The organism is Mesorhizobium sp. C399B (genome assembly GCF_030323185.1).
In the GTDB taxonomy this organism is placed as follows: domain Bacteria; phylum Pseudomonadota; class Alphaproteobacteria; order Rhizobiales; family Rhizobiaceae; genus Mesorhizobium.
In genome coordinates this window covers 1,870,759-2,100,027 of sequence record NZ_CP100472.1, presented here as the reverse complement: position 1 = coordinate 2,100,027, position 229,269 = coordinate 1,870,759, and the positions used below count along the sequence as shown (strand labels likewise).

The window sequence follows — 229,269 nt, the reverse complement described above, 5'->3', positions numbered from 1 at the left end:
TTCCGCAGCGCGCCGCAAAGCGCGCCGCCTGCTCGATCGACTCGACGCCGACATGGCGTACGCCGGTGACGATCATGCGGCCCTCGATGCCGGTCTTGGCTTTGGCGCGCAGCATGCCTTCGCCGAGCGCATCGGTATAGGCCTTGGGCGACAGGCCGGCCCTGACGGCATGGTCGGGCGAGGTGAAGACCTCGGAATAGATGGCGCCGTCGCGGGCAAGGCTGGTCAGATAATGGTCGGCGAGGCGGGCATAATCCTCCTCGGTGCGGAACAGGTCGGCGGAAAAATCATAAGCCGCCAGGAACGAGGTGAAATCATGCCAGACGAAGGAGCCGTTCTGGATATAAAGCGAGGTGTCCTTGCCGTATTTCTGCGCCTGACGGATGACGAGTTCGGGCGCCGCTGCCCCCTCGATGTGGCAGTGCAGTTCTGCTTTCAAAGGCATGCAGTTATCCCGTCTCATCAGTCCAGGCCGTAAAGCCCACCACCTGGAAGCGCGGCCGAACACCGCGCCTTAAACAATAGCGCCCGCACCATCGATCGGCTATGGTCCCGCCGGTTTTATGACGGATCAAAATAATGTCAGTTGAGAGAACCACGGCCGCGGGCGGCATGGAAACCTCCTATGGTTTCAAGAAGGTAGGGCCAGGCGACAAGCAGCCTCTGGTCAATGAGGTTTTCCACAAGGTGGCGAACCGCTACGACCTGATGAACGACCTGATGTCGGCCGGGCTGCACCGGCTGTGGAAGGATGCCATGGTGACATGGCTCAATCCGGCGAAACGTCCGGGCTGGAAAGTGCTCGACGTGGCCGGCGGCACCGGCGACATCGCCTTCCGCATTGTAGACGCCAGCCATGGCAACACGCATGCCACGGTGCTCGACATCAACGGCTCGATGCTTAGCGTCGGCCGTGACCGTGCGGAGAAAAAGGGCCTGTCCGGCAACACCGATTTCGTCGAGGCCAATGCCGAGGAACTGCCTTTCACCGATAGCACCTTTGACGCCTACACCATCGCATTCGGCATCCGAAACGTGCCGCGCATCGATGTCGCGCTGACGGAAGCCTTTCGCGTGCTGAAGCCCGGCGGACGGTTCCTGTGCCTGGAGTTTTCCGAGGTCGAGATGCCGCTGCTGGACAAGGTCTACGAAGCCTGGTCGTTCAACGCCATTCCGCAGATCGGCAAGATGGTGACGGGCGAGGGCGAACCCTATTCCTACCTGGTCGAATCGATCCGCAAATTTCCCAATCAGCAGAACTTTGCTGCCATGATCACCCGCGCGGGCTTCGAGCGCGTGTCGTTCCGCAACTATTCCGGCGGCATTGCCGCCCTGCATTCGGGCTGGAAGCTTTGAGGCACCACAGTTTGCAGCAGCAGGGTAGGCGATGAGCAGCGTCGGCGCCGCCTTTCGGCTCGCACGGGCCGGCTGGGTGCTGGTTCGCGAAGGCGTGATCGCAGCATTGCCGGGCGACGAACTCGGCGGCCTGCCGAAATTCGGCTGGCGCATGGCCCGGCTCTTCACCCGCCGCCGCGCACTCGCTTATGAGCGCAGCGACCGGCTGGCCAAGGCGGTGGTCCGGCTCGGACCCTCCTACGTCAAGCTCGGCCAGTTCCTGGCGACGCGGCCCGATGTCGTCGGCAACGACATGGCGCTCGACCTCGCCATGCTGCAGGACAAGATGCACACTTTTTCGCAGGCGGAAGCGGTGGCGGCGATCGAGGGCTCGCTCGGGCGCAAGATCGGCGAACTCTATACGCAGTTCGGCGGGCCGGTCGCGGCGGCCTCCATCGCCCAGGTCCATCCCGCGCAGGCCATGCATGACGGTGTCGATACCAAGGTGGCGGTGAAGGTGATCCGGCCTGGCGTGCGCCGCCGCTTCTTTCAGGATCTCGAAAGCTATTTCCTCGCCGCCCGGCTGCAGGAGAAATACATCCCGTCGTCGCGCCGGCTGCGGCCCGTCGAGGTGACCGAGACGCTGGCGCAGACCACCAAGATCGAGATGGATCTGAGGCTCGAGGCGGCAGCGCTTTCGGAACTTGGTGAAAACACCAAGGATGACCCGGGCTTTCGCGTGCCGTCGGTCGACTGGGAGCGCACCGGGCGCGATGTGCTGACCATGGAATGGGTCGACGGCGTCAAGATGAACGACATCGCCGGCCTCGCTGCGGCGGGCCACGATCTGAAGGCGATCGCCACCAACCTGATCCAGTCGTTCCTGCGTCACACGCTGCGCGACGGCTTCTTCCATGCCGACATGCATCCAGGCAATCTGTTCGTCGAGGCCAATGGCAATATTGTCGCCGTCGATCTCGGCATTGCCGGACGGCTCGGCAAGAAGGAGCGCCGGTTCCTCGCCGAAATCCTCTACGGCTTCATCACGCGCGACTATCTGCGCGTCGCCGAGGTGCATTTCGAGGCCGGCTACGTGCCGCGCCAGCACAATGTCGCGGCTTTCGCGCAGGCCATTCGCGCCATCGGCGAGCCGATCCATGGCCAGCCGGCTGAAACCATCTCGATGGCGAAGCTTCTCACGCTGCTGTTCGAGGTCACCGAACTGTTCGATATGGCCACGCGGTCGGAACTGATCCTGTTGCAGAAGACCATGGTGGTGGTCGAAGGCGTCGCACGCACGCTCGACCCGGCCTTCAACATGTGGAAGACGGCCGAGCCGGTGGTCGGCCAGTGGATCGCCGGCAATCTCGGGCCGAGCGGCCTGCTGATGGACGCGCGCGACGGCGCCAAGGCGCTGCTGGCGCTGGCCCGCCAGGCGCCCGATCTTGCCGCCCGCACCGAGCGGCTGTCGCGCGAGATCGATTTTATGGCGGAGCACGGCCTCCGCTTCGACGAGGCGACATCGCGCGCCATCGGCAAGGCCGAAGCCCGTTACACCCGCTCGGGCCGGCTGGCGCTGTGGGTGATCGCGCTGACGCTGGTTTACATCGCGTGGAAGCTGCTCTGATCGCTTGCAACGCTAGCAACGGTGGTGCTAGCGTTGCAGTCGCGCTATTGATGTCGCGGAGCAAGTCATGGGCACCATTACTGTCCGCAATCTAGCTGACGACGTGAAGCAGAAATTGCGTGAGCGCGCTGCGGCGCGCGGGGTGTCGATGGAGGAAGAGGCGCGTGATGCGCTTGCCAAAAGCGTGCTGTCGGCGGAAGCCGGCATGCCCGAGAGCGAAACCCTCTATGCAACAATCCGCCGCTTGGTTGAGCCTCATGGAGGTTTTGACATCGATCTGCCCGAGCGAGGTCAATCCACAAAAACGCACAAAACCCTCGACGGCAAGCGCATCCTGCTGATCATCGGCGGCGGCATCGCCGCCTACAAGGCGCTGGACCTGATCCGCCGGCTGCGCGAGCGCGGTGCGGCGGTGCGCGTCGTGATGACATCGGCGGCGCAGGAGTTCGTCACCACGCTTTCGGTCGGCGCGCTTTCGGCCGACCATGTCTTCAGCGAATTGTTCGACCGCAATGACGAGCACGATGTCGGCCATATCCGCCTGTCGCGCGAGGCCGACCTTCTGGTAGTGGCGCCGGCCACTGCCGATCTGATGGCCAAGCTCGCCAACGGCCATGCCAACGATCTGGCCTCGACGGTGCTGCTCGCCACCGACAAGAAGGTGCTGATGGCGCCGGCGATGAACCCGAAAATGTGGTCGCATGCCGCGACGAGCCGCAACCGGGCGACGCTCGCCAAGGATGGCATCGCCTTCGTCGGCCCGGCCAAGGGCGAAATGGCGGAAAGCAACGAGGCGGGCGAGGGCCGCATGGCCGAGCCGCTGGAGATCGTGGCAGTGATCGAGGCACTGCTCGACAGCAGGCCGAAGCCGCTGGCCGGCCGCAGGATCATCGTCACCTCGGGGCCGACGCATGAGCCGATCGACCCGGTGCGCTACATCGCCAACCGCTCTTCGGGCAAGCAGGGCCATGCGATTGCGGCAGCGCTGGCAAGACTGGGCGCGGATGTACGCCTGGTCTCCGGTCCGGTTGGCATTGCCGATCCGGCCGGCGTTGTGACGACGCATGTGGAGACCGCGGCCGAGATGAAAGCGGCCGTCGAACAGTTGTTGCCGGCGGACGCCGCGGTCTTCGTAGCTGCCGTCGCCGACTGGCGCACCGCTGGCACGGCCGGCGAGAAGATCAAGAAGGTGGCGGGCCAGGGCCCACCGGCGCTGCAAATGATCGAAAACCCCGACATTCTCGCCGGCGTCGGTCATCACGGGCAACGCCCGGGGCTGGTTGTCGGCTTCGCCGCCGAGACGCAGGACCTGATTGCCAATGCCGAGGCCAAGCTGAAGAAGAAGGGCGCCGATTTCATTGTCGCCAACGATGTCTCGCATGAAAGCGGCGTCGGCCCCACCGGCGTCATGGGCGGCGACCGCAACAAGGTGCGCATCGTCTCGAAGGACGGTGTCGAGGAATGGCCTGAGATGGGCAAGGACGAGGTGGCGGCGCGGCTCGCCGCGCTCATCGCCGAGCGTTTGCAAGCCTGAGCGGCCGCCGGTTCCGCAATCGGGCAGGCCATGGTCTTGCAGGCAGCCTTGTGGCCGAGGGCATTTGACGCCGACAGCGCCGGCGGAATGCTGTCGCCAAATTCTCGATCCGCCGTGCCCTCAGCCTGTCGCCAATTGCGGCCGGCGTGCCGCCAAAGCCATCTTCAACGCCGCCAGGCAACCGACAATGCCAAGTGGCACGAAGGCCAGGTACAGCCAGCCGGCGACGTGCGCTGCTGCCTCGCGGTTCAGCCCGTCCGAAAAGCCGCTGGCATTGGCGATGATGCCGGCCATGGCGGCGCCCACGGCGTAGCCGATGCGCTGCATGGTCGGCACGGCGGCCGAGGCGATCGTCTGCTCGCCGTCGCGGGCCGAGGCAACGATGATGCGGGTCAGGAAGGGCCATGACACGCCGAAGCCACCGCCTTGCAACAAAGCGCAGAGCAGGATCACCGGGATCGAGCCGGCGGGGATGGCATAGGCGAAACCGGCGAGGCCGGCTGCAATCATCAGCGCGCCGATGACGAGGATCTGCCGTTCGCGCTGCAGCGGCGCATTGGCGACGGCGATCGACAGGATTGACCAGGCGATCGATTCGGCGGCGATGATGTAGCCTGTGGTCAGGATCGGGATGCCGTGCAGCGTGGTAAGCAGAAGCGGCCCGTAGATGGAAAAAGAGACTGTCGCCACCGAGAAGGCGGCAACCATGCTCATGCCGCTGCCGACCGGCGAGCGCCATGAGAACAGGCCCGACGGGAACAGTCGCGATTGCGGCTTCATGGCGTCGACGAAAACGAACAGCGCCAGGCCGGCGAGGCCGAGGACCAGCAGCAGCGACGATCGAAGCAAGGCGACGTCGACGCCTGCGGTGGCGATCAGCACGACGGCGATGGCGAGGCAGCCAAGTGCTGCAAAGGGGAAGGGCGGCGAGGTGCCGGCGGCGGCTTGCGGCTTCGTCGCTTCCGGCGTGTTCAGGACGATGAAGCTTGCCGATGCCATGGCGATGCCACCCAGCACGAAGACGCCGAAGGCCCAGCGCCAGGACAGGAGTTCGACCATGATCGCGCCGAGCATCGGGCCGCTGAAGGCAGCGACGCCCCAGATCGCCGACATGATGCCGAACAGCTGTGGCCAGATGCTGCGGTTAAACAGCCGCTCGACCGAGACGAAGGCCAGCGACACCAGCGCACCGCCGCCGAGACCCTCGACCAGACGGCCGCCAAGAAACACCGGCATGGACGGCGCGGTGGCGCAGATCAGTGCGCCCACGGCATAGAGCAGGGCGGCGACCGTGACGTTGGAGCGTAGAGCGACATAGCTGACCAGCCGCCCGGCCGCTGCGCCGGCGACAATGGCGCCGAGCTCGTAGACGGCCAGCGACCAGCCGACGAACTGCACACCGGCGAGGTCCCCGACCATGGCCGGCATGACCGTCGCCACCATCGTCTCGTTGGTGGCGTGCAGCAGGATGCCGAGGCTGATGAAGCAGAAGCGCGCGAGGTCGCCGCTTGCCCACAATGCCCGCCAGTCGACCTTGTTGCTGGTGATTCCAGTCATTCTTTTACCCTGCCTTTGCATATCTCGATGCCGGCGCATGGCGCCAGAAGCCAGTCGGGCTTTCCGGCGGGGCCATGCGCGCTGTTTCAGTCAGGCGAGTTGTAAAACCTCAAGCGCAGTTGAGCTCAAGTGGCTTTTTATCGAAGTGCAAACGGTCGAGATTGGCCGGAAGCCTCTCCGCTTGATGCGCCGGTCAGTTCTCAATGCTGCGCAGCTGAAACTGGCTGACGCCGATCGCAATGTTGATACCGGTCTGCGTCTGCAGGCTGAGCGGCTGCAGGGTGAAGGCCTGCGAGGAGCCGCCGACCAGGAGATTGGCGCCGGCGCCGACCGCCGCGGTCACTTCGGCGCTGGCGCCGATATAGTCGCCGGCCAACGCGCCGGGCGCATAGATGTTCCTCAGCGGCGTCAGCACCAGCCATTGCATGACGGTCTGCTTGGTGGTGCCGATGTCGAGCCCGTATTTGTTGACGGCGCCGAAATAGGCTTCCGGCGAAAAGCTCTTGTCGGCCGGCGTGAAGGTGCAGCTCAGATCCTTGCTGGAGCCGAAGATGAAGCCGGTGCCGCCGCCGATGGCGCAATCGAGCACACCGAGTTCGATACCCTGGCCTTGCGCTTGGGCCTGGGCGGTACAGATGATGGTGATAGCGGCGGCGATGGCTGGTTTCAGCACGGCGGATCCCCCAAAAAGCATGCGGCGCGAAACAGTAACCTGTTCCGCGCCGCGCGTAGAGGGATCAGTCGATCCTTATTTGCCGATGCTTATTTGAACGAGTGGATCAGCTCCAGGGAGGTCACGGCGACCGCTACATTGACGCCGGTCTGCGCCTGGACGCTGAGCGGCTCCAGCACAAAGGCGCCGTCCAGCCCGCCGACCAGCAGATTGGCGCCGCCGCCGGTCACCACGCTCGCCTCGGCGTTGACGCCGTAATAATGGCCGGCAAGGTCGCCCTCGTCATGGCCGCGGGTGGCGGCCAGAACCGCCCACACCAGCTGGCCCTGATGCGTCTGGCCGAGATCGACGCCGAGCTTGGAGATCATCCCCGTGTATTTCTCGGACGGCCCATGGTGATAAGGGCGGAACGTGCAGTCGACGCCCTTGTTCGACGTGATGACGTAACCGACGCCGCCGTCGATGGTGCAATCGAGCGTGCCGAGCTGAAGCTTGCCGGCGCTGGCGGGAACGGCAAGCAGCGTCGTGGCAAGTGCCGCGGCACAGATGATTTTCTTGATCATGGGTCAGTCCTTTCGAAAATGCCTTCAACAACGGTTGAATGGCCCGGAGCGTTCCGCTGAAAACTTGGCGCGATCAAGGCAGGGGTTAACGCTTTGCCCCCGGTGGTTAAGATTGGGTGATAGTGGGGTTTTCTGGATACGCAATCTCAAGGGGAAGCGCTCTGCGCTTTCCCTTGGGAGAAACCGCTCACGCGGCGCACTGCATCAGGAATAGAACGTTGTTATAAAAGGCCGCCGATGGCGGCGCGCCGGCTGCATCTCAGCCGGCGGTGGCGCCCGATGTGCGCGACAGGCCGTCCTTGGCCGGCTGGTAGGTCGGGTCGAGATGGACGGCTTCGCGGTAGGCCTTCGAGGCCTTGACCTTGTCGCCGCGGCGCTCGTAGATCAGCGCCTGGTTGGACCAGGCTTCGGCGTTCTTGCCGTCGAGCTTGATGGCCATGTTGAAGTCGGAGAAGGCGTTGTCCTCGTCATTCATGGCGAGATAGGAGAGGCCGCGGCCGTTATAGGGTTCGGCCGCGTCCGGCGCCAGGGAGATGGCGGTCGAGAAATCCTCGATGGCAAACTTGTGCTGGCCCTGGCTTTGATAGATCAGGCCGCGATTGTGATAGGCGCGGGCATCCGTGGTGTCGAGCTGGATCGCCTTCTGGAAATCGTTGAAGGCCTGCTGGGTCTGGCCGGCCTTGCGATAGAGGTTGCCGCGGCCGATATAGGCGGCGTCATAATTTGCATTGATCTGGATCGAGCGGTTGTAGTCGGCAAGGGCGGCCGCCTGGTTGCCGAGGAAGCGCTGGATCAGTGCCCGGTTCGAATAGGCCTGGTAGAAATTCGGGTTGAGCTGGATGGCGGTGTCGAAATCCTTCAGCGCCGCCTGGTACTGGCCGCCACGGCCATAGGCCGAGCCGCGCACATTGTAGCCTTCCGGATCCTGCGGATTGCGCTGGATCACCGCCGACAGCGAGGAGATGTTCTCGCTTGAGCCTTGCGCCTTGTCGATGTTGTTGAATTCGCCGGTCGGAACGCTCTGGCAACTGGCAAGCACCAGGCCGGACATCAGGGCTGCCGCCAGGGCCAAACCGCGCATTGTGGTTTTGCGCTCTACGCCGATTGCGTTCATGTCTGCCCTGTCCTCACTTCAGCCGCGCCGTCCAGGTCCCCCTCCGGGCCGGGTCACAGATTGTCGTAACAAAATCTAGAACGCCGTTTGCGCGTTCAAGGGAACGGCCTCCAACAGAATGGCGGCGCTCCAAACAAAAAGGTGGCGGCGATTCCGCATCGCGCCACCTCAGAGTATCCTTCGAAAAGGACGAAAAATTGGCGTCAGAACCGCGGCGGACGCGGAGCACCACCAGGACCACCGGCGGCGCCGGCAGCAACCGGGCGCGGCGTCATCGGCAGCAGGCCTTCGCGCTGGGCGCGCTTGCGGGCCAGCTTGCGGGCGCGGCGAACGGCTTCGGCCTTTTCACGGGCGCGCTTCTCGGAAGGCTTCTCGTAATGGCCGCGCATCTTCATTTCGCGGAAAATGCCTTCGCGCTGCATCTTCTTTTTGAGAGCGCGAAGCGCCTGATCAACGTTATTGTCGCGGACGAGTACCTGCACGGGCAATCCTGTCTTTCGGGTTTGATATCAACAGGCAAGTGACCATAGCCACATGCCTCCGCGGCGCTTTACACCACGAATTGTGGCGGCTGATAGCAGAATCAGGCCGCGCTGTCCACACTGGAAATGAAGGACAACCGCCAATTTGCCACGGCAGCCCCGAGATAGGGCGCCAACTAGGCGCTGGCCAGATGGAGCCGTGCGAAATCCTCGAAGAATTCGCCGTAATCGCAGGTAATTTCCTCGCCGGCTGATATATCTCGAGTGGCGGTGGCGCCGCCATATTGCGAAAAATCCGTGTTCGGCCGCTCGGCGTGGTTCATGAAGCGGCCATTATCGACTTCATAGACCATGAAGCCGGGACGGTCGGGGCTCGGATAGGCATAGCGGTCGAGCAATTCCTTGAGGTGCGGCGGCGCCGCCTCGTATTTGTCCATCGGGATCAGCCGGTCGAAATCCGGATCGAGCCGCCAGATCGAGGCGCCCTTCCTGATCGGCTCGGCGGCGAACACGCCGACGCCTTCGATTGCGCTCTGGGCGACATAGGTCCTGATCAGCAGCATGTCCGTCCTCCTCACCCGAAACCGAATCGCCAAATCGCGTGGAAAAAGCAAGTCCGGTTTCGGGTTCTATGGCTGATCGGCGCGGGCGATGACCCGCGAAATGCTTCACGCCCGGGTGATCGAGACGCCGCCATCGGCAAACAGCGCCGATCCTGTGGTGAAGCTCGACGCATCCGATGCCAGGAAGAGCGCAGCGCGGGCGATCTCTTCAGGCACAGCGACACGTTTCAAGGCATGCAGGTTTTCCACGAAAGCGCGTGATTCCGGCGTCTTGAATGTTGCCGACGGGGTGTCGGTGCCACCCGGCATCAGCGCGTTGACCCGCACGCCCCTGGGGCCGTATTCGGCGGCCAGTACCTGCGTCAGGCCGATCAGTCCGGCCTTGCTCGCGGCATAGCTGGTCATGCCCGGCATGCCGACTGTGTGACCGACGAAGGTCGAGGTGAAGATCAGCGATCCGCCGCCGCGTTCGACCATCGCCGGCACCTGGTATTTCGCGCCGAGAAAGGCGCTGGTCAGATTGGCGTCGAGCGTCTCGCGCCATCCGTCCAGCGACAGTTCCGAAATCGGACCCATCGTTCCGACGGAGCCGACATTGTTGAAGGCGATATCGAGCCCGCCGAATTTTTCGACGGCGAGATCGACGAGGGCTTTTGCATAGGCTTCGTCGCGGACATCGCCGGCAAGCGCGACTGCCGTGCCGCCGGCGTCCTCGATTTCGACGACCAGCGCATCGAGTTCGGCCTGGCGGCGGGCGGCGATGACGACCCTGGCGCCTTCTTCGGCGAAGAGTTTTGCGGTGGCGCGGCCGATGCCGGAACTGGCGCCGGTGACGATTGCTATTTTACTGGTGAGTACGAACATTTTCTTACATCCTTTCATCGCGCCGGCTGTGCCGGCAACCGGGATGTTGATCGCAGTTCGGGACGGTGCTAGCCACCCGATACGTGCTCGACTTGCTGAATGGCTTCGCAGCGGCACAAGCGCCGCGCGCCGGACTATTGCTTCAGCAGCCAGCCGAGGCGGTCGAGCGAAAATGCGTAGCTGATGGCGATGAGCAGCGTGATGACAACGCCCGTGGTTGTGTGACCGGCGGCATAGAATCCGGCTGCACCGCCAAACAGGATGGCCAGTTCAAGCACCAGCCTGACTGCGCCTGGTACAGGAACCGGCGCGCGTCCGGACCGGCTTGGGTCGCCGCGCACCGCGAAGGTTCCCCACAGCGCAGCTGCAATGATCGGCAAGGCCAAGGCGAGGAGCCAGCGCCACCATCCGCCGGAGAGGCTCCAGCCGGCAAAGCCGAGGCCAAGCAAGGCGGCAAGTTCCAGCAGGAAACGCAACGTCAGATTCCACCAGGCGTTGCCCATATCCGTCCTCCAGAGTCTCGCGATCGCCAGTGTGTCCGAACGCAGCCATGCCTGCCAGCTCGGGCAGGTCTTTTCCACCGCGGCGCAAAACGGCAAGCGCCGTCGCAAACAGCGCAAGGATGGAAGCGCCCTTTCGCTAGTGATACACCTCGCGCGCCGGGGCTGCGTAAAATACCCCACCGCCATTTGCGAGGCTGGAACGTTGAAAAAATATTCGGTATTCGCCATCGCCCGCGAGGCCATGCGCGGCCACAAGGGCTGGGAGGAACAATGGTCCTCGCCGGAACCGAAGAAGGAATATGACGTCATCATCGTCGGCGCCGGCGGTCATGGCCTGGCCACCGCCTACTATCTCGCCACCGTGCACGGCATCACCAATGTCGCGGTGCTGGAAAAGGGCTGGCTAGGCGGCGGCAACACCGGGCGCAACACCACCATCATCCGCTCCAACTATCTCTATGACGAGAGCGCCGGCATTTACGACCATGCGCTGAAGCTGTGGGATGGGCTCTCCCAGGAACTCAACTACAACGTCATGTATTCGGCGCGCGGCGTCATGATGCTGGCGCACAATGTGCACGACATCCAGGTGCTGAAGCGCCATGTCCATGCCAACCGTCTCAACGGCATCGACAATGAATGGCTGACGCCTGAGCAGGCGAAGGAATTCTGCCCGCCGCTCAACATTTCCAGGCAGGCGCGCTATCCCGTTGTCGGCGCCGCCTTGCAGCGGCGAGGCGGCACGGCGCGTCACGATGCGGTGGCCTGGGGCTATGCGCGCGGCGCTTCGGCGCGCGGCGTGCACATCATCCAGAATTGCGAGGTCACCGGCGTCAAGCGGGCGGCCAATGGCGCGGTCATGGGCGTCGACACGACGCGCGGCTTCATCGGCGCCAAGAAGGTCGGCGTGGTGGCTGCAGGCCACTCCTCGGTGATCATGAACATGGCCGGCGTGCGCATGCCGCTGGAAAGCTATCCCCTGCAGGCGCTGGTGTCGGAGCCGGTCAAGCCGGTGGTGCCGTGCGTGGTTATGTCGAACACGGTGCACGCTTATATCTCGCAGTCCGACAAGGGCGAGCTGGTGATCGGCGCCGGCACCGACCAGTATGTCTCCTATTCGCAGACCGGCGGCCTGCATATCCTGCAGCACACGCTCGACGCCATCTGCGAGATGTTCCCGATCTTCACCCGCATGAAGATGCTGCGCTCGTGGGGCGGCATCGTCGACGTGACGCCCGACCGTTCGCCGATCCTGGCCAAGACGCCGGTATCAGGCCTCTATGTCAATTGCGGCTGGGGCACGGGCGGCTTCAAGGCAACGCCCGGCTCAGGCCATGTCTTTGCCCACACGATTGCCAAGGACGATCCGCATCCGATCAACGCGCCCTTCACCATCGAGCGCTTCCGCACCGGGCGCCTCATCGACGAGGCAGCAGCGGCGGCGGTGGCGCACTGATGATGGTGGAACTGGCTGTAGCGGTGCCGCTGGTGCTGGCGGGGGAGCAGGACCTGTTCCATTTTCCGTCACCGGACGAGGTGCGGACGCAGCCGATCAGCCGCGCCGGCAACGAGGCCAATTGGCCGTTTTCGATCGACGCCGGCATTCTGGCATGCGTGTGGAGCGGTGGCCAGAAGGTGGTCATCTTCATGGAGAACAGGCCCTCCGATCTCGGCGAGGACGACACATTCGATGCGCGCAGCGTCATCGTGACGACCGATCCGTTTCAGCTCACGATCGGCAACATGGCGTATCGCGAGCTGTTTCGCCCCGCCGCAAGTGTAGAGGAGCGCATTCGGCTCGTCGCGCCTTTTGCGGCGATGGGCCAGAGGCTTTGCAACCAACCGGCCGGCGCGCATGTCGGCCACGGCGAATTGTAGGAACGAACAGAATGCTTCTCATCCGCTGCCCCTATTGCGAGGAAGAGCGCCCGGAGCTCGAGTTCCGTAACGCCGGCGAGGCTCATATTGCGCGCTCGGCCAACATGGCGGGCGAGAGCGACGACGATTTTGAAAAGTTCTTCTTCATCCGCTCGAACCCGAAGGGCATCATCTATGAGCGCTGGCGCCACATCCATGGCTGCGCGCGTTTCTTCAACGCGGTGCGCGACACCGTCACCGACAAGTTCGTCATGACTTACAAAGCCGGCGAGCCGAAACCGTCCAAGCTGCCCAAAAACTCCAACGAAATGGCTTCCAAATGAGCGGCGCGTTCCGCATTCCGAGCGCCGGCCGTCTCAGCCAGGCCAAGACCGCGCGGTTCTCTTTCGACGGCCAGTCTTACACCGGCATCGAAGGCGACACGCTGGCCTCGGCGCTGCTTGCCAATGGCGTGCATCTTGTGGGACGTTCGTTCAAGTATCACCGTCCGCGCGGCTTCCTGTCGGCCGGAGCGGAAGAGCCAAACGCGCTGGTCGAGGTCAAGCGCGACGCCGCGCGCAAGGCGCCGAACATCCGCGCCACCGTGCAGGAACTTTATGACGGGCTTGTCGCCCAATCTCAGAACCGCTGGCCCTCGCTCGCCTTCGATGTCGGCGCGGTCAGCGATCTGGCATCGCCGCTGTTTTCGGCCGGCTTCTACTACAAGACCTTCATGTGGCCGAAGGCAGCCTGGAAGAGCCTCTACGAGCCGAAGATCCGCGCCGCGGCCGGCCTCGGCGTTTCGCCTGACAAGCCAGATCCCGACCATTATTCGTCGCGCTATGCGCATTGCGACGTACTGGTGCTAGGCGGCGGTGCGGCCGGCATTGCGGCAGCGCTCGCCGCTGCCGAAACCGGCGCGCGTGTCATCCTCGCCGATGAACAGGCCAGCTTCGGCGGCAGCCTGCGCTTCGAGAGCGGGGCGAAGATCGACGGCCAGGACGGTTATGCCTGGGCGCAAGGCGCGGTGGCCAAGCTCACCGCCCTGGACAATGTCCGCGTTTTGTCGCGCACGACGGCGTTCGGCTACTACGCGCAGAACTTCGTCGGCCTGGTCGAGCGGGTCAGCGACCATCTGCAAAACCCCGGCCGCGATTTGCCGCGCGAGCGCCTATGGCAGGTACGCGCCAAGCGCGTGGTGCTGGCGACCGGCGCCATCGAACGCCATATCGTGTTTGCCGACAATGACCGGCCCGGCATCATGCTGGCCTCGGCGGCGCGGACTTATCTCAACCAGTACGGTGTCGCGGTCGGCAAAAATGTCGGCGTCTACACCGCCAATGACTCGGCCTACTCCGCCGCGATCGACCTGAAGAAGGCCGGCGTCAACGTGGCGGCGATCGTTGACCTGCGCGACCATCCGACCGGACCTGTGATCGACGAGGCGAGAGCGCTCGGCATCGAGGTCAATTTCGGCCGCGCGGTGATCCGCGCCGGCGGCAAGTTGCGCGTGACCTCGATGACGGTTCAGCCGAAGTATGGGGGCGGCGAGCGCACCATTCCGGTCGATGCCATCCTGATGTCGGCCGGCTGGACGCCATCGGTGCATCTGTTCTCGCAGTCGCGCGGAAAGGTCGCGTTCAATGACGAGACCAAGCGCTTCGTGCCGGGCATCTATGCGCAGGACTGCGTTTCGGTCGGCGCCTGCAACGGCACGGATGGGCTGTCGGCGTCGATCGACGAAGCCTATGCGGCCGGCGCCAAGGCGGCGAAGGATGCGGGCGGCAAAGTGGCCAAGGGCGTTAAGCCGAAGGTCGACGCGTCGGAAAGCTGGTCGCGCGGCATGCTGGGCGCGGCGCCCGGCGCCGGGCCGGACAAGACGGTCAAGGCCTTCGTCGATTTCCAGAACGACGTCACCGCCAAGGACATCCGCCAGGCGGTACATGAAGGCATGCGCTCGATCGAGCACGTCAAGCGCTTCACCACCAACGGCATGGCGACCGACCAGGGCAAGACCTCCAACATGCACGGCCTGGCGATTGCCGCCGAGACGCTTGGCAAGCCGATCCCCGAGGTCGGGCTGACCACGTTCCGCGCGCCCTATACGCCTGTCACTTTCGGCGCGATCGTCAGCCATTCGCGCGGTCCGCTGTTCGACCCGACACGCAAGACCGCGATCCATCCCTGGGCCGAAGCGCAAGGCGCGGTGTTCGAAGATGTCGGCCAGTGGAAGCGCGCCTGGTATTTCCCCAAACCCGGCGAGGACATGCACAAGGCGGTCGACCGCGAATGCGTCGCTGTGCGCACCAATGCCGGCCTGTTCGATGCCTCGACGCTGGGCAAGATCGAAGTGGTCGGACCGGATGCGGCCAGGTTCATGGAACTGCTCTACACCAATCCGTGGGAGAAGCTTGAGCCCGGCCGCTGCCGCTATGGCATCATGCTGCGCGAGGATGGTTTCATCTATGATGACGGCGTCGTCGGCAGGCTGGCGCCGGACCGTTTTCATGTGACGACCACGACGGGTGGCGCGCCGCGCGTCATGAACCATATGGAGGACTATCTCCAGACCGAGTTCCCGCATCTGAACGTCTGGCTGACCTCGATTACCGAACAGTGGGCGGTCATCGCCGTGCAGGGGCCGAAGTCGCGCGACATCATCGCGCCTTTGGTCGAAGGCATCGACATGTCGGACGAGGCGCTGCCGCATATGTCGGTGCGCGAAGGCAAGATCTGCGGCGTTCCGACCAGGCTGTTTCGCATGTCGTTCACCGGCGAGCGCGGTTTTGAAGTCAACGTGCCGGCCGATCACGGCCAGGCTGTCTGGGAGGCGCTGTGGGCCGAAGGCCAAAAGCATGGCGCGACTGCTTACGGCACCGAGGCGATGCACGTGCTGCGCGCCGAAAAGGGCTACATCATCGTCGGCCAGGACACGGACGGCACGGTGACGCCGAACGATGCCGGGCTCGACTGGGCGGTCGGCAAGAAGAAGACCGACTTCGTCGGCATCCGCGGCCTGACGCGGCCCGACCTTGTCGCCAAGGGCCGCAAGCAACTGGTCGGCTTGAAGACCAAGGACCCGAAAGTGGTGCTTGAGGAAGGCGCGCAGATCGTCGCCGACCCGAAGCAGGCGATCCCGATGAAGATGATCGGTCACGTCACATCCAGCTACTGGTCGGAAAATTGCGGTCGCTCGATCGCGCTGGCGCTGGTTGCCGGCGGGCGCGACCGGATGGGCGACACGCTCTATGTGCCGATGCCGAACGGGATGATCGAAGTGGAGGTTACCGGCATGGTGTTCTTCGACGAGACGGGAGGGCGCCTCAATGGCTAAGGCTGCTGCAAAGAAGACGGCCCCAGCTGCAGCGCCGTCGGTCGAGCGCCGCCCGGCCCTGGCTGAACGCGTCGTTTCCGCAACGGATGTCAAGGTCGAGGTGCTGCCGCCGGCGGAGCGCATGTCGCTGCGCGCGCCGGAGGCTTCCGTCGCGGCGCTGTCGAAGGCGCTCGGCCTGACCTTGCCGAAGCAGCCGAAAACTTCGGCGTCGAAGACAGGGCGCACGGCGCTGTGGCTTGGCCCTGACGAGTGGCTGGTTATCGATGAGGCTGGCAAGGATCCGCTGGCCGATCGTGCTGGGGTTGCCGCATTGCATTCGGCGGTCGGCATCTCGCACCGCAACGTCGCCTTCGCCGTCACCGGCCCGGCGGCTGCCGCCGCGATCAATGCAGGCTGCCCGCAGGATTTGTCGCTCGAGGCTTTTCCGGTGGGCGCGGCGTCGCGCACCATTCTCGGCAAGTGCGAAATCCTGCTGTTGCGCACGGCAGCCGACGCTTTCCGGGTCGAGTGCTGGCGTTCCTTCTCGGACTATGTCTTTACTTTCCTGTCGGAAGCAGCCAGCGACGCGGCGGCGTAGGAACGTTTGACGGGTCAAGCCGTTCTGCTTCCCCCATCAGGGAGAACATACGATGCCGTCGAAAGCGCCGCCGAAGTCAGCTGGCAAGACGTCCGCCGTGCGCTCACTCGAACATGAGCAGCATCACGAGGTGACTGCCGAAGAGGAACTCGAGGAAGGCCTCGAGGACACGTTTCCGGCCAGCGATCCGGTGTCGATCACCTCGACCGCCATCCCAGGCGCGCCGGCAAGACCCGGCAAGGCCAAGACGGTGCCGGGTCGCAAACCGCGCAAGAAATAACCCGTTCGGCTACGCCAGGTTTGAACTCAGGAAAAGCCGGCTTGCGCCGAGGAAAAAAGGGCGGCCGGGATTATCCTGCCGCCCTTAAATTAGTCGTTGTGCTGTTCGGTGGTCGAGCCCGATCAACTTAGAACGTGCTCGGCACGATCCATGGGTTGATCTCGATGCCGAGACGCGGGCTCTTGGGCTTGACGTCGGACTTTTCGACCGAGCCGGTCACGGCGCAATCGAGCTTGGCATTGGTCGTGGTGTCGACGCAGGTGGCGGCTGGGGCCTGCTTGATCGAATGTGTGTTGTTGGCGGCGAAAGCCGAGCCGGAGAGAGCCAGCACGGCGGTGAGGGCGAGAAGGGTCTTGTTCATGTCAGTCTCCATCGGTTAAATTTTTTTCGTACATGTACGATACTACGTACACATACGTCCACCGAGATGGGTTTTCAAGTCGGAAAACGTACGCGTACGAAAAATCTCTCTGAACGCCGAAGATTGCGGCGCACTGACACAGCCGACGCTGTCAGGCCGGACGTTGAATTCGAGGGGCAGGAATGCTCAGCAGTCGACTGGGGTTTCGGTCAGCGGCGGCACATTCTGGGTGCTGAGCGTGGCGAGTGTGAAATCGCACATCCGCGTCACGAAAGCCTGCGGGTCGCCGAAGGGGTAGAACGGGAACGTGATCAAAAGCGAGATGGTGCCGTGGCCGACTGCCCAAAGCATGGTGGCGATGGCGCGCGGATCGCCCTGCAGCTTGCCTGCAGCAACGCAGGCCTCGACCCTGGATATCAGCGCTTTCATCGCCGGGTTGGCCTCTTCCATGTCCTCATAGCTTCTGCCTTCCGGCAGCTTGGTCTTTTCGGTCATGAACACGGTGCGGTATTCGTTGGGGTTGCCGAGCCCGAAGGCGGCATATTCGGTCATCACCGCACGCAAGGCCTCGATCGGATCGTCGGAAGGATGCTCCTCGATGCGGCGGGCAAGTGTTTCGAAGGCATCCTCGGCCAGCGCAAACAGGATGTCTTGCTTGTCGGCGAAGTAGGAATAGACCGACATCGGAGCATAGCCGACCCGCTTGGCCAACTTGCGGATGGTCAGGCCTTCATAGCCCTCTTCCTTGACGAGCTTGTGGGCTGCGTCGAGCAGTTCGGAACGCAGTTCGGCCTTTTGTTTCTCGCGGCGTTTCTGGACGCTCAGCGGCACTTGAGTCTGCCTTCATGTGGTGGGTGTTGGCTAAATTATATACGCTGTACGGAAACGAACAAGGGCGCCGTAGGTTCCCCACCGGCAATGGTTACCAAATCGGGGGTTATCAAATCTGGGGTTGCCAAATCGGGGCTATCAAATTGCACCGACGCCGCCATCCACGGCCAGTGTGTGGCCAGTCATGAAGGAATTCGAGGGGTCGGCGGCAAACAGGATGGCGGTCACGACTTCGTCCACTTCCGCCACCCGCTTCATCGGCACGCCGCGCGTCAGTTCGGCCAGCGCTGCGGCTTCCGGCGCGCCGGACATGCGCACGAAACCGTCGACCATGGCGGTCCGCGTGTGCGCCGGGCACACGGCATTGATGCGGATGCCCTTGGTGGCGTATTCGGCGGCCGCCGATTTGGTCAGTCCGACCACGCCATGCTTGGCGGCGGCATAGACCGACAGTTTCGGCGCGCCGACCAGGCCGGCAACCGAGGCGATGTTGACGATGACGCCGCCCTTGCCCGTGGCCTTGAACTGCCGCTCCATCTGCGGAATCTGGTGCTTCATGGCGTAGAAGACGCCGAGCAGGTCGATTTCCAGCACGCGGCGCGCCTCGTCGGAGGCCACTTGCGGCAGGCGCACGGAACTCTGGACAATACCGGCATTGTTGATGGCGATATCCAGCCGGCTGAATTTCTCCGCCGCCAGTTTCACCAGATCCTCGGACAGTTTTTCATCGGCTATGTCGCCGGCACGGACGGCGGTTTCAGTCTGCAAAGAGCCGGCGAGCTCGGCCAGCGCCTTGTCATCGATGTCGGACAGCACGAGGCGGGCGCCTTCGGCGGCAAAGCCCTTGGCCGCGCTGCGACCGAGGCCGCCGGCGGCGCCGGTGATCAGCACGGTCGCTCCATCGAAACGGCCCATCATGCCTCCCCTCTATGCCTGCTTGTCGATCAGCTTGCTGGCGACATGCGACAGCAGTTTCACCGCCTCGCCATAGGTCTTGGCCTTCTCGGGATTGGAGGCGTTGCCGTCCAGCGCCCGCTTGTAGACGCCTTGGCAGATCGCTGCCAAACGGAAGAAGGAGAAGGCGAGGAAGAAACTCCAATTGTCGATGCCGACAAGCCCGCGCCGCCGGCAATACGCCGCGACATAGGCTTCCTCCAAGGGCAGGCCGAGGGCAGCGCGGTCGACGCCGCCAAGACCGCGAAAGCCCGAGGCGTGCGGCAAGCGCCATTGCATGCATTGATAGGCGATGTCGGCGAAGGGGTGGCCAAGCGTCGACAGTTCCCAGTCGAGCACCGCCAGCACTTTCGGCTCATTGTGCGCGAAGATCATGTTGTCCAGCCGGTAGTCGCCATGCACCAGCGAGACGCGACCGTCATCGGCCGGCATATGCGTCTCCAGCCAGGCGATCAGCCGGTCCATGTCGGCGACCGTGCCGGTCTCCGAGGCGCGGTACTGGCTGGTCCAGCGTGCCAGCTGGCGTTCGAAGTAATTGCCGGGTTTGCCGAAATCGCCGAGCCCGACCGCCTCGACATCGACATCGTGCAGGGCCGCCAGCGTGGCGTTCATGGCATCGTAGAGGGCGGCGCGCTCATCGTTGCCAGCGGCCTCCGGCACTGCCGGATCCCAGAAGATGCGGCCGTCGAGAAAATCCATGACGTAGAACATGCGGCCGATCGGCGTCGCCTCCGCCGACAGATGCAGCATCGCCGGCACCGGCACGGCGGTGCCGGCCAGCGCCTTCATGACCGTGAATTCGCGGTCGACCTGATGCGCCGATTTCAGCAACTGGCCCGGCGGCTTGGCGCGCAGGACATAGCGGCCGCTGGCTGCGGTCAGCAGATAGGTCGGGTTCGACTGGCCGGATTTGAATTTTTCGATGGAATGAAGCCCGGCAAAACCCGGGATGTGCGCCTCGAGATAGGGCGCTAGTGCCGTCTGGTCCAGCGCGTTGGCGTCGCCGCTCATGCGGTCTCCGGCTCACGCTCGATCAGCGTCAGCGTCAGCCAGCGCGCCGTCAGCGCCGGCTTCTTCGAGCCTTCGATCTCGATGGTCACGTCATGCGCCGTCTGCACCCAGCCCGACGGCCTGACCTTGACGTCGGCCAGCACGAAGCGGGTGCGGATGCGCGCGCCGGTCTTCACCGGCGCCAGGAAGCGCAGCGAATCGAAACCGTGGTTGACGCCCATCTTGCCCTTTTCCAGCGGCGGCATGGTCTCGAAGGTCATCGCCGAGAGCAGCGACAACGACAGGAAGCCATGCGCGATGGTGCCGCCGAACGGCGTCTCGTTTTTGGCCCGCTCGGGGTCGCAATGGATGAACTGGTGGTCGTCGGTGGCGTCGGCGAACTGGTCGATCATGGTCTGTGTGACCTCGCGCCATGGCGAGACGCCGACTTCCTTGCCGACGCTGGCCAGAAGCACATCGAGACTGATCGGTTCCACTGCGGTGTCCTCCCCTTGCCGCCGACCGCGGCTCATTCCTTGAACAATGTCAGCCCATGCTGCACCGACTGCCCGCCGTCGATCGGCAGGATGGCGCCGGTGACATAGGAACCGGCACGGCTGCACAAATAGAGCGTTGCGCCGCCGATGTCATCCGCCACGCCGATACGTCCGATCGGCACATGGCTGCCGACATGTCTGGCCTTTTCTTCGGTGCCGGTGGCAAAGGCGGTCATCCGGCTCTGGAAGGGACCGGGCGCGAAGGCGTTGACGGTGATGCGCCGCGCCGCGAGCTCGATCGCCAGCGTGCGCGTCAGGTGGTGAACGGCGCCTTTGGACGCGGTATAGGAATAGGCGTCGTCGGCCAGCGGCTGCGTGCCCATCACCGAGCCCAGATTGATGACGCGGGCCGGATCGGCATCGCTCGCGGCGGCTTCCAGCAGCGGCAGCAATTCGCGCGTCAGATGGAAGACGGCGGTGACGTTGACGGCGAACACCTTGGCCCAGCCGCTATAGGGAAAATCCTCCAGGGAGGCACCCCAGGATATGCCGGCATTGTTGACCAGAATGTGCAGCTTCTCGGTGCGCGCCTTGACCTCGCTGACCAGCGCGGCAATGCCGGCTTCGCTCGAGACGTCACCGGCGAAACCTTCGGCACTGCCGGAGCCGCCGAGCCCGTTCAACTCAGCGGCGACCTTGATGCAATCCTTGCCCTTGCGCGAGGCGATCATCACGGTAGCGCCGGCCTGGACCAAAGCGGTCGCAACCATGCGGCCGATGCCGGTCGCGGCTCCCGTTACCAGCGCGGTCTTACCCGCGACTGAGAACAGTTCTTCCAGATAGCTCATCGCAATTCCTCCGCGCCTTTCTGCTCACGGTCCGGGGCGAAAGGGCTCGCGTTGACAAGGCTAACCGAAGTACGGTCATCCTTGCCACGGGTAAAGTGCCTGGATGCGTGAAAGGGTTGGAGACCGATGGCGGACATCAATCTCGGCATGACCGAGCGGCTGAAGCCGATCCACGCCCGCGTCGCCGCCATGGTGCGCGACGAGATCATGCCGCTCGATCATGAGTTTTTGAGCGAGGTCGGCAAGGGCGGCGACCGCTGGGTCTACACCGCGCGGCAGACCGAGATCCTCGAAGGGTTGAAGAAGACGGCCAAGGAGCGCGGTCTGTGGAATTTCTGGCTGACCGGGTCCGAGCGCGGCTACGGGCTCTCGACCGTTGAATATGCCTATCTCGCCGAGGAGATGGGCAAGGCGCATCTCGGCGCCGAGACCTTCAACTGCTCGGCGCCCGACACCGGCAATATGGAGGTGCTGGAGCGCTATGGCTCGGAGGATCACAAGCAGGCATGGCTGGCGCCGCTGCTCGAGGGGAAAATGCGCTCGGCCTATCTGATGACCGAGCCGGACGTCGCTTCCTCCGACGCCACCAACATCGCCATGCGCTGCGAACGGCGAGGCGACGACTATGCACTCAACGGCGAGAAATGGTGGGCGTCGGGGGCCGGGGACCCGCGCTGCGCCATCTACATTGTCATGGTTCGGACCGGCGGCGAAGCCGAGCCGCAGCACCGCCGCCATTCGATGATCTTGGTGCCGTCCGGTACCAAGGGCGTGACCAAGCTGCGGCCGATGCAGGTTTATGGCGACGACGACGCGCCGCATGGCCACATGCATCTTCGCTTCGACAATGTGCGGGTGCCGGCCGGAAACCTGATCCTCGGCGAGGGCAGGGGGTTCGAGATCGCCCAGGGGCGGCTTGGCCCCGGCCGCATCCACCATTGCATGCGCGCCATCGGCCAGGCCGAAATGGCGCTGGAGCTGCTGTGCCAGCGCTCGGTGCGCCGCGAGGCCTTCGGCCAGCCATTGGCCAAGCTCGGCGCCAATTTCGACATCATCGCCGAGTGCCGCATGGAGATCGAGATGGCGCGGCTGCTCTGCCTCAAGGCGGCGTGGATGATCGACCAGGGCGATGCGCGCGCAGCCGCGCCCTGGATCAGCCAGATCAAGGTCATCGCACCGCGCGTCGCGCTCAAGGTCACCGACGAGGCAGTGCAGATGTTCGGGGCGCAAGGCATCAGCCAGGACACGCCGCTGGCACGCTCATGGACGCATCTGCGAACCCTGCGCCTCGCCGACGGGCCGGACGCCGTGCACCGCCGGCAGGTGGCGCGCACGGAGCTCAGGAAATACACGCAGGAAAAGGTCTGAGTGGATGAAAACCCTCATCGCCTGCGATCGCGCCGCTCGGCCACCTCGTCTATGCCGACAATCTGAAGGAGCTGGGTCGGCTGGCATCGCGCCGGCAAGGTTCGGCCGGTCATCGAAGGCACTTATCCGCTGGCCGATGCCGCCGCAGTGCTGACGCGCGTGCTTGGCCGTGGCGCATCCGGCAAGCTCATCCTCAAACGTTAAGGAGCCCCGCCATGCCGATACCTTCAGACATGAGAGCACTGCTGCTGACCGGCGACGGCTACACCAGGACGCCCTCCGGCAGCGTGCTGGAGGCGATGGAGCCGTATGTCAAGCTGGGCAGCATCGGCGTGCCGACGCCCGGACCGAGCCAGGTGCTGATCAAGGTCAGCCTCGCCTCGATCAACCCGTCCGACGTCATGTTCATCAAGGGCCAGTACGGTCAGCCGCGCGCCAAGGGCCAGCCGGCCGGCTTCGAGGGTGTCGGCACGGTCGTTGCCAGCGGCGACGAGCCCTATGCGAAAAGCCTGATCGGCAAGCGCATCGCCTTCACCACAGGCGTCGCCAATTGGGGCGCGTGGGCGGACTATGCAGTTGCCGAAGCTGCCGGCTGCATTCCGCTGCTCGACACGGTCCGCGACGAGGATGGCGCGGCGATGATCGTCAACCCGCTCACGGCGCTCGCCATGTTCGACATCGTCAAGGAGACGGGCGAAAAAGCCTTCATCATGACCGCCGGCGCCAGCCAGCTTTGCAAGCTGATCGCGGGTCTCGCCAAGGAGGCTGGGTTCCGGCCGATCGTCACCGTGCGCCGCGACGAGCAGATTCCGCTGTTGAAGGAGATCGGGGCTGCCCATGTGCTCAACGAGAAGGCGCCGGATTTCAAGGCAGCACTACGCGATGTGGTCAAGGCCGAGCAGCCGCGCATCTTCCTCGATGCCGTGACCGGGCCGCTGGCCTCGGCGATCTTCGACGCCATGCCGAAGCGCTCGCGCTGGATCATCTATGGACGGCTCGATCCGGACACCACTGTCATCCGTGAGCCCGGCCAGATGATCTTCCAACACAAGCACATTGAAGGCTTCTGGCTGGTCGAATGGATGCGCCAGTTCCGCGACAAGCGCGGCCCGGCGATCATGGAAGCACAGAAGCGCTTTTCGGATGGGCGCTGGTCAACCGACGTGACGGCGGTGCTACCGCTGGATGAGGCGATGGCGAAGGCCCCGGCGGAGCTGGCCAAGCCGAACGGGAAGGTGCTTATTAGGCCGTGACTTTCTACCCTCCCCCTTGTGGGGAGGGTCGACGAAAGAGCAATTTTGCTCTTTCGTCGGGGTGGGGGTCTTGGCTCCTACCTCTGTTATTCGCGGGAGCGCTGGACCGACGTTAGTTGGCGCTGCACCCCCACCCGGGACCTGCGGTCCGACCCTCCCCACAAGGGGGAGGGTAAGCGGAGCTACTCCGCCGGCTCGACATTGGCGTACGCCGCTTCCTCAAGCTCCCGCTTCAGCCTCGCTTCCTCATGCGCCTTCGGCGTGACGAAGCGGCCGAGCAGGAGGTAGGCGACCGGGGTCAGGAACAGCGTCGAGACTGTGGCGAGACCCAGCCCGCCGACGATGACCCAGCCGAGCGCGATGCGCGCTTCGGCACCGGCGCCGGCGGCCAGCACCAGCGGGACCCCGCCGAGGATGGTGCAGATCATCGTCATCATCACCGGCCGCAGGCGGATGATCGAGGCCTGCTCGATCGCCTCGCGCACGCCGAGGCCGCGGTCGCGCAGCTGGTTGGCGAATTCGACGATGAGGATGCCGTTCTTGGCCATGACGCCGACCAGAAGCACGAGGCCAATCTGGCTGTAGGCATTGAGGCTGGTGCCTGACAAAAGCAGCGCAAAGATTGCGCAGGCAAGGCCGAGGGGGACCGTCGCCATGATGATGACGGCGCTGACGAAGCTTTCGAACTGGGCGGCGAGCACCAGGAGGATGATGACCAGCGCGAAGCCGAAAATGGTGATCATGGCGCTGTTGGTCTCGCCGAGCGTCGCGGCTTCGGCCAGCGGCAGGACGCGGCTGCCCGGCGGCAGCAGCGGGGCGGCGATCTGCTCGGCAACGCCGAGCGCGTCACCCAGTGCGAAATTGCCGTTCAGGTTCGAGGTGATCGCCACCGAAGGCTGCTGCTGTTCGCGGGTCAGCGACGGCGGCACGGCGCGCTCGGTCAGCGTGGCGATGGTCGACATTGGCACGAAGCGGCCGTCGGCGGTCTTCAGGAAGATGTTTTCCAGATCGGTCGGATCATTGATCGGGTTGGTGGTCGAGACCAGCTTCACGCCATAGCTGCGGTCGGCGATGTAGACATCGACGACATCGTTGCCGTCGAGCATCGCCTGCAAGGTGTTGGCGAGACCCGATATGTCGATGCCGAGATCGGAGGCGCGCTCGCGGTCGATGGCCACCGCCAGCTGCGGCTGCGTCGGGTCGATGGAAAGCCGCGGCGTCTGGAAGCGCGGATCGGCCTGCATCCGGGCGATGATCTTCACCGCCGCGTCGCCGAGCGCCTTGCGGTCGTTGCCGACCAGCGCGAATTGCAGGCCGTTGCCGGCGCCGCGAATGCCGAGGCTATTGGCCTGCACCGGGAAGATGCGCACGGATGGCACCTGCCGGGTCAGCTGGCTTATCTGCGCCATGATCTCCTGCTGGCTGCGCGTGCGCTCGTCCCACGGCGCCAGCGTCATCACCATGAAGCCGGAATTGTAGGCGCCGTTCTGGCCGGCGTTTTCGAAGGTCGAGACGATCTCGCCGGAATCGCGCAGCGGCTGGATCAGCCGCTCGATCTTCTGCATCTGCTGCGTGGTGTAATCGAGGCTGACGCCTTGCGGCGCGTTGATGCGCAACAGCACGACGGCGCGGTCCTCGCTCGGCGTCAGTTCCTGGCGGATGGTGCCGAACAGGCTGAAGGCGACGCCCGCAAACAGCACCGCAACCAGCAGCACGATCCACGGCGCGCCGAGGCAGGCATGCAGGGCGCGCTTGTAGGCCGCGTTCAGCGCGCCACCGACGCGCGCGCCAATGCCGTGACCGCCTTCATGGTGGAGCGATGCGCCGGTCAACATGCGCGAGGCCAGCATCGGGCACAGCGTCAGCGCCACCACGCAGGAGAGCAGCACCGACATGGCGAGGACGAAGCCGAATTCGCGAAACAGGCCGCCGGTCTGTCCCGGCAGGAAGGAGATTGGCACGAAAACGGCAACGAGCGTCAGCGTCGTGGCGATGACGGCGAAGAACACTTCCTGCGCGCCGAGCACGGCGGCGGCACGAGGCCCCATGCCTTCGTTGCGCCGTCGCACGATGTTTTCCAAAACGACGATGGCGTCGTCGACGACAAGGCCGGTCGCCAGCACCAGCGCCAGAAGCGTCAGGATGTTGATGGAGAAGCCGGCGAGATAGATGGCGGCGATGGTGCCAATCATGGCGACCGGCATTGACAGACCAGGGATCAGCGTCGCGCGCCAGTCGAGCAGGAAGATGTAGATGACGATCAGCACCATGGAGATCGACAGGCCGAGCGCGATCTCGACCTCGTGCACGGCGCCGTTGACGAAGACTGCGTCGTCGCTGGTGATCTTGATCGACATGCCCTTGGGCAGGTTTTCCTGCAGCTTGGCGACGGCTGCCTTCACTCCGGTGGAAATATCCAGCGTGTTCGATTCCGCCTGGCGGATGATGCCAAGGCCAATGCCGGTCTTGCCGTCGGAGCGCAACGAGGTCTGGCCGATGTCGGGACCGAGCGTGACGGTGGCGACGTCGCGGATGCGCGTCGTGCCGCCGATGATGATGTTTTCGAATTCTTCCGGCGTCGTCACATCGGCCGTGGTGCGGACGATGAGATCCTGGTTGGTGGTGGTGATCGAACCGGCTGGTGAATCGAAAGCGACCGAGGCAAGCGCTGCCCTCAGATCGGCCACAGTGAAGCCGAGGCTGGCGAGCTTGTTCTGGTCGACATCGATGCGGAAGATCTTGTCGCGGTCGCCATAGACCTGAACGTCGGCGACGCCAGGCACGGCAGCCAGTTCGTCCTCGATCTGGTCCTGGACGATCACCGTCATGTCCTGCACCGACATGGTGTCGGAGGTGACGGCCAGTCGCATCACGGCATCGGAATTCGCATCGGCCTTGACGATGCGCGGCGGATCGGCGGTCTCCGGTATCATGTTGGCGACACGGCCGACCGCGTCGCGCACGTCGGAGGCGGCGACGTTCAAATCGACGCCGTCGTTGAACTCGATGGTGACGCGGCTCTGGCCGAAGGAAGAGGTCGACGAGATCGACTTGACGCCGGAGACGCGGGCGACCGCGCCCTCGATGGTGTCGGTCAGTTCACGGTCGACGGTTTCGGCGGCGGCACCCTCGAAGGCCGTCGACACGGTGACCACGGCGCGGTCGACATCGGGCAGTTCGCGGATTTCGACGCCGTAGAAAGCGGCAAGGCCGGCCACTGCGATCAGCGTGTTCAGCACGAAGGCCATGACCGGCCTGCGGATGAAGAGAGCGGTGAAGCCGGTTTCGCTGGCGGTGCTGACAGGCGCGGTCATGAGCCTTCGGCCGCGTCCGCGGCCCGCTGATCCTGGCCGGCGATGCGCACCGCGCCGCCTTCGCTGACGCTCTGGGTGCCTTCCGTCACAACCATGTCGCCATCCTCGATCTCGGCGTCGATCAGCACCGTCTCGGTGTTGCGCTGGATGATGCGCACGGGAACGCGCCTGGCCTTGCCGTCCTCGACCTGCCAGACATAGGCGCCGTCGGAACCCCACAGGATCGCCAGGGGGCTGACGGCCGGGTAGGTGTCGCCGGGGAAGCGCATGGTGATGCCGAACGACATGCCGGCGCGCAGCGAATCCGCCGGATTGGCGATCGCGGCCTTGACCAGCAGGGTGCGGCTCTTTTCGTCGATGTGGTTGTCGATGGCCGACACAGTGCCGGTATAGGCCTTGCTCGGATTGGCGATCGGCGTCGCCGACAGCTGCGCGCCGACCTTGACGGCGGCGGCGAAGCGCTCGGGCACCAAGAAATCGACCAAGATGGAGGAGCGGTCGTCAAGCGTGGCGATCGCCGACTGGCTGGTGACGTAATTGCCGGCCGATATCGGCAGGATGCCGACCGTGCCGGCGATAGGGGCGACGATCGAACGACGCTGCAAGGCGAGTTCGGCATCCTGCAGCGCCAGTTTGGCGCCGGCCAGCACCACTTGGGCATCGGCGACGGCGACCGGGGTCGCGGCGTTGGAGGCCCTCAATGATTTCACCCGCTCGAGCTTGTCCTGGGCATCCTGCAAGGCAAGCTTGGCACGATCCTGCGAGATCACCTCGGTCTCGGAATCGAGAACAGCGATGATCTGCCCCTTGTCGACGCGGGTGCCGGATTGGACGAGAAATTCAACGAGGCGCCCAGAGCTGTATGGGTTGACCGTCACCGAGGCGTTGGCGCGGCCGGTGCCGATCGCCTGCAGGCGATCGTTGATGGTGGCGGTGGTCGCCGGCAAGGCGACGACATTTGCCGGGCGGCCGGCAGCGTTGCGGCCGCCTGCCTGTTTTGTCGTGTCGACCGCACCGGTTGTGGCGGGCGCCGAAGCATAGGTCCAGTCGATGCCCCAGCGTGCCAGAACCTCCGGCGCGCCCGGGAAGAATCGCGCCCAGGCGAGGACAGCCGCGACCAGGATCACAAGCGCAAAAACGATCTGTTTCCAAGCGACCATCGACACTCCGGTTGGCAAAACGTCTACCGGTTTCGCCAAGCAAAAAAACGCGCAGCGACGCAACCGGTATGTGCGAAGCCGCCGCAATATCATGGCTTTATGGCAATTCTGCCGCTTCCATGCACATTAAATCTGCGTAATTTTGCGCACCTGCGGCGGGGATTGAACGTGTCAGCGCAGGCTTTCCAGGTCGCGGATGCGCCTGGCGCTGTCTGCCTCGAGTTGCCTCGTGACGGCGCCGATCAGCGTCTCGGCGACAACGAACAGAGCGGCGGAAGAGTCCCACGCCGAAGGCACGGCGGTGCGTCCGGCAATGACGTGGCGGGCGAAGCGGGCGATCGGCGATAGCCACTGGTCGGTGAACAGCACGATCTGCACGCCGCGCTGATGCGCGGTCTCGGCAAAGCGCACCAGACTGTCCTGGTAGCGCCTGATGTCGAAGATCACCAGCACGTCGCGCTTGCCCATGTCGATCAGCCGGTCGCGCCAGATGCTCTCCTGGCCGGCGAGGTGATAAACATCGGGCTGGATGATGGCGAGGTGGGCGGCCATGTAGCGCGCCAACGGATCGGTGAAGCGGCCGCCGATCAGGAATGTCTTGCCGCGCCGTTCGGCGAGCCTTGCGGCGATGTCGGCAAGCTGCCTGTCGGAGAGATGCCTGAAAGTCTCGCGCATATTGTCCAGCGTCGCCTCCAGCATTGGCGATACTGCACCGCTTGGGGAGGCCGGGTTGAGCGTGCGCGATGCCGGCGACTGCAATTGCGCCGCCAGTTCGTCCTGCAGCGCCGACTGGAACTCGGGATAGTTCTGGAACCCTAGCCTCGAGACAAAGCGCAGGATTGTCGGCGACGATACGCCGGCGGCGGTCGAGAACTCGGCGACCGTCTTCAGCCCGATCAGCGGATAGTTGGCAATCAGTGTCTGCGCGGCGCGGCGCTCGCCGGCCGGCATCGTGCCGATGCGGTCCGAAATCAGTTCGGCAATGCTGGAAATCATCGTTTTCCCCACCCCTGAGCCCGTCCAGACCGCTTCCCCGAAATCGCGTTTGACAAAGCGGGACAAACTGTATGAAATCATCCACAGGGACGCAATGAGGCAAAATACGTAACATAAGATACAGCGCTCCCCAGGGGACGGCAGACTATGGAGAGAGCACGGCCCGCCAGCCTTGCATCGTCTGATACCGTAGGGGTGACGAACCCCGGCGGGTCCAGCCCTTTCGTGCTGACCTGCGATCACGCTTCCAACTTCCTGCCATCCGAATTCGGCACGCTTGGCCTGCCGGCCGAAGATCTCTCCCGCCACATCGCCTGGGACCCCGGCGCGCTGCCGGTGGCCCGCCGCATCGCCACCGCCCTCGATGCGACGCTCATCGAAACCCGTATCTCGCGCCTGATCATCGACTGCAACCGTCCGCTCGACGCACCGGACCTGGTGCCGCCGGTCAGCGAGACGACGGCCATTCCGGGCAATGCCGGCCTGTCGGACAGTGAGCGCGCCGAGCGCATCGCCTTGTCGTGGCGGCCGTTCCACGACACGATCGCATCGATCATCGACGACCGGCAGGCGCGTGGGCAGGACACCCGGCTGGTGTCGGTGCATTCCTTCACGCCGGTCTACAAGGGCAAGAACCGGCCCTGGCATATCGGCATCATCCATGATGACGACCGCCGGCTGGCATCGCCGCTGATAGCGGCGCTGCAGCGGCTCTCCGGCGTCACTGTCGGCATCAACGAGCCCTATTCGCCGGCCGACCGCGTCTATTTCACTTTGGAGCGCCATGCACGCTCGCGCGGCCTTGCCTGCGCAATGATCGAAATCCGCAACGACGAGATCTCCGGCGAGACCGGGCAGCGGAAATGGGCGGATCTGCTCACAGGCATTTTTTCTGACCTGGAACCCGAGGAGGCCAAGGGTTCCCGGCGACAAGCAATGGGAAAGTCAGTTCAATCGGCCAGCTAGAAAAACAGGGGACGAAAATGGCAGGACCGGACAAATCAGACGCTGAAAGATCGGAGGATGTAAAAACCCTCCATAGCATGGGCTATGCCCAGGAGTTGGCTCGCCGCATGAGCGGCTTCTCGAACTTCGCAATTTCCTTTTCGATCATTTGCATTCTTGCGGGCGGCATCACGTCCTTCCCGCTGGCCATGGCGACCGGCAGCGGCTTCGAGGCGACTGTCGGCTGGGTCATCGGCGGCGTCTTTGCACTTGTCGTTGCCGCGTCCCTTGGCCAAATCGGCTCGGCCTACCCAACGGCCGGCGGTCTCTACCACTGGTCGTCAATTCTCGGCGGGCGCGGCTGGGGCTGGGCCACGGCCTGGATCAACCTGCTCGGCCTGGTCTTCGTCGTCGCCTCGGTCAATGTCGGCGTTTATGCGCTGTTCAAGGACCTTGTCTGGTCCGGCGTGTTCGGTCACGACGTATCCGCGTGGGGCTATCAGGAGCAGGTGATCGGCGTTGTGATCATCACGGTCGCGCAGGCGCTGATCAACCATTTCGGTATCAGGCTCACCACCATGCTGACGGATTTCTCGGGCTACCTCATTCTGGTCGTCGCCGTCGTGTTGACCGCGATGTTCCTGATCTGGGGCGCAAGCTGGGATTTCTCGCGGCTCACCACCTTCGTGAACAACACCGGTGATCCAGGCGCAGGCTACGTTCCGACCGCACGGACGGCACTCGTCGCCTTCCTGATCGGCCTGCTCTACCCACTCTACACCATCACCGGCTTCGACGCTTCGGCCCACACGTCCGAAGAGACCCACAATGCCCGCGTGGCGGTGCCGCGCGGCATGATCCATTCGGTTCTGTGGTCGCTGGTGTTCGGCTTCGTCATGGCCGTTTCGTTCGTACTGGCCAGCCCCGATCTGGCAGCGACGGCCAAGGATGGCGCCAATGCCTGGTTCAATCTCTTCAACAATCTGCCGGCGCCATTCCTGCTGAAGAGCATCATTGCCATCGCGATCGTGCTGGCGAATTTCATCTGCGCGCTCGCCGGACTGACGTCGACCTCGCGCATGATCTTTGCCTTCGCGCGTGACGGCGGCCTGCCCGGTTCGTCGGTGTGGAAAACCGTCAGCCCGACATGGCGCACGCCGGTGGCGGCGATCTGGCTCGGAGCGGTGCTCGCGGTCGCAGCGACATTGTACTCGCCGGCTTTCGCCGCACTGGCGGCCGGCTGTGCATTGTTCCTCTACGTGTCCTACGCCATGCCGGTGGCCGCAGGCCTGCTTGCCGAGGGCAAGAGTTGGACCGAATTCGGCCCGTTCCGCCTCGGCATCTGGTCCAAGCCGTTCGCCGTCATCACGGTGCTTGGCGTTCTGGTGCTGATGTATGCCGGCATCCAGCCGCCCTTCGACATCCTGATCAACTATGCCATCGGCCTGATCGTTCTACTCGTGGTTCTGTGGTTCGGTATCGAATCGCGCCGCTTCAAAGGCCCGCCGATCGGCGCCGACATTGCTCGCCGCGCTTCGGAGATCGCGGCCGCGGAAGCAGCCGTCGGCCAGACGGCAGGCTAACAGCAAGACTAGATGCTCCGGCCGGCGCAAGCCGACCGGGGCAGGGCCGGCCAGCTAAGAACGCAAAGGGGACTACAATGGCAGCACCGGGTTATTCAGACACAGACAAGGCGGAAGACGTAAAGCACCTCCATTCCATGGGCTACGCCCAGGAACTTGAGCGGCGGCTAAGCCGCTTCTCCAACTTCGCCGTTTCCTTCTCCATCATCTGCATCCTGTCGGGCGGCATCAATTCGCTAGCGCAGGCAACGTCGGGCGCCGGCGGTATCGGTATCGGCATCGGCTGGCTGGTCGGCTGCTTCGTTTCGCTCACCTTCGCGGTCGCCATGTCGCAGATCAGCTCGGCCTATCCGACGGCCGGCGGCCTCTATCACTGGGGTTCGATCCTCGGCAATCGCGGCACCGGCTGGGTGACGGCCTGGCTCAACCTGCTCGGCCTGATCACCGTGCTCGGCGCCATCAATGTCGGCACCTGGACGTTCTTCATCGGCGCCTTCGGGCCGACGCTCGGCATCGAGGGTACGCTGACCAATCAGATGATCTTCCTGGTCATCATCACTGGCGCCCAGGCCCTGATCAACCATCTCGGCATCAAGCTGACGGCGAAGTTGACCGATTTTTCGGGTTACCTGATCTTCTTCGGCTCGATCCTGATTGCGGTCGTCTGCCTGTTCTCCGCCGAGACCTGGGATTTCAGCCGGCTCTTCACCTTCCACAACTACTCGGGTGAGGCCGGCGCCAGCGTCTGGCCGTCCGTCTCGAACGCCTGGGTGTTCGCTCTCGGCCTCTTGCTGCCGATCTACACCATCACCGGCTACGATGCTTCGGCACATACTTCCGAGGAAACCATCAAGGCGGCCTCATCGGTGCCGCGTGCGATGGTGATGTCGGTTATCTGGTCGGCGGTCTTCGGCTATTTGTTCCTGGCCGCCTTCGTGCTGATGATCCCCAACATGGACGACGCCGCCAAGCAGGGTTGGAACGTGTTCTTCTGGGCCTTCGACCAGCGCGTCAGTCCCGGCCTCAAGGAGTTCGTCTATCTCGTCGTGTTCATCGCCCAGCTGCTGTGCGGCCTCGCAACCGTCACCTCGGCTTCGCGCATGATCTTCGCCTTCTCGCGTGACGGCGGCCTGCCGGGCTCGTCGGCACTGGCCAAGGTCAGCCCGACCTATCGCACGCCGGTGGCGGCGATCTGGACGGCGTCGGTCCTGTCGGTGCTGTTCGTTTGGGGTTCGACGCTGGTTTCGGTCGCCGGCACTTCGGCCTACACCATCGTCGTGTCGTGCACCGTCATCTTCCTGTTCCTGTCCTTCACCGTGCCGATCGTGCTCGGCATGCTGGCCTGGGGTACCCCGAAGTGGGACAAGATGGGACCGTGGAACCTGGGCCGTGGCATCTTCATGCTGTTCGGCGTTCTCTCGATCGTGTCGATGATCCTGATCTTCATCATCGGCATCCAGCCGCCGAACGACTGGGCGCTGTACATCACCGTCGGCTTCTTCATCCTGACGGCGATTGTCTGGTTCGCCTTCGAGCGCAATCGCTTCCAGGGCCCGCCGCTGGGCGACATCATCGCGGCGCGCCAGGCAGCGATCAAGGCCGCCGAACAGGCGGTCGGCGAAACCGGCCACTGACGTCACCATCATGGCCATGGCCGGCGGGCAGCCGGCTATGGTTCGTCCTCAACGACCAAGCACTGGAGTGCCAAAGGAATGGCCGGAAATTTCTCGTTCGATCAGTTGAAGAAAGCGGTCTCCAATGGCGAGATCGACACGGTGCTGGCCTGCATCGTCGACATGCAGGGGCGGCTCGCGGGAAAGCGTTTCCTGGCGCAGTACTTTGTGGATTCTGCTCATGACGAGACGCATGGCTGCAACTATCTGCTCGCCGCCGACATCGATATGGAGCCGGTGCCGGGCTACAAGGCGGCAAGCTGGTCGAAGGGCTATGGCGACTTCGTCATGAAGCCGGACCTTGCGACACTGCGGCGGATTCCGTGGCTGGAAAAGACCGCGCTGGTGATCTGCGACGTGCTCGACCACCACACCCATGACGACCTTCCGCATTCGCCGCGCGCGATGCTGAAAAAGCAGGTCAAGCGGCTCACCGAACGCGGCTATATCGGCTACTTCGCCTCCGAGCTCGAATTCTACCTGTTCAACGAGACCTATGATTCCGCCCGCAAGAAGCACTGGCAGGGCCTCGATACCGCTTCGCCCTATATTGGCGACTACCAGATCGGCATCACCACCAAGGAAGAAGGCGTCATGCGCCGGCTTCGCAACGAGATGGAAGCGGCCGGCATTCCGATCGAGAATTCCAAGGGCGAATGGGGCCCAGGCCAGGAAGAGATCAATGTGCGCTATGCCGAAGCGCTCGACATGGCCGACCGCCACGTCATCCTGAAGAACGGCGCCAAGGAGATTGCCGAGTCCGAAGGCAAGTCGATTTCCTTCATGTCGAAATACAATTACGGGCTCGCCGGTAATTCCAGCCACATCCACAATTCGCTGTGGAGCGCCGACGGCAAGACGCCATTGTTCTTCGACAAGAAGGCGGACTGGACTTTGTCCACGCTTGGCCAGCAATGGGCGGCTGGGCAGCTCAAATATGCCAGGGAGTTTACCTGGTTCCTGGCGCCCTACATCAACTCCTACAAGCGCTTCCAGGCCGGCACCTTCGCACCGACCAAGATCATGTGGAGCGAGGACAACCGCACCGCCGGCTTCCGCCTGTGCGGTGAGGGCACCAAGGGCATCCGCATGGAATGCCGCATCGGCGGCGCCGACCTGAACCCCTATCTCGCTTTCGCCGCGCTGATCGCCGCCGGCCTTGCCGGCATCGACGAGAAGCTCGAACTGCAGAAGCCGTTCGTCGGCGATGCCTACCAGGCCTCGCGCCTGCCAGAGATCCCGAAGACGCTTCGCGACGCCACCGAGACGCTGGCCAAGTCGAAGATGCTGAAGCAGGCGCTCGGCGATGACGTGCTCGAACATTATGTCCACACCGCAAAGTGGGAGCAGTTCGAATACGACCGCCGGATTACGGATTGGGAACTGCACAGGGGGTTCGAGCGGTATTAAAACTTTATACAGCTTTAATGTTGACAATGTAGTGAAGTTAGTACCATATGGTACCTGTAAATTGCAGTGCGCTACATTGAGGAGTTTGCAATGTCCAAATATGCGCCGCTCAAGGACTTCCTCATTGCCCAAAATGTCGATCGCGTTCCGATGTCATTCGCCGAAATCGAGAGAGTGCTCAATCTGCCGCTGCCCGCATCGAAGCAATACCCTGCATGGTGGAGCAACAATCCGAGCAACAATCCCATGACAAGGGAGTGGCTTGAGGCCGGGTTCGAGACCGAATCCGTCAATATAGGGAGTGGGAAACTGGTATTTCGCCGCGTTCGCAAAGTGCCCATTTCGGCGCCGCCCAGTGGTAGCGTGCCTGCCGCGCCAAAGGAGGCGCGCGCGGATCGCCACCCCGGTTTTGGTTTCATGAAGGGCCTGATAACAATCGAAGCCGGATTTGATATCACCAAACCTTTCGATGACGAGCCATGGGACCGGGGCTATCTGGGCGGTGAGGCTGACGCGCGCGACGGCAAACTTGCGGTGCGTAAATGAGCGAAGAGCCAAACCTGCTTCTGGATACATGTGCGATGATCTTTGTCGCCAACGATAGTCTGATCGATCCGCACGCAAGCCGGGAGATTTCGGAAGCGGCCTATGACGGCCGTCTGTATCTTTCGCCGATGTCGGCATGGGAGATCGGAATTGGCGTAGCCAAGGGCCGGCTCAATCTGCCATTGGCGCCACTCGACTTCGTGGAGAGATTCATCGAGCGAATGTCGGCAAAGCTCAGCGCTATCTCACCAGCCATTCTGATTGCGTCATCCAACCTGCCCGGTCCGCCTCATGGTGATCCCATGGATCGGATACTGATGGCAAGTGCGAGAGCGTTGGACATGGTTCTGGTGACGCGTGACGAGCCCATCCTTCGCTATGGCCGCAATGGCCATCTGCGCACCCTAGCCTGCTAACTTGGAGTATCCTTTGGAAACCGTAAAACTCAAATCGCCCATCGATGGTTCGATTTACGCCGAGCGGCCGATCGCGACCGACCAGGCGATCAATGCCGCGGTCGAGCGCGCCAAAGCGGCGCGGGAGAAGTGGGCGCTGACGCCGATCGTCGAGCGCGGCAAATTTATGCTGGCGATGCTCGAAGCGCTGGTCGCGATGACCGACGAGATCGTGCCGGAGATCGCCTGGCAGATGGGGCGACCGGTGCGCTATGGCGGCGAGTTCGGCGGCGTCAGGGAACGCACCAATTACATGGTCGAGATCGCTGAAGCCGCGCTGAAATCCGTGCCGGCATCCAACCCGAAGGACGGCTTCCGACGCTATGTGAAGAAGGATCCGCTCGGCGTCGTCATGGTGATCGCGCCGTGGAACTATCCCTATCTGACCGCCGTCAACACCATCGTGCCGGCACTGATGGCCGGCAATACCGTTATCCTCAAACATGCGGCGCAGACGCTGCTGGTCGGCGAACGGTTCCAGCAGGCGTTCGACAAAATTGGGCTGCCCAAGGGCGTGTTCCAGAACGTCGTGCTGAACCATGCCCAGACCGAGAAGCTGCTCGGCTCGGGCAAGATCGACCATGTCAATTTCACCGGTTCGGTCGGCGGCGGCCGCGCCATCGAGAGGGCGGCGGCCGGCACCTTCATGACGCTCGGGCTCGAACTCGGCGGCAAGGATCCGGCCTATGTGCTGCCCGACGCCAAGCTCGACCATGCGGTGGCCAATCTGGTCGACGGCGCCTTCTACAATTCCGGCCAGTGCTGCTGCGGCATCGAGCGCGTCTATGTGCATGAGAAGGTCTACGACCAGTTCGTCGAAGGTTTCATCGCCGAGACGAAGAATTATGTCGTCGGCAATCCGCTGGAACAGGCGACGACAATGGGGCCGATGGCGCAGGCGCGCTTTGCCGACCTGATCCGCGAGCAGAAGGCCGAGGCGCTGCGCAAGGGTGCAATCGCACACATCAATATGAAGGTGGCTAACGACAAGGCCGGCTCGCCCTATCTGGCGCCGGAAGTGCTGACCGGCGTCGACCACCAGATGAGCGTCATGCGCGAGGAAAGTTTTGGCCCGATCGTCGGCATCATGAAGGTGCGCAACGACGAGGAGGCGATCGCGCTGATGAACGACAGCCCCTACGGGCTGACCGCTTCGATCTGGACCGACGATATCGAGCATGCGGTGGCGATCGGCGACCGCGTCGAGACCGGCACCGTGTTCATGAACCGCTGCGACTACCTCGATCCGGCGCTGGTCTGGACCGGCGTCAAGGACACCGGCAAAGGCGTCGCCCTTTCGGCGCTCGGCTACGACAATCTGACCCGGCCGAAATCCTTCCATCTGCGCGAAGCCATCTGATTTTTTGAAAGACAAGACATGTCCAAGCTGATCTCCAAATGGAACTACCCGACCACCGTCCGCTTCGGCGCGGGGCGCATCAAGGAACTGCCTGACGTGCTCGCTGCCACCGGCATTAAGCGGCCGCTATTCGTCACCGATCCGGGGTTGGCGAAACTGCCGGTCGTCGCTTCGACGCTGAAAATCCTCGACGACGCCAAGGTATCCTATGGCGTGTTCTCCGAGGTGAAGCCGAACCCGGTCGATTCCAACCTCACCGCCGGCATCGCCGTGTTCAAGAAGGGCAAGCATGACGGCGTCATCGCCTTCGGCGGCGGTTCAGCGCTCGATCTCGGCAAGCTGATCGCGTTCCAGGCCGGCCAGACGCGACCGATCTGGGACTTTGAGGATGTCGGCGACTGGTGGACGCGCGCCAATTCGGATGCCATCGCGCCGATCATCGCCGTGCCGACCACTGCCGGCACAGGCTCGGAAGTCGGGCGTGCCGGCGTCATCACCAATGAGGCGACGCACACCAAGAAGGTCATCTTCCATCCGAAGCTTTTGCCGGCAATCGTCATTGCCGATCCGGAACTGTCGGTCGGCATGCCCGGCTTCATCACCGCCGGCACCGGCATGGATGCGCTGGCACATTGCCTCGAAGCCTATTGCGCGCCGGGCTACCATCCGATGGCCGACGGCATTGCGGTGGAAGGTGTGCGCCTGGTGTTCGAGAACCTGCCCAGGGCCTACGCCAAAGGCAAGGACCTTGTCGCGCGCGCCCACATGATGAGTGCGGCCGCCATGGGTGCTGCCGCCTTCCAGAAGGGTCTTGGCGCCATCCACTCGCTGTCGCATCCGATCGGCGCGCTCTACGACACCCATCACGGCATGACGAATGCGGTGTTCATGCCCTATGTCTTGGCCTTCAATCGCGACTCCATCGAGGAGCGGATTGCCCGGCTCGCTGCCTATTGCGGCATCAAGGGTGGCTTCGACGGCTTTGCCAAAGCGATCATCAAGCTGCGCAAGGAATTGAAGGTGCCGCATGCGCTGCCCGATCTGATCAAGGGGCTCGACATGGACAAGAAGCGCAAGGGGCTGATCGCCGACATGGCGGTGGTCGATCCGACAGCCGGCGGCAACCCGGTCAAGCTGACCAAGAAAGCAGCGCTGACGCTGCTCGAGAACACTATCGCCGGCACTGTCTGAGGCGGTTTCTGCGCCGGACGTGATCTAAAAACGAAGGGAAAGGAAGGGCAAGGGGGCAAAAAGCAAGGCAATAAACCATTAGCCGGGAAATTAAGTCGAGGCTAATTGCTACAGCCGGTTAAAAAGAGTTAACTTTTCGTACCGCCGGGGGCCAGTTTCAAAAAGCTTTCATCTGGCTGTCATATGAAACCGATACCGCATCGCAGGCGTCCAGGACGCCAGTTCAACGGAGAGAACACATGTTCAAGTTCACAGGGAAAGTGCTTTCCCTTTCGGCCGTCGCCCTCATGGCGACCTCTGCTATCTCGTCGGCCCAGTCCATGGATGAACTGGTTGCCGCTGCGAAGAAGGAAGGCCAGCTCACGACAATCGCGCTGCCGCATGACTGGTGCGGCTACGGCGCCGTCATCGACGGCTTCAAGGCAAAGTATCCTGAGATCACCATCAACGAACTCAACCCCGATGCCGGCTCCGGCGACGAGGTCGAGGCGATCAAGGCCAACAAGGACAACAAGGGCCCGCAGGCGCCCGACGTCATCGACGTTGGCCTGTCCTTCGGCCCGACCGCCAAGGCTGACGGCCTGATCCAGCCCTACAAAGTGTCGACCTGGGACTCGATCCCCGACAGCGCCAAGGATGCCGATGGTTACTGGACCGGCGACTACTATGGCGTGCTATCCTTCCTGGTGAACAAGGACCTCGTCAAGGAAGCGCCTGCTGACTGGGCTGACCTGCTGAAGCCGGAATTCGCCAACACCGTGGCGCTTGCCGGCGACCCGCGCGCCTCGAACCAGGCCATCCAGGCCGTCTACGCGGCCGGCATTTCCGGTGGTGCGGCTGCCGGCGAAGCTGCTGGCACTGCTGGTCTCGACTTCTTCAAGAAGCTTAACGCCGCCGGCAATTTCGTGCCGGTCATCGGCAAACCGGCGACCCTGGCACAAGGCCAGACGCCGATCCTGGTGACCTGGGATTACAATGCACTTGCCGGTCGCGACACGCTGAAGGGCAATCCGCCCGTCGACGTCGTCGTGCCCAAGACCGGTGTCGTTGCCGGCGTCTATGTGCAGGCGATCAGTGCTTTCGCACCGCATCCGAACGCTGCCAAGCTCTGGCTGGAGTATCTCTACTCCGACGAAGGCCAGATCGGCTGGCTGAAGGGCTATTGCCACCCGATCCGCTTCAACGATCTTGCCAAGAACGGCAAGCTCCCGGCGGACGTGATGGCCAAGCTGCCGCCGGCCGAGGCTTACGCTGCCGCGGTGTTCCCGACGCTGGACGAGCAGGGCAAGGCAAAGGAAGCCGTCACCAAGAACTGGGATGCCGTCGTCGGCGCCAACGTCAAGTAAGGCTTGAAACCAACCGGGCGGCCTCGCGGCCGCCCGGTGTTCCTCGGAGACGGTAGCCGGCGCATGACAGATATCTCGCTTTCCGATCACGCAGTTGCCGGGAAGACCGCGCCCCCCAGCGAGGCGCGTGCAATGCGACTGCCGACGCAATGGCTCGGCGTTGCGCCATTCTTCATCTTCGCCATCATGTTCCTGATCCTACCCACGCTCTATCTGATGCTGGGTGCATTCCAGAACGATGCCGGCGAATTCACGTTCGAAAACATAGCAGCACTGGCGCAGCCATCGATTGTCGCCGCCTACTGGATCTCGCTCAAGGTCAGCCTTTCCTCGTCGCTGATCGGCGCCTTCGCAGGTCTCGGCATCGCCATCGCCATCGTGCGCGGCGGCCTGCCGGAGTGGATACGTTCGGCGACGCTGACATTCTCCGGCGTGGCTTCCAATTTCGCCGGCGTACCGCTGGCCTTCGCCTTCATCGCCACGCTCGGACGCCTCGGTCTCGCCACGGTGCTGCTCAACACCGTGTTCGGCCTCAACATTTATGCGCACGGCTTCAACATCCTATCGTTCTGGGGCCTGACGCTGACCTATGTCTATTTCCAGATTCCCCTAATGGTGGTCATCATCACGCCGGCGATCGACGGCTTGAAGAAGGAGTGGGGCGAGGCTGCGGCGACGCTTGGCGCCACCCAGACGCAATACTGGCGCATGGTGGTCATCCCGGTGATCTGGCCGAGTTTCCTCGGCACGGTCATCCTGCTCTTCGCCAATGCCTTCGGCGCCATCGCCACCGCCTATGCGCTGACCGGCTCTTCACTCAACATCGTACCGATCCTGCTCTATGCGCAGATACGCGGTGACGTGCTGCACAATGCCCATCTCGGCTATGCGATCGCCTTCGGCATGATCGTCATCACCGGGCTGGCCAATGTCTTCTACATTTGGTTCCGGACGCGCTCGGAGAGGTGGCTGAAATGAAGTCCGGAAAATTCTGGGCCTGGGTCGTCTTCGGGCTGGGCGCGGCCTATTTCTTCATTCCGCTGATCGCGACGGTGGAATTTTCCTTGCGCATGCGGCGCGGCGCTTATTCCTTCGACGCCTATCAGATCGTGCTTGGCGACCCTCGTTTTCAGGCGACCTTTGGCTACTCAGTGCTTGCCGCCATCTTCACCATCATTCTGGGCGTGTTGATCGTGGTGCCCGCCGCCTACTGGATTCGACTGCGCCTGCCGCAACTGCGGCCGATCGTAGAGTTCATCACGCTGCTGCCGCTGGTCATTCCCGCCATCGTCATCGTCTTCGGCTATATCAGGATGTACGGTTCGAATTCGCCGCTGCCGTTCCTGGCGACCGACATGGGCACAAATGCCTTGCTGGTCATCGGCTATGCAATGCTGGCGCTGCCCTACATGTATCGCGCGGTCGATACCGGACTGCGCACCATCGACGTCAGGACGCTGACCGAAGCGGCGCAGATCCTTGGCGCCGGTTGGGGCACGATCATTGGTCGTGTGATCCTGCCCAATGTGCTGATCGCCGTGCTGTCGGGCGCCTTCCTTACCTTCGCCATCGTCATTGGCGAATTCACCATGGCCAGCTTGCTCAACCGGCCCGCCTTCGGCCCCTATCTGCAAAACGTTGGCGCCAACCGCGCCTATGAGCCGGCGGCGCTTGCCATCATCGCCTTCGCCATCACCTGGGGCTGTATGTCGCTGATCCAGATCCTGTCCCGTTTCGCGCCGAGATCGGCGAACCGCCCGAACTGATCGACAAAGTACTGATCGAAAGAAAAAGCCATGGCCGAACCATTCCTCTCCATCCAGCATGTGCGAAAATCCTTCGGCGCCACCACCGTGGTCGAAGATTTCAATCTTGATGTCGAGCCGGGCGAGTTCGTATCCTTCCTTGGGCCATCGGGTTGCGGCAAGACCACCGTGCTGCGCATGGTCGCCGGTTTCGAAGAGCCGTCGGCGGGCAAGATCGTCGTCGCAGGCAAGGACATCACGAGGCTAAAGCCCAACCAGCGCAATGTCGGCATGGTGTTCCAAGCCTATGCGCTGTTCCCCAACCTGACGGTGGCGCAAAACATCGGCTTTGGCCTGAAGGTCGCCGGCATGCCCAAGGCGGACATCGACAGACGCGTGGCCGAGATGCTCGACATCATCAAGCTGCCGCAGATGGCCGACCGCTATCCCTACCAGCTCTCCGGCGGCCAGCAGCAGCGCATCGCGCTGGCGCGTGCCATCGCGCCGAAGCCGAAGCTGCTTTTGCTCGACGAGCCGCTGTCGGCGCTCGACGCCAAGGTACGTGTGTCGTTGCGCGAGGAAATCCGCTCGATCCAGAAGAAGCTCGGCATCACCACCATCTTCGTCACCCATGACCAGGAAGAGGCGCTGTCGATCTCCGACCGCATCGCGGTGATGTATGGCGGCAAGGCCGAGCAGGTCGGCACGCCGTTCGAGATCTACAACCGGCCGGCGACCAAGTTCGTCGCCAACTTCGTCGGCACGCTGAACGTGCTCGAAGGCAAGGTCACTGACGCCGCGGCCGGCACGGTGCAAGTCAACACGCAGGAAGTCTCGCTCAAGGGCAAGCTCAACGGCTCGAAGTCGGGCGACACGCTGTCGCTGGCGCTGCGTCCCGAGGCGATCTCGCTCGGACGCCAGCCCGGTCGCGATTCAAGCCTGTCGGGCGAAATCTCCGAAGTGCACTTCCTCGGCTCGGTCATTCGCGTTCGCGTCGGCATCGGCGGCAACACGGTGTCGCTCGACACCTTCAACAGCCCGGCAACGCCACCGCCGGCTGTCGGCGAGAAGGCCGACATATCGTTCTCATCGAGCGATATGCTGGTGCTGCACTAGCAAAGCAGCATCCTGGGGCGACCGAGGCGGTCGATTCAAGCTGGCGCGATGAACGGCCGTATCATTGCCGGACCCCGAGTGCTGGATAATCAACAGCATCTTGCCATCCAGCCACTGCCCATGATGCCGCTTCGCCGCTACGATGGGCCATGGCGCTATTCGAACTTACCCTCATCCTGCTTCTGGCTGCCGTCGCGCTGACGGCGCTGTCGCGGCGGCTGGAAATTCCCTATCCGTCCCTGCTGGCTCTGGCCGGCGTCGCGATTGCCTTCGTACCCGGTGCGCCGACGATCGAGATCGATCCGGAGCTGGCGCTTGCCCTGTTCATCGCGCCGGTGCTTCTCGACGCCGCCTATGACACGTCGCTGCGCGACCTCAAGCGCTACCGGCTGTCGCTCGCGCTGCTGGCGCTAGGCGCCGTGGTCTTCACCACCGTGGTGGTTGCCTTGGTCGGCTGGAAGATGGCCGGCCTGCCGATCGCGGCGGCAATCGCGCTCGGCGCCATCGTCGCGCCACCGGATGCGGTGGCCGCATCCGCCGTGCTCAGCCAGTTCAAGGTACCGCACCGCATTACCGCCATCCTGCAGGGCGAGAGCCTGCTCAACGATGCCACGGCGCTGCTGATCTACCGGCTGGCGGTTTCGGCGGCGCTTGGCACGATCATGCTCAGCAACGCCGTTCCGGTGATCCTGCTGGCAACGATCGGCAGTGTGATCGCGGGCTATCTGTTTGGCCGCGTCTCGCTGCTGTCGCTCGGCCGCATCGAGGATGCGGCGAGCAGCACGGTGGTGCAGTTTGCCGGAACCTTCGCCGTGTGGATCATCGCCGACAGGCTGGGCCTTTCCGCCATCATCACCATCGTCGTCTATGCCATGACCATTGCGCGCAGGGCGCCGCGCCAGTCGTCGGCGAGACGCCGCGTCAGTACCTATTCGGTCTGGGAGTCGGCCGTGTTCGTGCTCAACGTGCTGGCTTTCGTGCTGATGGGCCTGCAGGCACGCACGATCGTTGGCAGGCTGGCCGGCGACGGGCAAGGCGAAGCATTCCTTTTCGCCGCAACGGTGCTGGTCGTCGTTATCGTCGCGCGCCTTGTCTGGGTGGCGAGTTACGTCGCGATCATCCGGTGGCTTGCCCGCTTCGGCAGCCAAGAGGCAAGGCGGGAATTGCCGACGTTCGGCGGCGCCGTCATTGTCGGCTGGTGCGGCATGCGTGGGTTGGTGACGCTGGTGGTGGCCATTGCGCTGCCGGCCGATTTTCCCGGCCGCGACCCGATAGTGCTTGCCGCCTTCGCGGTGGTGCTGGGCACGCTGGTGCTGCAAGGCATGACGCTGAAGCCGCTGCTGCGCTGGATCAACTTCGACCCCGATAGAACCGTCGACAATGAGGTGGCGCAGGCGCGCGTCGCCATCATGCAGGCAGCACTGGACGTGCTGAGCCGCAAGACATCTGCGGCCGCCGCCGTCGTGCGCGAACAGTATGAAGCGCAGCGCCTGATTGCGGAAAACCCGGAGGACGCTCAGGCCGCGACCGAATACGACCGGCTGCGCCTCTATGCCATCAACCGCCAGCGCGACACGCTCGAGGAGTTGCGCAGCAACGGCACGATCGGCGACGAAGCCTACCACCGGCTGGAGGAAGAGATCGACTGGGCCGAACTGGCGGCATCGCCGGCGGGCCGGTTCCAGCCGCTGACCACATCATAGACGCTGGCCCAGTTCCGCCGTCGTGCCGGTACATTGCAACCCATCTGCCGAACCGCTACTGCCAAAGCGAAATTGAGCCGGATAAGCAATGAAACTGGTCAGCTACAACATCCAGTACGGGTTCGGCGGCGATGGCCGTTACGATCTTTCGCGCTGCACCAAGCTGGTCGAGGGCGCCGATATCATCGCGCTGCAGGAGGTCGAGCGGCATTGGCAGCGCACCAATGAGGACGACCAGCCGGAGGTCCTGTCCAAGCTGCTGCCTAGCTATTACTGGGTCTATGGCCCGGCCTTCGACATGGACGCCAGTGAGCAGCGCGACGGCCGGGTCGTCAACCGCCGCCGCCAGTTCGGCACCATGCTGCTGTCGAAGCTGCCGATCGCCTGGTCGCGGCTGCACGCGCTGCCCATGCGCCGCACGCTGCGGCCGCTCAACACGCGCAACGCCGCGCTCGAATGCATGATCCGCACGCCGGCCGGACCGGTAAGGGTCCTGTCGCTGCATCTCGCCCATATCGCGGCGGAGGAGCGTCTGGAGCAGATCGACTATCTCTTGGCCGAGCATCGCCGCGCGCCGTCCGAGGGCGGCCCGTGGAGCGGCGCGGACGATGAGCCTTCGCGCAACTGGACCAGTGGCGAGGCCGAGCCGGAAAACCCGACAGCTGCGATCTGGATGGGCGATTTCAACATGGAGCCGGGCAGCGCCGAATACAGCCGCATCGTCGGCAGCACGCCCTATCATCGCGGGGCAGCTTATCTCGACGGCTTTGTTGATGCCGCTGCCGTCGCTAGCGAGCCGGCTGCCGATTTCCACACCCATGTGAAAACGATCGACGGGAAAGTGGCAAAACGCCGGCTCGACCATTGCTTCGTCGGCGGTATGTTCGCGGACCGTGTGCGCTCGGTCAGTGCCGATATAGGCGAGATCGCTTCAGACCATTTTCCGGTCCGGATCGATATCGATCTCGACGCCTTTGAGCTCGGGAGATCGGTGAGCCCTCGATGACGCTTTTCGTCTTTTTCGCGGTGCTTGCCGCCGCCGCCATGCACGCGATCTGGAACGCGCTGGTCAAGGTGCATCTCGATCGCTTCCTGTCGATCACGCTGATGACGCTGGGCATGGGTTTTGCCGCACTGTTCGTGCTGCCCTTCGTCGAGTTTCCAAAGGCCGCGGTATGGCCCTTTATAATCGCCTCGGTGCTCTTTCACATGGGCTACCGGACCTTCCTGATCGGCGCCTACAAGGCCGGCGATTTCGCCCAGACCTATCCGCTGGCGCGCGGCACGGCGCCGCTTTTGACCGCCCTCGGCGGCGTTGTCGTGGTGCAGGAGATGCCGGCGCCGTTCGCCATCCTCGGCATCCTCTTGTTGTCAGCCGGCACGCTGGTGATGTCGTTTCGCGGCGGCGCGCATCTGGAGCGGATCAATGTGCGGGCGGTCGGCTTTGCGCTCGGCACTTCGATCTTCATATCCAGCTATACGCTCTCCGACGGCAGCGGCGCGCGGCTGGCCGCAACGGCAACGAGCTATGCCGCATGGCTGTTCATCTGCGATGCCACGTGGGCGCTGGTGCTGTGCCTCATCTTTCGCGGGCCCAAGGCGCTGCCCGTGCTGGCGCGTGACTGGAAGGCAGGCCTGTTCACCGGCGTGCTCAGCGGCGCGGCCTACTGGATCGTCATGTGGGCGATGACCAAGGCGCCGATCGCCTCGGTGGCGTCGTTGCGCGAGACGTCGATCCTGTTTGCCATGATGATCTCGGTTTTCGCGCTCGGCGAGAAGATGACAGGCTGGCGCGGCGCCGCCGCGCTCAGCATCGTCGCCGGTGTCGTGGCCCTCAGACTGGGCTGAGAGCCTGATACTTCAGCCGAGCACCGTCATCACCTGTCCGCGCCGTTCCGGACTGAAGCGGATGACGACGATGATGCAGACGGCGACCACGCCGGCAAACAGCGCCAGCGCGTAGCCACGAGATTGGGCGAGAAGGCAGCCAGCGCGCCGATCACCGAATAGCTTACGATGTTGAGCATCAGAATGGGCTTGCGGCCATATTTGTCGGCCAGCCTGCCGAAGAAGAAGGCGCCGATGAAGCGTGTCGCCAGCGTCAGGAACAACGCTTTGGAGACTGCCGGGACGTCAGTGTTGGATTCGGTTGCGATATCGGTGAGCAGGAACGTCAGAAGGAAGAAATCAAAAGCGTCGAGCGTCCAGCCGAGGAAGGAGGCAAGGACGGTTTTCTTCTTCTGCGCGGTGAGAGCCACGACGTTCCTCCTAAACGCCCCCGGGGAACGATATGTTCCTTGGGGCGCAAAAGAGAACAGGCGTCAGCCGGCTTTCGAAAGAAGCGCGGTCACTTTTTCGTAATGTCGAGATCGAACACCATCAGCCCGTCGGTGCCGCCTTCGAGCGCTGCGACCAATCGGGCGCCGGCGCGCTGATGCGCTTCATGCACGAGATAGGCGTCGCGGGCGGCGGCATCGCGGAAGTCGATGGTGAAGGCATGGCTGAAGCCGCGCGCGAACGGCTCCGGGCTGACATTGGTGCTGAAATGGACCGTGTCCATGCCGTCGACAACAGAGCGCAGTGCTTCGAGATCGGCGTGGATTGCCGTGCGCTCGGTGGCGGGCACATCGCTGCGGAAGCGTACGAAGACGCAGTGTCTGATCATTGGTTCGTTCTCCTAAGTGGCTATGCGGCCCGATTGCCGGAGAACACCGCCGGCGGAAGCGGCTCGCGGCCGAGGATGATGTCGGCGCCTTTTTCGCCGACCATGATGGTCGGCGCATTGGTGTTGGAGGAAGGCACGCGCGGCATCACCGAGGCATCGCAGACGCGCAGGCCCTCGATGCCGCGCAGGCGCAGGTCCGGTGTGACCACCGCCATATCGTCATGGCCCATGCGGCAGGTGCCCACGGGGTGATGGTCGGTCTTGGCGGTGCGGCAGGCATAGTCGATCAGCTCGTCGTCGCTGGCGAGCGATGGTCCGGGCAGCACCTCGCGCAACACGTAAGGTGCAAGCGCCTTCTGCCGCATGATCTCGCGCGCAAGCCTGAGGCCCTTGATCGACATGGCGCGGTCATAAGGGTCCGACCAATAGTTGGGATCGATCAGCGGGTGGTCGGCCGGGTCGGCGCTGCTCAGCCGCACCGTGCCGCGCGAGCGCGGGCGCAGGAAGGCCGAGTTCAAGGTCACGCCGGGGTTCTTCAACCTCTCGACGCCGGCCTCGATGCCGGAGCCGAGTCCCAGATGGAACTGGATGTCGGGCGAGGCGGCGGTCGGATCGGCGTACCAGAAGCCGCCGGTCTCGAACAGGCTGGAGGCGACCGGCCCTTTCTTCAGCAGCAGATACTGCAAGCCGGCCCACGCGGTGCGGTGCAGCTTGGCGTAGTTGTCATAGGTGTGGTCGCCGGTGCATTCGGCGATGACGAACAAATCGAGATGGTCCTGCATGTTGGAGCCGACACCGGGCAGATCATGCACCGGCGTCACGCCGACCGATTTCAGGTGATCAGCCGGGCCGATGCCCGACTGCATCAACAGCTTCGGCGAACCGATGGCGCCGGACGAGACGATCACTTCGCGCTCGGCGCGCATGATGGTCTTCTCGCCGCCGGGTTTGTCGACGATCTCGACGCCGGTGGCGCGGCCTTTCTCGACGACGATGCGGGTGACCAGCACATCGGTTCGGACCGTCAGGTTCTTGCGGGCGCGGATGGGCTTCAAATAGGCGACCGAAGCGGATGAGCGCCGGGCGTCCTTCTGGGTCAGCTGGTAGTAGCCGACGCCTTCCTGGCTAGCGCCGTTGAAATCCGGGTTGAAGGGGATGCCCATCTCTTGGCCGGCGCGGAAATAGGCTTCGCAAATCGGCAGCGGCGAAATAGGGTTCGACACGCCGAGCGGCCCCTGGTCGCCGTGAAAATCGTTGGCGAAGCGCTGGTTGTTCTCGGCGCGCTTGAAATAAGGCAGCACGTCGCGATAGCCCCAGCCCGCGAGGCCCTCTTCCTTCTCCCATGCGTCGTAGTCGCGAGCGTTGCCGCGCGTGTATATCTGGGCATTGATGGACGAGCCGCCGCCGACCACCTTCGCCTGCGTATACCAGAAGACGCGGTCCTGCATGTGCCTCTGCGGCACGGTCGACCAGCCCCAGGAAGCGATGCCCTTGGTCATCTTGGCAAAGCCCGCCGGCATGTGGATGTAGGGGTGCCAGTCCTTGCCGCCGGCCTCGAGCAGCAGCACGGAGTTCGCTGGATCCTCGCTCAGCCGGTTGGCCAGAACGCAGCCGGCCGGGCCGGCACCTACGATGATGTAGTCGGTCATAACCCTATCCACCTACAGTCGAGGCACGGAGAGCGCGCCGTCGACATTGATAATCGAGCCTGTGGAAAAGCCGAGCTTGCCGGCGGCAAGCGTCGCCACCACGGCGCCGATGTCCGATGCTTCGCCCCAGCGTTTTGCCGGCACCAGGCCGCTGTCGATAAGCGCGTCGTATTTGGCTGATACGCTCGCGGTCATGTCGGTGCGAATGATGCCCGGCCGCAGTTCGAACACGCCGATGTTTTCCGGCGCAAGCCGTAGCGCCAGGTTCTTCACCCACATCGAAAGGCCGGCTTTCGAGATGCAGTAGTCGGCGCGTTCCGGCGAGGCCATATCGGCGCTGACCGAGGTGATGGTGATGATCGAGCGCGGATGATTGCTGGGAGCCGCCAGCATCGCCTTGGCGACGGCCTGGCTAAGGAAGACTGTGCCGCGCAAATTGACGTCCAGCGCACGGTCGAAATTCTCGGGCTTCAGCTCCAGCAGATCGCCGCGCACCACGGCGCCGATGCCGGCATTGTTGACGAGGCAGTCGATGCGGCTGAAGGCACGTATGGCGGCGTCGACGAGGGCCGTGTGATCCTCGAGGTTGGCGATATCACAACGGACATAGGCGAACTCCGCACCCCGTGCGGTGATGTTGGCGGCCAGTTCGTCCGGCGCTTGTTCGGCAAGGTCGGCGATCAAAATGTCGAAGCCGTCCCCGGCCAGCGCCTCGGCGCAGGCGAGCCCAATGCCGCGCGCACCGCCGGTGACGATTGCTGCGGGGCGGGTCATGCCGCGAGGTCCGTTCGGCGAATATGCTCGGCCACGCGCAGCGCCTGTGCCGCAATCGACAGCGCCGGATTCACGGCGGCCGAGTTCGGCAAAAAACTGGCGTCGACAACGAACAGGTTCGGGTGGTCGAAGGCGCGGCAGAAAGGGTCGAGCGGCGACGTCGCCGGATCGTCGCCCATTTTCACCGTGCCGCACTGGTGCGAGGGCGTGCGCTTGTCGAAGGGACGCGACAGCACGATGGGATAACCGCAGGCGCGGAAGTTCTCACGCATCACCTTGGTCAGCCCGTCCAGCGACTGCATGTTGGAGCGCCGCCATTGCATGACGATGTCCTTGCCGTCGACCATGATGCGGCTTTCCGGATCGGGCAGATCCTCGCACATCAGATACCAGTCGACGGCGCGACCGGCCATGTAATCGAGCGCGAATTTCGGCACGCGTTTGACGTTGGCCTTCAACATGTTGCCGTCGATCTTGCCGAGCAGTTGGACGTTGCCGAGCGGCTTGCCGCCTTTGCCGTCGGAGAGATAGTAGTCATTCAGCATAAGCGTCTTCTGGTAGACGCTGTCGTTCCTGCGGCGCGGATCGATCGCCAGCATGGCGCTCGAATTATGGTTCATGAAATTGCGGCCGACCTGGTCGGAGCTGTTGGCGAGGCCTTTGCCATCTGGTGAAGGCGAGCGCAGCAGGATGACGGCGGAATTGACCGCGCCGGCGGACAGGATGACCAGCTTCGGCGCGACTTTCTTCAGCTCGCCATTCTGACGGTAGTGAACGGCAGCGATGCTTTTGCCGTCGGACGACGCTTCGAGATATTCGACATGGCAGCCGGTTTTGAGCCGGATATTGCTGTCCTTAAGTGCAGCCGTCAGCGGTCCGGTCTGCGCATCGACCTTGCCCTGGGCGGTGTTGGGGAATGCGTCCCAGCCGGTCTTGCCCTCTTTCAGCCAGGTGTCGATGTCGACGCCTAGCGGCAGCGAGGCCGGATGCAGGCCGAGGCCTTTCAACTCGGCGCGGGCGCGCGCAATCGGCGCCTCGTCGGGCACCGGCTTGAAGGCATAGGGGACCGAGTGGAACGGTTCGGTCGGATCCTCGCCGAGTGAGCCGCGGACGCGAAACAGCTGCTCGGCTTTCGAATACCAAGGCTCGAATTCATCGTAGGAAAACGGCCATGCCGGCGAGACGCCACCGAAGTGCTCCATGGCGGCGAAATCCTCTTTGCGGTAGCGGATCAGCACCGCGCCGTAGAATTTCGAATTGCCGCCGACATAGTAGTAATTGCCGGGGTTGAAGGCGCCGCCGCCGGCCTCGCGCCACATCTCCTTCGGACGGTAGTGGCCGTCGACGAAGATGGAGCGCGTGTCGCGGGCATGCGGCGTTGCCGTCAAGGGCTCGCCGCGCTCCAGCATCAGGATCGAGGCACCGCTGCCCGCCAGGCCGGATGCGATCGTAGCGCCGCCGATACCGGAGCCGATGATGACGATATCGGGGCTGACCATCTCGATCAGCGGATGCGGTGTTCGGTCGCCGGATCGAAGAACACGGCCTTGGTCAGGTTGAAGGCGAGCGGCATGCTGGTGCCCGGCTGGATGTTGGCGTCGGCCCGCAACCGCGCCACCACGCCCTTGCCGCCGAGGTTGGTCACCGCGAACGTGTCGGACCCTGCCGGCTCGACCACTTCGATGTGCAGGTCGGCAGTGGCAATGTTGGAGGCGTTGCGTTCCGCACCTTCCGGATCGGTCAGCGCTTCCGGGCGCACGCCGAAGATGATCGGCTTGCCCTGGAATGCCGAAAGACCCGCCGGCGCGTTGGCCATCGGCAGCGTGATCGGCTCGCGCGCCTCGCGCTCCAACACGACGGACAGCGCATTGCCCGACGTGGCAATGGTCGCCGGGATCAGGTTCATCGCTGGCGAACCCATGAAGTCGGCGACGAACAAATTGGTCGGGTTGTTGTAGATCTCGGCCGGGGTGCCGAACTGCTGCACCTCGCCGTCGCGCATGACGGCGATCTTGGTAGCCAGCGTCATCGCCTCGATCTGGTCGTGGGTGACGTAGACGATGGTTGTGCCGGTGGTGGCATGCAGGCGCTTGATCTCGATGCGCATGTCAACGCGCAATTTGGCGTCGAGGTTGGACAAAGGCTCGTCGAACAGGAACAGCTTGGGGTCGCGCACCAGCGCCCGGCCCATGGCGACGCGCTGGCGCTGGCCGCCGGAAAGCTGGCTCGGCTTGCGCTGCAGGAGGTGGCCGATCTGCAGGACCTTGGCCACCTTGTCGATCGCCTTTTGGCGTTCGTCGGCCGGCACGCCGCGCATCTCCATGCCGAAGGAGATGTTTCCGGCCACCGTCATGTTCGGATAGAGCGCATAGCTCTGGAACACCATGGCGATGTCGCGCTTGGATGGGTGCAGATCGTTGATGGCGCGGCCGTCGACGCGGATTTCGCCCTCGGTGATCTGCTCCAGGCCGGCAATCGTGTTGAGCAAGGTGGACTTGCCGCAGCCGGACGGGCCGACCAGCACCAGGAAGCCGCCCTTTTCGAGCTCGACATCGATGCCCTTCAGGATCTCGACATTCCCGAAGCGCTTCTTCAGCCCATCAATTTCCAGAAAAGCCATGGTCGTTCCTTCCGAATTGATCAGCCCTTGACCGCGCCAGCCATCAGCCCGCGCACGAAATAGCGGCCGGCGACGACATAGACGATCAGGGTGGGCAGAGCCGCGATCATCGCGGCCGCCATGTTGACATTGTATTCGACGACGCCGGTCGAGGTGTTGACGACGTTGTTGAGCGCCACCGTCATCGGCATGGAGTCGCCTGTGCCGGCGTAAGCCGAAGCGAACAGGAAGTCGTTCCAGATGTTGGTGAACTGGTAGATGACGGTGACGACGAAGATCGGCATCGAGTTCGGCAGCATGATGCGGCGGAAGATCTGGAAGAAGGAGGCGCCGTCGACCTGTGCGGCCTTGATCAGCTCGTTCGGGAATGCCTCGTAATAGTTGCGGAAAAACAGTGTGGTGAAGCCGATGCCGTAGACGACATGGACGAAGACCAGGTTGACCGTCGGATTGCCGAGACCGAAACTCGTACCCGTCGCATTCTGCAGCTTCACGCCGAAACGTCCCAGGCTGCCGAGGATGGTCGCCATCGGCAGCAGCACCGACTGGAACGGAATGAAGCAGGCAAACAGCATCAGCCCGAACACGAGCGTGGCGCCGCGAAAACGCCATTTGGTCAAGACGTAGCCGTTGAGCGCGCCGAGCATGGTCGAGATCAGTACGGCTGGAACCACCATCTTGATCGAGTTCCAGAAATAGCCCTTGATGCCGGCGCAGGTTAGGCCGACGCAGGTCTCGCCCCAGGCCTTCAGCCACGGGTCGAAGGTCGGCGCTTTGGGCAACGCCAGCATGTTGCCGTTCTGGATCTCGTCCATGGTCTTGAACGAGGTCACCAGCATGACGAACAGCGGCATCAGATAGAACAGCGCAAACAGCGCCAGAAGCCCGTAGATGACGATGCGGTTGAGGGTCTTGGTGCTGATGCCGCCGGAGGCCTTTTGGGAAGCAGCGGGGCGGGCAGGGGTGGCGACAGCGCTCATCGCGGCTTCTCCCTGAGTTCCGAATAGAGATAAGGCACGATGATGGCAACGATGGTCATCAGCATGATCACGGCACTGGCCGAGCCGACAGCCATTTCGTTGCGCTTGAACGTGTACTCATACATGAAGTTGGACGGCAGCCAGGCCGAGCCACCGGGGCCGCCGCTGGTCAGCGCCACCACCAGATCGTACGACTTGATGGCGAGGTGGGCGAGCACGATGAAGGCCGACAGGAAGATTGGCCGCAGCAGCGGAATGACGATGCGGCGGTAGAGCTGGAAGGTGGTGGCACCGTCGATCTGCGCCGCCTTCATGATCTCGCCGTCGATGCCGCGCAGGCCGGCCAGGAACATCGCCATGATGAAGCCGGAGGCCTGCCAGACGCCGGCAATGACCACCGTGTAGATGACGAAATCCTTGTTCTTGATCCAGTCGAAATGGAAGCTCGTCCAGCCCCACTGATGCAAGGTCTGCTCAAGACCGAGGCCGGGGTCGAGGAACCATTTCCAGGCGACGCCGGTGACGATGAAGGACAGCGCCATCGGGTAGAGATAGATCGGCCGCAACACGCCTTCGCCACGTATCTTCTGGTCGAGCAGGATGGCCAGGAACAGGCCGAGCGCCAGGCAGATGGCGATGTAGAGAAAGCCAAAAATGCCCATATTGACGATCGACGTGTACCAGCTCGATGGCGGGTCGGAGTCGAACGTCCAGCCCCACAGCCGTAGATACGCGCGTGGTCCGGTAATGACATAGGACGGGAAGGTCTTGGAATTGGTGAAGGACAGATAGACTGTCCACAGGATGAAGCCATAGACGAAGACGATGGTGATGGCGAAGCTCGGCGCCAGCACGATCTTCGGCAGCGCGTCCTGCAGTCGCGCGCGCACGGAGGGGCGAGACCGCTCGGGTGTCAGCTTGATCTGGGTCGTCGCTACACTGCTCATGAGGCTCCTCCCGTTCGGGTCGTCCGTGCTCTGCCGTCAGGAGGCAAGGCGGCCCCGTGCATACGGGTCTCTGGTCGGCATGGTGTTCAAGAGCGATTTCACCGTTTCACGGAAACGGCGAACCTCTCTAACTCTTTCTTTTACGCAATTCCGGCCGGAAAACCGCTCACACTTTTCCTGGAATTGCGCCAGCTGGCCAATCCTTAGGTGACACCTTCCCCGCCGAAGCGGGGAAGGTGTGTTTCTGGCCAGCGCTTACTTGGCGTCGTCGATTGCCTTGACCAGTTCGGTCACGGCTTCGTCCGAGGTCTTGATCTGACCGTGAACGAACTTCGAAACGACGTCCTTGTAGGCATTGGCGACCGCCGGAGGCGCGCCATAGCCCTGGGCAAGCGAGCCGAACAGTGTGCCGCCTTCGTTGGCAGCCTTCAGGTCAGCGATGCCCTTCTTGCCGCACGCGTCGAAGTCGGTGTCGGGAACGTCGGTACGGGCGGGAACCGAACCCTTGACGACGTTGAAGGCCGACTGGAAGCTCTTCGACAGGGTGGCGGTGGCCAACGCGACCTGGGCGGCCTTGCGGTCGTCCGGAACGTTGAACATGCCGAACATGTCGGAGTTGTAGACCACCGAGCCTTCCGTGCCCGGGAAGCGATAGCACAGGAAGTCGGTGCCCGGCGTTTTCTTGGCGGCGTTGAACTCGCCCTTGGCCCAGTCACCCATCACCTGCACCAGGGCATCGCCCTTGATGACCATGGCGGTGGCAAGGTTCCAGTCGCGGCCCGAGAAGTTCGGGTCGACATAGGTGACGAGCTTGGCGAGGTTGTCGAACGACTTCTTCATCGTGTCCGACTTGAGGGACTCGTCGTCGAGGTCGTTGAAGGCCTTCTTGTAGAACTCAGGTCCGCCGGTCGACAGCACAACCGAGTCGAACATGGTGGCTTCCTGCCAGTTCTGGCCCCCAAGGGCGAGCGGAATGACGCCAGCCGCCTTGGCTTTGTCGAGCAGGGCGACGAAGTCGTCGAAGGTCTTTGGCTCGGTGCCGCCGATCTTGTCCATCACCGCCTTGTTGATCCACAGCCAGTTGACGGAGTGGACGTTGACTGGAGCAGCGACCCACTTGCCGTCATAGACGGAGAACTTCTGCAGGGCTGCCGGAACCGACTTGTCCCAGCCTTCCTTCTTCGCCGTCTCGGTCAGGTCGCCCATGACGCCGGCCGCCGCATAGTCGAGCACGGTGTAGCCGAGCATCTGCGACGCGGTCGGGTAATTGCCGGCCGCGACCATCGCCTTCAGCGCAGTCATGGCGGCGTCGCCGCCACCACCGGCCACCGGCACGTCCTTCCAGGCATAGCCTTCCTTGGCAAGGTCGCCCTTGAGGACGTTGAGAGCAGCCGCTTCGCCGCCCGACGTCCACCAATGCAGCATCTGCACTTCCTTGACGTCCTCGGCATGGGCCGAGAAAGCAAAGGCCGTCGCCAGAGCCGTTCCGATAAGCAGTTTGCGCAACATGTTCTACCTCCCTTGTTGCATTACACGACCGGTGGAAGCCCACCGGGTTCTTCCAAACTCAGCCGACCCACCAACCGGTGCGCTGGCCGCGATGAAACTGGATTGTCTTTTCCTCGGTATAATCCTCGACAGCGCGTTTGCCGAGTTCGCGTCCGATGCCGGACTGCTTGTAGCCCCCGAATGGCAACTCGGGAAAGCCTTCCATGAATGTGTTCACCCAAACGGTCCCCGAACGCACACCACGCGCCACCGACATACAAGTGTCGATGCTGGCGCTCCACACCCCTGCAGACAGACCATAGGGCGTGTTGTTGGCGATGTGCAACGCCTTTTCAATCGATCCAAAAGTCAGCACGGAGAGCACCGGGCCAAACACTTCCTCGCGCGCAATAGCCATGTCTTCGGTAACGCCGCGGATGATGGTCGGATCGAGATACTGGCCGGCATTGGACGCCAATTGGCCGCCACCGGTATAGACATTGCTGCCGTCTTTTGCTGCCGCCACGACGTAATCCGCCACCTTGGTCAGATGGTCGGCGGAAATCATCGCGCCAACCTTGGTTCGGTCGTCGAGTGGGTCGCCGACCGTTACCTTGGCGGTCAGGGCCTTGACAGTGGAGAGGAAATCGTCGGCGATGGCTTCATGCACGATCAGCCGGCTGCCGGCATTGCAGCATTCGCCGGCGTTGAAGAAGCCGCCGAACACTGCTGCGTCAGCGGCCGCCTCGAGATCGGCATCGGGGAAGACGATCTGGCCGTTCTTGCCGCCGAGCTCCATCGAGACTTTCTTCAGCGACTGCGCGGCGGAAGCCATGGTCATCTTGCCGACGCGGGTAGAGCCGGTGAACGACACCATCTCGACCAGCGGATGGCTGACCATCGGCCCCCCGACATCGGCGCCGAGGCCGGCCAGGATGTTGACGACGCCCGCGGGCAGGCCGGCCTGCATCAGGATGTCGCCGAGCACGAAGGTCGAGGCCGAGGTCATTTCGCTCGGCTTGACCACCGCGGTGCAGCCGGCGGCGAGCGCGAAGGGCAGTTTCTGGCTGACGATCAGGAACGGGAAGTTCCACGGGGTGATGATCGAGACGACGCCGATCGGCTCGCGCAGGACGACGCCCAGCATGGCGTCGCCGAGATTGGCGTAGCTCTCGCCGTGCAGCGTGCGGGCGAGCGAGGCGGCATAACGCCAGATGTCGACGGAGCCGCCGATCTCGCCACGCGCCTGGGCGATCGGCTTGCCGGACTCCAGCGCATCGAGGCGGGCGATGTCTTCGAGCTGGGCCTCGATCAGGTCGGCCGTCTTGAGCAGGAAGGCTGCGCGCTCGGCCGCCTTCGTGCGCGGCCACGGGCCGGTCTCGAATGCCTTGTGCGCGGCCTGCATGGCCGCCTCCACCTCGGCCTCGCCGGCCTGCGCATAGCGCGAAACGGTGAAGCCATGGCCGGGGCTGTTGCGCGCAATCGTGCGGCCGTCACGGGCATCGACATGCTTGCCGTCGATCAGGAGCTTGTAAGCCTTCGGCGCCTTGGACGCCTCGGCCGGCATGGAAATGTTGAGCGGTGCGTTCATCATGCTTTCTCTAGGATCTTGAAAAGGCCGGCTTCTGCTTGGCCTTGAAGGCGCTCACGCCGGCTTTGAGGTCGCCGGTCAGCGCAACGAAGCCGCTGGCGAGCGCCTCGGTGGCGGCCGCACTTTCCTCGCCTTCGGCGACTGCGATCATCAGCTTGGCGGCTTCGGTTGCGAGCGGCCCGCGCCCGGCGATTTTTTCGGCCCAAGTCCTGGCCTCTGCCAGCGCCTGGCCGGTCTCGACCACGCGGTCAACGACGCCGAGTGCAAGCGCGTCGGAGGCGGCAAAGAGCTCGCCGCCGAGCGCCATGCGGCGCACGATCTGGGCCCCAAAGCGGCGCACGGCGCGCTGCGTGCCGGACCAACCGGGGACGACGCCGATCGATGTCTCGGGAAAGCCGAGCTTCACCTGCGTTTCGGCGACACGGAAGTCGCAGGCGACTGCCAGCTCCAGCCCGCCACCCAACGCATGGCCGGAAAGCACCGCGATGGTCGGCTGCCGCAGCCGCGCCAGTCGGTCGAAGACACGGTGGCCGTAGCGCACCCATTGCACCTGAAAGTCGGCAGCGCTCATTTGTGCCCAGGCCTCGACGTCGCCGCCGGCGCAAAAGCCTTTGCCTTCGCCGCGGATCAGCACGACGCGCACGCCTTCAGCCATTTCGGCTTCGTCGAGCGCTGTCTCGAGCGCGCGCAGCATCGGAATGTCCAGCGCGTTGAACTTCTCCGGCCGGCGCAGCGTGACGATGCCGATGGCGCCGTCCTGCTCGAAGGTGACGAGGCGCTCAGCCATGCGCGCCTCCGAGCGAAGCGCCACCATTCAGCGACAGGCCGATCGGCCGGTCCTGATAGAGAGCCGCCGGCGTGACCTTGAGATCGTTGGCGATGCCGAGCGGAATCTCTGACTGCGCCAACACATCGCGCTCGAGGTCGACGCCCGGCGCAAGTTCCGTCACCATCAGACCGTCCGGCGTCAGCTTCATCACGCAACGCTCGGTGACGTAGGTGATGTCCTGGCCTTGAGCGACGGCGCGCTTGCCGGAGAAGGAGATGTGTTCGACCTCGTTGACGACCTTCTTGACCTTGCCTTCCGCGTCGATGCGGATGCCGCCATCGGCGAGCGAAAGCTTGGCGCCGGCATTGAAGAAGCCGGAGAAGACGATCTTTTTCGCCCGTGCCGTGATGTCGACAAAGCCGCCGGCCCCGGCGGTGACATGTGGCCGGGCCGAGAGTTTCGACACGTTGACGGAGCCATGGCGGTCGATCTGCAAGAAGGAGAGCAGCGAGGCATCGAAGCCGCCGGCCTGGAAATAGATGAACTGGTGCGGCGAGGGCATGATCGCCTCGGCGTTGGAAGCGCAGCCGAACTTGAAATCGAGCAGCGGCACGCCGCCGACCGCGCCCTGCTCGATCACCCAGGTGACCTTGCCGTGCTGGCCTTCCTCGAGAAGGATACGCGGCACATTGGCCGAGATGCCGAAGCCGATATTGACGGCCATGCCATCGCGCAACTCCATGGCGACGCGGCGCGCGATTACTTTCTGGACGTTCATCTCGGCGTTGCGAAAGCTTGACAGCGGGCGGAAGATCTCGCCCGAAATCGCCGGGTCGTAAGGCGTCAGCGTCGTCTGCAACTGGTCCGGCGCCACCACGATGTGGTCTACCAGCACGCCGGGCACGCGCACGTCATGCGGCCTCAGCGTGCCGTTCTCGACGACGCGCTTGACCTGCGCAATGACGATGCCGCCATTGTTGCGCGCGGCGAGCGCCTGTTCGAGGCCGCCGAGATAGGCGCCTTCATGTTCATAGGTCAGGTTGCCGCGCTCGTCGGCGGTGGTGGCGCGGATGATCGAAATGTCAGGCACGATCGAGCGGAAATAGAGCCATTCCTCGCCGTCGAACTGCTGCACCGAGACGATCGGCTCGCTTGCCGCCGCGTTCATGGCGCAGCCCTGGTGGCGCGGGTCGGCAAAAGTGTCGAGGCCGACCTTGGTCAGCACGCCCGGCCGCTTGGCGGCGGCCTCGCGGTGCATGTCGAACAGGATGCCGGAGGGCACGTTGTAGGCGGCGACCGAATTGTCGCCGATCATCTTCCATATCTGCGGCGGCTCGGACGAGGAGGGGCCTGAGGGATAGGAGCCGCAGAGCGTGCGCTTCAACAAGCCGGGCTTGGCCAGATGGTCGATGCCCTTGATGCCATACATGTCGCCGGCGGCGATGGGGTGCAGCGTGGTGATGTCTTTGGGATGGCCTTCGGCGTCGAAGCGCTCGCCGATGGCGGCCAGCACGGCATCCGGGCAGCCGAGGCCGCTCGACGACGAGACGGAGACGGTCATGCCGTCCTTGATCAGGCTTGCTGCTTCAGCGGCGGAGACGAGCTTGCTCACGCGACACCTTTCGGATCGATAGTGACGGCCTTGCCGGATTTTGCCGACTGCAACGCTGCTTCGGCCGACGCCAGGGACCAGACGCCGTCCTCGCCGGTGGCGGAGGGCTGGCCTTCTCCACGCATGGCCGCATGGAACTGGCGCAGCGACCTGGCGTAGAGGTCTTCGCGGTCGAAGCTCAGTTCCTCCTCGCCTTTGGCGGTGCGTAGCAGCACCGAGCCGACTGGCTTCTGCGTCATCACATTTTTTGCGATCAGCGAACCTTCGGAACCATGCACCTCAAAGCCGGTATCGGCGAACTTGGTTGTGAAGCCTTCATGCGACTGGGCGATGATGCCCGACCCGAAGCGCCAGATGCACATGGCGCCGTCTTCCAGCCCGCTGCTGGCCATGCCGGCCAACTGGGTGAAGGCCGAAATCTCGACCGGGTCGTCGCCGAGCACGAAGCGCAGCGTGTCGGCATCATGCACGGTGATGTCGAGCACCACGCCGCCGCCGGCCTCAGGCTTGGTAATGCGCCAGCCCTGCAGGTTTTCCGGCAAATAGACGGAATGGAAGACGCGCGCGGCAATCGGCTTGCCGATATGGCCGGCCGATATGGCGTCGCGCATGGCGCGGTGGGCGCCGGCATTGCGCAGATGATGATTGGTGCCAAGCACGACACCGGCTTCCTTGGCGGCGGCGACCATTGTGCGCGCGTCGGCGCTGTTCAGCGCCAGCGGCTTTTCGCACAGAACATGCTTTCCCGCCTTGATCGCAGCCAATGCCTGTTCGAGATGCAGTTCATTGGTGGTCGAGATGTAGACGGCGTCGATTTCGGCGCCGAGCAAATCGTCCAGCGTCGAGACGGCAAGCGGAATATTCTGTTCCGCGGCATAAGTCTTCGCGCGCTGCGGACTGGAGCTCATCACCGCCGCGATCTCGCCACCCTCTTGCGCGCGGATGGCGTTGATCATGAACTGTTTGGCGATCGTGCTGGCGCCGATCAGTCCCCATTTGACGCTCATGCCGCGTCTCCCATTCCTGCTGATGTGTCCTGGGCGCCGCGATCGGGACCGCAGCTGTCCCTGACGACCAGATTGACGGCGCCGATATGGTCCTCGGCATGCGTGATGCGCGACTGGATCATCTTCAGCATGACGTGGGCGGCGCGTTCACCGAGGCCGGGTGTGTCGACCGAGACGCTGGTCAGCGCCGGCATATAATGCTCGGCCTCGACCACGTCGTCGAAGCCGACGACGGCAAAGTCCGCGCCGGGCTCCAGCCCGCGCTTGCGCAGCGCCAGCATGACGCCGAAGGCGACGGCATCGTTGAAGCACAGTGCCGCCGTCGGCGGCTCGGCCATGGCAAGGGCGGTTTCCAGGCACGCGATGCCGCCCCTGCGGCTGGTCTCGCCTTCGACGACAAGCACGTCGCGCCTGGCAATGCCCAATGTTTCGCAAGCTTCACGAAAACCGCCCAGGCGCTCCTGATAGACGACCAGGTCGGAGGTGCCGCCGAAGAAGGCCAGCCGGCGATGGCCCTTGCCGATCAGATGGGCGGCGGCGAGATACGCGCCGCGATGGTTGTCAGGAGCGATCACCGGGATGCGGCTGTCCGGCAGGCGGCGCATGGCGAAGACGACCGGCACGCCCGCCATCTCGAGGCGACGGAAGGCGCCCGGCGTGGTGCCGCGTGCCGGTGACACGATCAGGCCTGCGACGCCCTGTTCCATCAGCGACTTCAGCACTTCTTCCTGGCGCACCGGGTTCTCCGCCGTGTTGGCGATGAAGGGCACGATGCCGGCCGACTGGAAGACGCGCTCCATGCCGACCGCCAGCTCGGCGAAAAAGGGGTTGGTGAGATCGTTGATGACCATGCCGATGACGTTGGAATGGGCTTTGCGCAGATTGGCGGCGCCGCGGTTGTAGACATAGCCGACATCCTCGATCGCCTTGCGAACCTTGACCGCGGTTTCAGGCCGGATCAGCCCTGAGCCTTGCAGCACAAGCGACACCGTCGATTTGGACACACCAGCCTCGCGGGCGATGTCCAGGATCGTTGCCTTGGCCCGGCTGGCCATGTCGGTGGTTTCCTCCGCCTAAATGAGAAAATCTATTGGAACGTTCTAATCACTCTGCCAAACGAGAGTCAATCGGGATTCTTGCGGAGATCGAAAAGGTGATGAATGTGGTTCCTAGCAAGGACTCTTAGCCTTCTTCAACGTTTGGGCCGGTTCAATCGCCGGAATCATAAAGTTTCTTGATTTATTGGAACGTTCCATTTATAGGATGCCGAAAACGGAGGTTGCCATGGATATCACCCTGCCTACGCAGAATGGCGGCCGCGTCAGCTACAAGCTCGCGGACAGTCCGGTCGAGCCCGTAATCGGTGCGGTTTTCCCGCGCATCGCCTATGCCGCGGCCCATGTCGTCGCCGACCCTTTCGCGATGACCGACCCCTGGTCGAAGCCTGCGGTCGACTGGGACAAGACGATGGCGTTTCGGCATCATTTGTGGCGGCTTGGCTTCCGCATCGCCGAGGCGATGGACACCTCGCAGCGCGGCATGGGTTTCGACTGGGCGAATGCGCAGGAATTGATCCGGCGCTCGATCGCCGAGGCGCGCAGCGTCGAATGCGCAGACCTCGCCTCGGGCGCCGGCACCGATCATCTGGCGCCGGCCAATTCGAGATCACTCGAAGATGTGATCGCCGCCTATGAGGAGCAGTTCGCTTTCATTGAAGGCGAGGGCGGCAAGGCGATCATGATGGCCAGCCGGGCGCTGGCAGCGGTCGCAAAGGGTCCGGACGACTATATCAGGGTCTACGATCGCATCCTCAGCCAGGCATCCGGCAAGGTCATCCTGCACTGGCTGGGCGACATGTTCGATCCTGCACTGAAAGGTTATTGGGGCAGCGGCAATTTCGAGGCCGCGCTCGACACCGTCGTCGCCATCATCGAGCGTCATGCCGGCAAGGTCGAGGGGATAAAGATTTCCCTGCTCGATGCCGGCAAGGAAGTTGCCTTGCGCAACCGGTTGCCGGAAGGCGTCGTCATGTTCACCGGCGACGATTTCAACTATCCCGAACTGATTGCCGGCGACGGGAAGCGGCACTCGCACGCCTTGCTCGGCATATTCGACGCCATCGCGCCGGTCGCCAGTGCGGCGCTCGCGAAACTGGCTGACGGCGACCGCGCCGGCTTTGACGCGCTGATGGCGCCGACAGTGCCGTTGTCGCGCAAGATCTTCGAGGCGCCGACGGAGTATTACAAGGCCGGCATCGTCTTCATTGCCTGGCTCAACGGCCATCAGGACCATTTCGCCATGGTCGGCGGCATGCAGTCGGCGCGCGGCATCCTGCACTATGCCGACATCTTCCGCCTTGCCGACCAGGCAGGGTTGCTCGCCGATCCCGAGCTTGCGCTGGCCAGGATGAAGCATTTCTGCGCGATTGCAGGTGCCTGAGAACGACACAATCGCTGGCTGAAACCTGTCCCCCGTATGGGGGATTTGCGTTCTCGCGCCAAATCTGTATTCGGTTGCCGGGATTGGATGCGGACGGAGCGGCAATGACGGAAAAAGTGGCGCTCATCACCGGGGTTACCGGGCAGGACGGGGCCTATCTCGCAGAATTGCTTCTGCAGAAGGGCTATATTGTCCATGGCGTCAAACGCCGCTCGTCCTCGTTCAACACCGAGCGCGTTGACGACATCTATGTCGATCCGCACGAGCGCGGTGCGCGTTTCTTCCTGCATTATGGCGACCTGACCGACGCGACCAACCTTATTCGCCTGGTGCAGGAGACACAGCCCGGCGAGATCTACAATCTCGGCGCCCAGAGTCATGTCCAGGTGAGTTTCGAGACGCCGGAATACACCGGCAATGCCGATGCGCTGGGAACACTCAGGCTGCTCGAGGCGATCCGCATCCTGCGCCTGGAGAAGTCGGTGCGCTTCTATCAGGCATCGACGTCGGAGCTTTACGGCAAGGCGCGCGAGGTCCCGCAAAGCGAGGCGACGCCCTTCCATCCGCGCTCGCCCTATGCCGCGGCCAAGCTTTACGCCTACTGGATCACGGTCAACTACCGCGAGGCTTACGGCATGTTCGCCGCCAACGGAATCCTGTTCAACCACGAAAGCCCGACACGCGGCGAAACCTTCGTCACCCGCAAGATCACGCGGGCCGTCGCCTCGATCCATCACGGCCTTCAGGCCACGCTCTATCTCGGCAATCTCGACGCCAAGCGTGACTGGGGCCATGCGCGCGACTATGTGGAGGGCATGTGGCGCATTCTGCAGCACAGTGAAGCCGACGATTTCGTGCTGGCGACCGGTGAGGCGCATTCGGTGCGCGAATTCGTCGAACTGGCTTTTGCCGAGACCGGACGCACCATCCGCTGGCAAGGCGAGGGTGTCGATGAAGTCGGTGTCGATGCCGGTTCGGGCACTGTCCTGGTGCGCATCGATCCGCGCTATTTCCGGCCGACCGAGGTCGACCTGCTGCTCGGCGACCCCGCCAAGGCCAAAGCCAGGCTGGGGTGGTCGCACACGACCGGCTTCAGGGATCTGGTGGCGGAAATGGTGCAGGCCGATCTGGCGCGCACCGCCGGCGGCACGCGGCAGAACAGCCGTTCTGCGTGAGGCAGGTTCATGGACGCGACATTTGATCTGAAAGGCAAGCGTGTCTTCGTCGCCGGGCATCGCGGCATGGTCGGTTCGGCCGTCGTGCGCCGGCTGGCGAGCGAGGACTGCGAGATACTCACCGTATCGCGCGACGGGCTCGACCTGCTTGACCAGGCAGGGGTGCGGCGCTGGATGGCCGAGCACAGGCCGGATGCGGTGGTGATGGCGGCCGCCAAAGTCGGCGGTATCCTGGCCAATGACCGGTTCCCTGTCGATTTCCTGCAGCAAAACCTGGTTATGCAGGGCAATGTCATTGACGGCGCCTTTCGCAGCGAGGTCGGCAAGCTTTTGTTTCTCGGCTCGTCCTGCATCTATCCAAAGCTCGCGCCGCAGCCGATCAGGGAAGACGCCCTGCTGACCGGTCCGCTCGAACCCACCAATGAATGGTATGCGATCGCCAAGATCGCCGGGCTCAAACTGTGCCAGGCCTATCGGCGCCAGCATGGCGTCGACTACATCTCGGCGATGCCGGCCAACCTTTACGGTCCTGGCGACAATTTCGATCTCCAGTCCAGCCATGTCGTGCCGGCCCTGATGCGAAAGGCGCATGCGCTGGCGCTGAGCGGCGGCAACAGCCTCGAGGTCTGGGGCTCGGGCACGCCACGGCGTGAATTCCTGCATGTCGACGACGCCGCCGATGCCTTGGTCTGGCTGTTGAAGAATTATGCCGGCGACAGCCACGTCAATGTCGGTTCGGGCGAGGATGTCACCATTGCCGAGCTTGCCCAGACCGTCGCATCGGTCGCCGGCGTCGAGGCTGATATCGCCTTCGATACGACCAAGCCAGATGGCACGCCGCGCAAGTTGATGGATGTTTCGCGGCTGTTTGCGACTGGATGGCGCCCGCGCTACGCGCTTCGCGGTGGATTGGAACAGACATATGCGTGGTTTCTCAACCATATTGGGAAGGGTGGTGTCCGCCTCGGCGCGGCCTGATTCCAATTTTCCTTGAACCATTTCGCTGCCGCTGGCGACCAAGCGGTGTGTAGCAAACACGGTCCATCAAGGAGAACGTCAATGTTTATCACTTCAAGAAACGTCTTTCTCGCCGCCATCGCGGTTTCGGTGCTGGCAGGGTGTCAGACGGCACCGCCGAGGGAATGCGAGAAGACCAAGCCCGGTGTCACCTACAACGGCAAATGCTGCGGCATCGGCACACCGTGCCGTGAAGGCAACAACACCCCTCATGACAAGCCCGACAGGCCCGATCCGCGGCCACAGTGATCCGCGAGCCAGAAACGTCCCGGCACGTGCCGGGACGTTTCGTCCCCCGACAGGGTGGATTTACGGATCGGAAGGCCGCTACCCGGTTCCTTGCTGGCCGGCATTTTAATACGAAACGGGACGGCGGGGCAGTAGACGATGCGGTCGCGCAGATCGCGCGAAAACTTCCCGCCGGATCTGTACTTCAAGGGGCTGTTCGACTGTTCGAAGGGAAGGTCCCGGAGAAACTCAGATTTCGCTTTGCGTCGATGCGAAGGATGCTACTAAAAAAAATTCGAGATGCTCTTGAACTCATTTGGGGCGCCTCCTAATTCGATTTCCGCCAAGGCCATAAGGCTCGGCAAAAAATGGCGGCGCCGCACGGGGCGGCGTCCTTGTACCCATGTTGCTTCAAGGAGGATGTGGCTATGAGAACCTTTGATACCCTCTATCGGACCACCGTCGGTTTCGACCGGCTTTTCGACATGCTCGACAGCGGCACGCGTCCGGACTGGCCGCCCTATAACATCGAGAAGGTCGACGAGAACGATTACCGTATCTCGATGGCCATCGCAGGCTTCAGCCAGGATGAGGTTGAGCTGACCCAGCATGGACCCGAACTGGTCGTGGTAGGCCAGAAAGCTGATGATCAGAGCGGACGCCAGCTGCTGCACCAGGGCATTGCCTACCGCAGTTTCAGGCAGACGTTCAAGCTTGCCGACCACATGAAGATCAAGGCAGCCAAACTGGAGAATGGCCTCCTCTCGATCGACATTGTCCGCGAGATTCCCGAAGAGCTGAAGCCGCGCCGCATCAGCATCGGCGTGGGCGACATGCCAACGGCCGCCACTCAGATCACGCAAGACACGGACCGCGCGCGTAAAGCCGCGTAATCCTGTCGATCTGTCACTTTGAACTGCGGGTCCGCCTCCCGGTTTCGGCCGGGAGGCCGTGATTGCGGAGAAACGAAGATGATCACTGCAGGACGTACTGGCGCGCCTCTGTCGCGCGCCCGCAGTTGGCCTGGACCGCGCAAACCATGAAACTCAATGGTTCGTTCGATTTGGAGGATCATATGAACGATCGGATGTTCGACAGCGCCGTTTTCGTGAAAAGCGGCGACAACCTTGTTCAGGAAATCACGTGTCTCGAGGACGCTCTGGAGTTCCTCTATGAATGGCCGAAGGACAGGCGCGGCCCCATTCACCAAACCGCATTGCGGGCCTGCCAGCGAGCTTTCGATAGCGATTATCCGCTTTCCGCAGCCAGAGACGCGTTCAGCGGTTTTGCGAAAACAGCCAGAATCCTTGAGGAAGTATCCACGACAATGCCGTGGATGATGGGCAGAGGTGGCGAAGGCGGAGGAGTGACTGCCTAAAGCGCGTCGCGAAACGGATTCATGCGACACGCTTTAAGTCTTTGTTTTGATGCATGTCGTTGTCCCAGAACCGCGGCATACTTCTGGGTGACATGCATCAGGAAAGGAGGTCATGATGCTATCGAAACCTTTTGAAAAGCCGGTCCGGGTGTGGGTGGGATTGGGCTTTCCCCGCCAACTCAACACGGTCGCGGATGCCTATCAATTCGCATCCGAATGGTGTGGCAACAGCCCGGAGCAGAGAGCTGCTATTCGCGCTTGCAAAGCCGCTCTGATTGGCGATGTGGAACCCGAGACAGCACGAGGCGTCTTCGTCGCGTTCGCTCGCAAGAAGGATATTCTTATGGAGGACGGCATCGAGCCTGCGCCTTCAAGGACGCTAAGCCCGCACCACGTCTAAAGCGCGTCGCGTTTGAACGGACTCAGACGACGCGCTTTAGGTCTTTGTTTTTATGCATGTCGTCGTCTCAAAACCGGGGCCACTTTTGAGCGCCATGCATTAGAATGTCCACAAACACGAGGCGGCTGCCACAAGCGGTGGCCGCCTTACCGGCTAAGTCGTCGAAGGGGTCAGCCAAAAACGAGCTTGGCTAAGTTATTGAAAGGATGGTGGGCGTGACAGGGATTGAACCTGTGACCCCTGCAATGTCAATGCAGTGCTCTCCCGCTGAGCTACACGCCCATCCGAAGCCGCGCATACACCATTTTTGGTCCAGCGCGTCAATAGCCGGAAAAGGGAAAGAAAGGCTCGTTTGTCGCGCCGCCGACGAAGCGGCGAGATCACACTGTGCGTGCTTCAGGCGGCCTGCAGCATTTTTTCGACCTCGTTGACGAGATCGCGCAGGTGGAAGGGCTTGGACAGCACCTTGGCGTCTTTCGGCGCCTTGGAATCGGGGTTGAGCGCGACGGCCGCGAAACCGGTGATGAACATCACCTTCAGGTCGGGATCGATCTCGGTGGCGCGGCGGGCGAGTTCGATGCCGTCCATCTCCGGCATGACGATATCGGTCAGCAGCAGGGAGAAAGGTTCTTCGCGCAGCCGCTCGTAGGCGCTGGCGCCATTGTCGAAATCGCTGACGTGATAGCCGGCCCGCTCCAGTGCCTTGACCAGGAACCGGCGCATGTCGTCGTCGTCTTCCGCCAGCAGAATGCGTGCCATCTTGTCCCGTCCGAATCACCCCAGCCGAGCCTGCCGTCCGGCAAGCCCGTTAACCATCCTGTATATGAGGAGCTGACGGTAAACATCAAGTGAACGTTGGCGGCATTAATCCTGATTTGACGGGGTTCCTGACATGCCGAAATGCTGGACATGCGGCCGATGAGGTGGCAGTTTCCCATCATGATGCATTGCTGTTTCCGGGTTCGTTCAAATTGACGACGGCAGCCGAAGATTTTTCGGTCGTTCCACCCTTCGAAATCCGATCGGGCGCCGAGCAGCGCGTTCCCTTCGTCTTCAACTCACCGCATAGCGGCCGCTATTATCCAGACCGCTTCCTGGCCATGGCGCGGCTCGACCCGAACGCCATCCGCCGCTCCGAGGATTGCTATGTCGACGAGCTGTTCGGCGGCGCGGTGGCGCTGGGCGCGCCGATGCTGGCGGCGAATTTTCCGCGCGCCTATCTCGACGTCAACCGCGAACCCTGGGAACTCGACCCGCGCATGTTCGCCGAGCCGGTGCCGGCCTTCTGCAACATCCGCTCGGCGCGCGTCGCCGGCGGGCTCGGCACCGTGCCCAAGCTGGTGGGCGAGGGGCTCGACATCTATTCCGGCCGTCTGCCGCTGGCGGAGGCCGTCCAGCGCATAGAGGTGGTCTACAAACCCTATCACGAGACGCTGAAGCGGCTATTGACCAGAACCCATGCCAGGTTCGGCTATGCCGTGCTGATCGACTGCCATTCGATGCCGGCGAGCATCAGGGTGGGCGACAGCGGCCTGCGGCCGGATTTCATCGTCGGCGACCGTTTCGGCATCTCGGCCACGGCAGCCCTGACCGAGACGGCGATCGGCCTGCTCATCGGCATGGGCTACACCGTCGCCCACAACAAACCCTATGCAGGCGGCTTCATCACCGAGCATTACGGCCGGCCGGCGCGCCATCTGCATGCGCTGCAGATCGAGGTCAATCGCGGCCTCTACATGAATGAGCGGACGTTCCAGAAATCGGCCGGCTTCGATGCGCTGGCCGACGATATGGCGCGCTTTTCGGCCGACCTGATGGCGATGCCCGACCACCACTTCATAGACCTGCCGCTGGCCGCCGAATGACACGGAGCGGCGGCTGTTCATGAGATCCCGCGCTGGCCATCCCGCAGCGTAAAAAAAGACCGCATCGTTTGCACGACACGGTCGAAGTCTAGGGAGGAAACGCCCAAGGAGGGCATGGACAGGAAACCTGTCCGAGAACAAATTTATTGTGCGATGCACAAATGTCAATCGATCCCACGCTTTTTTAATTCACTCTGATGTGAAATGCGTTTCGATGGCGCCGATGTGTGACATTTCGGCAACGCTGATGTCTCTAAAATCGATAAACCGGCTTGTTTTGGCGGGAAAGTGCCTGCAGACCGGGTTGGCACTCTGCAATGCGGGAGAATCACGTGGACATCAGCATCGATTTCATGCGCCGGATCGCGCAAGCGGCGGCGGCTGAAACCTTGCCGCGTTTTCGCGCACAGGGCGCGGTGGCCAACAAGGAAAAAGGCAGTTTCGACCCGGTCACCGAGGCCGACCGCGAGGCCGAGCGCGCCATCCGGGCGCTGATCTCGGCTGAGTATCCCGATCACGGTATCCTTGGCGAAGAACATGGCAGCGAAAACATCTCCTCAAGGCATGTCTGGGTGATCGATCCGATCGATGGTACCCGCGCCTTCATCTCAGGCCTGCCGGTGTGGGGAACGCTGGTCGGATTGACGGTCGACGGTGACGCCGTCGCCGGTATGATGGCGCAGCCGTTCACCGGCGAGCTGTTCTACGCCAACGCTTCCGGCTCCCACTACGAAGGCCCCGGTGGGCCGCGGAAGCTGTCGACCCGCAAGAGGACGAAGCTTGACGAGGCGACCTTGTTCACCACCACGCCGGCGCTTTTCAAGGGCGAGGCGCGCATCCGCTACGACGCGTTCGAGAAACAGATCCAGCTCGCCCGCTACGGAGCCGATTGCTACGCCTTTGCCATGATTGCCTCGGGCAGCGTCGACATCGTCGCCGATCCCGGATTGAAACCCTACGACATCGTGGCGCTGATCCCGATCATCGAAAAGGCCGGCGGCGTCGTCACCACATTCGTGGGCGGTCCGGCGGAAAAGGGCGGCGACATCCTGGCCGCCGCAACGCCGGAGCTTCACGCGGCTGCAATGGCAGCCCTGCGGGGCTGATAGTCGACCCGATCAGCGCGGCTTGATCGAGCGCTGGAATTCCGCCGGCGTTCGCCCGTAGACCTGCCTGAACGCTGAGCTGAAATGGCTGTGGCTGGAGAAGCCGAGGTCCAGGCCGAGCGTGGTCAGATTGTCGTAGCGGCCAAGCAGGTCGAGCGCGCGCGCCAGCCGCAGGCGCAGATGGTAGCGATAGAGCGGCATCGCCTCGACCTGCTGGAAAACCTGCGTGAGATAAACCGGTGATACCCCGACTTCAGCGGCGATCTCGGCCAGCGTCCAGCGCCGCGAAAGATCCGAGGACAGGACGAGCTTGGCGCGATCGACCAGCTTCTGCCGGCCAGCGCTTGCGCCGGCGGCATGCGAGGTGCGCTCGCCGAGGGAGCGCCGCACCAGCGTCAGCGCCAGGGTTTCGGCCTCCAGCGTTTCGGCAATGTTGCGGCTCAGGCTGTGGCGCAGCACCGCCACCAGCGCCTGAGCCCGCGGGTCGATGCGGCGGCGCTGACGACGAAACGCCACGGCGCTGCCCGAGCGCAACTGCTCCTTCGGCGTCAGCTCCTGCAGTTGCGCCTCCTCGACAACGAGATCGAGGCAGGAATCGCCACCCTCGACGGGATGGCTGATCCGGTAGCCTTCGGCGTTGTTGAAGAACAACAACTGGTTGGCTTCGGCGACCGCATCGTTGCGGCCGACATGGCGCACGAAGACGCCGCGATAGGGAAACACAAGATGCGTGGCAGCGGTGCACTCTTCTTCGCTCTTGTGCCGGCATTCGCCGCTGCAGAGGACATCCCTCACCATGACGGTGCCGGTGTCCAGAAGTGTCTGTACCGTGAACTGCGACATGGTGAACTGAGACATGGCCGTGGCATTCTACCCTTGCACCGAAAGCTGCTCCGGCACATTAGGCGATTGACCTGTCCAAACCTGTCAGGAGACTTCACCTGTCGGGCCCTTTGTAACGGCCATGGCTCAGTCCCACAAACGGCGCATGTATTCGCAGTGAGCTTGGCTGCGCGACAGGCCGATGTCCTTGAGCTGTTCGTCGGTCATTTCGAGCAAGGCAAGGCGGCTTCGGCGCCTTTCCAATTGACGGCCGATCCAGTTGTCCGCCGCGATGCCTTGTGTCCGCAAGGACCGCCGGAACGTCGCGGTTTGAGTTGTCGGCTGATGTGCGAGGCATTGCGCCGCATGATCGGGGCGCATCGCTCAGGCTTCCCCGTTGCCGGCGCCGGCCACTGAGGCGCCGGCTTCGTTCAGCGCAATCGCGCATTCCTCGCAGCAGACCTCGACGGTCTTGCCGCCGACCTTGACGCGGATCGGGTTGGCGTCCAGCTGGCAATCGCAGGCAGCGCAGGTTTTCTCGGTCATGACGTCATCTCCTTGGCGTTCGGTTCGACCCGGAGAGATGAGCATTCCGGGGCGGCACCGGCTGTCAGAATCTTTAGCTCTTTGGGTGCTGCCGGCGCTGCTCCTGACAGAAGGCTGTCAGCAGGCGACGCAAGCTCAAGGCGCCGCAACATGCAGCGCCGGCGGCATCAGGCTGTCGGGTCGCCGTTGCCGGGTATGAAGGCGTCGAAGGCGGCGAGCAACTGCTCGCGATAGACATCGGCCTCCTGCAGGATCTCGTGTTTCGAGCCATCGATCATCAGCAGCGAGCCCAGACGCAGACGCCTGGCATAGGCTTCCACGGCCTTGGTCGAGACGACCTGATCGGCGCCGGCGGCGATCATCAGCAGCGGCACCTGGATCCTGGCCATGAAGTCGGGCTCACTGATGGCTTCGCCTGCCTTGATTGCCGCCTGCAGCCAGCGGATCGTCGGCCCGCCGAGCGCCAGTTGCGGATAGTGCTCGTAGATTTTCGTGTTGCGCTGATAGCGCCCGGGGTCCGATGTCACCTTGTTGAGGGCGAAGGGCAGGGTTTCCCTGGGACGCGGACCCCAGGCGGCGTAGAGCCGGCCGAGGCCGAGAAAGCACAATATCGAGCAGACGCGGCGCGCGGTTTTTGCCGACACGGGCGAGTCGGGCACCGTCAGGAAAGGCGCAATCAGCACCATGCGACGCACCCGGTTGACCATCGACGGCGCCGCGAGCAGCGCGATCACGGCGCCCATCGAATGGGCGAGGATGTAATACGGGCCGCGGCAGTCGGGCAGCACGATATCCTCGAAGAACTGTTCGAGGTCGCCGGTGTAATCGTAGAAAGAGCGGACATAGCCGCGTTGCGGATCGGCGATCAGCCGGTCGGAATCGCCCTGGCCGCGCCAGTCGAGCGTGGCGACGCCGAGGCCGCGGTCGGTCAGGTTGCGGATGGTTTCGAAATACTTCTCGATGCACTCGTTGCGGCCGGGCAGCAGCACGACGGTGCCTTTCAGCGGCCGGGTGACCGCGGCAAACAGGCCGTAGCGGATCTTCTTGCCGTCGCGCGTGGTGAAAAAGCCGCCGGCGACATTTTGCGGCGGCGGATTGCCTGGCGTGGGATGGAAGAGATCCGTCATTAGGCGCTTGCGTCTTCGTGGTGTCTCACCCGGCAGGGCGTCGGCATGGTGATAGACGCCAATGGATGAAAAGCAAAGGGAGGACGCCAAGGGGGCGGACGAACGACAAGCAAGGCCGGAAGCAGCCTGCGGCGGCGTGCTTCCGGCCTCTGTCGATCCGGGAGGAAGGGACGTTACACCCGGTCGGCCTCGTCGCGGCGCTTTCATCCGGCGCCGCCTGGTTCTTTATCCTGGGGGCACTCTAGCGCCGGCCGGCTGAACGGGCGCCGAAGCGGCGGTTCATCTGCCGTTCATCGACGCCTCGATTGGCGCTCTTCAAAAATCCTTGAAATGCGCTTTTGCGCTCCCCAAATGTCGGATGCAGCCGCCGATGTCGGGGCTGCTGGTCCACCCGAAACGCCTTTCCAGGGTTTCGCACCGGCCACACGCAAACATGTTGCTCAACAGGAGAACACCTCATGCGTCACGTTGATTTTTCCCCGCTCTATCGCTCGACCGTCGGCTTCGACCGCCTGTTCACCATGCTCGACTCGCTGGCCCAGCCCGATGGCGCGCAGACCTATCCGCCCTACAACATCGAGCGCACCGGCGAGGACGCCTATCGCATCTCGATGGCGGTTGCCGGCTTCTCGGACGAAGAGATTTCGATCGAAGCCCACCGCAACGTGCTGACCGTCAAGGGTGAGCGCAAGGAAGAGGGCAATGGCGAAGGCTCCGAGCTGCTCTACCGCGGCATTGCCTCGCGTTCGTTCGAGCGCCGCTTCCAGCTTGCCGACCATGTCGAGGTCGTCGGCGCCACGCTGAAGAACGGCCTGCTTTTCGTCGACCTTAAGCGCAACATCCCCGAGGAGCTGAAGCCGCGCAAGATCGCGATTACCGCCTCTTCGGCCAACGCCAAGCAGATCGAGGCCAAGAACGCCGCGTGATCAAGACGGCGGCGTCACAACGCCCAAGGTTAAAAGCGTTCCTCCCGAGACGAAAGCGGCGCCGCGAGGCGCCGCTTTTTTTCGCCGCAGCCTCTGTCACCCCAACCGAAGAGTTCTGGCTCTTTTGCGGCGGGCGCCGTCTTCCCATGAAGGGCGATGTCTGATCTCTCGGCTGATTTTTCCCTGGCCCTAACGGCAACCATTGCGGTGACCTTCCTGCTGGCCGGCCTCGTCAAGGGCGTTACCGGTATGGGACTGCCGACGTTGGCGATGGGGCTGCTGGGCACAATCATGCCGCCGGTCGCCGCGGCTTCGCTGCTGATCGTGCCGTCCTTCGTCACCAATATCTGGCAGCTGTTTGCCGGCCCGAGCTTCGGATGGATCCTCAGTCGGCTGTGGCTGATGATGGTCGGCATCGTCGCCGGCACGCTGGCCGGCTCATGGCTGCTGGCCAGCGACAATGTCAAATGGACGACGGCCGGCCTCGGGGCGGCGCTGATCGTCTATGCCGTCTATACGCTGCTGGCGCGGCAGTTGACGGTTCCCGCGTCAGCCGAGCGCTGGTCGTCGCCCATCGTCGGTTTCCTTACCGGCATCGTCACCGGCGGCACCGGCGTGTTTGTCGTGCCCGCTGTACCTTACATTCAGGCGCTGGGCTTGAGCCGTGACGATCTGATCCAGGCGCTCGGCCTGTCCTTCACCGTGTCGACGATCGCGCTCGCTGCCGGCCTTGCCTCGCACGGCGCGTTCCAGGTCGGGCATGTCGCCATGTCGTCGCTGGCGGTTGCGCCGGCCTTGCTCGGCATGTGGCTCGGACAGTTGCTCCGGCAGCGGATCAGCCCGGCGACCTTCCGGCGCTGGTTTCTTGTTTTCCTGATCTTGCTTGGCCTCGAGCTTTTGGCGCGGCCTTTCCTTGCTTAGCGACCGGTGCCGGTTGCGAGAACGGCCTCGACGTTTTGCCGGTGGACGGGCTCGTACAGCGCGAAGTACTCGACAGCGCCCGTGGCGAACATGTCGGCGCCGAAGGTTTTCAGATCCTGCTTCGCAAGATCAGGCTCATGCCGGCAGCGAAGCAGTTTGAACGTAGGCTTGCGTGGCGGCGATGAGGCCTTTGTCGTAGCCGCCTCGCTCAATCGCTTCGAGCGAGCCGTGATTGGGCAAGATGCGGTCTATCGGCCACCTGCTCATGCGTTCGAGATCGACCAGATGTTGCGCCAGCCGATCCGCCTCGCTGACATAGGTGATCGGATCCTCGAGCGTGTCGCCCGCCAGGAGCAGGCCGGTTTCGGGCATGAACAGCACCGTGCCGTCATGGCTGTGGATTTCGACCTGACGCAGTTCGACGGCGATCGATCCAACGGCGAGGTCAAGACTGCCTGCGAAGGTCCTGTTCGGCAGCACGAGAGGCTTGATCGGTGGAACACCGCTTTCGATCTCAGCCCGGTTGTTCGCGAGCGCCGAGGCGGTGCGCGTGTTGGCGATAATCTCGCAATCCTGAAACACCTCATTGCCGGCAATATGATCATCATGCCAGTGGCTGAGCACGACCCGGATCGATGTTGCGCCCATGTCTTCGAGCGTCTGCCTGATGAAGCGCGCGTGAGGCAGCGAAATATGCGTGTCGTAGACAAGCGCCTGCGAGCCATCGACGATCGCATAGGTGCAGATGCCGAGGGCATAGGCGCCGTCGTCCAGCCAGTTCGGCTCGTCCGACCAGGCGCGAACGCCGTCAACGCGGCCATCATAGAAGCCGAGCACGTTTGGCGCCGGGCGAACCAGCCGCATGGTTGAGCCGAGAGGTGGCTTTGTCATTGGCGCGGTCTCGCGGGTTCAGGCGATCATCTGCCCGAAGCGATCGACCTCATCTGAAGTCGTGGCAAAGCTCGTGACGAAGCGATAGAGCAACTCGTCGTCGCCGACATGGCCGTCGAAGCCGTGCGGCCTGTGCCAGTCGTAAAAGGCGGCGCCGAGGGATTGCAGCCTTTCGGCTTCCGCCTTTTTCATCACCGCGAACACCTCGTTGGCCTGCGGCAACCAGGCGAGCTTAGCCGTTGCCGAATCCTCGATCGCAGCCGCCAGGCGCGCGGCCATGGCATTGGCATGACGGGCCATGTCCAGCCACAGGCCGTCCGTGAAGTAGGCGTCGAACTGCGCTGCGATGAAGCGCGACTTGGAGAACAGCTGTGCGGCGCGCTTGCGCAGGAAGGACAGCTCCTTGGCGCGGTCTAGATCGAACAGCACCACCGCTTCGGCGCACCAGCAGCCGTTCTTGGTGCCGCCGAACGAGACGATATCGACGCCGCGCTTCCAGGTCATTTCGGCCGGCGTCGTCTCAAGCGCGACCAATGCGTTGGCAAAACGGGCGCCGTCCATATGCAGCGGCAGGGAAAAGCGTTTGGCGATCTCCGAAATGGTGGAAATGTCGTCGAGCCCGTACACTGTGCCGACTTCGGTCGATTGGGTGATCGAGACGGCCGTCGGGCGTCCCCAATGGACGATTTCGGGTGCGAAACGGGCGACGGCCCGTTCAAGATTGTGCGGGTCGATCTTGCCCAGGGCGCCGTCGACAGCATGGAGACGCGAGCCGCCGCTGAAATATTCCGGCGCGCCGCATTCGTCCTCGATGATGTGCGATTCGCGGTGCGCAAAGGAAATGCCGCCGGGCTTGTTGTAAGCGGCCAGGGACAGCGAGTTGGCCGCCGTGCCGGTAGCGACGAAGAACACCGCGACCTCGCGTTCGAAGATCTCGCTGAAACGCTGGTAGACGGCGCGGTCGAGATCGCCATCGCCATAGGCGGTCGAAAAGCCGCCGGCGTTGGCTGACAGCCCGGCGGCAATGTTGGAATGGACGCCCGCCCAGTTGTCGGATGCAAAGAACATCAGGAAAGTCCCTGTCTGGTTGAGAAAGTCTGGTTGCGACAAGAGCGCGACCATGGCCGTTTCGGGGTTTGACGCGCAAGGGCCAAGGGCTGAAAAAGCGGTAAAGCCAAAGGCGATCACGAAGGAGTGCCGGGACCGAAATTTCGTTTCGACAGCGCCCGACGTAATTTTCTGTCGCCAAACGTCCAAGAATTTGGTGAATCGGTCTTGTGTACGCCCAGGATTTCTGACATAAAAATTTAGGACAGTAGTGCTGTCTTATTTTGTCGCACAAGTCAGGCTGGATTGGCGTATCATTTGGGCCACTCCGGCCGTTGCCGCGAGCGACGGGTAGACGGCTCGGCTGTGGCCTGTACGATACCGGATACGAACCGGCGGTGCACCGCACGGTCCGCCAAGGATTTCGAAAAGACGTGCCGCAAGATGAGAGCGGAAGCCAGTCGCTTCCCAAGGTAGACCAGCGCCCCAAATGCTAGACGTGCAAGGGGCCGGAACGGAGGACAGGACGATGACGGAACTGACGCCATCTGCGATTATCGGCCAGGCCGCGCAGACGAAAGCGGCAGCCGTTAAAAATACCGTTCTGACCAAAGAAGGCCAGACCACCAACGGCCTGACCACCAATGGCATGGCCGCGCAGGGTCTCTACGATCCGCGCAACGAGCATGACGCGTGCGGCGTCGGCTTCATCGTCAACATGAAGAACGTGAAGTCGCACCAGATCGTCAAGGACGGGCTCTTCGTGCTCGAAAACCTGACGCATCGCGGCGCTGTCGGCGCCGATCCGCTGATGGGCGACGGCGCCGGCGTGCTGGTGCAGATTCCCGATCATTTCTTCCGCGAAGAGATGGCGGCCCAGGGCGTCGAACTGCCGGCGGCAGGCCAATACGGCGTCGGCCACTGGTTCATGCCGCAGGATGCGGCACTGCGCGCCCATATCGAAGAGATCATCGCCGAATCGGCGCAGTCAGAAGGGCTGCCGCTGCTCGGCTTTCGCGACGTGCCGGTCGACAATTCATCGCTGTCGAAGGCGCCCGATATTGCGGCCTCCGAACCGTTCCATCGCCAGGTCTTCATCGGCCGCACATCGGACATTCCAGATGACGAGGAATACGAGGCCAGGCTGTACCTGCTGCGCAAGGTGATTTCCGGCCGCATCTACGCCGAGAACAACAACAAGGATATCGGCGCCTACTGTGTGTCGCTATCGGCGCGTACCATCGTCTACAAGGGCATGTTCCTGGCCTACCAGGTCGGCGCCTATTACAAGGATTTGTCGGATCCGCGTTTCGAGACCGCGCTGATCCTCGTCCACCAGCGCTTCTCGACCAACACCTTCCCGTCATGGAAGCTCGCGCACCCCTACCGCATGGTCGCGCATAATGGCGAGATCAACACGGTGCGCGGCAACAACAACTGGATGGCGGCGCGCCAGGCCTCGGTCGATTCCGAACTGTTCGGCAACAACATCTCCAAGCTGTGGCCGATCTCCTATGACGGCCAGTCCGACACGGCGTGCTTCGACAATGCGCTCGAATTCCTGTTCCAGGGCGGCTACAGCCTCAGCCACGCCATGATGATGCTGATCCCGGAAGCCTGGGCCGGCAACAAGCTGATGGATGCCGATCGCAAGGCTTTCTACGAATACCATGCTGCCCTGATGGAGCCGTGGGACGGGCCGGCCGCGGTCGCCTTCACCGACGGCCGCCAGATCGGCGCCACGCTCGACCGCAACGGGCTGCGGCCGGCGCGCTACATCGTCACCGACGACGACCGCGTCATCATGGCGTCAGAGGCCGGCGTGCTGCCGGTGCCGGAGGAGAGGATCGTCAAGAAGTGGCGGCTGCAGCCCGGCCGCATGCTTTTGATCGACCTCGCCAAGGGCCGCATCATTTCCGACGAGGAGATCAAGTCGGAGATCGCCACCAGGCATCCCTACCAGACTTGGCTCAACAACACGCAGCTGATCCTCGAGGATCTGAAGCCGGTCGAGCCGCGCGCGCTGCGCAAGGATGTCAGCCTGCTCGATCGCCAGCAGGCTTTCGGCTACACGCAGGAAGACACCAAGCTGTTGATGTCGCCGATGGCGACCACCGGCCAGGAAGCCGTGGGTTCGATGGGCACCGACACGCCGATCTCGGCGATGTCGGACAAGTCGAAGCTGCTCTACACCTATTTCAAACAGAATTTCGCCCAGGTCACCAACCCGCCGATCGACCCGATCCGCGAGGAGCTGGTGATGAGCCTGGTGTCGTTCATCGGGCCGCGGCCGAACATCTTCGACCTGGTCGGCAATTCGCGCCGCAAGCGGCTCGAAGTGCGCCAGCCGATCCTGACCAATGGCGATCTGGAAAAGATCCGCTCGATCGGCCACACCGAGGACCGTTTCGACACCAAGACCATCGACGTCACCTACGGGTCGAGCGAGGGCGCTGCCGGCATGCAGGGCGCGGTCGAACGTCTGTGCGAGCGGGCGGAAGCCGCTGTCGCCGGCGGCTATAACATCATCATCCTGTCCGACCGCCAGGTCGGTCCCGACCGTATCGCCATTCCGGCACTGCTGGCGACGGCTGCCGTGCACCACCATCTGATCCGCAAGGGTCTGCGCACCGCGGTCGGCCTGGTCGTGGAATCCGGCGAGCCGCGCGAAGTGCATCATTTCTGCTGTCTCGCCGGCTACGGCGCCGAGGCGATCAACCCCTACCTTGCCTTCGATACGCTGCTCGACATGCACAAGCGTGGCGAACTGCCGGCTGAGGTTGACGCCTACGAGGTGGTCTCGCGCTACATCAAGTCGATCGGCAAGGGCATCCTCAAGGTGATGTCGAAGATGGGCATCTCCACCTATCAGTCCTATTGCGGCGCGCAGATATTCGACGCCATCGGGCTGAAGTCGGATTTCGTCGAGAAGTACTTCACCGGCACAGCGACGCTGATCGAAGGTGTCGGCCTGGACGAGGTCGCGGCCGAGACGCTCAGCCGCCACACCGACGGTTTCGGCAACGATCCGGTGCTGCGCAACAGCCTCGAGGTCGGCGGCGAGTACATGTACCGCATGCGCGGCGAAGCCCATATGTGGTCGCCCGACGCCGTCGCCACCTTGCAGCACGCCGTGCGTCAGGGCTCGTGGGAGACGTTCAAGGAGTATTCCGCGCAGATCAACAGCGAGACGGCCCGTGCCCAGACCATACGCGGCCTGTTCAGGATCAAGCTTGCGGAAGAGACCGGCCGCAAGAAGGTGGCGATAGAGGACGTGATGTCGGCGGCCGATATCGTCAAGCGCTTCTCGACCGGGGCGATGTCGTTCGGCTCGATCTCGCGCGAGGCACACACGACGCTGGCGCGCGCCATGAACCAGATCGGCGGCAAGTCGAACACCGGCGAGGGCGGCGAAGAGGCCGACCGCTATCTGCCGCTGCCCGGCGGCAGCAAGAACCCCGAACGTTCGGCGATCAAGCAGGTCGCCTCGGGGCGGTTTGGCGTCACCGCCGAGTATCTCGTCAATTCCGATGTCATGCAGATCAAGGTCGCGCAGGGCGCCAAGCCTGGTGAGGGCGGCCAGCTGCCCGGCCACAAGGTCGACGCCACCATCGCCAAGGTCCGGCACTCGACGCCTGGCGTCGGCCTGATCTCGCCGCCGCCGCATCACGACATCTATTCGATCGAGGATCTGGCGCAGCTGATCTACGATCTGAAGAACGTCAACCCGGCGGCCGATGTCTCGGTAAAGCTGGTGTCGGAAGTCGGTGTCGGCACGGTCGCGGCGGGCGTCGCCAAGGCGCGCGCCGACCACATCACCATCTCCGGCTATGATGGCGGCACCGGCGCGTCGCCGCTGACCTCGCTCAAGCATGCCGGCAGTCCATGGGAAATGGGCCTTGCCGAGACGCACCAGACGCTGGTGCTGAACGGGCTGCGCTCGCGCGTTGCACTGCAGGTCGATGGCGGCTTGCGCACGGGGCGCGACGTCATCATCGGTGCGCTGCTCGGCGCCGACGAGTTCGGCTTCTCGACCGCGCCGCTGATCGCGGCCGGCTGCATCATGATGCGCAAGTGCCACTTGAACACCTGCCCGGTCGGCGTCGCGACGCAGGACCCGGTTCTGCGCAAGCGTTTCAAGGGCACGCCCGAGCATGTCATCAACTTCTTCTTCTATGTTGCGGAAGAGGTGAGGGGGCTGCTGGCCGAGATGGGCTACACCCATATCGACCAGATCATCGGCGACAGCGACCTGCTGGAAAAGCGCGAGATGATCCAGCATTGGAAGGCGCGTGGGCTCGATTTCGGCAAGATGTTCTTCAAGCCGGACGCGCCGCATGTGGCGGTGCACTGGACCGAACGGCAGAAACACCCGATCGACGATGTACTCGATCGCAAGCTAATCGAACTGGCGAAGCCCGCGCTCGAAAGCAAGCAGCCGGTCAAGATCGAGGTCGACATCCGCAATGTCGATCGCTCCACGGGCGCCATGCTGTCGGGCGAAGTCGCCAAGCGCTTCAGGCACAAGGGCCTGCGCGAGGACACGATCCAGGTGAAGCTGACCGGCACCGCCGGCCAGTCGTTCGGCGCCTTCCTGGCGCGCGGCATCTCGTTCGATCTCGTCGGTGCGGCCAACGACTATGTCGGCAAGGGCCTGTCGGGCGGACGCATCGTCATCCGGCCGCCGGAGGAGTCCAGGATCGTCGCGGCGGAATCGATCATCGTCGGCAACACCGTCCTCTATGGCGCGACCGAGGGCGAGGCCTATTTCGCAGGTGTCGCCGGCGAGCGCTTCGCGGTGCGCAATTCGGGCGTCGCCGCCGTCGTTGAAGGCGTCGGCGATCATGGCTGCGAATACATGACCGGCGGCATCGTCGTCGTCATCGGCCAGACCGGTCGCAACTTCGCTGCCGGCATGTCGGGCGGCGTGGCCTATGTTCTGGATGAGGCCGGCGATTTCGCCGCGCGCTGCAACATGGCGATGGTCGAGCTGGAGCCGGTTCCGGAAGAAGACGATCTGATGGAAAGGCTGCTGCATCATGGCGGTGACCTCGACCACAAGGGTCGCGTCGACGTCTCGGGCGACATGACCACCCATGACGAGGAACGGCTTTACCAGCTTATCTCGAACCACGTCCATTTCACCGGTTCGGTACGCGGCCGCGAGATACTCGACGACTGGACGACCTTCCGGCCGAAATTCCGCAAGATCATGCCGGTCGAATACCGCCGCGCGCTGATCGAGATGGAACGCATGCGCATGGGCGTGGCGGCGGAATAGGTTTTTCGACTTGCCGGGAGGCGCAGGCTTCCCGGCGGAACTTTCAGCGACAGTTTGACCTCGGATGCAAGGTTGCCACGGCTGCCTCAAGGGGTTAACGGGTGCGAAAACCGCACCATCTGGACAGCAGGAACTGGACTATGGGCAAGGTAACAGGCTTTCTCGAAATCGACCGGCAGGTGCACAAGTACCAGCCGGCCTCCGACCGCATCCGGCATTTTCGTGAATTCACGCTGCCGATGTCGGACAAGGAGGTCGAGAAACAGGCGGCGCGCTGCATGGATTGCGGCATCCCGTTCTGCCACGGGCCGACCGGTTGCCCGATCCACAACCAGATCCCGGACTGGAACGACCTCGTCTACAATGGCGACTGGGACAATGCGATCCGCAACCTGCATTCGACCAACAATTTCCCCGAGTTCACCGGCCGCATCTGCCCCGCGCCCTGCGAGGAAGCCTGCACGCTGAACCTCGAGGACATTCCGGTTGCCATCAAGACTGTCGAACAGGCAATCGCCGACAAGGCTTATGAAACCGGCCATATCCGGCCTTATCCGCCAGAGAAGAAGACGGGCAAGCGGGTCGCTGTCATCGGCTCCGGCCCGGCAGGGATGGCGGCGGCGCAGCAGCTTGGCCGCGCCGGCCACGAGGTCAGCGTTTATGAGCGTGAGAGCCGTCCCGGCGGGCTGATGCGCTACGGCATTCCCGACTTCAAGATCGAGAAGCACTATATCGACCGCCGCATCGAGCAGATGCAGGGCGAGGGCGTGACCTTCCATTGCGGCGTCAATGTCGGCGTCGACAAGCCGGTGGCAGAGTTGCTCGCCGGATACGATGCGGTGCTCTATTGCGGCGGTTCGGAATCGCCGCGTCCGGCCAACATTCCGGGCGACGATCTCGGCGGCGTCTATGACGCCATGCCCTATCTGGTGCAGCAGAACCGTCGCGTCGGCGGCGAGCCGATCCAGTCGGTGGCCTGGCCGTCGCATCCGATCATCGCCGGCGGCCAGCATGTCGTCGTCGTCGGCGGCGGCGATACCGCGTCCGACTGCGTCGGCACCGCCTTCCGCCAGGGCGCGGTGCGCGTCACCCAGCTCGACATCCGCCCGCAGCCGCCGGAGAAGGAAGACAAGCTTTCGGTCTGGCCTTACTGGGCGACCAAGATGCGCACCTCGTCCTCACAGGCCGAAGGTGCGGAGCGCGAATTCCAGGTGGCGACGCTCGAATTCATCGGCGAGGACGGCCAACTGACCGGCGTCAAATGCTGCGAAGTCGACGAGAAGCGCAAGCCGATCGCCGGCACCGAATTCGTCATCCGTGCAGACCTCGCCTTCATCGCCATCGGCTTTGCCGGACCGGCTGCCGCCGGCGTCGCGAAAGAGCTGGACGGTGAGATGAAAATCACCACCGACAGCCGCCGTTCCCGCAATGTCGAAGCCAACGATCGCGACTACAAGACCAGCGTCGACAAGCTCTACGCCGCAGGTGATGTGCGCCGCGGCCAGTCGCTGGTTGTGTGGGCGATCCGCGAAGGCCGCCAGGCCGCGCGCTCGATCGATGAAGCGCTGATGGGGTCGACGGTACTCCCCCGTTAACGGTTGATCGCCGTCGTCGTATCCGTCGCGGCAGCGGCCTTGGGCGGCCAGGAGAAGTCGTCGGCGCGGCCGGGCGAGGCCTCGGGCGCCTTGCCTTCGAGGATTAGTTTTTCGCCGGGCAGATCCGGATTGGCTTTCGGCGCCGCCGCCGCACCGAGAAGCTCGGTCCCGCCGTCGAGCGCCGGATCGTTGAGCAGCATTGGAACGGTGCGGTCGACCACGATCGGGGCGGCGGGCAGCGACGGCGCCTCGACCGGGGCGCCGGCCGGCGCGGCAGCCGTCACCACGCTTCCCGGCGCTGCCAGGCCGAGGATCTTGGCCAGCGGCTTTTCGGTGTAGAAGGCGAGCTTTCGCTTGCCGGCTTTCGAGACGTTGATGCCGTCGTCGGAGCGCAGCCGCACGGCCTGGCCGTTAATGTCGGGGCCGGTCGAGACAAAGGCGCCGTTCTCGTCGACGAACCCATCCCAGACATCGACGAATTCGCCGCCGTTCTTCTCGGCTGCCGAGTGGTAGATGTCGTTGAATGCCAGCATGTCGGAGGTCATCTTCGGCGTCTTGAAGGCTGGCATGCCGACCCACAGATAAGGCACCTTGGTCGCCGCCAGTGCCTTTCCCAAGGCTTCGGTCCGGCGTTCGTATTCCTTGGTCCAGTTCTCGGAGCGCGGCTGCTCGCGCACATCGTTGACGCGCATCTGCTGGCGGTCGTTGGAGCCGAGCATGACGACGACCACGGAGGGTTTTTCGGTCTCGACCAGCGATTTGACCTGTTCGGGCCAATTGTAGACATCATCGCGCACGAAACCCGAAGAACCGTTGGCGCGCTCGACGATCCTGACGTTGGCATTGTCGGCAAAGGCTGTTTCGAGGCCCTCGGCCAGGCCGTTGGCCATGAAATCGCCGATCACCAGAACGACGCGGGCATCCGGTGTCTTCTCGACAATCGGAGCGGAAGGTTCAATGGGTGCACGGGGCTTCTTCTTGACCTTCGGCTTTGCCTTGCGGACGTCGAGCGGCGGCTCGATGCGTTCGCTGCGGCGCGGGAACAGAAGGTCGCGCAGCGACCAGCCGCGGTTCTGCGGTTGTTCCTGCGCCAAAGCCGGTGTGTGGAAAGTGCCGGCGAGTCCCGTCGCCAGGACAACGATGGCCAGAACGAGGATCGGCAAGCGGAAAACGATCACACGGATACGCGTTGCCGAAACCAAGCACCCTCTCCATCCCTTGGTGCATGGCCCTCGCAGGGGATCATGCACAGACCGATGCTACGGCATCCCTTGCGCGTCACAGATGCGCGCTGCCGTCGCCGGCTCTATTTCTTTCTGAGCCATTTGAGCACTTCCATGCTCGGATACCCGTCCTGGGTCAAGCCGACCGTTGCCTGATAGGTCATGATGGCGGTTTTCGTGCCGTCACCGATCTTGCCGTCGAACTTGCCGTCGTAAAGTCCGTGCTGCGAAAGCCGCTTCTGCAACTCCTGCCTTTCCTCGAAGGACAGTTTGGTGAAAGGCCGCTTCCAGTCCTGCACCAGACCATTTGAACCGGCGATTTCGTCGGCAAGAAGGCCGACGGCCAGGGCATATTTGTCGGCGTTGTTGTAGGCCTTGATGACGGAGAAGTTCTTGATCATCAGGAAGGCCGGTCCGCCGCGGCCGTCCGGCACTTTCAGGGTCGCCTTGTCGGTTGCGTTCTTGAACGGCTTGCCATTGGCCCTGGCGACGCCGAGCGCCTGCCACTGCGCCAATGTCTTCGAGCCGGCCGGCAGTTTGCCCGCGGGAATGGTGACCTCGTAGCCCCAGGTCTTGCCGCCCTGCCAGCCATTCTTCTTCAGCAGATTGGCTGATGTCGCCAACGCATCGGGGATCGAATTCCAGATGTCGCGCTTGCCGTTGCCGTCCATGTCGACGGCATAATGCTGGTAGCTGGTCGGGATGAACTGGGTCTGGCCCATGGCGCCGGCCCAGGAGCCCATCAGGTGGCTTTCGTCGATGTCGCCGGTCTGCAGGATTTTCAGCGCGGCGACCAATTGGGTGCGGGCGAATTTCGAACGCTTCGGGTCGCCATAGGCGAGGGTTGCCAGCGAGCGGATGACATTGCGCATGATGTCGTCGCGCTTGAGGATCTCGCCATAATTCGATTCCATCGACCAGATGGCGAGCAGGATGTAGCGGTCGACGCCGAACCTCGCCTCGATCCGTTCCAGCCACGGCTTCCATTTTTTGGCCATCTGCTGGCCGACGGCAACGGACTGGTCGTGGACGCGGTTGTCGAAATAGTCCCAGGCAGGTGCGGTGAATTCGGGCTGGGTGCGTGCCTTTTCCAGCACCACCGGGTCGGGCTCATTGATGCCCCGGAACGCCCGGTCGTAGACCCCGCCGGAAACGCCGCCCGCCACGGCCGTGGCGCGGAAGCCGGCGACCCATTGCCGAAAACCGGCATCGGCGAAGGCCGGTCCGGCCGGCATCAGCAAGGCGAGCGAGAGGCTGGCCGCCGTCAGCACGCTGGTAAAGAGTTTTGCGGCACTGCGAACGGACATATTTCCCCTTTCTCTATCTCAGGAAAGACCATTCATCGCCGAACCGGGTTAGCAATTGGTTTACCATAGGCGGCGCCTGGAACGAAAAGACACCTGGATGCTTTACCGGTTGATGTTTCCCTCAATGGCCCGATAATCCACAATTCCGGCGCGAAAATGTCGCGAGGCGGGATTGCCGGGCACGCCCTCAGACGGATAATTGACGCATGAAGCGAGTTCGCAAGGCAGTTTTCCCGGTCGCCGGTCTCGGCACACGGTTTCTCCCGGCCACCAAGGCCATTCCCAAGGAGATGCTGACCGTCGTCGACCGGCCGGTCATCCAGTATGTCGTCGATGAGGCGCGCGAGGCCGGCATCGAACATTTCATCTTCGTCACCGGCCGCAACAAGGCGGTCATAGAAGACCATTTCGATATCCAGTTCGAGCTCTATGATACGCTGGCACAGCGCGGCAAGGACGATCAGCTGGCCCGCTTGCAGCGGCTGCAGCCGGCGCCGGGGCAGACCTCGTTCACCCGCCAGCAGGTGCCGATGGGGCTCGGCCACGCCGTCTGGTGCGCCCGCGAACTGGTCGGCGACGAACCCTTCGCGCTGTTGCTGCCCGACATGATCATGCAGTCGGAGAAGAGCTGCACGAAGGCCATGGTCGAGCTCTACGAGGAGACGGGCAACAACATCATCGCCGTGCAGGAATGCGATCCGGCCGAAACCCACAAATATGGCATTGTCGGCCGGGGCGAGGACACGCATCACGGCTTCCGCATCACCGAGATGGTCGAAAAGCCGAAGACCGGCACCGCGCCGTCCAATCTCTACATCAACGGCCGCTACATCCTGCAGCCCGAGATTTTCAAGATCCTGGAAAGCCAGGAAAAGGGCGCCGGCAACGAGATCCAGCTCACCGACGCGATGCTGAAGCTGGAAAAGCAGCAGCCCTTCTTTGGCTACCACTTTCAGGGCCGCACCTTCGATTGCGGCTCGCCGGAAGGGTTCGTCGAGGCCAATGTCGCCTTCGCGCTGTGGCGCAGCGACATGAACGAGAACATGGCCGGCGTCATCCGCACGCTGCTCGATGAGATGAAGCCGTCCGAGCGTCGCGGCGCTGCTTTTTAGCTACCGCTGCAGCTTCAGCCCCAAATAGATGCTGTTGGCGGTGTAGTTGCGCCCGGGCAGATTGCTGGTCAGCTTTTCGGTGCGGGCGCGGCTGGTGAGACCGACGTAACGGTTCAGCCACCAGGTCAGCCCGGCCTCTGCACTCAGCGTCATGTCATGGCCGTCGGAGCCGGTGTAATTGCGCCAGTCGAGCCCAAGGGCTGCGTTGCCGGTCAGGTCGGCGCGGATCTGCCGCTCGCCGGTGAGGCGGCCGGAATAGAGGATGTCGCCGCTCTTACCGGCATTCGTCGTGCCTTCGACCGTGGTTCGCCCGGTGAGGCCGATGATGGTACCGCGCTCGGGCGACCATTTGAGGTCGGCATTGATGGTGGCTCCCGAAATCGCCTCCAGGTTCTTGTCGTCGATCGCCTCCCTCAGCCAGCCGGCCGAGAACTCACCCTTGAGCTTCTCGCCCATGTCGACTTCGATACCGGCGCGCGCGCCAAGCCGGGTCGAAGAGCGCTCGAAGCCCTTGCTGTCGATCCGTTGGTCATATACCCGGCGGCCGAGCTCAATCTCGGCAAAGGGCGTCAGAGCCGGGGAAATTTCATAGCCGGTCCGCAACGTTGCGGTGTAGAGCGTGTTGTCCTGGTCCTTCTGCGACAGCGAGGTGCCATCGGTAAGTTCGGCATCGCCATAGATGTCGTGGGAGACGGCGCCGGTCAGCGCAAAGCGCATCTTGCCGACGTCCTTCTCGACGCCGAGGCTGCCGTCGACCGTCTGGCGGATCGGCTGCGATTTGACGCCGGCAATGGCGTCGGGCGCGGAGGCCGATTCCGGCGCAATCTCGTAGCCGAGCTTGGCGATGGCACGCAGTTCATTATCGAGGTCGACATTGTACGTGCCTTGGATACGGCCGCGTGCCTCATTGATCTTCTGGCCCGAAATGGTGTTGCGGAAATTGCCGTAGCCGTCGATGACCGCCGAATTCTCGCGCCAATCGGAGGCGGCGGAAAAACGCAGCGCCGTTTCGGACAGCACCGCCGACTTGCCGCCAGCGCTGGAATCGGCGTTCGACGTGACGGCAACGCCCTGCTCGAGCGTCGGCCGCAGCAGGAACGAGCCGACCTTGATGCCGGTTGCCGCGTACGGGTCGTCCTCGAGCTTCTTCTTCTGGCCCTCGATGGCGTCGGTGCGCTCGGCGCCAGGGTCGAGCTTCTGCCGGTCGACGCTGTCGACGGTGAGGACACGGCGGTTGGCTGTGTCCTGATCGGCGTCGTCTGCCGCAGTGCCGTCCGGAGTCGTTCCGGTGGTGGTCTGGTCCGTGGCTTTGCCAGGCTTCTTCTTGTCGGCAGCCTTGGTTTTGTCCTTGGCCTTGTCTGCATCCGCGGAGGCGCCTTGTTTTGCCGTCGATGGCCGGCGTGGCTGGACGGTTGGCGGCTTGTCGGCGCCCGAATCGTCGATGGTCGCCGGCGGGTCGAAAATGCTGTTTGCGCCGGCCTGGGACGGGTCGGTGTCGTCAGGCAAGGCGCCATCGCTGGCCGGCACATAAGCGGTTGGCGTGTTTCCCGTGGGGGCGGTGTCGGCAGGGGCGGGCTTGACCTGCGTGTTGGCCTTGGTCAATTGCCTGGCCCGGCGCTGCTGGTCGGACAGGATCGCCGATTCCGAAACCTCGCCGCGCAGCTCGGTCTCCTGGGCATGAAGCGCAGTTGGCCGCAGCAAAGCGAGCACGCTCGTCGCCAGAAGCAGAGCGCAAAAGGCTCTGCCCGTTCGACCTTTTTTCTCTTGAGGCTGGGCCCGCGACATCGTCACCACTGCTTGCGCGGCGCAAGCGCGCCATACTTACCGAACCGTAAACGGGGATGGTTAACGGAGGGTTGAAGGTGTGCCTGTACGACATGGCTGGACGGCAATTCTGTTGGACAGGCGAACGGCAAAGCGCTAATCGCATCAGCCATGCATGCGGGATCCCCAGAAAAGAAGCCTTTGGAGGCTTCGGTCGCCTCGGCGCTGAGAACGGTAGCCACGGAACAGGCCGGCGTGGCGGCATTGGCCGCCGCGCTGGAGAACGAACTGGCCGAACCTTTCGCCAGCGCCGTCGACATGGTGTCGCGCATCAATGGCCGCGTCATAGTCACCGGCGTCGGCAAAAGCGGCCATATCGGCACTAAGATCGCGGCTAGTCTGGCTTCGACCGGCACGCCTGCCTTCTTCGTCCATCCGGCGGAGGCCAATCATGGCGACCTTGGCATGATCGCCAGAGACGATGCCATCATTGCCATGTCATGGTCCGGCGAGAGCAAAGAGTTGATGGGCATCGTCGCCTATTCCAGGCGCTTCTCGATCCCGCTGATTGCGATTACCGCGGGCGCGGCCTCGGCGCTGGCGCGCGCGGCCGACGTGGTGGTGCTCCTGCCGTCCGCGCCGGAAGCCTGCCCGCACGGTCTGGCGCCGACGACATCGACCCTGCTGCAACTGGTGGTCGGCGATGCGCTGGCCATAGCGCTGCTCGAAGCGCGCGGCTTCACGCCCGACCATTTCCGCACGTTCCACCCCGGCGGCCAGCTCGGCGCCAACCTCACGCAGATCCACGAGATCATGCATGTCGGCGACAGGCTGCCGCTGGTGTCTTCCGGCACGGGCATGCGCGAGGCGATCCTCGAATTGTCGAACAAGGGCTTCGGCTGCGTGGCGATCGCGACGGCGGATGGCGCGTTGGTGGGCATCATCACCGATGGCGACATCAGGCGTCACATCGGCAGCAATCTCATGGAAATGAGCGTCGATCAGGTGATGACGAAAAAGCCGAAGACGGCCACACCGGACACGCTGGTGGCGACGGCGCTGCAGATTATCAACAATTCGGCCATTACGAGCCTGATGGTGGTCGAAGGCAGGCGGCTCGTGGGACTGGTTCATCTGCACGACCTGCTGCGCATCGGCGCCGCCTGAAAAAATCAAAGGACGCGTCGCGTTCGGGAAGCCCTAGGCGACGCGGCCTGATTTTTCCGGATCGAAAGCGCCATGCGCTTTCGAAATGTCAAACTGCCTCGACGGTCAGTTCCAGATCGGTGTCGGCCGAACTGACGACGCGCACCTGCGTGCCGGCCGGCAGGTCGGGACCGGAGACGCGCCACAGTGTATCGCCGAGTTTGATGCGGCCGCGACCGTCCTTGATCGGCTCGGCCAGCGTTGCCATCCTGCCGACCAACTGCGCGCCGCGCCGGTTGAGCAGCGGCTGGTCGCTAGGGGTATTACGCCCACCAACCAGCTTCTTTCCGGCAAAGGCCGAGACCAGCGACAGGGCCAGGAAGGCGAGGACCTGGACTTCCCAGGCCCAGAAGCTTGCGTCCCAGACGAGCAGGGAAATCACACCGATCACCAATGCGGCGATGCCGATCCACAGCATGAATATTCCTGGCGCGATGACCTCCATCACCAGGAGGACGAAGCCCAGAACCATCCAGTTCCACGGACCAAGTTCGGAAATGATGCGGTCGAACATGGGAGTGCGCTCCTAGTTCTTGTTTGAGAGCATGATCTTTTCCGAAAACCGGCTCCCACTTTTCGGGATCATGCTCGCGACCTCAGTTCTCGTCAGGTCTCAGTTCTCATTCGGGCGAACCACCGGAGGGCGGCCTGCCTGCCTGGCGGCGCCGGCGGTGCCTTCGCTGCGGAACACCTCCCTGGCGATCTCGCTTATGCCGCCGAGCGTGCCGATCAGCGCCGAGGCTTCCATCGGCATCAGCACGACCTTGCTGTTGTTGGCGGTACCGATCTTGCCCATCGCTTCGGTGTATTTGAGCGCCACGAAGTAGTTGAGTGCCTGCACGTCGCCCTTGGAGATGGCTTCCGATACAACCTGGGTGGCTCGCGCTTCGGCCTCGGCCGAGCGTTCGCGTGCCTCGGCGTCGCGGAAGGCGGCTTCCTTGCGGCCTTCGGCCTCGAGGATCTGCGACTGCTTGAGGCCTTCGGCGGCGAGGATCTGCGCACGCTTGTTACGTTCGGCCGTCATCTGACGACCCATCGATTCGATGAGGTTGGCCGGCGGATTGATATCCTTGATCTCGACGCGGGTGATCTTGATGCCCCACGGATGCGCCGCTTCGTCGACGACGCGCAGCAGGCGCTCGTTGATGGCGTCGCGGTTCGACAGCAATTCGTCGAGGTCCATCGAGCCCATGACGGTACGGATGTTGGTCATCGTCAAATTGAGAATGGCGTTCTCCAGGCCGGCGACCTGGTAGGCGGCCTGCGCCGCATTGAGGATCTGGTAGAAGGCGATGCCGTCGACGCCGACAATGGCGTTGTCGCGCGTGATGATTTCCTGGCTCGGAACGTCGAGCACCTGCTCCATCATGTTCATCTTGGCGCCGATGCGGTCGACGAACGGCACGATGAGGTTGAGGCCGGGGCTTAGTGTTTTGGTGTAACGGCCAAAGCGCTCCACCGTATAATTATAGCCTTGCGGGATTGTGCGGATGCCTTTGATAAGAAGCACCAATACCAGAAAGGCAAGCGCACCAATCGCAATACCGAAACCACTGAAGTCCATTTGAATCTCCCTCAGATGCCGGCCATGGCGTTGATTCCATGCAACCGACTTCACCAAACACTTAGGTGTGTTTCAATAATGTTACAATCAGGTGATCGTTGATTATTGGTGCATGGAATAGCGCAACTGCGGCGATCGATCGCCGCAACGTGGCGGCCTCAGACCCAGCCCGACAGCTCGCGCCGCACCATCGCCTCGATCACCGCCATGCCTTCTGCACTGTCGTTGAGGCACGGGATGTGGGCGAATTTCTCGCCGCCGGCGTGATGGAAGGTCTCGGCCGCCTCGCGGCCGATTTCGTCCAGCGTCTCGATGCAGTCGACGGAAAAGCCTGGGTTGACGATGGCGATCGATTTCACGCCGTCCTTCGCCAGTTTCTCGACCGTCTTGTCGGTGTAGGGCTGCAGCCATTCCTGGGCGCCGAAGCGCGACTGGAAGGTGATGATCAGCTTCTTTTCATCCCACCCCAGTCGTTCACGCAACAGCCGTGTCGTCTTCTGGCAGTGGCAGTGATAGGGATCGCCCTTCTCGAAATAGGGCTTCGGGATGCCGTGATAGGAGGTGATGACCACCTCGGGCTCGAAGTCTAGCGTTGCCAGATGCCGTTCGATCGAATGGGCGAGCGCCTCGATGTAGACCGGCTCGTCATAGTAGGGCGGAACACTGCGCACGGCAGGCGCGCGGCGCATCTTCATCAAGGCGCGAAACAGCTGGTCGTTGGCGGTCGCGGTGGTGGTCGCGGAGTATTGCGGGTAGAGTGGGAACGACAGGATGCGGTCGCAGCCTTGCTCGACCAGCCTTTGAGCGACGCTCGCGGTCGAGGGGTTGCCGTAGCGCATCGCCCAGTCGACCACGACATCGGGTAGGTCGATGAGCGCTGCGGCCAGCTTTTCGCCCTGCGCGCGGGTGTAGGTGCGCAGCGGCGACTCGTTCCTCTCGCGGTTCCATATCCTGGCGTAATTGGCGCCGGACTTGTTCGGTCTCGTGGTCAGCACCAAGCCGTAGAGGATCGGATACCAGACGGCCTTGTTGAGCTCGATGACGCGCGGATCGGACAGGAATTCGCGGAGATAGCGCCACATCGGCTTGAAATCGGTGCCGTCCGGCGTGCCGAGATTTACCAACATGACGCCGATCTTGCCTGCCTTTACCGGCGGATGTCCGGCCGGTAGCGGGTCGAGCGCTTTCGCGGCTTTGGGGTCGACAGGCGTGGAAAGCGTCATGAAGGTCTCCCGACACCGCGAAAACCGACGATGTCGGGCGAACCTAGCGATGCGGAGCAAGTTTTCAATGCTGCGTCTGGCCGCACCTTACCTTGAAAGCCAAAAACCCGTCCGGTTACCCGGACGGGTTTTGCTGGTCGTGAGCGCGAAGCGAGGTTACTTCGCCGGAATGGTCAAGGTCGCGCCGACAGGAAGCCGGCGTGGTTCGTAGCCTTTGTTGGCCTCGGAGATCACCTTCCACTTGGCGCCGTCGCCGTAGGCCTTCTTGGCGAGATCCCAATAGGTATCGCCGGCGACGATGACATGGCTGGCTTCGGCCGGGGCGGCGTCAGCCGGCTTTGCCGGAGCAGGTGCGGCTTCGGCCGGTTTTGCCGGTTCGGCCGGAGCCGGCGTTGCCGGGGCGGTTTCCGCCGGGACAGTCGGCGGCGTGGTGGTGATGTCGCCGGAGCCTGCCGGCAATGCGGGAATCGCCGGCTCCGCCGGTGCAGCCTCGGCCGGTTTTGCCGGTTCCGCTGGAGCAGGTGCCGGTTCGGCTGGTTTTGCCGGCTCGGCGGCCGGGGCAGCCGCTACGGTTGCGGCAACCTCGGTGATGCGGCCGTCGAGCTTGGGCGTGTAGGGCCGGTGCGCGGCGAGATAGTCGGCGACCACCTGTTCGAGGCCCGGGCCGTAATCATAGGCGTTCTTGGCCTTCTCGGCGAAGACCTTGTAGCCGTCGCCGCCCTGGCGGACGTAATTGTTGGTGGCGACCAGATAGTCCTTGTCCGGATTGATCGGCGCCCAGGCACCGTTCTGCATCACCTCGACCGACTTGACTCGGCCGGCATTGGGCGCGACCGACTTGTCGAAGGAGTATTTGAGACCTGCCACCTGCGGGAAGCGGCCGCCGCCGTCCTCGACCTGGCTGACGCCGTTTTCCAGCCCGGCAACCAGATCCTTTCCGGAAATCTGGAAGGTCGCCAGCGTGTTCTGGAACGGCAGCACGGTCAGCACCTCGCCCATGGTGACGGTGCCCTTGTCGATCGAAGCACGCAGGCCGCCGCCATTCGAGACGACGATCTCGACGCCCTGTCCCTTGACGCGGTCGAGGATGGCGTCGGAGACGAGGTTGCCCATCGCGCATTCCTTGGTGCGGCAGCTTTCGCGGCTGCCGTCGATGGCCTCGGTGGTCTCGGCCACTTCCTTGTTCTTCAGCGCCTCGATCGGCGCGCCGAGCTCCTTGATGCGGGCAAGAACGGCCGGATCGGGAGTGATCGACTTGTCGAGGAAGATCGGGTCGCCGCTGGCTTCCTTGACGTTGCCATTGTCGTCGAACACGACCTTGAATTCGCCGAGATATTTCGAATAGGACGCGGCCTGCACCACAGGCACCTTGGAGCCGTCGGGGTTGTCGACCATCGTCGGGTAGGGGCCTTCAGCCTTCGGGTCGGTGTTGGACAGAAGCGAATGGCTGTGGCCGCCGACCACCACATCGATGCCCGGGATCTTGGCGATGACATCGCGCTCGCGCCTGTAGCCGATATGGGTGACGGCAATGATCTTGTTGACGCCTTGCGCCTTCAGCTTCTCGACCTCGGCGGTGATCGACTTGACATCGTCGGCGATGGTGATGTTGGGGCCGGGAGAGGCGAGTTCCGGCGTGTCGTTGGTCACGGCGCCGACAATGCCGATCTTCTGGCCGCCGACCTCAAGCACAATCGACGGCTTGATCTTGCCTGCGGCGCCGGACTTGTCGTTGGGCACGACATTGGCGCTGACGATCGGGAACTTCGCCTTGTCGAGATAAGGCACCAGCGCGCTCTCGCCATCGTCGAATTCGTGGTTGCCGAGCGTCACCGCGTCGGACTTGATCTGATTGAGGAATTCCTCCTCCGCCGTGCCCTTGTAGGTGATGTAGAACAGCGATCCCTGAAAGCTGTCGCCGGCATTGAGCAGCAGCACGTTCTGGCCTTCGAGCTTCTTGCGCTCCTGTGCGATCGCGGTGACCAGCCGGCCGGCGCCGCCGATGCACTCACCCTTGGTCTCTTCCTCGGCCGAGCAGGTCGACTCGTATTTGTTGTTGCCTTCGATGCGGCTGTGCCAATCGTTGAAATGCAGGATGTTCAACGTGTAGTCGGCAAAGGATGGTGCGGCCGACAGGCCGAGTGTCGAGGCAGAGAGGGCGGCAATGGCGGCGAGCTTCTTCATCTTCGTCTCCCGGATATGATCAAAGGCGTTTAACGCTCTTGCCCGACTGCAGGATAACAGCCAGCATTTCGGGTATGTTCACATCGCGGTTGTGGCGATGCAAGAAGAATCAGGGCGGATAACCGGCATCGGTTTGCCGGCATAAAAAAGGCGGCGGCATCGCGCCGCCGCCATCCGCAAAGCCGCATGGGAAAGGTTCAGCCACGCCTGGTCAGCACGAAGTTCTGCCCGGCGGAGCTGGTGCAATTCAGCTGGTTTATGGACACCAGCAGGCAGTTGAAAGCGATTGGCTGCTGCCGGATCAGCGAGGTTCCGTTGATCTCGACCGAGGTGGCGCCGGTCTTGGTGTAGCTGCCGTCAGCGAATTTCTCACCGGTCTCCGCCGAAACGGTGGTGAAGACGCCGCCGTTCAATGTCGAGACCGCCTTGCCTTCGGCGTTCAGCCATGAGCCTTCGACGCCTCGCGCCTGCGCTGAGATCGGTGGCCCGTCGGAGCCGCCGGTGGTGCAGGCGGCAAGCATCGTCGCAAGAACGCCCGCCGCGCCCGCAGAAAGAATTTTGCGCGCAATCGTCATATCAAATCCTCTCCTGACGCATCGGCCCAATCGTCAAACGACGTTTTGGGGAACACGATGTGCGTGGCCTCAAGTTTCCAGAGCCGTCCCTCGTGCGTCCAAATGGATGCACACTGCTCTCGTCCGCATCCCTTCAATCGCCCGATTTCCGGGCGATTGCAAGGCAGTGAGGCAGGGGTATGGAACCGCTATCGAACGAGGATGTTGCGGAATTGCCACGGGTCGCTTTTGTCGAGGTCTTCGGGAAACAGGCCCGGACGGTTATCGAGCGGCGTCCAGTCGGTGTAGTAGCCCTTGACCGGTCCGAGATACTGGGACTGCACTTCCAGGCAGCGCTTGTAGTCCATCTCGTCGGCCTCGACGATGCCGGCTTCCGGGTTTTCCAGCGCCCAGACCATGCCGGCGAGCACGGCCGAGGTGACCTGCATGCCGGTAGCGTTCTGGTAGGGCGCCAGCTTGCGGGCTTCGGCCAGCGACAGCTGCGAACCGTACCAGTAGGCGTTCTTGGCATGGCCGTAGAGCAGCACGCCAAGCTCGTCGACGCCGTCGACCAGCTCGTTTTCGTCGAGCACATGGTGGACCGGCTGCGGCTTGCCGGCAGCGCCGAACATTTCGTGCAGCGACAGCACGGCGTCGTTGCAGGGGTGATAGGCATAGTGGCAGGTCGGGCGGTATTGGACCTTGCCCTTCTTACCGCGCACGGTGAAGAAGTCGGCGATCGAGATCGCCTCATTATGCGTCACCAGGAAACCGTATTGCGCGCCCGGCGTCGGGCACCAGGAGCGCACGCGGGTGTTGGCGCCGGGCTGTTCGAGATAGATCGCAGCCTTGGAGCCATGCTTGTGCTCCTTGCCGTTCTTCGGCATCCATCTCTCATGCGTGCCCCAGCCGAGCTCGGCCGGCTGCAGCCCTTCCGAGATGAAACCTTCGACCGACCAGGTGTTCCAGAACACGTTCATCGGCTTCGGCTTCTTGGTGCGCTGGGTGTCGCGCTCGGCGATGTGGATGCCCTTGACGCCGGCCTTCTTCATCAGCTTCGCCCAGCCGTCACGGTCGTCCTGCGCGGGTTCGGAAAACTCGAGGCCGAGGTCGCCGGCAAGGTTCAGCAGCGCCTGCTTGACGAACCACGAGACCATGCCCGGATTGGCGCCACAGGTCGAAACCGCGGTAGCGCCGCCGGGCTTGTCGTGCTTCTCCTTGATCAAGGCTTCGCGCAGCGCGTAGTTGGTGCGGCTGGCATTGTCGGCCTTGGCGTCGAAATAGAAGCCGAGCCACGGCTCGACGACGGTGTCGATGTAGAGCACGCCGAGCTTGCGGCAGAGCCGCATCAGGTCGACCGAGCCGGTATCGACCGACAGATTGATGCAAAAGCCCTGGCCGCCACCATTGGTCAAAAGCGGCGTCAGCAGTTTCTTGTAGTTTTTCTCGGTCACGTGCTCCTGCACGAAGGCGATGCCGCGCTCGTCGAGCAGCTTGCGGTCGGTGTCGAGCGGGTCGATGACCGTCATGCGCGACTTGTCGAATTTGAAATGGCGCTCGATCAGAGGCAGCGTTCCCCGTCCGATCGAACCAAAGCCGATCATCACGACAGGGCCGGTGATTTCACCGTAAACGGGCCAGTTTTCATTCGCCATTTTATCGAGCACTCCTTCAAGCAACGCGCCAAAACGGCCGTTCGACCGCCGCGCGACAAACCATAGATCATTGTCACAATAAAGCGAAAAGCAGGGATAAGGTTAGTTCCCGACGGCGCAGATGCGCGCCTACGGTTCGAGCAGTTTCGCGAATTCCGGTGTGAACAGCGCTTGTGCTTCGGAGACCGGCATTTCAACGAGATCGCCGCCGCAAGCCTGGATGACGTTGGGCAAACCTTGCAGGCCGAAGACCAGAACCTGCCTGTCGCCATCGCGCTTCAGGCTGGCGCCGAGATAGTCGCCGATCAAATCGTCGATGCCGCATTCGGCCTCGTAATCCACCTCGGTCTGGTCGCTGGGCTTCTTGCGCTTCTCTTTGACGAAGGTGGCCAGCGAGGGGCCTGGCTTGCCGTCGACCGTATCGGAAAACATGTCCTGAAGGGTAAGCAAGGCGCCACGGCGCACGTCCATGACATAGGCGTCGGAATAGTTGTTCGGATGCGCACCGCCGCAATAGAGGCTGCCGGATTCGGACCAACTCATCAGCTTCGGCGTCAATGACGTAACTTTGAACGTCGAGTCTTCATAGCCGCCAAGCGAATCGTCATCCATGCCCTCCATCGGTGGTCCATCGTGGAAGCCGGCGTATTGCAGCGCCGCGCACGTCAAGGCGCTGAGGCTGTCATGCCAATGGCGGTTCTGCAGCAAGGCATTGGCGGCTTCGATCGGCGCGCCGCCGGCGAGATCGACGATGCGCGGCCTGGCGAATTTGGTGCGCGGATCGGTGACATAGCTGTAGGCTGCATCCGGCCAACCTTCCTTGGCGTCTGCCTCGGGCGCGAAATCCAGCTTGAGATAGTCGTAGGGCGATGCCGCCATGGTGATCGGCGCATCGTCACCCGAGAATGTCATGTCGGTGAAATCATAGAGATCGCGTGGCGTCGTCGCCGGCGTCTCTGTCTGGGCACGGCTGGCGATCCTTGTCAGCTTCAGCGGCAGGGTCTTTTTGGCCGTCCAGGTGCCTTCCAGCGTCTTGCCCTTGTCGGCGGGACTCAACCGCCAGACGGCGCCGATGGGTGGAGCCTGGCCGTCGCCGCACTTCTTGGCATCGCAGGCTTCTTCCTCGGCCAATTGAAAGGTGGCGCCCTTGCTCGACTTCGCCTGCAGAGGAATATCGATGCCCTTGGAGCGGTAGAAATAGCGCGCCGCCAGTGCCTCTCCAGCCGTCGCCGGATCGCCGGTAAACTCGACGACGATGTCGATGTTGCCGAGCTTGCCGGCATAGGTGACGGGGTCGGCGAGCGCCGTTGCCGGCAACGCCAGCAATGCACCGAGCAATACGGCTTGCTCCAGGATTTTTCGGATCATCGTCACTCCAGCGTCATGGCTTGCAGGCGTTGCACCAGCCTGTCACGGTCTGACGTCATCCCCTTATAGTCGAGTTGAGCCTCATCCAGCGCCTGCAATTGCGCCGCGAAAGAGGCGGCAAGCGTTGCCCGGTCGGGATGCCGCGCCAGCACTTTCAGCGGGTCGAGGTGGATGCGGATGGTGAACAGGATGTCGCGCGACAGAGGCAGTTTGCGCAGCGTCTGGCGCTCGACGCGGATGAAGGCGTGGGTGTTGACGTCGCCGTCGGGAAATCGCGAGGGGCGCCTGGTGGCGCGGTCGATGCGCTCGACATTGGAGAGCGGATGATAGAGCGCGTCGTCGGCCTGGATCGACCAGTTGAAGCGTTCGACAGCCTGACCCTGCAGGCCGTCGAACATGCGGTTGATGAGCTCGGCCGGCCTGGTGCCCGGACCGAAGCCCGGCACCGGTGCGTGGATCTGCTGCAGCGGCCGGCCGAATTTTTCGACCAGCGACCAGGATGACGGGAAGCACAGCGAGCCGGCGGCGAGTCGCCAGCCGGTGTCGTCACGGCGCATCAGGATCAGGTCTTCCTGGACGAGCAGCGACGCTGCGACCAGCGGGGCATCGGGGAAGGTGGCGTCAGAGTCGGCTTTGGCGCCAATGACCTCAACCCCGGCATTGGTGCGCCGGTACATCCCGGGAAATGTCGACAGCAGATGTGCTTCGATGAGGCCGCGCACTTCGCGCTGGGCGTCGCGCGTGCCGTCTTCCTCGACAAACACCTTGTCGGGGATTTCGGCATACAGCCGGCGCTTTTCGGCGAGATGGTCGAAGAGATACCGGTCGACCTCGATCCACTTGTCGAGTTCGAGCGGCTTCAGCCCGATGGTGAAGAGCTTTGAGGAGCCATCATAGGGCGTGTGCGTGGGCTGACGAGAATTCATGCTTCGCTAGAAAGTGTCCAATGCCGGCGGTTATTCTCGCAGCCGCTTCGTATCAGGCCAATGTTGCCGGGATCAAGCCGCGCAGAGAATTGCCGACGAACAGTGTTTTGGCGGATTTCAACTCGTCATAGCTGTAGATCGCCTCCTGGGCGCGGCCTTCGTCCAGCAGCTCGGCGCGCAATACGCCAGGCAGCAGGCCGCAGTCGAGCCTGGGTGTCATCAGCATGCCATCACCGAAATCGGCGAAGACGTTGGTGATGGTGCCTTCGCAGATTTCACTGCGCTCATTTGCGAGCAACACTTCGTCGGCCTGGGTGATCAGATATTCGGAGCGGGCGTGAGTGTAGACTTGCCGCCGGCCGGTCTTGTGGCGCAGCAGCGTGTCGGTGGAGGAGAGCCGCACCCGTGCCAGCTGCAGCCGCCAGACCTTGTCGGCGGCGAACGGCTCATAGGGCTGGACCGAGGCGGTCACTTCGCCATCGCGCTGCAGGACGAGCCGGGTGCGCAGCGCCTTTTGCTGCGGCCCGATAGTATTCGCCAGCACCTCGCCGATCCGCTGCGGATCGCAGGCAAAGCCGAGTTCTTCCGCCGAGCCATAAAGGCGCGCGAGATGGCGTTCGAAGCGCAGAAAGCCCTGGCCGGGCTCCCAGCGCATCGTCTCGATCAGCTCGAAATCGGCGGTGTCCCCGTCGCGAAGCGCGCCTTCAGCAGACACTCCTGATACTCCTCTTGCGCCGTCGAATCGAAGACGATGCCGCCGCCGACATTGTAAACGGCCTCGCCACTGGAAAAGAGCGATATGGTGCGGATCGCCACCGAAAAGCGCATCATGCCGGCAGGCGCGATCCAGCCGATGGCGCCGCAATAGACGTCGCGCGGTGTCTCTTCCAGCTCGTGCAGGATTTCCATGGCGCGGATTTTCGGTGCGCCGGTAATCGAGCCACAGGGAAACAGCGCGCCAAAGATTTGGCGGATGCCGAGATCAGGCAGAAGCTTCGCCCGCACACGGCTCACCATCTGATGGACGGTCGGGTAGCTCTCGATGCGGAACAGTTCCGGCACTTCCAGCGTGCCGATCTCGCTGATCAGGGAGATGTCGTTGCGCAGGAGATCGACGATCATCCGGTTCTCGGCCTGGTTCTTTTCATCGCTGCGCAAGAAGGACTTCAACCGCGCGTCCTCGGCCTTGGTCGCGCCGCGCGGTGCAGTGCCCTTCATCGGATGGGTTTCGATCATGCCTAAGGCATCGATCTCGAAGAACAGCTCGGGCGAACGCGACAAGATGATGGGATCGCCGAGCGAAATCAGCGCGCCATACTTGACCGGCTGGCGTCCTGTCAGTGCGTCGAAGGCAGCAACCGGATCGCCCGACCATTGGGCACGGACCGGAAAGGTCAGGTTGCCTTGGTAGCAGTCGCCCTTGCGGATGTGGTCGTGAAGGCGCGCGAAGCGTTTGGCGTAGTCCTGAGCGGACCAACTGGCCCTGGCGTCGAAGATGGGGCCATTGGTGGCCGGCGCATCGTTGCGCGGCACGGCCTCTTCGACCGGAGCATCGAACACACCCAGACAAACCAGTGGCGCGCGCCGGCCTTCAGGCAGCAGCGGCACCAGTTTCGGTTCGAGCAGATAGCCCGCTTCGTAGGAGAAATAGCCGGCCAGCCATTTGCCGGCATCGCTCGCCGCCTGCGCGGCCACCAGCGCCGGCAGAAAATCCTTGGCATCATAGGCAATGATGATGTCGGCCTGGTGGTCGAAGACCAACTGACGGCCGCTTTCATCGTTGCGGAAAATGGCAGAGGGCAGGGGCATGGGGCTCGGGTACTGCGGTCGATGACGCCAGAACCGCTCTATATGGGGGCCGGGCGGCGTGCAATCGAGGGAGCGGCGTCGCAGGGCGCAAAGACAGTGGCGAATGCAAAAACAAAGACGGCGCCCGAGAGCGCCGCCTTCTGGTTATGTTGCCGATGACAGATCAGCTGTTGTTGGCGGTCCCGGCGCTCGGGAATTGGCGTGCGAACTCCTTTTCGTCGCCGGCGGCAAGCAGCTTGGCCTGCTCGACCCACTTTTCGCGGGCGATGCGGCCGTCGAAATTCAGCGTGTCCTCGATGCGCTTGACATCGGCCGCGGTCCAGCCGGCGATCTGCGCGTAGGTCGTGACGCCAAGGCCCTTGAGCAGTTTGTCGTTGACCGGGCCGATACCGATCAGGCGGCGCAGATTGTCGGCCTTCCCAGCTGCCGGGGCGGCCTTCTTCGGGACGGCGGCGGGCTTTGAAGCCGCGGCTTTGGGCGCGGCCTTGGCGGCGGCAGGTTTGCTGGCCGCTGGTTTTGCGTCCGCGGATTTGGCCGCAGCTGGTTTGGCCGCGGCGGGTTTGGCGGGGGCCGGTTTCGCGGCCGGGGCGGACTTGGCCGTTGCCGCTGTCGACACCAGCGCGGCCGGCGCCGAACTGGAAGGCTTGGCGGATGGAGCCGATGTTTCACGCAGCCGGCGTTCGAGATCGGCGCGGGTCTTGCCGCAGGCGTCGAGTTCGCCGGTCAGGCGGTCGGCGTCGGCGCGCAGTCTGTCCCGCTCGCTGCGGGTGCGGTCGAGATCGCCGCGCAGGCTGTCAAGTTCGCCGCGCAGCCGGCCCCAGATAAACCAGCCAACCAACACACCTACAAGGAACGCCAGGACAATGTAAAAGAAGGTCATCGTCTCTCTCCAGTCGGATCCGTCCGCCGCCGTCCCAAGTCATGACCTTGGCAGATCGGATCATCCAATGTGGTTCGGCGGCTCAGGGAACAGCCGGTCTGTCGTCGAGTGTCGGCGTTCGGCTTTGCCGCCCATTGCCAACCGTCGCTGTCGCATTCGTCAGACCGCTGCCATAGGCCGGGATGCTGTCCGGCCTTAAGCCGCGCGCCCGGCTGAGCTTCGGTCGGAAAGCTATCATACGGCTTCGGGAAAGCTAACGGAAAATTTCGCCGGAGAGTTATTCAAGAACAGGTATTTAGAACAAGAACAGCGCTGCCGTCACATGCATCCCGGCTAAACTGTTCTGCGATTCTGCAAAGTCGAGGCCGCTGCTGAACCTGCCACTCTGCGCCATCGGTCCAATGGGTGCGCGCATTAACTGTCGAGCGCTTCCAACTCGTCGATCAGGCCGCCGATCACGCCAAGCCCGATCTGCCAGAAGGCGGGGTCGGTGGCGTCGAGGCCGAAGGGCGCGAGAAGCTCCGAGTGATGCTTGGTGCCGCCGGCGCGCAACATCTCGAAATACTTATCCTGGAAGCCATGCTCAGCGTTCTGGTAGACCGCGTAGAGCGAGTTCACCAGGCAGTCGCCAAAGGCATAGGCGTAGACGTAGAAGGGGGAGTGGACGAAGTGCGGGATGTAGGTCCAGAAGACCTCATAGCCCTCGCGCAGCTTGATCGCCGGCCCCAGGCTTTCGGCCTGCACCTCGAGCCAGAACTGGCCGAGCTTGTCGGAGGTCAGTTCGCCGTTCTTGCGCTCTGCATGCACCTTGCGCTCGAACTCGTAGAAGGCGATCTGGCGCACGACCGTGTTGATCATGTCCTCGACCTTCTGGGCGAGCATCGCCTTGCGCTCGCGCTTGTCGGTGGTCTGGTCGAGCAGCGAACGGAAGGTCAGCATCTCGCCGAACACCGAGGCCGTCTCGGCCAAAGTCAGCGGCGTCGAAGCCATCAGCGCGCCCTGGCCGCCGGCCAGCACCTGATGCACGCCGTGGCCGAGCTCATGCGCCAGCGTCATCACATCGCGCGGCTTGCCCATGTAGTTGAGCAGCACGTAAGGGTGCGCCGAAGGCACGGTCGGATGGGCGAAGGCGCCGGGCGACTTGCCGGGCCTGACCGGCGCGTCGATCCAGTTGCGGTCGAAGAAGGTGCGGGCGATCTCCGCCATGTCGGGGGAAAAGCGCTGATAGGCCGACAGCACAGTGTTCCTGGCGTCGTCCCAAGGGATCACGGCCTGCGGCGTCTCGGGCAAGGGGGCGTTGCGGTCCCAGTGGTTCATCACCTCCATGCCGAGCCAGCGCGCCTTCATCGCGTAGTAGCGATGAGACAGGCGCGGATAGGCTTCGCGCACGGCCGACGCCAGCGCATCAACCACGCTGCGCTCGACGCGGTTGGCGAGATGGCGTGAATCGGCGATGTCCTCGAAGCCGCGCCAGCGGTCGGAAATCTCCTTGTCCTTGGCCAATGTGTTGGTGATCAGCGTGAAGGTGCGCAGGCTCTTGCGGAAGGTTGCGGCCAGCGCTTCGGAGGCGCGGCGGCGGACCTCCCCATCGGCGTCCTGGAGGCGGTTCAGCGCCGGCTCCAGCGTCAGTTCCTCGCCGTCTATGTCGAAGCGCAGATCGGTCATCGTCTCGTCGAACAGCCGGTTCCAGGCACCGCGTCCGGTGATCGATTTCTCATGGAACAGCTGCTCGACCCGGTCCTCGAGCTGGTAGGGCTTGTCCATTCTGAGGTCGAGCACCCAGGGGCGGTAATGGGCAAAGCCGGCGTCGGCGGCGAGGGCGGATTCGAGCGCCTTGTCGTCGATCAGGTTCAGTTCCAGCGCGAAGAACAGAAGATGCGCGCTGGCGTCGGTCATCTTTTCCTGGATGTCGCCATAGAGCTTTGCGCGCTGCGGATCGGCGGTGTTGCCGGCATAGATCAGGCCGGCATAGGAGACGATGCGGCCGATCAGTTCCTCCAGCGCCTCATAGGCTGTCAGCGCCTCGCCAAGCCTGCCGGCGCTGCCGCGCTCGGCCTCCGCAGCCAGTGTGCCCTTCCAGCGGTTCTCGAAGGCGACGGCATCGGCCGCCGCCTTGGCAAGGTCGCGCTTCAGTTCGGGTGCTTCCATGCCGGAATAGAGGTCGGCGAGATTCCATTCCGGCAGGTCGCCGAGTTCCGCCGCGCCCTGACCGGACGCTACCGCCGCAAGCTGCCGACCGAGAATCCTGCACATCAACAATTACCTTCTGGAATCAAGGGGAAAGGACAAGCCGGTCAAATCCTAAGGAATTCGTTCACCGGGTTTTTTGAAACCTTGTTTAGAACCCTGTGCCAAGATGATCCATGGGAATTTCCCAGGCGGGCAACTCAAATCAGTCATGACAGGTTCCATTCTTATAGTCGATGACGATCCCGTGCAGCGCCGGCTGCTCGAGGCGGCGGTGACGAAATTCGGCCACAGCGCCATCGTTGCCGATGGCGGCGAGGCCGGTCTGAGCGCGCTTGACGGACCCAATGCGAGGGATATTTCGGCAGTCATCCTCGACCTTGTCATGCCGGGCCTCGACGGCATCGGCGTGCTGAAGGCGATGCGCGAGCGCGGCATCACTGTTCCCGTCATCGTGCAGACTGCGCAGGGCGGCATCGAAACGGTGGTTTCGGCGATGCGCCACGGCGCCTTCGATTTTGTCGTCAAGCCGGCGTCTCCCGACCGGCTGCAGACCGCGGTCGGCAACGCGCTCAAGGTCGAGGCGGTCGAGGACGAGGTCAAGCGCACGTCGCGGCGTCGCGGCGGCCACCTGACCTTCAAGGACATGATCACGCACAGCCCGGCGATGGACCGGGTGATCCGCCTCGGCCAGAAGGCTGCGGCCTCCAACATCCCGATCCTGATCGAGGGCGAATCGGGCGTCGGCAAGGAATTGGTGGCGCGCGCCATCCAGGGCAGCGGCGAACGCCGCACAAAGCCGTTCGTCACCGTCAATTGCGGCGCCATCCCCGACAATCTGGTCGAATCGATCCTGTTCGGTCACGAAAAAGGTTCGTTCACCGGCGCCACCGAAAAGCACACCGGCAAGTTCGTCGAGGCGCATTCGGGCACCCTGTTCCTGGATGAGATCGGCGACCTGCCGCTCGACGTGCAGGTCAAGCTGTTGCGCGCCGTGCAGGATGGCGAGGTCGATCCGGTCGGCGGCCGTTCCACCGTCAGGGTCGACATCAGGCTGATCTCGGCCACGCACCGCAACCTTCTGCAGCAGGTCAAGGACGGCAAGTTTCGCGAGGACCTGTTCTACCGGCTCAACGTTTACCCGATCGTCGTGCCGCCGCTGCGCGACCGCCGCGACGACATCCCCTATCTGGTCAAGCATTTCATGGACAAGGTGGCGCCGGCGGGCAATCGCCTGCACGGCATCTCGGATGCCGCACTGGCCATGCTGCAGGCCTATGATTGGCCGGGAAACATCAGGCAGCTGGAAAACGCCGTGTTCAGGGCCTCGGTGCTTGCCGAAGGCGATGTGCTCACGACTGACGAATTTCCGCAGATCCGGGCGCAGGTCGACGGCACCGTCAATCTCGACGCCGATGCGTCCTTGTCGGACCCCGGCATGGCCTTGAGCACCGGATCGCAAGGCGATGGCGCGCAGACTGATGACGCCGGTACTGCAGCTGCCGAGCTCGCCCCTCCGGCCAGGTTGCTTCAGCGTTTCGGCACATTGAGGGCGCTGGACGAGCGTGGCAATGTGCGTGCGCTGGCCGATGTCGAACTCGAAATGATCAAGCTCGCCATCGACCATTACAACGGCCAGATGAGCGAGGTCGCACGGCGTCTCGGCATCGGCCGCTCGACGCTCTACCGCAAGCTCAAGGAATACGGCATCGACCCGGAAACCGGCCGCCTCGACCGCCTTGCCTCCTGAACGCCGAATTCCACAGCTTGCCAACGCAAGGCCGGGACCAGCTTGCCATGCCACATCCGGCGCTGCATAAGGGTTGGGGCGGGAATATGGCTGATGCCGACAGCGTTGTTCACGCATTAAGGCCAGCGGTAACAGATCGTGTAGCGGGAAAAGGCTGAATCTTGATCTAAACCAGCAGTTTACCAAGAAATCCTGTGTATTATTTTTGACGGGATATCGCCACGGTGTTACCGCATTTCGGCTTCAATAAGCGATGATTAACCATTAGGATCGATATTCGGATGTGAGAACCACGCATCCGTTTGGACAAATCCGGGGACAAACGGCAGCCTGCAAGGCCTTTTGATTTGAACAAAGTCGAACGACACAGAAACGGGCGGCGCGATCACATGGGCGTCTGGCCGAGATGGCTGGCAGCGTTGATCGTTGCGTTCGCTTTCCTCGCCGCAACTGCTGCCGGCGCCAGCGCTGAAACGCGCTCGCTCAAGCTCTATCACCTCCACACGCACGAAAAGGCCGAGATCGTCTACAAGCGCAATGGCCGCTACGATCCGGCAGGCCTCAGGAAGATCAACATCATCCTGCGCGACTGGCGTCGCAACGAACCGACCAAGATGGATCCGCGCCTGCTCGATCTGGTGTGGGAAGCTTACCGGCAGGCCGGCGCCACCGACTACATCCAGGTCGTTTGCGGCTATCGCTCGCCGTCGACCAATTCGATGCTGCGCAGCCGCAGCCGCGGTGTCGCCAAGGAAAGCCAGCATATGCTGGGCAAGGCGATGGACTTCTACATTCCGGGTGTGCCGCTGAAAAAGCTGCGCAACATCGGCCTGAAGATGCAGGGCGGCGGCGTCGGCTACTATCCGTCGTCGGGGTCGCCCTTCGTCCACATGGACGTCGGCAATGTGCGGCATTGGCCAGGCATCAGCCGCCAGGAACTGGTCAGCCTGTTCCCCAATGGCAAGACGCTGCATGTGCCGAGCGACGGCAGGCCGTTGCCGGGTTATGACCAAGCGCTCGCCTCCTACAAGGCGCGCAAGGGCGCCGGTTCTCCTGCCATCATGATGGCCAGCGCAGGCGGCAGCACCAAGAAATCCGGTGGCTTCCTGTCCGCGTTCTTTGGCGGTGGCGGTGAAGACGAAGCCGACGACAGCGCCGATGTCGCTACCGCCGCGCCGCCGCCGAGAAGCGTGAAGCCGGTGCTGGCTGCCACGAGCAACAACAACAGCAATCTGCCTGGCATCGCGATCGTGTCGCCGCAGAACGCCAAGCGCGCCAACATTCCGCAGCTTGCCGACGACAGCGCTGACGATTCGGAGCCGCAGGACACGCCGGAGACGATCATCGCCGCGCTGCCCGCCAAGGAAGTGCCGCTGCCCGCTTTCGCACCGCGGCCGAAGGCCGATGTCGGCGCGCAACAACCTGAGACCGTGCCGTTCGGCGTGGCCGATGCCACCACCGAACAGACGGTGGCGACGGCGCAGGCGCCGGCCAATGTGCCGTTCGGCACGGCCGATGCGAGCAATGCCGACCAGGGGGCCGATCAAGCTGCCGCTCCGGCGCAGGTCGCGGTCAACGTCCCGTTGCCGACCTGGCGTCCCGACCGCTCTTCGCCGCCGGCTGAGCTTGCGCCGCAGGACAAGGGCGTTCTGCTGGCGCTGGCCGATACGGCTGCCCACAAGCAGACCGCAACCGACGCGTTCTCGGTGCTGCCGTCGCAGCGTCCGGACGAGGTCAAGGCGGTTCTCGAACAGGCCAGCGCCGCCGATACAGCCGGTGCTACCGACGACTATCAGGTTGCGTCGCTCGAGCCTCGCTCGGCGTTCAACGATCCGTCAGGTGTCGATGCCGCATCGCCGCGCGGTGCTATTGCTGCCCGTCCCGCCGGTACCGATCCAGCCTCGGTGATCGGCGCCGGCGTCAAGACGACACGCAAGGAAGCAAGGGCTTCGGCTCGCGACCTGAAGCCAGGACCGAAGGCAGTGGTGGTGGCGGCCGAACCGCAGGCGGCGCGCTGGGCGCTGAGCAGCGGCGACAACATCGCCACCGTTTCCAGCCCGACGACTGCGCCGCGCTATGCCTACAACATCGTGCATACGCCGCCGAGCGAGGTCTACACCGCAGGCTTCCAGGCGGACAACCAGATGGCCGATGCCAACCGCTTCACCGGCAATGCCGTAAAATTCCTTTCGGTCGCCCGCTTCCAGACGAAGTAAGAGCTCGACGGGGTAAACATCGAAGCCGCGCTGGGCAACCCGCGCGGCTTTTTGCTGTTGGCGAATCTCCAGCACTGGCTTCTAGCGTCCCGGAATGCTAACCACCAGCCTGCATTCCCGCTTCGTCTAATGGTAGGACAGCGCCCTTTGAAGGCGTGAATCGTGGTTCGAGCCCATGAGCGGGAACCAGAAATTTCAATGCGTAGCAACCCCCGTCGGCGCAAGCTGGCCGGGTTTCTTGTGCCGAGAGCAATCCAGGAACAGTGTGAAACGATTTGCCGGGAAAAGCGCGGAGCGTTTCCCTTGGGAATTGCGCAAAGATAAAGTAGCGGAGGTTATTTTCCGAGCTTGCTCGCGGTCTGTGCGAGCGCCTCGATCTCATCCCACTTGCCGGCCTTGACCAACTCGTCCGGCGCCACCCACGAGCCGCCGACGCAGATAACGTTGGACAGGCTGAGATAGTCGGCCGCGTTCTTGGCCGAGATGCCGCCGGTCGGGCAGAATTTCACGTCGGCCAGCGGCGAGGCAAAGGCCTTCAGCGAGGCGATGCCGCCGGATTGTTCGGCCGGGAAGAATTTCAGGAACCGCAGGCCGGCCTCGCGGGCAGCCATGATCTCGCCGGGCGTGATGGCGCCGGGCAGCAAGGGAACGTCGCTGTCCTTGGCCGACGCCAGCAACTCTCGCGTGATGCCGGGGCTGACGATGAATTTCGAGCCAGCCGCCGCTGCCTGGTCGAACTGCTTGGCATCGAGAATTGTGCCGGCGCCGACAATGGCGCCCTCGACCTCACCGGCCACGCGGCGGATCGCTTCCAGCGCATCGGCGGTTCTCAACGTGATCTCGATCGCCGGCAGGCCGCCGGCGGCCAGCGCCCGGGCGAGCGGGACGGCGTCCGCGACATTGGCGATCTTCAGCACCGGAATGACCGGCTGGCCATTGAGCAGCGACAGGAGCTTTTCGGTCTTGCTGGGCATTGGCTTTTCTCTCCCTGGGTGATTTCAACCGATTAGCAGAAGGCCGATTCCGAGTCCACGAAACCCGGCCTGCCGCGATGTCACATGTCGGCCAACGAGCCTGCGGGCGAATACCGACGAAGTGTCTTTAGCTCTGCCTTGAATCCGCTTTGACCACGGTCTAGTGGCTTGGCGATGACCAACCATGAACCCGTGCGCGTCGCCGCGCTCTACAAATTTGCGAGGCTGGGCGACTTCGACGCGCTGCGGGTCTTGCGCACGCCGCTTGCCGCCTTCTGCTGCGGGCGCGGCATCAAGGGCACGCTGCTTCTGGCGCAGGAGGGCATTAACGGCACGGTCGCCGGCAGCGAAGCCGACATAGCCGACCTGATCGCTTATCTCGAGGCCATCGAGGGTCTTGCCGATCTCGAGGTCAAATACAGCACTGCCGCCGAAATGCCGTTCCATCGCATGAAGGTGCGGCTGAAGCGCGAGATCGTCACCATGGGCGTCGAAGACCTCGACCCGGCGACGGGTGCGGGGACCTATGTCGCGCCGGCCGACTGGAACGCGCTGATCTCGGACCCCGGCACCATCGTCATCGACACACGCAACGCGTACGAAGTGTCGATCGGGACGTTCGAGGGCGCGGTGGACCCGCGCACGTCGAGCTTTCGCGAATTCCCGGCCTGGGTGGAAAAACACCGCGACCAACTCGACGGCCGCAAGGTTGCGATGTTCTGCACCGGCGGCATCCGCTGCGAAAAGGCGACGGCCTATGTGAAGTCGCTCGGCTTCGAGGATGTGTTCCATCTCAAGGGCGGCATCCTCAGATATCTTGAAGAGGTGCCGGCCGAAGACAGCCTGTGGCAGGGCGAGTGTTTCGTCTTCGACGAGCGGGTCTCGGTGTCGCATGGGTTGACCGAAGGCGAGGCCGAACTCTGCCGCGCCTGCCGGCATCCGCTGACGCCGGAGAACCGGCTGTCGCCGCATTTTTCCACCGGCGTGTCATGCCCGCATTGCTACGAGGCACGCTCGGATGAGGATCGCACCCGCTATGCCGAGCGCCAGCGCCAGGTCGAACTTGCGCAGGCGCAGGGCAGGGGACATATCGGCAGTTAAGTGCCGCCGACGCCCTGACTGGATCACCACACGACAGAATAGCGGTCGATCACCCACAGCCATGTGCCGTCGGCCTGCCGGCGCGCGACCTCTGAGGTTATCGAGCCGTCGGCAAGCCTGGTCGACGTCAACGCGAGGTCGCCGTTAATGGCCGCCGGGCGCTGCTCGCCGCGCTGGAATTTTCGCCAGCTCGCGGCAAAGGCTTCGAACAAAGCGCGGATCGCCTCATGGCCACGCGTCAATTCGGCTGCTCCGGTGTCGATGACGGCATCGGGTTCGAACAGCGCTACCATGCCCTCAATGTCTCCCGCCCATTGCCGATCAATTAGCAGGCGCTCCAGATCCTGGGGATCTCGTGCTTGGTCGCGGTCTGGCTGATCGGTCACGGCAAAACTCCTCCCTCGCCGACGTTGCGGCGACACTAACCGAAGCCGAGGCGGGTTTCGACACATCGAATTTGATTTGCGGCATTGCCGGCGCCGATAGCAAAGCGCCGGTCCGTCATTGTAATGTCAACAATCGGGACCTACGTCTGCAACGTCCAAAACCTGCCCGTCCACGTTGGCGCGGGCCCTTTTCTGGAGGCACCATGTTCGACCCCAAGAAGCTTCTCGACGATCTGCTCGGCTCGCAAGTTCCCGGCACAACCGGCACCGTTCGCGACAAGGCCGGGCAGGCTGTGCAGATGGCCAAGGACAATCCGCTGGCCGCCGGTGCGCTGGCCGCGGTGCTGCTTGGAACCGGCACGGGACGGCAGGTCACCGGCACGGCCGTGAAGCTCGGCGGACTGGCTGCGATCGGCGGTCTCGCCTACAAGGCCTACCAGAATTACAAGGCCGGCAATGCACCCGAGCAGGCGCCGGCGGCCGGCCAGCCGGAATTGCTGCCGCCGCCCGCCGACACCGGCTTTCATCCTTCACAGGCGCCACAGGGGGAGGACGAGTTCACGCTGACCCTGGTGCGGGCGATGATCTCGGCGGCCAAGGCCGATGGCCATGTCGATGACGCGGAACGCCAAAAGATCGCCGGCAAGCTCAGTCTGGCCGGCATCGGCACGGAAGCGGAAAAGTTTCTGATGGCCGAGCTGGACAGCCCGCTCGACCTCGATACGCTGGTCGCAGGCGCCAAGACCGATGAGCAGAGGCTCGAGCTCTACACGGCGTCCCGACTGACGATCGACCCCGATACGCGCGCCGAACGCGGCTATCTCGACCTGCTCGCCGGCCGGCTCGGCCTGCCGGATGCGCTCGTCGATCATGTCGAGGCGACGGTGTCGGCGGCCAAGGTGCCGGTTCCGTCAGGCACGGCGCCGAACCCGCGCTGGTAGACAACGCAGCCGCGGCGGGAAAAGCGTTAACTTCTCGTTTACCGAGGAAGCGCATGATTTTAGTTAGTCGGATCGGCTTTTCCTCCTCCCAAGCCCGGTTCAGATCAGGGGGCGGTCGCCAATGACCGCCCTTTTTGTCGGACCGATCACATAAAGCGCGTGGCGCTTCATGTTTTTGTCCGGATGCATGTCGTTCTCTCAGAACCGGGGCCACTTTTGAGCGACATGCATTAGTGTCCGGCTTGCCATGATCGCCCTCATTTGCGATGGGTCGGTGCATTCGGATGCACCCCGATCTGTGCCGGGGATGCGCGGCGCGCAGGAGCAAAATCCATGACAGCCCTCACAGAGAAAACCGCCATCGTCACCGGCGCCGGCACCGGCATCGGCAAGAGCGTCGCCACGGCGCTGCTCAAGGCGGGCTGGAACACGGTGTTTTGCGGCCGCCGCAAAGCGGTGCTCGACGCCGCCATTACCGAAGCCGGGAAAGCGGACGCCAAGGCGCTGGCAGTTGCCTGCGACATCAGCAAGGCCGGCGAAGTCGATGACCTGTTCGAGACGGTGGCCGCAGCCTTCGGCCGCGTCGACCTGCTCTTCAACAATGCCGGCATGAGCTACAAGTCGACGCCGATCGACGAGATCCCGGTCGAGGTCTGGAACGATATTGTCGGCGTCAATCTCACCGGATCGTTCCTATGCGCCCGCGCCGCCTTCGGCGTCATGCGCAAGCAAAAGCCAATGGGCGGCCGCATCATCAACAATGGCTCTGTGTCGGCCTATGCGCCACGGCCGGGCTCGGTGCCCTACACCGCGACCAAGCACGCCATATCGGGGCTGACCAAGACGCTGGCGCTCGACGGCCGGCCCTATGACATCGCCTGCGGCCAGATCGACATAGGCAACGCGCTGACCGATATGGCGCACGCAATGACGGTCGGCGTGCCGCAGGCCAATGGCACCATCGCCGCCGAAGCGGTGATGGACGTCCAGCGCGTCGCCGACGCCGTCGTCCACATGGCCAGCCTGCCGCTCGATGCCAATGTGCTGTTCATGACGGTGATGGCGACCAAGATGCCGTTCGTGGGGCGTGGGTGAAGAGCCGAAGGCCTACCTCTTCAAAAACGACTCGATCCGCTCCAGCGCGCGCAAGATGTTCTCTTCGGAATTGGCGTAGGAGAGCCTGATGTAGCCTTCGCCGAGAATGCCGAAATCGGGGCCGCCGATCAGCGCCACGCCGGCCTCCTCGAGCAGTGCCGAGGCGAGCTTCTTGGCCTTCCAGCCGGTCTTCGAAACATTCGGGAAGGCATAGAATGCGCCCTTGGGCGTGATGCAGGAGACGCCGGGCAGCGCGTTCAGCCCCTCGACCACGATCTTCCTGCGGTTGTCGAAGGCGCGCATCATCTTGTCGACATCGTCCTGCGGGCCGTCGATGGCGGCGATGCCGGCGAACTGGCTCGGCGCGTTGACGCAGGACCAGCAATTGACCGCCAGCTTGCGCACCTTGTCGTAGAGATGCGCGCCCTTGTCGCCATTCGGCCAGATCGACCAGCCCATGCGCCAGCCGGTCATCGCCCATGTCTTCGACCAGCCGTTGAGCACGATCAGCCGGTCGCGAATTTCCGGAAAATTGAGCAGCGAAAAATGCGTCTCGCCGTCATAGGTCATGACGTCGTAGATTTCGTCGGAGAGGATAGCGACCTGCGGATGCGCTTGCAGCCCCTCCACCAGCTTCTCGATCTCGGCGCGCGGCGTGACGCCGCCGGTCGGGTTGGCCGGTGAGTTGAGGATTAGCAGCCTCGTCTTCGAGGTGATCAGCCCCAGCGTCTCCTCGGCCGAGAAGGCAAAGCCGTTCTCTTCGCGGATCGGCACCGGAATGGGCGCGGCGCCGGTGAACTCGATCATCGAGCGATAGATGGGAAAGCCAGGGTCGGGATAGAGGATCTCGGCGCCGGGTTCGCCGAACATCAGGATCGCCGCGAACATGGTCGGCTTGCCGCCGGGCAGGATCATCACATTTTCCGGCGAGACCTCGACGCCGGTGGTGGCCAGCGTGCGCCGCACCACCGCTTCGCGCGTCGCCAGCAGGCCGTTGGCCGGGGTGTAGCCATGGTGACCGTCGCGCAGCGCCTTGATCGCTGCGTCGACAATGTGCTGCGGCGTTTTGAAGTCGGGCTGGCCGATGCCGAGATTGACGATATCGCGGCCCTGTTGAGCCAGTGCGGTCGCCCGCGCCAGCACGGCAAAGGCGTTTTCCTCGCCGAGGCGGTCGAAGGCCGAAATCGTGTGGAGCATTTTTCCCGTCCGTGTGGTTCTTGCTGTTAGGTCGCGTTTTTGTGAGCGTCTGCTCACAAAAGTCAAACGGATTGGAGTTTTGCGTGTCGGAAAATCTCAAAGATTGGCAAGCGCGTCCGCGGCCCGAGCGCAAGCCCATTGACGGGCGCTATGTCCGGCTCGAACCGCTGAGCGCCGAAAAGCACGGCGATGGGTTGTACGAGGCGTCGTCCGTGCCCGACATCGATGGACGCTTTGCCTGGCTGCCCGACTACCCGCCGCAAACCCGCGCCGATTTCCAGCCATGGCTGGACAAGGTCGAGGCGAGCGAGGATCCGCTGTTCTTCACCGTCATCGACAAGGCCAGCGGCAAGGTCGCCGGGCGACAGACGCTGATGCGCATCGATCCCACCTATGGCGTCATCGAGATCGGCAACATCTATTGGGGGCCGCTGATCTCGCGCAAGCCGGCAGCGACCGAGGCGCAGTTCCTGTTCATGAAGTATATTTTCGACGGGCTCGGCTATCGCCGCTACGAGTGGAAATGCAACAACCGCAACGAGCCGTCAAAGCGCGCGGCGGAACGGTTCGGCTTCAAGTTCGAGGGCATTTTCCGCCAGCATCTTGTGGTCAAGGGTGAAAACCGCGATACCGCATGGTACTCGATCATCGACAAGGAATGGCCGGCGCTGCGCAAAGCCTATGAGGCATGGCTCGATCCCGCCAATTTCGATGGCGAAGGCCGGCAGAAGCGGCGGCTCGAGGATTTCCGCGCCGAGTTCGGCGCGTAACAGGAGTTTTTTCCGATGGCGCACAGCCATGATCATGGTTCGCATGCTGGGCATGGCGCCGGCCACGTGCATGGCTCGACCGACAAGAAGCGTGTGCTGATCGCAGCCTGCCTGACCGCCGGCTTCATGGTGGCCGAAGTGCTTGGCGGCCTTTTGACGGGATCACTGGCGCTGCTGGCCGACGCCGGCCACATGCTCGCCGACTCGATCGCGCTTGGCCTTGCCTGGTACGCCTTCCATCTTGGCGGACGGCCGGCGACAGTGCGCCTGACCTATGGTTTCGGCCGGGTCAAGACGCTGGTCGCCTACACCAACGGCATCGCCATCTTCGCCATTGCTTTGTGGATCGTCTACGAAGCCTGGGGCCGGCTGATGACGCCGGCGCCGGTGCTGGGCGGGCCGATGCTGGTGGTGGCGATCGCCGGCCTTCTGGTAAACTTCGCCTCGTTCTTCGTGCTGCATGGCGGCGACCACGACAGCCTCAACATGCGCGGCGCCATCCTGCATGTGCTGGGCGACCTGCTCGGTTCGGCGGCGGCGATCGTGGCGGCGCTGGTCATCCTGGCCACCGGCTGGACGCCGATCGACCCGATTCTGTCGGTGCTGGTCTCGGTGCTGATCCTGTCCACCGCATGGTCGCTGATGCGCGAAGCCGCCCACGTCCTTCTCGAAGGCGTACCGGCAAGCCTCGACCGCGACCTCATCGCCAAGGACATTGCCGGCACCGTCAACGGCGTGCGCGAAGTGCATCACATGCATGTCTGGTCGCTCGACGGGTCCAGCAACATGGCGACGCTGCATGCCTGCCTCAACGATGGCGTCGATCCGCACCAGGCGGTCAGCGCCATCAAGAAGCGGCTCGCCGCCGAACACGGCATCAGCCACGCGACGGTCGAACCGGAATTCGGCCAGTGCGCCGACAGCCATGACGAGCACGATCATGACCACGACCATGGTGCGCCACCGCATCACGGCCATTATCACTGACAGGGAATTTCATGGCATTGGCATCCGAGTTGACGAGTTCCCGCTGTGGCGGGACGGCATGATGGACCGCGACACGCGAAACGCGCTGATTGCCGCAGCCTGGATCATGCTGCTGTTCGGCATCGCGGCGTTCTATCTGCCGACGGTGATGCTGGCTGTCGGCAATATCTCGACCGTACTTGCCGGCATCGTCGGCATCGCCTTCGTGCTGGCATTCTTTCTGGTGTTCTGGTTGCGGGGCCGCAGCCAGAACAAGGGCAAATAAGAGGCTTTCGAAATGCGCATCCTGATTACTGGCGCGGCCGGCATGGTCGGCCGCAAACTTGTCGACCGGCTGGCCAAGGACGGCACGCTCAACGGCCGCAAGATCACCGGGCTCGACCTGCACGACATCGTGCCGCCGCAGGCGCCGGCGATGGATGGCATCAGCATCGCCACGAATACCGGCGACCTTGCCGACGCCGGTGCTGCCGAGAGCCTGGTGGCGTCACGCCCCGACGTCATGTTCCATCTCGCCGGCATCGTGTCTGGCGAGGCGGAGGCGAATTTCGATCTCGGCTACCGCGTCAATCTCGACGGCACACGGGCACTGTTCGATGCGGTCCGGCTGGCGGGCTTTTCGCCGCGTCTGGTCTTCACCTCGTCGATCGCGGTGTTCGGCGCGCCGTTCCCCGATGTCATCCCGGACGACTTTCATCCGACGCCGCTGACCTCCTACGGCACCCAGAAGCAGATGAGCGAGGCGCTGCTGGCCGACTATTCCAGGCGCGGCTTCTTCGACGGCATCGGCATAAGGCTGCCGACCATCTGCGTGCGGCCCGGCAAGCCGAACAAGGCGGCGTCAGGTTTCTTCTCCGGCATCATCCGCGAGCCGCTGAGCGGCCACGAGGCGATCCTGCCGGTGCCGCGCTCGGTGCTGCACACCCATGCCAGCCCGCGTTCGGCGGTGAACTTCCTGATCCATGCCGCCGGGCTCGACGGTGCCGCTGTCGGGCCGCGCCGCAACCTCACAATGCCCGGCGTTGCCGTCACCGTCGGCGAGCAGATCGAGGCGCTGGAGCGCATTGCAGGCGCCGACGTCGTGAAGCTGATCCGCGAACAGCCGGATGAGACCATCTGGGCGATCGTCAAGGGTTGGCCGACGCGCTTCGAGGCGCGCCGTGCAAGGGACCTCGGCTTCAGCGCCGAAAACAGTTTCGATGAAATCATCCGCGCTCATATCGAGGATGAGTTGGGCGGAAAGATCGCCGGTCAGGCCTGACCCGCCGAGGTCATACAGTTCCGGACAGGCTCGCCGACAACAGCAACAGCCCGAACAGGAAGACGAACGCGGCGCCGCCGATTTCGACGAATGTGTGGATACGGTTGCCCATGCGGCCATCGCCGGCGAAATAGACCGCCCAGTTCTTGGCTGTCACGGCGATCGTCGCCAACGCCGAGACTGTGATGGCGGTGCCGATAGACATCGCCAGCACCGACAGCAGGCCGCCGAGCCACAGGCCGTTGAGCAGCGCGAAGCTGAGCACAATCAGCGCGCCGGAGCAGGGGCGGATGCCGACGGCGGCTACAGCCGACCAGGCCGTGCGCCAGTCGAAGCGATCGCCCGACAGCAGCGCCGGATCAGGCGCATGCGAATGGCCGCACGTGTCGCAGACCTCGCCGGCTGGGTGATCGTGATGAGCGTGGTCGTGATGGGAATGATCGTGCGTGTCGTGGTCGTGCGCAGCGTGATCGTGATGATCATGCGAATGGTCGTGATGCACATGCAAGGCATGCGAATGCGCATGCGCCGCGTGGCTGTGAGCGGCATGCGAATGGCCGCCATGGGAATGACCGGCGTGGGCTGCCGACAGGCTGTAGGCGGGCGCCTTGCCGAACCAGCGCAGGACCGTAGGCCCGAGCTTGCGCCACAGCAGCCAGGCGCCGAACAAAGTGACGAAGACATAGCTCATGATCTCCATGAACCAGGCTGCGTCGGTCATCGAGATGGCGGTGCCGCGCAGGACGAAATAGGCAAGCAGCATCACCAGGATCGCGGTCAGGCCCTGCAGCAGCGCCGAGACGAAGGACAGCAGGATACCGCGCCTGAGCGCCACTTCATTGGCCACCATGTAGGACGAGATCACCGCCTTGCCGTGGCCGGGGCCGGCGGCGTGGAAAATGCCGTAGGCGAAGGACAGGCCGATCAGCAGCCACATCTTGCTGCCGTCCTCGCGCATTGCTTTCATCGCCATGGCCAATGCGCGGTAGAATTCCTGCTGGCGCAGATTGATCCACATCAGGATGTGGGCGAACGGGCCGGTGGTGGGCGCCATGCCGTCATTGACACCGATGCCGAGTGAGCTCTGGGCATGGGCCTGCCCGAGAAAGTGCGTCATCAGCAGGGCAGCGGCCACGAGGCCGAATGCCAAACGCAGGGACGGTTTCATCACCGGATCTATCCTTCTGGCGGGCAATTCAGTTCGAGCTTGGTGGCGAAGATCTTGCTCATGTCGGTGCCTGTCGGGTCGTTGAAGAACGCGTCCGTCAGGGTCTTCTGGTTTTCCTTGATCGCCTCGTCCGGATCAGGCCGGATGACGCTCTTGGTGCAGTTCGAGGGCAGGCCTTCCACCGTGATGTTGCTATCCTCGGTGAAGTCGATCGCTGTGTAGAAGGTTGGATCGTAGACGCCGAAATCGATCTTGCCGGCGAGCTTGATCGGCACCTTGGGTTCGGATTCGAACAGGATGATCAACTGGTCGTTGTCGAAATTGGCCATCAGATGCGGTGGCGGCGTCATAGGCACGTCCTTGCCGTCGACGGTGACGAGCTGGAAATAGTTGAATTCGGCCAGCGAGGCATGAACTGTGTCGGCGACATCCTTCAGCTCCTTGTCGTCAAGCTTCAGGTCGGAGTTCTTGTCGAACTCCATCATCACCGTACTCGAAAACAGATCATCGAAACGCCAGAGGTGACGCAGCGCTTTCACACTTTGGTGATCCGGAGAGAGGATCACGTCGAGGCGGGCCTCGGCGAAGACATGAGGATGCGCGCCAGCCGCTCCGACGGCGGCAAAAGGCGCCGCCAAGGCCGAAGCCAGCATGATTGCGTGCCGTTTCAGATGCATTCTCGGTCGCTGTTCCATCGGCCTCGGAGAGATTTCGAGAGGTTACCAGAAACGGGGCGAAATTGGGACCGCGGCACGGCAAGACCGGGTCAGGCGCTCTCGCGGTTCTTGAACCACTGCACCAGAAAATCGACGAAGACACGGACCTTGGCCGGCAGATAGCGGCGGTGCGGGTAGACGGCGAAAATGCCGCTGCCCGACTGGATGCGGTCGTCAAGCAAGGACACCAGCAGCCCGGATGCGAGGTCGGGCGCGGCGATGAAATCCGGCAGGATGGTGAAGCCCAGACCGGACACGGCGGCGGCTCGCGCGGCCATCGGGCTGTTGACCTCGATCGGACCCGATACGTTGACACTGACTGACTCCTCGCCATCGCCCCTGAAGCGCCAGTTGGCGAGCGAGCGGCCATTGGTGTCGACGATGCAGGGCAAGTTGGCGAGATCCTGCGGGCGCGTCGGCTTGCCGTGCTTGGCGATCAGCTCCGGCGAGGCGCAAAGCTTGATCGAAAACGGCCCCAGGCGGCGGGCGATCAGCGATGAGTTCTCCAGGCGCGAGATCCGCACGGCAAGATCGAAACCTTCCTCGACCAGATCGACAAAACGGTCGTCGAGATGGATGTCGAGCACGATGTCGGGATGCTGTTTGGCGAAGTCGATGAGCGACTGGCCTATCGGCGCGTCGGCGAAGGTGCGCGCCGCGGAGAGCTTGATCCTGCCGCGCACGTCGCCGGAGGATTCGCGCACGGCGTCGGCTAGGCTGTCGACCTCGCGCACGATTTCCGAAGCGCGGCTGTAATAGGTATGGCCGGCCTCAGTCAACGAGAACTGCCGCGTGGTGCGGTTGAGCAGCAGCGCGCCGAGTTCGTCCTCGAGTTCGCGCACATATTTCGACAGCAGCGCCTTGGAGCGACCGATCTTGCGCGCGGCCGCCGAAAAGCCTTCGGCCTCGACGACGTCGATGAAGGCGCGCATGCGGGTCAGTGTATCCATCATCAGGCCTTTCGTGCCGCATCGAGAATTCGCCGGCCGAGCCGTATCAGGGCAATGTCGCTGCCGGGAGGGCCGAGCAGCGAGAGGCCGAAAGGGGCACCGTCAACCGAGCCCAGCGGCAGGGTGATTTGCGGAAAGCCTGACAGACCCGAAAGGCACAAAAGATGCAAGGCCCTTTCGCGGTAGGCCTGGAGCTGCTGCGGCTCGCTTTTGACCAGAGGTGCGGGGCCTGGAACGGTGGGCAGGACAAGAAACCCGTCCTGGCCGAGCAGCGCGGCTAGCTCGGAGCGGAACGTCAGGCGGCGCACCGCCTCGGCCCGCGCGGTCTTTTCGTCGATCGTGCGGCCAAAACCAAAGCGCTCCTCGACGCCCGGCCCGAGATCGCGCTCGCCAGAAATGATCCAGGCGCCATGCTGCTGCCAGGCCTCGGCGGCCTGGAGGCGGCGAAAGCACCAGTAGAGCTCGTCGGGGAAGGAGGCGAAGCTGTACTCTTCCGGCGCCGGCTCACCGATAAGACTGGCGGCCAGCGCTCTCATCCTGGCATATTCGGCTGCCTCGGCGGGGCCGGCCACGAAAGCGTCCAGCCAGCGGATCGAAAGCGGCCGGGTGAGCGGATATGGATGCGGGTCGCGGCCGAGCAGCAATTTGCCGATCGTCTCATAGGTCTCGATGTCGTCGGCGAACCAGCCGAATGTGTCGAAGCTCGGCGCCAGCTTCATCGTGCCTTCGAGCGAAATGCGGCCATGCGTGGTGCGCAGCCCGATCAATCCGCAAAAGCTCGCCGGGGCGCGGATCGAGCCGCCGGTGTCCGACCCGGTAGCGATATCGGCAAGCTTGCCGGCCACCGCCGCCGCCGAGCCTGACGAGGAACCGCCGGTGACGCGATCGGGAGCGGCCGGGTTCACCGGAAACGGAAAATGCGCGTTCTGGCCCATCAGCGAGAAAGCGAACTCGTCGGTCTGCGTCTTGCCGATGAAGCGCGCGCCGGCGTCGAGAATCATCTGCACGGCCGGTGCCGTGCTGGACGCGGCATGCGCCTCGTCGAACTTCACCAGATTGCCGCAACCGGTGCGGTAGCCGGCGACGTCGTAAATGTCCTTTACCGCCAGCCTGAGCCCGGCCAGCGGCCCCAGTTCCGCATTGGCGACCGGCATGCGGCGCAGGTCAAGAAAGGCGTTGAGCGGGCCGTGCGTGCCTGGCATCGTTCGATATCCGTATACAGTAGGCCCAGCATTGTTCGATGCCGGAAATTTTACAACCTGGGATACGATTTTTATTGATTGTGAAATCTTTCGATCTTATATCGCGCTTGCCCAAAGTCGCACGTGCCTGTGGGTGTCCGCCGATCCTCGAATGGTGAGGGAAATCGGTAAGGTAACTGGAGCTAACCCCTCCAGTCGGTCTAGCGGCCAACCGCCAGCCCGAGGACACCTTGAAGCAACGACGGTGCGGGCCTTTCTGGTGTTCTGCCGGTCGTCCAAAGACCGGGGTTACTGAAGAGGCACACCTTCATTGCCGGCAGTGCGGACGGGTCTCCCATCCAAGCCAAGGCAGACAAAGCGAACCGAGGCCGGGCAAGGCCAAGGTTCACCGCCGCGAGATGGCGTTTCATGGTTCCGGGGTCTCCACCGGCTGGTTCCATGGATTTCCGTCCCGCCTTTGTTTGACCGCGTGTTCGCGAGGCCGAAAGCCCGCGTCCCGCAGCCTTATTGCGCGCCGCAAGGCGTTAATGGAGAGACCCCGATGGCCACCCAGCGCATCCTCGACTTCCTCGCCACCCGACGTCCGTCCGGCCCCTGCCTCGTCGTCGACCTCGATGTCGTGCGCGACAATTTCCGTGCCTTCGAGAAGGCGCTGCCCGATTCCAGAATCTACTATGCGGTGAAAGCAAACCCTGCGCCGGAGATCCTGCGCCTGCTTGCTGCGATGGGCTCGTCCTTCGACACCGCTTCCGTTGCCGAGGTCGAGATGGCGATGGACGCCGGTGCGCCGGCGGACCGCATCTCCTTCGGCAACACCATCAAGAAGGAGCGTGACATTGCACGCGCCTACCAGCTCGGCATTCGGCTGTTTGCCGTCGACTGCGTCGAGGAGGTCGACAAGATCGCCCGCGTCGCTCCCGGCGCGCGCGTGTTCTGCCGCGTTTTGACCGACGGCGAAGGCGCCGAGTGGCCGCTGTCGCGCAAGTTCGGCTGCGTGCCGGCGATGGCCGTCGACGTGCTGCGCCATGCCAGGACGCTCGGCCTCGACGCCTATGGCGTGTCGTTCCATGTCGGCTCGCAGCAGACCGACCTGACGGCGTGGGACCGTGCGCTGGCCGACGCCAAGAAGGTGTTCGCCACGCTCGCCGACGAAGGCATCGTCCTCAAGATGGTCAATATGGGCGGCGGTTTCCCGACGCGCTATCTGCGTGACGTGCCGGCGGCCCAGGCCTATGGCCAGGCCATCTTCTCGGCGCTGCGCAAGCATTTCGGCAATGCGATCCCTGAGACCATCATCGAGCCGGGCCGCGGCATGGTCGGCAATGCCGGCGTCATCAAGTCGGAAGTCGTGCTGATCTCGAAGAAGGCCGAAAACGACAATGTGCGCTGGGTGTTCCTCGACATCGGCAAGTTCGGCGGTCTGGCCGAGACGATGGACGAGGCGATCCGCTATCCGATCGTCACCCGCCATGACGGTTCGGAGACCGCACCTTGCGTGCTCGCCGGCCCGACCTGCGATTCGGCCGACGTGATGTACGAGAAGACGCCGTATCCGCTGCCTCTGTCGCTGACCATCGGCGACGATGTGCTGATCGAAGGCACCGGCGCCTACACGACCACCTACTCGGCGGTCGCCTTCAACGGCTTCGAGCCTCTCCGATCCTACGTGATCTGACGGCTTCGGCCTTCAGATCACCCCAGGCGGACGTTTGCGTCCGCCCGGGTTCGCCTGTGGAACAAGCTCCGCTCGTGAAGGATCGCGGAAATGGACATTGTAAATTACATTGACGGTGCCGTGGGAATCTCCCCCTCGAGGGGGAGATGGCAGGCAGGCCAGAGGGGGTCGTCTCGCGTGAAGCGCCGGCATCCCTCATCCACGACGCGGTGTCGCGTCAGGTCGTGCCGACCCCCTCTGTCGCCTTCGGCGACATCTCCCCCTCGAGGGGGGAGAGTGCCCGCGCCATTGTTGTCGTCGCCGAAACTGCGGCAGACATTGCATCGCGTGAAGCGTTGCTCGATCGCGCCATGGGGCCGATGCGGCGCAAGAAATCGTCGGAGAAGCTGCGGCGTGGCCGCCGGCCTTCCGAAGGTCTCGCTTTTGTCGTGCGGGATGCCGCCGGCGCGGTTGCCGGCACGGTGCGGCTGTGGGACGTACGTCTGGGCGAGGGCGGCCCGGGAGCACTTCTGCTCGGACCGCTCGCCGTCGATCCGGCGCTGAAGAACGCCGGCATCGGCTCGGCGCTGATGCGCCATGCTTTGGCCGAGGCCGCGCGTCTCGGCCATGCCGCGGTGCTGCTGGTCGGCGATGCGCCTTATTACGGTCGCTTCGGCTTTTCGGCGGAGAAGACCGGCGCGCTAGCCATGCCTGGTCCGTACGAGCGGCACCGCCTGCTCGCGCTGGAACTGATCGATGGTGCGCTCGACGGCGCGCATGGCACGCTGAAGGCTGCAGGTCGCAAGCTCAAGACACAGAGGCTCTCGCTGGCCGCCTGATTGGTCAAAAACAAACGCCGCCGGTCCTTTGCATTTCAGCGAGGGCGGCGTTTTGTTTTTGCGAAGGGCTCAGCCGATCAGCTGGCTGAGCGCCATGGCGACCGACATATCGCCTTCGACCTTTATCTTGCCGGACATGAACGCCATGGTCGGATTGAGGTCGCCGGCGATCAGCGAATCCAGATCGTCGAGCGACAGCTTGATGGTGCAGTCGGTCGGCGCATCGGTGTTTGAGACGGTTGCGCCGTCGATGACGATGACGCCGTTGCTGCCGGTATCGAACTTCACGGAATGTTCGAACCCGGCGCTCGCCACGCGCGACCTCATCTTCTCGGCAATGTCCTGAACGCTCATGACTGTTCTCCTGGTCTCGTTGCGTTTTGCCGCGCTTCAGTGACCGGCCTCCGCCGAAGTCGCTGTCTCGCGCGTACCGCGATCCTGGTCGCTTGGCGCATATAGCTTCGAGTTGACGTAAACGTCAACGCGCGATGCGTCATCTCGTTTCAGTCGGAAGGAATGCGGCAGAGAACATTCACCCTGCGACGAAGGTTAGTGTTCAGCAGCGGGCTTCGCCGCCTCGGCCTGGGCCGATTCCGCCGGGGCCGGTTCGGTCGGCGTGGCCGGATCCTTGCGGCGGCGCATGGCGTTGTCGCGGATTTCATCCTTGGTCAGGAAGTTGACCTGGTCGATCAGCACTTCATGCACCAGGTCGGCGCCGACGCGGGCGTTGACGGTGTCGCGTATGGCCTTGCGGAAGGCATCGAGATCGACGGTTTCCTTCTTGGTGAAGTCGATCTGAGGATTGGAGTAGAGATAGGAATAGACCTGATCGGTCATCAGCGCTTCGGCCGGGATCGACATCTTCTTTATCTCGGCCGGCTCGACCGTGTAGACGAGCTTGGTGAGGAAATAGCCGTCGATCTTGGAATCGCGGATCAGCGGCACCGAGATGATGTCGGTCTTGACGTAGTCGAGGCCACCCAGCATCGGTTTCGGCGTCTCGCCGACGCCGCGCTCACCGGCCGCCTGGAACGAATAGAACACCGCGCCAAGCGTGGCGGCGCAGATCCAGATCGCGGCGGCGATGAATTTGATCACCGGTTGTTCCCGCCTGTTGCCGAGATCATCAGCTCGCCCAACCGAATTCACCGGCCGAATAGGTGCCGTCGGCTTCGGCGCGCTGAATGGCGTTCTTCAACAGCGTGGCGACTTCGTTGACCGCGTTGAGGTGGGCGAGGATTGCAGCCTCGTTTTTCGCGAGCTTCTGGCGCAGCCGCGCCAGACTGTCGCGATGCTGTTCCAGGAATTCGATCTCGTTGGCGCCCTTCATGGCGCGGGTCAGCTCATAGAGGTAGCGGCTCTTGCGGGCGTTGGAGGCCTTGAGGTCATAGCTGGTGTCGTTCTTCAAACCGGCCGTCTCTTCCTCGACCGCTTCCTCGATGCGGCCGATGATGGCGGCAAGGTTGCCCGGCCGTGCAAACGGGATCGGCGCTTCGGACGTACGCGCCGGCAGGTTGGAAGAGTATTTTGAAAAATCGGCCATTGAAAATCCTGGTCTAGATCTTGATTTCGGTTTTGATGGTCGTCTCGTCGCCGGTCATCGACCGTGCGGCCTTGCGCTGCAATTCCTCGACCAGCGAGGTGGACAGCCGCGCCTGCTGGTCGATCTCGGTCTTGTGCGGCCCGGTTGACACCGGGCCGATCGGCACGGTGCGCTTGCCGTCCTTGTAGTGGTCGGCGAGCAGCGATTTGGCAATGCCGATCCCTCCGCGCTCGGCCATGACGTCGGCGACACGCTCGGCAAGCTGCGATTTCCACATGTCGCCGGCCAGCCCCTTGCCGTAGACGCCCTCTGTGTCCTTGGGCAGCATGTTCTGGATGAAGGTCTGCAAGACCATGGCCTCGAACTTCTTGAATTTTCCCGCGGGATCGGCGCCTGCCGCGGCCTTGTCGGCCGTGGCACGCGACAAGATCGAGCCGGTATCCACCGAAGCCGCCATGTCGACCAAAAAGGCGCCGCCAACGCCGTTGGCCCGCTTGGCCAGCGCGGCACGGGCAGCCTCGATATCCGTCGGGTCGACGGCTCGGGCAACATCGAGAACGATGTCGCTGGGTGGAGAAATCGCCAAGAAAGTCCGCCTCTTTGCCGGGTTTCCTGAGCGACCATGCCGCAGCAAGCTTGTGGCAGGCTTGCCGGCTCGAAATCCTTCGCCGGATGCTAGGCATTGCTATCAGCAGCGGCAACTCCGGCTGGGTCGATGCGATCTGGTCGTTTGCGGTGGGCGCTGCCGGCGTCGCCATGGTCAGATCGTAGGTGGCGTAGGCGCAGAGGCCGAACACGGCGCCGTACACCCAACACAGCCCGCCGCACGGAACGAAACCGAACGCCGTCCGCAGGTGACCCGGCTCTAACTTCCGATTATTCCTGCCCTCGCCTCTGCGCGATCAGATCGAGCCGGTCGCGGTCGGAGCGTTCGCGTTCGTCCTGTCGGCGCACGTCCTTGTAGGCGCGCTCGACCATGTTGGTGCGCGCCGTCGCAGTGGCGATGAGCGTGACCTCCTGCCTGGCGCTTTCCAAGCTCGCTTCCTGCCGGACCAGCGCATTCGCGATGCGGCGATGGTAGAGGTCAGGGAACAGCACCGCCATCGACTGGTCGGCGTCGAAATGCTGGACTAGTTCCTTGGCCTCGGTTTCGGCGGTTGCCGCTGCCGCCAGGAAGGCCGCATGGCGCGTCTCGTGCAGGGCCTTCAGCTGCTCCTGCACCTTGACCAGTTTCTTCAGCCGTTCCTTGCGCGTGCTCATCTCACCTCGCCAGCGTCAGGTCGACAAAGCCGTCGACGAACAGCGACAGCATGGTCCCGATGGCGAAATAGAAGATGATCATGCCGCCGGCGATGACGAAAGGCAGCGAGATGAAGTAGACCGGGATTTGCGGCGTCAGCTTGTTGACGAAGCCGATCGTCAAATTGACCAGGATGGCATAGGCGATGAACGGGCTGCCGAGCCGGATGACCAGGAAGAAGGCGTCCGACACCGTGTCGGTGAGATCGACCAGGGCGGCCTGCGGATTGAAGAAGACGTTGACCGGCGCCACCGTGTAGGAGGCGACCAGAGCGCGGATGATCTCGTGGTCGAAATCGAAAACGAAGAGCAGCAGCAGCGCCGAAAACGAGATGATGGCGGCGAGCGCCGCCTGCGGTTCCGGCTCCTCGATCGCCGGTCCGCCTGTGCCGCCATAGCCGATCAGCATGGCGATGGCCGAACCCATGAAGCGCAGCGCCTCCATGTAAAGCCTGGTCATCGCGCCGATCAGCCCGCCGACCAAAAGTTCGGAGATGATCATCGGCGCCAGCACCTGCGGACGCGCATCGACGAAGGGAAAGATCTTGTCCCACAGGAAGGCGAGCAGGCCACCGGTTGCGGCGATCGACGCGAACAGCCGAACCTGGATCGGCACGCGGGCGCTGGACAGGCCCGGCATCAGCATGAAGCAGGCGCCGATGCGACAGAAGGCGAGGAAGGCGGCGATGACGACGCCTTGCGACAGTATGTTCACGAGATCGTCCCGAGCACCTTGATCTCGACGCCCTTGGCGATTTCGACATGGGAGAGAACGGGAAGCGTCGTGAACAGGCGCTCGATGATCATGCGCACATAAGGCCGCGCATCGGGCGCGGTGACGAGGACAAAACGCTCGCCGGCCTCGAGATGCTTGCGGATCGCCTTGGTCGCGTCCTGGCCGAATTCCTCCAGCTGGCGCGGGTCGATGTCGAATTCGCGCACCTCGCCCTTGGCGTCGCGCTTGAGGCTCTGGTGGAAGGCGAGGTCCCAGCGGTTGCCGAGGCGCAGCACCTTGAGCATGCCGCCCTCGGAGAGATCGCCGCAGATCTGTTGGGCCATGCGGATGCGGACATGCTCGACGATCTGCTCGGTGCGGCGCACATGCGGCGCGATCTCGGCGATGGCCTCGATGATCAAATGCAGGTTGCGGATCGATACGCGTTCGGCCAGCAGCAATTTCAGCACCGCCTGCAGGCCGGGATAGGAGATGTGCGAGGTGCAGATCTCGTCGGCGAGCTTGCGGTATTCCGGATCCTGGCGCTCGAGCAGCGCCTTCATGTCCTTGTAGGACAGAAGCTGCGGCAGGTTGTTGCGGATCACCTCGGACAAATGGGTGAGCAGCACCGACATGTTGTCGGCAAAGGTGTAGTTCTCGCGCTTCAGATCCTCGGCGAAGGTTTCGAGCACCGAGAAGGCGCGCATGCCGAAGGCCGGCTCGCGGATTTCCTCGCCGGGAACGTCGGGCAAATCCCGGTTGCCGAGCAGCACCATGATCTCGCCGACGCGCATCTGGTATTCGGCGACGACGGTGCCGTGGACCTTGATCTGGTAGCTTTTCGGCGGGATGCCGAAATCGTCGGCGACGCGCACTTCCGGCACGACGAAGCCATATTGCGTGGCAAATTTCTTGCGCATCTTGGCCATGCGGAACACCAGTTCCTGATGCGATACCAGCAGCCGCGTCGACAGCTGTTTGCCGATCAGAAGCTCGATCTCGGCGGTGGTCAGCGAAGCCTTGACCGAGTTCTTCTCTTCCTCGACCTTGTTCGCCTTCTCCAGATCCTTGATCGCTTCGGCGGCGGCAGCCTCGCGGTTGGCGCGCATCGGGATGACGTAGCCAAGGCCGGCCATGCCGGCGGCTAGCGTGAAGAACGGGAAGAACGGCAGGCCGGGCATCAGGCCGAGCAGGACGAGCAGCGAGGCCGCGACATAGAGCGCGCGCGGATGCGCACCGAGCTGGCCGAACACCGCCTGGTTGGTCGAGCCGCGCGTGCCGCCCTTGGACACAAGCAGGCCGGCGGCGAGCGAAACGATAAGCGCCGGGATCTGGGTGACGAGGCCGTCGCCGACCGACAGTTTGATGAAGACATCGGCGGCTTCGCCCATGCCCATGCCGTGCCTGATGTAACCGATGGCGATGCCGCCGACGATGTTGATGGCGGTGATGATGAGGCCGGCAATGGCGTCGCCGCGGACGAATTTCGAGGCGCCGTCCATCGAGCCGAAGAAGGAGGATTCCTCTTCCAGCTCGCGGCGGCGCAGTTGCGCTGTCTTGTCGTCGATCATGCCGGCGGACAGGTCGGCGTCGATCGACATCTGCTTGCCGGGGATCGCGTCGAGGGTGAAGCGGGCGCCGACTTCGGCAATACGGGTGGCGCCTTTGGTGATGACGATGAAGTTGACCACAATCAGGATCATGAAGACGATCAGGCCGATGACGAAATCGCTGGCCATCACAAGTTTGGAGAAGCCGGCGATGACATAGCCGGCGGCGTGCGTGCCCTCATTGCCGTGCGACAGGATCATGCGCGTGGTGGCGATGTTGAGCGATAGCCGTAGCATGGTGGCGATCAGCAGCACGGTCGGGAAGGACGAGAAATCGAGCGGCCGCTGGATCCACAGCGCCACCATCAGGATCAGCACCGACAGTGCGATCGAGAAGGCGAGGCCGATGTCGATGAGGAAGGCCGGGATCGGGAGGAACAGCACGGCCAGGATGATGACGATGCCGATGGCGAAGAAGACATCGCGGCCGTTCTTGGCCACTGTTCCTGTCGCTAAGCTTTCGCTGACGGCCATATCGTCCCCAATCACAAGCCTGCCGAGCACGCGACAGCCCTTCGAGCCTAACCGGTCAAGCTTGCGCGAGGGTGGGAGGACTGGTTACTTGCCAGGACGACAGAGGCCTTGAGGAGAGAGATCATGCTGGTGATCATCGGCACCATTCGCCTGCCTGCGCAACTGCTCGACGAGGCAAGGCCGGCCATGCGGCGCATGATACTGGGCAGCCGTGCGGAGCCCGGCTGCATCGAATACTCCTACGCGCAGGACGTGCTCGACGTCGGGCTCATCCATGTAACCGAGGTGTGGAGCGACAGGGCCGCGCTCGACGCGCATTTCCGCTCGCCTCACATCGCCGATTGGCGGGCGAGCTGGGCATCGCTCGGCATAGGCGAGCGCAACCTCATGCTCTATGAGGCCGGCGAGCCGAAGCCGATCTGAGGACCGGGCACAGTCAAGAAGGCGTGGGCCCAAGAAAATCTAGCAGGCGTTGACCTGTCTGCAGGACCATCCGCCGCCATCGGTATCGTGGCAGTCTTCATAGCTGCCGTAGCAGGTGTTCGTCGAATTGCGATACCAAGGGTAGCCGCCGGGACAGCAAACATCTTGTTGTGCAGTCTGGATAAATTCCTTTGCCGGCCGGCTTTGGTTTTCCGGATTGCCTCCCGCCAAAAAAAGAGACATCGGGTGTGACACAACAGACCTAACCGGCATATCCATGCTTGAATTGCTCACCGCAGACGAGCTCAAAAAAATCATGCCAACAGCTAATGAAAAAAATCCCCGCGCACTCATCTTCTCCTCCTTGAGGGAAATAGAGACGGCCAAAAATAACACAGCTGCGTCGATTGCGTAAGCGATCGCTCATATACCTCGACACGCTCGCGGGGAATTGAAGCGGGGCGGCAAGCCTGACTGCGCCTCAGCGCCAGAATGGCGCCGCAAGCAGCCGGCATTATGTCGGCGTGCTGATCGTCGCCGAACTGCACAGCGATCCGTCCGATGGTGAGACGCCGGTGCTGGCGCCGGCCAAATTCCGGCATGCGGTGCTGGTGCCGACCATGAACGTCCGGTCCACCGCCGAAACCATCCAGCGCGCCGTCGCCGAGGAACTGGCGGTGGTCGAGAATTTCGACAACCGGGCCGTTGTCGGGCTTTTGACCGAGGGCCATCTGATGCGGCGCTACGCGGAGGAACTCGACAAGGCGCGGCGCGACCGGGCGAAGACTAGGCCTCGGCCGGCATCTTAAATGTCCCTACTCGGCGCTTGCCACGTGTACAGTGTCACTGTACAAATTGTTCAGTGGGAGAAAAAGACGGGATGAGCACCGACCAGGCTCCGGTCAAGAATGGCGTCGCCTCGACGGCGACGCATGCCCATCAGATGCTGGGCCAGCGGCTGAAGAGCCTGCGTCTCGGCCGGCGGCTTTCGCTGCGCGAACTCGCCGAGCTGACCGGGACCAGCGCCAGCTTCATCAGCCAGCTCGAGCGCGGCCTGACCGGCGCCAGCACCGCCTCGCTCAACCAGATGGCCTCGGCGCTGGGTGTAAGCGTGGCGATGCTGTTCGAGGATAGTGCCGCCGGGCAGCGCGGGGTCTTGCTGCGCAGCGAGCGGCCGAGCCTGCCGCCCAGCGACGGCTGCCGCAAGATGCTGCTCTCGCGTCCCCCTTTAAGCGACATGGAAGTCTATGTCGGCGAGTTCGAAATCGGCGGCTCGACCGGCCCAGCGCTCTACACCCATGGCGACGCGCACGAGATGCTCGTCGTGCTGCGCGGCATCGTCGAGGTTTCGCTCGGCGATGTCAGGCATGTGCTGGAAGAGGGCGACAGCATCGAATACGCGACATCGACAGCACATCGCTCAGAGAACATCGGCAGTGGCCGAGCCGAGGTGATGTGGATCATTGCGCCACCGACTTCGGTGCGCGCCGAACTCGATCAATACAGGGCCTGGAAACCGCTCGCAGCCAGGTAGGTTCAATCCATGCGGGTCAAATGGGAGAACAATAATCATGCTGAAAACAAGACATCTTGGCCTTGGCGCCGTGCTGGCGCTCGGCGTTCTGGCAACCGCAGCGTTCGCGCAGGAAAAGCCTGTCGCGGGTGAGGTCAAGGAAGGCTCGCTCAAGGGCAAGACGCTGACGCTCGTCTCTTATGGCGGCATCTACCAGGACGGCCAGGCCGCCGCGCTCAAGGAGTTCGTCGAAAAGTCCGGCGCCACGCTGCTCAATGACGGGCCGACAGAGATCGCCAAGCTGCAGGCGCAGGTCGAATCCGGCAACGTCACCTGGGACGTCGTCGACACCGCCGACCTGCCGCCTTACGTCTATTGCGGCAAGCTGTTCCAGAAGCTTGATTTCAGCAAGCTCGACGTCTCCAAGGTGCCCGAGGGCCAGGTCGGCGAATGCTCGGTGCCGGCCATGAACTACGGCGTCGTGCTGATGTACAACAAGGAGAAGTATGGGGATAACCCGCCCAAGAACTGGGCCGATTTCTTCGACACGGCAAAATTCCCCGGCACGCGCGCGCTCGACGGTTCGGGCGACCCGACGGGCGGCCTGCTGGAGCAGGCGTTGAAGGCCTCTGGCGGCGACCCGAAGGCGATGACGGTGGCCGACATCGACAAGGCCATCGATGTCATCCGCAAGCTCGGTCCCGACACGATCTATTGGAAGACCGGCGCTGAATCGCAGCAGCTTGCCGAATCTGGCGAAGCCGACATGCTGATGATGTGGACCGGACGTGCCATGACGGCGGTGAAGAACGGCGCCAAATATGCGCCGGCCTGGCAGGACTGGCTGGTGGTGATGGACCAGATGACCATTCCGGTCGGCGTCAAGGATACGGATGCGGCTTATGCGCTGCTCAATGCCTATCTCGGCAAGGGGGCGCAGGAGATCCTGGCGCAGCAGACCTCCTATACGCCGATCAACAATGACGCGCAGCCCAAGGTCGATGCGTCGGTCGCCGCCTTCCTGACCAACACGCCCGAGCGCCAGAAGCAGGGTTACAAGCAGAACATCAAGTTCTGGGTCGAGAACTTCCCGGTGGCGCAGGAGAAGTGGTCGGCGCTGATGGCCGGCAACTGAACAGCCAAGTGAGAGCCAGGCCGTGAGCGCGTCCGAACCCATCGCCCAACCCGCCGCCCATGCGCGGTCGGGTCGGGCATGGCGGCCGTTCGCGCTCACGGCGCCGGCGCTCATCCTGCTCGTCGCGGTGATCGGGTATCCGCTGCTCACCATCGTGCTGCGCAGCCTGTCGGAACCTGAGTGGGGGCTGCAGAACTATGCCTGGTTCTTCGGCGCGCCGGTCAACCTGACAGTGCTGCAGCGGACTTTCGTCATTTCGGCCTGGGTGACGCTGGTCTGCGTCATCGCGGCCTATCCCTATGCCTATCTGATGACCGCGGTCGGGCCGCGCGTCCGGCTGGTGCTTGTGCTTTGCGTGCTGATCCCGTTCTGGGTGAGTGGTGTGGTGCGAACGCTGTCATGGGTGATCCTGCTGCAGGATTCGGGCGTCATCAATTCGTTGCTGCGCTCGGTCGGGTTCGGCGCGGTCAAGCTGATCCGCACCCAGACCGGCGTGGTCATCGGCATGGCGCAGGTGCTGTTGCCGTTCATGATCCTGCCGCTCTATTCCGTGATGCAAGGCATCGACCTCAGGCTGATGCGTGCGGCGCAAAGCCTCGGTGCGCGGCCGTCGCGCGCGTTCTTCACCGTCTATCTGCCGCTGTCGCTGCCCGGCGTCTATGCCGGCGCGGTCATCGTCTTCATCCTGTCGCTCGGCTTCTACATCACGCCGGCTTTGCTCGGCGGCCCGCGCTCGACCATGCTGTCGACGCTGGTGCAGACGCAGGTGCTGAGCCTGCTGCAATGGGGCAGGGGCGGCGCCATGGGCGTCGTTCTGCTGGTCACCACCTTCGTGCTGCTGGCGCTGGCAGCACCTGTGATGCGGTCCAGGCATCGGGAAGCGGGGCGGCGCTGATGGAGATGAAGCCGCTCACCCGCGTTCTTCTCGGGCTCGTCTGCCTGCTGGTGGCGATATGGCTGGTGGCGCCGACGCTGGTCGTGGTGCCGATGTCGTTCAACGAAAACAAATCGCTGGCGTTTCCGCCGCAAGGCTTTTCCTGGCAGTGGTACCAGAATTTCGCCACCAATCCGGACTGGTCGAACAGCTTCCTGAATTCGCTGAAGGTCGCCTCGATCGTGGCGGTGCTGGCGACGGTGCTCGGCACGCTTGCCACCTTCGGCCTCGACCGCATGAAGGCGCGGCCGGCGAACCTTTTGCGTATGCTGATGCTGACGCCGATGGTGGTGCCGGGCGTGGTGCTGGCGATCGGCATCTATGCCGTCTATCTCGACACGCAGCTCGTCGGGACGCTGCTCGGCTTCGTGCTGGCCCACACCATCCTTGCGCTGCCCTTCGTGCTGATCGCGGTCTCGGCCAGTCTCGAAGTGTTCGACCGCCGGCTGGAGACAGCCGCAGCCAGCCTGGGCGCCGGCGCACTGACCACGTTTCGCACGGTGACGCTGCCGCTGATCGCGCCGGGCGTGCTCTCGGGCCTGCTGTTCGCCTTCGCCACCTCGTTCGACGAGATTGTCGTGTCGCTGTTCATCACGAACCCCTATCTCAAGACATTGCCGGTGCAGATCTTCGCCTCGATTACGCGCGATGCCGACCCGACGGTGGCGGCCGTCGGCACGATCCTGCTTTTCGCGACCACGATCCTGATCGCCGGCGGCATGCTCCTTCTTGGCCGCGAGCGGAAAGGACGCCAATGAATCCGAAGCCGACAAGCAAGGGCGCCTCGATCGATCTCGAAGCGATCAGCAAGGCCTATGGCGGCTTCAAGGCGCTGGACGGCGTGTCGCTGCGCATCGAGCCCGGCGAGTTCATGACGCTGCTTGGCCCCAGTGGTTCGGGCAAGACGACGACGCTCAACGTGATCGCCGGTTTTACCGACGTCACCAGCGGCAAGCTTTTGGTTGGGGAAAAGAGCGTCGTCGGCGTGCCGGCGCACAAGCGCAACATCGGCGTCGTCTTCCAGCACTACGCGCTGTTCCCGCATATGAGCGTCGGCCGCAACGTCGCCTATCCGCTGACGCTGCGCGGCGTCGACCAGGCGACGCGGCAGACACGCGTGGCAAGGGCGCTCGACATGGTCAAGATGGGCGATTTTGCGCATCGCTATCCCAGCGAATTGTCGGGAGGCCAGCAGCAGCGCGTGGCGTTGGCACGCGCCATCGTCTTCGACCCGCCGCTGCTCTTGATGGACGAGCCGCTCGGCGCGCTCGACAAGAAGCTGCGCGAATGGCTGCAGCTCGAGATCAAGCGCATCCACCGCGAGCTCGGCACCACCTTCGTCTATGTCACGCATGATCAGGAAGAGGCGCTGGTGCTGTCCGACCGCATCGCCGTGTTCAACCGCGGGCGCATCGAGCAGGTCGGCACCGGCCGTCAGCTCTATGACGAGCCGGCAACGCTGTTCGTCGGCCGCTTCATCGGCGATTCCACCGTGCTGCGCGGCAAGGCGCGCAGCGATGGCAACAGCACCGCGCTGAGCATCGCCGGCGAGACGGTGACGGTACCGCGTAAGCTGTCGGGAGAAGCCAGTCCGGTGATGCTGCTGCGTCCCGAAAAGCTCGCGATCCAAAGAGCCGGCCAAAGTGCTGCCAATGGCGCCAACCGCCTGTCGGGGACGATCGCGGAAGCCATCTATCTCGGCTCGGAATCGAAATACGAAGTTAAGCTCGCCGACGGCTCGGCCGCGATCGTGCGCTCACCGGTGACCGGCGAGAGTTTTGGCCTCGGCGACAAGGTCGAGCTCTGCTTCGACGGCAGCGACGCCAAGCTGCTGGCGGACGACGCAAGCGCCGAGACCACACTCACCTGATCCCATCTGGCCTGATCCCATCTGAAAGTCATTCCATGCAAGCCAAGCGCAACGGCGACATATCGTTCTGGTATGCGGATCTGGGGGCGGTTCCCGTTCCGCGCCCGCCCTTGCCTGGAAACATCGAGGCCGATGTCGCCATTGTCGGCGCCGGCTATACCGGCCTGTGGACCGCCTACTATCTGAAAAAGGCGAAGCCATCGCTGCGCGTCGTGATCGTCGAGCGCGAAATTGCCGGCTTCGGCGCTTCGGGGCGCAATGGCGGCTGGCTGTCGGGCGGCTTCAGCTGGTCGCGCGAAAAATATCTCAAGACATCGAGCCGCCAAGGCGTGATGGCGATGCAGGCGGCGATGGCAGGCTGCGTTGATGAAGTGATCCGGGTCGCGACCGAGGAAGGCATCGACGCCGACATTCGCCGCGTCGACAATCTGACGGTGGCCACCAACGCAGCGCAGTTGGAGCGCGTGCGCGAAGAATGCGAGACGATCCGTTCCTGGGATGTCGACCCGAACCGCGTCGAGATGCTGGACGCCGCCTCAACGCGCACGCGCATCAACATCCGTAACGTCATGGGCGGCTTCGTCGTCCATGGCCAGGCGCGGGTGCAGCCGGCCAAGCTGGTGCGTGGGCTTGCCGATGCCGTCGAGCGGCTGGGCGTGCCGATCTATGAGAAGACGACGGTGACAAGCATCGCCAAGGGCAGCGTGACGACAGACCGCGGTACGGTGCAGGCGGAGACGATCATCCGCGCGACCGAGGGTTTTACATCAGGCATCCCCGGCGAGGAGCGGACCTGGCTGGCGCTCAACAGCGCGCAGATCGTGACTGAGCCGCTGCCGCCCGACCTGTGGCGCGACATCGGTTGGGAAGGGCACGAACTGCTCGGCAATGCGGCGCATGCCTATTGCTATGCCCAGCGCACGCGTGAGGGACGCATCACGATGGGCGGACGCGGCGTGCCTTATCGCTACGGCTCGCGCACCGACGTCAACGGCCAGACGCAGCAGGCCACGATCGACCAGCTGCACACGATCCTGACGACGCTCTTGCCGCAGACCAAGGGATGCCGCATCGATCACGCCTGGTGCGGCGTGCTCGGCGTGCCGCGCGACTGGTGCACCACGGTCGGCCTCGATCCCGCGACCCGCATCGGCTGGGCCGGCGGCTATGTCGGCCTCGGCGTGTCCAGCTCCAACCTTTCGGGGCGCACGCTGGCTGACCTTGTTCTCGGGGCAAACACCGAGCTGACGAAGCTGCCCTGGGTCAACCGCAAGGTCAGGCCATGGGAACCGGAGCCCTTCCGCTGGCTGGGCGTGCATTCGATGTACCAGCTTTATCGCATTGCCGATGGCCGCGAGGCGGCAGGGCTTGCGCGCACCTCGAAGCTGGCCGCGTTGGCCGACAGCATCACCGGCCACTAAAGCCATTTGTTCTCACGCAATTCCGGGGCAGACCCCTTTCCTGGAATTGCTCTTATCCATGGAGCTAGACTTGATCGATCTTTCGACCTTCCACGATCTCGCCAAGGCCGAGATCGGCGCGTTCTCTCCTAAGCCAAGCTCGATTGAAGGCGATCAGGTCGAGGCCGTGCGCTCGTTCTTTCAATCGCCTGACGGGACTGTCGATGTCGGCATCTGGGAATGCACGCCCGGCCGCTTCACCGCCGATCGTTCGGACTCGTCGGAGATCTGCCACATCATTTCGGGGCGCGTGGAACTGAGCCGCATCGATGGCGAGGTGCGGGAACTCGGTCCGGGCGATCTCCTCGTCCTGCCGCAGGGCTGGAAGGGCGAGTGGCTGATACGCGAGACCACGCGCAAGCTCTACATGATCCAGAGCGCCGGCTGACCGGCGCTACGGCTATGGCGAGCTCAGTGATCGATCGGCCCCTTCGGCGAGACCAGCGCGGTGCCGGCGGTTGTCGGGCGCTCGATCAGGCGGCGCACGCGCGGCGGTTCGTCGCCGCTGTGCAGCGCCCGCACCCGCTCGCCGACGACGGCGTCGGCATGGGTGGCGCGCCGGTTGTGGCGGATGTATTCCAGCCAGGTCGGCGTGTGGTAGTGTTCGATCCAGACTGCGGGATTTTCTAGGTCCCGAGCCAGCGTCCAGTTGCGGGCGCCGTCGCGGCGGCGGATGCGCCCGCGCTCGGCCATGGTGGCGAGGAATTCGGGTACATCTTCGTCGCGGATAATGTACTCTATCATGATGGCGATGGGGCCGCTGCGCGGCTTCAGGTCGAGGCCGAGATGCGGCTCCTTGAAGCGGTTGAGCGGGTCGAGGTTGAGAGTCGTCTGCTGCGGCAGCGGCAGGAACAGGCCGATGGCGCCGCCAACAAGCATCGCGATGGCCGCCGCAATCAGCGCGGTTTCGGCGCCATGCGCATCGGCAACGACGCCCCAGATCCAGCTGCCCAGCGCAATGCCGCCGAAGGTCGCCGTCTGGTAGACCGACAGCACCCGGCCGACGACCCAGCGCGGCGTCGACATCTGCACCGTGACGTTGAAATGCGACAGCGCGATCACCCAGCAGGCGCCGCCGATGAGCAAACCCGCCGCAGTCTGCCAGGCATTGAGGCTGATGGCGGCATTGAAGGCGCAGACGGCAAAGCCGGCGAAGGCCATCCGCACCATCGTCTCGCTGGACAGCAATTGTCTGAGACGCACGCTTATCAGCGCGCCGCCGACGGCGCCGATGCCGAAGGCGCCGAGCATGATGCCGTAGGTCAAGGCATCGCCCTTGACGACGTCGCGCGCCACCAGCGGCAGCAGCGCCAAAACCGCGCCGGCGCTGAAGCCGAAGGCGGAGCCCCTGACCAGCACCTTGCCGATGTTGGGCGACATGGCGACATAGCGCAGGCCGGCGCCCATGGCGGCGCCCAGCGTCTCGCGCGGCAGCGTCGAGACCGGCAGCTCCGGCTTCCAGCGGAAGAGCACGATGATGAGACCTATATAGCTCAGCGCATTGGCGGCGAACGCAGCAGCCGCACCAGCGGCGGCAACGATGATGCCGCCGATCGCCGGGCCGACGCTGCGTGTCAGGTTGAAGCCCAGTGAATTGAGTGCAACCGCGGCCGGCAGCTTGTTGCGCGGCACCATGTCGCCGACCGATGCCTGCCAGGACGGGTTGTTGAGCGCCGTGCCGCTGTCGATTAGGAAGGTGAAGGCAAGCAGCGTCCACGGCGTCATCCAGCCGTTCCAGGTGAACAGCGTTAGAAGTGCAGAGACGACCAGCATGAAGATTTGGGCGATCAGCATCACCTTGCGCCGGTTGAAGCTGTCGGCGATGGCGCCGGCGACGAGTGCAAACAGCATGATCGGCAGAGTGGCCGAGGCCTGGACCAGCGCCACCTGATAGGGCGACGTGGCGATGGTGGTCATCATCCAGGCGGCGCCGACGCCCTGGATCAGGCCACCGAAATTCGACACCAGGCTGGCCGACCAGACGGCGCGGAAGATGCCGTGCCGGAACGGCGCCAGCGCCGAAACGCGTTCGCTGTCCGGCTCGTCATCGATCATCAGACCTGTCCCACCTTAACGTGCTGGTTTCGTCCGCGGGGACGACAATCATGGCATCCGTTTGAAATAGAGCACGACATCCAAAAGGGCGAACGCGTCTTCGAAAAAGATCATGGTCCAACAACAGGATAGCAAGGCGAAAATACGTCAGCCGGGAATGGTCCGCTACCCAGAGCGATGTTCTCATTGGTCCACTGCGCGGGGCTGTCGGCCGCGCGCGAAGTCAGCTTCTGTCCCGGGCAGCGGTATGCAAGGCTTCGGTCAGCGTGCCTGTCGTCTCGCCGCCGGCGTGAAGGCGCAGGAAAAGCTCCATGCCGACAAGCCGCAGCCTGGACGGTTGCTCGCGCCGCGCCAACTGGACCATGTCCTCCAAATTCGCGGCGGGCCATTTCAAGGCATCGCGCAGGAAACCGCCGCGTAGCAAAGTCTCCGTGCCGGCCGAAAATTGCGACGACATCTCGAAGCCGATCTTGCGCGCCTGGACGTTCTGGCGCGGAATGTGCTTTTCAGCGATCTTTCGCAAAAGCCATTTTCCTGTTTTGTCGCGGTATTTCTGCCGCCTCGGCAAATGGATGGCGAAGTCGATCAGCCGGTTTTCCAGGAACGGGACCCGCAGTTCCACGGACGCCGCCATGCTCAGCCGGTCGTGCCGGTGCAGGATGTCCTGCAGATGCGAATAGAGGTCGTAGAGGCAACTACCGAGAAAGGCGCGATCGGCGGGCGGCGTCACCGGCTCCAGCCGGTCGAAGATCTCGGTTTGCAGGAAATTCAGCTCCGGCGACAAAGCACGCAGGACCATGCTGCGATCCATTTGTGAGTGGCTTCCAGCCGAGACCTTGTAGGGGGCATGACGCTGTTGCTCGAATCTCCGGTCGAGCGAGCGCTTCGAATGGACCAGGCGCCGGGGCCACGACCAGGAACGCCACTTCTTCATGCTCAAGGCCTGCAATGGGTAGCCGCCAAACAATTCGTCTGCGCCTTCGCCGGTGAGCAGCACCTTGACGCCATCGGCCCGGCATTGTTCGGCAAGCGCCAGCAGCGCGACATGGCTGGCGTGCCAGCCATCGCTTTCAAGATGCCAGATTACCCTTGGCCAAAGTTCGAAAAACCGGTTCCTGTCGACCTGCACCCGGCGCAAGGGCACGCCGACATGGCGGCCGGTGCGTTCGGCGTCTTCGGCCTCGCTGTTGCCGAGCTGCGGGTCGACGACATAACCGTGGACTTCCGGCCTGAACCGCTTTGCCAGCGCCGTTATCAGGCCGGAATCGACACCGCTGCTGCAGGCGGTGGCAACGCTGGTATCGGCGATGCAGTGAAGTCCGACGCTGTCCTTGAGCAACGCCTCGAGCGTCGCCATGTGTTCAGCATCAGCGGATGCATCGCCGGTAATGCGCGCGGTCTCCAGCACGTCCAGCACATGCCAGAAGCGGCGCCTCTCGATAACGCCATCGGTGATCTTCCACAGGCCGGCGGGCGGCAGGCGCTCGATGCGGTCGAACAGGCTGTAGCTGGAATCGCGGCTCTGCCAGGCAAGCCGCAAGGTGATCTCGCGGCTGTCGATGTCGCGCGGAAAACCGTCGCAGGCGAGGATCGCCTTGTCCTCCGAGGCGAACAGGATTCGCTCCGGCGTGTCGGCCACCGACATCGGCTTGATTCCAAGACGGTCACGCGCAAGCCACAGCGCACTGCTGCGAGCGTCGAAATAGGCGAAGGAAAACATCCCGTCGAACAGCGGCACGGCTTTTTCGGGACCCCAGTGATGCAAGGCTTCGAGAACCACTTCGGCATCGCAGATGGTTCGAAAGACGACGCCTTGCGCCTGCAGCGTTTCGCGCAACGAGCGGTAATTGTAGACCTCGCCATTGTAGACGAGAACGCCATCGCCGGAAGAAGTCAGCATCGGCTCACGGGCGGCGGGCGAGGGATCGATGATGGTAAGTCGGCGGTGACCGAGGGCCAGCCGATTGTTGTGCCAGCTGTCATGATCGTCGGGGCCGCGATGTACCAGCGCCTGCATCATGCTGGCGACATCCGACAGGTCGTTGGCGTCGATCGGGTTTCGTTTGCGCCAGACGCCGGCTATTCCGCACATGGCCTGCCGGTGAGTTCTGCCTGAGTCATGGCCTGCAATCTAGCCGGAACACAGCCGCCTGCAAGCGCTGCCTAGAACCCGTTTTCAATGCGCTCGAAGATGACGTTGGTGAAGGCCGAGATCTGGCTGCCGATGAACGGACCGGTCAGCGCCACGACCAGCATGATGGCGACGATCTTGGGCACGAAGGTCAGGGTGATTTCCTGGATCTGGGTCAGGGCCTGGATCAGGGCAATGCCGATGCCGACCACCATGGCGACCAGCACCACCGGCGCGGAAGCAACAAGCACCGTCCATACCGCGTACTGGACGATGTCTAGGGCGTCGGCCTCGTTCATGTGAGCGCGCCTCTATGGAACTGTCTAGCTGGCCGGCTTTATCGAAACGCCCGCGCCGACCGGCACTTCGGTGCCGTTCTGCAGCACGGCGATCACGCCGTTGCTTGCAAGCTTGACCGAGGCCACGACGCCGGTCGTCTTGCCGTCGGCCGAGGTGATCGAGCGGCCGATCAAGGCATCGGCCTGCGACAGCGCCGAGGACTGCATGATCTGGTCGAGCTTGGTGTTGGTCTGCACCGATTGCTCTACCTGCGAGAAGGTGGCGAGCTGGGCGACATACTGTGTCGAATCCATCGGTTTCGTCGGATCCTGGTTCTTCATCTCGGCGATCAACAGCTTCAGGAACGACTGGTAGTCGACCGCTGTCTTCGACGTCTGCTGGGTGCCCTGGTTGGCGCCCGTGGGGATCGTCGTCGTCATGTCCACATTCATCAGTATTGTGCTCCCACGGCCAGCGGGCGCTTCGCACCCAGAACATCGTCATTGCCGCCAAGTGCGCGGCGTTCGAGCGGATAAAGCGCGCGGATAGCCTTCAGCGCTTCATAGATATGGTCTTCGCCGACCATGCGGTCGATCTGCTTCAGCGCGCCACTGATCTGCTCATCCTCGAAGCTTGCCAAAAGCAAGGGCAGCGAGCGGCGGAACATGGCGCGCGCCTCGATGGCGCCGGCCGGGTTCATCAGCATCACCTGCAGGATGAAATAGAGCTGCTTGAGCGGCGTCGAGGCATCGTCGGCCTGGATGACATGGTTCTCGAGCAGGAACTGTACGTCGTTCATTAGCTCGACGGTGACCTTGCGGTCGACGCGGATGACGGCGCCGTTGATGTAGATCTTCTCGTTCGGCTTCAGCGATATCTTCAGCGTGTTGGTCATTGAATGCCGTCCCGGATGATCTGGGACACTTCGATCAGCCCTTCGAAATTGTCGGTGCGGCCCTGGCGGATGTCCTCGGCCTCGCGCAGCAGCCACAGGCCGATGGAGATGAGGTTGGCGCGCAGTTCCTTGGGCAGGACATTGTCGCTGGAACCGAGATCCTCGACGAAGGTGGTCCAGACCCGGTTGGTGAAGTGCAGCGCTTCGACCGCCTCCATCGAGGTGTGGCCGACCGCCGCCGCCGCCGCCAGCATTTCGATCGAGCGGGTCAAAAGCTGCCGCTCGCGATCTTTCGCATCGGCAACGGAGTCGGTCTGGATGTCGGCGTAGGAGAATTGGTACATCGTTTGGCTCTACCGTTGCGGTTGAGATTGTCAGGTCAGGTAGTTCAGCAGGCTCATCTGCTGCAGGCGCGCCGTCAGCGCGAAGGACGTCTCGATATGCTGCGTCAGATCCGCGACGCGGGTGGCGGCCTCGGCCGGATCGACGCCCTCCAGATCGAGGATATGGCGCTCGAACAGGTCGACCTGCGTCTTCATGCGGTCGCTCGCGTCGGAAACACGCTTCTCGGCAAGGCCGGTCTCGGCCTGCAACTGGCCGAGTCCGCCCAGCGCCTCGCCGACCATCGCCTGGGCGCGACCGACGACGGTGGTCTTCGCCGCCTGGCTGATGTTGCCGGAGAGCAGGCCGGTGACCAGGGCGGAAGCCATGGCGAGCTTGCGGATGCTGTCTTCATTGGCGCTGGCCGAGGTCTGGGTGGTTTCGCCCAGCGAAATGCGGCTGACGATCTGCTGGTCGGTGGCGTTCGACCAGTTGGCCTGCCAGCCGGCGCCCATGAACTGCGGCACGACATTGCTGGTGATGAAGCCGTCCATCTGGGCGGCGGTGATGTTGGCGGCGAGCGGATCGGTCTGCGTGAAGCCGAAATACGACGAGAAGGAAGCGTCGAACGCCGCCTTGGCCGGCGAGCCGGCGGCGGTGAAATCGTCGATCGGCTTGACGTCGGTGTTGGTGCCGGCAAACAGATATTCGCCGTTGACGCTGGCATTGAGGATAGAGGTCATCTGCTGCACGGCGGCCTTGCCGGCTTGCTGCGTGATGGTGCTCGAGGAATTGCCGGCGGCGGTCAGTGCGGTCAGCAAATTCTGCGCAGTGTCGGAAAGCTGGCCAAGCGCAGCCTGCGTCGAGGACAGCCGAGCGGTGACCAGCGAATTGGAATCGATGATGACGTTCAACCGGTCGAGGTCGCGCGAGAAGGTGACCGCCTGCGAGGTGCGCGCGCCGAGCGCCAGACCGACATCGGCGACGGTGCCGGTCGTCGATTCCTTGGTGGCTTTGACCAGTTCGCCCTGCATGCGCATCTGCTGATAGCGCGCGGCGTTGGAGAGAGCGGCTGAGGAGACGGATGTGGCTTTCATGGCTTATCCCACGGCATCGAGCAGGGCCGACAGCATGTCGTCGACGGTTTTCATCATGCGCGCCGAGGCCTGATAGGTGTGTTCGAGGTCGAGCAGCAGCGACATCTCCTGGTCGACATTGACGCCGGTGTCGTTGGACAGCGCCTCGGCGGTGCGCGATGCCAGCGCTTCCTTGGCGTCTGCATTGCTCGAGGCCTGCTGGCGCTGGCCTTCGAACCAGCCAATGGCATTGGCGGCGTAGTCGGAGACGCTGGACGTCACGGTGATGCCGGCCGCAGCGTCGAAAGGCATCGGCTTGTCGAGCTTGTCGCCATAGCCGATCAAGAGCTGCGAATAGGAGGCGTCGCCGGCGGTGTTGGCGATATAGGCCGCACCATTGGCGCCGCCGTCGCGCAGCAGCACCGGATTGCCGCCGACGCTCGGGTCCATTGCGGCGTTGACCTTGATCGAGCCGGCAAGCCCGTCGATCAGCGTGCCGGCGGCCGGAATGGCGGGCGCACCCGACCAGGTGAACAGGCCGGTTCGGTCGGGCTGCGAAGGTGCTGTTTCGGCAAAGGCGGTGATGAGGCCGCGCGCCACTTCGTCGAGCTGGCTCTGCATCGTCGCCGCGACGCCGTCGCGCAAGGTGATGAGCCCGGCGAGCTTGCCGTCGGCGCTGGTGTTGCCGCCAGCCCCGGCGCTGACCGGCACATTGTCGATGTAGATGGTGTTGCCTGGTGTGCCGGCCGTGTAGCCCGCCGACGGGGTGAAACTTACCGAGCGCGGAATGGTCTCGAACAGTGTCGTGCCATCCTTGGTGGTGATGACCATGTCGTTGTCGCCACGCGTGAAGGTCGACACCGGCACATAGTCCGCGATCTTCTTCAGCAAAGCGTCGCGCTGGTCGAGCGCGTCGGATGCGTCGGTACCCGAACGGGTTGCGGAGATGACCGCCTTGTTGGCGTCCTGGAACTGACTAAGCAGCGAGTTGAGATCGTTAACCGCCGTTGATATCTCGCCATCGGCCTGGGTGCGGAAATCCTGGATCGCGTTGGTGCCGTCGTTCAGAGCGCGCACCACCTGCTGGGCCGCGTCGATGACGCTGGAGCCGAGGTTCTGGTTGGATGGCGTAGCGGCGTAAAGCTGCAGCGCGTTCTGCAGCTTGCCGATCGCGGTCGAGGCAGAGGAGGCGTTGTCGACGCCGTTGACGGCAACGGCGAGGCGGTCAATTCCGCTGTAAAGCGTGCTCTGGCCGCTCCATGCCGATTGCGCGCTAAGGTTCTGGCGAAACAGCAGGGCGTTGGTGGCGCGCTGGATCTCGACCGAGCGGGCGCCGGGCGCGCTGCTGACGACGACCGCCGTGCGGCGGGCATAGTCGGGGTTGCTGGCGTCGGCAATATTGCGGGAAAGGACGCTGGTCTGCTTCGATGTGGTCTGAAGCGACTGTTGGGCTATGGTCAATGCGGAAGTCAGCGACATGCGGGTCTTTCACGAGGCCAGTGGGGAGGGGATGACGTCTCTGCCCTGTCGGCGGCGTCGGCGTTCGGAAACCTGCAATTCCAGACCACCCCGGCCGGTTTGCCGGTGTGGCCTTGAATTCGAAATCCGCGCACCGCGCTGCTCTGGTTTGGGTTCATTCCCCTGGCGCCCGTCGTTTATCTCTTCAGGTTGACAAGGACATCCATGAGGTCGGAACCGGTCTGGAACACTTTCGAGTTAGCGGTGTAGCTGCGCTGCGCCGCGATCATGTTGGTCAATTCCTCGGCGATATCGACGTTGGAATTTTCCAACGCGCCGGAGATGATGCTGCCGAGCTTGCCTTCATTGGCGAAGCCGATGCGCACGGTGCCGGAGTCGGTGGACTGCGCATAGACATTGCCAGGCAGTGCGGTGAGGTTGTCGGCGCTCTGGACGTCGGCCAGTGGGATCTTGAACAGCGGCTTGGTCGAGCCGTCCTGATACTGGGCGTAAATGACTCCGTCCTCGCCGATCTGGATCTTTTCGATCGTGCTGGGCGCGTTGCCGTTGACCTTGGCTTCGGAGACCGTGAAGCCGGTGCCGAGCTGAGTCAGCTTGGACAAATCGAGGTCGAGCGACGCACCGCCCGGTACGGGGATGGTAATCGAATCGACGGCGCCGGTGAGTTTGCCGGTGGTGGTGTCGAAGGTCAGGTTGGCCGTGGCCAGCGCGCCGCCCGTATAGGGAAAGGATGTGCCCGGCGTCGCCTGGGACTGGTCGAACACAGAGACCGACCAGGTGCCGGTCCCGGTGTTGGTGAAATAGAGGTCGAGCAGCTTCTTGTTGCCGAGATTGTCGTAGGTGACCATCGAGGATTTCGACGTGTATTCCGCCGTCGGGCTGTTGGTGGACGGCAGCGGACCGGCGGGCGGCGTGGCGCCGGCCGGCAGATTGGCGTTGAAGTTGCCCGCGGTGCTGGGCGTCGCGGTCATTTCCTGGTCGGAGATCTGGACCGGCACCAGCCCTTCGAAACCGTTGGCGGTGGCAGCCGGTGTGCCGTTGGCGTAGCTGTAGGCCATCAGCTGGTAGCCGGCGGCGTTGACCAGTCTGCCCTGAGCGTCGGGAACGAATGCGCCGGCGCGGGTGAGGAAAGGCGTTCCGCTGGGGTCCTGGACGACGAAGAAACCGTTGCCGTTGACCGCAAGGTCGGAAACCGAGGTCGTGTACTGCAGCACGCCCTGGGCGCTGATGGCCGAGCGGATGGTGGTGTTGACGCCGCCGGAATTATAGGCGCCGCCGACCTGCGGCATGATCAGCGTCGAAAACTCGGCCGAGGATCGCTTGTAGCCGGTGGTGTCGGAATTGGCGATGTTGTCGGCTGTGGCCGAAAGGCGGTTGGCCTGCGCGTTCATGCCGGAAACGCCGGTCCGCATCATTCCGTAAAGGCTCATCGAACGTCTCCTCAATGCCCAACATCGTTGGGCCCATCTGTGGTCGCGAGGATATAATTTCTGTCTTGCGCGAGGCTGGCGCAGACCGCCATCAGAACACCAGCCGGTAGCCAAGGAAGCGCTTGGAATCTATCGGGTCCTGGCCGAGCTTTTCGCGCAGCTTCTTGCGCAATTTGGAGATGTGGCTCTCGACGACGTTCTCCTCGACCTCTTCGTCGAAGATGCCGTAGATGGCGTTGAAGACCTGGGTCTTGGTGACGCGGCGTCCGCGGTTGCTCGCCAGATATTCGAGGATGCGGCGTTCGCGGCGCGGCAGAGGCAACGGCTGGCCATCGATCTCGGGATCGCGGCCGTCCATGAAGATGCGCATGGCGCCGATCTCGGTATAGCTGACGTCCTCATGGGCGCGGCGGCGGATGGCGGTGATGCGGGCCAGGATCTCCCGGATATGGACCGGCTTGCGGATGACGTCGTCGACACCGCTCTCGAACAGCCGCAGCGTATTTTCAAGCGAGTGCTGTTCGCTGAGCGCGATAACCGGAGCGCCGGTGCGGTCGCGGATCTGGCGTGGCGAGATGGCGCCTTCGCGGCAGTCGCCGATGAGGAAGGCTCGGACCGATCGCAAATCCGTGTCGGCGGCCGATGTCACCCACTCGCCGAATTCACCGGACGCGAAGCCTGCACAGGCGACGCCCTCACGATCGAAAAGTGAATTATAGCCTTCAGTTACGAGCTCACGCTCGTCAACGATTACAATCATCGGCCCCGCCTCCGAATCAGATCATCTGCCCCGTGGGAAGAGCCGTAACCGGTGCCGGGAATCCTGAACAACCATCATTTCTTGTAGCTATTTTCTTGGGAGTTATTTCGAGTTTCGAAATAACCGCAATCAGGAGGTTGTATCGTTGGTTGCCGAACGGGTGACGTGGCACGTCACCCGCCGGGCGTGGATTTGCAGCCGTTCGCAAGAGATGATTCACCTAATGGTTGCAGAAGTTGCGGGCGTTCGGGGTCCATTTGCCGAAGCCGGTGGCGACCATATTGGCGATGACGCGGCAGACATAGAATTTCTGCGCGGGGTCATTGTCGGGGCCGGCGTGGTAGCGGGCGACGGCCATCGACCAGCTGACATGACGCGCATGCAGGCTGGCCAGGAAGCGCGCGGCATAGTCGACATTCTGGCGCGGGTCCAGCATGTCGTCGACGCTGCGGAAATGCGCGGCGTGATAGTGATGGTTGATCTGCATGCAGCCGAGATCGATGAGTGTCTTGCCCTCGCGCCGGGCTGCTTCGAAGGCGGCCAGGGCCTCGGTGCGGTTCCTTGGAAATACCGCTTTCCCCTCTATATTCAACGCATTAGGCTGCAGGCTTCCCTTCTTGCCGGTCTCGGTCAGTCCGACCGCATAGAGGATGCCGGCCGGCACGCCATAGCGATCGGCGGCACGCAAAATCTCGGGCTCGCAAGGGTTGGTGGCGGCGGTGGCCGGCTTGGTGGCGAGGCTAGATAAACATATCGTCGCCAGCACGCTCGCGAGCAGGCGCGCCAGCGCGGCCGAATTCCTGGGCATCGTCATTGCGGTTTCTTCCCGACTGGTGGCCGCCCGAACCCGTATTGTTGCCGCTCGAGTTTCCGGGCTGAAAAGCGGACTGGTCGCGGCCTTGCGGCATTGGATGCGAGTTCGCTGCATCGCTGCGGGCCGCTGCGTGGATCGCTATCGAGGGTTGCAGGATGGTCACCTTGTCGACATCGAAGCCGAGCCCGCGCAACGACTTCACGATGGCGTCGCTGTCGGTGGCGAGACGGCGGTAAGCCTCATGGGTTTCGGGCTTCAATTCTATCGAAAGTTGTTCTCCGGAAAGCCTGAGACTGGCGGTGACCATGCCGAGCTCTGCCGGGTGAAGCTCGATCTTCAATATATGTGTCGGAACGGCAACAGAACCGGCCGTCTGGGCGGTCGTCGACGGCGTCGAAACCGCTTGCCGCAGGCCGTTATCCGAAGCCAGCGCGTCGATAAGCGCCGAAGTCGTTTGGTTTATCGGACTATGCGCCGGCGCGGGGAAGCTCTGTTCGGCGACAATGTCGACGCGCGCAGCGAATGGCGGCTGTTTTCCCTGTGTGGACGATGCCGCGGAATGGGCTCCATCGACGGACTTCGCCGACGGCGCGGACCGTTTTGCCTCGGGTGCCGAAACGTCGCTTGCCGTCTGGCCCGCCGGTAGAGGAGGCGTCGGACCATCCTGGTGCGGCAGTTTGCCGGACTGGAGCCCGATCGCGGGCAGCTTTTGCCCCTGATCCTGTGCGGAAACGCTGGTACCGGGCTTGGCCCGTTCCGATCGCGTCGTCGTGTCGAGTCTGTTGTCAATGCCGGACGCTGCGCGGTGTCTCTTCAGAGGCGACGTCTGTGCAGAAGTGGCCTCGCCAGCGGGCGCCGGTTGCCCAGTCTGTCCATTCGTCGCGATGCCGTTCCCGCTTGTCCGGACCGTTGAGAAATGCCTGATATCGTGCAGCGCCAGCACCAGTGGCAAATGATCCTGCAGCGATCCTGCATCCGCGTCTCGTCCGGCCACCTCAGCGTCCTTGGATGGTTTGTCCGGGCCACTATCGGCATGTTCTTTTGCGGCCTTGCCGGCAGCGGATTTCGTCCCCGTTTTGCCAGACTGGGTGTGTGGGATTTCGCTTTTGCCGGGACCGGCAGGGCTGCGTTTGGCCCAATGCAGCTCGTGCGACGCGGCCTCAATTGCTCCCTGGCCTATCGGTGTCGGCGCATCGTCGTCGCCGCGCACCATGTCGCCGAAGCTTTTGTCGCCGCCATTGGCGTTTGAGGCCGACTGCTTCGATCCGGCGTGCGCGGGAGCCGGCAGGGCCTGGCCAACATTGGTGGTCATTTCGGGGCTGCTCCAAGCATCTGGTCGATCAAATCGAGCCGGTGACGCGTCCTCGCCATGGCGGCGTCGGTGGGATCGGTAGGCTCTACTGCGGCGGGGGCCGGCACCGATGCCGGCACGACCGGAGCCGCATCGCTGGCCGAGGCGACTGCAGGCGTTTCCGCCGCCTTTGGCTCGGGCGTGCTCGGTGCCTGCGCGGCCGGCTCACTTGCCGCCTTCGGTTGGTCGGTTGCGGGCTGTTCACTCGACGTTGTGGCGGCTGGCTGTTCCGGCATCGCGCCTTCGACCGGCGGCAGCTCTGGCTCGTCGGGTCTTTCCACGGCCGCGGTCTTGACCGGCTCCTGCCTGGCCGCGGCAGGTGCGGGCTTTTCGGCAGGCAGCGGCGCCGGCGGGGCGATGACTTCACCCGCCACGGCCTGCGCGGCATCGAGCAGGTCGCGGTCGCTTTGCGAAAGCTGGTTGCGATCGATCTTGTCCAGCTTGGCGCGGACCTCGCCGATGGTGCCGGACGTTACCGTGGACAGGCTGGAATAGAGCTGGGCGCGCGGATCGTCCTGATTGTGGATGCCGTCGCGGCCCCGTTCAGCCCTGGCCGAGGCAAAGGCGGAGAGATCGGCAAAGCCGTCGATCGCGGCGCGGCGGGCGATGCGCAGATAGATCACCTTCTCGCGTTCTGGATCCATCATTGCGGTGATGTCGGCGAGCTTGTCCTGGCTGATCGCCATGTGCAGCGTGATGACGCCGGAGACGAAGGCGTCGGCGAACTGGCTGGCATAGGGCGAATAGAGGTAGTCTTCGACGTATTGGGTTGAGGCAAGCGCGAAACGCGCACCGTCGCCTTGCGCGGCGGCGATGCCGACCGAGCGGCGCAGTGCTGCTTCCTCGACCAGCGTGCCGGGGCTGAGCAGGCGAGCATCGTCGAGCAGCGCAAGCGCGCTGACCGGTTGCTCGGTGGCGAGAAGCGAGCCCTTGACCAGCGCCAGAAAGGCACCGACATCGGGGGGCAGGGTCATCGGATCGATCGGCTTCAGCGCCTCGATCGCAGCCGCCTGCCGGCCGTTCAGATAATCGACAATGCCCTTGGCGATGGTCAGGCTTTGCGGGTCGGTCTTGGCGCGCGACACCGCCGCCTCGACGGTGACGGGGTTGCCGCCACTCATGCCATAGACCAGCAAGGCGCGAAAATTCTTCGGGTCGCTGAAATCATCTGCGTCCGCCGCGCGCAGCCTTGTGTCGGCCATTTCGAGCAGCTTGGCCTGCATCGGCAGCGCGGCGTGATCGCCGGCGGCGATGCGGTCCTGCACAAGCTGCAGCGAGCGCACCAGCTGATAGGGCTGCAAGCCGTCCTCGGCGAAGGCCGATGGCGGATGGACAGCGCTCAGCAGCAGCAGCCCGACGGCGCGGCCGATGATCGCGGCGCGCCTCATCCGTCGGTCGCCATCAGGATTTCGATGCGGCGGTTCGCGGCCGCCATCGGGTCGGCTGCAATTTTCGGCTCGCGATCGGCGAAGCCGGCGACCTCGGTGATGCGGCGCTCGTCGACGCCGCCGCGCACCAGCATGTAATAGGCGGAATGGGCGCGCGCCGTGGACAGCCGCCAATTGTCGTAAGTGTCGCTGCGGAACGGCCGCGCGTCGGTGTGGCCGTTGATGCTGATCGTGCCTTTCTGCTCGTTGACGATGCGGCCGATCTTTTCCATCGCCAGCACCAGTTCACGCCTAGGCACAGCCGATCCGATCTCGAACATGCCGAAATCGAACTGGTCCGTGATCGAAATGACGACACCCTTGTCGGTGGCTTCGACGGAGACGCCATCATGCAATTTGTCGCCTGGCTTGAAGGCCTCGGCCAGTTCCTGCTTGACCTGCGCCGCGGCTCTAACAGTGGCGGCCGTCGGCGCTTTTTCTGCGGCTTCGGGTTTGGGTGCGGGTTGTGCTTCGGCGGCTTCGGCCTTTGCAATTTCGGCCTTCGCTGCTTCAGCCTTGGCCTCTGCTTTGGCTTCAGCCTTGGTCAGCGGCTTATCGGAAACGGATTTCGCCAGCGGCTCGAGCGGCGCCGCGGCCACTGGCGGCGCGGCCGGCACGGCCTTCACCTCCGCCACTTGCGTCTGTGCCGCCTTGTCACCCGGCTTCAGGGGATCGCCTTCGATCTTGGTGCGTTCGGCGGTGGCTTCGGCGCCTGGTGCAGCCACCTGCTGCGACCAGAAATCCGGCGCGAACGGGTCGCGGTAGGATTGGCCGCCGGATGCGCCGGTAGCCGGGCCGGACGCCTGCGCGCCGCCATCGCCCTTCTCGCTGACATTTTGCATGACGCCGGTGTCGGTGGCGATTTCCGACAGCACAGCATAGGGATCGGCAAACAGATGCTCGTCGGAAAGATCGGTCTTCGGCGCCGATTCCTTCGATTGCTTCTTGTCCGAGGTGCCGGCGCCGCCGATGCCGTCCTGTCCGGCCTTGCTGGTCTTGTCCCGCGGGTCGTCGGCCGTCAGCCCGACCTTGCTCGGGCCATCGCCGAGGTCTTCGAGGCCCTTGCGGCTGGCGTTGCGATCGACCAGCTTGACCGGATTGAAGTAGCTGGCAACGGCCGCCTTGGTCTGCTCGTTGGCGGCGTTGATCAGCCACATGACGAGGAAGAAGCACATCATGGCGGTCATGAAATCGGCAAAGGCAATCTTCCAGACGCCGCCATGGTGGGCGTCGTCGTGGTCGTCGTGATTGCGCCGCACGATGATGATCTCGTGCCTGGCGTCTGCGGCCTCGACAACGCTCATGACGTCCACTCGTTCATAATAGGGCCCCCGCTCATGATAGGGCCTCCGACAAGGCGGCCGACCATTCGGCAATGCGGGTTTCGAACACCGCCTCGTCAATGGAGACGGTAAGGTCGAAGCCGGGCGCCTCGATGAAATCGAGATTGGCCGCGCGTGGGCCGAGCGAAGCCTTCAGTGCCTCGAACAATGACAGCGGTCCGCGCACGGCGATGCGCACCGCCTCGCTGTCGCCGACGGCTTCGCGGATCGTGCCGGCAAGGGCTTCCAGCGAACGCTTCTGCAGATCGTCGCTGACAAGGCCGCCAATGATGCGCGCAATGGTGGCGCCGACGAGGTCGCTGACCTTGGCCTCCATGATCTCGATACGGGCAGTGACGACCGCGCCGAGATCGCCGCCGAAACTTTCCAGAAAGGCCTTTGCTTCATCGGCATTGGCCTGTCTCTGCGCCTCGAGCGCTGCCTGGTGGGCGATGGCAAGGCGGGCTTCAAGGGCGGCTTCGGCATCGATGACCGCTTCGGCGATCAGCGCGCCGATGTCGGCCTGCGGCGCCGACGTCTCCGGCCTTGGCTCGGCCATGGCCGCGAGCGAGGGCTGGCCGGCACGCTGGCTGCGTGCGCCGAAATCCGGCAAAAGGTCGAAAAGCGCTGCCGAGGCCATGGTCTATACCGCTGCTTCCTGGGCCGCCCATTTGCGCAGGATCTGCGCGGTGCGCTCCTCATTGATGTCCACCATGCGGGCAAGCCGCTCCTGCGGCGCCGGCCTGATCTTCTGGCGAAGATCGTCGAGTGGAGTCGGGCCGGGGCGGCTGCCGGGCAAGGCAGCCGGCGCCGGTTCGGCGCTGGCGGCTTCGGGTGTCGGCAGTGAACGCTGGACGTCGTCGAAGCTCGGACCGGCAAGTGCCGGCGTCGGCCGCGCGCTCAGCGCGGTGGCCATTGGCCTCAGGCCGAAGAAGGCGACCAGGAACACCACGACGATGAACGCGCCGGCATTGATCATCGTACCGGCATGGGTTCCGATCGACGCCATTATGCCCGGCTGCTCGACCGCCTCGCCGTCGAGCCCGTCGATGAACTCGACCGCCGAGACATCGATGATATCGCCGCGCTTGTCGTCGAAGCCGGTGGCCGAAGCCACCATCTTCTGGATGTCGGCAACGCGCTTGGCGATCTGCTCGGGCGTTGCGTCCTTGCCGAGGATGGTCATCAGCCGCTGCTGATTGACGACGACGGCGATCGACATCTTGGTAACGGAATAGCCGTTCGATACTGTGGCGATCTTCTTGGAGTTGATCTCGTAATTGGTGATCTCCTCCTTGCGGTCGTTCGCCGATGACGTCTGCGGACCATCGGTGCTGGTCGCCTGGGTCTCGGGCAGGTTCTGCTCGACGGTGGCCGGGGTCGAGGCCTGCCTCTGATTGCTGTTTTCGTTGGCGCGCACCGACTGCACGGAACGCTCGACGCGCGACTCCGGATCGAAGATTGTCTCTTCGGTCTGGCGGGTGTCGGTATTGACGTCGGCTTTGACGCTGGCGCGGAAATTGTCGGGGCCGAGATAAGGCGTCAGCGCGCGGCGGATGTTGTCGCCGATCTGCGCCTCGACGGTCTGCTCGACGCCGAGCGTGCGGGCAGCACTTGTGTTGGAGGGATCGTCGCCGGCGGCGAGAAGATTGCCGTTGGAATCGAGCACGGTAACCTTGTCGGCCGACAGGCCCGGCACGGCGGCGGCGACGAGATGGCGGATCGACATGGCGCTCTTTTCAGCATCGATGCCGGAGTAGCGGATGACCACCGAGGCGGAGGGCTGCTGTTCGTCGCGGCGGAAATTGGCGCGCTCGGACATGACGATGTGAACGCGGGCCGCCTTGATGCCGGATATCGACTGGATGGTGCGGGCGATCTCGCCTTCCAGCGCGCGCACGCGGGTGATCTGCTGCATGAAGGAGGTCAGCCCGAGCGAGCCGACATTGTCGAACAGTTCGTAGCCGGCATTGGCGCTGGTCGGCAGGCCCTTTTCGGCGAGCAGCATGCGCGCCTGCGCGGTGGTGCCGGCCGGCACCAGCACGGAGGTGCCGTCGGAGCCGACGTCGAAGCCGATGCCGGCCTCGCCGAGCACCAGGCCGATCTGGTTCACGTCGGAGCGATCGAGCCCGACATAGAGCGTCTCATAGGCAGGGCGGTTGAGATAGACCGAGCCGATGCCGATGACGGCCATCACCAATGCGGCAATGCCGGCCAGCATGGCAAGGCGCCTGACGCCAAATGCCCTGAGATTCGAGATGATGCTCTGGATCTGTTGCGGCACGATTCAAGCGCTCCCAGCATGATATTCCGTGGGAACACTAGACCGCGAAGCTTGTGCGAAGATGATAGAGCATGTCGCCCGGAAGTGCAGCGGTTCCGTGTCAACGACATGCGTCAAAACACAGCCACAAAGCGAAAGGGCCGCGCTGTCGGCGCGGCCCTTCAATTCAAGAAGGAGAAAGCCGGGTCAGGCTTACTGCTTGAACAGCGCCAGGATCGACTGCGAGTTGCCGTTGGCGATCGACAGCGACTGGATGCCGAGCTGCTGCTGGACCTGTAGGGCCTGCAGCCGCGTCGATTCCTTGTTCATGTCGGCGTCGACCAGCGCGCCGACGCCCTTGTCGATCGAGTCCGACAGGTTCGACAGGAAGCTCTTCTGGGTATCGATGCGCGACTTGGCGGCGCCGAGATAGGCAGCGCCCGTGGACAGCTTGGCAAGCGCCGTTTCAACGGCGCCAAGTGCGGTGTCGATGGCTGCCGGAAGGACCTGGGTTGTGCTGGGATCGAAGAAGGTCGTCGCCAGCAGAGCGCCGACGATGCCGCCGGTGCCGGGAAGATCGAGGACCTGCGTGTCGGCCGCCTTGACGTCGATGGTGTCGATGGCGACGGTCGTGCCGGTGCGGTTATAGGACGCGACGATCTTCAGGTCGGAGGTCGCAGCAGCGTCGTTCTGCAGCAGGTTCGAGCCGGCATAGGAGGCGTTGGTGACCGACGACTTGATCTGGTCCTGGATAGCCTTGATCTCAGTGGCGATCTTCTGCTGGTCGTCCTTGCTGGCGCTGCGTGCAGTGACCAGCTTGGCCTTGATCAGGTCGACCTGGTCCTTGATGTCGGTGATGGCGGTGTAGGCGGTGTCGACCTTGCCGGCGCCGAGGCCAAGCGCGTCCTGAACGGCCGAAAGCGCCTTGTTGTCGGACTTCATCGTGGTGGCGATCGACCAGTAGGCGGCGTTGTCGCTGGCGGTGGCGACGCGGTAGCCGGTCGAAATGCGTGACTGGGTGGTTTCAAGCTGCTTGTTGGTGTTGTTCAGGCTCTGCAGCGCGGTCAGAGCCGAAGCGTTCGTCATGATGCTAGCCAAGATATTTACCCCTTTTCAAACACTGGCGTGTCCCGAACACGCCGGATCAACTTCATCAAGGGGGTAGGCATAAGCCCATCGACCGTATGGTCTGCCCGCCATGGAATGGTTAACCATGACTACCGGGATATGGTTAACGGCCTGTTAAACCAAGCCATTCAGGGCGCTGGCCAAGAGCAAAAATCGGCAGCCATTTAGCAAGAAAATCAACAGCCGCAAAAAGAAATCGGGCCGCGCTGTTGGCGCGGCCCGACGGATGGTGTCAGTCGTAATGTCGAGAGATCAGCCGCGGAAGAGCGACAGGATCGACTGCGAGTTGCCGTTGGCGATCGACAGCGCCTGGATGCCGAGCTGCTGCTGGACCTGGAGGGCCTGCAGACGGGTCGATTCCTTGTTCATGTCGGCGTCGACCAGAGCGCCGACGCCCTTGTCGATCGAGTCCGACAGGTTCGACAGGAAGCTCTTCTGGGTGTCAATGCGCGACTTGGCGGCGCCGAGCGAGGCAGCGCCGGTGGACAGCTTGGCAAGCGCGGTTTCAACAGTGCCGAGCGCGGTGTCGATGGCGGCGGGGGTAACCGCCGTGGTGCTCGGGTCGAAGAAGGCAGCGGCGAGCAGGCCGCCGACGATGCCGCCCGTGCCGGCGACATCGAGAACCTGCGTATCGGCAGCCTTGACGTCGATGGTGTCGATGGTGACGGTCGCGCCGGTACGGTTGTAAGCCGCAACGATCTTCAGGTCGGACGCAGCGGCAGCGTCGTTCTGCAGCAGGTTCGAGCCGGCGAAGTTGGCGTTGGCGACCGAGGACTTGATCTGCGCCTGGATGGCGTTGATTTCGGTCGCGATCTTCTGCTGGTCTTCCTTCGAGGCGCTACGGGCAGTGACCAGCTTGGTCTTGATCAGGTCGACCTGGTCCTTGACGTCGTTGATGGCGGTGTAGGCGGTGTCAACCTTGCCGGCGCCGAGGCCGAGGGCGTCCTGCACGGCCGAGTTGGCCTTGTTGTCGGACTTCATCGAGGTCGCGATCGACCAGTAAGCGGCGTTGTCGGAAGCGGTGGCAACGCGGTAGCCGGTCGAGATGCGGGCCTGCGTCTGCTCGAGGGATTTGTTGGTGTTGTTCAGGCTCTGCAGCGCGGTCAGCGCCGAGGCGTTCGTCATGATACTGGACATGGCTACTCGTACCTTGATTTTTACAGGGTGTTTTTGACATACCGGCTTTTCCGGTATGACGGAGCGGCATCATGCCAATGATCGTGAGATCCGATCACCCGCCATCTGCGAGCAATATGCGGGCAAGTCCCTACCAAAGGGCTAAACGGGACGGTTAACCGGAAATATATTGCATAAAATTTTAGCAAGGCGCCAAGGGCGCGCGGACGGTCAGGTGAAGGAGCGCACCAGGCTGCCGACAAGCAGGTTCCAGCCGTCGATGAGGACGAAGAACAGGATCTTGAAGGGCAGCGAAACGACGGTCGGCGGCAGCATCATCATGCCCATGGCCATGGTGATGGTGGCGACGATCAGGTCGATGACGAGGAACGGCAGCACGATCAGGAAGCCGATCTCGAAGCCGCGGCGGATTTCGGAGATCATGAAGGCCGGCACCAGGATGCGCAGGTCGACGGTGTCCCTGGCAACGACCTGGCCGCGTTCGCGGGCGAGATCGGCGAACAGGTCGAAGTCCTTGTCGCGGACATTGTGCAGCATGAAGGTGCGGAACGGGTCCGAAATCTTTTCGAACGCCTCGGTCTGGCTGATCTGGTTGTCCATCAGCGGCTTGACGCCGGTGTTCCAGGCCTGGTCGAAGGTCGGCGCCATGACGTAGAAGGTCATGAACAGCGACAGCGAGATCAGGATCAGATTGGCCGGCGTCGACTGCAGGCCGATGCCGGCGCGCAGGATCGAGAAGGCGATGACGAAGCGGGTGAAGCTCGTCACCATGATCAACAGGCCCGGCGCCACCGACAGCACGGTGAGCAGACCGAACATCTGGATGATATAGCCGACGGTGGCGCCGTCGGCCTTGCCGATGCCGCCGAGATCGAGCTGCTGGGCGGCGGCGACAGAGGTGGCGGCGACGACGATCGCGGCGGCGAGGACGAGTTTTCTCATTCGAGCAGCAATGTCCTGATCAGAACCTGTTTGGCATGGCCACCGCTGCGGATTGCGGCGCGCTCCTCGAGGTCGGCTTTCAAATGCTGGTAGCCGCTGGCGCCTTCGATCTGATGCATCTTCAGGGTGCGGACCATGGCAAGCAGGTCCTGGTGAATGCTTTCGGTAAGTTCCGGCGGCTGCGGCGCATCGTAGACCACCGACGCTTCCAGCCTTATCCAGGTGTCAGCAGGCGAAGCCAGATTGGTGGTGATCGGCGCCAGCTGGACAAGCGTCGGCCCGGTGCCGGGAGCATGTTCGGCCGCCTTGCTCGGTTGCTCGCCATTGGACTGGTTCTCCGGTGCGGCGGGCACAGGCACCGGTCCCCCGACGCCCTTCAGATAGCCGCCGGACATCCAGCCCATGCCGATCGCGGCGCCCGTCACCGCCAGCAGCATCGCAAGCTGGATGACAAGCGACGGGCCCTTTTTTTGCTGAACCTGTTCGACATTTGCCACGGCGCCGTTCTCCAGTCCTAAAAGGGGAGGACTTGGTCGAGGATCTGCTGACCGTAAGCGGGCTGCTGGATTTCGCTGACGCGGCCGCGGCCGCCATAGGAGATGCGCGCCTCGGCGATGCGTTCATAAGAGATGGTGTTTTCAGCGCCGATATCGGATGGACGCACCATGCCGGCGATGGTCAGCACCCTGAGCTCGTAATTGACGCGCACCTCCTGTGAGCCCCGGATCATCAGATTGCCGTTGGGCAGGACTTCGGTGACGACCGCGGCGACGTTGAGCTCGAGGTTCTCCGAGCGCTTGATTTCGCCGTCCGCATTGGTTTCGGTGGTGGAACTCAAGCCGGCGTCGCCCTTGCCGCTGGTGGTGGCACCTTCCCATCCGAGGTTGACGTCATAGCCGAGCTTGCGCCCGGCGGTGCGGCTGCGGTCGTTCTGGTTCTTGAAGTTGGCCTTGTCGTTGAGCTTGATCCTGACGGTCAGGATGTCGCCGTCGCGCAGCGCGCGTGGGTCGGTGAACAACCGGCTCTGGCGATCATCCCACAGCGAGAATTTCTTCACCGGCGCGGCTGGCGTCTCGGGATAGGAGTAGGGCGCATTGACGCTGCCGGTGATGCCGGTGCCAACCGGCGACAGCGCCGGCTCCCTGCCGATCTCCCTGGGGTCGGAGGCGCATCCGGCAAGTGAAGCCGTGGCGACCAGGGCGAGAATATGCGACTTCATGACGGATCTACCCTTCGGGCCGCGCTGGCCATGATGCCGGTGAGTGTGGCCGCTGCCTTCTGGTCCATCTCGTTGAGAATGACGCCGGCTTTGCGCGAATCGAGTTTCATCAGGATGGCGGCGGCGAGATCGGCGTTGACCATGGCCAGGCGCTCGGCCGCGGCATCCGGTTTCATGCCGGCATAGATCTTGACGACGCCATCCTCGGCGCGGGCCAGGAAGACTTCACGCCGCTTCAGCCATTGCTCGTATTCGGCGCGCTTGTCGTCCAGCGCCTTCATGCGGAGGTCGATGCCGGCCTGCAGCTGCTTCAGCTCTTCGGCCTGCAGCGCGTAACGGCGGTCGCGGGCGGCGTCGGCGATGTTGGAGCAGAAGCGCTGGATCTCGCTTTCATCGGGCACCTTCTCGCGGACCAGCTGCTGCACTGCCGCCGGCTGTTGCCCGCCAGGCAGAACCTGCCGCACCGCTTCTTCCGCGCGGACAGTGCCGCCGGCAAGGACCGTGGCGGCGATGACGCAAGCTGCCAAGGCTGCGCTGCGGCGGTGCTGCTTTTGGGAAAAGAAATCGATCATCGGCATGGCCTATTGGAGAACCAGATCGGCCTGCAAAGCGCCGGCCGACTTGATGCCTTGCAAAATGGCAATGATGCCGTCCGGCTTGACGCCGAGACGGTTGAGGCCCGACACCAGCGTTTCGAGGTTCGGTCCGTCGAGCACATTGACGCGGGCGTCAGGCCGCGTGGCATCGATGGTGGTGAAGGGTTCCTCCGCTGTCACGCCCTTGGAGAACGGTTCCGGCTGGACGATCTTCGGCTGTTCGGTGATCCGCACGGTGAGCGTGCCGTGGCTGATCGCCACCCGCGAGATCTTGACCTCGTTGCCGATGACGATGGTGCCGGTGCGTTCGTCGATGACGACGCGTGCCGGCGTGTCGGTCTCGACCACCAAATTCTCGATCTCGGCGTAGAAGCGCGCCGCCGAAACATTCTTCGGCCGCCTGATCTGCACGGTGCGTGCATCGCGCTCCGCCGCCACGCGCATGCCGAAGCGTTGCGAGGTGTAGCCGTTGATGGCGTCGGCGATGCGAACGGCAGTGGAGAAATCGGGGTTGCGCAATTGCAAGGTGAGCAGCGCCTGGTCCTCGAATTCGGCGCGCACCGTGCGCTCGACGATGGCGCCGTTGGGCACGCGGCCGGCCGTCGGCACGCCCTGCGTCAGCTTTTCGGCATCGCCTTGGGCAGTGAAGCCGGAAACGATGACCGAGCCTTGCCCGACAGCATAGATCTCGCCATCGGCGGCCTTCAGTGGCGTCATTATCAGCGTGCCGCCGGCAAGCGATGTGGCGTCGCCCATGGAGGAGACGTCGATGTCGATGCGGGCGCCCGACTGCACGTAAGGCGGCATGTTGGCGGTGACGATGACGGCGGCGACGTTCTTGGCCCGCGCGCTGCCGCCTTCGGTGGCGATGCCGAGATTTTCGAGCATGGCGCGGATCGACTGTTCGGTGAAGGGCGAATTGCGCAGGCTGTCGCCCGATCCGGCGAGGCCGATGACGAGGCCGTAGCCGACGAGCTGGTTGTCGCGCGAAGCCTGCAGCTGCGCAATGTCCTTGATGCGCGATGCGACCTGGCCGGGTGGCAGAGAGCTTGGGCCGTTGGAGACCCTGAACATGCGGTTGGTGGTGGCCGGATCGTATTCGGGATCGACAAAAGCGCCGCCATTCTGGCCGGCAAGATCGCGCTTTTGCTTCGGCGTAAGACCGTCGGCCAGCACCGGCTGCAGGCCGACAACGGCCGCGAGCAGAAGGGCAGCTCCGCGTCTCATGACGCGCTGACCCGGATGGTGCCGTCAGCCATCACCGTGCCGGAAAAGATCTTGCCGCTGTCTGTGTTGCGGACCTTTATCAAATCGCCGGCGGCACCCGGCTGCAGCGACACCGCCGTGGCCGAAATGGTGAGGTCGCCGGCGATGAAATAGACCTGCACGTCGGCGCCCTGTTCGACCAGCCAGGCGTCGCGGATGGCGGCGACCGGGATATAGCGGCCGGGCAGCAGCGTGCGCTTGGCGACCTTGCCCTGGAGTTCCATGGCCTGCGTGGCGACCGCATCCGGCCTGTGCTTTCCGGGGAGCAGCGTCACCGGTTTCAGCGCGCCCGTATCGATCATCTCGCCGGGATAGATAACCCGGTTGGGGATCAGAACGATCTCGCCGGTCGCCTGACTGCTCGCGACCTGGGTGCTGGTCTGCTGGTCTGCGCTCTCCTGGGCAAACGCCGGCACACCGCCGGCCACCAGCGCCAGGATCAGCGCGGTGCGGCAAAGCGCGGAGCGGGAGGCCGGAGAGACCATCAAATCTTACCTGATGTTCTTGGACACGACGGAGGCCATGTCGTCGGCGGCCTGGATGACCTTGGAGTTCATCTCATAGGCGCGCTGCGCCGAGATCAGCTCGGTGATTTCCTTGACCGGATCGACGTTGGAGGCCTCGAGATAACCCTGCTCGACTGAGGCGAAGCCGGGATCGCCGGGCACGCCGACATTGGCCGGGCCGGAGGCCGGCGTCTCCTGGAACAGATTGTCGCCGAGCGGCGCCAGGCCTGCTTCATTGGCGAAGTTGGCGAGCTGCAGCTGGCCCAGCAGCTGGAGGTCGGTCTGGCCGTCGATGCGGGCAAAGACCTGGCCGGTCTTGTTGACGACAACTTCGATGGCATCGGTCGGCACGGTGATGGCCGGGATGACATTGGCGCCGTCGACGGTCACCAGCTGGCCGGTGGCGTTGGTGTTGAAGGCGCCGGCGCGGCTGTAGAGCGTGCCGCCGTCGCCGCCCTCGATCTGGAACCAGCCGCGGCCCGTCAGCGCCATGTCGAAACTGTTGCCGGTCGAGGTCAGTTCGCCCTGCGTATGGACGTTGCGCACCGCCGTCGTCTTGACGCCGAGGCCGATCGACACGCCTTCCGGCACAAGCGATGAATTGGAGCGGTTGGGCACGCCCTGCGTGCGGTCGACCTGGTAGAGCAGGTCGGAGAATTCGGCGCGCGCGCGCTTGTAGCCGGTGGTGTTGATGTTGGCGATGTTGTTGGCGATAACTTCCAGATTTGTCTGCTGGGCATTCATGCCGGTCGCTGCGATGGCGAGTGCTTTCACGGCAAGTTCTCCTCAGATGCCCATACGGCTGATTTCGAGATAGGCGGAGACGACCTTGTCGCGAATGGCGATCGTGGTCTGCAGGGCCTGCTGGGCGCTCATGACGGCGTCGACGACCTGGCGGGTGTCGGCGTCGCCCCTCAGCGCCTGGATCGACACCTGCTCGGCATTCTGCAAGGTGTTGACGGTCTTTGAAGCAGCCTGGCTCAGCGCTTCGGCGAAGGTGGTGCCGATTTCGCTGCCGGCCATCGGCGCCCTGGTGCCCTGGAACAGGTCGGTCGTGGTATCGGCGCCGCCGATCTCCGGCTTGAGGGGAAGCGATCCGATACCGCCAATGCCGCTGATCATTACTGGTTCCTCATCAGGTCGATGGTCATGGAGATCAGATCACGCGCCTGCTTGATGACCTGAAGGTTGGCCTCGTAGGAGCGGTTGGCTTCGCTCATGTCGGCCATCTCGACCAGCACGTTGACATTGGGCATCTTGACGTAGCCCTTGTCGTCGGCGGCCTCGTTGCCGGGCTGGAATTCGACGGGAAAGTCGCTGGGGTCGCGGTCGATGGAGTTGACCTCAACCGTCGTGCCACCCGAGGCACGATCGAGTTCCGAGACGAAACTGATGGTCTTGCGGCGATAGGGGTCGGCGCCCGGGGTGTTGCCGGTCGACTGCGCGTTGGCAAGGTTTTCCGAAACGACGCGCAAACGGTCAGACTGGGCGCTGAGGCCGGACGCGGCGATCTTGAGGGCTGAGGTCAAAGCGTCCATGGTCAGCTCTTCACCGCCATCATCATCATCGAATGGAAGGCCTTGACGATCGCGGTGTTGAGTTCAAACGAGCGGCGGACCTCGCCGGCCTTCATCAGTTCGTTCTCGACCACGACCGTGTTCTTCGAGGGCATGATGGCGCCGGTCGTCTCTTCTGGCTTGACCGTGAAGCCGGCATTGGTGGCGGCAGTGCCGAGGTGGCCTGCCTGGGTGGCGGTCAGCGACACTGCCGTGCGGTCGAGCACCTTCTCAAACGGCTCGACATCGCCGGCGGTGTAGCCCGGCGTGTTGACGTTGGCGATGTTGCCGGCAATGGCGGACTGGCGCACCGACAGCCATTGCGACTGCTTGGCGGCGAGATCGAAAAGATTGACGGGCTCCATGGGGATCTCCAGGCTGGTACGTACAAGACTAGGCTGCCAGTCTTGCGCGGACCTTGCGCGGGTTAGGCGTAAGCCGGTGTGCCGCTATTTGGAGAGTTCGATCACCTGGTCGGTGCTGGTGACCATGACCCACTTGCCGCCGCGTTGCTCGATCGACGAGACGACGCTGGAGTCGGGCAGCTTCGAGCCGCGCTGGACAATCCACAGGCCGGCATCGTCCTCGATCATGGCGCGGCCATTGGCGACATGAACCATGCGAAATTTGGGATCCGCCGGGAAGGGCTGCTCGTCGACGCCGGGAGGCTGGGTCTTGTCCTCGGGGTCCTGCAGCGTGCCGGTGGCGAACAGGTCGACATCGGGAACATCGTTTGCCGTCAGCGGCTGACCGCTGTTCTCCATCTGCGAGCCGCCGCTGACCCGCCCTGCATTGGTGCCGCTGCCGCCGAACTTGATCGCCTGCACGCCGAACTGGTCCTGATTGAAGAAGATATACCAGGGAAACAGCGCGCAGATCAGGCCGAGCGTGATGCCGAGCGCGGCAAAGACGATATCGCTGCGGCGGTCGGATTTCTTGTCGAGCCTGGGATATTGCGGCCTTGGCGGCTGCGGCCATTCGGTGACCGGGAACAGCCCGTCGAGAAGCGAGTCACGACTGGTCTCGATCGCTTCTTTGGGGCCGGCGCGAGGGGTCCTTGGCAATTCAGGCTTGACGACGCTGGGCAAGGCAGGCTCGGCCAAGCGAGGCACAGTGGACTCGACTACGCTGGCTACCCTGGGCAAGAATGGCCTGGCGGCCCTGGCCAGAATGGCCTCAGCCTTGGCGGCCTTGTCGAGATCGGCCTTTGCCCTGACAGCTCTCGCTTCGTTGGCCCGGGCTTCCTCGGCGGCACTGGCCTCTGCGATCATCTCGCGCAAAAGCCGCTCGGTGTACTGAAGCTCAGTCTCCTGCATCGACACTTTGCTTGCCTTTCAGATGACGGGCGAGGTCGGAGAATGCGTCGCTCGAGGCGCGATCCCTGGGCGACTGCGTCAGCGCCTCGTAGATCAGCGGCACCTGGCGCACGGCAATATCGAGCTCGGCATCGGCGCCGCCCTGATAGGCGCCGAGCAGGCGGATGTCGCGCGTGTCCTCGAAGCGCGAGATCATCGACTTCAGCCTGGTCACCAGCATGCGTTGCTCGGGGCTCCATGCCTTGTCGGCAAGGCGCGAGATCGACGACAGCGGATTGACGGGGGGGTAGCGGCCCTGTTCGGCAATGGCGCGGTCGAGCACGACATGGCCGTCGAGGATGCCGCGTACCGAATCGGCGACCGGGTCGTTGTGGTCATCGCCGTCGACCAGCACCGAGATGATGGCAGTGATCGATCCCTGTCCTTTGATACCGGGGCCTTCAGCGCCAGGTCCGGCGCGTTCGAGCAGCTTCGGCAGGTCGGTGAAAACCGAAGCGGGATAGCCCCGGGCGACCGGCGGCTCGCCGGTGCCGGTCGCTACCTCGCGCAGCGCATGGGCAAAGCGGGTAATCGAATCCAGCACCAGCAGCACGCGATGGCCCTGGTCGCGAAAATGTTCGGCAACGCGCATGGCGGTATCCGGCGCGCGCCGGCGCATCATGGCGCTCTCGTCGCTGGTAGCGACGACGGCGACCGTCTTGGCCATGCTCTCTGCGCCGATCGTGTCTTCGAGGAATTCGCGTACCTCGCGGCCGCGCTCGCCGATCAGCGCCACGACCACGGTGTCGAAGGCGTCGGCGCCGGCCAGCATGGCGAGCAGCGTCGACTTGCCGACGCCGGAACCGGCAAAGACGCCGAGGCGCTGGCCGAGGCAGAGCGGCGTGAAGATGTCGATGACCTTGACCCCGGTCGTGAAGGCGGTGCCGACGCGCTGCCGCGCCATGGCGCCGGGCGTTGTGCCGTCGCCGCTCGCAGCCTCGCCGATCCTGATCAGCGGCGGGCCGCCGTCGATGACGCGGGTCAGCGCGTCGATGGCGCGCCCGCGCCACGAAGCATGCGGCGTTACCATCAGCGGGCCGCGGCGAAACACGGCGTCGCCGATGCCGGCGTCGGCGCTGCGTTCGAAAGGGGCGATGGCGACTTCGTCGCGGCCGATCCTGACGATCTCGCCGCGGCGCGTGCCGGCATTGCCGCGCTGTTCGACGAGGTCGCCAAGCCTGGCGACTTCAGACAGGCCGCGCACCTTGTAATGCGTTGGCGAAACCTCCGAAACACGGCCGCCGCGCCGCAGCAACGTCTCGGTGTCATCGAAGCGGCGCCAGATCCGCTCCAGCGCAGCCAGCCGGTTTTCCGGTGCTGTCTCCGGTTGCCGTTCAAGCGCGCGTATCGATGATTTGCTGCTCGACATGCTGCTACGACTTGGAGCCGAGCGTCTTGATGGCGTCGTCGGTCGAGGCATCGGTCTGGCGCATCAGCGCCGCCGTGTTCTCGAAGGCGCGCTGGACCATGATCAGGCGCGTCATCTCCAGCACCGGATTGACGTTGGATTCCTCGACATAGCCCTGCGCGACGCCGAGATCGGAACGGTCGGTGACCGGCTCCGGCGCACGCGCGGGCACGATGCCAGAATTGCCGTAGCGGACGAAATTCGGGCCGGGATCGAAATTGAACAGGCCGATGGCGCCGACGAGCTTGTCGCCCTGGCGCAGCGAGCCGTCGGCGCCCGCCTTGGGTGGGCCGTCGCGCGGGTCGAGCTGGATCGGCGCACCGCCGGCGTCGAGCACCGGATGGCCTTCGAGCGACATCAACTCGCCGTTCTCGTTCATCGAAAAACGTCCGTCGCGCGTCATCACGGTGCCGGCCGGGGTGTCGATGCCGAACCAGGCATCGCCCTGGACGGCGAAGTCGAACGGGTTGCCGGTCTGCGTCATCGCGCCATGCGCGCCGGACAAATAGGTCTTGCCGGAGGAGGCGAAGGACACCGATTTGGGGCCGCTGCCGGAGACGACATCCTCGAACTTCACGCCGGTGGCGCGAAAGCCGATGGTCGAGGCGTTGGCGACATTATCGGCGATGGTGTCGAGACGGCGCTCAAGCGCGATCTGCGAGGAAAGGGCGACGTAAAGGCTGTCCTGCATGGTGTTCTCAGAATCTCAGTTTCTGCATGGCCATCATCAGATCGGTCGAGATGCCGACGGTGGTCGGCTGCGCAAACAGCACACCGATCGATGTCTGGGCGGTCGAGGTCGGATGATTGATTTCCCAAAGGCTGGTGAAGCGGGTGAGGAATTTCTCGAGCTTGGCCGGGTCGGTGAAATCGGTGAGGTCGAGCTTTGCCTCGAAGGCCTGCGCCTGCTTGTCGATATCTGCGGCAGCGAAGGAATCAGGCAGGCCGATGGCGGTGCGTACCACGCTGGCCAGGGCCGTGTCGGCCAGCACGTCGTACCAGTTGGTGATGGTCGAGGCCTTGCGCTCGAAATAGAGCGCCAACCGCACGCCCTCATTGGTCTTGCCGGCGTCTTCTTCCAGGGTCTGGCGCATGTATTTGTCGACCACCGGCTGCTGCGACGGGCTGCGGGTCGTTGCCGCTTCGCCGTAGGCCTCGAAATTCAACGAGGTGGCGAGCCTGGCATAGGCCTTGTTGGAGAGCTTGTTGGCGACACTGGCGGGATCGCGGACACCGCCCTCAAGGACATCACGGACGAGATCCTTGTTGGTGGTCGCCGGATCGAGCCCGCTTGCGGACAGAGCATAGTTATAAAGGCGGCTGTCGGCCATCAGGTCGTCGACCGATTTCACCTTGGTGATGTTGGCGAGGTAGTAGCTGGTCTCGGCCTGGACGGCGTCCGCATTCGGCTTGATGAGGCCAAGACTGGACTCGGTCGTGTAGAGCTTCGGCGTGGTCTTCAGCACCGCGTCGCGCGTGATCGTCTGATCGCCATACTGGGCAAAATCAAAGGCGCTGACGAAGTTGGCGTAGCTCTTGTCGGTCAACAGGTTGGCGGGACTCAACGGATCGGTGACGCCGCCATTGACCATGGTGCGGATCTGCTTCGTCGTCTGGGTCGATGCATCAAGCCCATAGGCAGCCATGGCGAAGGTCAGCAGGCGCTTGTCCTTCAGCAGGTCTTCGATGGACTTCACCTTGGAGATGTTGGCTGCGTAGTAGTCGGCCTCGCCCTTGATGTATTGCGCGGTCGGCTTGACGAGCAACAGTCCGGTTCCGCCGATCACAGCCTTCGGCACCGCCTGCTGGACGGCGTCGCGCGCCGTAGCCTGGTCGCCATATTGGGCAAAGTCGAAAGCCGCGACGAAAGCCGCATAGCCCTTGTTTGTCGACGTGTTTGCGGGGCTGTTCGGGTCGGTGACGCCGCCTTCCAGCATGGCCCGCACGGTCGCAGCCGGCTCGGCGTCGGCGTCCAGGCCGAACGCGGCCATCGCATAGGTGAGCAGGCGATCGTTGCCCATCAGGTCGTCGATCGATTTTACGTTGGAAATGTTGCTCAGGTAGTACGAGGTTTCGCCCTTGTAGTAGGTGAAGCCGTTCTGCGAAGGGCCGACCGAGACCTGGAGACCATAATTGTTGGTCATGCCCTGCTGTGCCGAATTGTAGCTCGTGGCATTAGCGCCAAGTGCGGCGAAATTGAAGGCCGACACGAACTCGGCATAACGCTTGTCGCTCAGTTTGTTGGCGAAGCTGTCGGAATCCGACACCCCTTCCTTCAGGGCTTTGACCATGAAGGCCTTGGCGTAAGCCATGTCGCCGAGACCGAAGGCTTTCATGGCATATTTGAACAGCCGGTCGTTCTTGACGAAATCGTCGATCGATTTCACGCTGCCGATGTTCGCGAGATAGTAGTCGGTGTCGCGCTTGGTGATCGGCTCCGCCTCGATGCGGTCGATCGCCTTGGGGATGTCCCTGGCGATGAGCTGGTAGCTGGTAAAAGTGCTCAACACGACATGCCTCCGGTCGCAGCTTCAAAAGCAAGACTATGCGGACTTGCTTGCGCGAGGCTGAATCGCCTCACCTTGCATGATTCAAGCCTCACACAAGGCACGGGGGCTATCGGTTAGGCCTGACGTGATGCGGAAGGATCTGGCGTGGGCATTCTGATCGGACTTGTGGTGACGCTCGGCTGTGTTCTCGGCGGCTTCATGGCGATGGGCGGCCATCTGCATGTGCTGATGCAGCCTTGGGAAGCGGTGGTCATCTGTGGCGCCGCACTTGGAACCTTTCTCGTCGCCAACCCGATGAAGACGGTCAAGGACACCGGCAGGGGTATCCTCGAAGCGTTCAAGCAGGCGGTGCCGAAAGAGCGCGACTATCTGGAGACGCTGGGCGTGCTGCACAGCCTGATGCGCGAACTGCGCTCGAAGTCGCGCAGCGAGGTCGAGGCGCATATCGACAATCCGGAGGAGTCGGCAATCTTCCAGGCGTTCCCGACCGTGCTCAAGAACCACGACCTGACGAATTTCATCTGCGACTACTGCCGCATCATCATCATCGGCAATGCCCGCTCGCATGAGATCGAGGCGCTGATGGACGAGGAAATCCAGACCATCAAGTCCGACAAGATGAAGGCTTACCATGCGCTGGTGGCGGTGGGCGATGGTCTGCCGGCGCTCGGCATCGTCGCCGCCGTGCTCGGCGTGGTCAAGGCGATGGGCGCGCTCGACCAGTCGCCCGAAATCCTCGGCGGCCTGATCGGCGCTGCCCTTGTCGGAACCTTCCTCGGCATCTTCCTGTCCTATGCGGTGGTCGGGCCGGTCGCCACCAAGATCAAGACGGTGCGCGAGAAGAAGAACCGCCTCTATATCATCGTCAAGCAGACGCTGCTTGCCTACATGAACGGCGCCCTGCCGCAGGTGGCGATCGAGTTCGGTCGCAAGACCATCTCGTCCTATGAGCGGCCGACGATCGATGCCGTCGAGCAAAGCACGATGAACACAGCTTCCGCCGAGAAGAAAGCGGCTTGAGCCATGCATGACGACAGACAGGACCGCACGCCGTCATGACAAGTCCTGGCAGCCCCTCGCAAGCCCGCTCGCTGATCATTGAGCGTCTGGTCGGTGACAGCGGTGAGGCCGCTCATGTCATCGGCACCGGGCGCTCGATGGGCGAGCGCGCCCTGCCGCTGCTGCAGAAGAGCCTGGCCGGCGAACTCGGCGCACCGGTCACCGTCGACCTGCGCGCGGTCGAGATCAGCCGTGTTCCCGATGCCCGCACGAATGCCGGCGATGCCTTTGCCATGGCCATCATAGCATCGCCGACGTCTTCGGATGCGATGACGCTGGTGGCTGATGCGCCGGCCATCGCCGTGATGGTGTGCGCGCTGTTCGGCGGCGATCCGGATCAGCCGGTTTCGCCGATCGAGCGCGCTCTGTCGCAGATCGAGACCGATGTCGCGACCACGGTCTTCCAGGAAGTTGCGCAGGCGTTGAACGGATCGGGCCGGCGCTCGCTCGAGCTGCGGCTGCCGGTGCCGCGGGCGCTTTCGGGCAGCGAAGCCAAGCGTCGCGTGCTGCGCGATGGCGCGGCGGTGCGCATCGTCTTCGGCATCTCGACGCCGACCGACAGCGGAACGGTCACGGTGATGATCCCGCAGCGCATTCTGCTTGCCACACGCGGTATCGCCGATGTCCACGACAGCGAAGGCACGACCTCCGACTGGCGGGCACGTTTTTCCGAAGAAGTGATGCGCTCGACGGTGACGCTCGAAGCGACCATGCCGCTGGCCCGCCTGACGCTCGGCGATCTCGCCGGTTTCGAGCCAGGCCAGGTCATCGAGTTCGAGGAAACCGCGCAGTCGCAGGCCAAGCTGAGCGCGCGCGACAAGACGCTGTTTGTCTGCGAGTTCGGTAAACTCGGGCAGAACTACACCGTCCGGATCAGGCATCCTTACGATGCCGGTCAGGATTTTATCGATGGGCTCATGCCGGGCTGACGCCGGGCAAGCCCAAGCATTTGGAGACGACTGATGGCCAAGACCAAGGTGGAAGCCAATATCGACCAGCCGGACGAACAGCTCGACCGCGCCATCGAGGAATTGCGCGGCGTCCTCCAGGAGGAGGAAAAGCGCCCCGACGCCGCCTTGCGGGCTGCCACGTCCGGCGCCAATTCCAACATCATCATGAGCATCCCGGTCGATGTGCAGATCATCCTCGGCAGTACGGAAATGCCGGTGTCGGACCTGATGGCGCTGCAGAAGGGCTCGACGGTGGCGCTCAACCGGCGCATCGGCGAACCGGTCGATGTCGTGGTCAACGGCCGCAAGATCGCGCGCGGCGAGATCACCGTGCTGGAAAGCGATCCGTCGCGCTTTGGCATCAGGCTGACCGAAATTATCGCGGCGACCAAGGGCGCTTGAGCAATGAATGACATGCGGTCTCAGCAGGAGCGGATGCCATGACGACGCCGGTGACGCTCACGCGCCCGCAAAAGGCCGCCGCCATCCTGGTGGCGATGGGCAAACCTTCGGCCAGCCGGCTGCTGAAATTCTTCAAGCAAGAAGAACTGAAGGCACTGATCGAAGGGGCGCGGCTGCTGCGCACCATTCCGCAAAGCGACCTCGAACGCATCGTTGCCGAATTCGAGGCCGAGTTCACCGAAGGTGCGGGCCTGCTCGATTCCGCCGACCGGATGGACACGATCCTCAATGAATCGCTGTCGCCCGAAGAGATGAGCGCCATCATGGGCGACAAGCGCTTCGAGGTTGCGCCGGAAGGGCCACCGCCGATCTGGCCGGAGCTGGAAAAGCTCGAACCGACGCGTCTGGGCACATTCCTTGCCGCCGAGCATCCCCAGACCGCGGCCATGGTGCTGTCGAAGCTTGCGCCGCAAGCCGCCGCCAACATTTTGCTGACCATGGAAAAGCCGATGCGCAGCGAGATCATCAAGCGCATGGTGACGATGGCGACCATTCCGGACGCGGCCACCAGGATCATCGAGAACCAGCTGCGCGCCAGCGTGCTGGCGCAGACCGCGACCAAGGATATCTCGGCGGGACAGGCGCGCGTCGCCAGTATGCTCAACGAGATGGACAAGCCTCAGTTGGAAGAGGTCATGCAGGATCTGGAAGAGGCCGGCACGCCGGACCTCGGCGGTGTTCGCTCCAGGTTGTTTGCCTTCGACGATCTGCCGCTTTTGACGCAGAAGGCGAGGGTACTCCTTTTCGACGGGCTGTCGACCGAACTGATCACGCTGGCGCTGCGCGGTGCGGCGCCCGCATTGACGGAATCGGTGCTGTCGGCGATCGGCGCACGGTCGCGGCGCATGATCGAGTCCGAGCTCGGCCAGGGCTCGGAAGGCATTCAGCTTGCCGACATCATGACGGCGCGCAAGAACATCGCGGTGGCGACAATCCGGCTTTCGCGCGAGGGGGCTTTCGAACTGCCCTCATCGCAGCAGAGCGAAGCGGCTTAACGCCGAGCGCTGAATGGCTGAAGCGGCGGACAAAGACTCCAAAACCGAAGACGCGACCGAAAAGAAGATCCGCGACACCGTCGAACAGGGCAAGCTGCCCCATTCGCGAGAGGCCGCACTTCTGGCGTCCTTCATCGCCATACTGGTGTTCACCGTCTTCTACGCCAAGGACGCGGTCGTTGATCTCGGCATGTTCCTGTCGATGTTCCTGGAAAAGCCCGAGGCGTGGCCGATGGACACCGAGACCGACGTCATCGCGCTCTACAAGACCGTGATGATGGAAATAGGCAACGCCGTCGTCAGCCTGCTGGTGCTGCTGGTGGTGGCCGGCATCGGCGCCTCGGTGCTGCAGAACATGCCGCAAGTCGTCGGCGAGCGGATCCGGCCGCAACTGTCGCGCATCTCGATAGCCAAAGGCTGGACCAGGATGTTCGGCATTCAGGGCTGGGTCGAGTTCCTGAAATCGCTGGGCAAGCTCGGCTTCGCCAGCATCGTGCTCTACTTCACGCTATCGCAGGACTACCGCCAGCTCCTGGCCGGCATGATCACCAACCCCGTCGCTTTCGGCCTCGTCATCAAAAGCATCACCGTCGACATATTGGTGGCGATCGTCTTCGTCATGGGGCTGATCGCGGCGGTCGACGTCGTCTGGTCGCGCTTCCACTGGAAGCAGGATCTGCGGATGACCAAGCAGGAGGTCAAGGACGAGTTCAAGCAGTCCGAGGGCGACCCGATCATCAAGTCGCGGCTGCGCTCGCTGGCGCGCGACCGGGCGCGCAAGCGGATGATGACGGCGGTGCCGCGCGCGACGCTGATCATCGCCAATCCGACGCACTTTTCCATCGCGCTCAGATATGTCCGCGACGAGGATTCAGCACCCATGGTGCTGGCCAAGGGCCAGGACCTTGTGGCGCTCAAGATTCGCGAGATTGCCAAGGAGCACAACATCCCGATCTTCGAGGACGTGGCGCTCGCCCGCTCCATGTACAAGCAAGTTTCGGTTGATAGCGTGATCCCGTCGCAATTCTACCAGGCCGTCGCCGAACTGGTGCGGATCGTCTACTCCAAAAAGGCTGAGCGGAGACAAATTTCATGAACCGCCAACCGCACGCAAAATCCCGCGAACTCATCGTCGCCAAGGCCATCGAGCAGGTGGTCGACGAGTTGCGGCTGATCGACGTCGCCGACTACATCGCCTTCATCCGGCTCGAGCATTTCGCTTGCCTGTCGGATCTGGTGGATTCGGCTGTGGAGCTTTTTTTCCTCCCAGGCACGCTCAGGCTCGGCCATGGCGGAGAGGCACATGTCGACTGGAGCGGCAGCCCGCGCATCGTGCTCGATCTCGAGCTTCGGCCGCCGGGCGTCACCGTCTATTTCCAGCTGACGCTGAGCGAGGAGAGGTCTTCGGTCGCGGTCAACTATGTGTCGTTCGAAAAGCCCGGGGAAGACCCCGAGCACAACACCGCTTTGCTGGAGACGGTGATCGAAGAGGCGCGAATCCGCAGGACCGAGCCGCTCGCCTATCGCTGATCTTTTGTCTTACTCCAACTGCCAGACGCGATCACTCGATCAGCCCCAGCCGCAGCGCCTTGGCCACCGCCTGGTTGCGGTTGACCGCGTTGAGCTTCTGCGTCGACTGGGTGAGATACTGGTTGGCGGTGTGGACCGACAGCTTCAACAGCCTGGCGATCTCTTCGCTGGTGTTGCCGTTGGCGGTCAGCTTCAGGCACTCCAGTTCACGCTTGGAGATCGACCGCATCCGGCCGGCATCGTTCGGACGAATGCGGGCGACGGCGGCGAACAGCGAAAAACAGCGGGCGTGGATTTCGTAGAGCGTGTCCTCCGGCAAAGCGATCGTCGAGCCGAGGAACACCACCAGCCCGCAATGGCCGCGATCGGCATGGACGGGAAAGCCAATGCCGTTGGTGCCCGGCGCCAGCGGCTCCGTCCGCTCCGCCCAGGCGAGGTTCTGGAAGACGGCGTCCGAGCCGGCGATGCCGTCATCGGCCCACCAGCGCGGCGCTGTCGAGGCGCCGCTGTGGCGCACCATCTCCTCGCCATTGGCGCCGGCGATGAACTTGGTTGTCACCGCAGTGGCTGGATAGTCGGAATCGAAGCTCGGCACCAGGCGCGCCCGTTCCGGCGAGGGGCTGACGAAATAGAGGCCAAACGCCGACGCGTTGATGTCGACGGCAATCCAGCGGCAGCGGCGTACCGCGTCCGGGATGGTAACGGCATGGTGCGTCTCGGAACCGATGGAGAAGGCGCCGAACGGATTGCGCTGCTCGTTGAAAAGGGCTTCGGCCGCCGCCTTGATGTCAGCGTGTTTCAAATGATGCCGCTCCTGATCGCCGTGGCGATGGCCATCGCGCGGTTCGAGGCCGCGAATTTCTGGATGGCGTGGGTGATGTAGCTGTTGACGGTGTTGGACGAGACCCCGAGGATCACCGCGACCTCATCGGTGGTCTTGCCTTCAGACACCCAGAACAGGCATTCGCGCTCACGGTCGGACAGCGGGTCCTGCATGGCGGCGGCGGCGATCAATTGCGGGATAGCGGACAGCGCGTAACAGCACTTCAACTGAGCCTTCATCAGCGCCGGCTGATCGATACTGCCGGCCTCGGCCGCCGAGAAAAGCGCAAACAGTCGCTGGCGGCCGACATTGAGCCGCAGCGAATAGACTTCGGCATGGCCAAGCACGTCGAGCAGGCGCGCCTCTTCGCCTGTGAGCAGTCCGCCGGCGTCGGGCGCCGCGGCGGCGACCAGCGGCCTCGGGCGGATGCCAGGTGCAACGGTCAGCGGTCCCTGGGCAAGGCCGGCGATCAGCCGCTTGCCGATCAGTTCAATGGCGTCGAAGATCCAGTTGGATGAGACGATGCGGGCGTCGTTACGATCCTGGTCGTGGACGATGGCGACGAGCATGTAGCTGTCGGCGCCGATCTCGGCGGCAAGCTGCATGAAAAAGGAGGTGAGATCGCCGCGCGATTCAAGGCGCGAGCCTAACGTATCGGATTGGAGAAGCGCGGCGGAACTGCTCATTGGATGCTTTGGTTGTATGTCATGGCCGGAGTCTTTTCTTGAGCCCGGACGCTGGGGTTGGCAGCGGCCGAACTTGAAGACGCATCACGTTTACGAAGCACTCACACGGCGCGGCGGTCGCGCTGATCGCCGAATCCATTCAGGGAACGCGAAGCCGTCCGCGTCTGGTGCCGGTCATTGGCCGGAACTTGAGACTTTGGGTGGTCGCCGCGCCCCCCAAGGACCGGCTGATTCGGGTCTAATCTACCCGCAGATGAATCCGACATCAAACGCGATTTGACAAAATCAATATTATTGGACTCAAGCGACTCAGGGGCGGCTTTCGCGGCCTTTGACGCCGCAAAAGGCCTGAAACGCCGACACGAAAAAGCCAGAGGGTGTTGCGATACTGCCGTATCGAGGGCCGATCGATTCCGATAGGGTCTCGGCAGCCGGGAGGGGTGGGCATCCCTTCGGTCATACGGCGGATTTGGCGGCGCTTGCTCGCGGCCATCAGCATCGGGGGTCATGATGAAGCAGGTTTTCCTGGCGTTCAAGGTGGTGCTTGCGGTTCTTGCCGGCATGGCAGCGCCCGCCAAGGCTGAGCCGACCGTTACCTATGCGCTCGAAAACGGGCTGCAGGTGGTGCTGGTGCCCGACCATCGCGTGCCGAAGGTGGTGATGAACCTGCGCTACCGCGTCGGGTCGATGAATGAACCCGCGGGACGCTCGGGCTTTGCGCATCTGTTCGAACATCTGATGTTTTCCGGCACGCCGGCCTGGCCGAACGTGTTCGGTGCGCATGCCGCGCTCGGCAACGAGATCAATGCCTGGACCACCGAAGACGGCACGGTCTATTACGTCGACGGGCTGTCGTCGTCACTGCCGATGATCCTGTCGCTGGAGGCCGACCGCATGGCCAATCTCGGCCGCTCGGTGACTCAGGCCAAGCTCGATCTGCAGCGCTCGGTGGTCAAGAACGAGATGCGCCAGAACGTGCTCGACAAGGCCGGCGCATCCGGCTGGGAAGCTTTCTGGTCCGGGCTGTTCCCGAAGCCGCATCCCTATAGCCGCATGGTTATCGGCTCGGTCGCCGATCTCGATGCGGCGACGCTCGACGATGTCAGGGGTTTCTTCAACAGCTACTATCTGCCCAACAATGCGGTGCTGGTGCTGGTCGGCGACTTGGAGATCGACGACACCAAGGCGCTGATTGCCGACACGTTCGGCCGCGTGGCGCGCGGCGCCGATGTGGCGCGGCCCGCCGTGCCGGCACCGACGCAGGCCCGGCTCAAGCTGGTGCTCGAGGATCGTGTGCCAAGCTCCATCGTCGTGGTCGGCTTCAGTGGCCCGGTGGCGCAGTCGCCCGACAATGGTGCGCTCAGCATTGCCGCCGAACTGCTCGGCAACGGCGAATATGGGTTTTTGCGCAACCGGCTGGTTTCGCAGTTGGGCATTGCCACCTATGCCAGCGCGAGCTGGACCGGCGGTCTGCTCGGTGGCCGCTTTACCTTCGAGGCGGGTGCCGCCGAAGGTGTGGCGCCGGAAGCGCTGGAAAGCGCGATGAAAACGGCGTTTGCGGATTTCCTGAAGACCCCGCTCGATCCGGTCGATGTCGAGCGTGCGCGCACCGGCATCTTGCAGGCAGCGCGGCTCGGCAGCGAAGCACTGAAGGATCGCGCCGGCGTCGTCTCCTACAATGCCGACGTGCTCGGCGATGCGCAGAGCGCGCTGGTGGACGACCCGCGGGTGAAGGACGCCAGCGTGGCGGGCGTCGAGGCAACGATGAAGCGGCTGTTGAAACCGGAAGACGCCAGCATACTGGTGCTGAAGCCCGGCCCGCGCGGCGGCTATCCCGATGCACTGATCGGGTCGTCCGGCACACCGCAGCCGTTCACCGCGCCGGAGCGAGCGGCGATCGACATTCCGAAGCATGCGGCCGGGCAAGCGCCTTCGGCAACACTGCCCGCCATGGAAACGGCGACGCTCTCGAATGGCATCAAACTCGTCCACTACACAATGCCGGAAGCGCCGATGGTCTATGTCGCGGCCAGTGCCGCCGGCGGCTGGAACAGCGTGCCGGAAGGCAAGGAGGGATTGCTGGAGCTTGCAGCAAGCATGGCGACACGCGGGGCCGCCGATCGCGGCTCGGCTGATTTCGCCAAGGCGGCCAGCGACATCGGCGCCGGCGTCGGCCACCAGGCCGGAACGCTGACCACGATGATGACGCTTGGCGTACCGCCGGAAAAGCTCGACCAGGGTATTGGCCTGCTCGCCGACGCGGTGCTGAAGCCTCGTTTCGACAAGACCGAATGGACGGTGCTGATGGCGCAGACGGTCGACTGGCTAAACGGCCGCGAGGCGGATCTGCCCGGCGTTGCCGGCCGCATGGCAAAGGCGATGCTGATCCCGCAGGTGCCGGGCAAGGCAGCGGTGGACTGGTCGGCAAAGGCGCTGGCCTCGATCTCGCTCGACGAGGCGAGGGACGCATTCAAGGCGGAGTTCACGCCGAAGGCGGTGACCTTCTATAGCGTCGGCCCGATGCCGGTCGCGACCGTCGCCGCCAGCCTTGAAAAAGCATTCGGCGCGTGGACAAGCGACACCGCCGGCTATGCCGTCGAGCCGTCGCCGGCAGCGCATTTCAACGGGGGACAGAAAGTGCTGCTGGTGCCCGAACCCGGCGCCAGCCAGTCGGCACTGTTCGTGGCGCGGCCGGCGCCCGGCACCGACGAGAGCGAGCGCGCCGAATCGACCGCGGTCTCCAACCTGCTTGGCGCCGATTTCTCCAGCCGGCTGAATTCGGTGATCCGCGAGGAGAAGGGCTATTCCTATGGCGTGTCGAGCTATCTGATGAGCCCGATGAAGGCCGGCTCGGGATTGGTCGTGGCAACCACCGTCGAGCGCGCCAACACCGGTCCGGCGATTACCGAAATCCTGAAAGGATTTGCCGGCCTGACAACCTTGCCGGTAGCGCAGGACGAGGTCGACCGCACGGTGACCGTCTATCGCCGGGCGCTGGCTGGATCGGCCGAGACGTCGGCTGGTCTGTTCTCCTCGCTGATTGGCGCGGTTGGCAGCGGATCGACGCTGGAGGACCAGCAAACCCGCATGGCGGCGCGCACAAAGCTGACGCTCGATGCGGTTCAGAAACAGGCGCTGGCCCTGGCGTCGCTCGATCCGTCGCTGATCGTGGTAGCGGGCGACCCCGATGTGGTGATGCCGCAGCTTGCCGCGATCGGCCTCAAGGACGTCGAGATCGTCAAGCGTGACGAGGCTGGTGAAGAGACGGCGATGCGGGCGCTCGATCTTCTCGGGGGCAATCGCCAGGCGCCGCTGTCTGCCTCGCCGTGGCGGGTTGGCGATGGCGGCACGACGCGCGCGGTGCACGCCTGCGCCGGCGAAAGGGATTGCGGCGCGCAGATCCACGCCGATTGACGGGCTAAACGCGCAGCCGCCGGCCGCGTTGTAATTTTGGGATAACTTTGTTTCGGGGGAAACGATGAGCGATTCATTTCGGGAAGTAACGTCCGTCTCGTGGTTCGGGCGGATCAAGCGCGCGGTCGGCGGGGTCATCTTCGGCCTTATCCTGATCGCGCTGATGGTGATCGGGCTGTTCTGGAACGAGGGCCGCGCCGTGCAGACGGCGCGCTCGCTGGCCGAAGGTTCTGGAGCGGTGGTTTCGGTCGGCGCCGACAGCGTCGATACCGCCAATGACGGCAAGCTGGTTCATGTCAGCGGACTGGTGACGGCGGACAGCGGCCTGGCGGATCCGGATTTCGGCATCGCCACGCAAGGGCTGCGGCTGTCGCGCAGTGTCGAGATGTATCAGTGGAAGGAAGAGTCCAAGTCGGAGACGACCAAGAAGCTCGGCGGTGGCGAAGAGACGGTGACCACCTACAGCTATTCCAAGGTGTGGGACGACAGCCAGATCGACTCGTCGGACTTCAAGAAGCCGGACGGCCACCAGAATCCGCCGATGGAAATCCACGGCCGGACCTTCCAGATTCCTGAGGGCAAGCTTGTCGCCTTCGATCTCGATACGCCAGTGCTGGACCGTATCGAGGGTGACAAGGACTATTCGCTCTCAGCCGACCAGTCGGCGGCGATAAAGGCTGCCTATACCGGAACGAAACCGCTCAGCATCGTCGATGGCAAGATTTTTCTCGGCAATGACAACACGACGCCCGCTTTGGGTGACTATCGAATCGGCTACGAACTGGCGCCGTTGGGCGTGATCAGTATCATCGCGCGCCAGGCCGGCAGCCGCTTCGAGCCCTACCAGACGCAAGCCGGCGATGCGCTGCTGATGGTCGATACCGGCAACGTCCCGGCCGAAAAGATGTTCGCCGACGCGGTCAGCGCCAACACGCTGATCACTTGGCTGCTGCGCGGCGCCGGCTTGCTGTTGCTGACCATAGGCTTTGCGCTGTTCCTCAGCCCGATCGGGGTGATCCTCGACGTCATACCCTTCCTCGGCAGCATGGCGCGGATGGGCACCGGCATCATCGCCTTCGTCCTGGCGATCCTGGTCGGCACGGTGACGATTGCGATTGCCTGGTTCTGGTACCGGCCGTTGCTGGCGGTGGCCATCCTGGCGACAGGCGTGATTGCGGCGGTGATTGTCTACCGCATCGGCCGGTTGCGAAGGCCAGCCGTTCCGGTGGTTGCACCCAACCCGGCTGCGGCCGCCTAGATGGTCGGGGCGGCCGGAGCCGCCCCATATCTCTTTGGCGCAATTCCGGCCGGAAAACCGCCTCACACTTATCCTGGAATTGCTTTCCTATTTGTCCTCGAAGCCGGTGAGCACGCCGACGGCGTTGATGCCGATCTCCTCGACGGCGTAGCCGCCTTCCATCACGAACAGCGTCGGCAGGCCGAGCTTGGCGATGCGATGGCCGATCTTCGGATAGTCCGGGCTTTTCAGCTTGAACTGGCTGATCGGGTCCTTCTCGAAGGTGTCGACGCCGAGCGACACGATGACGATATCGGGGGCGTAGGCGGCGAGCTTGGCGCAAGCGTCCTCCAGCGAGGCGTTCCAGGCGTCCCAATTGGTGCCGAAGGGCATGGGATAATTGACGTTGAAACCTTCGCCGGCGCTGGCGCCGCGTTCATCGGCATGGCCGAGGAAGAACGGATACTCCACCATGGGATCGCCATGCAGGTTGAGAACCTGCACGTCGGCGCGTTCATAGAAGATCTCCTGCGTGCCATTGCCGTGGTGATAGTCGACGTCGAGGATCGAGACGCGTTTTGCGCCCTGATCGAGGAACCACTGCGCGGCGACCGCGGCATTGTTGATGTAGCAGTAGCCGCCCATGAACCCGGCACCGGCGTGATGGCCGGGCGGGCGGCAGAGCGCGAAGGCCGACCGCTCGCCACCCTTGACCAAGGCCGCCGCCGTCAGCGCCACGTCATAGGACGATTTGATCGCGGTCCATGTGCCTTCGACGAAGGTGGCGCCGGCGTCGAAGGAATAGTAGCCGAGCAAGGCGTCGACGCGCTTGGGTGGCACGTCGCCGCGCAGGCCGCGCGTCGGCCAGGTGAAGGGCATCGCCGTGCCCTCGAAGCCGGCGGCCTTCCACGCCGGCCAGACGGTTGGCAGGAAGTCGATATAGTCGGCCTTGTGGATGCGCTTGGCGGCTGTGAGATCGTGCTCGACCGGTCCGATGATCGGCCCCAGCTTCTCGCTCTCGACCCGCGCCTTGATGAACTCGGCCCGCGATGGCTTTTCGAAACCCGGCACGATTGCCGACGTGACCAGTTCCATCTGGCCGGCATGGCCGGCATGAAGCGGCGAATAGACAGTCTTCATGAATTTCCTCTCGAAATAGCGAAATCAGTCAAGGTTGAGATAGGGGGTGACCAAAGCGAGCCACATTCTTTCCACATCGTCCTCGATGAGGTCGTATGTCTTGCGATCCCGCTTCAACCCCACAAGCCGGCAGGCGTGCCCGACATCCATCATCAGCACGCCGAGCCGGCTGGCGATCTTGTCTTCAAGGGCCGGGTTCACATGCTGCAGCCACGCGGCGTAAAGCGCGATGATCTGCTCGTCATATTCGTCCTGGATCGGCCTGAGGTCGGCATTGCCGGATATCGCCTCGATCACCGGCATCAGGGTGGCGTTTTCGAGATATATTCTGGAGGTATCGATGAAGAGCTTGCGCACCTCCTGCCGAAACTCGTCGCGGTTGGTGGGTGGGGTGACCTCGATGCGCCTGGCGATCACCTCGGGAAACGACGACAGCCAGCGCCGGGCGAGGTCGAGGAGAATGGCTTCCTTGTTGGGAAAGTACTGGTAGACCGAACCGACCGACAGGCCCGCGCGCCGGGCAATGGCGAGCGTCGTCGGCGTCTTGGTTCCTTGCTCCCGCGTCAGGGTCAGCGCAGCGTCGAGTATCCTGTCGACCACCTTGCTCGACCGTTCCTGCCGCGGCTGCTTGCGCGGTTCGAGCGCCATCCTGGTTTCGCGGCTGAGACTGCGCTTCACGGATTGATGCCTTCGTTTCCTGCCGGTTTCAACACAGGTCCCGGTCTCAACATTGGCGTGGTGTGTCGTCCACAATACATTCGAAATTCGGCACGTTGACAAACGCGAATAATTAGTCGCATTCTTTTATCCACGCTGTTTTGAGAGATCACAAGGGGAATTTCGAAACAGCGCACTGGCATCAGTTTTCGTCCGATACCGCCGCTCCAGCGGAGTGGCAGCTTGTCGGACAAGAGGGTTGTCGGTCTCAGCCAGTCGTCAAAAGCGCGGAGTCGCGATGTCTGTCACGGGTGCGGGTCAAAATGCTGATCTGATCGTCATCAATGGTCGCGTGCGGACCATGGACGATGACAATCCCGCCGCCGAGGCGATTGCCGTCAAGGACGGCGCCATCATCGCCATCGGCAACCACGCCGCCATCGAAAAACTCAAGGGAACGACCACAGAGGTGATCGACGCCAAGGGCGGTTCGGTCCTGCCCGGTTTCATCGAAGCCCACATGCATCTGTTCTCGGGAGGGGCTGAGCTCGCGCATCTTCAACTCGGCGGTATCCATGGCTTCGAGGCGCTTCAAAGCGCCATCCGCGACTACGCAACGACGCGGCCCGAGGCGAAAATGCTTGTGGGACAGGGCGTCGACTACACCGTGCTCGGCGACGAGCGGGTGACACGCCATCATCTCGACGCCATCCTGCCCGACCGCCCCTTCTGCATGGCGGCGCCCGATCACCATACGATGTGGGCCAACACCAAGGCGTTGGAGATGGCCGGCATCCTGAAGGGACGCACGCTCGGTCCGGGCAACGAGATCGTGATGGGTGACGACGGCCTGGCCGCGGGCGAATTGCGCGAGGGCGAGGCCTTCGGTCCGGTGCTCGACCTTGCCGGCGAAAGCCGGGTGCGGTTGGGGCTGTCGACCGGCGGCGAGCCGGACCCAATGCCGTCGGCCGCCGAGCGGGCCGCTGACCGTGACATCATGCGGCGCGGGCTTGCATGGTGCGCGCGCCACGGCATCACCTCGATCCAGAACATGGACGGCAATCTCTACCAACTCGAACTGCTTTCCGAGATCGAGGCCGGGGAGGGATTGCCCTGCCGCGTCAAGATCCCGTTCCACTACAAGAACTTCATGACGCTCGACATGCTCGAGAAGGCGTCCGTCATGGCCGAGCGCTACCACAGTGAGTGGCTGTCATCGGGCATGGTCAAGGTGTTCTATGACGGCGTGCTCGATTCCTGGACCGCTGTTATGGTCGAACCCTATGCGGATCGTCCCGACTGGGTCGGCGAGCCGCTGTTCACGCCGCAGCAATTTATCGATCTCGCCGTGGCTATCGACAAACGCGGGCTGCAGATCGCGGTGCACTCGATCGGTGACGGCGCGGTGCGCGCAGTGCTCGACGGTTACGAGGCAGCGCAGAAGCTCAATGGCAAGCGCGACAGCCGGCACAGGGTTGAGCACATCGAGGTCACTACAGCAGCCGACGTGCCGCGTTTTGCCGAACTCGGCGTCATCGCCTCGATGCAGCCGTCGCATCCGCCCGGCGCCATGGATTTTCCACTGGAGCCGACGGTGTCACGCATCGGACCGGCCCGCTGGCCGCTGAGCTATGCCTGGCGCACCCTGAAAAGCGCCGGCGCCCATGTCGTGTTCGCCTCGGACTGGCCGGTGGCGGCGATCGACCCGATCCTGAGCATTCAGGCGGCAGTGCAGCGCAAACCGTGGGCAGAAGGCGATCCTGACCAGAGTTTCTCGCTGCAGGAAGCGATTGCCGCCTACACGGTCGAGGGCGCCTATGCCGAATTCGCCGAGCATCGCAAAGGCGTTCTGAAACCCCGCTATATGGCGGATCTGGTGGTTTTGTCGGCCGATATCGAGAAGACGGCGCCGGCCGATCTACACAAGCTGCGGCCGGTGACGACGGTCTGCGGTGGCAAGGTCACCTACCAGGCCTGACAATGGCATGCGGCTTGCACAGCTTGCCGCTTGCAAGACGAAATGACCGACTGAACTGTGATTCAATGCCGGACTTGCCAACCTACCGGCCGTGTGGTCACATCGAACAGGGGAAAAACTCCGCCAGCAAGAGCGGGGTCAACAGTGAGGCGTATCGTGCCGGAAAAACCGGATCGGAATGCAATTGAAGTCGTAAACGTCAGTAAAATTTTCGGATCGGGTGAGGGGCAGGTTACTGCCCTCGATACGGTCTCGGTATCCATCCGCGAGAATGAGTTCTTCACCCTGCTGGGACCATCCGGCTGCGGCAAGACCACGTTGCTGCGGCTGATTGCCGGCTTCGACTTTCCAACCGCCGGCGAAATCCTCCTCTACGGTCAGGACATCGCGCCGTTGCCGCCCTTCAAGCGGCCGGTCAACACCGTCTTCCAATCCTACGCGCTGTTCCCGCATATGACGGTCGCCGACAATATCGGCTTTGGCCTGGAAATGCTGGGCAAGCCGAAGGCCGAGATCAAGGCGCGCGTCGCCGAGATGCTGAAACTGGTGAAGATGGAGGCGCTGGCGGGTCGCCGAACCAGCCAGATCTCCGGCGGCCAGCAGCAGCGCGTGGCGCTCGCCCGGGCGCTGGCGCCGCAGCCCAAGGTGCTCCTGCTCGACGAACCGCTCTCGGCGCTCGACTACAAGCTGCGCAAGGAAATGCAGATCGAATTGAAGCGGCTGCAGCACGAGACCGGAATTACCTTCATCTTCGTCACCCACGACCAGGAGGAAGCGCTGACCATGTCGGACCGCATCGCGGTGATGTCGTCGGGCAAGATCCTGCAGGTCGGCTCGCCGCGCGACATCTACGACCGGCCGGCCGAGCGTTTCGTCGCCGACTTCATCGGCGAGTCGAACTTCCTCAAGGCGGATGTGGTTAGCGCGACTGGTGGCCGGGCGACGGTGAAGCTGCCGTCTGGTGTGGAAATCCCAGCCTCGCTGCCGGAAGGCTTCAGCCCCAGCGGCAAGGTCACCATCGTCGTGCGTCCAGAGCATGCGCAGTTGGGCACGGCCAGCCCGAGCGCTTCGCTGTCCGGTACCGTCGAAAACATCGTCTATCTCGGCACCGACACGCACTTCCATCTGCGCCTTGCCGGTGGCGAGCCGTTCATCGTGCGGCGTCAGAACAGCCGCGGCGCCGGTGACGGCTTCGTGCAGGGCGGCCAGATCGGTATCACGATCGGCAACGACGCCGCGCAAGTGCTGAAGGACTGATCATGGCGACCGCGGAACAAGTCGCCAAGGCAGCGGAGCGACGCGATGTGCGCGACCGGTGGCTGCTGTCAGCGCCAGCCTTGCTGGTGATCTTCCTCGCCGCGACCGGCCCCTTGCTGATCGTGCTGATCTACTCGTTCCTGACGCCTGGCCCCTATGGCGATGTGAAGTGGCAGTTTTCGCCCGATGCCTGGCTGTCGGTGTTCATGGAACGCGACATTTTCGACGATACGCTTTCGCTTGCGGCAGCGCATGTCACCATCTTCTGGCGCTCGATCAAGCTGGCGGTGATAACGACGATCGCCACTTTGGCATTGGGGTTTCCAACCGCCTATTTCATGGCGACGCGCAGCGAGAAAACCAGGGATCTCTGGCTGTTCCTGATCACCATTCCGTTCTGGACCAACCTTCTGATCCGCACCTTCGCCGTGCTGCAGATCATCCGCAACGAAGGCATCATCAACACCATCCTTATCAAGCTTGGTATCGTTTCAGCGCCGGTGCAGATCCTCTTCACCGACACGGCGATTCTGATCGGCATGGCCTATGTCTATCTGCCGCTGATGGTGCTGCCGATCTATGCCAGCATGGAGAAGCTTGATTTTCGCCTCGTCGAGGCGGGCTACGACCTCTACGCGACCCGATTCAAGGTATTGCGGAAGATCATTTTCCCGCTGGTCAAACCCGGCGTCATTGCCGGCTCCATCCTGGTCTTCATTCCAGCCCTTGGCGCCTATGTGACGCCGAGCGTGCTTGGCGGCGGCAAGAATATGATGCTGTCCAACCTGATCGAATTGCAGTTCGGCCAAGGCCGCAACTGGCCGCTCGGCTCGGCGCTGTCGATCACGGTGATGATCATCGTCATGGTGGCGCTGCTTGCCTATGTGCGCAATGCCGGCAAGTCGGGGGCGCGGCATGGCTAAGAACTTTTCCATCAAGCACCAGACCGGCTTCACGGTGATCGCTGCGACCTGTTTTATCGTGCTCTATCTGCCGATCATCGTGCTGGTCGCCTATGCCTTCAACGCGGCGAACTCGACGTCCGAATGGGGCGGCTTTTCGATGCGCTGGTTCCAGTCGGCTTGGCAGAACGTGCAAGTTATCGACGCGACGCTACGCTCGTTCCAGATCGGCGCCGTCGCTGCGGTGCTGTCGACAATCTTTGCCACCATGGCCGCGCTCGCCACCACGCGCACCGCGTCCTATCCGGGCCTCACCTTCAAATATGCGGCGATCAACCAGCCGCTGATGGTGCCCGAGATCGTCACCGGCGTGGCGCTGCTGATCTTCTTCTCGCGCATCAAGATCTTCACCGGCTATTCCGGCATTGGCTATCTGATCGCCGCGCACACGGCGTTCTGCATCCCGTTCGCCTATCTGCCGATCCGGGCGCGGCTGGAAAACATGGACCTGACGCTGGAGCGCGCGGCCGCCGATCTGTACGCGACGCCTTGGAAGACCTTCCGCCGCATCACGCTGCCGCTTTTGTGGCCCGGCATACTGGCCGGACTGATGCTGGCCTTCGTCATCTCGCTCGATGACGTCGTCATCACCGAGTTTGTCAAATCGGGCGGCCAGGATACGCTGCCCACCTACATGCTCGGCCAGATCCGCCGCGGCATCACGCCTGAGATCAACGCGATATCGACCGCCTTCCTGCTGCTTTCGGTCGCGATCGTCACGTTGTTTTTCTTCGTCAGCAGGAAAAGAGACTGAACCGACAAATGGGAGCTAAAACCATGAACTGGAAAACAACGACAGCCGCCATCGGGTTGGCGCTGCTCGCAACGACGAGCCTGGCCCGCGCCGATGGCGAGCTGAACATTTACAATTGGGGCAACTATACCAGCCCCGATGTGATCAAAAAGTTCGAAGCCAAATACAACGTCAAGGTGACGATCACCGATTACGATTCCAACGATACGGCGCTCGCCAAGGTACGCCAGGGCGGCACCGGCTTCGACATCGCCGTTCCGTCGCAAACCTACGTGCCGATCTGGATCAAGGAGGGCCTCGTGCAGGAGACCGATCCGGGCAAGATGGAGAACTTCAAGAACGTGGCGCCGGAATGGGCCAATCCAGACTTCGACCCCGGCCGCAAATATTCCGTGCCGTGGGCGCTGGGCACCGTCGGCGTTGTCGTCAACACCGATGCCTACAAGGGACCAGCCGACAGCTGGGGCATCATCTTCAACACGCCGGACGAGCTGAAGGGCAAGACTAATGTCGTTCCGGAGATGAATGACGTTATCTTCGCGGCGATCAAATATGTCGGCGGCCAGCAGTGCACCGACGACAAGACGGTGCTGAAGAAGGTGCGCGACACGCTTGTCGCGGCCAAGCCGAACTGGATCGCCATGGAATACAATACCATCGAAAAGATGGGCGCCGGCGACTTCAAGGCGACCAGCGACTGGAACGGCTCGGCGCTACGCCAGCGGTTGGCCAATCCGGCCATCCATTACAATTATCCGAAGGAAGGCTACGGCCTGTGGAGCGATAACGTCGTCGTTCTCAAGGAAGCCAAGAACGTCGAGAACGCCAAGCTGTTCCAGAACTTCATCATGGATCCGGAAAACGCGGCCGGCCTCTCGGCCTTCCATCGCTACGCAAACGCCATTACCGGCTCGGACAAGTACATGCCGGCCGACATGAAGGATGCGCCGGAAGTCGTCATTCCGGAGACTGCGAAGGCACAAGGCGAATTCCAGAAGATGTGCGCGCCTGAGATCCAGGACATCTACACCAAGATTTGGACCGAACTGCAGAAATAACCGCAGTCTGACAGACCCGGCGGCATCCGCCGCCGGGTCTTTTCTTTTCCGGAACGGCTTTCATGGACTCCTATCGCAACAGCGATCCGCGGCCGTCGATCATGCGGGGCTCGCCGCCTCAAATGGTGCTGCCGAAGCTCGACTGGGACCGGCCGCCATGGAATCGCTGGGCCTTCCAACACATCCGCGAATTCCTGCCGACCATCGAGGTCTGGCGCGGTAATGGCCATCGCCATCGTCTTGAGCGCGCAGAGACCGATCTCGACGCGCTGCCGGTGGAAGACAGCAAGGGCCGTCCGACGACGCTCGTTGGCCTGCTCGACGAGACCTACACGGACGGCTTCCTGGTGCTCAAAGACGGCAAGGTCGCCTATGAGCGCTATTTCAACGGCATGGCCGAGCGCACGCTGCATCTGTCGCAGTCGATGGCGAAGTCGGTAACAGGCACCGTGTTCGGTATTCTGGTTGGGCGCGGCTTGATCGACCCGGCCAAACCGGTGACCGCCTATCTGCAGGAGCTCGGCGCGACCGGCTGGGACGGCGCCAGCGTGCAGCATGTGCTTGACATGACGACGGGTGTTCGCTTTTCCGAGGAATACACCGATCGCTATTCCGATATCGGCCAGGTCGATGTCGCCACCGGCTGGAAGCCGGTGCCGCCGGACATCGATCCGGATTTCCAATGGCCGCCGCATCTGTTCGAGTTGATCCTGCAGCTGAAGGACAAGGTGCGGCCGCATGGCGCCGCGTTCGAGTACCGCTCGATCGAGACCGACGTGCTTGCCTTCATCATGGAGCGGGTCACCGGTAAACGGCTGGCGCAGCTGGTGTCCGAGGAGCTGTGGCAAAAGCTCGGCGCCGATGAAAGCGCTTGCTTCACGGTCGACAGCGCCGGCTATGCGCTGGCCGATGGCGGCTTCAACGCGACGCTGCGCGATTACGCCCGCTTCGGCCAGCTGATCCTCGACAAGGGCCGCGGCATCGTGCCGGCCGACTGGATCGAGGCGACGCGCAACGGCAGGCATGGGCCGGATTTCAATCCGAGCCTGCCCGAAGGCAGCTATCGCAACCAGTTCTGGATCGAAAACCCGCGCTCACGCGCGCTGATGTGCCGGGGCGTGTTCGGGCAGATGATCCATATCGACTGGGACACCGGCATGGTCGTGGTCAAGCTTTCGACCTATCCGGATTTCAGCAATGTCGCCTATTCGGTGGCAACGCTGAAGGCGGTGCACACCATCGCCATGGCGCTTGGTTGACCCACAACAAATCACCCTCTGAGGAAACGTTCATGACCGGCAAGACCGCGTTCGAGACCCGCTACGGCTTCGCCCGCAATGAGGTGCTGCTCTCCAACTGGCGCGAAAGCCCGTTCAACCGCTGGTCGTTCCAGAACCTTGGCGAGCTGGTGCCTACCGCCCCCGTGGCGGCGACGCCGGGAAGCGTCGAGGCACCGATGCGGGACCTGAGCGGCCTGCTCGGCGAAAACGTCTCCGTCGCCGGCGCGCCGGAGACGGTGGCCGAATTCCTCACACGTTCGAGCAGCGACGCGCTGACGGTGATGAAGGCTGGCAAGGTCATCGGCGACTGGTTCGCGCCCAATATGGATTTCGGCGCCCGTCACATCATCTTTTCGATCAGCAAATCGGTCACCGCGATCATCGCCGGAATACTGGAAGGCGAGGGCGTGTTCGACCCGGAAGCGCCGGTGACCCAGTACATTCCGGAAGCCGCCGGTTCGGCCTATGCCGATGCAAGCTGCCGGCATGTGCTCGATATGAGCGTCAGCCTCGACTTCGAGGAGGCCTATCTCGATCCCGAAAGCGCCTTTGCCCGTTACCGTCGCGCTACGCTGTGGAATCCGGGCGGCGGCACTGAAAGCTTGCGCGAATTCATTCTGACCTTGCAGCGGCTCGAAGAACCGCACGGCAAAACCTTCCGCTACCGTTCGCCCAATTCCGATCTGCTCGGCCTGTTGCTCGAACGAGCTTCCGGCCAGCGCTTCCCGGACCTGATGCGCGAGAAACTGTGGCTACCGCTGGGTGCTGTCAGCGAGGCTTCGATCGGCGTCGACATGGAAGGTACGGCGCGCACCGCCGGCGGCATTTCGGTGACGCCGCGCGACCTGGCGCGTATCGGCGAGATGATGCGGCAGGGCGGCACGGCCAATGGCCGCGGCATCGTGCCAGAAGGCTGGGTGCGCGATACGACCGTTGCCGGCGGCAGCGCGGAGGCCTGGCAGCGCGGCACAATGGTGCATCTGTTCCCAAAGGGCCGTTACCGTAACAAATGGTACCAGACGGGGGCGGCAAACGGCGCCTTCTGCGGCATCGGCATCCACGGCCAATGGCTCTACGTCAACCCGAAGACGGAAGTGGTGATTGCAAAAATGGGGTCGCAGCCGGTGCCTGAAGATTATCCGCTCGAACGCGAGATCGTTGCCTTTTTCGAGGCGCTGAGCGGGATGGTCTGAGGACGAGCCAAAGCAAGGCGCTTTCCTGTGGACCTCTTTGACGCTTGAGAACACTGCGGTTGGCGGGACGGACATCAGCGCCTATGGTCGCCGCTCTTTGCGACAGGGACCAGCATGGCAGCAGACAGCAAACGCATCGCATCCATCATCGCGGCAGAGATCGGGGCGCGGTCGGAGCAGGCATCGGCAGCTATAGGGCTGCTCGATGAGGGCGCGACGGTGCCGTTCGTGGCGCGCTACCGCAAGGAGGTCACCGGCGGGCTCGACGACACGCAATTGCGCGACCTTGCCGAGCGGCTGGCCTATCTGCGCGAGCTCGATGCGCGGCGCGATACGATCCTTGGTTCGATTCGCGAGCAGGGCAAGCTGACCGACGAACTTGAGGCCAAAATTGTGGCTGCCGCCACCAAGGCTGAACTGGAAGACATCTACCTGCCCTACAAGCCCAAGCGCCGCACCAAGGCCGAGATCGCCCGGGAGCGCGGGCTGGGGCCATTGGCGGAGGCTATTTTGGCCAACCGGTCGTTGGTGCCCGCCGAGGCGGCGCTGGCTTATGTGACCGAGGATGTGGCCGACGCCAAGGCCGCACTGGAAGGCGCACGCGACATCCTGTCGGAACAGTTTGCGGAAAATGCCGATCTGGTCGGCAAATTGCGAACCTACATGAAGGAGCGCGCTTTCATGCGTGCCCGTGTCGTCGACGGTAAGCAGGAGGCCGGGGCGAAATTCTCCGACTATTTCGAGCATGTCGAGCGCTGGGCCAATGTTCCGAGCCACCGTGCGCTGGCCATGCTGCGCGGCCGCAACGAAGAGGTGTTGTCGCTCGACATCGAGGTCGATGCCGACGATGCCTCGCCGGTGAAGCCGGTCGAGCGGATGATCGCCAACGCCTACGCCATCGGCGGCAGCCTGCCGGGCGACCGCTGGCTGATGGAAGTCGCCGGCTGGACCTGGCGGATCAAGCTTTCGCTGCACCTGACGCTCGATTTGATGCGCGACCTGCGCGAGCGGGCGGAGGAAGAGGCGATCCATGTCTTTGCACGCAACCTCAAGGATTTGCTGCTGGCAGCGCCCGCCGGATCGCGGCCGACCATGGGGCTCGATCCCGGCATCCGCACCGGCGTCAAGGTCGCGGTGGTAGATGGCACCGGCAAGGTGCTGGCGACGACGACGGTCTATCCATTTCCGCCGCGGAACGATGTGCGCGGCACACAGGCGGAGCTCGCCAAGCTCATCCGCCTGCACAAGGTCGAGCTGATCTCGATCGGCAACGGCACCGGCAGCCGCGAGACTGAAAAGCTGGTCGCCGACATGCTGTCCGATATGCCTTCGGATGGCGGGCCGAAGCCGCTCAAGGTGATCGTCAGCGAAGCCGGCGCCTCGGTCTATTCGGCCTCGGCGACAGCGGCGGCTGAGTTTCCCGGGCTCGACGTGTCGCTGCGCGGTGCGGTGTCGATCGCCAGGCGCCTGCAGGACCCGCTCGCCGAACTGGTCAAGATCGAGCCAAAATCGATCGGCGTTGGCCAGTACCAGCATGATGTCGACCAGTACCGGCTTGGCCGCTCGCTGGAGGCGGTGGTGGAGGACGCGGTCAATGCCGTCGGCGTCGATCTCAACACTGCCTCGGCGCCGCTTTTGGCCCGCGTGTCAGGCCTGGGCGCGTCGCTTGCCGATGCCATTGTCGCGCATCGCGATGCGACCGGGCCGTTCGCCAGCCGCAAGGAGCTGCTCAAGGTAGCGCGGCTCGGACCGCGCGCGTTCGAACAGTCCGCAGGCTTCCTGCGCATTGCCAATGGCAGCGAGCCGCTCGACGCCTCGTCGGTCCATCCGGAAGCCTACGGCGTGGCCAAGAAGATCGTAGCCGTCTGCGGTCGCGATGTGCGCTCGCTGATGGGAGACAGTGCCGCGCTCAAGGCGCTCGATCCGCGCGTCTTCGTCGACGAACGGTTCGGCCTGCCGACGGTGCGCGACATCATTGCGGAGCTGGAAAAGCCCGGCCGCGACCCGCGCCCCGGCTTCAAGACGGCGACCTTTGCCGAGGGCGTCGACGATATCAAGGATCTGAAGCCCGGCATGCTTCTCGAAGGCACCGTCACCAATGTCGCGGCCTTCGGCGCCTTCGTCGATATCGGCGTGCACCAGGACGGGCTGGTGCATGTCTCGCAACTGGCCGATCGTTTCATCAAGGACGCGCATGAGGTGGTGAAGGCGGGCGATGTGGTGAAGGTGCGGGTCGTCGATGTCGACATCAAGCGCAAGCGCATCGCGCTGTCCATGCGCAAGGACGGCGGCGAGGGCGGGACGCCGAAGGGGCCGCGCGACAATGGCGGCGGCAAGCCGGCGCAACCTTCGCCGATGCCGCAGCGTCAGCCGGAAGGACCGGCACAGCAAGGCGCGTTTGGCGCAGCACTGGCCGATGCCTTGAAGCGGAAGTAGCCTCGAATGGTTCCTTGCAATCCCATCCTTGTGTGGAGATACGCGCGATATGGCAAGTTTCGAGAAAGTGAGTGTCCAAGAGTTGGGGCGTCTTTGGGACGAGGGCATGGCGAGTGGCAGTTCGGTCGATGGAGACCAGGCTTTCGCCCGGATCAAAAGCAAGCTCGATGCGAAAGTTGCCGAACGCAAGTCGCAAAAACGCTGCGCTTCCAGCCGGAAACCGAGTCGATGAAGCGGCAGTAGCTACCAGGCCAGAACGGCCGGTTCCTTCTCAACCTGGCCCAGCAGCCAGTCGCGAAAGCTGACGACGGGCGGGTGGCCGCGCTTGTCGTTCGGGACGACGAGGTAGTAGGCGCTGCGGCTTTGCATCGGCTGTCCCGGCGCCTGCACGAGCTGACCGCGCTGCAATTCGCCGGCGATAAGAACTTGCGGCAGGAGCGCGACGCCAAGCCCCGCCATGCAGGCTTGGGCAACGGTGCCGAATTGCTCGAACTGCATGCCGGGTCCGATCGGTGCGCTCAAGCCCTGTTCCTCGAACCATTCGCCCCAGGCCCCGGGACGCGTCGCCATGTGCAGCAGCGGCAGGCGGCTAATGTCGGCCGCCGTGGTGATATCGCGGCTGGCAAGGAAGTCTGGCGAGACCACCGGCATTACGGTCTCGCGCATCAGAAGCGTGGAGTCGGCGTCCGGCCAGTCGGGCTGGCCATGATGGATGGCGGCGTCGAGCCGCTCGCGGGCGAAGTCGAAGCGGCCGATGCGGGTGACAAAGTTGATGGTGATGTCAGGGTTTTCTGCGACGAAATCCGGGATCAGCGGCATCAGCCAGCGCGTGCCGAAGGTCGGCAGTATGGCGAGGTTCAGCATGCCGCTATGCCGATTGCTCATCAATCCGAGCGCGGCGTCGCGCAATTGCCCGAGTGCCGCCCGCACGGCTTCGGCATAGATTTCGCCCGCCGTGGACAGCCGAACATTGCGGCTGTCGCGCTCGAACAGCCGGCGGCCGAACTGTTCCTCCAGAAGGGCTATCTGGCGGCTGACGGCCCCTTGGGTCAAATCGAGTTCCTGGGCGGCAGCGGTGAAGGAGCCAAGGCGGGCCACGGCCTCGAAGGCGGCAAGGGCGCTGGTGCTGGGCAAAAGCCGGCGTTGGACGTTCATGATCCATTACTAAACCTCATTGATCGGTGATGCAATTTTGTTTGATTTTTCCGAAGCGAAGGCGGATAAGCCCGAGCACTTCAAGATTTTGGGAGAGAGCGAAGCCATGGCCGCCGACAAGAACGCGTTCGTTTGGGAAGACCCCTTCCTGATCGAGAACCAGCTTTCCGAGGATGAGCGCATGGTGCGCGATGGCGCGGCCGCCTTTGCCGCCGACAAGCTCGCGCCGCGCATCGAGGAGGCCTATCTCGAGGAAAAGACCGATGCCGGCATCTTTCGCGAGATGGGCGAGGCCGGCCTGCTCGGCATCACCATCCCTGAGGAATATGGCGGGCTCGGCGCCAATTACGTCACCTACGGGTTGGTGGCGCGCGAGGTCGAGCGGGTCGATTCCGGCTACCGGTCGATGATGTCCGTGCAGTCGTCGCTGGTGATGTATCCGATCCATGCCTATGGCTCGGAAGAACAGCGCAAGAAATTTCTGCCTAAGCTGGCCTCGGGCGAATGGATCGGCTGCTTCGGCCTGACCGAACCGGATGCGGGTTCCGATCCCGGCGGTATGAAGACGCGGGCCGAGAAGACCGCGAACGGCTACAGGATTTCCGGCTCGAAAATGTGGATATCCAACGCGCCGATCGCCGATGTGTTCGTGGTCTGGGCGAAGCTGAAGGGCGACAACGGCAAGGACGAAATCCGCGGTTTCGTGCTGGAGAAGGGCATGAAGGGGCTGTCGGCGCCGAAGATCGGCGGCAAGCTCAGCCTTAGGGCCTCGATCACCGGCGAGGTGGTGATGGAAGGCGTCGAAGTCGGCGAAGACGCGCTGCTGCCCAACGCCAGGGGCCTCGGCGGCCCATTCGGCTGCCTCAACCGGGCCCGCTACGGCATTTCCTGGGGCGCGATGGGCGCCGCCGAGGATTGCTGGCACCGGGCCCGGCAGTATGGACTCGACCGCAAGCAGTTCGGCAAGCCGCTCGCCGGCACGCAGCTGTTCCAGAAAAAGCTCGCCGACATGCAGACCGAGATTGCGCTCGGCTTGCAGGGCTCGCTGCGCGTCGGGCGGCTGATGGATGAAGGCAAGATGGCCCCGGAAATGATCTCGATCGTCAAGCGCAACAATTGCGGCAAGGCGCTCGACATCGCGCGCCAGGCCCGCGACATGCATGGCGGCAACGGCATCCAGATCGGCTACCACGTCATGCGCCACGCGCAGAACCTGGAGACGGTCAACACCTATGAAGGCACGCATGACGTGCATGCGCTGATCCTTGGCAGGGCTCAGACGGGGATACAGGCGTTTTTCTAAAGCTGTGCCGATGTTCAGGTGAGGCCGGCCTGCAAATGGCCGATGCCTGCGCTTCCGGTGCTCGCGTACGAAAAGTACGCTCTGCTCCGGTTCTCGGTATCAGCCATTTTCGACTCGGCCTGACCTGAATCTCGACACAGCGTAGCCGGCTTCGGCTGCTTAATTTAGGTGCAGCGCAACATCTCTGCTTGGAGAATGGCCAATAGATGTGTCAGGGTTCGGCTGAAGAAACGCCGATCTCCGGGGCCCCATGGCAATACTGGCAGCCGTCTACCACCTGACCCATTACAAATATGACCGGCCGGTGGTTCTCGGGCCCCAGGTCATCAGGCTGCAGCCGGCACCGCATTCCCGCACCAAGGTGCTCAGCCATTCACTGAAGGTCGGGCCGGCGAACCACTTCGTCAATCTGCAGCAGGACCCCTACGGCAATTTCCTGGCCCGCTTCGTCTTCCCGGAACCAGTGACGGAATTGAAGATCGAGGTCGACCTCGTCGCCGACATGACGGTCTACAATCCGTTCGATTTCTTCGTCGAACCATCGGCCGAGACCTTCCCGTTCGAGTACCCCGAAGACATCAGGGACGATCTCGCCATCTACCGCACGCCGGAGCCGGCGGGGCCGCTGCTGTCTGCTTTCCTCGCAACCATCGACCGTAGCGCCACCAACACCGTCAACTTCGTCGTCGACCTCAATGCGCGGCTGCAGCGCGAAATCGCCTATATCGTGCGGATGGAAACCGGCGTGTTCTCGCCGGAGGAAACGCTGGCCGCGAAAAAGGGATCGTGCCGGGATTCGAGCTGGCTGCTGGTGCAAATCCTCAGGAATCTCGGCATCGCCGCTCGTTTCGTCTCCGGCTATCTGATCCAGCTGAAGCCCGATCTGGTCGCGCTCGATGGCCCAGCCGGGACCGCCGTAGACTTCACCGACCTGCACGCCTGGTGCGAGGTCTATCTGCCGGGCGCCGGCTGGATCGGCTTCGATCCGACGTCCGGCCTGCTCACCGGCGAAAGCCATGTGCCGCTGGCGGCCACGCCGCATTTCCGCAACGCCGCACCCATTTCCGGCATGGCGAGCTTCGCCAATGTCGAATTCGGCTTCGACATGCGTGTCGACCGCATCGCCGAACATCCGCGCATCACCAAGCCATTCTCGGACGAAAGCTGGCAGGCGCTGGATGGGCTGGGCAACAAGGTCGACGCCGCACTTCAAGCGGGCGACGTCAGGCTGACCATGGGCGGCGAGCCGACCTTTGTCTCCATCGACGATTTCGAGTCCGCCGAGTGGAACACCGCCGCCGTCGGCCCGACCAAGCGCGAAAAGGCCGATGCGCTGATCCGTAAATTGCGCGAACGCTTCGCGCCGGGCGGCTTCCTCCACTACGGCCAGGGCAAATGGTATCCGGGCGAGAGCCTGCCGCGTTGGACCTTCTCGTTGTATTGGCGCACCGACGGCCAGCCGGTGTGGAGCGATCCGTCGCTGATCGCACACGAAAAGAGCGATGCGAAGGTCGGGCCGCAGCAGGCGGAAAACCTGCTGACGGCAATCGCCGGCGAACTCGGCATCGACAAGGCGATGGTCAGCGAGGCCTATGAGGACCCGGCCGAATGGCTGCTCAAGGAAGGCAAGCTGCCCGACAATGTCGATCCGTCCAACTCCAAGCTGGAAGACCCGGAAGAGCGCAGCCGCATGGCGAAAGTGTTCGAGCGCGGGCTGACCAGGCCGTCCGGCTACGTGCTGCCGGTGCAGCGCTGGAACAGCCAGGCTTCGGACCCGCGCTGGCGCTCGGAGAAGTGGAAGACACGGCGCGGGCGGCTGTTCCTGGTGCCGGGCGATTCGCCTGTCGGTTACCGCCTGCCGCTGGGCACGCTGCCCTATGTGCCGCCGGCGCAGTTCCCCTATATTGTGCCGGTCGATCCGTCACTGCCGCGTGGACCGCTGCCGGCGCGGGAAGCCATACTGCCAGAACCGGCTCCGGCCGAGCTGGAAGGCGCCGACGAGATGGCACGACGCCAGCAGGCGATTTCTTTCACGGCGACGACCGGCCAGCAGGATAGGGTCGAACAGGAGATCACCGAGATCGGCGGCGCTGTGCGTACAGCACTTTCGGTCGAGCCGCGCGATGGCAGGCTGTGCGTATTCATGCCGCCGGTCGAGGCGCTGGAAGATTATCTCGAACTGGTCGCAGCCGCAGAAAACGCGGCCAAGGCGATCGGCCTTCCCGTGCATATCGAAGGCTATGGACCGCCGCACGATCCGCGCCTCAACGTCATCAGGGTGGCACCCGATCCCGGCGTCATCGAGGTCAACATCCATCCGGCTGCCAACTGGCAGGACTGCGTGGCGACGACGACGGCGATTTACGAGGAAGCACGGCAGACACGGCTTGGCGCCGACAAGTTCATGATCGATGGCCGCCACACCGGTACCGGCGGCGGCAACCATGTCGTCGTCGGCGGCGCAACGCCCAATGACAGCCCGTTCCTGCGCCGGCCCGATCTGTTGAAGAGCCTGGTGCTACAATGGCAGCGGCGCCCGTCGCTGTCCTATCTATTTTCCGGCCTGTTCATCGGCCCGACCAGCCAGGCGCCGCGCTTCGACGAGGCGCGGCACGACTCGCTTTACGAACTCGAGATCGCGATGGCGCAGGTGCCGCATCCGGGCCAGGGCAACACACCGCTGCCTTGGCTGGTCGACCGACTGTTTCGCAACCTGTTGACCGATGTCACCGGCAATACGCACCGCTCGGAAATCTGCATCGACAAGCTGTTTTCGCCCGATGGCCCGACCGGCCGGCTTGGGCTTGTCGAGTTCCGCGGTTTCGAGATGCCGCCCAATGCGCGCATGTCGCTGGCGCAGCAATTGCTGGTGCGCGCCATCATCGCCCGTGCGTGGAAGAACCCGCTTGATGGCCGCTTCGTGCGCTGGAGCACCTCGCTCCATGACCGTTTCATGCTGCCGCATTATGTCTGGGCGGATTTCCTCGACATGCTCGACGACCTCAAGCTCAACGGTTTTGAATTCCGGCCGGAATGGTTCGATGCCCAGCTGGAGTTCCGCTTTCCGTTCTGCGGCGAAGTCCAGCATGCCGGCATCAAGCTGGAACTGCGGCAGGCGCTGGAGCCGTGGCATGTGATGGGTGAGCAAGGCGCCATCGGCGGCACTGTGCGTTTCGTCGACTCCTCGGTCGAACGGCTGCAGGTCAGGACCGAAGGCCTCAACCCGGACCGTCATGCCATTGTCTGCAATGGCCGAATCGTGCCGATGAAGGTCACCGACAATCGCGAGGTCGCGGTGGCCGGTGTGCGCTTCAAGGCCTGGCAGCCTTCGTCGGGCCTGCACCCGGCGCTGCCGGTCAACACGCCGCTCGTCTTCGATATCTACGACCGTTGGTCGGGGCGGGCGGTGGGCGGCTGCGTCTACCATGTCGCGCATCCAGGTGGGCGCAGCTACGACACCTTCCCGGTCAACGGCAATGAGGCTGAGGCGCGGCGTCTCGCCCGCTTCGAGCCGCGCGGCCATACGCCGTCGGCCTATGTGGTGCGCAATGAAGAAGCCTCTGAAGACTTCCCCATGACCCTTGACCTCAGGCGGCCAGCAAGACTCTGATCAGCGATGGCAAAGGGGAATCAGAAAAAGGTCCGCGGCAAGCCGCTGAGGCACAGTCTGCTGGAGCACTACCAGCCGATTGACGGCGTCGTCGACGAGATGGTCGATGCTTCGGGCCGTCCGCGTCCGGCCTGGGCGCCCTTCATCGAGGCGCTGGAGGAGCTGGGCCCGGAAAAGCTCGGCCAGCGCTTTGCCCGCGCCGACCAGTATCTGCGCGACGCCGGGGTTTATTACCGCGTCTATGACAAGGCCGGCGCCAATGAGCGCGAATGGCCGCTGGCGCATATCCCGCTGCTGATCGAAGACAAGGAATGGGCCGGGATCAGCGCCGGTCTCGTCCAGCGCGCCGACCTTTTCGAGGAGATAGTCGCTGATATCTATGGCCCGAACCGGCTGATCGAGAAGGGAATCCTGCCGGCAGGCCTGATTGCGGCGAGCCCCGAATTTTTGCGCCCCGTCGTCGGCACCATGCCGGCCAGCGGTCATTTCCTGCATTTTTGCGCCTTCGAGCTCGGCCGTGGGCCGGATGGAAGCTGGTGGGTGCTGGGCGACCGCACGCAGGCGCCGTCGGGCGCCGGCTTTGCGCTGGAAAACCGCGTCGCCACGACGCGGGCTTTGTCCGACGTCTATGGCGAGATGCATGTGCATCGCCTGGCCGGTTTCTTCCGCCGCTTTCGCGATGCGCTGATCGGCATGGCGAAGGAGAATGACGGCCGCGTCGCCATTCTGACGCCGGGGCCGCTCAACGAGACTTATTATGAGCACGCCTATATCGCCCGCTATCTCGGCATCATGCTGCTCGAGGGCGAGGATCTGACCGTGTCCGGCGGCAAGCTGATGGTGCGCACGGTTTCCGGGCTGATGCCGATCAGCGTGCTGTGGCGGCGGCTCGACGCCGCCTTTGCCGATCCGCTGGAACTGAGGTCGGACTCGCATATCGGCACGCCGGGGCTGGTCGAGGCGATCCGCCGCGGCACCGTGTCTACGGTCAATGCGCTGGGGTCGGGCTTGATGGAAACCCGGGCGCTGCTCGCCTTCCTGCCGAAGATTTCGCGCGCATTGCGCGGCGAAGAACTTCTGTTGCCAAGCGTGGCCACCTGGTGGTGCGGGCAAGCAACCGAACGGGCCCATGTGCTTGCCAATATCGATCGCATGGTGATCGGTCCGGCGCTGTCGACGCGGCTGGCCTTCGAGGATGACGGCCAGACCAGGCTCGGTTCGGCACTGACGCCGGAGGAACGCATCGCGCTGATTGCGCGCATCGAGAGCGATGGCAGCGGTTTCGTCGGCCAGGAAGCGGTGACGCTGTCGACGACGCCGGTCTATGTCGGAGGCTGGCTGGAGCCACGGCCGGCAAGCCTGCGCGTTTATCTCGCGCGCACGCCCGATGGCTGGACGGTAATGCCGGGCGGTTTCGCCCGTGTCGGCCTTTCGCTCGACCCGACGGCCATCGCCATGCAGCGCGGCGGCCAGGCGGCCGACGTCTGGGTGGTCAGCGACCGGTCGGTCGAGCGCGAGACGCTGCTGCCGCAGGAGCATGACAGCTTCGTCCGCACCATGCCGGGGAGCCTGCCCAGCCGCGCGGCGGAAAACCTGACCTGGCTCGGCCGCTATATCGAGCGCTCGGAGGATACGGTTCGCATCCTGCGCGCCTATCATGTGCGGCTGGCCGAGACGTCCGATCCTGACATGCTGCTGCTCGCCGATATCAGGGACTATCTCGAACCGTTCGGCGTCGATCTCGAAGCGGCCATTCCGCCCGGATTGATCGGCACGCTGGACAGCGCCGTCTACAGCGCCGGACAGATCCGCGACCGTTTTTCGCCCGATGGCTGGCTGGCGCTGAAGGACCTGTCGAAGACCATTCATCAGTTCGCCACCACGGTGGCGCCGGGTGACGACGCGACACGGGCCATGACGGTCATGCTGCGCAAGCTCGCCGGTTTCTCCGGCCTGTTGCACGAGAATATGTACCGTTTCACCGGCTGGCGTTTCCTCGAGATCGGTCGGCGGATCGAGCGCGGCATCCAGATCGCCCGTACGCTAGCCCGACTGACAAGGTCCGGTGCGCCGGACGGCTCGCTCGACATGATGCTGGAGATCGGCGACAGCGTCATGACCCACCGCCGGCAATATCCCGTGCGGGCCGGACGGCGCACGGTGATCGACCTCTTGGCGCTCGACCCACTCAACCCGCGCTCGATCCTGTTCCAGCTCGAACGGCTGAAGGCGGAGATCGGCCTGTTGCCATCGGTTGGGCCGGAGGGGCATATGTCGGTCGCGGCCAAGGAAATCCTGCAGCTCAACACGGCAATTGCCGTCATGGAGCCATCGGAGATGTCGGCGGAGGTGCTGGACGATCTCGCAACTGAGATCGGCAACCTCTATAGCAGCCTGGCTAAAGCGTATTTCGGTTAACATGCTGTACGATATCAGGCTTCATCTCAGCTACGATTATGACGCCGCGGCCGGCGGCAGCCGGCATCAGGTGCGTGTATTGCCGCCGACCATTGCCGGCGTGCAGCGCGTGATCGCGGCCTCGCTTTCGTTTGTGCCGACCCCATCGGAGCGCACGGATTTTGCCGATTTCTTCGGCAACAATGTCACCGCGATCGCCTTTCGCGACGTCCATGACGGGCTCGACATCAGAATGAGCGCGCGCGTGTCGGTGTCACGGCCGGAGCCTGGGCTCGACGTGTCGCCCGATCTGCAGCGCCTGCGGGAAGAACTCGGCGCCGTACGGTCACTGGCGCCGGATGCACCGCATCACTTTCTCGCCGCCAGCGATCATGCCGGCATCGATGCGGCGATCACCGCCTATGCCCGCGACAGCGCCGGCGGCTCGACGGTCGGCATGGCCATCGATCTGTGCAACCGCATCCACCGCGACTTCACCTATGACGGGGAAGCGACCACGGTGCGTACCGGGGCCAGCGATGCCTTCCGTTTGAAGCGGGGCGTGTGCCAGGACTTCTCCCACATCATGATCGCCGGCCTGCGCGGTCTAGGTATTCCTGCGGGTTATGTCAGCGGCTTCCTGCGCACCATTCCACCGAAAGGGAAGCCGCGGCTCGAAGGCGCCGATGCCATGCATGCCTGGGTCAAGGTGTGGTGTGGGCGCGATGCCGGCTGGCAGGAATTCGACCCGACCAATGGCATGCGGGCCAGCAACGACCACATCACCGTTGGCTATGGCCGCGACTATTCCGACGTGGCTCCGATCGTCGGCGTGCTGAAAACCACCGGCGGCCAGGTCGGCGACCAGGCCGTCGACGTCATCCCGGTCGCGCTCGAGAAGGCCTGACAGCCTCGAAGCACAGCTTCTCAACAACGGCCATGCCCGTTATGCTCGGTCGAAACTTCGGGGAGGATCGGTCGGCAGGCATGCTGATGCGGAGTTCGGTATTGACGGCAATCAGTGTCATCATCCCGGCGCACAATGCGGCGGCAACCATTGCGGCCACGCTGGCCTCGCTTCGTTCCGAAGCCGAGGTTATCGGCGAGGTGCTGCTGGTCGACGATTCCTCCTCGGACGGGACGGCAGAAGCCGCGCTGAATGCCGCCACGCAATTCTCGTTGCCGTTGCGCGTGCTCAAGAGCAGCTGCCGGGACGCGGGCGGCTCCCGCAATGTGGCGCTGGCGCAGGCGCAATGCTCCTGGATCTACCTGATCGACGCCGACGACTTGCATCTGGAGGGCGGGCTGCGGTCGATGCTGGTCCGGGCGGGGGAGCAACCGGCCGCCGACATGGTGATCGGCGCCTACCGTCGGCGCACCGATGGCGAGAACCGGAACCTCAAGCTTCCAGCCGGCTACATAGAAGACGGTATAGCCAATGCCTCGGCCTATCTGGAAGGTCACATTCGCTCGATCGCCGTGGGCAGTGCGCTGGTTTCCCGGCGGGTCGTCGGCGACACGCGCTTCCCGACCGGGCTTGCCTATGACGAGGACACGCTGTTCTGGTCCAGGCTGATGGGCAGGGCGTCGCTTGCCCTGATCGTGCATCCCGTCATGATCTACCACGTTTCGGCAGTGCGTTCTGATGATCGCTTCATCACCAGGCCGGTGCGCCGCTTTCTCGACTGGCGGCTGGCGCTGCGCGAGCTGACTGACTGTGGCATCCCACTGTCGTCGCTAAAGACCAGGGAGGGGCTGGTCGCCCTCAAGATCGCCCGGGTTCACTATGCGCGCGGTGATCTGGAGACGGCGGCGCGGTTCCTGAGGATCGCGGCGGCGGCGCCGAAGGTGCGGTCGAACACCTGGCGCTGCAGGCGCTACCAGCTGAAGCTGGCGCTGCGGCGCTGGTTTTCCTCTCCGCGCGTCCAGTTGCAACGTGCCTGAATCAGCCCCGCCGCAGCTTGCCGTCATTGTCATCGGCTATCGCGCGCCGGCTCAAATCGTCGAGGCGGTGACATCCCTGCTGGATCAGGATGAGCCGCTCGAGATCATGGTGGTCAACTCGGGCGGAGGCGAGGTCATGGCGCTGCTGACCGGCGCCGGGGTCAAGGTGCCAATGATCGAGGTCGGTCGAAGGCTGTTTGTAGGCGCAGCCCGCAATCTCGGCATTGCGGCCACCAAAGCGCCTTTCGTTGCCTTTCTTGCCGATGATTGCCTCGCCTGTTCGGGCTGGGCCGAGGCACGGATGCAGCGGCATCTGGCTGGCGACCGCGCCGTGGCGAGCGCGATGGTGAATAGCCATCCGCGCAATCTGATCGCCTGTGCGGCTCATCTGATCATGTTCATGCGACGGCTTCCCGGTCTGCCGTCGGATCGTGCGCTGCGTTACGGCGTGTCGTTCGATCGGCGGCTGTTCGATGAATATGGCTTGTTCGATGAAACCATGCCTGCTGCCGAAGACACCGAATTCCTGGGGCGGCTGCCGCAGGAACTGCAGCCGGTCTGGGAGCCTAAGGTGCAAACCGTTCATCGCAACGAAACCCGGCTGTCCAGATTGCTTGCCGATCAGTACAGGCGCGGCTGTCGCCGCGGCGATTACCTCGCAGCGTCCGCCCTGAACACTCCGTTTCGGTGTTTTCGCGACACGTTTCGCGATCGGCGGAATGCCCGCAAGCTGGCGAAGATCGGGCTTTCCGATCGGGATCGAACTTTCGCGATGATGTCGATGCCAATTGTCTGGCTTGCCCTGCTGGTCAAATCCGTGGGTGTCTATATTGGCGTGCGAAATCGCGTGAAAGCGGCAACAAGAAAATGATAACGAGCCAAATCAAGCCTCGACGCTGGCGACGGAGCCGACTGTTCTGGACGCGCCAGAGAACGGTCGCAGTTTTCAGCTATCGTTATGACGCGCATCTGGTTGCCGATCTGATCACCAATATCGATCCGGTCGTTGACGGCTGGATTGCCTATGACGATCGCGGGGCGACCGGCGTGTTCAGCAGCGAGCCGCAGCGGCGGCGGATCTTGCTCGACGCAGCGCATGAAGCTGCCGCCGACTGGATCCTGGCTATTGATCCCGATGAGCGGCTGGAACGCGGTACCGCGGAGCGGATCGGACAGCTGACGGGGGATTACAGGCGCATGGCCTGGGGGTTCCGGCTCCGCGAATTGTATTCGCCGACCGAGTACTGGGTCGACGGGCTGTGGGCCGAAAAGTTCCAGTATCGTCTGTTCAGAGCCTACGATCCGGCGAAGTACCGACCAGAGGACCTGCACGGGCTCTGGTATCCTCCCGATCTTGGTTTCAAGGCCCGCAACAGCGGGCTCAACCTCTATCATTTAAAGATGATGGAGCCGAAGCGGCGGATCGCCCGCCGCAATCTCTACCACCACCTTGATCCAAAGGGGCTCCTGCAGGATGTGGGCTATGACTACCTTGCCGATGAGGCAGGGGCCGTGTTCGAACAGATTCCGCCCGGGCGCGACTACCATCCGCCTCACGTCGACGATGGCGGCCTCTGGATGGCCGTGCCGGCTGGTGCCACCATTGGTGGACCCGACCACATTCCATAGCAACGGGGTGGAACCAGCAGTCGGCTTAGCGCTTATCTACGAGAAAAATTTCGTGGAGCGGGCATGCTTGACAAATCTGGGACGCCATCCGGCCGGTCGGCTGCCGGACGGGGGGACGATGGAGCGCCGAAGAACGGCGCGCAGACCGCTGCCGAACAGGCCTCGCTCACCTATATCAGCGACAGCGAGCCGGGGATCCGGCGCCTGAAGGCGGGCGAAGGCTTTTCCTACAAGGGCGCGAAAGGACAGGCCGTCGGCGCGGCAGCCATTGCCCGCATCAAGGCGCTGGCCATTCCGCCGGCATGGACGGATGTGTGGATCTCGCCCGATCCCGCCGGCCACATCCAGGCGACCGGCCGCGACCAGCGCGGGCGCAAACAGTACCGCTACCATCCGCTGTGGGCCGCCGAGCGCGACGGCGCCAAATACTCCAGCCTTGTCGCCTTTGCCGAAAGCCTGCCGGAGCTGCGCCGCCGGATCGATGCCGATCTGCGCCGCCGTGGCCTGCCGGCCGAGCGCGTCGTGGCGGCAATTGTCTGGCTGCTCGACAACACGATGATCCGGGTCGGCAATGCCGCCTATGCCCGCGACAACAAGAGCTTTGGGCTGACGACGCTACGCGACCGCCACGTCGACATCAAGGGATCGAGCCTGCGCTTTGCCTTCAAGGGCAAGTCCGGCAAGGAATGGAAATTGAAGCTGGTCGACCGCCGCATCGCCCGGGTCGTGCGCGGCGCGCAGGATATTCCGGGGCAGCAACTGTTCCAATATCTCGACGAGGATGGCGAGAGGCATGGAGTGCGCTCCGACGATGTCAACCGCTATATCCGCGACGCGATCGGCGCCAATTTCAGCTCCAAGCATTTCCGCACCTGGGGCGGCACCATCCATGCCGCGTCGCTGTTTGCGCGGACGGAGCTTCCCGAAAGCCAGGCGCAGACCAAGCGTGTGATGAACGCGGTCATCGACAAGGTGGCCGAGCGGCTCGGCAACACACGCGCCGTCTGCCGCAAATGCTACATCCATCCACAGGTTTTCGAAGCCTGGGTGGAAGGGCGGCTGCTTAGCGAAATGACCGAGGCCAACAAGCGCAAGCGAGCGATCGACGGTCTCGATGATGAAGAGGCTCTTGTGCTGAGATGGTTGAAGGCAAGCGAAGGCTGACAAAAATGGCGTAACTTTTTTGTCGACGCCATGTCGGCACAGGCCCTACTGTTTCGTCCTTTGAGACAGAAAAGGACGTCCCATGCTCTACGCTATCCTCTGCTATGCCTCCGAAGATGTCGTCTCCTCCTGGAGCAAGGCACAGGATGACGAGGTCATGGCAAAGCTCATGCATGTGCAGGAAAAATATGCTCAAGCCGGCCGGCTTGGGCCGGTGGCGCGGCTTTTGCCCACCACCGCCGCGACGACGCTGCGCAAGGTCAAGGGCGAATCGGTCGTCATCGACGGCCCGTTTGCCGAGACCAAGGAACAGTTCCTCGGCTTCTACACGCTGGAATGCGCCGATCTCGACGAGGCCGTCGACTTCGCGCGCGAGCTTTCCGAGGTCAATCCCAGCGGCGGATCCTATGAGATCCGACCGGTTTCCGTCTTCAACCCAACCAGAGTAGCCACATGACAGACCTCGCCTGGATAAGCTCGGCGATCAGCGCTGCCCGCCCGCAGGCTATGGGTGCGCTGCTGCGCTATTTCCGCAATCTCGATACGGCGGAGGAAGCTTTCCAGGACGCGTGCCTGAGGGCACTCAAGAACTGGCCGCAGAACGGGCCGCCGCGCGATCCTGCGGCCTGGCTGATCTTTGTCGGCCGCAACACCGGCATCGACGCGGTGCGCAAGCGCGCCAAGCAGGCGCCGATGCCGGAAGAGGACCAGATCTCGGACCTGGAAGATGCCGAGAGCGATATCGCCGAACGGCTGGACGGCGCGCACTACCGCGATGACATATTGCGGCTCTTGTTCATCTGCTGCCATCCGGATCTGCCGCCTACGCAGCAGATCGCGGTGGCGCTGCGCATCGTCTCCGGTCTCACCGTCAAGCAGATCGCGCGTGCGTTCCTGGTCGGCGAAAGCGCCATGGAACAGCGCATCACGCGCGCCAAGGCGCGCATTGCCGATGCCGGCGTGCCGTTCGAGACGCCCGGCGCGGTCGAGCGCTCGGAGCGGCTCGCCGCCGTTGCCGCCATGGTCTATCTGATCTTCAACGAAGGTTATTCCACCAACAGCGGCGAGGCGCCGGCGCGTGCGCCGCTTTGCGAGGAGGCGATCCGGCTGGCGCGCCTGTTGCTGCGGCTGTTCCAGACCGAGCCGGAGATCATGGGCCTGACGGCATTGCTTTTGCTGCAGCATGCGCGCGCGCCGGCCCGCTTCGACGAGAATGGCGAGATCGTGCTGCTCGACGACCAGGACCGCTCGCTGTGGAGCCGCAAGATGATCGACGAAGGCCTGGCGCTGGTCGACAAGGCCCTGCGCCACCAGAAGCCCGGACCCTACCAGGTGCAGGCGGCGATCGCCGCCCTTCATGCGCGGGCGGCAACCCCCGAGGAGACCGACTGGACAGAGATCGATCTGCTCTACAGCCTGCTGGAGGCGATGCAACCTTCGCCGGTGGTGACGCTGAACCGTGCCGTTGCGGTCGCCAAGGTGCGCGGGCCGGAAGCTGCCCTTGCCATGATCGAGCCGCTTGGCGAGAGGCTGTCCGGCTATTTCCACTTCTTCGGCCTCAAGGGCGGTCTGTTGATGCAGCTCGGCCGTGGCGAAGAGGCGCGTGTCGCCTTCGATCGCGCCATTGCGTTGGCCAACACGGCAGCGGAAGCCGCCCATATCCGCATGCATATCGACCGGCTGATGCGAGACGGAGCCGTGAAGGCGCCGGCGAAGACAGCGCACTAAGCCTGTTTCTCCTCTGGCTCAATCGTGCAATCCCGGCTTGGACCATGCCGGGGTGGCGATTTTCCCCTGAACCGAGTAATGGCACGCCATGACAGCGCCTGCGGCATGCGGGGCGATAATGGCGCCAAGGCTCGACCGCCGCCCTATGATGGCGAGCGGATCTGAAAGGGATGAAAATGACGATAGCGAAGGAAACGGCCGAACTTCTGGCGAAACTGGGTGTGGCCAAGGACGCGCTGACCGGCGGCGACCTCGTCGTGCGCAGTCCGGTGACGGGTGAACAGATCGCGGCGCTGAAGACGATTTCGCCGGCCGATGCGGCCAAGACCATCGATGCCGCGCACACGGCGTTCCAGGTTTGGCGGATGGTGCCGGGTCCCCGGCGCGGCGAACTGGTGCGGCTGCTCGGCGAGGAGTTGCGCGCGCACAAAACCGAGCTTGGCCGGCTGGTGTCGGTCGAGGTCGGCAAGATCCCGTCGGAAGGCCTCGGCGAAGTCCAGGAAATGATCGACATCTGCGATTTCGCCGTCGGCCTTTCCCGCCAGCTCTACGGTCTGACTATCGCCACCGAGCGTCCGGGACATCGCATGATGGAGACCTGGCATCCGCTCGGCGTCGTCGGCGTCATTTCGGCCTTCAACTTCCCGGTCGCGGTGTGGTCGTGGAACGCGGCGCTGGCGCTGGTCTGCGGCGATGCCGTGGTGTGGAAGCCCTCGGAAAAGACGCCGCTGACGGCGCTCGCCTGCGAGGCGATTTTTGCCGGCGCGGTCAAGCGCTTCGGCGCCGATGCGCCGCAGGGCCTGGCACCGGTGCTGATTGGCGACCGCTCCGTCGGCGAGATCCTGGTCGACCACCCGAAGGTGGCGCTGGTTTCTGCCACCGGCTCGACCCGCATGGGCCGGGATGTCGGCCCGCGGCTGGCCAAGCGCTTTGCGCGCGCCGTGCTCGAGCTCGGCGGCAACAATGCCGGCATCGTCTGCCCGACCGCCGATCTCGACATGGCGCTGCGCGCCATCGCCTTTGGCGCCATGGGCACCGCGGGCCAGCGCTGCACGACGCTGCGGCGCCTGTTCGTGCATGACAGCGTCTATGACGCGCTGCTGCCGCGGCTGAAGAAGGCCTATGAGAGCGTCTCGGTGGGCAATCCGCTGGAGACGTCTTCGCTCGTCGGGCCGCTGATCGACAAGGCGGCCTTCGACGCCATGCAGAAGGCGCTCAAGGAAGCCACCGCTCACGGTGGCAAGCTGACCGGCGGTTCGCGGGTCGAGAATGGCCATCCCGATGCTTATTACGTGCATCCGGCGCTGGTCGAAATGCCGAAGCAGGTGGCTCCCGTCACCGAAGAAACCTTCGCGCCGATCCTCTACGTGATGAAATATTCCGATTTCGATGCCGTGCTCGACGAGCACAATGCGGTCGGCGCCGGACTGTCGTCGTCGATCTTCACCCGCGACCTGCAGGAATCCGAGCGCTTCCTCGGCGTCGATGGTTCGGATTGCGGCATCGCCAACGTCAACATCGGCACGTCGGGCGCCGAGATCGGCGGCGCGTTCGGCGGCGAGAAGGAAACCGGCGGCGGCCGCGAGAGCGGCTCCGATGCCTGGAAGGCCTATATGCGCCGCGCCACCAACACGGTGAACTATTCCAAGGCGCTGCCGCTGGCGCAGGGCGTGTCATTCGACATCGATTGAGATGCTGCGCCCGGCTTTTGACCAGTTGATCCACCCGAACCCGTCGGGCGGATCGCTGCCGCTCGCGCGGATCGTTCCGCTTTCAGGCTTCGCCCCCGCTGTCCAGATGTCCGTATCCCGACGGCGGAAAGGCCACCTCGGCCATGCGCCCGGACGGGTCCTCGCGGTCGGCACGACCGGCTGCGCAACAGCGTCTGCGCCGAACGTTCAGCCAGCGTGCGGCGACGCCGGTCGGCAGGCCTCGAACGCGGCATCGATAACGGCAAGCTTGGCGGCCTGGACGGTCATGTATTCCTGGTAGAAGCTGTTCGAGACCCACATTACGGAATGCCCGCGCCGGCCCAGCCAGCCGACGCTGCCGAGCTTTTCGGCGTCGCGCAATTTGCGCGCAAGATGGGTGCGCGAGAGTTTTAGCCAACTGGCGAATTCGCCGATCGAAACCACGCTGGTCGGGATCCGGTCGAGGCCGGCATTGTCGGGATCGATGCCAGACATCAGCCAATCCATGACGATGCCGCCATTGTTGAGCCAGATGAACAGCGAAAACGTCTGCTTGGGCTCACGCACAGGGTTGGAGGAGAGCAGGCCTTCCGCCACCAGCGGCTGCAGCCTGGAAATCATGCCGTGCTGCTCGAGAAAGGCGGCGAGGCGGCTGCCGCTGTCGAGACCGTCGAGCGTGCGCAGATGCGCAACCACCCAGCCGTCGAATTCCTTCAGCGTCGCTGCCGTCACCTGAAACGGGTGGGCTCGTCCGTCACCGGTGTGCGGCAGGTATTCGATGATGTGATAGTGCAGCATCTCCTTGATGAAGGCTTCGGCCGTGTTGCGGCTAGCGACGGAATAGTGAAGCACGGCATCGATGAAGCGGGCCAGTGTCAGTTCCGTGCGGGGATCGCGCGGGTCGCGGGCGAAATGCAGGGCTAGGCCGGTGTGAGCCAGCAACCAGCGCTGTTGCGTGGCGAACACGGCGGCCAGGCGTGGGCTCGTTTCATAGATATGCAGCAGCGCCTTCGACTGCGCCTCGACATGACGGTGCAGCGCCGGATGGCCGGCAATATATTCGAAATTCAGCGCCATCCTCCTCGTCCTCCGGCCAGCCCCCCGGCAGCGAAGACGTGCAATCACATTTCCAGCCTTAGCCGCCCGTGTCCAGCCATGCCAACCCGGACAAAAGGCCTAGAGCGAGCCTGGGCTATCGTTCCAGCTATTACGGCCGCAACCGCGAGGTGATGGAGAGCCATCGCGTCCTAGCCACGAAGACCACCTCGTGGCAAACTTCTTGTTAACCACATGCTCGGTGAAATTATCGGATTAACCCCAGATGCCACTATCGAGGTTATGTTCCGCACCTTAGCGTTCAATATGAGTTCAAGGGATGTGTGGATTCGGGGGTTATTTCGGGTCAATCCGGGATGCGGAAGCTTTGCTCACGCACATGGTAGCCGCAATTGCCCATCGTGGGCCGGATGAGCAAGGGAAATTCGTAGCACCCGATGCCGGGCTCGGGCATGCGCGGCTGTCGGTGATCGGCATCGGCGATGGCCAGCAACCGATGTCCGACGAGGCCGGCAATTTGACGATTGCGTTCAACGGCGAGATTTTCAACTACATAGAACTGCGCGAAGGGCTGATCGCCAAGGGCCGGCACTTTCGGACGTCGAGCGACACAGAGGTCATCCTTCAGCTCTATGAGGAGATGGGCGAAGACTGCTTGTCTCTCCTGAACGGTGATTTCGCCTTGGCGATATGGGACAATCGGCAGCGACGAATGGTGCTTGCACGAGACCGGATGGGTGTCCGGCCGCTGTTCTACACAAGCAAGGACGGGGTGCTTTACTTTGCCTCGGAGATCAAAGCCCTGTTGAAGGTCCCGGGCGTCTCCGCTGAAATTGATCCGATTGCGCTGGACCAGATCTTTACGCTGTGGGCGCCGATCGCTCCGCGCACGGCGTTCCGCAATATCCACGAGTTGGAACCGGCAAGTGTGATGATTGCGACGCAGGGGCAGGTCACGGTCAAGCGGTACTGGCACCTGGACTATCCGCATCGTGATGAGCCGTCGAAGATCACGAACGAGGACCACGCGGCAGAGGAGTTGCAAGCCCTTCTGACCGATGCGGTGAGGCTTCGCATGCGGGCCGACGTGCCGGTCGGTTCCTATCTTTCCGGAGGGCTCGATTCGTCGCTCGTTTCGGCGCTTGCCGCCGGCATGACTCCTCGGAGACTGGAGACATTTTCCGTAACCTTCGACAGCGCCGAGCATGACGAAAGCGCCTTTCAGATCGAAATGGCCTCGGCGCTCGGCACGCGCCACCACGCCATAGAATGCGGCGCCCGCGATATCGCCGGGGTCTTTCCTGAGGTCGTCCGCTTTGCCGAGCGGCCGATCATCCGCACGGCGCCAGCGCCACTCTACAAATTATCCGCCCTGGTTCGCCAGGCCGGCCTGAAGGTGGTGCTGACGGGTGAAGGCGCCGACGAGGTCTTCGCCGGCTACGACGTCTTCAAGGAGGCGCGTGTCCGCCGGTTCTGCGGGCGGCAGCCCACATCGCGCATAAGGCCGCAGCTGTTCCGCCGGCTTTACCCGTATCTGCCGGGCCTGCAACAGCAATCGGTGGAGTATCTGGCTGCCTTCTTCGGCACCAGCAACGCTGCCCTCGACGATCCGCTGTTCTCGCATCGGCCACGCTTCAAGACCACGGCGGCGGCGAAAATCTTCTTTTCCGGCGATCTGCGTGCGACGTTGAAGGGCTATGACGCGGCTGAAGAGCTGACCAGCCGCCTGCCCGAGGCGTTTTCCCTATGGCATCCGCTGCATCAGGCGCAGTATCTCGAAACCCGCTTCCTCCTGCCCGGCTACATCCTCTCCAGCCAAGGCGATCGGATGGCCATGGCGCACGGCATCGAAGGGCGGTTTCCTTTCCTGGATCATCGCGTGGTAGAGTTCGCGGCAAGACTTCCGCCGGAGATGAAACTGCAAGGCTTGATGGAGAAGCACATATTGCGCAAGGTGGCCAGGCACCACCTTCCGGCGACGATCGGCAAACGCACCAAGCAACCTTACCGCGCCCCGGAGGCCCGCTCCTTCGTCGGGGCGGAGGAACTAGACTATGTTCGTGACTGCCTGGGCGAGGCGAGCATTACCGCCGGCGGCCTGTTCAACGCCAAGGCGGTGGCCAAGCTCCACGAGAAATGCCGCATGGAGACCGCGACCGGATTTCGCGACAACGCCGCCTTCGTCGGCATTCTGTCGACGCAGCTGTGGCAGAAGAATTTCGCCGGCCAAGCGGTCGGCGCGGCAAGAGCGGCCTGAGACGGCGAGGAAAAGGAAAGACACGATGACGGCAATCAAGGACAGGGTCAGAAGCTTTATCGTCGACAACTTCCTGTTCGGCGACACCTCCTACAAACTGTCGGATTCAGCCTCGCTGATCGAGAACGACATTATCGACTCGACTGCGGTACTTGAGCTGGTGGCCTTCATCGAGGACAATTTCGGCATCGCGATGGTGGACGCCGACATCGTTCCGGCCAACCTGGACTCGCTTGACCGCATCTCGTCCTTCATCGAGGCGAGAGCACAAACGCTGGCAGCGTAAGCGCCAACGGCGAGGAACGTCCCGTGCGGATCGAGCATTTTCTGGTGGCGAAGGCTGCTGCCCACCCGGCCAAGACGGCATTGGTCACCAAGGGCAAAAGGCTGAGCTACGAAGAACTCGACGACCTTTCGAGCCGGCTGGCCACCGCTCTCTTCATGAATGGGATCAGGCGCGACGACCGCGTTCTGATCTTCATGGACAATTGCTGGGAGGCGGCCGTATCGATCTTTGCCGCACTCAAGGCAGGTGCGACCTTCAGTCCGATCAACCCCTCCACAAAGGCCGACAAGCTCGGTTACGTCATCGCCGATTGCGACGCCAGGGCGGTCCTGACGCAGGCGAAGCTGATGCCCGTGGTCACCGAAGCCTGCGCATCGCAAGGCAAGCCCGGCATCTTCGTGGCTTCCACCCCTGGGTCCGATGGGCAATGCCCGGCAGGGGCCGCGTCCCTGACTGACTGCCTGACGTTCGATGGCGCGGAGGTAAACCATCGCGGCATCGACGTCGACCTTGCGATGCTGATCTACACGTCAGGTTCGACCGGCCGGCCCAAGGGTGTGATGATGACGCATCGCAATTGCGACGCTGCCGCGGGGTCGATCGCCACCTATCTGCGCAACGCGCCGGACGACATCATCCTGAACGTCCTCCCGCTTGCCTTCGACTATGGCCTCTACCAGTTGCTGATGGCAGTCAGGCTCGGGGCCACGCTGGTGCTCGAGAAGTCCTTCGCCTTCCCGCACGAGATCTTCGAACGCATCCGCAAAGAGGGCGTCACCGGCCTTCCGCTGGTGCCTACCATGGCGGCGATGATCCTGCAGATGCGTGATCTGGCTCCGGGTTTCCTGCCCAGCCTCCGCTATATTTCCAACACCGCGGCCGCCTTGCCGCCAGCCCACATAGAACGCCTGCGCTCGCTGCTGCCCGGCGTCCGGATCTATTCGATGTATGGGCTGACCGAATGCAAGCGCTGCACCTATTTGCCACCCGAGGAACTTGACCGCCGGCCAGGGTCGGTCGGCATAGCCATCCCCAACACGGAAGCCTTTGTCGTCGACGACCTTGGACAACGCGTGCCGGCGGGCGTGGCAGGTGAGCTAGTCATCCGCGGTCCGCACGTGATGCAGGGCTATTGGCGCAACAAGGCCGCGACCGAACGAGCGCTCCGGCCGGGGCCTAACCCTTGGGAAAAGGTGCTCTATACGGGCGACCTGTTCCAGACCGACGAGGACGGCTTTCTCTATTTTGTCGGGCGTAAGGACGACATCATCAAGACGCGTGGCGAGAAGGTCGCCCCCAAGGAAGTGGAGGCCGTGCTCCACGCCCATCCAGGTATCGCGGAAGCGGTGGTCGTCGGCGTGCCGGATCCGGTGCTGGGGCATGCGATCGGCGCGCTCGTCGTGCGGTCCGATCCGGCGCTTGGCGGAAAGGACATCATTCGTCACTGCGCGCGCCACCTGGAGGATTTCATGGTCCCCAAAATCATAGAGTTCCGCAGCGAATTACCGAAGACGGAGTCGGGCAAGATCAGCCGCCGGCTCGCGGCTGAGATGATGGAGGCCGAGCAATGAACATCGGCTCAACCCAGGATGCGCCGGCCTTCACGCAAGCCCTGGCCATCGATCCCGCCGCCGAAACGGACAGGATCGTGGCGGCCCTGCGCGAGCAGTTGCGCGGCATTCGCAAGCGCGGCCTCGTGCTCGGTCTTTCGGGCGGTATAGATTCCAGCGTTTCGGCTGCATTGGCCGCGCGGGCCGTCGGCCACCAGAATGTGCTGTGCGTCCTCATGCCGGAAAGCGATTCCGACCCCGAGAGCCTGCGGCTCGGCCATCTGGTCGCCGACACTTTCGGCGTCGAGGCCGTTGTGGAGGATATCGGGCCGACCCTGCGGGCAATGGGCTGCTATGAACGCCGCGACGCCTTCATCCGCGAAATGGTCCCGGACTATGGCAAGGGCTGGGCCTCCAAGATCGTGATCGCGAACGTGCTCGAAGGCGAGGGCTACAACATCTCGTCGCTGGTGGTGCAGGACCCGCAAGGCAAGCAGACGAAACTGCGGATGCCGGTGGCGGTCTATCTCGGCATCGTTGCCGCCACCAACATGAAGCAGCGCACCCGCAAGCAGCTCGAATATTATCATGCCGACCGGCTGAACTTCGCCGTGCTCGGCACACCGAACCGGCTGGAATACGACCAGGGGTTCTTCGTCAAGAACGGCGACGGCGCCGCCGACGTCAAGCCGATCGCGCATCTCTACAAGACGCAGGTCTATGCGCTAGCCGCCTATCTCGGCATTCCGGAGGAGGTCCGCAACCGGCCGCCGACCACCGACACCTACTCGCTGGCGCAGACGCAGGAAGAATTCTACTTCTCCCTGCCTTACGATCGGATGGATCTGTGTCTCTACGGCCTCAACAACGGCGTGTCCGCCGAGATGGTAGGGCAAGCGGCGGGATTGGCCGCCTCACAGATCGAACGCGTCTGGGCCGACATCGCCGCCAAGCGAAAGGCAACGCGCTATCTGCACCTGCGCCCGCAGCTCGTTGACGGCGTGGACGAAGTCGGCTCCTGACCTGATGCATATCGAGCAAAAGTGATCCGGTCTTGCGATACGACATGCATGAAAGAAATACTAAGCTCTTGTCTTTACGCAATTCCGGACGGAAAACCGCGCACCCTTTCCTGGAATTGCTCTAGGCGGAACGCTTCAGGTGAAGCGGCCGCCGATCAACTGGCTCCACTGCTCGCCCGCAAGCCCGTTCAGAAAGACCTGCGCGTTCTTCATGGCATCCAGAAGCTCGGGATCGCGTGAATGCACGACGGTCGAGGCGACCGGTATGAAGGCTATGCGTCTTACAAGCATGGCCTCCAGAAGTGCGGGCTGGACGCGGCCGCGCAAGCCGGAGACACCGCGCCGGGCGGCATGCTCGACCAGGCAATCGATCACCGGCCCGGCCTGGCCGGGAAGAGCGAGGACCTGCAGCACGCGGCCGATCCCGTCCGGTCGCGCGTAATAGGCGAAAGCGCCGACATTGGCGCCGTTCGGCGATGCCACCGACACGTAGACAAGCTCTCCGAAATCCGGCTTTTGCGCCGCATCGCCCAGAATATGGTTGAGCTGACCTTCCGCCCACTGCGGACGTAGCGGAGATTGGGCGCAAAGCGGCTCCAGCAGCCCCGCAAAGCTGCCGCTGTCGATCTCGGAGGTCCGAAATGCCCCCCGGCTCGATGCGTTGGCGACGACGCCGGTCCAGCGTCGTTGACGGCCCTTCATTTTGCGAAGGTAGAGCCGGTCGACGATCCGGGCGAGCGGGTTGAACATCCAGGCAAGCTTCATGTGATTGGCAAAAAGGCTGAGCATGAAGGTCGCCGGCCGCATCACGCGAACCCAGTCAAGGCTGTATTGCGGCAGCACCACGCCGCGAAGCCGCGTCCACAGTTTCACGGACGTATCATTGGCGGTTTCGCTGAAGGAGATGTCCTGCGGACCATCGAGGAAGGCCTTCAACAGGCGGGCACCGGCCATCGGATCGGTCTCGTGATCCTCGACCATCAGCGAGCTGCAGATGGCAGCGTAGAGCTGCCGGCCGTTGAATTTCATCGGCAGCGCATGAACGCCGACGAACCCGGAAACCTGGCCGGCGTCATTGACATGGACAAGCGAACGGAGCCCGCTGCCCCAGTCGGGTGCGTCCAGATAAAACCGCCTCATGTAATCGACGAGGGAGGCCGGCGCTGGCCCCCGCTTCTTGCGCAGCATGCGTTGAAACATGCCCGCGACGGCCGCAAGGTCGGCCTGATCGAGGGCGCGGACGACGCTCACGCCGGGCTCCCGGTTCCGGGAACCCGGCCACCATGTTTGCGCGCCATGGCGACACGGGGCTGGCCGTCGGCCGTCACGGCAAAGGTTGGGGTTTCGTAGGATTTCGTTCTCGATAAAAGGGTTGCTATCTGCCGATCTTGACCTTCGCCGAACTCAAACAGCAGCCATCCGCCTGGCTTGAGGAAAGCTGCGGCATCCCGGACCAGCCTTTGGAGGATCGAAATACCGTAAGGGCGGCCGCCGAAAGCTTCCCGAGGTTCGTTCTCCAACAGATGCGCGCTTTCGCTATCGAGACGGGACGACGAAATATAGGGCGGGTTGCACACGACCATGTCGGCAGCGCCGTGGAGGCCGTCCCCCTCGATCGCGGCAAATAGGTCGCCTTGCCGGACCTTGATCCTGTCCTGCAGGGCGAGGCGCACAACATTGCGGCGGGCAAGCGAAACCGTGCTGTCGGTCAGGTCCGCCGCCCATGGCCGAGCCCGAGGACATTCGCTGACGATGCCCACGGCAAGATTGCCGCTGCCGCAGCACATGTCGATCAGGATCGTTTCGTGCGCCTGTTCGCCAAGAATGGCCGCGGCCGTCCGGCCAAGCAGTTCCGTTTCGGCTCGCGGCACCAGAACGTCAGGCGCGAGTTCCAGCTCAACCCGCATGAGGCGGTGCAATCTCGGCCAATTGCGATCGTTTGCACGGCCGGCAGGAAGGCTGTGATGCTGCGGCAAGGAAATTCCCTATGCTGAGGGGATGAAACGCGGGTTCCCTGTTGTTACCAACTCTGGGTAAACTGATATTAAATATCATGATTGGATTGGGAGTAACCGGCCTATGTTGGCGGCGTCCTGTCTCATCGATGGCGAATTCCTGTGCCGCCGCAAGCCGATCCATGCGCTAATTCAGAGCAACGCCTCGTACCGGTCTCCGATCTTTTCAATTTCGAAATCCGCCGCCCTGCTTTTCAGGATCGCGGCGGTTGTCGGCTGGTCGAGCATTCCGGCCATCGCCACTGCCAGGGCCGCAGCATCGCCGACCGGCACCAGGGCGCCGAAGCGGCCGTCATCAAGTATTTCGCGCGGGCCGTGCGGCGCGTCCGTGGCGACCACCGGAATCCCCGCTGCCATGGCCTCGACCAGAACATTGCCAAAGCCCTCGCTGGTCGATGATAGGACGAACAAGTCAGCTACGGCGTAGCAGGCCGCCGGATCATTGACATAGCCCGCAAACAGAACGTCTGCGCCGATACCGGATTCTTCGGCATAGGCGCGCAGCTCGTCGGCCAGCGGACCCTCGCCGAAGATGACAAGCCGAGCCCGGCGGCCGGCGCGCAGCACAGCGAAGGCCCGCAGCAACGTCCAATGATCCTTAACCGGCACCAGGCGTCCGGCGGTGATGATGACGGGGCCGTCGCCCAGCGCCGCGAGCTCTGCCTGCCAGGCGTAGGAGCGTTGCTGGGATGCCGCAGCCGGCGGCAGCGGGTTGTTGATGACCACGACCTTGGATTTCGGGAAGCCTCGGGCCACAAGATCGCCGCCGACACCCTCAGAAACCGCGATGGCTCTGGTGGCGCGGGCCGCAACCAGGGCCGAAAGCCAGACCGCCATTTTCGCGCCAAGGCTGCCGGAAGGCAGTGAGGCGGCGGCGTGGAAACTCGGGAAGAACCGCGCCCTGCTTCCCGCGAGGGAAAGCGCCAACGCCACGACCAGATTGGCGAATTCCGGGGCGCTGTAGATCGCGTCGGGAGAAAGGCGGCCAAGCAGGCCCGCGCTTCGCACGATGCCTTTCAGTGTCGCCCACTTGCCATAACCCTCGCCGCGAATGAGGAGGCCGAAATCGACCAGATGTACGGCAGGCGAAAGCAGGGCGGCATTGGGCCCCTGCGCGTTCCAGGTAAAAAGCGTGACGTTGTGGCCGCGCGATGCCAGTTCGTTCGCCATCAGGACGAACACGCGCTCGGCGCCGCCGCCCCTGAGGCTGGCAATGTGAAAGACAATCCGCTTCGCCATTTCAGGCGCGGCTGGCAATGACATCCGGGCGGTTCGGCGGAAGCCGCATGTCGCGCACGATACCCAGGGTAATGGCGAGCAACATGCCGAGGATCATGCCGCCAATGGCCCCCAGGCCGATCATCACGACGGTGCGCGGGGGCCATGAACGGCCCTTTGGCGGCACTGCGGTGGAAATCACCTGCACATTGGTGCTGTCGATCTGTTCGCGCTCGGTTATCTGGCGTGCCCGCGACAGGAAGCTCTCATAGATAGCCGTCTTCGACGCGGCGTCACGTTCAAGCTCACGCAAGGCGACCTCGGAATCGCTATCCGAGAACACGTTGCCCTTCAAGTCATTCATCTTGGCATTGAGGGAGGCCGACGAGGTTTTGGCGGCATCGAGATTGACCTTCGCCAAGCGCAGGGTGCGCGCGTATTCGGCGCTGAGTTGCGCGCTGACCGTGTTGTACTCCGTCTTAAGCCTGACGATCGACGGATGACGGGGGCCAAAGGTCATCGACTGCGAATCGATCTGCTGGCGCAGGCCGTTGGCCGTTGCGCGCAGCGCCACAAGCGCCTCCGACGTGGCGGGACCGGAATTGGTGCCGTTTGCGCCGGCGGCAAGCAGGGCGTCGTAACTTGCCTGCGCGGCGATGACGCGCGATTGCGTCTCCACGATCTGGCCGTTGAGCTGGGTCATGGTTTGCGAGGAAACAAGCTGCCCATTGCTGGTGGCCAGATTGTGGCTGCGCCTATAGGCCTCGACCTTCTCTTCGGCCGCCTGCACATCGCTCTTGAGCTGGCCCAGCCGCCCGTCCAGCGCGGCCGCGGCACGGCTGGCGCCGGAAGCCTCGGCGCTGGCCAGCTCTTCCTGGAAAGTCTTGACGATATCCTGCGAAATCAGGATCGCCTTAGCGGGGGTTTCCGCCGATACCATCAAGGTCGTGACAAACGACTTTTCATCCGCGATGCTGCTAACCCGTTCCGCCAGGTTCTTCAGGGCGGTAAGCTTTGGGTCGGGTTTGGCGCCGTCCGTCCCTGTGCGGCTTCGGTCCGCGTCGAAGAACTCCGGGTCACTGGCCAGGTCAAGATCGTCTACAACACGTGAAAGCACGCTGCCCGAGGTCAAGATGCGCTCTTTGCTGCGCGCGCTGAGCAGCTGTCCATCGACCTGGGCCGATTGCGGGTAAAGATCATTCGGAACAACCTGAAGATTGGCGGGATTGATGAGGATGTCCGTGGTCACGGTGTAGCGCTGCTTGCTCAGCAGAGCGTAGGCACCGCCGATGATCCCGCCGGCTATTGCCAGCAGGCATACCAGAGCGAGGCCGGCGCGCAGCCAGACAAACAGACGCCCGAAATCGAGTTCGAGAAAGGTTCCGATCTTGTTGAGCGTCACCGTCGTGACGGGCTCGGCTACAGGCGGCGCCACGGGTGCAGGCGACACAGGGGCCGACGTTACAGGGGCCGACGTTACAGGGGCCGACGTTACAGCGGGTGCCGCCGCATGTGCCATGATCGGCGCGGTTTGTTGCGGCTTTGGCCTGCTGGCGCGCCGCGCATTTTCGATCCGTTCATAGGGGCTAATGCCGGCGGCGGCCGCGGCTGGAGGAGGACCGGAAGCGGCGGACATCATGCTAACCCTTTAATATTCAATACGCACAGCCTGCTTTACGGAAACATCGTTAACATTTCATTTTCCAGGCGTGTCAGGCGCGTTCCGGAACAGCGACCTATCCACCCTTGGTCGGTATTCTGCCACGCCCGTCGTAGCCTGGCAAAGCGTGCAGGCGTTTCAAATGGAAATACAAGAGGTCGTCGCGAGGGCACCCGCAAGGAGCGGGCTTGGCGTCATGTCGCTGTTGATGCTGGTTGGCCTTGAAGGGGCGTGCCGGTTTGGCGCCCATCCGGCTTTCGATAAGCGAGCAACAAGATGACGAGCAGCATGATATCCGGCGCCTTCGAAGAAAGGGCATTGTTTGACAATGCCGCGAGAATGGACGCGGCCGCTGCGATATGGGCGGCCCGAGGCGTATTGCGCAGGAGCTTGAAAAGGAACCGGAAGAAAGCAAACGCGAAGAGCAAGGCGATCGGCAGGCCAAACAAAAGCGTAAGAACGACCGGCGTGCTTTCGATGAAGGGGAGGTTGAGCTTTTCGTTGACGATCTTCAACAACTCGTTGGGATTCATGCCAAGCAGGATGTCCCTCCATTCAACGAACTTGAATACATCGTAGATCTTGACGCGCGCATCGTAATTTTGATCAAAGAGCGTATTGCTGAAGCGGTTCAGCAGCCCCGCCGAAAAGAGTATCGCAATCAGTATGGCGCCACCGGCCAGCGTCAGCATCAGCACCAGGAGTTTGGCCTGGCGTTGATGTCTGGGTGACAAGTCCGGCCAAGGCAGGAACACGAGCAGGAACAGGATCTCGCCGCAAGCGAGCAGCAGGGCGGTGCGCGCGCCCGAAGCGGCCGTGCCGATGAAGAGAATGAAGATGCAAAGCGCGCACACCCAGATACGCCACCGCGTCAATGCAACGAAACCTATGGCGGTGGTGCAAAGCGCGCCCAGCGCCAGCGGATGGGCCGACAGTCCGATCGGCCGAAAGTCCAGCTCAACGAGGGGATAGGGCAGGAATCGATGCTGGGTGACGGCCTCGATCGTTCCGATGATGGCGCTGAGGACAATCATGCCGACGATGACATTGCCAAGCGCCCTGCGCACATGGTCACCCAGGGCAAGCATGATCATCGCCGCGGCACAAGAGACCAGATAGGAATCGATTATGAAGCCGGCCGAGCCGGCACGGCCTATCACGAAGAGATAAGGCACCAGCCACAACAGCAGCAGCGAATATAACAATGTCGCCTTGAACAGCCTGACTTCATCGCCTTCGAGCCGAATTGGCCGGGTCGTGGCGATGACGACAAGCAGCAGAAAGATGGCATAGGTCCCGATATGCAGCTTTTCGGGAAACGACCCCCCCTCCGTCGAATAGGACATCACCATATTCATCAATTGCGGAGAGATGGTCGAGCGGAGCAGGAAAGCGAAGGCCGCGAGGAGAAAGAACAGGAGTGTGAGGGCGTCTTGGCGGCTGGCCTGCGCGGTCACGAACTGTTGCTCTGTGGGGGTGACACTCACGATTATCTGACCAGCGTTGCGGCTTGCGATTGAGATGGCAGGGGACGAACGCACCCCCGGGTACATTTTCCTGCAAGAACGTAAAGGAATATGGATAACCCGATCTTAACAGTGGCGATGCCCGGCATGGGCTATTTCATGAAGTCGGTAACCCACACTTAATTGGCCGGTCGTATTGATGGCGATGCTTTGCACGGCGTCCGACGCGCTGCCTGTGGACGGCACAATGGCATCAGGCGCCGGCAAAGCGCAGGAGATCAAGGTGAAGAAGTTCTATTCGATTCAGTATCTTCGCGCCTGCGCCGCCTTGCTGGTTCTGTTCGCACACGCCTTTTCCTATCAGATTGGCGTGGACAATCTGATTATTGTGACGGCGGGCCGCCTGGGCGTCGTTCTGTTCTTTGTCATCAGCGGTTTCATAATGGTCCATATTACGGGAGATGGTCCGTTTTCCGCTGCCACCTTCCTGAAACGCCGAGCAATCCGGATCATCCCCCTTTACTGGCTTTTCACCAGCCTCGCCGCGGTTCTGGCGGCGCTCGCGCCAAGTCTCTTCCAGAAGACCGTCTTTACGTGGCCCCACTATCTTCAGTCGCTCCTCTTCATTGTTCACGAAGCGCCTGGACGGGATAGCGCCAGTCCAATCCTCTCACTCGGCTGGACGCTCAATTACGAGGTGTTTTTCTATATCGCTTTTGCGGTGTTCGCATTCCTGTCCGTGACCTCGCGCGTATTTGTGCTGACGGTCTTTTTCATTACGATGTGGATAGCCGGGCTGTGGCTGGCTCCCACCAACCCTGTTATCCAGTTCTATCTCAACCCTTCTCCGGTGGCATTCGTCATCGGTATGTGGATAGGGCGGCGCTATTTGGACGGTGATTTCACTTCCGACATACGCCATGCTTGGATATTCGGCGTAATGACCGCTGCGGGCGGGGTGCTTTCATTCGTCGATGACGGTACGCCGCTCTTGGGTCAGATCAGCTTCGCGGGACAAGCAATGTGGGCGGCGGGCCTGCTTCATCTCAGCCTCATTCTGGAGCCGAAACTCAAGCACTGGAGCCTTCTCGAGCAGTTGGGCGACGCTTCCTACGCGCTTTATCTGTCGCATATCTTCGTGATCGGCGCTGTGGCGTACCTGGCCAGACGCACCGTCGGATACGAGCATCCGACAACGGTATTGTTGGTGTCGGTGGTCAGCATCGTGGCAGCCTGCCTCGTCAGTCTGGTGATTTACGAGATGATCGAGAAGCCGATTCTTCAGACCCTGAACGGCAGAAGGAAGACGAGAAACACACCGCTTCCTCATATTGCCACGGAGAACAAATAAGCAGGCCAAGCAACGGGACGGTCACGGCTTTCAGCGCTTCAGTCAGCCCGCGCTGTCCACGACCTCGACATTGCCGGCGCGGTTAAGCGTATGAATGCCCGTGCGTGCCCATGCCGGACCCGCGCCGATCGGCCGGGGCGAGGCGAAGCGGACATCGGACGCGTCGAGTCGCTCAAGCTGCATCAGCCCCAGACCACCGCCATAGGCCCTCGATCCGTTCTGCACCGGCAGCACCAGGGCATCGTCCTGGCGGATAAAGGCGCCGCCCGGCCGGGTGGCCGAATGATCGACGGCAATGGGATTGAGCGGATGGGCGACCCATGGCCCGCGCAGCGAGGGCGCGCAATAGACCGCCATCGTGTCCGATGCGCTGCCGTAGCCGAACCGCTCCGTTCCAACCAGCCAGAAGCGACCGTCGGATTCGAGCAGCGTCGCGTCGTTGAAATCCCTGTCCGTCATCAGCACCGTGTCGCGGACCCAGCGGTCGGGAAACTGCGCGGCGCGATAGAGCACAAGTTCGCGAGCCGAACCACTTTCGGGGATCATGAAAATCTCGCCATCGTGTGCGAACACCTGCGGATACGACAGGTGGTGCGCTTCCTCCAATACAACCCTTGGAACACCGAAAGTGCCATCGTCACCGAGCTCGGCGACGGAAATCACGCCGCGACTCGTCGCGTAGGGGAATTCCTCGACAAACAGATGATGGCGGCGGTCGGCCTCGAAGACGAACGGGTCGGCATAGAAGCGTTGGCCATCGTCCGGCAGGACTGTGAACGGTTTGCCGTCGAGTTGCCCGGTTTCGGCGATGCCTGGTCCGTCGATCACCCGATAGGCAACCTGCCAATAGAAGGGGCGTCGTCCCCGCCTGATTTTTTGCACGGCGCGATCGATCAAAGCCCTGCCAAAAAAGGGCACATAGTGTCGAACAAAACTGTCGTTCTTCAGGATCGGCACCGGGTTGTCGCTTACCGGCACAAGCTTGCCCGCAAAGAAGCGGGCGACGGTTTGCATGATCAGCGACATGGCGCCGGCGAGCAGGTCGTTGCAGCTTCGAGATAGCCAGAGCCTGTCTGCCAGCATCGGTCTAGCCTGGGCCACGACAACGCCATCGAGGCGAGCGCCAAGTTCAGGCAATTGTCCGCTCGCCAACATTGCGGCAACGCCGGCTGGAAAGCTGTTGCGACCGCAAAATTCGAGCCTCAGGACTGGCGCGTCTTGCCCCGTTGCGCTGGCAGTGAGATCTATGACGAGGTCCGGAGGGCCGCGATCGATGGGCGGCAACGGCTCGGACTGGCCCGCCAGCGAGGGACCGAAACGCCGGCTCTCGATCGCCAAGACAGTGTCCAGCCCCCGAGCGGTTGGCGCCGGCGCCGGCGCGTGGCAACTCGAGACCCCATAACCTGCCGCACCCAACCGCATGAAAAGCTCATTTTCCCAGCGCCGGGATGCGACGGCGTGGCCGATGATTAAAATATTAGTCAACCCAAGTTATTCTCGTTAAAGCAAAAAATGGCTTTGCTCTGGTATCTTTCCCCACAGTTCCTGGCAAGGGTTGCCCAAGGGGGGCTGCGGACTCTAGCGTTAATCATACGTTAATTTTTTTGAATACGAAGGCGGTTCAGGGCGCTATTGTTAGGCTGAAAGCACATGTCAGCCGGGCGCCCACGCTTTCGGTGACCAGGGTCAACCATGAACGCCGTTTCACATCCGAACTTGCCCTCAAGGCGAAAACTGCTGATCGTGTTCGGCACGAGGCCGGAGGCGCTCAAATGTTTTCCGGTGGCGCGGGCCGCGCTCGCCCATCCAGGCTTCACCACGGAAATATGTGTGACGGGCCAGCATCGCGAGATGGTCAATCAGGTCATTGAACTGACGGGCCTGCCGGTGCACTACGATCTCAACATCATGCAGCCAGGTCAGACGTTGTTCGACGTGACCTCGCGCGTGCTCCTCGGAATGGCGGGGGTGCTGGAGAAGGCGAAGCCGGACATCGTCGTCGTCCAGGGCGACACAACCACCGCGATGACCGCGGCTCTAGCTGCCTTCTACAAGCGGATTCCGGTTGCCCATATCGAGGCGGGATTACGCAGCCACAACATCAACTCTCCCTTTCCGGAGGAACTGAACCGCAAGATTGCCGGCAACATCGCCACCTGGCATTTTGCGCCGACCACCGAGGCGCGCGACAATCTCATCGCCGAAGGAAAGGCTGCGAACACCATCTTCGTAACCGGCAATACCGTGATCGACACGCTGCTGCATTTCTCCAGCGAGATCGATGCCGACAAGCTGATGAACGCCAAGCTCGCCGCTCGTTTCCCCTTCATCGATCCGACCAAGAAAATGATACTCGTCACCGGTCATCGCCGTGAGAATTTCGATGGCGGCATCCAGAGAATCTGCACCGCGCTGAAGGCATTGTCGGCGCGCAGGGATGTGCAGATCATCTACCCGGTCCATCCCAACCCGAATGTGCGCTCCGTGGTCGAGGCCGAAATCGGGACGGTGCCGAACATCCACCTGATCGACCCGCAGGACTATTTGCCGTTCCTGTACCTGCAGAAACAGAGCTACCTGGTGTTGACCGACAGCGGCGGCGTGCAGGAAGAGGCGCCTTCACTCGGCAAGCCGGTGCTGGTGATGCGGGAAAACACGGAGCGACCCGAAGGGATCGCCGCTGGTACTGCCCGGCTGGTCGGCACCGATATCGAAAAAATTCTGGCCAATGCCAATAGCCTGCTCGATGATGAGAGCGTCTATCGCGGCATGGCGGAGAGGCACAATCCATACGGCAATGGCCAAGCTGCGAGCCGGATCGTTGAGGAATTGCTGAATCATGGCTGAAATCAAAACCGTTTCCGTTATCGGCATGGGCTATATCGGCCTGCCGACCTGTGCCATTTTTGCCAGCCGCGGACTCGATGTCATCGGTGTCGATATCAACGAGGCGGTGGTCGCGAAGGTCAACCGCGGCGAAATCCACATCATCGAACCGGACCTGGATGGTTTGATCCAGAAAGTCGTCGCCAATGGCAAGCTCAAGGCATTCAGTACGCCTCAGCCGGCCGATGCCTATATTATCGCCGTTCCAACTCCGATCACCCCGGACCGCAAGCCGGATGTCAGCTACGTGCTTGCGGCAGCGCGAAGCATCGCTCCGGTGCTAAAACGGGACGACCTGGTGGTGCTGGAATCAACATCGCCGGTCGGTACGACGCGTGTCATGACAGCGCTGCTCGCGGAACTGCGACCCGATCTCAAATTTCCCGTCGCACATGGCGAGGAAGCTGACGTCCTGGTCGCCTACTCTCCCGAGCGCGTGCTGCCGGGAAAGGTGCTGACGGAACTGATCAACAATGATCGCTCGATCGGCGGGCTGTCCCGAAAGTCTTCGGAGCGGACAGCGGCACTCTATTCAAGCTTCGTCGCCGGCGACCTGTTCATAACCCAGGCCGAAAGCGCGGAACTGGTTAAGCTGACCGAAAATGCGTTCCGCGATGTCAATATCGCCTTCGCCAATGAGCTTGCGGCGGTGTGCCAGGATCTGTCGCTCAACGTCTGGGAGGTAATCGATCTCGCCAACCGGCATCCTCGCGTGAACATCCTGCAGCCGAGCCCGGGCGTGGGCGGCCACTGCATTGCGATCGATCCGTATTTTATCATCGACGCCGCACCGAACAATACGCGGCTGATCAGTTCGGCACGGCGCATCAATTCCGAGCGACCCTTGTCGGTGGTCAGGGACATCGAGGCATTGCTCGACCCGACCCGCAAGCAGACGATCGCCTGTCTTGGCCTCAGCTTCAAACCCAATATCGACGATATGCGCGAGAGCCCGGCTGTCGAGGTTGTTAAGCTTCTGTCCAAGATTCCCAATATCAAGATCGTCGCTGCCGAGCCCAATGCGCGTCAGTTGCCACACGAGCTCGAGGGCAGCGGCGTCATGTTCACCGATGCACTTTCCGCTATTGACCAATCCGATATCGTCGTCCTGCTGGTCGACCATCGACAATTCAATCTGATCGATCCCGAAGCGCTCAAGGACAAGAAGCTCGTCGACACACGGGGCCTGTGGACCTGGCGCAAGGCGCGCAAGCCCGACGCCCGCATCGAAGGCAAGAAATCCGAAATGGAACGCTCGCAGTCTCTCGCTCGCACCGGAGAAGCGGCATGAACTCGCATGACCCGGCATGGGCGCAACACTCCCTATTGGCATCACGCCGCCGCGAGTTTCTCGGTGCGACCATCCATGCGCTGACCATGGCCGAGACGCTGGCCATCGCAGACGAGGCGATGGCGACGCGGCGGCCGCTTCATCATGTTGTCGTGAACGTCGCCAAGCTTGTGAACATGCGCAAGAATGCCGAACTGCGCGAGGATGTCGTCGGGGCGGATATGGTCAATGTCGACGGCAAAGGCGTGCTTTGGGGCGCACGGCTCTGCGGCGTCGACTTGCCGGAGCGTGTGACGGGCGTCGACGTCATGATCAACCTGCTTGCGCTGTGCGCCAGGCGTGGCTATCGCCCCTACCTTCTGGGCGCTGAACAGCACATTCTCGACGCAGTTGAAAGCCGACTTGCCAGAGATCATCCGAGCCTGGCCATTGCCGGCAGGCGCAATGGGTATTTCAAGGCGGACGAAGAGGCCGCGATCGTCGAGGCCATCAACGCTTCAGGTGCCGACTGCCTGTTTGTGGCGATGCCGACGCCGAGCAAGGAGCGCTTTCTCAAGCGCTATCGCGACGTACTCGCTCCGAGTTTCGTCATGGGCGTGGGCGGCAGCTTCGACGTCTATGGTGGAAAGGTCGCCCGGGCACCGAAACTGGTTCAGGCGGCCGGCCTGGAGTGGCTGTTCCGCGTGGCCCAGGAGCCGCGACGCTTGTGGCGCCGCTACTACGATACCAACACCGCCTATGCACTGCTGCTGTGGCGTGAGTTCTGGTCTCGCCGGGGACGCCGAAACGTCAATCCGTAGGCTCGCGACTTTCAGACAAGCATGCCTCATAGCGCGGGATTTATGCGATCCGGAGCCGTGCCCTTAGCTTGCCGATGAACTGCGTCACGGCCGCGGGGTGAAACAACCAGGTCAGTCCCAGGAAAGCCGCAGCGCCGGCGACGCCGCCCGCCGCGAGCGGAAAGATCGCCGGCATATAGCCCAGCGCAGTGCCGGCAAGGCTGGCGGCCAATCCGGTGCAGATAGAAATGATGACTGAGACAGCGATGTCGCGCCAGGGCACCGGCACCGGCGTGAGCCTCTCGGCGATGACGATGCAGGCTGCAAGACCTGCCAGCGACCCGCCCGCCAACGCCAACGCCGCGCCAACCTCCGCCATGGTGGGAATCAACAGAAAAGACAGTGAAATCGTTGCCACCGAGCCGAAGGAATTGGCGATGATCAGCAACCACGGCCGCTTATGTGCGTGCACCACGACGCCATAAACGAAGCTTGTGAGATTGGCACAAAGAACGCTGAAGGCGATGATCGGGAACAGCAGGCCGAAGCGACCATGATATTCCGCGGGCAGCAGGAGTCGCGTGATGTCGCCGCTGAGCGCGATAAGCATTGCTGCGACCGGCAGGCAAAGGCGTATCATCAAGGCCATGAGTTGCGACAACAACCGCCCGGACGCCTCGGATCCCTCTTCGTCGAAGCGGCTGACCACTTCTGGAAATGCGCCCATGTTGATTGCGTTGGCGACCATATCGATCGGCTGCCGAGCCAATGCGTAGGCGGCTGCGAAGACGGCCACCGCGCCGGCATCGTAGTAGAGCTTGAGGAAGACGCGTTCAGCGCTGTTGAGACCGAAACCGACCAGCGCCATGATGACCAGGGGCACGCCGAGGGCAAAAAACTCCTTGTGGGTGAAGCGCGGCGGGCCGCCAATAACGCGCCCGGATGCCACCACGCACGCCACGATGCCGGCAATCAGCACGGCGAGGCTCGAGCCGAGCGATACCGTCAGAAACGAGCGTTGGAAGATAAGGATGGCGGCGATCGGCAAGGCGAGTTGCAGCAGGCCGCGCAGATATTCAAGCATCGAATAGAGGGAATGACGCTGCTGCATTTGCAGCACCGTCAACGCGAACCGGCTGATGGAGCCGGCAATCAGATAGCTGCAGACGGCGATTGCAAATTCGATCCAGCGCTCCGGCACGATCACCGCCGAGGCGATCACGGATATGATCAGGGCCAGCACCGTGGTGACAAGCAATACCTGTCCGGCAAGCATCAGGCTGCCACGGCTGACGTCGCCTTTTCCGCCAAGCCGCAACAAGGCAATGCGCAGCCAGTTGGTAACGGCAACATCCGTCATTTCGCCCACGGTGACCACCAGGGTCAGCAGGCCATACTCCGTCTGGTCGATCAGCCGCGTCATGACGACCAGCAGGAGCAGAGCGGAAACCCGCGTCAGCAGAATAGCTGGGCCATAGATGAGTGTGGAACGGAGCAGCAAAGGGTTGTTCCCGGAAAATTTGCCGTCGATTAATCGTTGACCGACGGGAATTCCAGCACGATGACGGCAAAGGGTGAACGGATACAGTTTGAACCAAAAGATTTGTCGTAAATCTTTTTTGGAACCTTTGCTTTACGGTCACCCGGCATCCGCAATCCAAATGGTGTCATGTTGCAGCGTCTCGCCCACAATAGAAAAATACATGTCCTGGTCGCAACGCCCTCGGGCGTTTCGGGACAAGGCGGCATCGACCGGATCATGGGGGCGCTGAAGCAGGAGTTCGAACGGCAAGAGATCGCCGACATCGATCTGCGCTTTCTTTCCAGCCGTGGCCCGGGACATGTCGGGCTTTCGATCTTCTACATGCTTGGTTTTTGCGCGCGGATGCTTGCGGCCCGCCTCGACAGACGCGCCGACGTCATTCACATCAATATATCGGTCTCCGGCAGCACCTATCGCAAGATGATGATCGCCGCCTGCGCCAGGCTGTTGTCGATACCATATGTCCTTCATCTGCATGGGGCGCAGTATCAGACATTCTGGAAAGATGATCATAGTTTCATGAGCCGCCGTATCAGGGCTCTGTTCGAGCATGCCGGCCGGGTGATTGTCCTGGGGGGGCTTTGGCGCGATTTCGTCGCCAGCCGGGCACCGGCGAACGGCGGCAATATTGTCATCGTTCCCAACGCCACGG

The 229,269-nt window shown here is 63.3% G+C and carries 212 protein-coding genes and 2 tRNA genes (2 of these 214 cut by a window edge); 99 read left to right on the top strand and 115 right to left on the bottom strand.

What is annotated here, in order from left to right; all coding sequences use genetic code 11:
* A protein-coding gene (locus tag NLY36_RS09895; protein ID WP_023695615.1) for an adenosine deaminase crosses the window boundary here: on the bottom strand, window positions 1–445 show its start. It extends 527 nt beyond the left edge of the window; the window shows 445 of its 972 coding nt (coding positions 1–445); its start codon is at window positions 443–445; the stop codon falls past the left edge of the window.
* A 134-nt stretch (window positions 446–579) separates the two neighbouring features.
* Between NLY36_RS09895 and ubiE the strand changes: the two genes are divergently transcribed.
* From ubiE to coaBC, 3 genes are all read left to right on the top strand, one after another.
* The gene (ubiE, locus tag NLY36_RS09890; RefSeq protein WP_023695616.1) at window positions 580–1,356 is read left to right on the top strand and encodes a bifunctional demethylmenaquinone methyltransferase/2-methoxy-6-polyprenyl-1,4-benzoquinol methylase UbiE; all 777 of its coding nucleotides are present in this window, start codon (window positions 580–582) and stop codon (window positions 1,354–1,356) included.
* Between the two features lie 31 nt (window positions 1,357–1,387).
* Complete coding sequence (ubiB, locus tag NLY36_RS09885) at window positions 1,388–2,962, top strand: 2-polyprenylphenol 6-hydroxylase (protein WP_023671132.1); 1,575 nt, start codon at window positions 1,388–1,390, stop codon at window positions 2,960–2,962.
* 67 nt (window positions 2,963–3,029) lie between these two features.
* Entirely contained in the window at window positions 3,030–4,496 is a 1,467-nt protein-coding gene (coaBC, locus tag NLY36_RS09880) for a bifunctional phosphopantothenoylcysteine decarboxylase/phosphopantothenate--cysteine ligase CoaBC (RefSeq protein ID WP_023735051.1), read from the top strand.
* A 120-nt stretch (window positions 4,497–4,616) separates the two neighbouring features.
* Here coaBC and NLY36_RS09875 read toward each other — a convergent pair whose 3' ends face one another.
* The 8 genes from NLY36_RS09875 to NLY36_RS09840 form a co-directional block, all read right to left on the bottom strand.
* Entirely contained in the window at window positions 4,617–6,053 is a 1,437-nt protein-coding gene (locus tag NLY36_RS09875) for an MFS transporter (protein ID WP_023735050.1), read from the bottom strand.
* A 193-nt stretch (window positions 6,054–6,246) separates the two neighbouring features.
* Window positions 6,247–6,726 carry a DUF992 domain-containing protein gene (locus tag NLY36_RS09870; protein ID WP_023671135.1) on the bottom strand — a complete coding sequence of 160 codons (480 nt, stop codon included), beginning with the start codon at window positions 6,724–6,726 and terminating at the stop codon, window positions 6,247–6,249.
* Between the two features lie 89 nt (window positions 6,727–6,815).
* Window positions 6,816–7,289, bottom strand: a complete 474-nt coding sequence (locus tag NLY36_RS09865; RefSeq protein ID WP_023671136.1) for a DUF992 domain-containing protein — start codon at window positions 7,287–7,289, stop codon at window positions 6,816–6,818.
* A gap of 259 nt (window positions 7,290–7,548) precedes the next feature.
* Window positions 7,549–8,403 carry a tetratricopeptide repeat protein gene (locus NLY36_RS09860; RefSeq protein WP_023671137.1) on the bottom strand — a complete coding sequence of 285 codons (855 nt, stop codon included), beginning with the start codon at window positions 8,401–8,403 and terminating at the stop codon, window positions 7,549–7,551.
* Window positions 8,404–8,606: 203 nt separating this feature from the next.
* A complete protein-coding gene (rpsU, locus tag NLY36_RS09855) occupies window positions 8,607–8,885 on the bottom strand; it encodes a 30S ribosomal protein S21 (RefSeq protein ID WP_023671138.1) in 279 nt (92 codons plus the stop codon).
* 176 nt (window positions 8,886–9,061) lie between these two features.
* Window positions 9,062–9,448, bottom strand: a complete 387-nt coding sequence (locus NLY36_RS09850; RefSeq protein ID WP_023671139.1) for an SET domain-containing protein — start codon at window positions 9,446–9,448, stop codon at window positions 9,062–9,064.
* A 105-nt stretch (window positions 9,449–9,553) separates the two neighbouring features.
* Window positions 9,554–10,312, bottom strand: a complete 759-nt coding sequence (locus NLY36_RS09845; protein WP_023735049.1) for an SDR family oxidoreductase — start codon at window positions 10,310–10,312, stop codon at window positions 9,554–9,556.
* Window positions 10,313–10,446: 134 nt separating this feature from the next.
* Window positions 10,447–10,815 (bottom strand): DUF2568 domain-containing protein, encoded by a 369-nt coding sequence (locus NLY36_RS09840; protein ID WP_023695619.1) that lies wholly within the window; start codon window positions 10,813–10,815, stop codon window positions 10,447–10,449.
* Between the two features lie 202 nt (window positions 10,816–11,017).
* On the opposite strand from NLY36_RS09840, the gene NLY36_RS09835 reads away from it, so the two are divergent.
* Genes NLY36_RS09835 through NLY36_RS09810 form a run of 6 tightly spaced genes read left to right on the top strand, consistent with a single transcriptional unit; the run spans window position 11,018 to window position 16,863 of the window.
* Window positions 11,018–12,271 (top strand): sarcosine oxidase subunit beta, encoded by a 1,254-nt coding sequence (locus NLY36_RS09835; protein ID WP_023686460.1) that lies wholly within the window; start codon window positions 11,018–11,020, stop codon window positions 12,269–12,271.
* Complete coding sequence (locus tag NLY36_RS09830; protein ID WP_023686459.1) at window positions 12,271–12,693, top strand: hypothetical protein; 423 nt, start codon at window positions 12,271–12,273, stop codon at window positions 12,691–12,693. The genes NLY36_RS09835 and NLY36_RS09830 overlap by 1 nt, the downstream gene beginning before the upstream one ends.
* An 11-nt stretch (window positions 12,694–12,704) precedes the next feature.
* Window positions 12,705–13,016 carry a sarcosine oxidase subunit delta gene (locus NLY36_RS09825; protein ID WP_023683197.1) on the top strand — a complete coding sequence of 104 codons (312 nt, stop codon included), beginning with the start codon at window positions 12,705–12,707 and terminating at the stop codon, window positions 13,014–13,016.
* Complete coding sequence (locus tag NLY36_RS09820; protein WP_023695620.1) at window positions 13,013–16,006, top strand: sarcosine oxidase subunit alpha; 2,994 nt, start codon at window positions 13,013–13,015, stop codon at window positions 16,004–16,006. The genes NLY36_RS09825 and NLY36_RS09820 overlap by 4 nt, the downstream gene beginning before the upstream one ends.
* A complete protein-coding gene (locus NLY36_RS09815; RefSeq protein ID WP_023691852.1) occupies window positions 15,999–16,583 on the top strand; it encodes a sarcosine oxidase subunit gamma in 585 nt (194 codons plus the stop codon). Before NLY36_RS09820 ends, NLY36_RS09815 begins: the two co-directional genes overlap by 8 nt.
* A gap of 52 nt (window positions 16,584–16,635) precedes the next feature.
* Entirely contained in the window at window positions 16,636–16,863 is a 228-nt protein-coding gene (locus NLY36_RS09810; protein ID WP_023671147.1) for a hypothetical protein, read from the top strand.
* Between the two features lie 127 nt (window positions 16,864–16,990).
* On the opposite strand, the gene NLY36_RS09805 is transcribed toward NLY36_RS09810, so the two are convergent.
* The 6 genes from NLY36_RS09805 to NLY36_RS09780 form a co-directional block, all read right to left on the bottom strand.
* On the bottom strand, window positions 16,991–17,224 hold the full coding sequence (locus NLY36_RS09805) for a hypothetical protein (RefSeq protein ID WP_023695621.1): 234 nt from the start codon (window positions 17,222–17,224) through the stop codon (window positions 16,991–16,993).
* A 186-nt stretch (window positions 17,225–17,410) separates the two neighbouring features.
* Entirely contained in the window at window positions 17,411–18,055 is a 645-nt protein-coding gene (locus tag NLY36_RS09800) for a TetR/AcrR family transcriptional regulator (RefSeq protein ID WP_023671149.1), read from the bottom strand.
* Window positions 18,056–18,193: 138 nt separating this feature from the next.
* Window positions 18,194–18,970 carry an SDR family NAD(P)-dependent oxidoreductase gene (locus NLY36_RS09795; protein ID WP_023695622.1) on the bottom strand — a complete coding sequence of 259 codons (777 nt, stop codon included), beginning with the start codon at window positions 18,968–18,970 and terminating at the stop codon, window positions 18,194–18,196.
* A gap of 12 nt (window positions 18,971–18,982) precedes the next feature.
* Entirely contained in the window at window positions 18,983–20,020 is a 1,038-nt protein-coding gene (locus NLY36_RS09790) for a phosphotransferase family protein (RefSeq protein WP_023695623.1), read from the bottom strand.
* Complete coding sequence (locus tag NLY36_RS09785) at window positions 20,017–20,532, bottom strand: MaoC family dehydratase (protein ID WP_280790513.1); 516 nt, start codon at window positions 20,530–20,532, stop codon at window positions 20,017–20,019. Before NLY36_RS09785 ends, NLY36_RS09790 begins: the two co-directional genes overlap by 4 nt.
* The gene (locus NLY36_RS09780) at window positions 20,529–21,344 is read right to left on the bottom strand and encodes an SDR family oxidoreductase (RefSeq protein WP_023695624.1); all 816 of its coding nucleotides are present in this window, start codon (window positions 21,342–21,344) and stop codon (window positions 20,529–20,531) included. The genes NLY36_RS09785 and NLY36_RS09780 overlap by 4 nt, the downstream gene beginning before the upstream one ends.
* A 126-nt stretch (window positions 21,345–21,470) precedes the next feature.
* Between NLY36_RS09780 and NLY36_RS09775 the strand changes: the two genes are divergently transcribed.
* A complete protein-coding gene (locus NLY36_RS09775) occupies window positions 21,471–22,712 on the top strand; it encodes an acyl-CoA dehydrogenase family protein (RefSeq protein WP_023695625.1) in 1,242 nt (413 codons plus the stop codon).
* A gap of 215 nt (window positions 22,713–22,927) precedes the next feature.
* On the top strand, window positions 22,928–23,965 hold the full coding sequence (locus tag NLY36_RS09770) for a zinc-binding dehydrogenase (RefSeq protein ID WP_023695626.1): 1,038 nt from the start codon (window positions 22,928–22,930) through the stop codon (window positions 23,963–23,965).
* A gap of 182 nt (window positions 23,966–24,147) precedes the next feature.
* On the opposite strand, the gene NLY36_RS09765 is transcribed toward NLY36_RS09770, so the two are convergent.
* The 3 genes from NLY36_RS09765 to NLY36_RS09755 form a co-directional block, all read right to left on the bottom strand.
* Entirely contained in the window at window positions 24,148–27,279 is a 3,132-nt protein-coding gene (locus tag NLY36_RS09765; protein ID WP_023671158.1) for an efflux RND transporter permease subunit, read from the bottom strand.
* Complete coding sequence (locus NLY36_RS09760; RefSeq protein ID WP_023695627.1) at window positions 27,276–28,439, bottom strand: efflux RND transporter periplasmic adaptor subunit; 1,164 nt, start codon at window positions 28,437–28,439, stop codon at window positions 27,276–27,278. The genes NLY36_RS09765 and NLY36_RS09760 overlap by 4 nt, the downstream gene beginning before the upstream one ends.
* Window positions 28,440–28,610: 171 nt before the next feature.
* On the bottom strand, window positions 28,611–29,435 hold the full coding sequence (locus NLY36_RS09755) for a MurR/RpiR family transcriptional regulator (RefSeq protein WP_023695628.1): 825 nt from the start codon (window positions 29,433–29,435) through the stop codon (window positions 28,611–28,613).
* A 147-nt stretch (window positions 29,436–29,582) separates the two neighbouring features.
* On the opposite strand from NLY36_RS09755, the gene NLY36_RS09750 reads away from it, so the two are divergent.
* The 15 genes from NLY36_RS09750 (at window position 29,583) to NLY36_RS09680 (ending at window position 46,356) form a co-directional block, all read left to right on the top strand.
* Window positions 29,583–30,401: an N-formylglutamate amidohydrolase gene (locus NLY36_RS09750; RefSeq protein WP_023695629.1), complete on the top strand. Its 819-nt coding sequence runs from the start codon at window positions 29,583–29,585 to the stop codon at window positions 30,399–30,401.
* Between the two features lie 17 nt (window positions 30,402–30,418).
* Window positions 30,419–31,963 (top strand): amino acid permease, encoded by a 1,545-nt coding sequence (locus NLY36_RS09745; RefSeq protein ID WP_023686444.1) that lies wholly within the window; start codon window positions 30,419–30,421, stop codon window positions 31,961–31,963.
* A gap of 77 nt (window positions 31,964–32,040) precedes the next feature.
* Window positions 32,041–33,597, top strand: a complete 1,557-nt coding sequence (locus tag NLY36_RS09740; RefSeq protein ID WP_023671163.1) for an amino acid permease — start codon at window positions 32,041–32,043, stop codon at window positions 33,595–33,597.
* A gap of 78 nt (window positions 33,598–33,675) precedes the next feature.
* On the top strand, window positions 33,676–35,046 hold the full coding sequence (locus NLY36_RS09735) for a glutamine synthetase family protein (protein WP_023671164.1): 1,371 nt from the start codon (window positions 33,676–33,678) through the stop codon (window positions 35,044–35,046).
* 90 nt (window positions 35,047–35,136) lie between these two features.
* The gene (locus tag NLY36_RS09730; protein WP_023695631.1) at window positions 35,137–35,592 is read left to right on the top strand and encodes a DUF7662 domain-containing protein; all 456 of its coding nucleotides are present in this window, start codon (window positions 35,137–35,139) and stop codon (window positions 35,590–35,592) included.
* A gap of 35 nt (window positions 35,593–35,627) precedes the next feature.
* Window positions 35,628–36,008 (top strand): type II toxin-antitoxin system VapC family toxin, encoded by a 381-nt coding sequence (locus NLY36_RS09725; RefSeq protein WP_245260156.1) that lies wholly within the window; start codon window positions 35,628–35,630, stop codon window positions 36,006–36,008.
* 13 nt (window positions 36,009–36,021) lie between these two features.
* The gene (locus tag NLY36_RS09720) at window positions 36,022–37,407 is read left to right on the top strand and encodes an aldehyde dehydrogenase family protein (RefSeq protein ID WP_023695632.1); all 1,386 of its coding nucleotides are present in this window, start codon (window positions 36,022–36,024) and stop codon (window positions 37,405–37,407) included.
* Window positions 37,408–37,425: 18 nt separating this feature from the next.
* Window positions 37,426–38,598, top strand: a complete 1,173-nt coding sequence (locus NLY36_RS09715) for an iron-containing alcohol dehydrogenase (protein WP_023695633.1) — start codon at window positions 37,426–37,428, stop codon at window positions 38,596–38,598.
* Between the two features lie 239 nt (window positions 38,599–38,837).
* Complete coding sequence (locus NLY36_RS09710) at window positions 38,838–39,944, top strand: ABC transporter substrate-binding protein (protein WP_023671169.1); 1,107 nt, start codon at window positions 38,838–38,840, stop codon at window positions 39,942–39,944.
* A gap of 63 nt (window positions 39,945–40,007) precedes the next feature.
* Entirely contained in the window at window positions 40,008–40,922 is a 915-nt protein-coding gene (locus NLY36_RS09705) for an ABC transporter permease (RefSeq protein ID WP_023671170.1), read from the top strand.
* A complete protein-coding gene (locus tag NLY36_RS09700; protein ID WP_023671171.1) occupies window positions 40,919–41,710 on the top strand; it encodes an ABC transporter permease in 792 nt (263 codons plus the stop codon). Before NLY36_RS09705 ends, NLY36_RS09700 begins: the two co-directional genes overlap by 4 nt.
* 30 nt (window positions 41,711–41,740) lie before the next feature.
* Window positions 41,741–42,805 (top strand): ABC transporter ATP-binding protein, encoded by a 1,065-nt coding sequence (locus NLY36_RS09695; RefSeq protein WP_023686439.1) that lies wholly within the window; start codon window positions 41,741–41,743, stop codon window positions 42,803–42,805.
* A 149-nt stretch (window positions 42,806–42,954) separates the two neighbouring features.
* Window positions 42,955–44,508 (top strand): cation:proton antiporter, encoded by a 1,554-nt coding sequence (locus tag NLY36_RS09690; RefSeq protein ID WP_023695635.1) that lies wholly within the window; start codon window positions 42,955–42,957, stop codon window positions 44,506–44,508.
* Window positions 44,509–44,596: 88 nt separating this feature from the next.
* The gene (locus NLY36_RS09685; protein WP_023695636.1) at window positions 44,597–45,514 is read left to right on the top strand and encodes an endonuclease/exonuclease/phosphatase family protein; all 918 of its coding nucleotides are present in this window, start codon (window positions 44,597–44,599) and stop codon (window positions 45,512–45,514) included.
* Entirely contained in the window at window positions 45,511–46,356 is an 846-nt protein-coding gene (locus NLY36_RS09680; RefSeq protein ID WP_023683217.1) for an EamA family transporter, read from the top strand. The genes NLY36_RS09685 and NLY36_RS09680 overlap by 4 nt, the downstream gene beginning before the upstream one ends.
* Window positions 46,357–46,385: 29 nt before the next feature.
* Here NLY36_RS09680 and NLY36_RS09675 read toward each other — a convergent pair whose 3' ends face one another.
* The 14 genes from NLY36_RS09675 to NLY36_RS09610 form a co-directional block, all read right to left on the bottom strand.
* Window positions 46,386–46,766, bottom strand: coding sequence for an MFS transporter (locus NLY36_RS09675; RefSeq protein WP_023683218.1), 381 nt, complete (start codon window positions 46,764–46,766; stop codon window positions 46,386–46,388).
* Window positions 46,767–46,855: 89 nt separating this feature from the next.
* Entirely contained in the window at window positions 46,856–47,173 is a 318-nt protein-coding gene (locus NLY36_RS09670) for a Dabb family protein (protein ID WP_023683219.1), read from the bottom strand.
* Between the two features lie 20 nt (window positions 47,174–47,193).
* Window positions 47,194–48,822 carry a GMC family oxidoreductase gene (locus NLY36_RS09665; RefSeq protein WP_023671177.1) on the bottom strand — a complete coding sequence of 543 codons (1,629 nt, stop codon included), beginning with the start codon at window positions 48,820–48,822 and terminating at the stop codon, window positions 47,194–47,196.
* 12 nt (window positions 48,823–48,834) lie between these two features.
* A complete protein-coding gene (locus NLY36_RS09660; RefSeq protein WP_023671178.1) occupies window positions 48,835–49,596 on the bottom strand; it encodes a 3-ketoacyl-ACP reductase in 762 nt (253 codons plus the stop codon).
* On the bottom strand, window positions 49,593–51,095 hold the full coding sequence (locus NLY36_RS09655) for a GMC oxidoreductase (protein WP_023695637.1): 1,503 nt from the start codon (window positions 51,093–51,095) through the stop codon (window positions 49,593–49,595). Before NLY36_RS09655 ends, NLY36_RS09660 begins: the two co-directional genes overlap by 4 nt.
* 5 nt (window positions 51,096–51,100) lie before the next feature.
* A complete protein-coding gene (locus tag NLY36_RS09650; RefSeq protein WP_023695638.1) occupies window positions 51,101–52,216 on the bottom strand; it encodes an ABC transporter ATP-binding protein in 1,116 nt (371 codons plus the stop codon).
* A gap of 20 nt (window positions 52,217–52,236) precedes the next feature.
* Complete coding sequence (locus NLY36_RS09645) at window positions 52,237–53,196, bottom strand: carbohydrate ABC transporter permease (protein ID WP_023695639.1); 960 nt, start codon at window positions 53,194–53,196, stop codon at window positions 52,237–52,239.
* Complete coding sequence (locus NLY36_RS09640) at window positions 53,193–54,143, bottom strand: carbohydrate ABC transporter permease (RefSeq protein ID WP_023671182.1); 951 nt, start codon at window positions 54,141–54,143, stop codon at window positions 53,193–53,195. The genes NLY36_RS09645 and NLY36_RS09640 overlap by 4 nt, the downstream gene beginning before the upstream one ends.
* Window positions 54,144–54,398: 255 nt before the next feature.
* Window positions 54,399–55,652, bottom strand: a complete 1,254-nt coding sequence (locus NLY36_RS09635) for an ABC transporter substrate-binding protein (RefSeq protein ID WP_027049809.1) — start codon at window positions 55,650–55,652, stop codon at window positions 54,399–54,401.
* 58 nt (window positions 55,653–55,710) lie between these two features.
* Window positions 55,711–57,222 carry an aldehyde dehydrogenase family protein gene (locus NLY36_RS09630; RefSeq protein WP_023695640.1) on the bottom strand — a complete coding sequence of 504 codons (1,512 nt, stop codon included), beginning with the start codon at window positions 57,220–57,222 and terminating at the stop codon, window positions 55,711–55,713.
* 10 nt (window positions 57,223–57,232) lie between these two features.
* Window positions 57,233–58,009 (bottom strand): enoyl-CoA hydratase/isomerase family protein, encoded by a 777-nt coding sequence (locus NLY36_RS09625; protein WP_023671185.1) that lies wholly within the window; start codon window positions 58,007–58,009, stop codon window positions 57,233–57,235.
* Window positions 58,002–59,552, bottom strand: coding sequence for an acyl CoA:acetate/3-ketoacid CoA transferase (locus NLY36_RS09620; RefSeq protein ID WP_502882035.1), 1,551 nt, complete (start codon window positions 59,550–59,552; stop codon window positions 58,002–58,004). Before NLY36_RS09620 ends, NLY36_RS09625 begins: the two co-directional genes overlap by 8 nt.
* A 47-nt stretch (window positions 59,553–59,599) precedes the next feature.
* On the bottom strand, window positions 59,600–60,610 hold the full coding sequence (locus NLY36_RS09615) for a Gfo/Idh/MocA family protein (protein WP_023695642.1): 1,011 nt from the start codon (window positions 60,608–60,610) through the stop codon (window positions 59,600–59,602).
* The gene (locus NLY36_RS09610) at window positions 60,607–61,665 is read right to left on the bottom strand and encodes a LacI family DNA-binding transcriptional regulator (protein ID WP_023695643.1); all 1,059 of its coding nucleotides are present in this window, start codon (window positions 61,663–61,665) and stop codon (window positions 60,607–60,609) included. Before NLY36_RS09610 ends, NLY36_RS09615 begins: the two co-directional genes overlap by 4 nt.
* Window positions 61,666–61,894: 229 nt before the next feature.
* Here NLY36_RS09610 and NLY36_RS09605 point away from each other — a divergent pair, with 229 nt between their 5' ends.
* The 7 genes from NLY36_RS09605 (at window position 61,895) to NLY36_RS09575 (ending at window position 67,247) form a co-directional block, all read left to right on the top strand.
* On the top strand, window positions 61,895–63,049 hold the full coding sequence (locus tag NLY36_RS09605) for a dihydrodipicolinate synthase family protein (RefSeq protein WP_023695644.1): 1,155 nt from the start codon (window positions 61,895–61,897) through the stop codon (window positions 63,047–63,049).
* A 104-nt stretch (window positions 63,050–63,153) separates the two neighbouring features.
* On the top strand, window positions 63,154–64,224 hold the full coding sequence (gene gmd, locus NLY36_RS09600) for a GDP-mannose 4,6-dehydratase (protein ID WP_023686427.1): 1,071 nt from the start codon (window positions 63,154–63,156) through the stop codon (window positions 64,222–64,224).
* Window positions 64,225–64,233: 9 nt separating this feature from the next.
* Window positions 64,234–65,202, top strand: coding sequence for a GDP-L-fucose synthase (gene fcl / locus NLY36_RS09595; protein ID WP_023686426.1), 969 nt, complete (start codon window positions 64,234–64,236; stop codon window positions 65,200–65,202).
* An 81-nt stretch (window positions 65,203–65,283) separates the two neighbouring features.
* A complete protein-coding gene (locus NLY36_RS09590) occupies window positions 65,284–65,490 on the top strand; it encodes a hypothetical protein (RefSeq protein WP_023686425.1) in 207 nt (68 codons plus the stop codon).
* A gap of 407 nt (window positions 65,491–65,897) precedes the next feature.
* Entirely contained in the window at window positions 65,898–66,362 is a 465-nt protein-coding gene (locus NLY36_RS09585) for an Hsp20 family protein (RefSeq protein WP_023735048.1), read from the top strand.
* Window positions 66,363–66,424: 62 nt separating this feature from the next.
* On the top strand, window positions 66,425–66,847 hold the full coding sequence (locus NLY36_RS09580) for a DUF982 domain-containing protein (RefSeq protein ID WP_348524896.1): 423 nt from the start codon (window positions 66,425–66,427) through the stop codon (window positions 66,845–66,847).
* 112 nt (window positions 66,848–66,959) lie between these two features.
* Window positions 66,960–67,247: a DUF982 domain-containing protein gene (locus NLY36_RS09575; protein ID WP_031197745.1), complete on the top strand. Its 288-nt coding sequence runs from the start codon at window positions 66,960–66,962 to the stop codon at window positions 67,245–67,247.
* Between the two features lie 207 nt (window positions 67,248–67,454).
* On the opposite strand, the gene NLY36_RS09570 is transcribed toward NLY36_RS09575, so the two are convergent.
* Together NLY36_RS09570 and cpdR are read right to left on the bottom strand one after the other, a co-directional pair.
* A tRNA-Val gene (locus NLY36_RS09570) sits at window positions 67,455–67,529 on the bottom strand.
* A 114-nt stretch (window positions 67,530–67,643) separates the two neighbouring features.
* Window positions 67,644–68,006, bottom strand: a complete 363-nt coding sequence (cpdR, locus tag NLY36_RS09565; RefSeq protein WP_023671195.1) for a cell cycle two-component system response regulator CpdR — start codon at window positions 68,004–68,006, stop codon at window positions 67,644–67,646.
* Between the two features lie 164 nt (window positions 68,007–68,170).
* On the opposite strand from cpdR, the gene NLY36_RS09560 reads away from it, so the two are divergent.
* Window positions 68,171–69,112 (top strand): N-formylglutamate amidohydrolase, encoded by a 942-nt coding sequence (locus NLY36_RS09560; protein ID WP_023735046.1) that lies wholly within the window; start codon window positions 68,171–68,173, stop codon window positions 69,110–69,112.
* A gap of 332 nt (window positions 69,113–69,444) precedes the next feature.
* Window positions 69,445–70,218 carry a histidinol-phosphatase gene (gene hisN, locus NLY36_RS09555; protein ID WP_023735045.1) on the top strand — a complete coding sequence of 258 codons (774 nt, stop codon included), beginning with the start codon at window positions 69,445–69,447 and terminating at the stop codon, window positions 70,216–70,218.
* A gap of 12 nt (window positions 70,219–70,230) precedes the next feature.
* Here the strand turns inward: hisN and NLY36_RS09550 are convergent, their stop codons facing one another.
* The 4 genes from NLY36_RS09550 to NLY36_RS09535 form a co-directional block, all read right to left on the bottom strand.
* Window positions 70,231–71,061 carry a helix-turn-helix domain-containing protein gene (locus tag NLY36_RS09550; RefSeq protein ID WP_023735044.1) on the bottom strand — a complete coding sequence of 277 codons (831 nt, stop codon included), beginning with the start codon at window positions 71,059–71,061 and terminating at the stop codon, window positions 70,231–70,233.
* A gap of 126 nt (window positions 71,062–71,187) precedes the next feature.
* Window positions 71,188–71,421: a DUF1127 domain-containing protein gene (locus NLY36_RS09545; protein ID WP_023735043.1), complete on the bottom strand. Its 234-nt coding sequence runs from the start codon at window positions 71,419–71,421 to the stop codon at window positions 71,188–71,190.
* Between the two features lie 3 nt (window positions 71,422–71,424).
* The gene (locus NLY36_RS09540; protein WP_023695699.1) at window positions 71,425–71,586 is read right to left on the bottom strand and encodes a hypothetical protein; all 162 of its coding nucleotides are present in this window, start codon (window positions 71,584–71,586) and stop codon (window positions 71,425–71,427) included.
* A 167-nt stretch (window positions 71,587–71,753) separates the two neighbouring features.
* On the bottom strand, window positions 71,754–72,713 hold the full coding sequence (locus NLY36_RS09535) for an alpha/beta fold hydrolase (protein WP_023735042.1): 960 nt from the start codon (window positions 72,711–72,713) through the stop codon (window positions 71,754–71,756).
* A gap of 458 nt (window positions 72,714–73,171) precedes the next feature.
* Between NLY36_RS09535 and NLY36_RS09530 the strand changes: the two genes are divergently transcribed.
* Together NLY36_RS09530 and NLY36_RS09525 are read left to right on the top strand one after the other, a co-directional pair.
* Window positions 73,172–73,639: an Hsp20 family protein gene (locus tag NLY36_RS09530; RefSeq protein WP_023671202.1), complete on the top strand. Its 468-nt coding sequence runs from the start codon at window positions 73,172–73,174 to the stop codon at window positions 73,637–73,639.
* Between the two features lie 156 nt (window positions 73,640–73,795).
* Window positions 73,796–74,560 carry a sulfite exporter TauE/SafE family protein gene (locus NLY36_RS09525; protein ID WP_023735041.1) on the top strand — a complete coding sequence of 255 codons (765 nt, stop codon included), beginning with the start codon at window positions 73,796–73,798 and terminating at the stop codon, window positions 74,558–74,560.
* 135 nt (window positions 74,561–74,695) lie between these two features.
* Here the strand turns inward: NLY36_RS09525 and NLY36_RS09520 are convergent, their stop codons facing one another.
* Both NLY36_RS09520 and NLY36_RS09515 read right to left on the bottom strand, forming a co-directional pair.
* Window positions 74,696–75,451 carry an MBL fold metallo-hydrolase gene (locus NLY36_RS09520; protein WP_245260179.1) on the bottom strand — a complete coding sequence of 252 codons (756 nt, stop codon included), beginning with the start codon at window positions 75,449–75,451 and terminating at the stop codon, window positions 74,696–74,698.
* Window positions 75,452–75,469: 18 nt separating this feature from the next.
* A complete protein-coding gene (locus tag NLY36_RS09515) occupies window positions 75,470–76,519 on the bottom strand; it encodes a threonine aldolase family protein (RefSeq protein WP_023728416.1) in 1,050 nt (349 codons plus the stop codon).
* Between the two features lie 508 nt (window positions 76,520–77,027).
* Here NLY36_RS09515 and gltB point away from each other — a divergent pair.
* Complete coding sequence (gltB, locus tag NLY36_RS09510; RefSeq protein ID WP_023735040.1) at window positions 77,028–81,779, top strand: glutamate synthase large subunit; 4,752 nt, start codon at window positions 77,028–77,030, stop codon at window positions 81,777–81,779.
* Between the two features lie 140 nt (window positions 81,780–81,919).
* Window positions 81,920–83,374 carry a glutamate synthase subunit beta gene (locus NLY36_RS09505; RefSeq protein WP_023671207.1) on the top strand — a complete coding sequence of 485 codons (1,455 nt, stop codon included), beginning with the start codon at window positions 81,920–81,922 and terminating at the stop codon, window positions 83,372–83,374.
* On the opposite strand, the gene NLY36_RS09500 is transcribed toward NLY36_RS09505, so the two are convergent.
* A complete protein-coding gene (locus NLY36_RS09500) occupies window positions 83,371–84,576 on the bottom strand; it encodes an SGNH/GDSL hydrolase family protein (protein WP_023735039.1) in 1,206 nt (401 codons plus the stop codon). The genes NLY36_RS09505 and NLY36_RS09500 overlap by 4 nt on opposite strands.
* A gap of 104 nt (window positions 84,577–84,680) precedes the next feature.
* Entirely contained in the window at window positions 84,681–85,904 is a 1,224-nt protein-coding gene (locus NLY36_RS09495) for a lytic murein transglycosylase (protein WP_023691763.1), read from the bottom strand.
* A 206-nt stretch (window positions 85,905–86,110) separates the two neighbouring features.
* Here NLY36_RS09495 and galU point away from each other — a divergent pair, with 206 nt between their 5' ends.
* The gene (gene galU / locus NLY36_RS09490; RefSeq protein WP_023671956.1) at window positions 86,111–87,016 is read left to right on the top strand and encodes a UTP--glucose-1-phosphate uridylyltransferase GalU; all 906 of its coding nucleotides are present in this window, start codon (window positions 86,111–86,113) and stop codon (window positions 87,014–87,016) included.
* Here galU and NLY36_RS09485 read toward each other — a convergent pair whose 3' ends face one another.
* A complete protein-coding gene (locus NLY36_RS09485; protein WP_031249021.1) occupies window positions 87,017–88,801 on the bottom strand; it encodes an outer membrane beta-barrel protein in 1,785 nt (594 codons plus the stop codon). It abuts the gene before it with no gap.
* A 150-nt stretch (window positions 88,802–88,951) separates the two neighbouring features.
* Here NLY36_RS09485 and NLY36_RS09480 point away from each other — a divergent pair, with 150 nt between their 5' ends.
* Complete coding sequence (locus NLY36_RS09480) at window positions 88,952–89,947, top strand: KpsF/GutQ family sugar-phosphate isomerase (protein ID WP_023735037.1); 996 nt, start codon at window positions 88,952–88,954, stop codon at window positions 89,945–89,947.
* Between the two features lie 88 nt (window positions 89,948–90,035).
* On the opposite strand, the gene NLY36_RS09475 is transcribed toward NLY36_RS09480, so the two are convergent.
* From NLY36_RS09475 to NLY36_RS09420, 12 genes are all read right to left on the bottom strand, one after another.
* Window positions 90,036–90,500: an NfeD family protein gene (locus NLY36_RS09475; RefSeq protein ID WP_023671953.1), complete on the bottom strand. Its 465-nt coding sequence runs from the start codon at window positions 90,498–90,500 to the stop codon at window positions 90,036–90,038.
* Window positions 90,501–90,599: 99 nt separating this feature from the next.
* Window positions 90,600–91,550 (bottom strand): SPFH domain-containing protein, encoded by a 951-nt coding sequence (locus NLY36_RS09470; protein WP_023701037.1) that lies wholly within the window; start codon window positions 91,548–91,550, stop codon window positions 90,600–90,602.
* A 158-nt stretch (window positions 91,551–91,708) separates the two neighbouring features.
* Window positions 91,709–92,773: a ferrochelatase gene (gene hemH / locus NLY36_RS09465; RefSeq protein WP_023735036.1), complete on the bottom strand. Its 1,065-nt coding sequence runs from the start codon at window positions 92,771–92,773 to the stop codon at window positions 91,709–91,711.
* A 156-nt stretch (window positions 92,774–92,929) separates the two neighbouring features.
* Complete coding sequence (locus tag NLY36_RS09460; RefSeq protein WP_023735035.1) at window positions 92,930–94,957, bottom strand: bifunctional metallophosphatase/5'-nucleotidase; 2,028 nt, start codon at window positions 94,955–94,957, stop codon at window positions 92,930–92,932.
* A 197-nt stretch (window positions 94,958–95,154) separates the two neighbouring features.
* The gene (locus tag NLY36_RS09455) at window positions 95,155–95,532 is read right to left on the bottom strand and encodes an Omp10 family outer membrane lipoprotein (RefSeq protein WP_023735034.1); all 378 of its coding nucleotides are present in this window, start codon (window positions 95,530–95,532) and stop codon (window positions 95,155–95,157) included.
* A gap of 188 nt (window positions 95,533–95,720) precedes the next feature.
* Window positions 95,721–97,166, bottom strand: a complete 1,446-nt coding sequence (locus NLY36_RS09450) for a homospermidine synthase (RefSeq protein WP_023691759.1) — start codon at window positions 97,164–97,166, stop codon at window positions 95,721–95,723.
* A gap of 129 nt (window positions 97,167–97,295) precedes the next feature.
* Entirely contained in the window at window positions 97,296–98,534 is a 1,239-nt protein-coding gene (locus NLY36_RS09445; RefSeq protein ID WP_023701039.1) for a hypothetical protein, read from the bottom strand.
* Window positions 98,535–98,536: 2 nt separating this feature from the next.
* Window positions 98,537–99,460, bottom strand: coding sequence for a heme-dependent oxidative N-demethylase family protein (locus NLY36_RS09440; protein WP_023701040.1), 924 nt, complete (start codon window positions 99,458–99,460; stop codon window positions 98,537–98,539).
* A gap of 52 nt (window positions 99,461–99,512) precedes the next feature.
* On the bottom strand, window positions 99,513–100,175 hold the full coding sequence (locus tag NLY36_RS09435; protein ID WP_031209375.1) for an aminotransferase class IV family protein: 663 nt from the start codon (window positions 100,173–100,175) through the stop codon (window positions 99,513–99,515).
* Entirely contained in the window at window positions 100,124–101,269 is a 1,146-nt protein-coding gene (locus NLY36_RS09430; protein WP_023735033.1) for an aminodeoxychorismate synthase component I, read from the bottom strand. The genes NLY36_RS09435 and NLY36_RS09430 overlap by 52 nt, the downstream gene beginning before the upstream one ends.
* Window positions 101,270–101,432: 163 nt before the next feature.
* On the bottom strand, window positions 101,433–102,149 hold the full coding sequence (locus NLY36_RS09425) for a helix-hairpin-helix domain-containing protein (RefSeq protein WP_023735032.1): 717 nt from the start codon (window positions 102,147–102,149) through the stop codon (window positions 101,433–101,435).
* 414 nt (window positions 102,150–102,563) lie between these two features.
* Entirely contained in the window at window positions 102,564–104,402 is a 1,839-nt protein-coding gene (locus NLY36_RS09420) for a M3 family oligoendopeptidase (RefSeq protein WP_023735031.1), read from the bottom strand.
* Window positions 104,403–104,547: 145 nt separating this feature from the next.
* Here NLY36_RS09420 and NLY36_RS09415 point away from each other — a divergent pair, with 145 nt between their 5' ends.
* The 3 genes from NLY36_RS09415 (at window position 104,548) to NLY36_RS09405 (ending at window position 108,491) form a co-directional block, all read left to right on the top strand.
* Window positions 104,548–106,086: a sigma-54-dependent transcriptional regulator gene (locus tag NLY36_RS09415; protein WP_023671940.1), complete on the top strand. Its 1,539-nt coding sequence runs from the start codon at window positions 104,548–104,550 to the stop codon at window positions 106,084–106,086.
* 389 nt (window positions 106,087–106,475) lie between these two features.
* Complete coding sequence (mepK, locus tag NLY36_RS09410) at window positions 106,476–108,302, top strand: peptidoglycan L,D-endopeptidase MepK (protein WP_023728404.1); 1,827 nt, start codon at window positions 106,476–106,478, stop codon at window positions 108,300–108,302.
* 115 nt (window positions 108,303–108,417) lie between these two features.
* A tRNA-Gln gene (locus NLY36_RS09405) sits at window positions 108,418–108,491 on the top strand.
* Window positions 108,492–108,637: 146 nt separating this feature from the next.
* Here the strand turns inward: NLY36_RS09405 and NLY36_RS09400 are convergent.
* Window positions 108,638–109,276: a 2-dehydro-3-deoxy-phosphogluconate aldolase gene (locus NLY36_RS09400; protein WP_023735030.1), complete on the bottom strand. Its 639-nt coding sequence runs from the start codon at window positions 109,274–109,276 to the stop codon at window positions 108,638–108,640.
* Between the two features lie 174 nt (window positions 109,277–109,450).
* Between NLY36_RS09400 and trhO the strand changes: the two genes are divergently transcribed.
* A complete protein-coding gene (trhO, locus tag NLY36_RS09395) occupies window positions 109,451–110,377 on the top strand; it encodes an oxygen-dependent tRNA uridine(34) hydroxylase TrhO (RefSeq protein ID WP_023686394.1) in 927 nt (308 codons plus the stop codon).
* Between the two features lie 23 nt (window positions 110,378–110,400).
* On the opposite strand, the gene NLY36_RS09390 is transcribed toward trhO, so the two are convergent.
* On the bottom strand, window positions 110,401–110,763 hold the full coding sequence (locus tag NLY36_RS09390; RefSeq protein ID WP_023671936.1) for a YybH family protein: 363 nt from the start codon (window positions 110,761–110,763) through the stop codon (window positions 110,401–110,403).
* Between the two features lie 203 nt (window positions 110,764–110,966).
* On the opposite strand from NLY36_RS09390, the gene NLY36_RS09385 reads away from it, so the two are divergent.
* Together NLY36_RS09385 and NLY36_RS09380 are read left to right on the top strand one after the other, a co-directional pair.
* On the top strand, window positions 110,967–111,704 hold the full coding sequence (locus NLY36_RS09385; RefSeq protein ID WP_023671935.1) for a tellurite resistance TerB family protein: 738 nt from the start codon (window positions 110,967–110,969) through the stop codon (window positions 111,702–111,704).
* 333 nt (window positions 111,705–112,037) lie between these two features.
* The gene (locus tag NLY36_RS09380; RefSeq protein ID WP_023671933.1) at window positions 112,038–112,799 is read left to right on the top strand and encodes an SDR family oxidoreductase; all 762 of its coding nucleotides are present in this window, start codon (window positions 112,038–112,040) and stop codon (window positions 112,797–112,799) included.
* Window positions 112,800–112,811: 12 nt separating this feature from the next.
* Here NLY36_RS09380 and NLY36_RS09375 read toward each other — a convergent pair whose 3' ends face one another.
* The gene (locus NLY36_RS09375; RefSeq protein ID WP_023671932.1) at window positions 112,812–113,996 is read right to left on the bottom strand and encodes a pyridoxal phosphate-dependent aminotransferase; all 1,185 of its coding nucleotides are present in this window, start codon (window positions 113,994–113,996) and stop codon (window positions 112,812–112,814) included.
* An 83-nt stretch (window positions 113,997–114,079) separates the two neighbouring features.
* Between NLY36_RS09375 and NLY36_RS09370 the strand changes: the two genes are divergently transcribed.
* The 4 genes from NLY36_RS09370 to denD are packed head-to-tail and all read left to right on the top strand — an operon-like array spanning window position 114,080 to window position 117,014.
* On the top strand, window positions 114,080–114,766 hold the full coding sequence (locus NLY36_RS09370) for a GNAT family N-acetyltransferase (RefSeq protein WP_023701049.1): 687 nt from the start codon (window positions 114,080–114,082) through the stop codon (window positions 114,764–114,766).
* 15 nt (window positions 114,767–114,781) lie between these two features.
* Window positions 114,782–115,753 (top strand): cation diffusion facilitator family transporter, encoded by a 972-nt coding sequence (locus tag NLY36_RS09365; RefSeq protein ID WP_023695719.1) that lies wholly within the window; start codon window positions 114,782–114,784, stop codon window positions 115,751–115,753.
* A 58-nt stretch (window positions 115,754–115,811) separates the two neighbouring features.
* Window positions 115,812–116,018, top strand: coding sequence for a hypothetical protein (locus NLY36_RS09360; RefSeq protein WP_023683268.1), 207 nt, complete (start codon window positions 115,812–115,814; stop codon window positions 116,016–116,018).
* A gap of 12 nt (window positions 116,019–116,030) precedes the next feature.
* Window positions 116,031–117,014: a D-erythronate dehydrogenase gene (gene denD, locus NLY36_RS09355; protein ID WP_023695720.1), complete on the top strand. Its 984-nt coding sequence runs from the start codon at window positions 116,031–116,033 to the stop codon at window positions 117,012–117,014.
* A 10-nt stretch (window positions 117,015–117,024) separates the two neighbouring features.
* On the opposite strand, the gene NLY36_RS09350 is transcribed toward denD, so the two are convergent.
* The 4 genes from NLY36_RS09350 to NLY36_RS09335 all read right to left on the bottom strand — a co-directional run bounded on the left by NLY36_RS09350 (window position 117,025) and on the right by NLY36_RS09335 (window position 121,050).
* Complete coding sequence (locus tag NLY36_RS09350; protein ID WP_444848969.1) at window positions 117,025–118,182, bottom strand: nickel/cobalt transporter; 1,158 nt, start codon at window positions 118,180–118,182, stop codon at window positions 117,025–117,027.
* Window positions 118,183–118,190: 8 nt separating this feature from the next.
* Entirely contained in the window at window positions 118,191–118,859 is a 669-nt protein-coding gene (locus NLY36_RS09345; RefSeq protein WP_023695722.1) for a DUF1007 family protein, read from the bottom strand.
* Between the two features lie 89 nt (window positions 118,860–118,948).
* Window positions 118,949–119,848: a LysR family transcriptional regulator gene (locus tag NLY36_RS09340; RefSeq protein ID WP_023671925.1), complete on the bottom strand. Its 900-nt coding sequence runs from the start codon at window positions 119,846–119,848 to the stop codon at window positions 118,949–118,951.
* 2 nt (window positions 119,849–119,850) lie between these two features.
* The gene (locus NLY36_RS09335) at window positions 119,851–121,050 is read right to left on the bottom strand and encodes an amidase (protein ID WP_023695723.1); all 1,200 of its coding nucleotides are present in this window, start codon (window positions 121,048–121,050) and stop codon (window positions 119,851–119,853) included.
* A 541-nt stretch (window positions 121,051–121,591) separates the two neighbouring features.
* Here NLY36_RS09335 and odc2 point away from each other — a divergent pair.
* Together odc2 and NLY36_RS09325 are read left to right on the top strand one after the other, a co-directional pair.
* Window positions 121,592–122,725: an ornithine/lysine decarboxylase gene (gene odc2 / locus NLY36_RS09330; protein ID WP_023671923.1), complete on the top strand. Its 1,134-nt coding sequence runs from the start codon at window positions 121,592–121,594 to the stop codon at window positions 122,723–122,725.
* A gap of 146 nt (window positions 122,726–122,871) precedes the next feature.
* Window positions 122,872–123,543 carry a GNAT family N-acetyltransferase gene (locus tag NLY36_RS09325; RefSeq protein ID WP_023695724.1) on the top strand — a complete coding sequence of 224 codons (672 nt, stop codon included), beginning with the start codon at window positions 122,872–122,874 and terminating at the stop codon, window positions 123,541–123,543.
* A 69-nt stretch (window positions 123,544–123,612) separates the two neighbouring features.
* On the opposite strand, the gene NLY36_RS09320 is transcribed toward NLY36_RS09325, so the two are convergent.
* The 7 genes from NLY36_RS09320 to flhA all read right to left on the bottom strand — a co-directional run bounded on the left by NLY36_RS09320 (window position 123,613) and on the right by flhA (window position 129,184).
* Window positions 123,613–123,897 (bottom strand): SCP2 sterol-binding domain-containing protein, encoded by a 285-nt coding sequence (locus NLY36_RS09320; RefSeq protein ID WP_023695725.1) that lies wholly within the window; start codon window positions 123,895–123,897, stop codon window positions 123,613–123,615.
* Window positions 123,898–124,092: 195 nt separating this feature from the next.
* Entirely contained in the window at window positions 124,093–124,641 is a 549-nt protein-coding gene (locus tag NLY36_RS09315) for a hypothetical protein (RefSeq protein ID WP_023695726.1), read from the bottom strand.
* Window positions 124,642–124,669: 28 nt separating this feature from the next.
* Entirely contained in the window at window positions 124,670–125,086 is a 417-nt protein-coding gene (locus NLY36_RS09310; protein WP_023671919.1) for a hypothetical protein, read from the bottom strand.
* 13 nt (window positions 125,087–125,099) lie between these two features.
* The gene (locus NLY36_RS09305) at window positions 125,100–125,672 is read right to left on the bottom strand and encodes a rod-binding protein (protein WP_023701058.1); all 573 of its coding nucleotides are present in this window, start codon (window positions 125,670–125,672) and stop codon (window positions 125,100–125,102) included.
* Window positions 125,673–125,962: 290 nt separating this feature from the next.
* On the bottom strand, window positions 125,963–126,346 hold the full coding sequence (locus NLY36_RS09300; protein ID WP_023701060.1) for a hypothetical protein: 384 nt from the start codon (window positions 126,344–126,346) through the stop codon (window positions 125,963–125,965).
* A 1-nt stretch (window position 126,347) separates the two neighbouring features.
* Window positions 126,348–127,100 carry a flagellar biosynthetic protein FliR gene (fliR, locus tag NLY36_RS09295; protein WP_023686374.1) on the bottom strand — a complete coding sequence of 251 codons (753 nt, stop codon included), beginning with the start codon at window positions 127,098–127,100 and terminating at the stop codon, window positions 126,348–126,350.
* Window positions 127,097–129,184: a flagellar biosynthesis protein FlhA gene (flhA, locus tag NLY36_RS09290; protein ID WP_023671908.1), complete on the bottom strand. Its 2,088-nt coding sequence runs from the start codon at window positions 129,182–129,184 to the stop codon at window positions 127,097–127,099. Before flhA ends, fliR begins: the two co-directional genes overlap by 4 nt.
* Window positions 129,185–129,307: 123 nt before the next feature.
* Between flhA and NLY36_RS09285 the strand changes: the two genes are divergently transcribed.
* The gene (locus NLY36_RS09285) at window positions 129,308–129,607 is read left to right on the top strand and encodes a putative quinol monooxygenase (RefSeq protein WP_023671907.1); all 300 of its coding nucleotides are present in this window, start codon (window positions 129,308–129,310) and stop codon (window positions 129,605–129,607) included.
* Between the two features lie 39 nt (window positions 129,608–129,646).
* Here NLY36_RS09285 and NLY36_RS09280 read toward each other — a convergent pair whose 3' ends face one another.
* Complete coding sequence (locus tag NLY36_RS09280; protein WP_155921527.1) at window positions 129,647–129,961, bottom strand: hypothetical protein; 315 nt, start codon at window positions 129,959–129,961, stop codon at window positions 129,647–129,649.
* Between the two features lie 170 nt (window positions 129,962–130,131).
* Between NLY36_RS09280 and NLY36_RS09275 the strand changes: the two genes are divergently transcribed.
* From NLY36_RS09275 to NLY36_RS09240, 8 genes are all read left to right on the top strand, one after another.
* Complete coding sequence (locus NLY36_RS09275; protein WP_023671906.1) at window positions 130,132–130,416, top strand: hypothetical protein; 285 nt, start codon at window positions 130,132–130,134, stop codon at window positions 130,414–130,416.
* Between the two features lie 71 nt (window positions 130,417–130,487).
* Window positions 130,488–131,141 carry a helix-turn-helix domain-containing protein gene (locus tag NLY36_RS09270; protein ID WP_027049833.1) on the top strand — a complete coding sequence of 218 codons (654 nt, stop codon included), beginning with the start codon at window positions 130,488–130,490 and terminating at the stop codon, window positions 131,139–131,141.
* A gap of 37 nt (window positions 131,142–131,178) precedes the next feature.
* On the top strand, window positions 131,179–132,255 hold the full coding sequence (locus tag NLY36_RS09265) for an extracellular solute-binding protein (protein ID WP_023686368.1): 1,077 nt from the start codon (window positions 131,179–131,181) through the stop codon (window positions 132,253–132,255).
* A gap of 22 nt (window positions 132,256–132,277) precedes the next feature.
* Window positions 132,278–133,150 carry an ABC transporter permease gene (locus tag NLY36_RS09260; protein WP_023671903.1) on the top strand — a complete coding sequence of 291 codons (873 nt, stop codon included), beginning with the start codon at window positions 132,278–132,280 and terminating at the stop codon, window positions 133,148–133,150.
* The gene (locus NLY36_RS09255; RefSeq protein ID WP_023671902.1) at window positions 133,150–133,947 is read left to right on the top strand and encodes an ABC transporter permease; all 798 of its coding nucleotides are present in this window, start codon (window positions 133,150–133,152) and stop codon (window positions 133,945–133,947) included. The genes NLY36_RS09260 and NLY36_RS09255 overlap by 1 nt, the downstream gene beginning before the upstream one ends.
* Window positions 133,944–135,059: an ABC transporter ATP-binding protein gene (locus tag NLY36_RS09250; protein ID WP_023735029.1), complete on the top strand. Its 1,116-nt coding sequence runs from the start codon at window positions 133,944–133,946 to the stop codon at window positions 135,057–135,059. Before NLY36_RS09255 ends, NLY36_RS09250 begins: the two co-directional genes overlap by 4 nt.
* A 35-nt stretch (window positions 135,060–135,094) precedes the next feature.
* A complete protein-coding gene (locus NLY36_RS09245; protein WP_023710965.1) occupies window positions 135,095–136,480 on the top strand; it encodes an NAD(P)/FAD-dependent oxidoreductase in 1,386 nt (461 codons plus the stop codon).
* Window positions 136,481–136,538: 58 nt separating this feature from the next.
* A complete protein-coding gene (locus tag NLY36_RS09240; RefSeq protein ID WP_081725355.1) occupies window positions 136,539–136,907 on the top strand; it encodes a cupin domain-containing protein in 369 nt (122 codons plus the stop codon).
* Between the two features lie 23 nt (window positions 136,908–136,930).
* On the opposite strand, the gene NLY36_RS09235 is transcribed toward NLY36_RS09240, so the two are convergent.
* The 32 genes from NLY36_RS09235 to NLY36_RS09080 form a co-directional block, all read right to left on the bottom strand.
* Window positions 136,931–138,574 (bottom strand): MFS transporter, encoded by a 1,644-nt coding sequence (locus NLY36_RS09235; RefSeq protein ID WP_023671898.1) that lies wholly within the window; start codon window positions 138,572–138,574, stop codon window positions 136,931–136,933.
* Between the two features lie 223 nt (window positions 138,575–138,797).
* Complete coding sequence (asnB, locus tag NLY36_RS09230) at window positions 138,798–140,666, bottom strand: asparagine synthase (glutamine-hydrolyzing) (protein ID WP_023735028.1); 1,869 nt, start codon at window positions 140,664–140,666, stop codon at window positions 138,798–138,800.
* A gap of 71 nt (window positions 140,667–140,737) precedes the next feature.
* Entirely contained in the window at window positions 140,738–141,004 is a 267-nt protein-coding gene (gene fliQ / locus NLY36_RS09225) for a flagellar biosynthesis protein FliQ (RefSeq protein WP_023671896.1), read from the bottom strand.
* Window positions 141,005–141,028: 24 nt separating this feature from the next.
* Window positions 141,029–141,436, bottom strand: coding sequence for a flagellar hook assembly protein FlgD (flgD, locus tag NLY36_RS09220; RefSeq protein WP_023671895.1), 408 nt, complete (start codon window positions 141,434–141,436; stop codon window positions 141,029–141,031).
* Window positions 141,436–141,879, bottom strand: coding sequence for a flagellar biosynthesis repressor FlbT (gene flbT, locus NLY36_RS09215; protein WP_023695743.1), 444 nt, complete (start codon window positions 141,877–141,879; stop codon window positions 141,436–141,438). The genes flgD and flbT overlap by 1 nt, the downstream gene beginning before the upstream one ends.
* Window positions 141,876–142,223 (bottom strand): flagellar biosynthesis regulator FlaF, encoded by a 348-nt coding sequence (gene flaF, locus NLY36_RS09210; protein ID WP_023671893.1) that lies wholly within the window; start codon window positions 142,221–142,223, stop codon window positions 141,876–141,878. The genes flbT and flaF overlap by 4 nt, the downstream gene beginning before the upstream one ends.
* Window positions 142,224–142,253: 30 nt before the next feature.
* On the bottom strand, window positions 142,254–143,297 hold the full coding sequence (locus NLY36_RS09205) for a flagellar hook-associated family protein (RefSeq protein ID WP_023683291.1): 1,044 nt from the start codon (window positions 143,295–143,297) through the stop codon (window positions 142,254–142,256).
* Between the two features lie 3 nt (window positions 143,298–143,300).
* Window positions 143,301–144,755 (bottom strand): flagellar hook-associated protein FlgK, encoded by a 1,455-nt coding sequence (gene flgK, locus NLY36_RS09200; protein WP_023735027.1) that lies wholly within the window; start codon window positions 144,753–144,755, stop codon window positions 143,301–143,303.
* Window positions 144,756–144,931: 176 nt separating this feature from the next.
* Complete coding sequence (locus tag NLY36_RS09195; RefSeq protein WP_023691731.1) at window positions 144,932–146,185, bottom strand: flagellar hook protein FlgE; 1,254 nt, start codon at window positions 146,183–146,185, stop codon at window positions 144,932–144,934.
* 91 nt (window positions 146,186–146,276) lie between these two features.
* Window positions 146,277–146,945 carry a response regulator transcription factor gene (locus NLY36_RS09190; protein ID WP_023683295.1) on the bottom strand — a complete coding sequence of 223 codons (669 nt, stop codon included), beginning with the start codon at window positions 146,943–146,945 and terminating at the stop codon, window positions 146,277–146,279.
* Window positions 146,946–147,165: 220 nt separating this feature from the next.
* The gene (locus tag NLY36_RS09185) at window positions 147,166–147,753 is read right to left on the bottom strand and encodes a transglycosylase SLT domain-containing protein (protein ID WP_373432824.1); all 588 of its coding nucleotides are present in this window, start codon (window positions 147,751–147,753) and stop codon (window positions 147,166–147,168) included.
* Window positions 147,686–149,071: a flagellar hook-length control protein FliK gene (fliK, locus tag NLY36_RS09180; protein ID WP_023735026.1), complete on the bottom strand. Its 1,386-nt coding sequence runs from the start codon at window positions 149,069–149,071 to the stop codon at window positions 147,686–147,688. Before fliK ends, NLY36_RS09185 begins: the two co-directional genes overlap by 68 nt.
* Complete coding sequence (locus NLY36_RS09175) at window positions 149,068–150,498, bottom strand: MotC family chemotaxis protein (protein ID WP_023735025.1); 1,431 nt, start codon at window positions 150,496–150,498, stop codon at window positions 149,068–149,070. The genes fliK and NLY36_RS09175 overlap by 4 nt, the downstream gene beginning before the upstream one ends.
* On the bottom strand, window positions 150,495–151,841 hold the full coding sequence (locus NLY36_RS09170) for a MotB family protein (RefSeq protein WP_023683299.1): 1,347 nt from the start codon (window positions 151,839–151,841) through the stop codon (window positions 150,495–150,497). The genes NLY36_RS09175 and NLY36_RS09170 overlap by 4 nt, the downstream gene beginning before the upstream one ends.
* A gap of 31 nt (window positions 151,842–151,872) precedes the next feature.
* Window positions 151,873–152,499 carry a hypothetical protein gene (locus NLY36_RS09165; protein ID WP_023695748.1) on the bottom strand — a complete coding sequence of 209 codons (627 nt, stop codon included), beginning with the start codon at window positions 152,497–152,499 and terminating at the stop codon, window positions 151,873–151,875.
* 3 nt (window positions 152,500–152,502) lie between these two features.
* Window positions 152,503–154,143, bottom strand: coding sequence for a flagellar basal-body MS-ring/collar protein FliF (gene fliF, locus NLY36_RS09160; RefSeq protein ID WP_023695749.1), 1,641 nt, complete (start codon window positions 154,141–154,143; stop codon window positions 152,503–152,505).
* A gap of 192 nt (window positions 154,144–154,335) precedes the next feature.
* The gene (locus NLY36_RS09155; protein ID WP_023683302.1) at window positions 154,336–155,220 is read right to left on the bottom strand and encodes a flagellin N-terminal helical domain-containing protein; all 885 of its coding nucleotides are present in this window, start codon (window positions 155,218–155,220) and stop codon (window positions 154,336–154,338) included.
* A 282-nt stretch (window positions 155,221–155,502) separates the two neighbouring features.
* Window positions 155,503–156,387 carry a flagellin N-terminal helical domain-containing protein gene (locus NLY36_RS09150; protein ID WP_023683303.1) on the bottom strand — a complete coding sequence of 295 codons (885 nt, stop codon included), beginning with the start codon at window positions 156,385–156,387 and terminating at the stop codon, window positions 155,503–155,505.
* A 210-nt stretch (window positions 156,388–156,597) separates the two neighbouring features.
* Window positions 156,598–157,329, bottom strand: coding sequence for a flagellar type III secretion system pore protein FliP (fliP, locus tag NLY36_RS09145; protein WP_023710973.1), 732 nt, complete (start codon window positions 157,327–157,329; stop codon window positions 156,598–156,600).
* Complete coding sequence (locus NLY36_RS09140; protein ID WP_023735023.1) at window positions 157,326–157,826, bottom strand: flagellar basal body-associated FliL family protein; 501 nt, start codon at window positions 157,824–157,826, stop codon at window positions 157,326–157,328. Before NLY36_RS09140 ends, fliP begins: the two co-directional genes overlap by 4 nt.
* 17 nt (window positions 157,827–157,843) lie before the next feature.
* Complete coding sequence (gene flgH / locus NLY36_RS09135; RefSeq protein WP_023691727.1) at window positions 157,844–158,548, bottom strand: flagellar basal body L-ring protein FlgH; 705 nt, start codon at window positions 158,546–158,548, stop codon at window positions 157,844–157,846.
* On the bottom strand, window positions 158,545–159,126 hold the full coding sequence (locus NLY36_RS09130; RefSeq protein ID WP_027049841.1) for a MotE family protein: 582 nt from the start codon (window positions 159,124–159,126) through the stop codon (window positions 158,545–158,547). Before NLY36_RS09130 ends, flgH begins: the two co-directional genes overlap by 4 nt.
* 3 nt (window positions 159,127–159,129) lie before the next feature.
* A complete protein-coding gene (locus NLY36_RS09125; RefSeq protein WP_023735022.1) occupies window positions 159,130–160,371 on the bottom strand; it encodes a flagellar basal body P-ring protein FlgI in 1,242 nt (413 codons plus the stop codon).
* A complete protein-coding gene (gene flgA / locus NLY36_RS09120) occupies window positions 160,368–160,895 on the bottom strand; it encodes a flagellar basal body P-ring formation chaperone FlgA (RefSeq protein ID WP_023735021.1) in 528 nt (175 codons plus the stop codon). The genes NLY36_RS09125 and flgA overlap by 4 nt, the downstream gene beginning before the upstream one ends.
* 6 nt (window positions 160,896–160,901) lie before the next feature.
* A complete protein-coding gene (gene flgG / locus NLY36_RS09115) occupies window positions 160,902–161,690 on the bottom strand; it encodes a flagellar basal-body rod protein FlgG (protein WP_023673650.1) in 789 nt (262 codons plus the stop codon).
* 12 nt (window positions 161,691–161,702) lie between these two features.
* Entirely contained in the window at window positions 161,703–162,038 is a 336-nt protein-coding gene (fliE, locus tag NLY36_RS09110; RefSeq protein WP_023673649.1) for a flagellar hook-basal body complex protein FliE, read from the bottom strand.
* On the bottom strand, window positions 162,038–162,454 hold the full coding sequence (gene flgC, locus NLY36_RS09105; protein ID WP_023686341.1) for a flagellar basal body rod protein FlgC: 417 nt from the start codon (window positions 162,452–162,454) through the stop codon (window positions 162,038–162,040). The genes fliE and flgC overlap by 1 nt, the downstream gene beginning before the upstream one ends.
* Window positions 162,455–162,456: 2 nt before the next feature.
* Window positions 162,457–162,837, bottom strand: coding sequence for a flagellar basal body rod protein FlgB (gene flgB, locus NLY36_RS09100; protein WP_023683310.1), 381 nt, complete (start codon window positions 162,835–162,837; stop codon window positions 162,457–162,459).
* An 84-nt stretch (window positions 162,838–162,921) separates the two neighbouring features.
* Complete coding sequence (locus NLY36_RS09095) at window positions 162,922–163,788, bottom strand: hypothetical protein (protein WP_031249020.1); 867 nt, start codon at window positions 163,786–163,788, stop codon at window positions 162,922–162,924.
* Window positions 163,775–165,196 (bottom strand): flagellar protein export ATPase FliI, encoded by a 1,422-nt coding sequence (gene fliI / locus NLY36_RS09090; protein ID WP_023735020.1) that lies wholly within the window; start codon window positions 165,194–165,196, stop codon window positions 163,775–163,777. The genes NLY36_RS09095 and fliI overlap by 14 nt, the downstream gene beginning before the upstream one ends.
* A gap of 4 nt (window positions 165,197–165,200) precedes the next feature.
* Window positions 165,201–165,926, bottom strand: coding sequence for a flagellar basal-body rod protein FlgF (flgF, locus tag NLY36_RS09085; RefSeq protein WP_023671749.1), 726 nt, complete (start codon window positions 165,924–165,926; stop codon window positions 165,201–165,203).
* Window positions 165,927–165,933: 7 nt separating this feature from the next.
* Window positions 165,934–167,745, bottom strand: coding sequence for a DUF1217 domain-containing protein (locus NLY36_RS09080; protein WP_023735019.1), 1,812 nt, complete (start codon window positions 167,743–167,745; stop codon window positions 165,934–165,936).
* Between the two features lie 144 nt (window positions 167,746–167,889).
* Here NLY36_RS09080 and motA point away from each other — a divergent pair, with 144 nt between their 5' ends.
* The 6 genes from motA to NLY36_RS09050 are packed head-to-tail and all read left to right on the top strand — an operon-like array spanning window position 167,890 to window position 172,741.
* A complete protein-coding gene (gene motA, locus NLY36_RS09075) occupies window positions 167,890–168,765 on the top strand; it encodes a flagellar motor stator protein MotA (RefSeq protein WP_023671751.1) in 876 nt (291 codons plus the stop codon).
* Window positions 168,766–168,800: 35 nt separating this feature from the next.
* Window positions 168,801–169,733, top strand: coding sequence for a FliM/FliN family flagellar motor switch protein (locus NLY36_RS09070; protein ID WP_023683478.1), 933 nt, complete (start codon window positions 168,801–168,803; stop codon window positions 169,731–169,733).
* Window positions 169,734–169,766: 33 nt separating this feature from the next.
* Window positions 169,767–170,156, top strand: coding sequence for a flagellar motor switch protein FliN (gene fliN, locus NLY36_RS09065; protein WP_023683477.1), 390 nt, complete (start codon window positions 169,767–169,769; stop codon window positions 170,154–170,156).
* 38 nt (window positions 170,157–170,194) lie between these two features.
* A complete protein-coding gene (locus NLY36_RS09060) occupies window positions 170,195–171,211 on the top strand; it encodes a flagellar motor switch protein FliG (protein WP_023683476.1) in 1,017 nt (338 codons plus the stop codon).
* A 13-nt stretch (window positions 171,212–171,224) separates the two neighbouring features.
* Window positions 171,225–172,307 (top strand): flagellar biosynthesis protein FlhB, encoded by a 1,083-nt coding sequence (gene flhB, locus NLY36_RS09055; RefSeq protein ID WP_023683475.1) that lies wholly within the window; start codon window positions 171,225–171,227, stop codon window positions 172,305–172,307.
* Window positions 172,304–172,741: a BspJ family T4SS effector nucleomodulin gene (locus NLY36_RS09050; protein ID WP_023671756.1), complete on the top strand. Its 438-nt coding sequence runs from the start codon at window positions 172,304–172,306 to the stop codon at window positions 172,739–172,741. Before flhB ends, NLY36_RS09050 begins: the two co-directional genes overlap by 4 nt.
* 31 nt (window positions 172,742–172,772) lie before the next feature.
* Here the strand turns inward: NLY36_RS09050 and NLY36_RS09045 are convergent, their stop codons facing one another.
* Both NLY36_RS09045 and NLY36_RS09040 read right to left on the bottom strand, forming a co-directional pair.
* On the bottom strand, window positions 172,773–173,543 hold the full coding sequence (locus tag NLY36_RS09045; RefSeq protein WP_023735018.1) for a helix-turn-helix transcriptional regulator: 771 nt from the start codon (window positions 173,541–173,543) through the stop codon (window positions 172,773–172,775).
* Window positions 173,540–174,250, bottom strand: a complete 711-nt coding sequence (locus tag NLY36_RS09040; RefSeq protein ID WP_023671758.1) for a helix-turn-helix transcriptional regulator — start codon at window positions 174,248–174,250, stop codon at window positions 173,540–173,542. The genes NLY36_RS09045 and NLY36_RS09040 overlap by 4 nt, the downstream gene beginning before the upstream one ends.
* A 507-nt stretch (window positions 174,251–174,757) precedes the next feature.
* On the opposite strand from NLY36_RS09040, the gene NLY36_RS09035 reads away from it, so the two are divergent.
* Window positions 174,758–177,664, top strand: coding sequence for a M16 family metallopeptidase (locus tag NLY36_RS09035; RefSeq protein WP_023735017.1), 2,907 nt, complete (start codon window positions 174,758–174,760; stop codon window positions 177,662–177,664).
* Between the two features lie 64 nt (window positions 177,665–177,728).
* Entirely contained in the window at window positions 177,729–178,922 is a 1,194-nt protein-coding gene (locus NLY36_RS09030) for a TMEM43 family protein (protein WP_023735016.1), read from the top strand.
* Between the two features lie 87 nt (window positions 178,923–179,009).
* Here NLY36_RS09030 and NLY36_RS09025 read toward each other — a convergent pair whose 3' ends face one another.
* Both NLY36_RS09025 and NLY36_RS09020 read right to left on the bottom strand, forming a co-directional pair.
* Entirely contained in the window at window positions 179,010–180,041 is a 1,032-nt protein-coding gene (locus tag NLY36_RS09025; RefSeq protein ID WP_023671761.1) for a histone deacetylase family protein, read from the bottom strand.
* A 24-nt stretch (window positions 180,042–180,065) separates the two neighbouring features.
* Window positions 180,066–180,719 carry a TetR/AcrR family transcriptional regulator gene (locus tag NLY36_RS09020; protein WP_023714009.1) on the bottom strand — a complete coding sequence of 218 codons (654 nt, stop codon included), beginning with the start codon at window positions 180,717–180,719 and terminating at the stop codon, window positions 180,066–180,068.
* A gap of 277 nt (window positions 180,720–180,996) precedes the next feature.
* Here NLY36_RS09020 and NLY36_RS09015 point away from each other — a divergent pair, with 277 nt between their 5' ends.
* From NLY36_RS09015 to NLY36_RS08975, 9 genes are all read left to right on the top strand, one after another.
* Window positions 180,997–182,676: an amidohydrolase gene (locus NLY36_RS09015; RefSeq protein WP_023735015.1), complete on the top strand. Its 1,680-nt coding sequence runs from the start codon at window positions 180,997–180,999 to the stop codon at window positions 182,674–182,676.
* 156 nt (window positions 182,677–182,832) lie between these two features.
* Window positions 182,833–183,933, top strand: coding sequence for an ABC transporter ATP-binding protein (locus NLY36_RS09010; RefSeq protein ID WP_023735014.1), 1,101 nt, complete (start codon window positions 182,833–182,835; stop codon window positions 183,931–183,933).
* Between the two features lie 2 nt (window positions 183,934–183,935).
* Window positions 183,936–184,856, top strand: coding sequence for an ABC transporter permease (locus tag NLY36_RS09005; protein WP_023691712.1), 921 nt, complete (start codon window positions 183,936–183,938; stop codon window positions 184,854–184,856).
* Window positions 184,849–185,649, top strand: coding sequence for an ABC transporter permease (locus tag NLY36_RS09000; protein ID WP_023671766.1), 801 nt, complete (start codon window positions 184,849–184,851; stop codon window positions 185,647–185,649). Before NLY36_RS09005 ends, NLY36_RS09000 begins: the two co-directional genes overlap by 8 nt.
* Window positions 185,650–185,672: 23 nt before the next feature.
* Window positions 185,673–186,707 carry an ABC transporter substrate-binding protein gene (locus tag NLY36_RS08995; RefSeq protein WP_023735013.1) on the top strand — a complete coding sequence of 345 codons (1,035 nt, stop codon included), beginning with the start codon at window positions 185,673–185,675 and terminating at the stop codon, window positions 186,705–186,707.
* 62 nt (window positions 186,708–186,769) lie between these two features.
* On the top strand, window positions 186,770–187,966 hold the full coding sequence (locus NLY36_RS08990) for a serine hydrolase domain-containing protein (RefSeq protein ID WP_023735012.1): 1,197 nt from the start codon (window positions 186,770–186,772) through the stop codon (window positions 187,964–187,966).
* 32 nt (window positions 187,967–187,998) lie between these two features.
* On the top strand, window positions 187,999–189,180 hold the full coding sequence (locus NLY36_RS08985; protein ID WP_023735011.1) for a serine hydrolase domain-containing protein: 1,182 nt from the start codon (window positions 187,999–188,001) through the stop codon (window positions 189,178–189,180).
* 114 nt (window positions 189,181–189,294) lie between these two features.
* On the top strand, window positions 189,295–191,616 hold the full coding sequence (locus NLY36_RS08980; RefSeq protein WP_023683462.1) for a Tex family protein: 2,322 nt from the start codon (window positions 189,295–189,297) through the stop codon (window positions 191,614–191,616).
* Between the two features lie 49 nt (window positions 191,617–191,665).
* The gene (locus NLY36_RS08975) at window positions 191,666–191,848 is read left to right on the top strand and encodes a hypothetical protein (protein ID WP_023671771.1); all 183 of its coding nucleotides are present in this window, start codon (window positions 191,666–191,668) and stop codon (window positions 191,846–191,848) included.
* 11 nt (window positions 191,849–191,859) lie between these two features.
* Here the strand turns inward: NLY36_RS08975 and NLY36_RS08970 are convergent, their stop codons facing one another.
* Window positions 191,860–192,771 (bottom strand): LysR family transcriptional regulator, encoded by a 912-nt coding sequence (locus NLY36_RS08970; RefSeq protein ID WP_286439811.1) that lies wholly within the window; start codon window positions 192,769–192,771, stop codon window positions 191,860–191,862.
* Between the two features lie 106 nt (window positions 192,772–192,877).
* Between NLY36_RS08970 and NLY36_RS08965 the strand changes: the two genes are divergently transcribed.
* The 11 genes from NLY36_RS08965 (at window position 192,878) to amaB (ending at window position 208,237) form a co-directional block, all read left to right on the top strand.
* The gene (locus NLY36_RS08965) at window positions 192,878–194,074 is read left to right on the top strand and encodes an acyl-CoA dehydrogenase (RefSeq protein WP_023735009.1); all 1,197 of its coding nucleotides are present in this window, start codon (window positions 192,878–192,880) and stop codon (window positions 194,072–194,074) included.
* A gap of 250 nt (window positions 194,075–194,324) precedes the next feature.
* Complete coding sequence (locus NLY36_RS08960; protein WP_023735008.1) at window positions 194,325–197,684, top strand: transglutaminase family protein; 3,360 nt, start codon at window positions 194,325–194,327, stop codon at window positions 197,682–197,684.
* A gap of 6 nt (window positions 197,685–197,690) precedes the next feature.
* Entirely contained in the window at window positions 197,691–200,102 is a 2,412-nt protein-coding gene (locus NLY36_RS08955; RefSeq protein WP_023735007.1) for a circularly permuted type 2 ATP-grasp protein, read from the top strand.
* 1 nt (window position 200,103) lies between these two features.
* Window positions 200,104–200,988, top strand: a complete 885-nt coding sequence (locus NLY36_RS08950; RefSeq protein ID WP_023683456.1) for a transglutaminase family protein — start codon at window positions 200,104–200,106, stop codon at window positions 200,986–200,988.
* 101 nt (window positions 200,989–201,089) lie between these two features.
* Complete coding sequence (locus NLY36_RS08945) at window positions 201,090–202,025, top strand: glycosyltransferase family 2 protein (RefSeq protein ID WP_023686317.1); 936 nt, start codon at window positions 201,090–201,092, stop codon at window positions 202,023–202,025.
* The gene (locus tag NLY36_RS08940; RefSeq protein WP_023735006.1) at window positions 202,018–202,896 is read left to right on the top strand and encodes a glycosyltransferase family 2 protein; all 879 of its coding nucleotides are present in this window, start codon (window positions 202,018–202,020) and stop codon (window positions 202,894–202,896) included. The genes NLY36_RS08945 and NLY36_RS08940 overlap by 8 nt, the downstream gene beginning before the upstream one ends.
* Complete coding sequence (locus NLY36_RS08935; RefSeq protein WP_023735005.1) at window positions 202,893–203,654, top strand: hypothetical protein; 762 nt, start codon at window positions 202,893–202,895, stop codon at window positions 203,652–203,654. The genes NLY36_RS08940 and NLY36_RS08935 overlap by 4 nt, the downstream gene beginning before the upstream one ends.
* A 63-nt stretch (window positions 203,655–203,717) precedes the next feature.
* Window positions 203,718–204,818, top strand: a complete 1,101-nt coding sequence (locus tag NLY36_RS08930; RefSeq protein ID WP_023713995.1) for a DNA topoisomerase IB — start codon at window positions 203,718–203,720, stop codon at window positions 204,816–204,818.
* Window positions 204,819–204,900: 82 nt separating this feature from the next.
* Window positions 204,901–205,275 carry a YciI family protein gene (locus tag NLY36_RS08925; protein ID WP_023671781.1) on the top strand — a complete coding sequence of 125 codons (375 nt, stop codon included), beginning with the start codon at window positions 204,901–204,903 and terminating at the stop codon, window positions 205,273–205,275.
* Complete coding sequence (locus tag NLY36_RS08920; protein ID WP_023707663.1) at window positions 205,272–206,546, top strand: RNA polymerase sigma factor; 1,275 nt, start codon at window positions 205,272–205,274, stop codon at window positions 206,544–206,546. Before NLY36_RS08925 ends, NLY36_RS08920 begins: the two co-directional genes overlap by 4 nt.
* Window positions 206,547–206,722: 176 nt before the next feature.
* Window positions 206,723–208,237 (top strand): L-piperidine-6-carboxylate dehydrogenase, encoded by a 1,515-nt coding sequence (gene amaB / locus NLY36_RS08915; protein ID WP_023735004.1) that lies wholly within the window; start codon window positions 206,723–206,725, stop codon window positions 208,235–208,237.
* A gap of 207 nt (window positions 208,238–208,444) precedes the next feature.
* On the opposite strand, the gene NLY36_RS08910 is transcribed toward amaB, so the two are convergent.
* Window positions 208,445–209,314: a hypothetical protein gene (locus tag NLY36_RS08910; protein WP_023735003.1), complete on the bottom strand. Its 870-nt coding sequence runs from the start codon at window positions 209,312–209,314 to the stop codon at window positions 208,445–208,447.
* A 298-nt stretch (window positions 209,315–209,612) separates the two neighbouring features.
* On the opposite strand from NLY36_RS08910, the gene asnB (NLY36_RS08905) reads away from it, so the two are divergent.
* Genes asnB (NLY36_RS08905) through nadE form a run of 4 tightly spaced genes read left to right on the top strand, consistent with a single transcriptional unit; the run spans window position 209,613 to window position 214,408 of the window.
* On the top strand, window positions 209,613–211,550 hold the full coding sequence (gene asnB, locus NLY36_RS08905) for an asparagine synthase (glutamine-hydrolyzing) (RefSeq protein WP_023735002.1): 1,938 nt from the start codon (window positions 209,613–209,615) through the stop codon (window positions 211,548–211,550).
* Window positions 211,551–211,575: 25 nt separating this feature from the next.
* Window positions 211,576–211,836, top strand: coding sequence for an acyl carrier protein (locus NLY36_RS08900; RefSeq protein WP_023696872.1), 261 nt, complete (start codon window positions 211,576–211,578; stop codon window positions 211,834–211,836).
* Window positions 211,837–211,859: 23 nt separating this feature from the next.
* Window positions 211,860–213,407, top strand: a complete 1,548-nt coding sequence (locus NLY36_RS08895) for a class I adenylate-forming enzyme family protein (protein ID WP_023735001.1) — start codon at window positions 211,860–211,862, stop codon at window positions 213,405–213,407.
* A complete protein-coding gene (gene nadE / locus NLY36_RS08890) occupies window positions 213,404–214,408 on the top strand; it encodes an NAD(+) synthase (RefSeq protein WP_023735000.1) in 1,005 nt (334 codons plus the stop codon). The genes NLY36_RS08895 and nadE overlap by 4 nt, the downstream gene beginning before the upstream one ends.
* A gap of 135 nt (window positions 214,409–214,543) precedes the next feature.
* Here nadE and NLY36_RS08885 read toward each other — a convergent pair whose 3' ends face one another.
* The 5 genes from NLY36_RS08885 to NLY36_RS08865 all read right to left on the bottom strand — a co-directional run bounded on the left by NLY36_RS08885 (window position 214,544) and on the right by NLY36_RS08865 (window position 220,758).
* On the bottom strand, window positions 214,544–215,659 hold the full coding sequence (locus NLY36_RS08885; protein ID WP_023734999.1) for a hypothetical protein: 1,116 nt from the start codon (window positions 215,657–215,659) through the stop codon (window positions 214,544–214,546).
* Window positions 215,656–216,384 (bottom strand): HemK/PrmC family methyltransferase, encoded by a 729-nt coding sequence (locus tag NLY36_RS08880; protein ID WP_031249018.1) that lies wholly within the window; start codon window positions 216,382–216,384, stop codon window positions 215,656–215,658. Before NLY36_RS08880 ends, NLY36_RS08885 begins: the two co-directional genes overlap by 4 nt.
* A 171-nt stretch (window positions 216,385–216,555) precedes the next feature.
* Window positions 216,556–217,605: a glycosyltransferase gene (locus NLY36_RS08875; protein ID WP_245260176.1), complete on the bottom strand. Its 1,050-nt coding sequence runs from the start codon at window positions 217,603–217,605 to the stop codon at window positions 216,556–216,558.
* Window positions 217,606–217,663: 58 nt separating this feature from the next.
* Window positions 217,664–219,277 (bottom strand): GumC family protein, encoded by a 1,614-nt coding sequence (locus NLY36_RS08870; RefSeq protein WP_031197769.1) that lies wholly within the window; start codon window positions 219,275–219,277, stop codon window positions 217,664–217,666.
* Window positions 219,278–219,495: 218 nt separating this feature from the next.
* Window positions 219,496–220,758, bottom strand: a complete 1,263-nt coding sequence (locus NLY36_RS08865; RefSeq protein WP_023671794.1) for a VpsF family polysaccharide biosynthesis protein — start codon at window positions 220,756–220,758, stop codon at window positions 219,496–219,498.
* 256 nt (window positions 220,759–221,014) lie between these two features.
* Here NLY36_RS08865 and NLY36_RS08860 point away from each other — a divergent pair, with 256 nt between their 5' ends.
* The gene (locus tag NLY36_RS08860; protein WP_198020820.1) at window positions 221,015–222,118 is read left to right on the top strand and encodes an acyltransferase family protein; all 1,104 of its coding nucleotides are present in this window, start codon (window positions 221,015–221,017) and stop codon (window positions 222,116–222,118) included.
* 42 nt (window positions 222,119–222,160) lie between these two features.
* Here the strand turns inward: NLY36_RS08860 and NLY36_RS08855 are convergent, their stop codons facing one another.
* On the bottom strand, window positions 222,161–223,201 hold the full coding sequence (locus NLY36_RS08855) for a glucosamine inositolphosphorylceramide transferase family protein (protein ID WP_245260175.1): 1,041 nt from the start codon (window positions 223,199–223,201) through the stop codon (window positions 222,161–222,163).
* Between the two features lie 609 nt (window positions 223,202–223,810).
* On the opposite strand from NLY36_RS08855, the gene wecB reads away from it, so the two are divergent.
* From wecB to NLY36_RS08840, 3 genes are all read left to right on the top strand, one after another.
* Window positions 223,811–224,965, top strand: a complete 1,155-nt coding sequence (wecB, locus tag NLY36_RS08850) for a non-hydrolyzing UDP-N-acetylglucosamine 2-epimerase (protein ID WP_023686302.1) — start codon at window positions 223,811–223,813, stop codon at window positions 224,963–224,965.
* Window positions 224,958–226,295 (top strand): UDP-N-acetyl-D-mannosamine dehydrogenase, encoded by a 1,338-nt coding sequence (gene wecC, locus NLY36_RS08845; RefSeq protein ID WP_023686301.1) that lies wholly within the window; start codon window positions 224,958–224,960, stop codon window positions 226,293–226,295. The genes wecB and wecC overlap by 8 nt, the downstream gene beginning before the upstream one ends.
* Before the next feature lie 86 nt (window positions 226,296–226,381).
* Complete coding sequence (locus NLY36_RS08840; protein ID WP_245260174.1) at window positions 226,382–227,095, top strand: WecB/TagA/CpsF family glycosyltransferase; 714 nt, start codon at window positions 226,382–226,384, stop codon at window positions 227,093–227,095.
* Between the two features lie 40 nt (window positions 227,096–227,135).
* Here the strand turns inward: NLY36_RS08840 and NLY36_RS08835 are convergent, their stop codons facing one another.
* Window positions 227,136–228,575, bottom strand: a complete 1,440-nt coding sequence (locus NLY36_RS08835; protein ID WP_023734993.1) for a lipopolysaccharide biosynthesis protein — start codon at window positions 228,573–228,575, stop codon at window positions 227,136–227,138.
* A 168-nt stretch (window positions 228,576–228,743) separates the two neighbouring features.
* On the opposite strand from NLY36_RS08835, the gene NLY36_RS08830 reads away from it, so the two are divergent.
* Window positions 228,744–229,269, top strand: partial view of a glycosyltransferase family 4 protein gene (locus tag NLY36_RS08830; RefSeq protein ID WP_023671802.1) — the 5' portion only. 593 nt of this gene lie beyond the right edge of the window; only the first 526 of its 1,119 coding nucleotides appear in the window; the start codon lies at window positions 228,744–228,746; the stop codon falls past the right edge of the window.

Excerpts from the sequence above, each read along its gene's own strand:
- ubiE (WP_023695616.1), top strand. The coding sequence starts at position 580 with ATGTCAGTTGAGAGAACCACGGCCGCGGGCGGCATGGAAACCTCCTAT.
- ubiB (WP_023671132.1), top strand. The coding sequence starts at position 1,388 with ATGAGCAGCGTCGGCGCCGCCTTTCGGCTCGCACGGGCCGGCTGGGTG.
- coaBC (WP_023735051.1), top strand. The coding sequence starts at position 3,030 with ATGGGCACCATTACTGTCCGCAATCTAGCTGACGACGTGAAGCAGAAA.
- NLY36_RS09875 (WP_023735050.1), bottom strand. The coding sequence starts at position 6,053 with ATGACTGGAATCACCAGCAACAAGGTCGACTGGCGGGCATTGTGGGCA.
- NLY36_RS09865 (WP_023671136.1), bottom strand. The coding sequence starts at position 7,289 with ATGATCAAGAAAATCATCTGTGCCGCGGCACTTGCCACGACGCTGCTT.
- NLY36_RS09860 (WP_023671137.1), bottom strand. The coding sequence starts at position 8,403 with ATGAACGCAATCGGCGTAGAGCGCAAAACCACAATGCGCGGTTTGGCC.
- NLY36_RS09850 (WP_023671139.1), bottom strand. The coding sequence starts at position 9,448 with ATGCTGCTGATCAGGACCTATGTCGCCCAGAGCGCAATCGAAGGCGTC.
- NLY36_RS09845 (WP_023735049.1), bottom strand. The coding sequence starts at position 10,312 with ATGTTCGTACTCACCAGTAAAATAGCAATCGTCACCGGCGCCAGTTCC.
- NLY36_RS09840 (WP_023695619.1), bottom strand. The coding sequence starts at position 10,815 with ATGGGCAACGCCTGGTGGAATCTGACGTTGCGTTTCCTGCTGGAACTT.
- NLY36_RS09830 (WP_023686459.1), top strand. The coding sequence starts at position 12,271 with ATGATGGTGGAACTGGCTGTAGCGGTGCCGCTGGTGCTGGCGGGGGAG.
- NLY36_RS09825 (WP_023683197.1), top strand. The coding sequence starts at position 12,705 with ATGCTTCTCATCCGCTGCCCCTATTGCGAGGAAGAGCGCCCGGAGCTC.
- NLY36_RS09820 (WP_023695620.1), top strand. The coding sequence starts at position 13,013 with ATGAGCGGCGCGTTCCGCATTCCGAGCGCCGGCCGTCTCAGCCAGGCC.
- NLY36_RS09815 (WP_023691852.1), top strand. The coding sequence starts at position 15,999 with ATGGCTAAGGCTGCTGCAAAGAAGACGGCCCCAGCTGCAGCGCCGTCG.
- NLY36_RS09810 (WP_023671147.1), top strand. The coding sequence starts at position 16,636 with ATGCCGTCGAAAGCGCCGCCGAAGTCAGCTGGCAAGACGTCCGCCGTG.
- NLY36_RS09805 (WP_023695621.1), bottom strand. The coding sequence starts at position 17,224 with ATGAACAAGACCCTTCTCGCCCTCACCGCCGTGCTGGCTCTCTCCGGC.
- NLY36_RS09795 (WP_023695622.1), bottom strand. The coding sequence starts at position 18,970 with ATGGGCCGTTTCGATGGAGCGACCGTGCTGATCACCGGCGCCGCCGGC.
- NLY36_RS09790 (WP_023695623.1), bottom strand. The coding sequence starts at position 20,020 with ATGAGCGGCGACGCCAACGCGCTGGACCAGACGGCACTAGCGCCCTAT.
- NLY36_RS09785 (WP_280790513.1), bottom strand. The coding sequence starts at position 20,532 with ATGAGCCGCGGTCGGCGGCAAGGGGAGGACACCGCAGTGGAACCGATC.
- NLY36_RS09780 (WP_023695624.1), bottom strand. The coding sequence starts at position 21,344 with ATGAGCTATCTGGAAGAACTGTTCTCAGTCGCGGGTAAGACCGCGCTG.
- NLY36_RS09775 (WP_023695625.1), top strand. The coding sequence starts at position 21,471 with ATGGCGGACATCAATCTCGGCATGACCGAGCGGCTGAAGCCGATCCAC.
- NLY36_RS09770 (WP_023695626.1), top strand. The coding sequence starts at position 22,928 with ATGCCGATACCTTCAGACATGAGAGCACTGCTGCTGACCGGCGACGGC.
- NLY36_RS09765 (WP_023671158.1), bottom strand. The coding sequence starts at position 27,279 with ATGACCGCGCCTGTCAGCACCGCCAGCGAAACCGGCTTCACCGCTCTC.
- NLY36_RS09760 (WP_023695627.1), bottom strand. The coding sequence starts at position 28,439 with ATGGTCGCTTGGAAACAGATCGTTTTTGCGCTTGTGATCCTGGTCGCG.
- NLY36_RS09755 (WP_023695628.1), bottom strand. The coding sequence starts at position 29,435 with ATGATTTCCAGCATTGCCGAACTGATTTCGGACCGCATCGGCACGATG.
- NLY36_RS09750 (WP_023695629.1), top strand. The coding sequence starts at position 29,583 with ATGGAGAGAGCACGGCCCGCCAGCCTTGCATCGTCTGATACCGTAGGG.
- NLY36_RS09745 (WP_023686444.1), top strand. The coding sequence starts at position 30,419 with ATGGCAGGACCGGACAAATCAGACGCTGAAAGATCGGAGGATGTAAAA.
- NLY36_RS09740 (WP_023671163.1), top strand. The coding sequence starts at position 32,041 with ATGGCAGCACCGGGTTATTCAGACACAGACAAGGCGGAAGACGTAAAG.
- NLY36_RS09735 (WP_023671164.1), top strand. The coding sequence starts at position 33,676 with ATGGCCGGAAATTTCTCGTTCGATCAGTTGAAGAAAGCGGTCTCCAAT.
- NLY36_RS09730 (WP_023695631.1), top strand. The coding sequence starts at position 35,137 with ATGTCCAAATATGCGCCGCTCAAGGACTTCCTCATTGCCCAAAATGTC.
- NLY36_RS09725 (WP_245260156.1), top strand. The coding sequence starts at position 35,628 with ATGATCTTTGTCGCCAACGATAGTCTGATCGATCCGCACGCAAGCCGG.
- NLY36_RS09715 (WP_023695633.1), top strand. The coding sequence starts at position 37,426 with ATGTCCAAGCTGATCTCCAAATGGAACTACCCGACCACCGTCCGCTTC.
- NLY36_RS09710 (WP_023671169.1), top strand. The coding sequence starts at position 38,838 with ATGTTCAAGTTCACAGGGAAAGTGCTTTCCCTTTCGGCCGTCGCCCTC.
- NLY36_RS09705 (WP_023671170.1), top strand. The coding sequence starts at position 40,008 with ATGACAGATATCTCGCTTTCCGATCACGCAGTTGCCGGGAAGACCGCG.
- NLY36_RS09700 (WP_023671171.1), top strand. The coding sequence starts at position 40,919 with ATGAAGTCCGGAAAATTCTGGGCCTGGGTCGTCTTCGGGCTGGGCGCG.
- NLY36_RS09695 (WP_023686439.1), top strand. The coding sequence starts at position 41,741 with ATGGCCGAACCATTCCTCTCCATCCAGCATGTGCGAAAATCCTTCGGC.
- NLY36_RS09690 (WP_023695635.1), top strand. The coding sequence starts at position 42,955 with ATGGCGCTATTCGAACTTACCCTCATCCTGCTTCTGGCTGCCGTCGCG.
- NLY36_RS09685 (WP_023695636.1), top strand. The coding sequence starts at position 44,597 with ATGAAACTGGTCAGCTACAACATCCAGTACGGGTTCGGCGGCGATGGC.
- NLY36_RS09680 (WP_023683217.1), top strand. The coding sequence starts at position 45,511 with ATGACGCTTTTCGTCTTTTTCGCGGTGCTTGCCGCCGCCGCCATGCAC.
- NLY36_RS09670 (WP_023683219.1), bottom strand. The coding sequence starts at position 47,173 with ATGATCAGACACTGCGTCTTCGTACGCTTCCGCAGCGATGTGCCCGCC.
- NLY36_RS09665 (WP_023671177.1), bottom strand. The coding sequence starts at position 48,822 with ATGACCGACTACATCATCGTAGGTGCCGGCCCGGCCGGCTGCGTTCTG.
- NLY36_RS09660 (WP_023671178.1), bottom strand. The coding sequence starts at position 49,596 with ATGACCCGCCCCGCAGCAATCGTCACCGGCGGTGCGCGCGGCATTGGG.
- NLY36_RS09655 (WP_023695637.1), bottom strand. The coding sequence starts at position 51,095 with ATGGTCAGCCCCGATATCGTCATCATCGGCTCCGGTATCGGCGGCGCT.
- NLY36_RS09650 (WP_023695638.1), bottom strand. The coding sequence starts at position 52,216 with ATGGCTTTTCTGGAAATTGATGGGCTGAAGAAGCGCTTCGGGAATGTC.
- NLY36_RS09645 (WP_023695639.1), bottom strand. The coding sequence starts at position 53,196 with ATGAGCGCTGTCGCCACCCCTGCCCGCCCCGCTGCTTCCCAAAAGGCC.
- NLY36_RS09640 (WP_023671182.1), bottom strand. The coding sequence starts at position 54,143 with ATGAGCAGTGTAGCGACGACCCAGATCAAGCTGACACCCGAGCGGTCT.
- NLY36_RS09635 (WP_027049809.1), bottom strand. The coding sequence starts at position 55,652 with ATGTTGCGCAAACTGCTTATCGGAACGGCTCTGGCGACGGCCTTTGCT.
- NLY36_RS09630 (WP_023695640.1), bottom strand. The coding sequence starts at position 57,222 with ATGAACGCACCGCTCAACATTTCCATGCCGGCCGAGGCGTCCAAGGCG.
- NLY36_RS09625 (WP_023671185.1), bottom strand. The coding sequence starts at position 58,009 with ATGGCTGAGCGCCTCGTCACCTTCGAGCAGGACGGCGCCATCGGCATC.
- NLY36_RS09620 (WP_502882035.1), bottom strand. The coding sequence starts at position 59,552 with ATGACCGTCTCCGTCTCGTCGTCGAGCGGCCTCGGCTGCCCGGATGCC.
- NLY36_RS09615 (WP_023695642.1), bottom strand. The coding sequence starts at position 60,610 with ATGAGCGTCAAATGGGGACTGATCGGCGCCAGCACGATCGCCAAACAG.
- NLY36_RS09610 (WP_023695643.1), bottom strand. The coding sequence starts at position 61,665 with ATGGCCAGCCGGGCCAAGGCAACGATCCTGGACATCGCCCGCGAGGCT.
- NLY36_RS09605 (WP_023695644.1), top strand. The coding sequence starts at position 61,895 with ATGGATATCACCCTGCCTACGCAGAATGGCGGCCGCGTCAGCTACAAG.
- gmd (WP_023686427.1), top strand. The coding sequence starts at position 63,154 with ATGACGGAAAAAGTGGCGCTCATCACCGGGGTTACCGGGCAGGACGGG.
- fcl (WP_023686426.1), top strand. The coding sequence starts at position 64,234 with ATGGACGCGACATTTGATCTGAAAGGCAAGCGTGTCTTCGTCGCCGGG.
- NLY36_RS09590 (WP_023686425.1), top strand. The coding sequence starts at position 65,284 with ATGTTTATCACTTCAAGAAACGTCTTTCTCGCCGCCATCGCGGTTTCG.
- NLY36_RS09585 (WP_023735048.1), top strand. The coding sequence starts at position 65,898 with ATGAGAACCTTTGATACCCTCTATCGGACCACCGTCGGTTTCGACCGG.
- NLY36_RS09575 (WP_031197745.1), top strand. The coding sequence starts at position 66,960 with ATGATGCTATCGAAACCTTTTGAAAAGCCGGTCCGGGTGTGGGTGGGA.
- cpdR (WP_023671195.1), bottom strand. The coding sequence starts at position 68,006 with ATGGCACGCATTCTGCTGGCGGAAGACGACGACGACATGCGCCGGTTC.
- NLY36_RS09550 (WP_023735044.1), bottom strand. The coding sequence starts at position 71,061 with ATGTCGCAGTTCACGGTACAGACACTTCTGGACACCGGCACCGTCATG.
- NLY36_RS09545 (WP_023735043.1), bottom strand. The coding sequence starts at position 71,421 with ATGCGCCCCGATCATGCGGCGCAATGCCTCGCACATCAGCCGACAACT.
- NLY36_RS09540 (WP_023695699.1), bottom strand. The coding sequence starts at position 71,586 with ATGACCGAGAAAACCTGCGCTGCCTGCGATTGCCAGCTGGACGCCAAC.
- NLY36_RS09535 (WP_023735042.1), bottom strand. The coding sequence starts at position 72,713 with ATGACGGATCTCTTCCATCCCACGCCAGGCAATCCGCCGCCGCAAAAT.
- NLY36_RS09530 (WP_023671202.1), top strand. The coding sequence starts at position 73,172 with ATGCGTCACGTTGATTTTTCCCCGCTCTATCGCTCGACCGTCGGCTTC.
- NLY36_RS09525 (WP_023735041.1), top strand. The coding sequence starts at position 73,796 with ATGTCTGATCTCTCGGCTGATTTTTCCCTGGCCCTAACGGCAACCATT.
- NLY36_RS09520 (WP_245260179.1), bottom strand. The coding sequence starts at position 75,451 with ATGACAAAGCCACCTCTCGGCTCAACCATGCGGCTGGTTCGCCCGGCG.
- NLY36_RS09515 (WP_023728416.1), bottom strand. The coding sequence starts at position 76,519 with ATGTTCTTTGCATCCGACAACTGGGCGGGCGTCCATTCCAACATTGCC.
- gltB (WP_023735040.1), top strand. The coding sequence starts at position 77,028 with ATGACGGAACTGACGCCATCTGCGATTATCGGCCAGGCCGCGCAGACG.
- NLY36_RS09505 (WP_023671207.1), top strand. The coding sequence starts at position 81,920 with ATGGGCAAGGTAACAGGCTTTCTCGAAATCGACCGGCAGGTGCACAAG.
- NLY36_RS09495 (WP_023691763.1), bottom strand. The coding sequence starts at position 85,904 with ATGTCCGTTCGCAGTGCCGCAAAACTCTTTACCAGCGTGCTGACGGCG.
- galU (WP_023671956.1), top strand. The coding sequence starts at position 86,111 with ATGAAGCGAGTTCGCAAGGCAGTTTTCCCGGTCGCCGGTCTCGGCACA.
- NLY36_RS09485 (WP_031249021.1), bottom strand. The coding sequence starts at position 88,801 with ATGTCGCGGGCCCAGCCTCAAGAGAAAAAAGGTCGAACGGGCAGAGCC.
- NLY36_RS09480 (WP_023735037.1), top strand. The coding sequence starts at position 88,952 with ATGCATGCGGGATCCCCAGAAAAGAAGCCTTTGGAGGCTTCGGTCGCC.
- NLY36_RS09475 (WP_023671953.1), bottom strand. The coding sequence starts at position 90,500 with ATGTTCGACCGCATCATTTCCGAACTTGGTCCGTGGAACTGGATGGTT.
- NLY36_RS09470 (WP_023701037.1), bottom strand. The coding sequence starts at position 91,550 with ATGGACTTCAGTGGTTTCGGTATTGCGATTGGTGCGCTTGCCTTTCTG.
- hemH (WP_023735036.1), bottom strand. The coding sequence starts at position 92,773 with ATGACGCTTTCCACGCCTGTCGACCCCAAAGCCGCGAAAGCGCTCGAC.
- NLY36_RS09460 (WP_023735035.1), bottom strand. The coding sequence starts at position 94,957 with ATGAAGAAGCTCGCCGCCATTGCCGCCCTCTCTGCCTCGACACTCGGC.
- NLY36_RS09455 (WP_023735034.1), bottom strand. The coding sequence starts at position 95,532 with ATGACGATTGCGCGCAAAATTCTTTCTGCGGGCGCGGCGGGCGTTCTT.
- NLY36_RS09450 (WP_023691759.1), bottom strand. The coding sequence starts at position 97,166 with ATGGCGAATGAAAACTGGCCCGTTTACGGTGAAATCACCGGCCCTGTC.
- NLY36_RS09445 (WP_023701039.1), bottom strand. The coding sequence starts at position 98,534 with ATGATCCGAAAAATCCTGGAGCAAGCCGTATTGCTCGGTGCATTGCTG.
- NLY36_RS09440 (WP_023701040.1), bottom strand. The coding sequence starts at position 99,460 with ATGAATTCTCGTCAGCCCACGCACACGCCCTATGATGGCTCCTCAAAG.
- NLY36_RS09430 (WP_023735033.1), bottom strand. The coding sequence starts at position 101,269 with ATGCCCCTGCCCTCTGCCATTTTCCGCAACGATGAAAGCGGCCGTCAG.
- NLY36_RS09425 (WP_023735032.1), bottom strand. The coding sequence starts at position 102,149 with ATGACCTTCTTTTACATTGTCCTGGCGTTCCTTGTAGGTGTGTTGGTT.
- NLY36_RS09420 (WP_023735031.1), bottom strand. The coding sequence starts at position 104,402 with ATGTGCAGGATTCTCGGTCGGCAGCTTGCGGCGGTAGCGTCCGGTCAG.
- NLY36_RS09415 (WP_023671940.1), top strand. The coding sequence starts at position 104,548 with ATGACAGGTTCCATTCTTATAGTCGATGACGATCCCGTGCAGCGCCGG.
- mepK (WP_023728404.1), top strand. The coding sequence starts at position 106,476 with ATGGGCGTCTGGCCGAGATGGCTGGCAGCGTTGATCGTTGCGTTCGCT.
- NLY36_RS09400 (WP_023735030.1), bottom strand. The coding sequence starts at position 109,276 with ATGCCCAGCAAGACCGAAAAGCTCCTGTCGCTGCTCAATGGCCAGCCG.
- trhO (WP_023686394.1), top strand. The coding sequence starts at position 109,451 with ATGACCAACCATGAACCCGTGCGCGTCGCCGCGCTCTACAAATTTGCG.
- NLY36_RS09385 (WP_023671935.1), top strand. The coding sequence starts at position 110,967 with ATGTTCGACCCCAAGAAGCTTCTCGACGATCTGCTCGGCTCGCAAGTT.
- NLY36_RS09380 (WP_023671933.1), top strand. The coding sequence starts at position 112,038 with ATGACAGCCCTCACAGAGAAAACCGCCATCGTCACCGGCGCCGGCACC.
- NLY36_RS09375 (WP_023671932.1), bottom strand. The coding sequence starts at position 113,996 with ATGCTCCACACGATTTCGGCCTTCGACCGCCTCGGCGAGGAAAACGCC.
- NLY36_RS09365 (WP_023695719.1), top strand. The coding sequence starts at position 114,782 with ATGGCGCACAGCCATGATCATGGTTCGCATGCTGGGCATGGCGCCGGC.
- NLY36_RS09360 (WP_023683268.1), top strand. The coding sequence starts at position 115,812 with ATGATGGACCGCGACACGCGAAACGCGCTGATTGCCGCAGCCTGGATC.
- denD (WP_023695720.1), top strand. The coding sequence starts at position 116,031 with ATGCGCATCCTGATTACTGGCGCGGCCGGCATGGTCGGCCGCAAACTT.
- NLY36_RS09350 (WP_444848969.1), bottom strand. The coding sequence starts at position 118,182 with ATGAAACCGTCCCTGCGTTTGGCATTCGGCCTCGTGGCCGCTGCCCTG.
- NLY36_RS09345 (WP_023695722.1), bottom strand. The coding sequence starts at position 118,859 with ATGCATCTGAAACGGCACGCAATCATGCTGGCTTCGGCCTTGGCGGCG.
- NLY36_RS09340 (WP_023671925.1), bottom strand. The coding sequence starts at position 119,848 with ATGGATACACTGACCCGCATGCGCGCCTTCATCGACGTCGTCGAGGCC.
- NLY36_RS09335 (WP_023695723.1), bottom strand. The coding sequence starts at position 121,050 with ATGCCAGGCACGCACGGCCCGCTCAACGCCTTTCTTGACCTGCGCCGC.
- odc2 (WP_023671923.1), top strand. The coding sequence starts at position 121,592 with ATGGCCACCCAGCGCATCCTCGACTTCCTCGCCACCCGACGTCCGTCC.
- NLY36_RS09325 (WP_023695724.1), top strand. The coding sequence starts at position 122,872 with ATGGCAGGCAGGCCAGAGGGGGTCGTCTCGCGTGAAGCGCCGGCATCC.
- NLY36_RS09320 (WP_023695725.1), bottom strand. The coding sequence starts at position 123,897 with ATGAGCGTTCAGGACATTGCCGAGAAGATGAGGTCGCGCGTGGCGAGC.
- NLY36_RS09310 (WP_023671919.1), bottom strand. The coding sequence starts at position 125,086 with ATGGCCGATTTTTCAAAATACTCTTCCAACCTGCCGGCGCGTACGTCC.
- NLY36_RS09300 (WP_023701060.1), bottom strand. The coding sequence starts at position 126,346 with ATGAGCACGCGCAAGGAACGGCTGAAGAAACTGGTCAAGGTGCAGGAG.
- flhA (WP_023671908.1), bottom strand. The coding sequence starts at position 129,184 with ATGGCCGTCAGCGAAAGCTTAGCGACAGGAACAGTGGCCAAGAACGGC.
- NLY36_RS09285 (WP_023671907.1), top strand. The coding sequence starts at position 129,308 with ATGCTGGTGATCATCGGCACCATTCGCCTGCCTGCGCAACTGCTCGAC.
- NLY36_RS09280 (WP_155921527.1), bottom strand. The coding sequence starts at position 129,961 with ATGAGTGCGCGGGGATTTTTTTCATTAGCTGTTGGCATGATTTTTTTG.
- NLY36_RS09270 (WP_027049833.1), top strand. The coding sequence starts at position 130,488 with ATGAGCACCGACCAGGCTCCGGTCAAGAATGGCGTCGCCTCGACGGCG.
- NLY36_RS09265 (WP_023686368.1), top strand. The coding sequence starts at position 131,179 with ATGCTGAAAACAAGACATCTTGGCCTTGGCGCCGTGCTGGCGCTCGGC.
- NLY36_RS09255 (WP_023671902.1), top strand. The coding sequence starts at position 133,150 with ATGGAGATGAAGCCGCTCACCCGCGTTCTTCTCGGGCTCGTCTGCCTG.
- NLY36_RS09250 (WP_023735029.1), top strand. The coding sequence starts at position 133,944 with ATGAATCCGAAGCCGACAAGCAAGGGCGCCTCGATCGATCTCGAAGCG.
- NLY36_RS09245 (WP_023710965.1), top strand. The coding sequence starts at position 135,095 with ATGCAAGCCAAGCGCAACGGCGACATATCGTTCTGGTATGCGGATCTG.
- NLY36_RS09240 (WP_081725355.1), top strand. The coding sequence starts at position 136,539 with ATGGAGCTAGACTTGATCGATCTTTCGACCTTCCACGATCTCGCCAAG.
- NLY36_RS09235 (WP_023671898.1), bottom strand. The coding sequence starts at position 138,574 with ATGATCGATGACGAGCCGGACAGCGAACGCGTTTCGGCGCTGGCGCCG.
- asnB (WP_023735028.1), bottom strand. The coding sequence starts at position 140,666 with ATGTGCGGAATAGCCGGCGTCTGGCGCAAACGAAACCCGATCGACGCC.
- fliQ (WP_023671896.1), bottom strand. The coding sequence starts at position 141,004 with ATGAACGAGGCCGACGCCCTAGACATCGTCCAGTACGCGGTATGGACG.
- flgD (WP_023671895.1), bottom strand. The coding sequence starts at position 141,436 with ATGAATGTGGACATGACGACGACGATCCCCACGGGCGCCAACCAGGGC.
- flbT (WP_023695743.1), bottom strand. The coding sequence starts at position 141,879 with ATGACCAACACGCTGAAGATATCGCTGAAGCCGAACGAGAAGATCTAC.
- flaF (WP_023671893.1), bottom strand. The coding sequence starts at position 142,223 with ATGTACCAATTCTCCTACGCCGACATCCAGACCGACTCCGTTGCCGAT.
- NLY36_RS09205 (WP_023683291.1), bottom strand. The coding sequence starts at position 143,297 with ATGAAAGCCACATCCGTCTCCTCAGCCGCTCTCTCCAACGCCGCGCGC.
- flgK (WP_023735027.1), bottom strand. The coding sequence starts at position 144,755 with ATGTCGCTGACTTCCGCATTGACCATAGCCCAACAGTCGCTTCAGACC.
- NLY36_RS09195 (WP_023691731.1), bottom strand. The coding sequence starts at position 146,185 with ATGAGCCTTTACGGAATGATGCGGACCGGCGTTTCCGGCATGAACGCG.
- NLY36_RS09190 (WP_023683295.1), bottom strand. The coding sequence starts at position 146,945 with ATGATTGTAATCGTTGACGAGCGTGAGCTCGTAACTGAAGGCTATAAT.
- NLY36_RS09185 (WP_373432824.1), bottom strand. The coding sequence starts at position 147,753 with ATGCCCAGGAATTCGGCCGCGCTGGCGCGCCTGCTCGCGAGCGTGCTG.
- fliK (WP_023735026.1), bottom strand. The coding sequence starts at position 149,071 with ATGACCACCAATGTTGGCCAGGCCCTGCCGGCTCCCGCGCACGCCGGA.
- NLY36_RS09175 (WP_023735025.1), bottom strand. The coding sequence starts at position 150,498 with ATGAGGCGCGCCGCGATCATCGGCCGCGCCGTCGGGCTGCTGCTGCTG.
- NLY36_RS09170 (WP_023683299.1), bottom strand. The coding sequence starts at position 151,841 with ATGAGCGTTGTCGAGGCCGCAGACGCCAGGCACGAGATCATCATCGTG.
- NLY36_RS09165 (WP_023695748.1), bottom strand. The coding sequence starts at position 152,499 with ATGGCCTCGGCAGCGCTTTTCGACCTTTTGCCGGATTTCGGCGCACGC.
- NLY36_RS09150 (WP_023683303.1), bottom strand. The coding sequence starts at position 156,387 with ATGTCCAGTATCATGACGAACGCCTCGGCGCTGACCGCGCTGCAGAGC.
- fliP (WP_023710973.1), bottom strand. The coding sequence starts at position 157,329 with ATGAGAAAACTCGTCCTCGCCGCCGCGATCGTCGTCGCCGCCACCTCT.
- flgH (WP_023691727.1), bottom strand. The coding sequence starts at position 158,548 with ATGAAGTCGCATATTCTCGCCCTGGTCGCCACGGCTTCACTTGCCGGA.
- NLY36_RS09130 (WP_027049841.1), bottom strand. The coding sequence starts at position 159,126 with ATGCCGATGATCGATTTCTTTTCCCAAAAGCAGCACCGCCGCAGCGCA.
- NLY36_RS09125 (WP_023735022.1), bottom strand. The coding sequence starts at position 160,371 with ATGAGACGCGGAGCTGCCCTTCTGCTCGCGGCCGTTGTCGGCCTGCAG.
- flgA (WP_023735021.1), bottom strand. The coding sequence starts at position 160,895 with ATGGTCTCTCCGGCCTCCCGCTCCGCGCTTTGCCGCACCGCGCTGATC.
- fliE (WP_023673649.1), bottom strand. The coding sequence starts at position 162,038 with ATGATCAGCGGCATTGGCGGTATCGGATCGCTTCCCCTCAAGCCGGAG.
- flgC (WP_023686341.1), bottom strand. The coding sequence starts at position 162,454 with ATGGACGCTTTGACCTCAGCCCTCAAGATCGCCGCGTCCGGCCTCAGC.
- flgB (WP_023683310.1), bottom strand. The coding sequence starts at position 162,837 with ATGGAGCCCGTCAATCTTTTCGATCTCGCCGCCAAGCAGTCGCAATGG.
- NLY36_RS09095 (WP_031249020.1), bottom strand. The coding sequence starts at position 163,788 with ATGCAGGAGACTGAGCTTCAGTACACCGAGCGGCTTTTGCGCGAGATG.
- fliI (WP_023735020.1), bottom strand. The coding sequence starts at position 165,196 with ATGTCGAGCAGCAAATCATCGATACGCGCGCTTGAACGGCAACCGGAG.
- flgF (WP_023671749.1), bottom strand. The coding sequence starts at position 165,926 with ATGCAGGACAGCCTTTACGTCGCCCTTTCCTCGCAGATCGCGCTTGAG.
- NLY36_RS09070 (WP_023683478.1), top strand. The coding sequence starts at position 168,801 with ATGACAAGTCCTGGCAGCCCCTCGCAAGCCCGCTCGCTGATCATTGAG.
- fliN (WP_023683477.1), top strand. The coding sequence starts at position 169,767 with ATGGCCAAGACCAAGGTGGAAGCCAATATCGACCAGCCGGACGAACAG.
- NLY36_RS09060 (WP_023683476.1), top strand. The coding sequence starts at position 170,195 with ATGACGACGCCGGTGACGCTCACGCGCCCGCAAAAGGCCGCCGCCATC.
- flhB (WP_023683475.1), top strand. The coding sequence starts at position 171,225 with ATGGCTGAAGCGGCGGACAAAGACTCCAAAACCGAAGACGCGACCGAA.
- NLY36_RS09050 (WP_023671756.1), top strand. The coding sequence starts at position 172,304 with ATGAACCGCCAACCGCACGCAAAATCCCGCGAACTCATCGTCGCCAAG.
- NLY36_RS09040 (WP_023671758.1), bottom strand. The coding sequence starts at position 174,250 with ATGAGCAGTTCCGCCGCGCTTCTCCAATCCGATACGTTAGGCTCGCGC.
- NLY36_RS09035 (WP_023735017.1), top strand. The coding sequence starts at position 174,758 with ATGATGAAGCAGGTTTTCCTGGCGTTCAAGGTGGTGCTTGCGGTTCTT.
- NLY36_RS09030 (WP_023735016.1), top strand. The coding sequence starts at position 177,729 with ATGAGCGATTCATTTCGGGAAGTAACGTCCGTCTCGTGGTTCGGGCGG.
- NLY36_RS09025 (WP_023671761.1), bottom strand. The coding sequence starts at position 180,041 with ATGAAGACTGTCTATTCGCCGCTTCATGCCGGCCATGCCGGCCAGATG.
- NLY36_RS09015 (WP_023735015.1), top strand. The coding sequence starts at position 180,997 with ATGTCTGTCACGGGTGCGGGTCAAAATGCTGATCTGATCGTCATCAAT.
- NLY36_RS09005 (WP_023691712.1), top strand. The coding sequence starts at position 183,936 with ATGGCGACCGCGGAACAAGTCGCCAAGGCAGCGGAGCGACGCGATGTG.
- NLY36_RS09000 (WP_023671766.1), top strand. The coding sequence starts at position 184,849 with ATGGCTAAGAACTTTTCCATCAAGCACCAGACCGGCTTCACGGTGATC.
- NLY36_RS08995 (WP_023735013.1), top strand. The coding sequence starts at position 185,673 with ATGAACTGGAAAACAACGACAGCCGCCATCGGGTTGGCGCTGCTCGCA.
- NLY36_RS08990 (WP_023735012.1), top strand. The coding sequence starts at position 186,770 with ATGGACTCCTATCGCAACAGCGATCCGCGGCCGTCGATCATGCGGGGC.
- NLY36_RS08985 (WP_023735011.1), top strand. The coding sequence starts at position 187,999 with ATGACCGGCAAGACCGCGTTCGAGACCCGCTACGGCTTCGCCCGCAAT.
- NLY36_RS08980 (WP_023683462.1), top strand. The coding sequence starts at position 189,295 with ATGGCAGCAGACAGCAAACGCATCGCATCCATCATCGCGGCAGAGATC.
- NLY36_RS08975 (WP_023671771.1), top strand. The coding sequence starts at position 191,666 with ATGGCAAGTTTCGAGAAAGTGAGTGTCCAAGAGTTGGGGCGTCTTTGG.
- NLY36_RS08970 (WP_286439811.1), bottom strand. The coding sequence starts at position 192,771 with ATGAACGTCCAACGCCGGCTTTTGCCCAGCACCAGCGCCCTTGCCGCC.
- NLY36_RS08965 (WP_023735009.1), top strand. The coding sequence starts at position 192,878 with ATGGCCGCCGACAAGAACGCGTTCGTTTGGGAAGACCCCTTCCTGATC.
- NLY36_RS08960 (WP_023735008.1), top strand. The coding sequence starts at position 194,325 with ATGGCAATACTGGCAGCCGTCTACCACCTGACCCATTACAAATATGAC.
- NLY36_RS08955 (WP_023735007.1), top strand. The coding sequence starts at position 197,691 with ATGGCAAAGGGGAATCAGAAAAAGGTCCGCGGCAAGCCGCTGAGGCAC.
- NLY36_RS08950 (WP_023683456.1), top strand. The coding sequence starts at position 200,104 with ATGCTGTACGATATCAGGCTTCATCTCAGCTACGATTATGACGCCGCG.
- NLY36_RS08935 (WP_023735005.1), top strand. The coding sequence starts at position 202,893 with ATGATAACGAGCCAAATCAAGCCTCGACGCTGGCGACGGAGCCGACTG.
- NLY36_RS08930 (WP_023713995.1), top strand. The coding sequence starts at position 203,718 with ATGCTTGACAAATCTGGGACGCCATCCGGCCGGTCGGCTGCCGGACGG.
- NLY36_RS08925 (WP_023671781.1), top strand. The coding sequence starts at position 204,901 with ATGCTCTACGCTATCCTCTGCTATGCCTCCGAAGATGTCGTCTCCTCC.
- NLY36_RS08920 (WP_023707663.1), top strand. The coding sequence starts at position 205,272 with ATGACAGACCTCGCCTGGATAAGCTCGGCGATCAGCGCTGCCCGCCCG.
- amaB (WP_023735004.1), top strand. The coding sequence starts at position 206,723 with ATGACGATAGCGAAGGAAACGGCCGAACTTCTGGCGAAACTGGGTGTG.
- NLY36_RS08910 (WP_023735003.1), bottom strand. The coding sequence starts at position 209,314 with ATGGCGCTGAATTTCGAATATATTGCCGGCCATCCGGCGCTGCACCGT.
- asnB (WP_023735002.1), top strand. The coding sequence starts at position 209,613 with ATGTGTGGATTCGGGGGTTATTTCGGGTCAATCCGGGATGCGGAAGCT.
- NLY36_RS08900 (WP_023696872.1), top strand. The coding sequence starts at position 211,576 with ATGACGGCAATCAAGGACAGGGTCAGAAGCTTTATCGTCGACAACTTC.
- nadE (WP_023735000.1), top strand. The coding sequence starts at position 213,404 with ATGAACATCGGCTCAACCCAGGATGCGCCGGCCTTCACGCAAGCCCTG.
- NLY36_RS08870 (WP_031197769.1), bottom strand. The coding sequence starts at position 219,277 with ATGTCCGCCGCTTCCGGTCCTCCTCCAGCCGCGGCCGCCGCCGGCATT.
- NLY36_RS08860 (WP_198020820.1), top strand. The coding sequence starts at position 221,015 with ATGGCATCAGGCGCCGGCAAAGCGCAGGAGATCAAGGTGAAGAAGTTC.
- NLY36_RS08855 (WP_245260175.1), bottom strand. The coding sequence starts at position 223,201 with ATGCTGGCAGACAGGCTCTGGCTATCTCGAAGCTGCAACGACCTGCTC.
- wecB (WP_023686302.1), top strand. The coding sequence starts at position 223,811 with ATGAACGCCGTTTCACATCCGAACTTGCCCTCAAGGCGAAAACTGCTG.
- wecC (WP_023686301.1), top strand. The coding sequence starts at position 224,958 with ATGGCTGAAATCAAAACCGTTTCCGTTATCGGCATGGGCTATATCGGC.
- NLY36_RS08840 (WP_245260174.1), top strand. The coding sequence starts at position 226,382 with ATGGCCGAGACGCTGGCCATCGCAGACGAGGCGATGGCGACGCGGCGG.